The sequence below is a fragment of the Glutamicibacter nicotianae genome (assembly GCF_002797775.1).
Lineage (GTDB): Bacteria > Actinomycetota > Actinomycetes > Actinomycetales > Micrococcaceae > Glutamicibacter > Glutamicibacter nicotianae.
In genome coordinates this window covers 2,128,644-2,355,986 of the sequence record NZ_PGEY01000001.1, presented here as the reverse complement: position 1 = coordinate 2,355,986, position 227,343 = coordinate 2,128,644, and the positions used below count along the sequence as shown (strand labels likewise).

Genomic DNA, 227,343 nt, shown 5'->3' with positions numbered 1-227,343 from the left:
ATCCAGATGGCAGCGGCTCATCCGAGGCCATCATCTTCGACAGCGCCAGCGGAACCGATGCGGCCGACGTGTTGCCGGAGTAGACCACGTCGGTGGCCACGCGTGCGTTCGGAGCGCCAATCTTCTCTGCCAACGGCTCGATGATCCGAAGGTTGGCCTGGTGCAGAACGATGGCATCCAGTTCTTCTGGCTTCATGCCTGCGCGGTCGATGATCTTCGAAGCGATCTTCGGCAGCTGGGTGACGGTCCAGCGGTAGACGCTCTGGCCGTTCTGCGCGAACTTCATGTTGTTCTCGGTTTCAATGCGCACGGCATCGGACAGCGAAGGAACCGATCCCCAAACCACTGGCGAGATCCCATTGTCTTCCGAAGCGGTGATCACGAAGGCGCCAGCGCCATCGGCGGTGAGCACACAGGTGGTGCGGTCGGTGAAGTCGGTGTAATCGGTGAGCATTTCGGAGCCGATGACCAGTGCGTTGGTGGCGGTGCCTGCCGCGATCGCGCCCTGGGCGATGCCCACTGCATGGGCGAAGCCAGAGCAGGCCACATTGACATCCATGGTGGCAGGGCCCTGCTCCATATCCAGTGCGTTGGCAACGCGGGCCGCCATATTCGGCGAGCGGTCGGTGGCGGTGCAGGTCGCGACAACAACCAGATCGATATCTGCTGCCTTGATCTCAGCCGAATTGCCGAAAGCCATTTCTGCGGCCTTGATGGCCATGGAGTCTACGGTCTCAACGCCGGTGCCCCAGCGGCGTTCCTCGATGCCGACGCGGCGAGTAATCCATTCGTCGCTGGTTTCGACCAGCTTCTCCAGCTCGGTATTCGGGACGATGCGCTCTGGCTGGAAGTGGCCAAAGGCGACGACTTTGCTGCCGGTCATGGATATAGCTCCTCGGTGGATTCAAATCTTCTCTCTTCAAGATTAGTCGTTTTGAATGCTACTCGCTGTTCATATGCGCTAGAAAGCATGTAATACGGGGTTTTCCCTGTCTTGGATAGCCCATTTGTCCGGTATTCGAGGAACCTTGATTCTCCAGGTCTTCATATGGCGTCGGCGCCCTGTTCACCTGCTAGCCAGACCCCTGGCGTTCAATGGGTTGAAATGCAGCAGCCGCATGGGAGGGAAGAAGATGGAGCCTCTGACGATCATCCAATTGAGCGACACGCATCTGCACCCCGACGGGCAACTGCTTCACGGAACCATTGATTCGTGGCAGCGCACCGAGCAGGCGCTGGAAGCGGCCGCATGCCTGGAGCCGGATGCCATCGTGGTGACCGGCGATATCGCCGACCGCGGTTCGCCCGTCCATGAGCGGGCCGCCGAGCTGTTCAACCGGACGCAGCGTGTACTGGATTGCCCGGTCATCAGCGTGCCGGGCAACCATGACCCGTTGGGAACGGTGGGGGAATCCTTCAACACCAGGCGCCTGTCCACCGGTCCCCGTCCAGCCGACACGGTGCACGAAGTCCACGGGCTTCGAATCATCGGCCTGGACAGCGGGGGATTCCAGCTGGCCCAGGGGAACCTTGAACGCGAGCAGCTCGATTGGCTTTCCATGCTCCTGGCGGCGCCAGCACCGCGCGGATCCCTGCTGCTGTTGCACCATCCTCCGGTGGAGGCCACCAATGAGGCCCGTGCCGGACGTGGACTGCAGGACCCCATGGAGCTGGCGGCCATTACCGCCGGTAGCGATATTCGTGCGATCCTTTGCGGCCACTACCACCAGGCGTCCACCAGCCAGCTGGTGAACACCCCGGTGTTCATGGCTCCTGCAGTGTCCTACAACATGAATCCATTCGCCCCGACCCAGATCGTTGCCGAGCCCGCGGCGGCATTCAACGTCATCAATGTCGGGGCAAAAACAGTGGACGCGTTCGCTGCGTCCAGCGATCAGTGCTCTGCGCTGAACGAATGCCCGGCGCTGCCCGCGCCAGTCAAGAGTTCACAGACCAGCAACTGACTCGGAGAACAGAACTGAGCACCGGGCGCGTGTCGCTGCGGTGCAAGCCAGAAAGAAGAAGACGATGAGTGCAAAGAAACTAGTAATGATCCGCCACGGTCAGACCGAATGGAACAAAGCAGGACGGCTGCATGGACGCAGCGACCTGCCGATGAACGACACTGGCATCCGCCAAGCCGAGCAGCTCGCCGCCGAGCTGGCACCTCAGGGGCCGTGGGATGCGGTGTATTCCTCTCCTCTGTTCCGTGCCCGCCAAACCGCGCAGATCATTGCCAACAGCATGGGCATCCGCGCCCTGCACGAGAACCCGGAACTGATGGAGCAGGACTTCGGCAATTTGGAGGGCACCCTGGTTGCCGGTGGTGCCGATGAGCAGCGCCAGCTGCTGGTGGGCACCGGCGAAACCGAAGAGCACCTGGTGGGCCGTGCAGTGAACGCGTTGTTCAAGATCTGCCATCGGCATCCGGGACAGAAGGTGCTGGTCGTCAGCCACAGCGCCTTGATCTGCTCGGTGATTGCCGCGCTTACCGCAGAAAGCAACCCGCGGATGGCCAATGGAACCTATGTCGAACTGGATCCGCAGCTGCTGATCAATCACGTATCGCGTGAGCCGCTCTGGCACTAATGCAGGATGGGCAAACAGCGAAGTGCCGGCCATGAATCATGGCCGGCACTTCACTTGGCAGTTACTGCTGTGTTCTGACGAGCAGGAGCTGTGAACTAGCGGTTTACCACCAGGATTCGCCTTCTACGGTGACCTTGGGCTTCTCGCCGTCCCATTGAACGTTGCCGTCGAAGCTTCGGCTGAGCTCTTCTTCGTCGTAGTCGCTGTACTCGGTGTCATTGAACTTGTACTTGAAAACGGTCTCTGAGGTATTGAATCTGCCCGACTCGTCGATATCCACGCTGTCGGCGTGCGAGACCACGGAGAACGATGCAAGGTCCTTGGACTGCAGAGTGCTCGGGCAACCATCATTGAGATTGGTTGGCACGGTCACACAGGCTGTGGCGAACTTCTTGACCTCAGCGAGAATCAGCTCGTCGAGCTTGCCCGTGGTGGTCGTGACCAGTGTGGCCTGTACCGGCTGGGAATCAGGATGATCGACGCGCAACTCCTGCGGCTCGCTCTTCAGGTATTCGTTGCCCGGCGCCGAGACCTCATATATGCCCGGGTAGGCGTAGAAACTGCCGGCGAACGAACCGCCATCGCCGTAGTAGCCCTCGGTTTCAGCCAACGTGACGGTGGCCTTGCCGACGTTGACTTCGGCGCTCCTGTCGGAAGCGATTTCTACCGGAACAATCAGCGCTTCATTGAGCACCCAGGTGTTGAGCAGACCAAACTCCTTGTCGCCCGCATCGACGGTAAAGGTACGTTCGTGTCGTTCGCCGTTGATCGAGTAGACAGCGCGCACGCGCGCTGAGTCCTTCTCCTTGGATTCCTCGATGACGTCAATGAGTTCCAGCCGCTGCTTGGCGCTGCTCAGGACGTCGTCGCTGAGCAGGACGCGCGAGGCGTTGTCGATGCCCGGATCAACCATCTCGCTGGCCTTGCCAGCCTGCCCGTCGGCCAGCAACGCGAGGTAGGCTTCGACTTCAGCTTCCGGCTTGCGCTGCCCGTTCAGATAGGCGATGGCACCGAAGCCGAGACCAGCAATAACTGCCAACGCCAGCACCGAGAAGCCAACGGCTTTCGCCTTCTTCTTGGACTCCTTGGAAGCAGGGGTGAGTGCCGGAGCCGGTTCGGCAGTCGCCGGCTGTCCGGCAGCCGCTGCGGACGCACTGGCTCCAGCGGCAGCAACGGCAACCGGGGAGGCGCTGGCAGGGGCTGCGTCAGCTGGAGTAGCAGCTGAAGCCGTAGCTGCGGTGGCAGGTGCCTGGCCGGAAATCCATCGTGCAGCGGCTTCCTTGCCGGCGATCACTCCCAGCAGGGACGGCGCGAAGCGGTAGACCTGCAAGGGCAATACTTCTGCAAGCAACGAGACGATTGCGGCCCCGAGCGCCAAGAAGACCACCGAGTACCAAGTGATGCCGAACGAAACGCTGCCATTCATCTGGCCCATCTCATCGGCGGTGATGTCGCCACCCAGGGAGATGTTGGTCAGCCACGCAAGAACCATCCACAGCACCAGGGCCGCCACCGGCAGCTGCCAAGCGCGCTGCAGATTGAAGCCATTGGCCAGTCGTCCACGGTGCACGCCAATGCGGATAGCAAGCGCCAGAACCAGGACAACGCTCAGGACCAGCAGCCAAGCCCCCTTGCCATCGGCGATATCCCAGATGCGCAGAGCTGATTCAGGCATGGAGTCAGGGGTGTATTGGCCCAGGAAGCTGGCCATGCCGGAGACGTTTGGAGCCAGCGCCCCGAGGAAGCCCAGGGCTGCTGCGTAGGAACCGATGGATCCCAGGAGCGGGATCAGGAGCAGACCCATGCTCCATGGCATATCATCCGGGCGCTGGATGACAGCGACAACGATGCCCACCACGGCGAAGGCTGCCAGAGTTGCAACGGCCAAGGACACGGCCTCGCGGATACCGGCAAGCAGGGGGAAACCGGCGCTGGTGCGCTGGGGTGCGGTAGCAAGGAACTGCGAGAAGAAAACGGTCAAGGCAATAGTGAAGAAAACGCCGGCGTACCGCGGGGAAATCGCCGCGGAGAAGAATTCTCCGCCTTCGATGCTGAGCTTTCCAAAGAGCGAAATGAGCAGGAAAAGCAGAGCCAAGACGAGTGCGTGCAGTCCGGAAACCAAGGCCGCACTCTTCCATCCGCGGTTGCGTGCACCTCGGCGGAGCTTGCGGACAATCAGATAGTTCGCGGCGCAAATCGCCACGATGGACGTAACGGAAACGAATGCGAATGCGAGACTCAACTCGCCATACATGCCGAATCCGCCACCGGAACCCGAGACCTTCAGCCCGCCGCCCAGGACCGCACCGAAGATCATGATGAAGGCCTTGAAGGAATTCAGCTGGGATGCCATGTTGAAATCAGACGATCCCAAGCCGCTTTCGTCTGCCAGCGAGGCCAGCGGGATCAGGTAGCAAAGGGCCAGGACGATGCCAATGGCCGCGATGGCGCCGGCTTGGAGCCCGAGCAGCTGCAAGCTGGCACGTGATTTCAGTTTCAGAACTGCATTGGTGAATTTCTTGAACTGCGGGTTCTGTCCGGCGTTCGCGAACGGGTTTGCCGGTGCCACCGGCGCTTGCGGTGGATCCGAAGGTGCCGGCGGTGTCTTTGAACCCTCTGGCAATTGCGTATTTTCCAAGGTGATTCCTCACGTGATGCGATGATGGCGTCAAATCCGTGTGTTCTTGGAAACTTGAAGTCGAACAATTGGAATTTGACCTTCCAATTAGATAACAAGTAAATGGAAGAACAAAGTCCAGTTAAGAAACATTAGGTGGTCAATTAGCGAATTCTTGATCTTGATCCACTGGGACAACGAAAAAGCCGGTGCGGCCGGATCCCAGCAGGACCTGGCCGCACCGGCTTGTTGACAGGTGGCTACAGCGAGCGCAGGACCAATGCTGTGCCTTGGCCGCCGCCACCGCAGATGCCGATGGCGCCCAACGAACCGGCAGGCAGCTCGTTCAGCTGACGGGCCAGGGTGCCTACGATTCGTGCACCGGAAGCACCGATCGGGTGGCCCAGGGCGATGGCACCGCCATGCGGGTTCACGATGGAGGCATCCAGGCCGAGCGCCTTAGTGGACTGCACCGACACGGCAGCGAAGGCCTCGTTGATTTCCACCGCCTTCAGGTCCTTCGCTTCGGCACCTGCCTTCTGCAGGGCTGCACTGATTGCGTTGGATGGCTGCTCGTGCAGGGTACGGTCCGGACCGGCAACAAAAGCATGGGAGACGATTTCCGCCAGCGGCTTCAGGCCCAGTCGCTCAATGGCCGCGTCGCTGGCCAGCACCACTGCCGCGGCGCCATCGGTGATCTGCGAGGAGTTGCCTGCGGTGATGGTGCCTTCCTTGGCGAAGGCAGGGCGCAGCTTGCCCAGGGACTCCACTGTGGTGTCTGCGCGGACGCCGTCATCTTCGCTGATGGTGGTGTCGCCACGACGGTTGGAAATGGTGAAAGGCGCAATCTCGCCGGCTGCGAAATCGCGGGAAGCGGCAGCGCGCTGGTGGGAAGCGGCCGAAACCGTATCCTGGGCCTCGCGGGTCATCGACAGCTTGGCGTTGTGCTCCTCGGTGGAAGCACCCATCGAACGCTTCTCGGCGGCATCCGTCAGGCCGTCGTATTCCAGGGTGTCGATCATTTCGATGGCACCGTACTTGGCGCCGGCACGGGCGCGCTGCACGTGCGGAGCCAGCGACATCGATTCCTGGCCGATGGCCAGGACGACATCAGCTTCGCCGCTGTTGATCAAGCGGGCACCTGCCACCACTGCTTCGGCACCCGAAAGGCACACCGCATTCACCGCAATGGCCGGAACATCCAGTGGAACACCGGCGCCCACAGCGGACTGGCGGGCCGGATTCTGGCCAGCGCCGCCCTGCAGCACTTGGCCGACGACGACCTGCTGCACCTCACAGGGTGCTACTCCGGCGCCTTCCAGTGCCGACTTGGCGGCGTGCGCGCCCAGCTCGGTGGCGGGAACCGCGGCGAAGACGCCATTGAACTTCACGAACGGGGTGCGGGCGTAGCCCACGATCTTTGCTGTCATGCTTTCAGATCCTCCACAATATCCACGGCAAATTCCGCTGCCGTGATTTCCTTGATGCTTTCCACGCTTTCCCCCGGGGCTACTGCACGCAGGGTCAAGCTCGAGTCCTCTATATCAAACACTGCTCGATCGGTGATGATGCGGTTGACCACGCCGACTCCGGTCAGCGGCAGGTCGCATTTCTCCACGATCTTCGATGTTCCGTCCTTGGCCACGTGATCGGTCAAGACAATCACGCGCGGGGTGCCGGCGACCAGATCCATGGCGCCGCCCATGCCCTTGACCAGCTTGCCCGGGATGGTCCAGTTGGCCAGATCGCCGTTGGCGGCCACCTGCAGGGCTCCGAGGATCGCGGTCTGGACGTGGCCGCCGCGGATCATGCCGAAGGAGGTCGCCGAATCGAAGAAGCTGCCGCCGGGCAGGATCGTCACGGTCTGCTTTCCGGCATTGATCAAATCAGCGTCTTCTTCGCCTTCATAGGGGAAGGGGCCCATGCCCAGCAGGCCGTTCTCGCTCTGCAGCTTGACCGATACGCCGTCCGGCAGGTTATTGGCCACCATGGTGGGGATGCCAATGCCCAGGTTCACGTACTGGCCATCTGTCAGCTCGCTGGCGGCGATGGCCGCCATTTCATCTCGAGTCCACATGTTCAGGCCTCCTCTCGGCTGCGCACGGTGCGCTGTTCAATGTCCTTGACCTCATCGGCCTGGACCAGGGTCTGCACGAAAATTCCCGGGGTTTCCACCAATGACGGATCCAGGTAGTCATCGAGGATTTCTTCGGCCTCGGCGAAGGTGTGCCGGCCGGACATGGCGGCCAGCGGGTTGAAGTTCTTCGAGGTCATCCGATAGCGCAGGTTGCCTTCCGCATCCGCCTGGTGCGCCTTGACCAGGGCGATGTCGGCGAAGATGCCGCGTTCCAGGATCGCCGGCTTGCCATTGAATTCCATGACTTCCTTGCCTTCGGCAATCGGCGTTCCCACGCCGGTTGGCGTGAAGAACGCGGGGATGCCGACACCGCCAGCACGCAGGCGCTCGGCCAAGGTGCCTTGCGGGCAGAATTCAACTTCCAGATCTCCATCAAGGAACTGCTGGGCGAACAGCTTGTTCTCCCCGACGTAGGAGGCCAGGACCTTGGAAACCTGCTTGTTTTCCAACAGGACGCCCAGCCCCTTGCCATCCACGCCCATGTTGTTTGAAACGATCGTCAGGTTGGTTGCCTTCGAGTCCCGCAACGCGGTGATCAGCCGGTTCGGGATGCCGGATAGGCCGAATCCGCCTACTGCAATGGTCATGCCATCCTTGACGACGGCAGCCAAAGCAGCGGCTGCGTCATCCTGAAACTTCGTTGTCATCGATTCCTCCATGTGTCCACTATGTGGAGCTCGGATCTGCTTAGTCCCTAACGTACGTAGTCGCAGGTGAGCATGCAATAGGCCCGGAGATATGCCGGTGAATTGGTCGGATGGTGAGGAGAAGTGGGCACCCTGTCCATATCATGGACGCGTATGACGGGATCTAGACGATGTCGAACTCGTTGTCTTCGATATCGAGCATGCAAATGGCGAAATGGCCCATCTGGGGCATGTCGTGAACGGTCTGGACCTTTGCCCCCAAACCGACTAGGCGCTCTGCCTCGTCGGTGATGATCTGCCGGCGCTGCTCGAAGTGGACACCGCGGCCGCCGCTGACCAGCAAATCCAGATGCAGGCGGTTCTTGACGTGCTTGGCTTCCGGCACCTGCTGGAACCAAATCCGGGGACCACCACCGTGCGGATCGACCAGCGACTCCGGAGCGTCGCCGGCGCCGGGCGGCAATTCATCCTCGGGCACACCCATCGACCGCCAGTAGGCGCGCCAGGTCGGATGCCCATCAGGAGCGGGCTCGGGAACGTAGCGCAGCGCCTCGGTCCAGAACAGGACCATCGCTTGCGGCTCAGCGCAGTCGATGACGATCTGCCATGTCTTTTCCATGTGCCAGATTATCCGCCGATCGGCCCCACTGCAACAGGGGTGCGGCGGCAAAGTATGAAGCCGAAATTTACCAGGCCCGAACCCCCATCGTCCATAATGTGGTCATGAGTAATTCCCCGGCTGGAACCCAGGTCGTCGGACGGCTGGCCGCCGTGCTGCGCGCCGTGAGCACCTCCATGCCCGAGGGCATCACCACGACGCAGGCCGCCCGGAGCACCGCGTTGGCCCGCCCCACCGTGCACCGGCTGCTCAGTGCGCTGGCCACCGAAGGATTCTGCGACCACGATAACCGCACCGGCCGCTGGCTGCTGGGCCCCGAGCTCTACCTCATGGGCGCGGTGGCGGCCGAACGCTACGACATCAGCGAACTGGCCCGCGAACACGTGGCAGCGCTCGCCGAGGCCACCGGAGAAAGCGCGTTCCTCTCGGCCCGCCGCGGGGACGAAACCGTGTGCCTGCTGCGCCAGGACGGGGCCTTCCCGATCCGCTCCTTCGTCCTGTATGAAGGCCGGCGCTTCCCGCTCGGTGTCGCCTCGGCCGGCATCGCCATTCTTGCGTTCCTGCCCGAGCAGGGGATCGAACGCTACCTGCGCAACGCCGACCTGGAGCCGGAATACGGGCCGGCGCATTCGCGCGACGAGCTGCGCAAGAAGGTCGCCGAAACCCGCCAGCTGGGCTATTCGGTCAACCCTGGACTGATCGTCGAGGGCAGCTGGGGCATGGGCGCTGCAGTTTTCGACAACTCCGGGCAGCCCGCCTGGGCGCTGAGCCTGACCGGAATCCACACCCGCTTTGAAGAAGGCCGCCGCCAGGAACTGGGCAACCTCTTGCTGCACCACGCCCATGAGCTGTCCACCAAGCTGTCCAGCCGGCCAGGCACGCTGCCGCGCTAGTTCTTCCTTCCCATATATAAAGCTTCCTGCGGTAGTCTTTCAGATCGGCGGGAATGCAATTCCACAGGTTCCCTGCGACGCAGTACACGTGCAAGAAGGACAGAAAATTTGGGCATTATCCCGGCCGGCATCAACACCCCGCAGATCATCGTTGACGTAGCGAAGCTCCAGCAGAACATCGACAGGGTGGCCCATCGGGTGGCAAGCCAAGGGCTGAAACTGCGCCCGCATGCCAAGACCCATAAGATGCATGAGATCGCCGAACGCCAAATGAATGCCGGTGCCGCCGGACTCACCGTGGCCACCGTGGGCGAAGCCCTCGCCTTCGCGTTGCACGGGGTCGCCAAGATCTTCATCGCCTACCCGCTGTGGGTCAACGAATCCCAGGCAGAGCGGATCATGGAGCTGATGCGGCGGGCCAAGCTGAGCATCGGCACCGACTCGGTCGAAGCCGTCCAGCAGATGGCCAAGATGCTGGGGGAGAAGGCCTCCAAGGTCAAGCTCATCATCGAGATCGACAGCGGCCATCACCGAAGCGGCACCAGCCCGCAAGGAGCAGTCGAGATTGCCGAGGCCGCCCGTGCTTTGGGAATGCGCGTGCACGGGATTTTCACCTTCCCCGGCCACAGCTACTCGCCGGATGGCATTGACGCGGCCTTGAACGATGAGCACAAGGCCTTGGCCGAGGCGGCTTTCCTGCTGCGCGAGGCAGGGCATAAGATCAAGCGGATCAGCGGCGGTTCCACACCGACGGCGGAACTCAGCGACAACTCGGTGCTGACCGAGGTGCGTCCCGGGGTCTATGTCTTTGGCGATGCGCAGCAGTTCGAGCTGGGGCGCGTGCGCTGGGAGGACATTTCGCTTTCTGTCGCATCCACCGTGATCAGCCGGCATGAAGGCGATGCGCAGATTCCCCGGCGGATTGTGCTGGACGCCGGCAGCAAGATGCTCGGCGCAGACCGCCCGGCTTGGGCTACCGGCTACGGGCGCATCGCCGAATGCCCGGAAGCCCGGATCAGCGCGCTATCCGAGCACCATGCCACCGTGCTGTGGCCCGAAGACCAGCCGTTGCCTGCCCATGGCCAGCAGCTGCAGGTCATCCCCAACCACGTCTGCGTCGCAGTGAACCTGGTTGATACCGTGCTGGCCGTGCATGAGGACGGCACCAGCGAAGAATGGGATGTGGCGGCCCGCGGGCTGAACTTCTAGTTTCCGCAATCTGATGCCAGGCAGCTGCACGAGCTGATTCCGAGCCGTCGTCTACCCGGTCCTTTCAAGAAAACGCAGCATGCAACGCGACGCAGGATCCAAATGGTTCTTGGTCTTGAGCTGGCTTTTGGAACGGCGCAGCGACGACAATTTCCCAGGATCTTCCGCCAATGCCAGCACCCGCGGGTCGATATAGGATCCGGCGGCGATTTCGGGAGTATTGCCCAATTTTCTGGCGGCTTGCTCGACGGCCAGCTTACGCAGATTCGTTGCATCTTCGGCCGCCATCGCTGAGGCGGGAGCCTCAAGCAATGCCTCGAACGCTGCCAAGCTGCCGCCCCAGGTTCTGAAGTCCTTGGCCGTGAATTCGCCATCCAAATGCTCGGCGAGGTACTGGTTGATCTGTGATGGCTGAAGCAAGCGTGACTTCCCATCTTCGTCCAGATAGCGGAAAATCTCATAGCCCGGTTGATCGCGCAATTCAGCCAGCACTTTTACCAGTCGCCGGCTCCTGATTTTCACATGCTGCTCCTGGCCGCTCTTGCCAGGAAAATCGAGGGTGGCGCAATGCCCTTGGACCGCCAGATGCTTGGATCGCAACGAAGCAGCCCCGAAGGATTCGTTGGACTGCGAGTATGCATGCGTGCCGATGCGCAGCAGGTGAAGATCCAGCAGCATTATCACGGCCGCAGTGACCTTGTTCTTGTCGCTGCTTCCCCGGCGCAAATCCCGCATCAGCTGACGGCGGAGATTCGGCAGCGCACGGCCGAACGCTGGCAACCGGTCGAATTTGGCGGCATCCTGGCGATCACGGAATTCCGGGTGATAAATCATCTGGGTGCGTCCTGCCGCATCTATTCCGCGAGCTTGGACCTTGGCCCGCGAACTGGCCGCGATCTGGACCTGTTGCCAAGCCGGCGGAATCGACAACTTCCTGATCCGCTCCAGCAGGCGCGGGTCCCTAACGGAGCGCGAGCCTTCCAGATAGAAGAAGCCGGTTCCTGCGCGTCGGCGCGTGATGGGAAGCCGCGAGGTTCGCCGTGCCGCCATGGCAGCCTCCTGTTGGTTTAGTAGCCGTGGAATCACGGACACACTACCGCCGATCCTTTCACGGAACCGGGCGTTCGCAGGAAAATCCCAGCCCTCCCGCGCCGGACGCGCATCACCGGCGGGTGGACCGGGGGCCTGCAGCGGGTTGATTGCGCCTGAACCGCCCTGGAATCGCGCCAGTGGCCGCAACAAGGCATGATTGGAGATATGGAAAATAGTGCTGCGCCCGCATGGGTGGCGAATTACCAGCCAGGAGTCCCCGCCGAAATCGAGCTGCCAACCGAACCGCTCAGCTGCATGTTCGAGCGCTCGGTTCGCGAAGCCGGTGACAGCCCGGCCACCGAATTCTTCGGACGCCGCACCAGCTACGCCGATCTGGGGGACCAGGTGTCAAAGGCCGCCGAAGGCTTGCGCAGGCTCGGCGTGCGTGCCGGGGACCGCGTCGCATTGATCCTGCCCAACTGCCCGCAGCATGTGGTCGCTTTCTACGCGATCCTGCGCCTTGGCGCCGTCGTGGTGGAGCACAACCCGCTGTACACCTCGCGCGAACTGCGCCACCAGTTCGAAGACCACCAGGCGCGCATCGTGATTGCCTGGGACAAGGTCGTGGCCAACCTCCAGGAATTCCCGAAGGACGTGCAGCTCGACTCGATCGTCTCGGTCAACTTGCTCGAAGCTTTCCCTGCGGTCAAGCGCCTGGCGCTGAACCTGCCGGTGAAGAAGCTGCGCGAGACCAAGGCATCGCTCACGGCCCGCACCTCGGGCACCGTGGCTTGGAAGGAGCTGCTCTCCGGGTCGGCACTGGATGAAAGCCACCCGCATCCGGATGTCAACGACCTGGCGGTCATCCAGTACACCTCGGGCACCACCGGGCACCCCAAGGGCGCCATGCTCACCCACTTCAACCTGTACTCCAACGCCCTGCAGGGCGAGGCCTGGATGCTCGGGGCCAAGGAGCGCGAGGAAATCCTCTACGCGATCCTGCCGATGTTCCATGCCTTCGGCATGACCCTGTACCTGACCTTCGGCGTGAAGAAGCAGGGCCTGCTGGTGCTCTTCCCGAAATTCGACCCGGAGATGATCCTGGACGCGTGGAAGAAATCCCCGGCCACCGTGTACTGCGCGGTGCCACCCATCTACGAACGCACCGCACTGGCCGCCAAGGAACGCGGGATGTCGTTGAAGAGCGCCAAGTACTGCATCTCCGGGGCAATGAACCTGCCGGACCACGTAGTGGAGCTGTGGGAGTCGATGTCCGGCGGCCTGCTGGTGGAAGGCTACGGCATGACCGAGTCCTCCCCGGTGGCACTGGGCAATCCCTTCCACCCGAGCCGGCGCACCGGCACCATCGGCGTGCCCTTCCCCTCGACGCTGATGAAGGTCGTCGATGTGGAAGACCCGTCCAAGGAAGTCGCCCAGGGCGAACCGGGCGAATTGCTGGTCAAGGGCCCGCAGGTGTTCCAGGGCTACTGGAACAACCCGGAGGAAACTGCCAAGGCCAAGACCGAGGACGGCTGGCTGCGTTCGGGCGATGTGGTCACCGTGGACGAGGACGGCTTCGCCCAGGTGGTGGACCGCGCCAAGGAACTGATCATCACCGGCGGCTTCAACGTGTCTCCGACCGAAGTGGAGATCGCGCTGCGCCAGCATGCCGATGTTGCCGATGCGGCAGTCTTCGGCAAGCCATTGGCCCGTGGCGGCGAAATGGTGGTTGCCGCGGTGCAGCTCGAAGAAGGCTCCGTCCTGAACGAGGATGCGCTGCGCGCGCACTGCCGCGAGCTGCTGGCCGCCTACAAGGTGCCCAAGCGCATCGTGCAGATCGACGAGATGCCGCGCTCGCTGCTGGGCAAGATCCTGCGCAAGCAGGTCAAGGACCAGATGTCGGGCCTGGTCTAGGGACTCAGGGCCAACGGGTAGCCATGAGTGTCGGGAGTGCGGTTGAATTTCGCTTCAACGCATGACGAGCGCTATTGCAGGACATCACCGGCTGACCAGCAATAGGTTCCACGCGAGGCTCAGAAGTGATGAGTGCTGAAGATGAACGCTCCGACACCTTGCCCGGCGGGTCTTTATTGAACCCGCCGAAAACGGTGTCGACAATGAAGCCAGCATCCTTGAGCAAGCACCGCAGGTGCTCCTCGGTTCGGAATCGGATTCGGCCGCACTCTGAGTGCTCACGACCCTCAGAATCTACCTCATATGCACAGAAGCTGAGTCTTCCACTGCCCTCGTCAGCGCAAGTCGTATGCTGCCAGTGATGGTTTGAGCCACCGGGAAGTTGAACGTACTTGAGATGGGTCGGTTGTGCCCTGAACGGCTAGTTGTGCCGGGACCAGGTGCCGCGAGATTGCCATTCAATGTTTGCCGGTGACAGCCGTGTGCCGGTTAGCCCCCAGGGGAGCTGTTGCACCTGTGGATCTTAGACCATGGATGGTCTAAAGTTGCTTTATGTGGAACGTGGACATCGAGCTGATCGCCGGATGGCTCGCTTCGCTGGACGATGATTCGGGTGCGCAGGTGGTAGCTGCGATCGAGCTTCTCGAAGAACATGGCCCTCAGCTCGGGGTGGCCAATCGTCGATACGGTGTCGTCGTCAAGACACCGCAATATGAAGGAGCTCCGGCCGGGCTCGGCTGGACGATCTGAATTGCGCGTCATGTTCGCCTTCGATCCGGAGCGGTCAGCGATCATGTTGATCGCTGGCGACAAGACTGGCAACTGGACACGCTGGTACAAGGAGAACATTCCACTGGCCGACGACATTTTCGACGACCACCTGCGCAAACTGAGAGGGGAGTGACCGAAATGGCACTGTCGCTGAAGGACTTTGTAGCCGAGCATCCCGTGGACCGTGAGCGTGTCGACGCACATAAGGAGCGGATGCTCGCCGAAACGCGTGCATACCGACTCCGTGAGCTTCGCGAAGCCGCTGGCCTAACGCAGGCGCGGCTCGCTGAGCGCATCGGCGTGGGGCAGCGCCAGGTCTCCAAGATCGAGCACGGCGACCTTGATAATGCGAAGGTTGGAACGATCCGCAATTACCTCGAAGCGGTCGGTGGCGGTCTGTCGATCGAGTATGTTCTGGGCGATTATCGCGTCCAGGTGGCCTGACTGACCCCCGCGCGTGCCACCTGGCAACCGTTTGGAGTCGCTTGAAGGCGACCGTGCGGGACAGTACAGCATCCGCGTTAATGATCAATAGCGAATCTGTTTCACCTGGACAGAAAGAGGCGCCGAGAATGCCGAACGCGTCGACTACCGCTGAGGCCGAACGGATCGAGCCGATCCACCCGGGTGAGGTCCTCATGGAGGACTTCATCGTGGGCTTCGGCATTACTCAGAACAAGCTCGCCGTGTCGATCGGTGTGCCGCCGCGGCGCATCGACGAGATTAAGCACGGCATGCGAGGGATCACTGCCGACACTGCGCTGCGAATGGCGAAGTATTTCGGGACGTCCGAGGAGTTCTGGATGAACCTGCAGTCGAACTACGAGCTGAGGCTCGAGCGTCGTGCGCTGCGCGACAAGGTCGACGCGATCACGCCGTTGCGGGTGGCCTGAATTTGTCTGGCCAGGCGCACTTGTTCGGCCAGCGCCAGTAGTCTGTGCGCTTCGACTGGGGATCGCAAGGTGCACAGGCTGTTCGTGCCGACGTGAATGCCACCGTAGACGTATTGAGCTTCTCGACGTCTGTGTGCGTTGCCGACGAACGCGGGACGAGCATCTTTCCATGCCGGTGGAAGGGCGCGGACGCTGAAGCGTTCGCCAGTAGCTACTAGGTCTCCGGCGGGGATGGACGGTCCGACGGATTGAGATCGTCTGGCCGTAGTCGCACTATCCACGGTGCGCTGGACTCTTGCCCTGCCATGATCGCGCGCTGGGACCAAACTTAGGATCAGTGATCCACGCGGAACCATCGCCGCTCATCGATTGACCTTTCGACGGTGCCCGCGCCTGAGGATCAACACAACCAGTTCATCGTCCACGACGTCATGACCGACTCGGTAGTCACCGGTTCCGATGCGATACGCCACGAATCAGTGGCCGAACTCGGCGGCCAGATCCTCATGGGAAATGCGTTCAGTCTCTTGGCGCGCGGCCGCCGCGGCACGAATGCCGGCTTGATCTTCCAACGCCTGGAGCGCACGATCGCAGAAGTCCGGAGACACGACGACTGCGCGTCGACCAGCCCCGCGGGAGGTGATCACGACAGGCTCACGCTGTGCTGTGGCGATGAGATCGGCCTGGCGGTTGTGCAAGTCGGAGGGGGCACGGAAATCGTGACCCTATGGTAGATCTTGTACAAGAAGGCAACATGGGTTTTGGCTTACAGGGGTTTTATGAGCGGCGGCAATGCGGTGCACCTGCACTATCCCTTCACCGGGCTCTGGCTGGTCCAGAACAGCCCGGTGGACCGGGTGCCCAGCCACGGAACAACCCTGTTGGCCTCCTCCTACGCCATCGACTTCGTCCAGGTCGATGAGCAGGGAAGATCCGCGCCAGTGACCGCCAGGACCTGGTTAGGTACGGAGGAGCCGACGAGCTTTTTCGGTTTCGGGGCGCCCATTCTGGCGCCATGCGCCGGGACCGTGATCGCGGCGGACGCCTCGATGCCCGACCATCGCGCCCGACGCGGGCTGGCATCAGTTGGCTATGCGCTGACCCAACGCCAGCGGCTTGCCCAGGGGTGGCAGGCGCTCGCCGGGAACCACGCGATGATCCAAACCGGTGCAGCGGTAGTTGCGCTATGCCACCTGAAGCAGGGAAGCCTCGAAGTTGGCGTCGGAGACCACGTCGCGCTTGGGGATCTCATTGCCGCATGCGGCAACTCCGGCAACAGCACCGAACCGCATGTTCATGTGCAGGCTATCGACAGGCTGCCCGTGCACGCAGCCGAGGCGGTGCCGATGCTTTTCGACGGCCAGCTGCCGCGCAACGGCAAGATTCTGGAAATTCCTTGAACGGCCCAAGGGCCGTCAAGCCAAGTATGGATGCCTGCACACTTAGCACGGGAGTCTAATGTGTGAAACACATTATCCAGTTCCAGAGATGTTTCGATTCGCAGCAGAACAAGCACACAACACATACTCGCACTGATGGTGTTGGTGTGTGAGTAGCTCCAGTAACACGAATGACCCAAGCAATACTGGGACGCGGTTAGAGGCCCTCAGCGCAACCGCGGCATGGCGGAGAGCAGCAGCTTCGTGTACTCCTGCTGCGGAGCTGCGAAGACCTGGGCTGTCGTACCCTGCTCGATGATCTTGCCTTGATGCATTACCGCGACGTTATCGCTCATATGCTCGATGACCGATAAATCGTGGCTGATGAACAGGTAGCTGGTCCCGGTCTCGACCTGGATCCTATCCAGCAGATCCAGCACGGTGGCCTGGATGGAAGCATCCAAGGCGGAGACCGGCTCGTCGAGGACCAGCACCGATGGCTTCGGTGCCAGCGCGCGGGCAATGGCCAGGCGCTGGCGCTGCCCGCCGGAGAGCACGCGCGGATTGCGGTCCAGCAAACCAGGGGACAACTCAACCTGTTCCAGTAGCTCCGTCACCGGAACGCGGTATTCGGCAGCGCGCTTGGACTTGCCCCGGCTCAGCGCATCGGCCAGCAGCTGGCCCACGGAATAGCGCGGGTCGAAGGATCCCAGCGGGTTCTGATAGATCGCGCCCATCTGCTCGCGCAGCTTCCGGCGCTGCGGCTCATGGGCCGGGGCGAAGCGTTCGCCGAGCAGCTCGACGGTGCCGGCATCCGGTGGCTGCAAGCCCAGGACCATGCGGGCAGTGGTAGTCTTGCCCGATCCGGATTCGCCAACGATGCCCAGGGTCTTGCCGCGAGGTACCTCGAAGCTGGCCGACTCGACGGCCGCATGCTTGCCGAAGCTCTTCGACAGCCCGTTGGCCGACAGCGCGCTGGAAGCCGGCGCGGGATCTTTCTGCATCGGTGCGGCCAAAGGCCTGCTGGATGCCGACAAGGGCGCGAAGCGCGGCACGCCCGAGGGCACGGCGCGCAGCAGCTGCCGGGTGTACTCATGCTGCGGGTTGCCCAGGATCTGTGCGGTGACTCCTGCCTCGACAATCTCGCCTTGGCGCATCACCGCGATGTCATCGGCCAGGTGGGCGACCTGGGCGAGGTCGTGGCTGATCATCAGCACGCCGCGGCCCTGCTCCTTCAGCTCGCGCAGCTGCGCGAGAACCAAGGCGGTCAGCGCCGAGTCCAGCGCGGTGGTGGCCTCATCGGCGATGACCACCTGCGGGTTGCCGGCCAGGGCCTGGGCAATCAGCGCGCGCTGGCGCATGCCGCCGGAAAGCTCGGTGGAACGCTGCCTGGCGCGGCGTTCGGGTTCGGGCATGCGCACGGACTCAAGCACCTGGATGACCCGCTGCTGCCGCTCGGCCCGGGGCAGCTTGCCGTGGGCCTTGAGCGCGTCGCCGATTTCCCGTCCCACCGGACGCAGCGGATCCAGCGCCATCAGCGCATCCTGCAGGATCATCGAGACGGAATCGCCACGGATCTGCTGCCAGCTGCGCTCGGACAGCGACAGGGCATCCTGCCCGCAGACTGCCAGCTCGTCCGCGGTCGCGTTGCCGCCGGAGAGTCCCAGCAGGCTGTGTGCGGTCACGGATTTGCCGGAGCCGGATTCGCCCACCAGGGCCAGGCAGCGTCCAGCCTGGACGGTGAAGGAAACGTTCTTCACCGCCACGGTGGAACCGAAGCTGACCGACAGGTTCCTGGCGGTGATCAATGCTTGCCGGTTCATGCGGTCCTGGCCTTTCCGCCCAGCGCACGGCCGATCAGGGTGGCGCCGGCGGCCACGAAAACAATTGCCAGACCGGGGAACAGGCTCATCCACCAGGCAAGGTGCAGGTATGTGCGTCCGGCCGAGAGCATGGCACCCCATTCAGGTGCTGGTGGCGGGGTGCCCAAGCCCAGGAACGACAGCGCGGCGGCCCAGATAACCGCCTGGCCAATCCCGAGGGTCACCAGTGCCAGCAGGGGCTTCAGGGCGTTGGGGACCAGGTGGTTGCGCACGCGCAGCCAGGTGCCGCGGCCCAGCACGGTGGCCGCCTCCAGCATTTCCGAGTTCTTCAACGTGCGGATCTGGCTGCGCACCAGCCGGGCATAGCCCGGTGCGGTGGACAGGCCTACCGCGACGATGGCCGGTCCGACTCCGGGACCGGTGAAGGCGATGATCAGCAGCGCCATCAGCAGGGAAGGAATCGCATACAGCGCTTCGAGCACCCGCAGGATGATCTCATCGAGCCAGCGCGGGGACAGCGCCGCGACGGTGCCCAAGACTATGGCCAGACCCATGCCCAGCGCTGTAGCGGCCAACCCGATGGCCAGCGAGTCGCGGGCGCCATGGATGACGCGGGTATAGATGTCACGGCCGGATTCATCGGTGCCGAAGAAGTGCGTGGTGCCGGGCGCCTGGAACGCCTCGGCCGGGTTGACGGCCAACGGGTCGCCCGGGGCCAGCACCGAGGGAGCCAGCGCGATCAGCGCCCACAGGGCGATGAAGGCGATGCTGAGGATCTTCGCGGTGCGGCTCATGAGCTCGCTCCTGCCGGGTCGATGGCGCGTTCAAGGCCTTCGGTGATGGCCATGACCACGATGTAAACCAGTGCGGAGAACAAGGCGATGCCGGTAACCATGGGAATGTCGCGGGCCAGCACCGCAGAGAGCAGTGAGCGGCCAAGGCCCGGGCGGGCGAAGATCGCCTCGACCACCACTGCCCCGGAGAGCAGCGAGGAAAAGGCCCACCCGGTCAGGCCCAGTGCTGGCAAGGCGGCATGGCGCAGGCCATGGCGCCAGAAGACTGCCAGCCGGCTCTCGCCGCGCGCCCGGGCGGCCAGCGCGAACTGGCTTGACATGGCGTCGGAAAGCGAATCGCGCATCAGCTGGGTGAGGAATCCGGCCAGCGGCAAGGCCAGGGTCAGCACCGGAAGGACCAGGCCCTGGGTCGTGCCGTTGTCCACCGCCGGCAGCCAGCCGAGCATCGAGGAGAAGAGCATGATCAGCACCGCGCCAAGCCAGAAGTGCGGCACCGCGGCGGCAATGATTTCCACGATATTCCCCACCCAGGCGCCCACCCGGTTGGCGCGCATGGCCAGGGCGGCGAAGCACAGGGACAGCACCCACGCGGCGGCCAGGGCGAGCAGCGCCAGCCAGAGGGTGTTGGGCAGGACCTCGCCCATGATGCCGATCACCGGCTGCTTGAGCGAATAGGAGGTTCCGAAATCGCAGGTGGCCAGCTTGCCCAGGTACATCAGGTACTGGGCGATGAGCGGCCGGTCCAGTCCATACTCGGCGCGGGCAGCGGCCAGCGCTTCGGCCGAGGCCTGGGAGCCGGGGCCGCCCATGATTGCTTCGGCCGGGTCGCCGGGGATCAGCCGGATGGCGATGAAGATGGCGGTGGCGACCAGCCACAGCACCACCAGCGCGCCGCCGATCTTGCGCCCGGCCCAAGCAATCGTGCCCACCGGTTGCTACTCGGTGATGAAGGTGTCGTAGTAGATCGGCGAGGACACGGCGGTGGTGGCGCCGACTCCGTGCACGTTCTTGCCGTAGAGGAAGTGGTTCTGCTGGTCGTAGAGCGGCAGCACGTAGTAGCCCTCGAGCACCAGCTTCTGCGCCTGCTCGTACAGCGAAGCGCGTAGCGCCTCGTCATTGGTCTGCTCGGCCTCGGCCAGGATCCCATCCAGCTTCTCGTTCTTCACCTGCGCGTTGTTGGCAAAGTAGCCCGATGGCGCAGGCACGGTCGAATTGGAGTGGTAGAGGATGCGCAGCACCGACGGGCCGACCTTGGTGTACGGAGCGGAGACCAGGTCGTATTCGTGCTTGGCCAGGGCGCCGTACCAGCTGGACAGGTCCAGCAGCTGGATCTTCACCTCGAAGCCCACGGCCTTGGCCTGAGCCTGGAACTGCTCGAACAGCGACTGCTCGGCGGGAACCGACTGGTTGGTGGAGACCGGGAAGTCCAGGGACAGGCGCTTGCCGTCCTTCACGCGGTAGCCTTCGGCGTCGCGTTCGGTCCAGCCAGCTTCATCGAGCAGCTCATTGGCCTTGGCCGCATCGGTGCCGAACAGCGACTCGTCGGAGTAGCCCAGCGGCTCCACGGAAGAAAGCAGCGAGTAGCTGCGCTGCGCGGTGCCGAAGTACAGCGAGCTGATGCCGGAGTTGGCATCCACGGCACGGATGAACGCTTCGCGCACGCGCTGGTCATCGAATGGCGCCTTGGAGCTGTTCAGCTCGATGCGGTTGGAAGCGCCCGGGCGCGGTGCATCCAGATGGCCCAGCGAGTTGTCGTTCGTCGCGGTGGCAATGGTGTCCGGCTGCGCGTTGTCGATGACATCGACCTCGCCGGACTGCAATGCGGCGTAGCGGGTGGCGGCCTCCGGGATGAAGCGCCAGGTGATGCCATCCAGATAGGCCTTGTCATCGGCACGCGCCGTGTCGCCCACCGGCAGCACGTAGTCGTCGTTGCGGACCAGGTTCACTGCCTTCTGGTGCTCCCAGGATTCGACCTTGAACGGGCCGGTGCCTACCGGGGAGGCGCAGTTGGTGGCCTGGTCGCGTTCCAGCGCCTTGGGGGATTCGATGGCGGTCCACGGCATGGACAGCGATTCGAGCAGCGCGTTATCCGGGGCGGAGAGGGTCAGCTTGGCGGTGAGCTCGTCAGTGATCTCGATGTCCACGACCTTGCCCACGGCCAGGTAGCCGGTGGAGGAAGCGGTATTCGGATCCTTCAGGTGCTCGATATTGGCCTTGATGGCTTCGGCGGTGAGCTTGGTGCCGTCGGTGAAGCTGATGCCGTCGCGCAGGGTGATGGTGCGGGTCAGGCCGTCTTCGGATACCTCGGTGCTTTCGGCAAGCCACGGGATGATCTTCCCGTCCGCATCCTTGGTGAACAGGGATTCGAGGTACTGGCTGGCAACCAAGGCCTGCGGGTAGTTGCCGCCCACATGCGGGTCCAGGCACGACGGCTCGGCATCGCCCGAAGCGTAGACCAGGGTGCCGCCGGCTACCGGCTTCGCATTCTCTGCGGTGGAATCGGGTCCGGCCCCTGCCGAGCAGCTGGCCAGCAAGGAGCCAATGAGCGGGAGCGCGATAGCGCAGCCGAGGATCCGGGATGCGCGCGAGTTTCGTTGCATGGGGAAGTGCTTACCTCGATGAACTAGTGGTGATGACCAAACCAACTCTAGTCATCCGGAACGCATTCGTCAGATCGGAGCGTCTCGCTCCGATCTGGCGAATGCTTGCCAACGGCAATCCGTGAAGCGGACTACTTTTCGCTGGCCACGGTCATGCGGCGGTTCTCATGGACCGGGGATTCGATCTCATCGAGGATCGCCACGGCGAAGTCCTGGGAGGAAACGAAGTCGCCAGCCGGCGAATCGGTGCCCAGGGTGTAGCTGCCGGTGCGGCGTGCTGGCATGATGACCGGGGCCGGGGTCACGACGGTCCAGGTGATGCCGGAAACCGAGGTGAACATGTCGTAGACCTCGGCGCAGGTAGTGGCTTCGGCCTTGTATTCCTCGGGGAATCCCGGAGTGTCAACCAGGCGCACGCCCTCGACCTCGGTAGCGCCGGCGCCGCCGACCACCACCAGGCGGGCTGGAACCAGGGTTTCGGTGATCTGCTCGAAGGCGTCCAGGTATTCCTGGTGGTCGCCGCCGGTGCGCGATGGCGGCACGGCGATGACGATCACGTCGTTGCCCTTGCCCAGATCGCGGTAGGCCGCGCCGTCGCCCAGCTCGGCGGCCACGGCGGTGGTGCCTTCGACCTCCTTGCCCGAACGGGTGACCGAGGTGACCTCGTGGCCGCGGGAGATGGCTTCGGCAACAACTTCCGAGCCGACCATGCCGGTCGCTCCGTATACTGCAATCTTCATGGTGTTCTCTTTCTTTGAGGGAATTGGCTTCGACACAATGGTATCCTTTAGATACCGACTACTACAACGAAACTAGGTTTCCTCATGGATAGCCATGAACCTTTCGACGTGTTCATGCAGGAATGCCCGTCACGTGAAATTATGCAGCGTCTAGGCGATAAATGGACACCGCTAGTGCTTCTGGCGCTGGCGGGCGGACCGCAACGTTTCTCTGCGTTACGCGAACGCATCGGAGCTGTCACGCCCAAGGTGCTCACCAATACCCTGCGCAATCTGGAGCGCGATGGGCTGGTGCAGCGCACCGTGTTCGCCCAGGTGCCGGTGCGGGTGGACTATGAGCTAACCGATTTGGGCCAGGGGATCCTGGAACCCATGGAATTCCTGCGCCTGTGGTCAGAGGAGCATGTGCCTAAGGTGCTCGCCGCCCGCGAACGGTTTGACGCGCGCGGCTAATGCTCGGGTGACGTGGCGGATTCCAGCGGCAGGAACATGAAGTGCAGGCCGACCAGCCCCTTGGTGGGATGCCTGAAAGCGCCCGGGACCGTGTCCAGGATTGCGAAGCCCAGCGATTGCCACAGGTGCACTGCAGCCTCGTTGGTTTCGACAACCGCATTGAACTGGATGCCGTGGTAGTTTTCCTGCCGGGCCCACTCGATCACGTAGCGGCCCAGCGATCTGCCCACGCCGCGGCTGCGGGCTTCCCGGTCGAGCAGGAATGACGCGGTGGCTATGTGGGATCCGGCTCCGGGCTTATTCGGGCCCATCTTCGCGGAACCGATGATCCTGCCGTTATCCACGGCGACCACGGTTTGACCTGGTGGCGGCTCCATCCACCACGGACGGGCTTCCTCAAGGGACTGGCCCTTCGGGAAGGCGTAGGTTTGCCCTTCATCCATGATCTTTTGATAGAAACCGAAGATCCCAGGCCAATCCTCGGCGGTGCTTGTGCGAATCTGCATGCGGGTGAGCCCAACTTTTCGAAATGGATGCTTCGGAATTCAACTGATTCACCCCAAGTGTATCTTGCGTCACATAGACTGAGGTCAAAGACGCAAGGTGCAGGCAAAGGAGCCGGTGTTGTTTGAAGTAAGCGATGACCAGAAGTCATTGATCGAGATGGTTCATGATTTCGCTGAGACCAGGATTGCTCCCAATGCGCTGAAGTGGGACCAGGAGCAGCACTTCCCGGTGGATGTGCTGGCCGAGGCCGGCCAGCTGGGCATGGGTGGAATCTACGTTTCAGAAGACCACGGCGGATCGGGCCTGACCCGCAGCGATGCAGTGCTCGTCTTCGAGGAACTGGCCAAGGCCGATCCGACCTTGGCCGCCTACATTTCCATCCACAATATGGTCGTGTGGATGGTTGACACGTTCGGCAACGATGAGCAGCGTGCCGCCTGGCTGCCATCGATGACCACGATGGAAGACCTCGGCTCCTACTGCCTGACCGAGCCGGGCGTCGGCTCCGACGCGGCGGCCCTGTCAACCCGGGCCCGCCGGGACGGCGACGAGTATGTGCTCAGCGGGGTCAAGCAGTTCATTTCCGGCGCCGGCAGCTCGGCGCTCTACATCGTCATGGCCCGTACCGCCGATACCGGTTCGCGCGGGATCAGCGCCTTCCTGGTTCCAGGGGACGCCGAGGGCCTGAGCTTCGGGCCGAACGAGAAGAAGATGGGCTGGAAGGCGCAGCCCACCCGCCAGGTGATCATGGAAGGCGTGCGCATTCCCGCGGGCAACCTGCTGGGTGCTGAAGGGCAGGGTTTCTCCATGGCCATGCAGGCGCTTAACGGCGGACGGCTGAACATCGGGGCCTGCTCGCTGGGCGGCGGGCAGAGCGCGCTGGAGAAATCTGCGTTGTACCTCAAGGAACGCCAGGCCTTCGGCGGGCCACTGACCCGGCAGGAGGCCCTAGTGTTCAAGTTGGCCGAGATGGATATGGAGCTTGAGGCAGCCCGCTCGCTGCTGCGCCGTGCCGCGGCCGCCTTGGATGCGAAGAGCCCGGATCGGGTGCGGCTGTGCGCGATGGCCAAGAAGATGGCCACGGATGCCGGCTTCAACGCGGCCAATAATGCGATCCAGCTGCACGGCGGCTACGGCTACCTCGCCGACTACGGAATGGAGAAGATCGCCCGGGACCTGCGCGTGCACCAGATCCTGGAGGGCACCAACGAGATCATGTCGTTGATCGTCGGGCGCTCGCTGCTGGAGTCCTGAGCCAAGGCGGCTATCTTCCGGGCTGCCGCTCTGACTCCCGCACCGGGTTGCCCGACTGCGAATCCTCGGGATTCGGATGGACCGAGGAAATCACCGGCTTGCTGGAAAGGATCTGCTCGATGCTGCCCAGCTCCATCGCATCCAGCAAGGTGCGCTGGGTGGGGCGCATCATTTTAACCTCGCCGCGTTCCAGCGATGCGAACAGCGCCACCGGGTTCACCCACTTGGAGACCACTGCTTCAGTGGTCTGGTGGCGCGGGTCTTGGTCCGCGCGCAATGCCGCGACGAAGAAGTAGGTGTCGAAACGCCGGGGGAAACCAGCTGGGGTCACCCAGTTCGCCCACGGGTGCAGCTGGCCAGGATCCAGCAGCAGACCCGTCTCCTCGAAGACCTCGCGGCGCGCCGCCGCCAGAATTTCACCGGCCAGATACTGGGCCTGCTCGGGACCTTCGGCATGAACAGAGGTGTGCTTCCACTGCTGGGCGTGCTCCGCTAGGGGCGCGCCATCGAGTTTGCCTTCGCTCACCGCTTGGCCATCTTGTGCATCAACGCGCCCGCCGGGATAGACCACCATGCCTGCCGCGAAGTCCATCGTGTTCACGCGGTGCTGGACGAATACTTCGAATCCGGCGGCTGCCTCGCGCAGCAGCAGAACGCTGGCTGCCTTGCGGATGGGGACCTCAGCGGGGGTCGGAGGTATCGGGGAAGTCGTCATTGCTTACCGTGTCCTTGGCTCGTGGATTGCGAAATAGCCTTTGAATGCCAGCTTAGCTTCTGGCGCACAGCCAACGCAGATCCAACGGTAATCACTGTGCAAGCCTGCACATTTGCCCGCGGAATCTGCACAGCCAATGCCGTTGACTGGTGTCCTTGTCGGAGCTTACGTTGAAACGAAGGGCGGTGCACGCAATTGCGGCCAGCGCACCGGGACGATCCAGTGGAGCTAAGCAGAGGATGGGCCACATGGCTGAAGAGAACAGGCAGGGTCCTGAAGGGCTGGCCGGGCGCCGGGCCTTGGTTACCGGTGGCGCGTCGGGCATCGGCTTGGCCAGCGCGACGGCATTGGCCCGCGCCGGTGCGGATGTGACCATTGCCGATGTGGACGAGCAGGCGGCCGGGCAAGCGGCGAGGGCACTTGGCGGGAAGGCGTGGGCCGTGGATCTCTCGGATACCAAATCCTTGGAAGAGCTCAGCCTGGATATCGACATCCTGGTCAACAATGCCGGCGTGCAGAGGGTGGCCCCGATCCATGAATTTGATCCCGAAGCCTGGAGGCTGATCCACCGGCTCATGCTGGAATCTCCCTTCCTGCTGATCCGTGCGGCATTGCCAGGCATGCGCGAGCGCGGCTTCGGGCGCATCATCAATATTTCATCCATCCACGGCCTGCGGGCCAGCGCTTTCAAGAGCGCCTACGTGGCGGCCAAGCACGGGCTGGAAGGGCTGTCGAAGGCCACGGCGCTGGAAGGAGCGGACTTCGGGATCACCAGCAACTCCATCAACCCCGGGTATGTGCGCACGCCGCTGGTCCAGAAGCAGATTGCCGATCAGGCCAAGGTCCACGGCATCGAAGAATCCGAGGTGGTGCAGAAAATCATGCTGACCGAGGCGGCGATCAAGCGGATGGTGGAACCCGAAGAGGTGGCGTCCCTGGTGGCTTGGCTGTGCGCTGATGCGGCGGGCATGGTCACCGGAGCGTCCTACGCCATGGACGGCGGATGGAGCGCGAGGTGACGGCGACGCCATCGGCAGGCGGCCAGTCCGTCCTATCGAGCCGCCGCAGGCATATGATCGTGATATGGAAAGCGATTCGTCCTCATCGAAAAGCCTGTCCCACTGGCTGCAGATCTCCTCTCTGGAACTGCTGGTGGGCATTGCCGACCACGGCAGCCTGAGTGCCGGGGCCCGGGAGGCCGGGATGGCGCAGCCCAATGCCTCGCGCGCCTTGAAAGCCCTGGAACGCCGCTTGGGATATTCCCTGGTCACCCGTAAGACCACCGGCTCCACGCTGACCGCCGAGGGCGTGCTCACCGTGCAATGGGCCCGGGAAGCGTTGGCCAGCTTGGAAGCCTTGGCTGCCGGTGCCAGGTCGCTGGCTGATGCAGGGGGATCCGAGCTGCAATTCGGGGCGAGCATGACGGTGGCCGAGTACTTGGCGCCGCAGTGGATCGGCCGGCTGCACCAGGTGCTGCCGCAGATCACGCCGCGCATGCGGATCATGAATTCGCAGGATGTCATCCGTGCCGTGCAGCAAGGTGAGGTCGGCCTCGGTTTCGTGGAAACCCCGCATATACCGTTGGGACTCAAGAGCGAGCCGGTGTTCCGCGACGAGATGCTGATTGTGGTGGCACCCGGGCATGAATGGACGAAGCGCGATCAGCCGCTGACTTTGCACGAGCTGCAGAGCACGGCGCTGATCGAGCGCGAAGAAGGCTCGGGCACCCGCGCGTTCCTGGACTATGTCGCCCATGCCCAGCGGCCCAAGCCGGTGGCCGAATTCAACAGCAATGCGACCATTTGCCAGTGCGCGGCCGGCGGCATGGGGCCGGCGGTGCTCAGCCAACTGGCGGTGGAAAGCCAGCTGGCGGACGTAACCCTGGTGGAGATCGCCTTTGACGGCCCCGCCCTGCTGCGCGAGCTGCACGCCATCTGGCCGGCGGTGCAGGTGCTGGGCCGCACCGAGCAGACGCTGCTGCAGATCGCCGCGGATCACGAGTCCCACTCCGCCTGAAGCAGGAAACCGGGCAGCTGCAACTGCAGCTGCCCGGTTTCGGCTGGGGCCTGTGGCTGGGTCTTGCCCCTAGCTGGAGACCCTTTCGACCTTGCTGCCCAGCTCCGTGGTGGGCACCGCCCACCTGCAATCGCTGGCGCACGAACTGGAGGAGACCTCGTCCCTGTGCGTGCTCGAAGGCCAGGACATCCTCTATGTGGAACGCGTCGCCGCGCCGCGCCTGCATTTGATGAACGTGTCCATCGGCAACCGGCTGCCGGCCTGGGCGACCTCGATGGGACGCGTGCTGATCGCGCAGCTGGCCGAGGCCGAGCAGGAATCCTTCCTGGAGCGCGTGCAACTCAAGCGGTACACCGAGCATACGGTGGCGGACCTGGATGCGTTGCGCAGGGAACTGGACACGGTGCGCGATCAGGGCTGGTCCCTGGTCAACCAGGAACTCGACGAGGGGCTGCGCAGCCTGGCCGTGCCGGTCTACCGCAAGAACCAGCTGCTAGGGGCGCTGAACATCTCGGTCCAGGCCGGGCGCAACAACCCCGAGGCCATCAAGCAGATCCTGCTGTCCAAGCTGCGCGAAGCCGCCACGGCGATCGCAGACGACTTCGGCGGCCGGCTGGCCTGAGCCCATTCCAAATGTCAGCTGTCCAGAGCGTTGATCGCGGCGGCCAACAGGCCTGACAGGCGCCGGACGCCCTCCTCGATGGTCTTTTCGTCGACCGAGCAGAACGCCAGGCGCAACTTGTTGTCGGCCTGGCCGCTCGGGCTGAAAGCAGCCCCCGGAATGAAGATGACCCCGGCCTTCACGCCCTGCTGCAGCAGAGCGTAAGTGTCGATGCCTTCGGGCAGGGTCAGCCAGATGAAGAAGCCGCCCTCCGGGTGGGTGTGGGTGACCCCAGCAGGCAGGTACTTGGCCAAGGCGGCGAGCATTGCATCGCGGCGCGAACGGTACAGGTTGTTGTACTTGGTGATCTGCCCCTTCCAGTCATGCTCATTGAGGTAGGCACTGATGATCATCTGGTTCAAGGTCGGCGGGCAGAGGGCTACCGCTTCGCCGGCGAGATAGAAGCGGCGGAACAGGTGGGTAGGCACCGCGGCCCAGCCGATGCGCAGTCCCGGTGCGAAGATCTTGGAAAAAGAACCCATGTAGATCACGTTCTCCGGATCCAGGCTGCGCAGCGAAGGCGCCGGGGTGCCCTCGTAGCGCAGCATCCCGTACGGATTGTCTTCCAGGATCAGGATGCCCGCTTCGCGGCAAATCTCAACTATTTCCTGACGGCGTTCGGCAGCCAGCGTGATGCCGGAGGGGTTATTGAAGTTCGGGATGGTGTAGAGGAACTTGATGCGCTCGCCGGCCGCGCGCAATTCGGCGATGCGCTCGCGCAAAGCGTCAGGAATCAGGCCGTTCTCGTCCGTGCCAACGGGGCGGGCAATCACCTGGTAGGCCTCGAGGGTGTTCAGTGCGCCAACGTAGGTCGGGTCTTCGCAGAGCACTGTGTCTCCGGGATTGCAGAACACCTTGCAGGCCATGTCCTGCGCTGACTGGGAGCCGTTGGTGACCACGACATCCTCGATGCCCACGTTCGTGATGCCCTCGGCCGCCATGACATCGATAATCTGCGCACGCAGTTCAGGTGTGCCCAGTCCGGAGCCGTACTGCAGTGCTTCGGGGCCCTGTTCGACGATGATGCGCTTGGCGAGTTCGCCGATCTTTTCCAGCGGGAGCAGCTGCAGGAAGGGGTTGCCCCCAGCCAGGGATACCAGCGATGGGTCCAGCGAGAGCTCGAACACGTCGCGCACCGCAGACTGCTTGATTCCCGCCGCACGCTCGGAAAGCAAGCTTTCGTGCAAAGTAGTCAGCGATTGTGATGCGGTGGTCATGGTTCTCCTCGGCCGGGGCTCCCGCTGGCGGGGAGCGTGATTCCTGCGCTGGGTGCGGCGCAAGAATTGTTTTCAAATAGAATACTTTGGTATTCCAGCAGGAAATTCAGGGCTTGGCAAGACCTGCACATCCAGTCACGCGATTGCGCGCCTCAGCGCGCGGCATGGCGCTCCTCGATGGCCAGCTGGGCCAGCGCGGCGTTCACGCGATTGTGGAGTTTCTCCGCAAGACTCCGGGGCTTGCTCCCCGCCAGCCAGCACTGCCTGGTCAAATGGGCCAGCAGCTCGACGCAGTCCGCAGAAGCACGGAAATATCCGGACCGGGACAGGGCGATGGCAGCATCGATGATCAGCAATGACGCATCCAGTGCGCTATCGGCGGCTTGCGTGGCGCGCTGCCCGCTGGGTGCGTGGCGTTCGCGCATCACCAGCTCGCGGATCTCCGTGAGCTTTTCGGGAATGGAAACCACCGCGCGGTGCGCCCGGTTCTGCACCCCCATGAGCTGCAACGGCCTGATGGCGGCCAGCAGCATGCCGACCATGGCGAAGGCCGACAGGCCCGCAACACCGAGCTTGGCCAGCAGAATTCCTGCGGCGATGGCCAACCCTGCCACCCCGAGAACGATGAGGAAGATGGCCAAGCTGCCAAAACGCGGCTTCTTCGGTTCCGGGCGAAGCGCACGGGTCCTGGTGAGCCGGTCGAGGCTCGCGCGGATTTCGGGCAGGTCGGGAACGCCCAACCTGCCTTGTGAGATCCGCTGGGCGTCGCGCCACGCCTGGGTGCGCCGGCGGCTGCGCAGGACCTGGAAGATTTGCCACCCGGCTAGCAGGGGAAGGGCGAGCGTGAAAAAGAGCAGCGCCGCGGTGCCAAGGGTGATGTCGCCGGACTGGTGCATGCCGTAGGCGCCCATCCAGGCGAACAGCGAATACCCGGGAAGGCGGATCAGCAGGCGATCCCACCAGGCGACTTCCTGCGGAGCGCTGGCGGATGAACCGGCCGGCTTGCTCATTTTCCGGTTTCGCCTCGCGAATCCAGCCATGCCTGGATGGCGCTCGGGCGGATGCGGCGATGCGTGCCGCGGTATTCCACCGGGATGATCCCGGAATCGGCCAGCTTGCGCAGGTAGCTGTTGGAGATGCCTGCCATCTGGGCCGCCTGGGAAGTATTGAGCAGCAACTCGGGCGTGCCGATGCTGACCGACTCGCCATCGGCGAAGCGCGACAGCACCTCGATCAGCGCCTGATGGGCTTCCTTGGGCAGCTGCAGGGCAGTGCCGTTGACGAATACTGTCGTGTCATTCGACTCGTCCAACGCACGGCGCAATCGCACCGTGGTCTTCTCATCCAACGCTTCGAAAGTGCGGACCCTGCCTAGTGCTGAAGTCGGTGATGCCATGGCCCCAATTTTGCCCGAGATGCTCCTGAACCGCACCTCATGACGCTGGGTCTCGGCAACGTGCGGCGCTTGAATTGTGACGCGCATACGACGAAAGGGGGTTGAATTGCGTCAAACGGTTCCCATATGGTGGAAAACGTAGGTCTAAAGAAAGTACTGACCAGCCATCTTCCGGCACACCATGACGGATCCTGCAGCCTCACCCGGCGTAGCCCGATTGGGAATTGTGTACATGGAAGCCTGACACCCTCCTTAATTGCCTGTGGGTCACGCTCCGTTGCGGTCGGATGAATGGTCATGCGCGTTCCTACGCTCTGCCACCAATTTCGTGGGTACTGCGTTTCGTCAATCAGAACTTTCTTGAAAGAAGAGCTATTCAATGTCTGTTGAATCCACCAAAGACCTGTCCACCATCACCGACGCAGAGATTTTCGACGCCCACCTCGGCGGCAAGCTATCCGTCTCCTCGCAGATGCCGCTGAATACCAAGCGCGACCTGTCCATCGCCTACACCCCGGGTGTAGCCAAGGTGTCCCAAGCCATTGCCGATGATCCAGCCAAGCACGCCACCCACACCTGGGCCTCCCGCCTGGTTGCTGTGGTATCCGACGGCACCGCGGTGCTGGGCCTGGGTGACATCGGTGCCGCTGCCTCGCTTCCGGTCATGGAAGGCAAGAGCGCGCTGTTCAAGGAGTTCGGCGGGCTTGATTCGATTCCGCTGGTGCTGGACACCACCGATGTGGACGAAATCGTCGAGACCGTTATCCGCATGCGTCCGAGCTTCGGAGCAGTGAACTTGGAAGACATCTCCGCTCCGCGCTGCTTCGAGATCGAGAAGCGGCTGATCGAGGCACTGGATATCCCAGTCATGCACGATGACCAGCACGGCACCGCCGTCGTGGTGCTGGCAGCGCTGATCGGTGCTGCCCGCCAGACCAACCGTGACATCAGCTCGCTGAAGGTCGTTATCTCGGGCGCCGGTTCGGCCGGTGTCGCCGTCACCAACTTGCTGCTTTCGGCCGGCGTGGATGATGTCATCGTGCTCGACTCGCGCGGCACCATCCACCGCGAACGCGACGACCTGAACCCGGTCAAGGCCGACCTGGCGGCGCGCACCAATCGCGAAGACGTCATGGGCGGCTTGGCCGAGGCTTTGGACGGCGCCGACGTAGTTGTCGGCCTTTCCTCCTCGAAATTTGCCGAATCTGCGGTGGCGAAGATGAACAAGGACGCCATCATCTTCGCGCTGTCCAACCCGACCCCGGAGATCATGCCGGATGTCGCCGCGAAGTATGCAGCGGTCGTAGCCACCGGACGCAGCGACTTCCCGAACCAGATCAACAACGTGCTGGCCTTCCCAGGCATCTTCCGCGGAGCCCTCGACTCAGGCGCCAAGAAGATCACCGAAGGCATGAAGGTCGCGGCGGCCCACGCCATTGCCAACCTGGTCGGCGATGACCTCGCTCCGGGCTACATCATTCCTTCGGCAACCGACGATCGCGTAATGCCTGCCGTGGCTGCGGCTGTGGCTGCGGAAGCCGAAAAGAACCAGTAGATATTTCACGCGAAAAGCTGCCTGCAACCTGCCGTTGCAGGCAGTTTTTTCGTGCCCGGCACCCCTGGATGCGTTGGGCGAAGTTATCCACAATCGCGAAAGCTTCTGTTGCGGACGAAGAATGAGCGCAAAACTGGATGGAACCGAATCATTCCAGGAGTGACACCATGCTAGAACCTACAGACTTCCGCCTCACTGTGCGCAGCTCATTGCCCGACACGGTCCTGCTCAGCCTCGTCGCTGCCTATGAAACAGAGGAGAAAGGCTATGCCATCGTGCTCTGCGGTTCAGCCAAGCACCAGCAGGCTATTGGGTACACGCTGGGCTTGACCACGATTGGGCATCCCGAAATCACCAGTGTTGGGGGAGACGGGGATGATGTTTTCGCCTTGCTCTCCCATGTTGCAGAGCAAGTCGTTGATCACGGGCAGGTCTTTGCGGAAGGCCAGCACAGTACGTCTTTGTTCAGCAAGCTCACCTTCAAGGAGTCTTCGGCCGCATTGCCTGAGCTTCCCATCTCGCGTCTGATTATTGGTAAGGCCCCAGTTTCGAGGCTCCAGTGCATGATGCCGTTGGACTTCGTCAATATCCAGCCGCAGACGCTGTCCGCGGATCTACGCCGCGTCGCTTGATCTGGAGCAAGAGTCCGCGAGGTGCATATCTGGGCGCGAGATGAGCTTTTTGTTGTGCTGGGTCGGACTAGCTAATGCTTGAATTGCACAGAAGGCCTGAATTGGATGGTCCGTCCGGCCCTCATGCGGCGCATGCTGGACGGTACCGGCAGATGCCCGAGGGTTTCGAGCCTCAGTACTGGAGCGCAATTCGTCGTAGGAAATTCTTGCGGAGCATCTAGCTTTCCCGGTAAATCGCCGCTGCCTCGTTTTCAGCGAGAACTTTTGCCTGATGCGCTGCACGCAGCGCCTGGTGGCTATCGGACTTGCGCATCTTGAGGTAGGACAGTCCAACGACGAGGAACCACAGCGGAGTAGCCAGCAACGCGGCGCGCGTATCAGCCTGCGTGGTCAATGCCCACAGGATGAAGACGAAGAAGGCGAGCACCATGTATGGGGCTCCCATCCCGCCGGGAACTTTGAACTTCGAGGCATCATGCAGGTGCGGGCGACGCTTGCGGAAGGCCAAATAGCTGATCAGGATCATTGACCATACGAACATGAAGCACAACGCAGACACCGTGGTGACCAACGTGAACGCCTGGGCCACCGAGTCGCCCGCGTACAGCAGGACCACGGCGGCAAGCAGGAACATGCAGGAGAACAGCAACGCATTGCGCGGTACCTGCGTGGTCGACAGCTTGCTGAACTTCTTCGGAGCATCTCCATCTTGGGACAGGGCGTACAGCATGCGGGAGGTGGAGTAGATTCCGGAATTGGCGCTGGAAGCCGCCGCCGTCAGGACAACGAAATTAACCAGGCCCGCAGCCGCAGCCAAGCCGGCCATCGAGAACATGCCGACGAATGGCGATTCATCAGCGGAGAACTTGTACCAGGGCGTGACGGCCATCAGGACGGTCAACGCACCGACGTAGAACAGGATCACGCGCAGCGGAATGGAATTGATCGCCTTGGGCAGATTCTTCTCAGGGTCCTTGGTCTCGGCCGCTGCAGTGCCAACCAATTCAATGCCAACGAACGCGAAAACAGCGATCTGGAAGCCAGCGACAAAGCCCATGAAACCGGTGGGGAACATGCCGCCGTGCGCCCAGAGGTGGACGAAGGACGCGGTGTCTCCCTCTGATGAGCTGAAACCGGTGGCGATCATGGCCAGTCCGCAGACAATCAAGGCCAGAATGGCGACGATTTTCACCAACGAGAACCAGAACTCGGTCTCGCCGAAGGCCTTGACAGTTGGCAGATTCAATCCGGCCAATAGCAGGATGCAGCAGAGCGCAGGAAGCCACAACGGGATCTCGGACCACCAGTAGGCGACGTACTGGGCGATGGCGACCACGTCGGCAATCCCGGTGACAACCCAGCAGAACCAGTAGGTCCAGCCGGTGAAGAAGGCGGCCCAAGGCCCCAGCAGGTCTCCGGCAAAATCTGCGAAAGTCTTGTAGTTCAAGTTGCTGAGCAGGATCTCGCCCAAGGCGCGCATGACGAAGAAGAGCATGAAGCCGATGATCATGTACACGAATATGACCGACGGTCCGGCTGCCGAGATGGTCTTGCCGGAGCCCATGAACAAGCCGGTGCCAACTGCTCCGGAGATCGCCATGAGCTGGATATGCCTGCTGGACAGGCCGCGCTCAAGTTTCGTTCCGGAGGAATCGGTTTTCAGTTGCGTGGAATCGTTCGCCACGGCTGCACCTTTCATGAGCAGATCCCTTCGGTTTATCGAAGGTGACGGCCCGCTGGGAGGAAGGACTAGACCGCAGAACGAGGTTATCGCAGATGCATTGACCGACTATATTTGGCCGTCAACGCAGAGTGCGAGCAGGCTTAACAGTTGTGAAATTCGTTATATGCACCGGGCTCAAAGGATGCTGCAAGCTGCTTCGCACAATAGCTGGGGGAGCAGGCCTGGCCCTTGGGAGCGATTAATCGAAGTGGCCAGTCGCAAAGCTGGCAGGAATGGGCAAGGAAGAAAACCAATCGAATATCCATGAAGGAATTTCTCCGGTTCCGGCGAATAGAATTAGCGTGATGGGCTTGATTAGCTGATTCAGAATTATCGGTGATCATTTCCAGCTTTGTGCACGTTGCCGTCGGATATCGGAAACGGCAGATCCAGTAAAAGGGGAACATCAGGATCACCACGAAATCCAGGCGCACTTTTCGCTCCAGAACAGCCAAGCTGGCGCACAGGAGCACCACGAAACCCGGTTGCTTTTGCGTTGTATTTCAAGGCAACCGGTTCACTTGAAGCAAATACTGTACATGGCCAGTGGAAGCTATGCGTGGCAAGTGAGTAGTGTAGGACTTATGGCATTCCGAAATCGTCGAGCTGCGGCTCTTCCTGCAAAATTGTCCCGTTCCTGGCTCTTGGTCAATGCTGCCAAGGAGGAAACTTTCGCCCCTTCACTAGCATGTGAAGCGGACTCGGTGATTTTCGATATGGAAGCTGCCGTTCCTGATGATCAGAAGATCCAGGCTCGCGACAACGTGGTACGCGCCCTGTCCAATGGCATGACTGCCTGGGTGCGCGTCAACGGCATTGACACCGATTTCTGGGCCGATGACCTTGCTGCATTGTCCGGCGCCCCCGGCCTGCGCGGAATCATGCTGGCCATGACCGAGCAGCCTGAACAGGTGACCTACAGCGCGATGCGCCTGCGCGCGGGCACACCGGTACTGGCCTTGATCGAAACCGCCTTGGGCATCGAGAATGCAACGAAGATCGCTTCTTCTCCGGGCACCTTCCGCCTGGCATTCGGCATCAACGACTTCCGCAAGGACACCGGCATCTCCGATGAGCCGATGGCCCTGGCCTACGCACGCGGCCGCCTCGTCATCGCTTCGCGTGTCGGCAAGCTGCCCGGCCCAATCGACGGGCCACCGCCAGCAGGTGCCGACGCGGCCAAGGTGACCGAGGAAACCCGCGTTACCGCTTCCATGGGCATGACCGGCAAGCTGTCCCTGTCCGTTGACCACGTTGATGGCATCAACGCCGCACTGGCACCAAGCGAAGACGAACTGTCCTGGGCCATGGAACTGCTCGAAGCGCATGCCGCGGGCGCATCGGTGGGCGACGGCTCGTACCTGCCTCGCTTGGCTCGTGCCCAGAAGATTGCCGACCTGGCCGACTCCTACGGCTTGTGGAACGCCTAAGGTACTAACCTTCTTCCAACAGCAAAGGACCCGTCCGGCATCTGGTTGAATCCAGACGCCGGACGGGTCCTTTTCGCTAGCTGCGCCTATGCCTCGTGGGCACCGCGGTTGCGCGAGGAGCCGACTACGTCGCCGGCCTTCCACTCGGCCCAGCCGGGACGATCGATCATGAAGTCCTCAATCTGCGCCTTGCTCGCTTCCAGCTTCGGGTCATGCTTGAGGTACCAGCGGGTTTCGCGTGCCACCATGCCCGACAGGAGCAGCAGGCCGATCAGGTTCGGCAGGGCCATCAGGCCGTTCATCATGTCCGAGAAGTTCCACACTGCGGTCAGCTCGGTGGTGCAGCCTACGTAGACGACCAGCGAGAACACGACGCGGAACGGCATGACCAGCTTGCGGCCGAATAGGCGCTCGATGTTGCGCTCGCCGTAGTAGCTCCAGCCCAGGATGGTGGAGAAGGCGAACATGACCAGGCCGATGGTCACGATCCAGTGGCCCCACTCGCCTGGCAGGCCGTGGGTGAAGGCCTGTCCGGTCATCAGCGCGGCGGAGATCTGCTCGCCGGTGGCCTCGTCGATCAGGTTCCAGGTGCCGGTGGTGATGATGACCAGGCCGGTGCAGGTGACCACGATAATGGTGTCGATGAAGGTCTGGGTCATGGAGACCAGGCCCTGGCGAACCGGGTGGGTGGTCTGCGCCGACGCGGCGGCGATGGCGGCCGAGCCCATGCCGGACTCGTTGGAGAAGATGCCGCGGGCAACACCGTACTGGATGGCGATGATGATGGCGGAGCCGGTGAAGCCGCCCACAGCGGAGGTGCCGGTGAAGGCATCGGTGAAGATGGTAGCGAAAGCTGCAGGGATGCCACCGACGTTGGCGACCAGGATGTAGATCGCTGCGGCCACGTAGAAGACGATCATCACCGGAACGAAGCCAGCGGTCACACGGCCGATGGACTTGATGCCGCCAACCAGCACCGCGATGGACAGCACGGTCAGGACCACGCCGGTGACCCATGGGGCCACGCTGAAGGAGTTCTCCAGGTTCAGGGCGATGGAGTTGCCCTGGGTCATGTTGCCGATGCCGAAGCAGGCCAGGGTGGCGGCGATGGCGAAGAACAATGCCAGGAACTTGCCGAAGGGTCCCTTGATGCCGCGTTCGAGGTAGTACTGCGGACCGCCGGACTTTTCGCCGGCGGCGTCAGTGCCGCGGTAGCGCACGCCGAGGTAGGCCTCGGTGTACTTCGAGGCCATGCCGAGCAGGCCGGTGACCCACATCCAGAACAGAGCGCCCGGGCCGCCGATGCCGATGGCCGTGGCCACGCCGACAATGTTGCCGGTACCGACGGTAGCGGCCAGCGCGGTGGTCAGTGCCTGGAACTGCGAGATGTCGCCCTCGGCATCAGCGTCCTTGCGCTTGAGCAGGCCAAGGCGCAGTGCGGCGGCGAGCTTGAAGAACTGCAGGCCGCCCAAGCGGATGGTCAGGTACAGGCCGGTGCCCAGAAGCAGCGGGATGAGGACAAACGGTCCCCAAATGACGGAAGAGATATCCCCGAAGAGAGTGCCCAAAGCGTCCATGGATTCAATATCCTTATGTGCGAGTGACTGATGATGAAGAGTCTCAGGCGAGAAGCCGATTCCCTTATGTGAGTGCCATCATATGGCACTCGGGAGAGGTGTGTCACAAAGCGCGCTGGTTCGGGTCATGTCCAGTTCATTAACTTATTTTCACCAATGGATCAGCTGTTTGGGCCGAAAAGGCTCCGCCGGCATCCACGGCGGTGGATGCCGGCAAGCTGCGGGGCTTCAGCCCTGCCGCGCTTTCAAGCGCGGATTCTTCTTGTTGATCACGAAGACGCGGCCGCGTCGTCTGACCACTTGCGATCCCGGTGCCTTCTTCAGTGCACGGATGGAATTCCTAACTTTCATGCCATTCACCTCCCTCGTGATTTGCGGAGTTGAACAGCCCCTTGAGCTCTTCCTCGGTGACCTGGCACTGCTCGAAAACCGTTTCAATCTGCGAAGCTTCATGCTCGGATCCGTAGAGCAGCAATTCTGAAACGGCGATATGCGAATGCCAGGCCCCGGTGTTCTCCATCCAGATGCGCGGACCGGCTCCGCCGATGGCAACGCGCTCGCTCAGCGCGCTGGCTACCCAGAGGACGCCGCGGATGCAGGTGCAGGACTCAGCCAAGGACGGCAGGGCTTGGCGGAAGCGCTCGGGGTGGAGCGGACGTTCCGCGTGCAGGCGGATCGGCTCACTGCTGGCATCAAGGGGTGTTCGCGGCAGATGCCCGGCGCTGGTGCGCTGGCGTGCCGCGGCGGGGTGGAAGGATCCGAGTTCCCCTTCGTGCACGCAGATTTGCGCATGCGGCGCCATCTGCCGTGCCAGGCCGAGACCGGCTTCGTAGCGGATGCCGCCAGCACGCCGCGGACCTGCAGCATCCTCCAGCAGCTGGGCTTCCAGGCCTTCAACCGGAATGAGCGTATCTGCCTGCATCAGTTCGGTGAAGAAGAACTCTCCGGCAGTCCGCGCATCGAGCTCCATGGCGTTGAATCCCGATTCCCAGAGGGTATGCCGATCCCACATCTGGTTTTCCAATTCGGCTGGATCCAAGGCCAGCGCGATGCTGCTGATCTGCAGATCCAGTGGTTCGAGTTGTGTTTCGAGCATCTGGAGCACCGAGGCGCTATGCCAGGTGGAAGGCAGCCCCAAGACCATGGTGGTTTCGGAATCCTGGTGTGCCAGGCGCCTGATGGTCGGCAGGATCTCGAATTTTGTGGCACAGCCAATGCAGGGATGCTCAAGCACTGCTTCAGCGCGTTCGGCGGTCGCCGATCCAAAGACATGGCGCACCAGCCGATTGCCGTCGACGAAGTCATAGCGCAGGAAGATGGCATCGGGGTGGTGGCGTCGCAGGTGCTCCAAGCCGGTGTCGCGGCTGGAGGTGTCAAGTGCGGAGAGGACAATGAGGTTCACGCATCACAGCTTATATGAGAATGAGACCCAATAACAAAAAGAAAAGCGGTGCTTAACGACCAGTGGCCTGCCCGCAGATGCGGACAGGCCCCGAGAAGCAGCGGGAATATCAGTGCTGCGGCGCGTGGAAAACTACCGTCGAGGTACCCAGGCCCTCAATCGAGGTCTCCAACGCGTCGCCGTGCTTGAGCCACGGGTGGCGCCCATTCTCGTCCCGGCGACCCAAGGCGACACCGGAGGGCGTGCCAGTGAGGATGACGTCGCCCGGCCGCAATTCATTGAACGTCGAAAGGTAGGAAACCAACTCATCCGCCGAGAAAATCAGGTCATCGATCTGCTCGTTCTGCACCACCGCGCCATTGACCTTGCTGCTGATGCGCGCCGAAGGATTCAGCTCATCAGGGGTCACGAGCCAAGGACCCAGGGGAGTGGAGTGGTCCCAGATTTTGCCCTGCAGCCATTCCTGGGTACGGCCCTGATAGCCGCGCATCGACACGTCGCTGGACACCGCATAGCCAGCAATATGCGCTGGCGCATCTTCTTGGCTGATGCGACGGCCGGGCTTGCCGATAATAATGGCCAGCTCTGCTTCGTAGTCCACTCGATGGTCTTCAACGGGAATTTCAATCGAGTCATTGGCACCGCAGAGGGTGGAGGCGAACTTCGCGAAAACCGTCGGATACTTCGGCAGCTCTTCGCCGACCTCGGCCGCGTGGGTCTTATAGTTCAAACCGATGCAGTAGATTTTCTCCGGCTTGGGAATCAGCGGAGCGTAGTCGGCTTCGCCCTCGGCAATGGAATCACCCACCAAGGCCCGGGCAATGACTTCCTGCTGATCGGCTTCGGCAAGCCGCAGGAAACGCTGCACCGAATCGAGGTTGTCCAAATAGTAGGCACGGCCATCTTCAATGACTGCCGCGGTGGTATGGCCTGGTTCGCTGGCGAGGCGGAGCGTGGCAAGTTTCATGAATCTATCTCACTACATTTGCCTAGCACTTCATACTATTTAGCGTGGATCATTTTCCGGCGGCACCCGTCGTTTGACGATGGTCTGTCCATTGTGCGACTGTCCCAGGGTGTTCCTTGATCCAATACGATGCGATCTCGTTCGGACTGACACCGGCATGTTCAAGCCTGATGAATTCGTTTATGTCATCGACCGTGAAGGAAACGTGTTTCAGAATTTCTTCCGCCTTCGGAGAGATCCTAGATACGGTCGGAGTGCGAGCCACGTGAACGTCTACTGCTGGTTGGGAAGTGAGCTGATCCAAAGAATTAACGAGCCGAAGCTCAAATTTCTTATGGATATAATCCGGGACGTAACCGTAGAAAATAATGGGCTTGTCATGTTGGGCGAAGTGTTCAAGTTTTGCCTTGAATATTGATTCGGAATATGACTCTGGCTCAATAGTGTTGAGTTTATTATCGCCAATCCACTGTTCCAGTGCAGTAGCCGTGGACCATCCACGAGCCCCGATCCACATTTCGCCTAGTCCATCGTGATCCGAATCGAATAACCTGGCGATTTCAGGGTTGCGTAAAGATTCTAAGCCCTCAACACGAGCTTTCGTTTCCGCTGAATCGAGGATGTAGATTCCTTGGGTCGCGTTATATTTGGCATCAGAAAGTTTGACATCGTTGTTCTGAACGGCCTCTTGGAACTGGAACGACTGATTTTGCAACCATAGATCAGGGTGAACTAAAGGTAACGGTTCGTCAGCTAAGAATTCCTGCGCGGCAGTCGTTTGGTCAAAGGGTTCAACGACATTCGAGATATCGTTGGCGGATAACACTGAACTGATGACTGCAGACGAAACATGAGCCGCTGGCCACCCGGTATCCGCGATAATGATTGTCTCTTTGCTGACTTGGGAATTTCCAGATGGGGCAACTTCGGTGCCGGGACGTGGGGACTCCACATGCGATCCATTCGCAATGCCGAGAGTTGATATTGGAAGAAGCAAAATAATGAGAATGACAAGTACGGCCGTTCCCAAATAGACGGTGTCAAAGATTTTTCGTTTCTGGAATTTCGGTTCTGTTGAGTGAGTAAGCTCGGATCGTCCGTATCTCGCTTCTGAATCTTCGAAGGTTTTAGAGGTGACTAGCCCGGACTCGACAACTTCCGCAGGCACGTATGATTTTTGACCTATCTCTTGGAAACCCTGTTGCAGTCTGCGTAACTGGTTGCGGAACCCGTGGAGGTTGTTTCGATCGTAGTCTCGAATAGTAAAAATAAGAAGGAATGCGCCAGCTGCAAATACGACCGAGCCAGCAGTTCCAAATGGTGAAGCATCACGCAAGAGGAGTACGAAGATGACACTGCCCAATCCGGTCATCCAAAGTGCTACGGATTCTCCTATGGAGAGCCTGTCGTCGTGGATCGCCATCCATGTAGCTAGGGCATCGCGTGCTTCTTCCACCTTTTGGGGCGAACTAGACTCGGCGGAAGAAATCAGAACATAAAGTTTCGACAGCTGACGGCGTTTGTCCTGCGCGCTTTCACTAAACTCATACTCGAGCAATTGGCAAAGAAGTTGGTCCGCAAGAGATTTATCGGGATTGGAATCGAGCGCGATCAGCCGTCGTACCAGTACGGTCCGAGCATCAATTTCTTCCGTGCGCCGGGCCGAGGCGCGGGAAAGTATAAAGCCCGCCAAAATCGCGAAGAGGCCGGTGAGGGCAGCAGTTAGTTCGGGAATAGCTCCGCCGGACTCAAGGGGGAGAATTTGCGAAGCCAAGGCCACATAGACCGTAGCGATCAATGTTAAGCCGAGTGCATTTGTCGTCTTCTGGTTGGCATGCAACGTTAAATTTGAGAAGAGGATAAGCACGAGGCCAATCATTGCGATCGGGCGAACTGGTTCGTCGAAAAGCAAGTGGAGCAGAATGACTGATGCTGCCGGTGAGAAGTACGGCAGAGAAGAGAGAGTGAGTGATTTGTACTCTTGGAAAGCCCAAGTCCAAGTTACTTCGGCAACCAAGTATGTGCCCAGGCCAATCAGCGCGCAGACAAAGATCACCTGAGAATCAAAGGCGTAGAAACGCAACGTCTGGTTAGTGGCTCCGAGTAGCGCCAAAACGACAGACAAAGATATTGCGTTCGCGATTGAAATGGCATAAAAAGTGGCGAAGGGCTTGGAATCAATGCATTTTTCGATTTCTGCCGTAGCCTTAAAAGCGAAAGGCAGATAAAGTCCGCTGCCAAGCGCCGCTACGAATGCCCAGATGATTTCGCCAGACGAGCCACTTGAAGATTCGACCCCGATATTGGAGATGCCAATGGCGGCTGCTCCAATGAATGATGCCAAAATTAGCAACCATTGGGTGGGTTTGAGCTTTTCTGCAGTCTTCGGTGTGAACACACGAATGGCGATGGTGGCAATTAACGGCCATGTGAAGGCGATAACGGTTGCGTCAGTCATTGAAGCGCTATACAAGGCTCGGTAGTAACCGTAGTACCAGGTTGATAGGAATAAGCCCGAGAGCGAGGACCATCCGATGGCTCGTAGTAGGCTGCTTTTGCCTTTCAACAAGCTTTTAGTTTTCTTCCAGAAAATTAATGATGCAACGATGCTGCTCACGACTGCAATTGCTCCGGAAACAACGTAGACCTCTGCATAATCTCCTCGGTCACCAATTATTGAGATGAAGATTGGTTTCAGCGACCAGAAAATTACTGAAGAGACAGCCGCGAGAGCAATTGCAGGAAGTTTGGCTTTCTGGGTACGGCTTAGTGGCGTCATGCGTTCCTAGTGGATTACTTCAATTTGTCGTACGTGTACTGCTTCCGTAACTTACACGATATATGTATATGTTCCTTCGAGGCATAATCGATCCAAGTGCAAGACACATACGTAACCAGATGAATGCGCCTCCATACCTGATTTCTGGAAACCTTCGAAATTACATATTGACGACCATGATCCTTTGGCTGGTCGTCTATTTGTTATCCCGGGTGTTGTTATCCCGAGTGCCGAGCTCGCCGTCGACTTCATCGGCGATTTCGGTGCTGGCAGCGGTAGTTATGGATTCGTCCTGCCAAATTTCCTCTAGCTCTGCAGATAGCTCGGCTTCCTCTTGGACATGATTGGGGTCTGGGTTATTTGCGTTCATGGCCTCAGTCTAGCCATGAACGTGCAGGAGTAAAGGGGTGATTGAAAAATAATTTCATCGGAAACTTTCCTAGTCAGATTCGAAAAATGAACCTTGCGACGATCCGGTTTGAACTTTTCTTGCGAAAAGTGGTTGACGCTTCAACTTCATTAGTGTCATACTGGTATCAGCAAAACAAATTGAGGCGTCAACTACTTGGCGGCCCGACGAAAGGATGTAGACATGACTGCAACTGCACTGACCACCGGAACCTGGAACCTCGACGCATCGCACTCCGAGATCGGCTTCTCGGTTCGCCACGCAGGCATCTCCAAGGTGCGCGGCAGCTTCACCGAGTTCGATGCAACCCTGACCACCGGCGAGACCCTGGCCGACTCTTCGGTTGAGGCAACCGTCCAGATCGCATCGGTCAACACCAAGGATGCCAACCGCGACGCTCACCTGAAGGGCGAGGACTTCTTCAACGCTGAGCAGTTCCCAACCATGACCTTCAAGTCCACCGCAGTCAAGGGCGACGCCGGAGAGTTTGTTCTCGTTGGCGACCTGACCATCCGCGGCGTGAGCAAGGAAGTTGAATTCGAAGCTGAGCTCGGCGGCGAAGCTGTTGACGCCTTCGGTGCAACCCGCGTTGGCTTCTTCGCATCGACCACCATTTCCCGCAAGGAATTCGGCATCACCTGGAACGCAGCACTGGAAGCCGGTGGCGTTCTGGTCAGCGACAAGGTCAAGATCGAAATCGACGCTTCGTTCGTACTGGCAACCGCAGAGTAATAGTTTCCCGAAAGCCGTCATGGGGATGACGGCGTAAGGGCCGATACCGGAAAGCCCCGGCTCACGAAAGTGAGCCGGGGCTTTGCCGTTAAGAGCGTAATTGCGAGGTGCCTAGAACTCGCTGAATGAAGGTTCCATGGAAAAGGCGAGCAAGCCGAGGAACATGAAAGCGAAATACGCAACCCAAAGGATGCCGAAAATGGTGCCGATCCAGCCGGTCACCTTGCCGACCGTGGCTGCCGTGTTGAATCCCCTCTCGGCTTTGTTGGCTTTGGAAATAGCAATCGGCCCAAGAATCACGCCTGCAACGAAAAGGGACAAGATGCCAAGAATCATCGAAGTCTGCGCCAACTGGGCGCCTTCGAAATGGGCTGCAGGCGGATAGCCGAAGTTGCCCGGGGGATATGGGCCCGGCTGGCCGTGAGCCTGCTGGTTGTAGTACGGCTGCTGAGGCACCCCATTGAGCTCGTAGTAGCCAGGCTGCTGGTACTGCTGGTTCTGCCCCTGCTGTCCCGAAGAATAAGGGTTTCTCGGTTCTTCGCTTGGACTGGTCATGACAACCTGCTTTCCGTTCGTGAAGCTCATGCGCCTAGTTCAAGATTCTCTCATGCAGATGGCCAAAGCGCCTGAGCAATAGGAACTTTCCGCAACGAAATGAAGGCTCGAACCTGCCAGGATGCCTAGCTTGCAGGATGCTTTCGGCGCCAGAGCGCATGGGTGCCGGTCGCCAACGCCACGAGCAGCAGGCTGAATGCCAACCCGAAGCCGAAGATCTGGCCGTAGCCGCCATGCTGCGCCAGATCCGCGGTGAGGTAGGTCGCCGCAGAAGCTCCGGCAAACAGGGCAAAGACGAAGAGCGAAACGGTGGTGGCCCTCGCGTCTGGCGAGATATCGGTTGCCCAGCCCTGCATGGACGAGTGCATGATGGCATTCGTGGCGCCCAGCAGGAATGCCGTGACGGTGTACGAGGCAGGGTATGGTGCGAATGCTGAGGGGAGGAACGCCGCGCAAAGCACCAGTCCGCCAGCGCCGATAAGCCACGTTCGGCTGAAACGTGCCACCAATCGGCGCATCAAGCGCGCGCCCAAGATGACTCCCACAGCGAAAGCGCAGCCCAGCGCTCCGGCCAGGCCGATGGAGACACCTGATTCCTGCAAGGCCGGGACGATATAGGTCAGCAAGCCCATCAGCAGGCCGCCTTCGAGGAAGACGATGCTGTAGAGGGCCAAATTCATTGGACGCAACGCGGCATGGAAATTGAACCCGGACCGGGAACGCTCCGGCTCCGCGGACTTCCGCAGGGAATACAGGGCAGCAATGCAACCGAGTGCAGGCAAGAAGAACACCAGCCGCCAATTGGCATAGGACGCCAATGCTCCCGAAGCCAACGTCGCCAAGGTCGTGCCCAGCGAGGAATAGACCTGCAGATCGGAAAGGCCCCGCGCGCGTTCTACACCGGTGCGGGTATCGCCCAACAGCGTCAAAAGGGTCGGGTACAGCGCTCCGAACATGAGCCCGGAGATGGAGCGGGCAATGAGCAGCGGCAGGTAGTTGGTGAACAGGATGCTTGCGATTGCGGCCAGCGCGGCTCCGATGAGCGCAGCACGCAACACCGCCAAGCGCCCGAAGCGGTCACTGAGCATGCCCCAGATCGGCTGGCCAATGGCATAGAACAAGGCATAGGACGCTACCAGTTGGACCGCTTGCGCGAAGCTGAGCGAGGTGCCGACCGACAAAGCGACCAGCATCGGCGGGGTGCCATAGCGGTCGAAGAAGGAGAGGAAGCCTATGAAGCGCAAAGCAGAATCGGGAACGCCATGTGCCCCAGACTGGAGGTCCTGATCTTGCCGCATTCCGGCCTTTCGCATCTATTTCTTCTGCTTACCTACCCATGTAAGCAGAACGCGCCCTGCACAACTGCCATTCATGACAGTGGTGCAGGGCACAAGACGAGCCGCACGTCAGGCAGTCACCACGGTTCCGGCCATGAATCGGGCGAAGAACTCCGTCAGAGCCGAGGTGCCGTCCAAGGGCAGCACCATGGAGACGTACTGGTCCGGGCGAACGACCACCAGTGCCCCGGTGGCACGGTCGATGCCGCGAACCTCGTAGATTTCCTCCCGCCGTCAACCAGCTGCGAGGCAAAGGCCTTTTCATAGTCGCGCAGGCCGTACTTGCCCTTGGCCGGAACCAGCAGCGCCGGCAGATCCGCAACGGTGGTCTCGGTGTGCGAACCCTGGTGCACGCTGCGCAGGTCGAACACAGCGTCGACATCTGCGCCGGCAGGCGTGAACCGCCGCAGCGGCGAGTTCGGGTCCTGCGCCAGGAACTGGATCAGGGCATCGTAGTTCGGCGAGGCACCTTTGGCATCGCGGTCCGCGAAGGCGTACAGGCGCCACCGTCCATCTGCTTGGGCGGTGTGGCCCAAGCCGATGCGCTGCGCATCGGCAATGCGCGTGACATCCGAAGAGTGGAAGCGCTCGCCGACGGGGAAGCCGGCAGCCAGATGCTGGTGCTCGGTGCCGCCAGTGAGCAGCGAGGGCGTGTAGCGGGTGCCGAAGCCGGCGGTGAACTGGCCGCCGCGCTGGAATTGCTCCTGGATCTGGTCTGGATCCAGCCCGCCTGCTTCGGGCTTGCCGGGATCCTTGGGCGCGGTGGACATGGTCTTGGACCAGTGGGTGTCGAAATCGATCAGTTCCTGGGCGATGGCCTGGCGTTCTTCGGAGTAGGTGCGCAGCAGCGAGCTGTGGGCGCGGCCTTGCAGCACGGCGGCCAGTTTCCAGCCGAGATTGAAAGTGTCCTGCATGGAAACATTCATGCCCTGGCCGGCCGTGGCCGAGTGGGTGTGGCAGGCATCCCCGGCGATGAAAATGCGCGGTGACGTATCCGGGGCCGCATTGGCATCCAGGTCATCGAAACGGGCGGCCACGCGCTGGCCGACTTCATAGACTGACCACCATGCGATCTCCTTCACGTCCAGCGAGTAGGGGTGGATGATCCGCTGCGCGGTGGCAATCAGCTGGTCCGAGGTGAAGCGGCTGCGCGCCTCGCGGTCTTCTGGGTCCAGGTCTCCCATGTCCACGTACATGCGGACCATGTATCCGCCCTCGCGTGGGATCAACAGGATGTTGCCGCCATCGGCGGACTGGATGGCTGCCTTGAAGCGGATGTCCGGGAAGTCGGTGGTGGCCAGAATATCCATGACGCCCCACGCATGGTTGCGGGCATCGCCTTCGAGCTTGATGCCCAGGGACCGGCGCACAGCGGACCGGGCACCATCGGTGCCCACCACGTACTTGGCCTGGATCTGCTGCTCTTCGCCGTTGCGCCGGACGGTGGCCGCCACAGGATAGTCCCCGTCATTGGTGTTTTCCACGGAGATCAGCTCTACTCCATAGTAGGGAGCTGTACAGCTTGGGCTCTTGGAGGCCTTGTCGAAGAGGAAATCCTGGAGGCGGGCCTGGTTCACGATCAGGTGCGGGTATTCGCTCAGGCCCTCGGCAACGTCCTTGACCCGGCTATTGCGCGTGATCTGCGAACGGTCTTTGGCATCAGGGCCCCAGAAGACGGTCTCGTTCACGCTGTAGCCTTCGCGCAGCAGGCGGTCTGCCAGGCCGAAGGCGTTGAACATTTCCACCGTGCGGCAGGCGACGCCATCGGCGTGGCCCATCAGCAGCGGTTCGCCATTCTTCTCGATGACCAGGGTGTGCAGGTCGCCGAACTCGGCGAGCTGCGCAGTCAAGATGGCCCCGGCCGGACCGGTTCCGGCGATGAGCACATCAACTTGAGTGGGGAGTACCTCCGGGTCGTGCTCGCGCTGCGCTGGCTGGATATCGGGGCTTCCGGTGCGGAAGCCATTGAGGTAGTACTGCATGTTCGGCCTTTGCAGGTTGACAGCGTCGTGATGCCGCTGTGGAAAGGTAAAAGGATTGCCTTGAGGCTATTGCTTTTCCGCGATCTCAGGCCATGTTGTTCTGCAGAGCAGAATTCTGGGCCATGCTGCGCACTTCGGAGCGGGCCGCATGCAGCGCGTAAGCTCGGAGCATGCAGTTCAAGAGATACCGCCGGAAGCGGCCGTCCTATCCCATTGCCTCGGTGGATAATGCCTTGGCCCTGCTTGAGTTGCTGCGCGATTTCGGCACCCTGCGCCTGAGTGATGCGGCGCTGGAATTGGGCATCTCGCGCTCCACGGCCCACCGGCTGCTGGCCATGCTGGTGTACCGCGGTTTTGCCGACCAGGATGCCGCTCATCGATACATTCCCGGCCCGGCCTTGGGCGTGGCTCCGGCGGGAATGAGGTGGACGGCAGAGCTGCGTCGCCGCGTGCATCCGCACCTGCAGGCACTGAGCGATTAGCAGGACGAGACCGTGAACCTGATGGTCCGCGCGGGCACGCAAGTGCGCTTCCTGGCCACCGTACAAGGCTCGCGCGCCGTGCGCGTGGGGGACCGGCAAGGCGAGGTGATGCCGGCGCATTCCGCCTCGGCTGGGAAGGCCATGCTCGCCCAGCTGGGTCTCCCAGCGGTCAAGGACCTGTATCTTTTCGAATCGAAGATCAACGGCACCGACTTCCCGCAGTCCTGGTTTGCCGGTTTCGAGCAGGAGCTTATTACGGCCAACCGGCGGGGCTTTGCCGTGAACTTGGAAGAGACCGAAGTCGGCGCCAACGCATTGGGCGTGGCCATCCGGGACGGGGCCGGCGAGGTGGTCGCGTGACTGAGCGTTTCGATCCCGCCGGTGCGCTTCCGCCAGATGTTCGAGGCTGGGCTGCCCTCGGCGGTCTTCGCGGCGCGTGAGCGCATTGAAGCCGGCTTGGAAGATTTCATTGCCGGGCAGTAACCGGCAATGGCAGCTGGAAGGCATTAAAAACTCGCGGCCGGTTCCCTGGAGGTTTAGGAGGGGAACCGGCCGCGATAGCTTGGTGAGCTGGCCTTAGAGGCCGCGGACCATCAGGACGTCCAGCGTACGCGGGCCGTGTACGCCTTCGACGCGTTCCAGCTCGATATCACTGGTGGCCGACGGACCGGAGATCCAGGTCTGCGGACGGGTGATCGTCAGCCGAGGCATGGCTTCCGGAAGCAGGCGCACGATCGAGGAAACCGGCACGATGCACACATGGTGATCTGGCACCAGCGAGATCGCGCGGCGTCCCTGGTTCGGCTCGCCGTCAAGGATGATGGTGCCCGACTCGGCAACCGACACTGCCGAGGAAGTGACCACTGCGCTGGTTTCATCCAGCTCGGCGATGCCCAGGCGTGCGCCCGGGGCATCCACGCGCTGCTCAACGCTCTCGCCCAGCGCGGAGAGCCAACTGGTGTCCAGTCCGTGCGGGTAGACGACGCTGGAGGCGCCGGCCAGCTTGGCGGCCACGAATTCCGGGATCTGCGCGGCGTCGATGACGTCCACTCCGGCCTTGTAATCCACCAGGCGGTCGACCAGCAGCTCGATGAGCTCGGCTTCTCCCATGTCCGAGGTCTTGCGGTATTCGCGTGGAACTTCGGGCGCGACGGGCGCATCGGCTAGCGCCGAGCGGATCCGCCCGAGGATTTCGTCTTTTGCGCTCACTTGGACTCCTTTTCGTCGCTCCACCAGTCGCGGAAGGACTTGCTTGGCGGGGCTGGAATGTCGCGGCTGGCGGTCCAGCCTGCGGCGATGCCCGGAAGCTTCTTGATCTTCTTGTCCTTGCCGGACACCAGCCGGCCCAGCGGCAGGGCTTTCTCGAGCAGGCCAATGTTCTTGCCCTTGCCCAGTGCCCAGGAGCCGCCCTTCATCAGCAGATCCATTTGGGTAGGGATCTTGTGCTTGTCGCGGTTGGCATCCACATCGTCGCCGCGCAGGTGCACGAGGATTTCAGGGATGTTGATCTTCACCGGGCAGGCGTCGTAGCAGGCGCCGCACAGCGAGGACGCGTACGGCAGGGAGCCGTTTTCCTCGACCTCGATGCCGGTCAGCAGCGGGGAGAGGATCGCGCCGATCGGGCCCGGGTAGGTGGAGCCGTAGGCGTGGCCGCCGGTGCGCTCGTAGACCGGGCACACATTCATGCAGGCCGAGCAGCGGATGCAGTTCAGTGCGGTGCGGCCGAAACGGTCGGCCAGGGCCCGGGTGCGGCCGTTGTCCAGCAGCACGATGTGCACGTTCTGCGGGCCGTCGTCTTCGCTCACACCGGTCCACAGCGAGGTGTAGGGGTTCATGCGCTCGCCGGTGGAGGAGCGCGGCAGCAGCTGCATGAAGACCTCGATGTCTTCCCAGTGGGGGAGGACTTTCTCGATGCCCATGACGGTGATCAGGGTTTCCGGCAGGGTCAGGCACATTCGGCCGTTGCCCTCGGATTCCACGACGCCCAGGGTTCCGGTGTCGGCCAGCGCGAAGTTCGCGCCGGATATGGCGACCTTGGCGGCGAGGAACTTCTTGCGCAGATGTTTGCGCGCGGCCTCGGCAAGCTTGGCCGGCTCATCGGTGAGGTTCGGATCCACCACCGGCATTTGGCTCAGGAAGATGTCGCGCACCTCGGTGCGGTTCTTGTGGATGGCCGGCACCAGGATGTGGCTCGGCTTGTCGTGTCCCAGCTGGACGATCAATTCGGCGAGGTCGGTCTCGAAGGCTTCGATGCCCTCGGTTTCCAGGTGCTCGTTCAGGCCGATTTCCTGGGTGGCCATGGACTTGACCTTGACGACCTCTTTCGAGCCGGTGGCCTTGACCAGCTCGGTGACGATCTTGTTGGCTTCGGCCGCGTCGCGGGCCCAGTGGACGATGCCGCCACGGGCGGTGAAGTTCTTCTCGAACTCCTCCAGCCGCTCTTCGAGGTTGGCCATCGTCAAGTTCTTGATGGCGCTGCCGGCGTCGCGCAGCTCTTCCCAATCAGGGAGCTCGCCGACGACGTTCAGCCGCTTGTCGCGAATGGTGTGGGTGGCGTGGCGCAAGTTCTTGCGCATCTGGGTGTTGCCCAGTTCGCGGTGCGCCGCCTTGGGGAATGGCTCGGTCTCGAACAGGTTGCCCTGCCCGCCGGCAGGCATGCCGAGGAATACCTGGGTCACAGTGACACCGTCTCTTCCATGGTGCTGGCCAGGATATCGGCCAGGTGCAGGGTCTTTGGCTTGGCTCCGGTGCGCGAAAGGCCGCCGCCGATGTGCATCAGGCAGGAGGCGTCGCCGCCTGCGCAGGCCGAAGCGCCGGTGGAACAGATGTTCTTCATCTTGTCTTCGAGCATCGCCGAGGAAACATCGGAGTTCTTGATCGCGAAGGTGCCGCCGAAGCCGCAGCACTGGTCGGCTTCCGGAAGCTCGTTGACGGTGATGCCGCCAACGGTCTTGAGCAGATCCAGCTGGCGGTCGCCGAGCTTCAGCGAACGCATGCCGTGGCAGGAAGGGTGGTAGGTGATGGTCTGCGGGAAGTAGCTGCCCAGCTGCTCTGCCGCGTTGGTGATTCCCAGGACATCCACCAGCAACTGGCTCAGCTCATAGGTGCGCTTGCCGATGGCAACTGCGCGGTCCTTCAGCTCGGGCTTGCCCAAGCGCTCGGCCAGATAGGGGTGCTGGTGCTTGACCGAAGCGACGCAGGAACCCGAGGGGGCGACCGCGACGTCATAGTCTTCGGTGTCGAAGGCGTTGATGTGGTTTTCGACAACGGGCAGCGCTTCAGGCATATAGCCGGAATTCATATGCATTTGCCCACAGCAGGCTTGCGCCTTCGGGAAAATGACTTCATGGCCCAAGCGTTCCAGGATTTTCACGGTCGACTTGGCGGTTTCCGGATACATAGCATCCACAATGCACGTGGCAAAGAGAGCAATTCGCATAATAAATGACTCTTTCAAAGTGTGGTCAGACCATACTATTCCACACACTTCTTGATAGTCAAGACTTGTTGTGATGGCTCTCACCTTGTACTCTTGGTGGTCGGACCACATATGGTCAGACCATCTAGAGTAAGGACGCCCACACCGTGTTTACACCCACCACGGATCCAATTGCCGGGAGCATTGCTGTCTCAGCACTCGTCGCACTGATCCCGCTTCTCGCTTTCTTCGTGCTCCTCGCGGTGATCAAGGTCAAGGCCCACTGGGCCGGCCTCGGCTCGCTCGCCGTTGCCATCATCGTCGCGATTTTCGGCTGGAACATGCCGGTTGGATTGGCACTGAACTCCGGGCTGATGGGCATGGTGTTCGGCGCCTTCCCAATCGTCTGGATCGTTGTCATGGCGATCTTCCTCTACCAGGTCACCGTCAAGTCCGGACGTTTCGAGGACCTGCGCCGCGTATTCGACGTCATCGGCGGCGGCGACGTGCGCATCCAGGCCGTGCTGATCGCTTTCTGCTTCGGCGGCCTGCTCGAAGCGCTGGCCGGCTTCGGCGCACCGGTGGCGATTACCGCCACCATGCTGCTGGCACTGGGTCTGTCCCCGCTGCGCGCTGCCTGCGCCGTGCTGATCGCCAACACCGCCCCGGTAGCCTTCGGCGCCGTGGCCATTCCGATTACCACCGCCGGCGCGCTGACCGGCATCCCGGCTGCCGACATCGGCGCCATCGTTGGCCACCAGTCCCCGCTGCTGGCACTGTTTGTCCCATCGATCCTGGTGCTGATCCTCGATGGCTGGCGCGGCATGCGCCAGACCCTGCCGGCAACGCTGACCATCGGCATTTCCTTCGGTGTCGCGCAGTGGCTGTGCTCCACCTACTTCTCTTACGAGCTGACCGATATCGTCGCCTCGCTGATCGGCCTGGCCGCTGCAGTAATCCTGCTTCGCTTCTGGACCCCGAAGGGCGCCGACGAAGCACGCCAGCGCGTACTGACCGCTGAAGCCGCTGCGCTTCCGCACGAATCGAACACCAAGCTGCACGCAGGCAACACCTGGATGGCTCTGTTCCCATACCTGCTGGTCATCGTCATCTTCGGCGTGGCCAAGCTGTGGAAGCTGGGCGTCGACATTCCTGCATGGCTGGCAAGCACCGACATCAAGTTCGGCTGGCCGGGCCTGGATGGCAAGATCCTGAACGCCGAAGGCGAAGCGGTCACCTCCACCGTCTACAACTTCCAGTGGCTGTCTTCCCCGGGCACCCTGCTGCTGATCACCGGCCTGATCGTGGCCCTGGTCTACTCGTTGAACGACGGCAATGGCGAATACAAGATGACCTTCGCCGAGGGTGCTGCCGAAATCGGCAAGACCATCTACAACATGCGCTTCGCGGCACTGACCATCCTGTCGGTCCTCGGCCTGGCCTACGTGATGAACCTGTCCGGCCAGACCATCACCATCGGCACCTGGCTGGCGGGAACCGGCGCGTTCTTCGCCTTCCTCTCGCCAATCCTGGGCTGGATCGGCACCGCAGTGACCGGCTCGGACACCTCGGCCAACGCGCTGTTCGCCAAGCTGCAGCAGACCGCTGGCGTCAATGCCGGCATCGACCCGAACCTGCTGGTTGCCGCCAACACCTCCGGCGGCGTGGTCGGCAAGCTGATCTCCCCGCAGAACCTGGCCATCGCCGCCACCTCGGTGAAGATGGAAGGCCAGGAATCGGTGATCCTGAAGAAGGTCGCCGGTTGGTCCGTAGGCATGCTGCTGGTGCTGTGCTGCCTGGTTTACCTGCAGTCCACCCCGGTGCTCTCCTGGATGCTGCCATAGTCCTGACGGGCTAAAATAGATCCGATGTCAATGAACCCAGCTCCGCGTGCGTACCAGATCGTTCTCCAGGCAATTGAAGAAGATCTGCGCACAGAGAAGCTATCCGTAGGCGACCAGCTTCCCGGCGAGCGTGCGCTCGCGGAGCGGCATGGGATTTCGCGGGCTTCGGTCCGCGATGCCATCCGCATCCTTGATGTGATGGGCATTATCAAGACGTCTACCGGCTCCGGGCCCAACTCCGGAGCGGTGATCATCTCCAACCCTTCGGCCGGCATTTCGCAGGCCTTGCGGCTGCACTTGGCGGCCAAGGGCATCAACGTCCGCGAGATCGTCGAGTCGCGCATTCTGCTGGAAACCTGGGCCGCGCAAATGAATCCCCGCGACCCGGTCTACGCCCAGCAGGTGATCGACCGCACCGCGGTGCTGATCATGCGCATGGACGATCCGCAGCTTTCGCGCGAAGCTTTCCACCGCATTGACGCCGAGTTCCATGTGCTCCTGGCTTCCATGGCCGGCAATTCGGTGGTTGAATCCATGATGGAATCGCTGCGCAATTCGATCAGCGACTATGTCTCGGACTCGGTGCCCAGCGACGAGGCCTGGCAACCGGTGGTGCGCGTGCTGCGCCGCCAGCACAAGGCTATCCACCACGCATTCGCGACGAACCAGCGCGAGCGCGCAGCGCAGCTGCTCGAAGAGCACATCAACTGGTTCTACTCGCAGACGCGGTAGGGATAAGCAAGAATTCAGCACGCGCATGGCGCCCCGGATAACGGTTCGGAATTTTTCCGATCCGGCCCCGGGGCGCCATTGCCGCATCTGCTAGCTGGCGATGCTCACCGCAGTGGTCACCGGTACCGGGTTGGCGAACAGATCCAGTACCGGGCAGTGGGCATCCACTGCCTGGCGCAGTTCTTCATAGCGTTCGGCCGATTCGGGGCCGGTGATCTGGATGTCCAGTTCCACCGACGAGAAGCCCGGGCGGATGGACTTGTCAATGCCGAAGAGGCCACGGACATCGAGGTGGCCGTTGGCCTGGATCTTCACCTCGTCCACCTGGATGCCGAGGTTTTGCGCGTACAAGCGGTAGACCACAACCTGGCAGGAGATCAGCGCGCCGAGCGCATATTCCACCGGGCTTGCCGCGACATCATTGCCACCCAGGGCAGCTGGTTCGTCGACCTGGAAAGTGTGCTTCCCGGAGACAATGTTGCTGGCTACCGAATCGAACCCCTCGCCCTCGACGGTAAAGGTCAATTTGGCGCTTTGCGGGGCCGCCGAGATGCGTTCGCCCCAGCCCTTGCCTGCTTCCTGCAGGCGCTGTGCGCGGTCTTCGGATACGGTCAGGGTAGATGCTGCATTAGACATGAGGAATTAATCCCCTTTCTGGCGCAAGGGGCGCCATCGCTTACGCACCTTGGCGTTCAAGATGCGTCGAATCTTCACCTGGGGCACCCCGCACAATGACGCAGGAGGGTTGCCGTCCACTCAGCCAGGGCTCAAAGAGCGGAACTCGTGATTCTGTGGTTCTTTTCTATCGGCTGAGGTGCCAGCGCGTAAAGGGCAGGGGTAACTTTTCGTCATCGGGCAACTTGTCTGGCTGCTCGCTAAGATGGAATCGAGCTCTCGGGCACCCATTGCACGAACAATGAACGGCGAGTATGGAATTCCAGCTGACACTTTCTGCGGCCCAGACCTTGGTGACCGAATCTGAATACAACCTGGGCCAGTTCCTCTGCGATTCCGGAAAAGTGGAGATCGCCCACCGCGACATGAAGCCGGGATTTTCCCGCATTTCCGCATTGGTGCTGCGCGAATCGGTGATGGCCGAGCTGCAAATCAACCGCGGCAATATCAGCTTCACCAGCTTCTGCAGCAAGCATCCGGGCGTTCAATCCTGCGAGGATGTCGCCGCCTTGCTCATTGAAGTCACCACCGAAGAAGACCAGGGCTTCTTCGTCTCCGACTCCGGGGTGGACCCTTTCGCATGGAAACGCAACAGCAAGCCGCAGTGGGAACGAACCCTGGACCGTCTGCTTCCAGCAATTCCAGATGAGCAACTGGTTGACGAGGAACCGCTGGGATTGATCCTGAAAGTGGTCAGCGAACCCCGTTACGGAGGCGCGGACGCGCTGACCTTGCAGGCGCGGCCGGCCCGCCAGGGCACCAAGAGCCCTTGGGTCCAGACCGGAGTCAGCTGGCGCAATGTCGCCTTCGATGAGCGCTTCTCCAAGAAGCAGCGCCGAGCGGTCGTTGAACTGGACCGGCTGCGTGAACACGTGGAACAGAGCACCTACCGGCATTCGTGGGATCCCAAGGACTGGATCTCGCTGATGGATCTGCCTGGCCAGGACCTGCTGGATGCCTTCGAAGCCCTGCGTGACGCCGGAGTGCAGATCGTCAACGGCGGTTCCGCTGCCAAGCTCCCGGTGGAATTCAGCGAGATACCAGCCATGGCCCACGTGGATGTGCGCCGCACTGAACAGGGCCTGCGCATGGAAGGCAAGCTGCGCGGGCCGCGCGAAGAGCACCACCACCTCTTGCCGATCGGTACGCCACCGACCCTGCTGGCCTACGCCTCCAGCCCCTTGCCGAAGGCCAAGGAACTCGGATTGGCGCAGTTCGCTGAACCTGTCTCGAAGGAACTGGCGGCGTTCATCGACTCCGGTGCGCACATCATTCCGGATGGAGCCATCGATCTTTTCGAGACCCAGCATCTGGACCGATTGCGCGTGATGGCGCCGCTGAAGAGCGAAGATGGCAGCTACCGCATCCCGGTTCCCGCGCGCCCCAGCCTCAAGCTGTCCTTGGAAAGCATCCTAGCCCCGCTGACCGTGCGCTATTCCTGGGAGTACTCATCTAAGGGGCCTCGCCAGCATGCCGTGGAAAAGGAAATTGCCGCTTCGGTGCAGGACAAGCTCGGCGAGCTGGGTTTGCTGGGGCAACTGACCTCATCAGGAATTTTCCCTCCGAAGAAATTCAGCACCTCTGAGTCCATCGACTTCCTGGTCCACGCACTGCCGCTGCTGGAAGAGCATCCCGATGTCATCATCGAGGAGCAGAATCGGCTGCCGAAGTACCGGATCAGCGATGCCCCGGCGACGGTCAGCGTCGAAGCGGGTGAAAGCACGGGTGACTGGTTCGACCTGTCCGTGGAAGTGCTCCTCGGCGAGATCAAAGTGCCGTTCGCGCTGCTGCTCGAAGCCCTGACCAAGCAAGATGAGTATCTCATCCTCGATGACCTGACGGTGATCCCGATTGATGGTGCGGATTTTGCCCAGCTGCGCCAGCTGATCGCCGAAGCCGAGGAGCTGGGCACGGTGCAGGGCGATACGATTCGCATCCACAAGTTGAGCATCGACTGGTGGCAGGAACTGGTGGATCTGGGAATTATCGAAGCCCAGCACAACCAGTGGCTGCAGACCATGAAGGCATTGCAAAGCGGCGAGGAGATGAAGCCTGTTGAGCTCTCGGATACCTTCAATGCGCAGTTGCGCCCCTACCAGAGCCACGGCCTGTCCTGGCTGGACTTCTTGCGCACCCACGGCCTGGGCGGAGTCCTCGCCGACGACATGGGTCTGGGCAAAACCGTCCAGCTGCTGGCCTGCCTGGAACAGGCGCGCATTGAAGATCCCAGCCAGAGGTTCCTGGTGCTTGCCCCTACCTCGGTGGTGGGCAACTGGATCAATGAGGCTCAGCGTTTTGCCCCGCAGATGAGCGTCACCGGCATCACCTCAACCGCAAAGAAAAGCGGCCAGGATTTGGCTGCGCAGATCGGTGATGCGCAGCTGGTGGTGACCAGCTATACGATCTTCCGCTTGGCCTATGAGGATTTCGAGGCCGCCGGATTCAACGTGATGATCATGGACGAGGCCCAGCAGCTGAAGAACCACGCGTCCAAGGGCTACAAGCAGGCCCGGCAGCTGCCGGTGCCGTGCAAATTCGTGGTCACGGGCACGCCCATGGAGAACAACCTCATGGAACTGTGGGCGTTGGTCTCGTTGGCCGCACCTGGCCTGCTGGGCGGTGCGAAGTCCTTCAAGGACAACTACCAGAAGCCAATCGCCGACGGGGACCAAGAGCGGATGGAACGCTTGAAGAACCGTCTGCGACCATTCGTGCTGCGCCGCACCAAGGAGAAGGTGGTTCCCGAGATGCCGGCAAAGACCGAACAGGTCCTGGAAGTCGAGCTGGAGCCAGGGCACCGGAAAGCCTATGACCGCCGCTTCCAGCGCGTGCGGCAAGAAGTGCTGGGCCTGGTTGACGACGTCGATTCGAATCGCTTCCAGATTCTCCAGTCGCTCACCTTGCTGCGCCAGCTGGCTTTGGATCCCTCGCTGGTGGGCGAAGGCAATGCGCCCAGCGCGAAGCTGGAAATGCTGCGCGAGCTCATGGGGGATGCGGTTTCCGAGGGACACAAGATCCTGGTCTTCAGCCAATTCACCAGCTTCCTGTCCAAGGCACGCGACGTCGCCGAGGAACTGGGCATTGAGCACGGTTACCTTGACGGCTCCACCAGTGGACCGCGGCGCAAGGAACTGATTGACGGTTTCAGCGAAGGCAAATTCCCGGTCTTCTTCATCTCGCTGAAGTCCGGAGGATTCGGCATCAACCTCACCTCAGCGGACTATTGCATCCTGCTTGACCCGTGGTGGAACCCCCAGGCCGAAGCCCAAGCGATTGACCGTGCCCATCGCATCGGTCAAACCCGGCCCGTCTATGTGTACCGTTTGGTAGCCAAGGACACCATCGAATCCAAGGTGCTCGCGCTGCAGGCCAAGAAGACGCAGCTGTTCAACGATGTCTTGGGAGACACCGCCGAGGGATCTCAGAGCGCGGCGCTTTCTGCCGATGATTTCTTGGCACTGATGGATTGATGCGCAAAAAGCCGAAGCCTTGGAAACCATCTGGTTTCCAAGGCTTCAGCTGCATGGGGAGTATTAGAGAATCTCGTCAAAGCTGTGGTTGAGACGATGCAGGAGTTCTCCGAAGTTCTTCAGTTCGGATGCTTCCCATTCCTTGAGCTGGCGGCGCAGTTCCTGACGCAGCGTGTTGCCACTCGAACGCCATTTTTCCTTGGCTATATCTGTTGCCGAAACCAGCTGGGCCCGGCCATCGGAAGGATCCTGGGTACGGGTGACAAGGTCCAAGGATTCAAGGTGCTGCACGAGGCGCGATATGGTTGCCTTGTCCAAGCGCAGCTTCTCTGCGAGCGATCCCTGCTGCTGGGCCTCGTCACGGATGACCACTGCAAGCAAGCGGTACCCTGGGTCCTGCAGATCCGGGTGGATGATCTTGGCACGGCGGATCAGCATCTGGCGGGCACGCAATAAGATGGCGGTGAATTCTTCTTCGACCGTCTGCATCAATTCTTCTTCTTGCATATCTCCTATTCTAATCAGTGTTTCGCACGGGCAGGCAGTTCGCGTAGCCATCGATATTCGCACAGATCTCCTGCGCCCGGCGGGTGAAGGTGTCGTTCGAACGGCCTACGCTGAGTTGACGGGACGGCCATCTGGCTGTGTACGCTGCCTTGAAATAGGATCGGTGCGGACTACGCCCCTGCCGATCTCTGCCGGAGCGGGTGGCTTCTGCCAGCAAAGCGCTTATTGCAGTGGCTCGCTCGGCATTCAGCGAAGCTGAATGCGGGCATACGGTCCATGGACGATGGCCCCAGTGCGCAGTAGGTTGGAGGCAGCAACGGCAAACGATTCCAAAAGGTTGACGCTTCAACTAATGATTGGTAGGTTTGAATTATGACTCAGCGATCCGATACCCCTCCCGTCCTCTTCCTCAGCCACGGTGCTCCGCCGCTGGCCGATGACCAGCGCTGGACCAGTGAACTGGCCGATTGGTCCGGCACCTTCGAGAAGCCCAAAGATATTCTGATGATCTCCGCGCACTGGGAAAATGCCCCGGTGACGCTGAGCGCGACCCGGCAGAAGAACGAATTGGTCTACGACTTCTGGGGCTTTGACCAGAAGTACTACGACGTCCGCTACGACGCGCCCATGGCACCGGAACTGGCCAATCAAGTCAAGCGACTGACCTCCGCCTACGGGCACCACGTGGAGCGCGATGAGTCCCGAGGCCTGGACCACGGCGCCTACGTGCCGCTGAAGGAAATGTTCCCGGATGCCGACGTGCCGGTGGTTCAGATGTCCATGCCGACTCTGGATCCCTCGGGGCTTTTCGATTTGGGCAAGTCCTTGGCCCCCTTGCGGGATAGGGGAACCCTGATCGTCGGCTCCGGATTCACCACCCATAACCTGCGCTGGTTCAACCCGGCCGGTGGGCCGGACGTAGCCCCGCCAACGGCCTCCAGCGAGTTCGACCACTGGGCCGAAGAGGCCATGGCCCGCGGCGACGTGGATTCCATCCTGGACTTCCTGCACAAGGCTCCGGCAGCGCGCGAAGCACATCCGCGCTCGGAACACTGGGCTCCGCTGTACGTTGCGCTGGGAGCTGCCTACGCCTCGGGCGGCATCGATGCCAAGACCGCTATTGACGGTTTCTGGTATGGGCTGTCCAAGCGCTCCTGGACCTTGAGCTGAACAGTCTTGCTTAACGCGGCAAACGCGGCACCGATGGGTGCCGCGTTTGCTGTGTTAATAGGGATCTAGTTGGTTTGAATAACTAGCTGGTGGCTACCGCTGCATCATCGATGCGGAACAAGGTGGCCTGCCAGCTGTCTTCCACGCCCTTGAAGCGCAGGGTGACGGTCTTGCCGCGGAAGTTGCCCAGGTCAACGGTCTGCAGTTCGTAGTTCGAGCTGGCGTCCAGGTTGGACCAGGTCCCCATGTTGTAGGTTCCGTAGCCGTCCAGGACCTGTACGGTCAGTTTGTCATACTGGCTGTAGGCAGTAGTTTCGTTGGTCAGCACATGCAGGTAGAACTCCAGCTGCGCAGCGGAGGCATCTGCCGGGATGGTGACCTTCTGGTCCAGGGTGTAGGTGTTGGAGTTGCCCCAGCCATTGAGGCCAGCCAGGCCGTTGCCGGAACGGGCAGCCGGGCCTGTCTCGAAGGTGTCGGCGCGGTTAGCAGTCCAGTATTCCGAACCATTCTCGAAGCCCGCGTTCTTCAGCAGGTTGCCGCTTGGCTCCGGATCCGGGGTTGGCGTGGGGCCGGTGCCTTCCATGGCGCTCATGATCTTGGTAGCATCCACCAGACCGGCACCGCAACCGATGCTGCAACCGCCTGGCATCGCGCGGGTGCCTTGCTTCAATGCGGTTTCCACTGCGGCCGGGGACATCGACGGGTCGACCGACTTCATCAGCGCGACCATGCCCGCTACGTGCGGGGTGGCCATGGACGTGCCCTGGTTGAAGGTGTAGCCCTGGCTGGACGGGGTGGTGGTGCCGGTGTTGATCGTGGACAGCACGCCCTGGCCAGCGTAGCGGGTGTCGCCGCCTGGCGCGGTGACATCAATGGCCGAGCCGTAGTTCGTGTAGTACGACGGAGCGCCCGATGGGTTGCTTGCCGCTACGGTAATGACGTTCTCGCAGTTGGCCGGGCGGGAATTCGAAGCGTTCTGGCTTTCGTTGCCGGCGGCAACAACCACCGACGTACCACGGGACACCGCCGAGTTGATGGCTGCCTGGTAGGTGGAGCCGCACGCGCCGCCACCGCCAAGCGACATGTTGATGGTGTCAGCCGGAGTCGGGTTATTCGGAACGCCTGGGACCGAACCGCCAGAGGCCCAGATGATGGCATCGGCGATGTCGGAGAGGCTGCCGCCGCACTTGGCCAGGACGCGCACCGGCTGGATCTTGGCATCCGGAGCAACACCAGCCACGCCGCTGGAGTTGTTGGTGACCGCGGCTACGGTGCCGGCCACGTGGGTGCCGTGCCAAGAGGAGCTGCCCGAGTAGCTGCCGCCGCATTCACCGGCGGCGTACCAGTCGCCCTCATCCTGCGGGTTGGCGTCCCGGCCGTTGCCGTCGCGGGCCGACTCGGAGCTGGAGACGAAGTCGTAGCCGGAAATGACGTTGGCATTCAGGTCGGAATGCGAGGTAATGCCGGTATCCAGGACAGCGACGATGCTGCCTTCGCCGGTGGCGACGTCCCACGCCGACGGCAAGCGCATGCCGTTGGTGCCGCTGTAGTGCCACTGCTCGCCGTAGCGGGTGTCGTTGGGAGTCATGGAGATCTTCATGATGGCATCTGGTTCCACCGATTCCACGAGGCCGGACTGCGCGATATCGGCCATGAACTCCTTAGCACTATCGCCCTTGAGTTTCTTGTCGGCCTTCACCACGAAGCTGCCGGTGGCCATGGCGCGCATTTCCTTGACGGACACGCCGGCTGCCTTGGCTGCTTTGCCCCAGGCCTTGGCGCGGGAGGACTTGCCCGCTTCCTTGGCTGATGCCTTGTAGGTGACGATGAACTTGTCGTAGGCTTCGCCTGATTCAACCGAACCGATCTTGACCTTGTTGTCTGCGCTGGCTTTGGGGAGGGACTTTTCAGCGGGAATCGGAACGGGGGAGGCGGTGGCCGGCAAGGCGCCGATGCCGAAGCCGCTCATGCCGATCACTACGGCCGCCGAGACGGCCAAGGTCCTCCGAAGAGGGGTGGAAAAACGTGCCATTGATGTTCTCCTTATTGGGGTTTTTGGGCGCACAAAAGTCGGTGATCAATCGATGTGGTGTGTGCCGGTAGGAGCGTAACTGCTCTCCAACTCCTAAAGGAAGTACTTCTCGAATAAATCTTTTATATTCACGCATGTACTAAAAAGGTGTTTCACATATTTTTAGGGCTTGATCCGGACGAAAACGCGGATCTGCACAATGAACGGATGTTATTTGGCCAGCGGAGTGGGAAAAATTTTCAGATCCGATCTGACTAAGACATACATGTGATGCGATATCTGATTCGGAATAATTTATTCATGGCATTCAAAGGCGGTTCCAGATGGATTTCCTCGGTTCGAGAATCATCCGATGATGCGTAAGTGGGTGTGACTAAAAGCCTAATTCATTGAATAATGTGTCTTTAGGCAGGCGCGGTATGGAACGGGTGCCCTCCAGCTGTTGCCGGCAGGCGATCATGGACTAGTGGAACGTACAGCCGATGTGGCGCGGAATCCAGACGCCTTGCGTGAAGGCCGCATCATGCGAGCAAAATGATTTGTCGCGGAGCTACGGTGGTTGCAGACGACGTAGGCTGAAGCTGATGGCTAAGGGAGAGGGAATCGATGGTCCAAGGCGTGTTAGCAGTAGACGGCGGGCAGACTGGTATCAAGATCCGCTTCGAACACCGCGGCGAGATCAACGAGCTGCGCTTTCCCGGCGTGCAAACCAACGAGCCGGTCCCGCCGCAACTGGCACGAGCTATCCGCCACGCGCTGGCCGAGACCCCCGGAGTAATCACGATGATTGGTGTCGGCACCACCGGCCTGGTGAAAGCCGAACACGACGCACGGCAGCTCTTTGAACTCATCGGATCCCCAGAGATCACTGATATTGCGCTGGCGCATGATTCGGTGACCAGCTATCTCGGAGCAATGGGCGACCGCCAAGGCGTGGTTGTTGCCGCCGGAACCGGCGTTGTCTCACTGGCAGTGGGCCCAGGCTCGGTAGCGCGAGTCGATGGCTGGGGCTACATCATGGGAGATGCCGGCAGCGGCTATTGGATAGGCCAGCAGGCAATGAGCGCCGCCATGCGGGGCTTCGACGGCAGAGGGCCAGCCACTGCGCTGACCGACGAACTCGCGCGGCTCTGGCCCGACCTGACCGAGGCTTATATCGACCTGCAGGCCATGCCCAACAGGGTGGCAACAGTAGCCGCCTTCGCCCAGAACGTCGCCCAGCTGGCGGCCACCGATGACGTAGCCGCCGAAATCTGCGCGCGGGCTGGAGAGGAATTGGCTTGCTCCGCCGCGGCGGCAGTGCGCCGCGCGGGACTGGAACAGGACGCCGGTCCGCTCCCGGTGGCGGCCATAGGGGGAGCACTCGCCGGGAAATACGTCAGGAACAGCTTCGAGCAGCAGCTGCAGCTGCTCATCCCGACTGCAAGCGTCCAGGACTCGACGGGCAATGGGCTGGATGGGGCCCAAGGTCTGGCGCTCTTGCCGGAGGACCACCCATTGCATCAGCTCGTATCGCGCTTTCGTGCGCAGCCGTAAGTCGCGGACAGCGGTGAACACGGGCCATCAAATAGGTGCTGGCAAACAATAAGTGACAAGATTAGCTCAGAACCTAGTGATTATTAAGGAGTCATCGTGAGTTTCCGAGTTGGTCCCGTAGATCTTGTCCCAGAAGGCGAATCGCTGCTGGTTGAAGCCAAAGACAGCGGCGCAAGCGAAGACATCGCGATCTTCCACGCCGACGACGGCAACTTCTATGCCCTGCAGGATGAATGCACGCACGAAGTCGCGTCGCTATCCGATGGCTGGATCGAAGACTGCACGGTGGAGTGCCCATTGCACTCATCGAGCTTCGACTTGAAGACCGGCAAGGTGCTGTGCATGCCAGCTACCGTAGATGCCCGGACCTACACGGTGAACGTTGTGGATGGCTTCTTGGAGCTTGAAGTCTAGATGCCTTCCGTGCACATTATCGGAGGCGGGGTCGCCGGATACACCCTGGCCCGGCATCTGGTGCAGCAGAACTACCCCGGATCCATCAAGATCAGCGATGCCCAAGGCCTGCCCTATGACCGCCCTCCGCTGAGCAAATCCCTGCAGTTTGAACCGTTTGCACCGCTGTCCTGGTACCAGGACAATAATGTCGGGCTGATCCAGGAAGAGGTGGAGCGCCTGCAGCTGCCCCAGGCGGCCGATGACTGGGTGGTGCTGGCGACCGGCACCCGGCCCAAGGCATTGGAGATCCCCGGCGGGCACCACGCGCGCAGCCTGCACAGCGCGGCCGACGCGGCCTGGATCTCCGAGGTCCTGGAATCCGGGATGTTCGGCCAGAGAGTGCTGGTCATCGGAGCGGGACTGGTCGGGGCCGAATTCGCTTCCACCGCCAAGATGCTCGGCGCGCAGGTCACCCTGGTTTCCAACTCCAACGCGCCGCTGGCCCATGTGCTGGGCCAGGAGCTTGCCGAACAGCTGCACGCAGACCATGCCAACCACGGCATCACCACCGTGACCGGTGCGGTCACGGAGCTCGGTCCGAACCATGCCCTGGTCAACGGCCAGCGCCATGAGGCAGAGCTGATCGTGGCGGCCATCGGAGTCGAACCTGAAACCGCGCTCGCCGAGCAGCTGGGCCTGGAGGTGGATGACGGGATCCTGGTGGATGCGCAGCAGCGGTCGCTCAGCTGCCCGCAGGTGCTGGCCATCGGCGACGCCGCCCGGGAAGAAAACCAGCCGCGCACCGTGCATTGGGAAGCCGCGATGGAAGATGCAGCCCAGGCGGCGGCGACGATCATGGGCACTGCCGCTGTGCAGCGATCGGTATCGTGGTTCTGGAGCGACCGCCACGAAATGCACGTGGAAACGGTCGGCGACTTCAGCCAGGCCGCCAGCACCGTGACCCGCCTGAACCGGCGAGGCAAGATCCAGATGGTCTTCGGTCTCGATGCCAATGGCTCATTGGTGTCAGCCTCGATGATCGATGGAGGCCTGATGGCCAAGGCAGTGAAACGGCTGATCGCCAAGTCAGCCACCCCAAGCATTGAACAATTCAAGGACCCAACCGTGGGTCCGCGCGAGTTAGGCCGGTAGGAAACTTATGAGTGCAGCCGAACCGATGGACGTTCCCGCGGCCCTGCGGACGCCCATCAAACGAGTTGGCCCCGGCTGGATCGCCGCGGTGGTCATTGTCCACATCGGCATCAATGTCGGCTTCTTCGCACCGATCCAGGTGCTGCTCGGCTTGCACGCCGAACAGCTGGACGCCAGCCAGAAGAATGCGATTCTTTCGCTGGTCACCGGTGTCGGCGCGGCCGTCTCGTTGGTAGCCAACCCGCTGTTCGGCGCCCTGAGCGACCGCAGCACCTCGAAATTCGGGCGGCGCATTCCGTGGGTGTTCTTCGGAACAATCTGCGCTGCACTGGCCCTGCTGCTGATGTCGACAGCGCACACCGTCAGCACGCTGGTCATCGGCTGGGCGCTGATGCAAGCGGCCGGCAATGCAGCATTGGCAGCGATCTTCGCGGCCATCCCGGACAAGGTGCCGGTGGAACAGCGCGGCATGGTTGGCGGGCTGGTGGCCCTAGGACAAACCTGCGGTTCGCTGATCGGTGCAGTGATCGGCATGGTCGCTGCCAGCAATCTGGTCTTCGGCTACGCGATTGTCGCAACCGCCGTGGCGATTTGCTCCATCCCTTTCGTGCTGATGCGCCAAGACGTCGCGCTGCCCAAGGGCGCGCTGGAGCCGCTGAAGCCGCTGGAATTCCTGCGCAGCTTCTGGATCAACCCGGTCAAGCACAGCGATTTCGGCTGGGCCTGGCTGACCCGCTTCCTGCTGTATCTGGGCTGCCAGCTCTGCCTGGTCTACCTGCTGTTCTTCCTGCAGGACGCCATCAAGCATCCGGAGCCGGCCCAGGGAGTGCTGGTGCTGACGGCGATCTACGCCTTCTGCGTCATCTTCTCCTCGGTGATTTCCGGCAAGCTGTCGGACAAGGATGGCAAGCGCAAGAAATACGTCATCCTCTCCTCGGTGATCGTGGCCGCCGCGGCAGGCGTACTCACCTTCGCTACCTCGTTCACCACCGCCATCATCGCCGCAGTGCTCCTGGGCATCGGCTTCGGCGCGTATCTGGCGGTGGACTTCGCGCTGCTGACCCAGGTTTTGCCGAATGCCGATTCTCGCGGCAAGGACCTGGGCATGATCAACATTGCCAACTCCCTGCCTCAGGTGGTCGCGCCGCTGATCGCCTGGCTGACGGTGACCTGGTTTGGCGGCTACCGGACCCTGTTCCTGTGCTCGGTGGTGATCAGCCTCCTCGGCGCCGTGCTGGTACGCCAGATCAAGAGCGTTCCGTAAATCCTGGGCCAACCAGCTTGCGGCATCGTGCAGCCCGCCGGCCAGGAAGCTGCGCGTCGCCGGGAACTGGTGGGGAAAAGCGCCAAGGGGCGCCATCCGAGGTCGTATGATGAATCCAGCGATCCGCAATAACGAGGAGCAGGTGCGGCCGAATGCCACTGAATGAACCAGGACGGGAAAGCCGTGCGACGCAGCTTGACGGCATTGACCGCAAGTTGCTGGCGCTGCTGGCGAAGAACTCGCGGCGGACCAACAACTCCCTGGCCGAAGAGCTGGGCATCGCGCCGTCGACCTGCCTGGCGCGCTTGAACGCCTTGCGTGATTCGGGAGTCATCTCGCGCTTCACCATTGAAGTGGACCCGGCGGTGCTGGGCCGCGAATTGGAAGCGCTGATCTTCGTGAAGATCCGGCCCGGAGCCCGTCACCTGATGTCGAACTTCGCCAATGACATGCGAAGCAAGCCCGGGGTGCGGCAACTGTTCTTCCTCGGTGGTGCCGACGACTTCGTCCTGCACGTCGCGGTGCGCAACTCCTCGGACGTGCGCCAGTTCGTGCTCGACAACCTTTCTGCGAATCCCGCAGTCGCGACGACGCAAACCTCGCTGGTGTTCGAACACGGACACGGCAGCGGAGAGTTCTGACCCGCATTCTTGCCGTTTCTCGACCGTTCGGTGTTCGCAGGAGCGGTCTGCCTCACGGCATTGCTCGAAGAAACATGCTAAACTTGATGTTCTTCTCTTAGCATGGCTGCGGCCCGTTGGCCGCTGGGGACCGGTTCTCCAGCACGGCAGTGGAACCTGCCGCAGCTGCGACTGAATGAATGGGGAGGTTGAGAAGTCCATGAATTTTGACGCAACTCTGATCACCGCAGTGGTGACGTTGATTGTTCTGGCCGTTGCAACTGCTGTGCTGGTCATCCGGTACAAGCGCACTCATCAGGCGGAAATCCGCCAGGCGCTGGTTGCCAAGGCCCGCAAGCGCGGCGTTGCCTCGCCGGAAGACCTGTCGAACCACGACCTGGCATTGCAGATCCGCGCAGCGAAGCGCCAGCGCAAGCAGGACGGCAAGGATCTGAAGACCGCATAGGGTTTGGCCCTTTGCGCTGATCGTGCTGAGCCCCAGTCCACTTTTGGACTGGGGCTCTGCCGTGCCGCCAACCATTTCACGCGCTGGTCTGCGCATTTATCGACGACGAATAATCCATGAAATGGCATCATTCGCAATTCCCTGTGACCTGCGAAATACCAGCCAATAACTAACCCGGAACAATTATTGGAAACTATGCTCCCCGTCACCAGAAAAGTCGATCTAGCCCCAGAATCATGCGGATTGCATCACAAGGTCGTGTGGGCTTCTGAACAAACCACTTCTCAATAGATAAATGGTCGGAAATGATGGATATGACTGGAAATGCGCAAAATGATAATTCTTTAGGAGCAGCAGCAATGGCCTCGATCCCACTCGGTGAAGACATCCTCTTGGCACGCCACGGCGCCAACATCGTCAAGCTTCGCCAGGATCGCAAGAACCGCATGACTGTTGCCTATTTGCGCAGCGGGGCAATCGACACTGCCTCGAATCTGCTCACCGCTCCGGTTCCCGCATTGACCCCGGCAGCCAGCTTCACCGAAGGCGCAGCTCGCTACCTGAACGATGAAGCCGAGATCAGCCGCGGCGAGGTCCGTTCGCTGGTCAAGATCTCCCTGGGCTTTTCTGCCCTGATGGGCGTCGTGTTCGGCGGACTGGTCCTGGTGTTGTACAAGGTCGGCGGCAACGAAGCGCTCCAGTCGCTGAGCTACATGAGCGCTGTACAGTAGCTTTCCAAAGCATCTTCAGAAGACGGGATCCCGGGGCAACTCGGGGTCCCCTTTTTCGTGCGTCCCCGATTGGCATCGGTTCTGCCTTGGGACTTGCGGCAAGTCTCGTATTTCTGGCCTTGCGGGCATAGGATGGCGGCAACCGACAAGGATGGGAGCAGGCCATGCGTTTTGTTTTGGAAGTCAACTTCGATACCGAGGACATGCAGCTCAAACCGTTGGAAGAGCTGCAGAAGATTCTGCGGGACTGGTCGACGAACATCACGATGTATCCGATCGTTGCCGGCGCCCAGGAGGACGTCTACGACTCCGACAACGAGCAAGTAGGGGAGTGGGCCATCCTCGACGACTAGTTCCGTCGCTTGGAGAACCGCCCGATGGCGTAGCCTGCCGCCAAAGTGATAAGCAGGATCAGCCACAACGGTGCGGCGGTATGGAAGAGGAAGAATTCCACGCGCACATAGGTCAGGTTCTGCAGGATGAAGACCAGCGCAATAGCCACCAGTGCAATGGAAGCCCACTGCTTGCCGGTGATCCGCGGCTTCGGCTCATTATCCATGGTCAGCTTCCGTTGGCCAGCAGGCCGGATACCAGAGCCGCGAGCCCGCGCTGGAACGAATCATCGCTGGTATCGAGCTTCGAGCGGCGTTGCGCCGCCACGGCCCGGGTGAAATGCGGAGTCAGATCCTGGTGGTTGCTGGTATCGAAAATGTCATGGGGCGCGGCGGTGTCCATGGCCGAGCCAAAAATGAACGACTCCAGTGCGACAATCGTCGGCACAATCTCGTTCTCCGCCATGCCGAAGTCCGCCAGTGCTTCGGCCACGCGCTCGTACATGCCCAGGGTGCGCGGTGAATCGGTGACCGGCAGGACCGCAATGACCGGGATCAACGGAATGTGCCGGGCGAAGACGTTGCGGTAGCTCGTAGCCCACTTCAGCAGCGCTTCCTTGATGCCCGCCTCATCGAAGACCGACGTGTCGATATCGGCCATGACCCATTCCTGGATCCACTGCAGCAGGTCGTGCTTCGAATCGACGTGGTTGTAGAGCGCCGAGGGCGAGACGCCGAGGGACTTTGCCAGCCGCTGCATGGTCAATGACTCGTAGCCGTCCCCGGAAACCAGTTCCAGCGCATGCTCGGTGATGCGCTCCCGGTTCAGCACCGCCTTGCGTGGGCGGCCGGCTCGTCTCGCTTCCGTTTCGCTCATGCGGACCTCTTCCTGACGTGGGGTGCTTCACAACTGGATGTTCGTACCCTATGCTATATGACAGGTAAATGAACTATATTCATTTAATTGTGCAAGGGAGCGATCATGAAACATCTCGAACGCGACGTCGTCGTCATCGGTGCGGGACCCTCGGGGCTGACGGCCGCCTATGAGCTGAGCAAGGCAGGCAAGTCCGTCGCCGTGCTCGAAGCCCGCGACCGCGTGGGCGGCCGCACCTGGACCGAGCAGATGGACGGGGCGACCATCGAAATCGGCGGCCAGTGGATCAGCCCCGACCAGACCGGACTCTACTCGCTGATCAACGAGCTGGGCATCGAGACCTTCGAACGCTACAAGGCCGGCAAGAGCGTCTACCTCACCGAGGACGGCGAACGGATCGCCTACGAAGGGGAGGACTTCCCGGTAGCCGCCAGCACCGTAGCCGAAATGGACAAGCTGGTAGCGCTGATGAACGAACTGGCCGCTGGCATGGATCCGGACAGGCCATGGGAGCACCCGCAGGCCGAAGAACTGGACAAGATCTCCTTCCATCACTTCCTGCGCCAGCACTCCGCCGACGAACTGGCCTGCAACAACGTGGGACTGTTCATCGCCGGGGGCATGCTCACCAAGCCGGCGCACACCTTCTCCGCGCTGCAGGCGGTGCTCATGGCGTCCTCGGCCGGCTCCTTCGACAACCTGGTCGACGAGGACTTCATCCTGGACCGGCGCATCGTGGGCACCATGCAGGGCGTCTCCAAGACCCTGGCCGAAAAGCTGGGCGAGGACATCGTCTTCCTGGCCAACCCGGTGCTCAAGCTCGAATGGTTCGACGGCGGCGTGGTGGCCCACGGAAGCAGCGTAACCGTCTCGGCCAAGAAGGCCGTGCTGGCGGTGCCGCCGAACCTGTACTCGCGCATCTCCTACGTTCCGGCGCTGCCGCGCAAGCAGCAGGTCACCCACCAGCACCAGTCCATGGGCCTGGTGATCAAGGTGCACGCCGTCTACGGCACCCCGTTCTGGCGCGAAGAGGGGCTCTCCGGCACCTGCTTCGGTCCGGCCAACCTGGTCCAGGAAATCTACGACAACACCTACATCGGCGAGGAAACCGGCACTTTGGTCGGCTTCATCTCGGATCTGAAGGCCGATGCCATGTGGGAACTGGACGAGCAGCAGCGCCGCGCGGCGATCCTCAAGTCCATGGCCGGCTACCTGGGGGAGAAGGCCCTGGATCCCAAGGTCTTCTACCTCTCGGACTTCGCCGCCGAGGAATGGACCCGCGGAGCCTACGCCACCAGCTACGATTTGGGCGGCCTGCACCGCTTCGGCCCGGCGCAGAACGAGAATGTCGGACCGATCTACTTCTCCTCCTCCGACCTGGCCGGCGAAGGGTTCCAGCACGTGGACGGCGCGGTGCGCATGGGCCGGCGCTCGGCCGCACGCATCATTGCCGCACTGGACGGCACCGATTACGACCAGAGCTATGACGGGGTGGCCACGCTGACCGCTGCCAAGGAAGAGGCGAACGCCTAAGCCATGAAATTGCTTGTAGGCTACACCGCTGACCAGCGCGGTGCCGAAGCCATCGAACTGGCCAGCGCCCTGGTGGCTGGCACCCGCGATGCATCCTTGAAGATCGCCATCGTGCTGCCAGCCTCCACCCCGTTCAATGCGGTCTACCCCGGCGGGGATCATGGATTCTCCACCATCCTCTCCGCCCAGGTGGACCGCTGGGCGGCCGAAGCCCTGGCCCTGGTGCCGGAGGGCATCGCCGCCTCGGCGGTAGCCCGCTCGGTGCCCTCGGTGGCCGAGGGGCTCATCGCCCTGGGCGAGGAATTCGGGGCGCACGGGATTGTGCTGGGCGGGCGCAAGCGCCACCGCGCCGGCTTCTTCAGCCCCGGGGCGATTGCCAACGCGCTGCTGCATTCATCGCCGATGGCAGTATTCATGTCCTCGCCGGCGTCGTTGGCCACGCTGCGCGCAGCCAACGGGAAGATCACCCGGCTGACCGCCTTCGTCGGGGACCGGCCCGGCGCACGCGAGGTCATCGGCCTCTCGGCGCGGATCGCTGCCGCCTGCGCTTTGCCGCTGCGCGTGGCCACGCTCATCTCCCAGGCGGAGCTGGCCAACTCCGAGCAAGAGCTGGGCGACCACCTGGCCAAGACCCGCAGCTATCTGGAGGAACTGACCGAGTCCCTGGGCCTGGATGCGGCCATCGAGGTGGTCTCCGGGCAGGGACTGGATGAAGCCACGGCCCAGCTGTCCTGGCAGGACGGGGACCTGGCGCTGCTCGGTTCCGCCCGGCTGGCCGCTCCGCGGCGTCTATTCATCGGGCCCAAGGCCCAGCGGATACTCGGCCAGCTCAACGTGCCCATGGGCGTCATCCCGACCCTTGATGCGGCCCGCTAGGAAACACCGCAAAAATCCTGCACCACCCCTTATATTCCCCGGACGCCTGCCGCGAAACTGCCCGGACGGCGCCTCACTGACCCCTGACGGAAGGTGGCTCGGTACTTGTAGCCGACGCACGCACACCCCGCTGAAAGTTTGAAGGTAACCACCATGTCGCAAGACCTGAGGCAGGCATCGCCGCCTGCACGCTCCGAGAGCGGACTGCACGAAAAAGGACTGCCCAAGGGCACCGTGGGCGTTCTGGGACTTGTCGTTATCGGCATCTCCTGCATCGCCCCGGCCTACACCCTCACCGCGGGGCTCGGCGCCACCGTGGCCGAAGTCGGCACTAGCCTGCCGGCGATCCTGCTGGCCGGGTTCCTGCCGATGCTGCTGGTGGCACTGGGCTACCGCGAGCTGAACAGCGCCATGCCGGATTCGGGCACCTCCTTCACCTGGGCGACACGTGCCTTCGGGCCGATGATCGGCTGGATGGGCGGCTGGGGCCTGATCGCCGCGACGGTGATTGTGCTCTCCAATCTGGCGGCCGTGGCCGTGGACTTCTTCTACATCCTCCTTGCCCAGCTCACCGGGCAGGATTGGATTGCCGAGCTGACCACGAACTTGTGGATCAACATTCCCACCACGCTGGTGTTCATTGCGGTGGCCGCCTGGATTTCCTATCGGGGCATGAACGCCACCAAGGTCTTCCAGTACGTGCTGGTCGGGTTCCAGGTCGCGGTGCTGCTGCTCTTTGCCATCATGGCGCTGACCTCCAGCCAGCCCAATGATCCGACGCCGATTACCTGGCAGATGTTCAACCCCGCCGGCATCGATACCTTCTCGGCCTTCGCCGCGGGCATCTCGCTGTCCATCTTCGTCTTCTGGGGCTGGGATGTCACGCTGACCATGAACGAGGAAACCACCGATCCGAAGAAGGTTCCCGGACGCGGTGCCACCTGGACAGTGCTGGTGATCATCGCGCTATACCTGGCCGTGTCGCTCGGGGTGATCTACTGGGCCGGCGTAGGCACCACCGGTTTGGGCGCAGGCAACCCGGAGAACCAGGAATCGATTTTCGCTGTGCTTTCCGGTCCGGTCATGGGCCCGCTGGCCATGCTGATGTCCCTGGCCATCTTGTCTTCCTCGGCTGCCTCGCTGCAGTCCACCATGGTCTCGCCGGCGCGCACCTTGCTGGCCATGGGCTACTACAAGGCGCTGCCCTCCAATTTCGCGAAGATCTCCGCGCGCTTCATGTCCCCGTCGGTAGCGACCTTCGCTGCCGCCGCGGCAGCTGCCGGCTTCTATGTGATCACCCGGCTGCTTTCGGAGAACGCGCTATGGGATACCATCACCGCACTGGGCCTGATGATCTGCTTCTACTACGGGCTGACCGCGTTGGCCTGCGTCTGGTACTTCCGCGGTGAGCTGTTCGATAATGCCCGGAATTTCTTCTGTAAGTTCTTGGCGCCGCTGATCGGCGGCATAGTGCTGCTGGTGATGTTCTTTGCCACTGCCATTGAATCCATGAATCCGGAGTACGGCTCGGGCTCCGAAATCGGGGGAGTAGGTATGGTGTTCATCCTCGGGGTTGGCGTGCTGCTGCTCGGCGTGGCCATCATGCTGTGGATGCGCCTGCGCAACCCCGCATTCTTCAGGGGTGAAACCATCAGGACCCGCAAGCTGCTGAAGTAGCACAAGAGCCGAAAACCCAATGGCCCGCCCATGAGCAGATCATGGGCCGGTCATTGGGGTTGCTGCTTGAGGGCAGCAAACTACCGCAGTTCTAGGTTCCGCGAGCTCAGGCCAGCAACGGGACTAGACGTTGGATTTGGCCCCGGCCATGTGCATGGCTACTCCGATGGCTGCCAGCACGGCGCCAAACGGGGTGAGCGCGTTACTGATCAATGCGTTAATGAAACTCAGCGGGACGCTGGCCAATAGGGTTCCGCCATAGCCGGAATTCAGGCCCCACGACATCAAGGCCGGAATGAAGCTGCTGAGGAGAACACCAATCAGCATCACGACTACGCCGGTGACAATGATCTTCTTATGCGCTGCGAGCATCTTTTCCTCCTGTTGCCGTGGGCTGAGTAGTCATAACCGTAGCCACATCCACAGCTTTTAGCCATAGCGGCAGGACGACGATCTTGCGTAATGGGGCGCGGCACGGGACATTTCGCAACCTTTCCGTTGAAAGGCCACCAACCTGCGGGTCAATGGTTCAATAGGTTCATGGCTAACTCGGTACTTTTCATCTGCTCCCGCAATGCCGGCAAATCGCAAATGGCCGCCGCATTGATGGACTACATTTCTGAGGGGAAGGTGACCAGCTACTCGGCTGGAACCAACCCAGGTTCGGGCATCAACCAGGAAGCGGTTGAATCGCTCTCGCAGGCCGGCGCCGACATGTCCCAGGGCACGCCCAAGGCCATTGATCCGCGCGTTGTCGAGCAAGTCGACCGCGTGGTGATCCTTGGAACCGACGCGAATCCGCAGTTCGATCCGTCGATTAAGACCGAACGCTGGGTCACCTATGAACCCAGCGAAGACGGCATCACCGGTGCGGAACGGATGAACATGATCCGCGATGAGATCGCCGACCGCGTGCGTGAACTGTTCCACGAGCTGGAGCGGTAGAAATTACTGTTCTCGATGCTGCCCGTAAGACGACTCCGTGGTGGCTTCCCGGCGTGTGCCTGGTGCTTACCGGATGGTGCGCCAACCAGTACGTTTCGCTGATCAGCTGGTATCAGCAATTCCGCGAACTCAGCGAGTTCGAGGCGATGCTGGTCATGGGCAGCTACCTGGCAGGCATGATCCCTGCCTTGGCATTCGGCGGCCCCTGGGCCGACAGATACGGACGCAAGCCTTTCTCGCTGCTCGCCCTGGCCTGCTCGATTCTGGGATCCTTCGGGCTCATGGTCGGATCGCTTCACGAGTCCGGCCTCTATGCGGGCCGCATCTTCACCGGCTTCGGCATGGGCTTGGCCATGGTCGCCATCACCAGCTGGGTGAAATTGCTCAGTCCCGGCGCCGCCGGTGCAACGCGCGCCGCGCTGTGCACATCGCTTGGATTCGCCCTTGGCCCGGTCATTTCAGGGGCCATCGTCGGAGCCAGCGGCAGCCCGGAACTGGCGTATATCGTTCATGCCGCCACCGCTTTTGCCTGGCTGCTGCTGATGTTCACAACCCGTGAAGCTCCTGCGCTTGAACCAGCAGGGCGCAGTTCGCGGGGTGAAGCGACAACCCCGGCAAACCTCCAACGGTTCCACCGTGTTGTCCTGCCCGCAGCCCCATGGGTCTTCGGCATGGCAGCGACAGGCTTTGCCGTAGTCCCCGCGCTGAGCAGTGGTGCGGGCGAGTCCAGCCTGTTCTACACCACCTTGGCTGTCGCGGTCACCATGGGCATGGGCACAGTGATCCAGCCATTCGTCAAGAGATTCAACGACCTGGGCAAGATCAGGCTGATCATGGCTGGGCTGGCTACCTCGCTGGCGGCGCTGCTGTTGATGATCGCCGTGTCGCTCAGCGGTTCAGAAATCCTGGGAATCATTGCCTTCGCCGTGGCCGGTTCTGCCAATGGCATCTTGCTGGTTGCCGGGCTGAGCCAGGTCCTAGATCTTGCCGGCAGCGCGGACGTTGGCAAGCTCACCGGCAGGTTCTACATGTGCTGTTTCATCGGTTTCACTTTCCCGACATTCTTTGCACTCTGGCGGACAGTCGCGCACCCGGCGTTATTCATCTCGATGCTTGCTGTGCTCTGCGTGCTGTCAATGCTGCAGGTGCTCCGCTCGGCGAAATACTTGCCCGCTGCCAAGCTCCAGGAAGTGCCATCCAGCTCATAAAAACAAACGCCGTTGCCGGCGACCTTTCGGTGCCGGCAACGGGATTGGCGATTCTGCCCGTTACTCGCTTGGATTCAGTCCTTGCTCAGCTTCTTGAGCAGCTCGGTGGTGCGGAACGGGATGACATCGCGCAGGATCATCGAGGTCGAAGTGCGGGTTATGCCCGGGCACAAGCGGATCTCTTCGCTAACACGGTAGAGGTCATCCGGGTCGGTCGCGGCCACGCGAATCAAGAGGTCGGTATCGCCGGCAGGAGCGACGCACTCGAGAACTTCAGGGATCTGGCGCAGCGCGGCGATGGCCTCATTCAAGCTGGCCTGGTTCAACTCGGCGCTCACGAAAGCGCTGACGCCTCGGCCCATGGCCGCTGGGAGGATTCGCGAGGTGTTCGGGCGCAAGGCACCTGAATGGGCCAGGCGTTCCAAACGCGTCTGCACAGTGCCGCGGGCAAGGCCCAGCTGCTGGGCCAGCATCATGATGGGCACACGCGGATCCGCATCGAGTGCCAGAAGGATACGCCGGTCGGTTTCATCGAGCTGATACGTATCCGAATTCATGTGGTGGTCTCCTGAGACAGGTTGTGTTGCGCGTGCATAGGTGCCAACCTAGATTTTAGTCAAAATGACCAGTGGATCCCAAATGTGTTGCGCGGATTGGCTGATATTGTTGCGCTCGACTCGGCTACTGCGGCCACTAGGGCGAATGGGCGGGCGGAATGCCATCCTTTATCCACAAATTCAGCAGTCTGGGATCAAATGGACGCTAATCACAGTAACCTGTTGATATGAGGTTTTTGCGGTTGGAAGACGTGGCAGAGGAACTGAATGTGAAGCTGCCGCAGGTTCGGGCTCTCGTGAAAAGCGGCGAGCTGCCGGCCATCCAAATAGGCGGGCGCGGCATGTGGCGCGTGGAACGCGTCGCCTTGGAGAACTATATCCAGGAGCGGTACGCGCAGGCCCGCGAGGATATTGCGAACGAAACCCATAGCTGACAGCGCTGGCCGCGGCTGTTCGCGAGCGCATCGGGAACAGCCACGGGCTAGTCGAGCTGGATAGTGCGTTCGGCAAAAATCTGCAACGCATCGCGAACGAGTTCGGCATATCCGCCGTAGTTCTTTGCAAACCGCGGATCAGCCACATACATCTCGCCGAGATTGCAGATATATGCCTTGAGCTGTGTCGGATCGCCGGAATCCAGCGGGGTGCCCTTGGTGCTCTGAAGCCAGCGCACATGGCGAGCGGCTAGTTCCTGGGCTTCGACGCTGTCTGCTGGGACGGAATTCTTGCCCGCCTCGATCCAGGCCTGGTTTATGATTTTGACCTCTTCCATGAATGCGCTTTGCTCGTCTCCTGATTTGGAGCGCCACCAGCGATTAGATGCTTCGTAGGCGTCGGCGCCCCAGCGTGCGGATACCTCGTGCTTGTACTGCTCGTTGAAGCCGTCAAAGCTCTTTTCCGGTTCCATTGTTCCTCCTGTAATTAGTGTTGAAATGCTGTGATCCAGGGCCGCGATTTGCCGGTCCAGCGCCTCACGTTGCCTGTGGAGCTGTTTCTTGTGGGTGCGCAGCGCGGCTAATTCAGTGCGTTGCTCGTCCAGGATTTCAGCGATGGTTTCCAGCTTCATGCCCAACTGCTTCAGCAAGAGAATCCGCTGGAGCCGGACCAGCTGCCTGTCGGTATAGAAGCGATACCCGTTGGCGGCCACGTGATCAGGCTCCAGCAAGCCGATCTGGTCGTAGTGCCGCAAAGTGCGGCTGCTGACTCCAGCGGATTTCGATACCTGTGCGATCGAGTGGCGGACTTGTTTCCTACGGCCAGTTGAATCGTTCATGGCTACCACGCTACTGGTTGACGCTACGTCAAGGTCAAGTGCTTTGCTGGCAGGTTCAAACTGATTTTTTGTGATTCAGCTCTCATGGCAAATTGACGAATAATCGCGATATATTTCTTGTCCAGTTGATCATATTGACTAGTTGCATGCTTGCCTATTGCACACGGTGATCTATGTGTTGTTCACTGAAAGTAGAGAAAGTTGAACGGGTTACCGCCGAATTCAACGAAGACCGCCTGATGACGTAAACCACCTGCATTTACGCAATCCAGGAGCAGTGGCCACCCACGCCAAGGCACGGTGAAAGCAGTAGTCCAGATGGCTCGTGGGCATTCCAGTTGGGTGGAATGCGCACGGGCCATCTGGCGTTCCCGGCACAGTTCCCGGTGCGGGAGTCTGCTGTCTGGAGCAACTTGGGGGAAACGCCTGCCGGCATTCGCGATGCTCCGCGCTGGCTCTGGAACAATGAGCGCGTAGGAACACTGAGGAGTAAGAGTGGGTTCGATGAGACGCATCTGGCACAACTGGTGGATGCAATTGGTCGCTGGATTGCTGATCACTGCGATCGTGGTGTTGCCGTGGATGTGGATTGGGGAAGAAGACCGGTCGATTCTCCCGCATGCCAGCGACGACGCCCAAGGGCTGTTGGTAGTTTTCTCCGTCATAACCCTCTGGGGCAGCTGGTTTGCCCGACGCATTGGGTATGGGCGTACAGCTTTCACTGTCGTGACAGCCGTGGGCATGATCCTGGGGCTTTTGGGTCTCGGATTCCAAGGCCTTCTCGCAGTGGAGCCCGGGCTCTTGGGCGGGGAACCGTCCTCAGCATCCATCCGGCATCTTTGGGTATTCGGGGGCCTGCTGCTGATCAGCCAAGCCTGGTACTTCCTGGCTACTAAATTGCGGCTGCCCGTAGCGGTGCTGTTTTATGCGACGCTAACGGTGGGTGTGAGCTATTGGCTGCAGATCATCGCTTCGCTCGTTGCCGGTGCCCAGTCCTACTATGTCTACCTCTGGTATGCCGGGCCGCTGCTCCTCGGCCTCATTTTGGGCTTCGTCGGATTCTTGAGAATCATGAACCTGCTGATGTGGGTCTTCGCGCTGGCGATCCAATGGGTCATGCCGGCCGTTGTGGAAAGCACCGCTCGAGTTATCGAATCGAAGGCAACAGGCTGGGATTCTATTGGCTCCTTTTGGAAAGAATTCACCGGGAGCGTTCTGGATGTTCCGTGGCAGACTCCTCTTCTGGTCAGTTTGGCCACTGCCATGCTGACCAGCGTCGTGCTGCTGATCGTGCGCAAAGTTCGGCGGCGCTAGGAAATGCCTCTGTAATCGGCAGTGCGGCTTGGGCAATCCACGGGGTTGCCCAAGCCGCACTGCCGTTGCACTAGTTGGCCGTTGCAGGCGAGACAACCGCGGCGGTGCGCGGAGCGCCTTGGAAGTCCAGGGCTGCCAAGACGGCATCAATGGTTTGGGGGCCGTCCTGGTTCAGGCAGGCTCCGGCGACGAAGCGGTCCGGGCGGATCAGCAGCATTGGGGTGGGGCGGTCATCGAACCACTTCTTCAAGCGGCCGGTAGTATCCGAGAGCACCAAGGTGTCCTCATGCATATCGCGCTTGGCCCATGCATATTGGGTTTCCGGAACAACAGCGACCAGGCGTGCTCCCAGCTCCTCGAGCTTGGCAAGGGTGCGCGCAGGCAGGACATCCACTGGATCGTTGCCCCAGACCAGCAGGGTCCACCACTTGCCGACAGCCTCGTCGAGCAGCACGGTGCCCAGCTCATCGGTGCGGACCTTCGGCTGGATGAATTGGACGCCGACTGGCGAAACGGTGGTGTTCGCGGTGGTGAACGGAATCAGCTTGCTGGTCAGCTTGCCGTTGGCAGTGCCCGAAGCCTTGGTGCTCGGGTCGGCCAGCACGCCCTTGACGTAGCGCGGCATCGGCTTGAAGCGCATATCGGCGAAGTAGCTCTTGACCGATGGGAAGAGATTGAGCACGCTGGATGCGGTATCGCGGGCGATGACTACCAGCGGGTTGGTGATCTTGATGACCTTGCCCATAGTCAGCGACAGGTCCACCATCGCCTTGGCATGGTCGCGGCGCTCCTCGGTGAAAGTATCAAGCAGCTTGTCCGAGGCCTGGCCCGAGAGAATGGTGGCGAGCTTCCAGCCGAGGTTGGTGGCATCGCGCATGCCCGAGTTCCAGCCCTGCCCCATCCAGACCGGCATCAGGTGCGCGGCGTCGCCGGCGATGATCTGCCGGCCCTTGCGGAAGGAACCCGCCACGCGTGCGTGGTGGGTGAAGACGCGGCGGCGGATGTAGTTCAGTGTGCTTGGATCCGGCACATGGGCGGCCAGCATCTGGTTCACGAATTCAGGATCCGTGGCCTGCTCTTCGGTCTCGTCGTCGTGGAGCATGAACTCCCAGCGGCGCACAGCGTGCGGCAAGCCGATGGAAACGTACGGACGCTCCGGGTCTGCGCCCAGGAAGACGTTCGGGGTACCCAGCGGGTCATTGTTCACGTCGACCACGAGCCAGCGAGTGGATGGCGATTCGCCTTCGAAGCTCACGCCCAAGCGCTTGCGGGTTGGCGACTTGCCGCCTTCGCAGCCAACGAGGTACTGCGCTTCGAAGCGGGTCTCCACGGCGTTGCCGGATGCGTCGGTGCTTCGGGCGATGGCGGTGACGCTATCTGCCGTCTCTTCAACGTCCAAGACCTCGTGGCCGAAGTGCACGTTGACGTTGTCGAAACGGCTCAGGCCGTTGAATAGCTCGCGGTCTACTTCCGGCTGGATGAAGCCGTGCTTGCGTTCCCAGCCGAATTCGTCGGTCTGCGGGTTGTTGATGATGATGCTCTTGCCGCGGCCATTGACCAGGCGCATGATGTGCTGCGGGGTGGTGTGCGGGCGCACCTGTTCCACCAGGCCGATGCTTTGGATGGTGCGCAGCGACTCGTCATCCAGGCCCACGCCTCGTGGATAGTCGATCAGGGTGTCGCGTGCTTCGAGCACGGTCACCGAATGGCCATAGCCGCCAAGGATATTGGCGAGCATGAGGCCGGTTGGGCCGGCGCCCACAACCAGGACTTCGCTGGTGGCGGGTGTGGAATCAGCCATTGAAAACTCACTTTTGTGTCAATAACGCACACTTCTGAACAGTATGTGCACCGCTTTTGAGTTCCATAACACCATTGTCTGTGATGCGGGTCAACCGGGCGTTCCGCATGGCAGAACGTTTGCTGGCGAAAAGCAGATCAGATATGGACCAGCCGGGTCAGTTCGGCTGCGATGCGCTGCAAGGTCTTCGCCGAATCGGCGGCCTGCTGCTCGCGTACGGTAATCGCGTTCAAGCAGGCAAAAGGCTGCCCAGCACCGAGCACCAGTGGAACAGCCAAGCCGTGCATGTTCTCTTCGACCTGTCCGAAGGTCTGCGCGTAGCCGAGTTCGCGTACAGCACGAATCTGCTCGGAATCGGTGGCCCGTTCGGGCTCGGCGGCCTGCAACGCCAGACCCGCGGCTCCCTGGGTAATGGGGTGATGCGATCCCTCGGAAAAGGCCACATGATAGGTGCCATGGCGCGGAGAAACCACAGCGAGCGCCACCGCGATGTTCGCCTCGCGCACCAAGAGCGAAACGGTGATGCCCAATTCATCGGCAGCTTCGCGCAGCAACGGCAAACCCGTGGTGCGAAGATGCTGATGGCCAGCCGCAGCCAGTGGAAGCAATCCGGCCGCGCCGCGGTAGCGGCCATCTGATCCGCGGTGCAGCATCTGCGCATCGCACAACGTGTTGAGGATCCGGTAGGCCACGGTGCGATGCACATCAGCTGCGGCAGCTACCTCGGCAGGCGACAAGCCATCGGCAGCTTCCGTGACCAAGCGGAGAATTGCCAGACCGCGAGCCAAGGTTTGCGAGCCTGCGGTGCGAGATGGTGAAGTAGCGTCATTATTCACGTTTTGATCATGGCATAGATCGGGCACGCTGTGCTCCTTGTTTGGGGGCTACTGCGTCAAGAAATCCGCGGTGCCGCAAAGTGCAGCTGCCCGCAACACAGGGGGGAAGGATTCAGAAGCCTATTGGCTGCCGAAGGGCAAATGGAGCATGCTGGTAGGTAATTCGAGATGGATTTATTTGCGTCAGAAAGCGGGAATAGCCTTGACTGAAAATACTGCCGGCGGACAATCCGAGCTGATCTCATCCTCAGCTGCGGGAAATGCTGGACGCAATCCGACCAAGCCAGGAAAGTATTCGGCCAAGCGAATTTTCTCCGGAGAAAAAGCGCAGATCACCGAAATTGCTTTTGACGCGGATGTCGAGCTGAAAGAGCACGTAGCGCGCACCCCGATTATCGTTTCAGTCATTGAAGGTGAAGTTGAGTTCACCGTGGAAGGCCGCAAACATCTGCTGGCTGTTGGCGGCAGCATCTTCGTTGAAGCGAACGTGCTGCATGCGGTGTACGCGAAGATCCCGGCACGCATTACGGTGACCTTCCTCAGCGCATAGCATCGCCAACGCAAACGGAAGCCGCGAAGTCGAGACTTCGCGGCTTCCGATGCGGTTGGAGCGTCCTACTTCTGGGCAGCCAGCTGCACTGCCACGTCGACAATCATGTCTTCCTGGCCGCCAACGTATCCGGCCTTGCCGACCTCTTCGAGGATGCGGTACGCAGGAACGCCATAGCGATCTGCCGCGCGCTCCGCGTGGATCAGGAATGAGGAGTACACGCCTGCGTAGCCCTGCATGATCGACGCGCGGTCCATGACCGGCATGCGGGTGATGAATGGCTTGACGATGTCTTCAGCAGCGGCCATGACGCCCTGGATGTCCACGCCGGTCTTGATCTCAAGACGGTCGAAGGCGGCGGCCAGGACTTCGGTGGGGGAGTTGCCCGCACCAGCGCCCAGGGCCATCAAGGTGCCATCGATCTGCTTGGCCCCGGCACGCACTGCGTACACCGAGTTGGCCACGCCGAAGCTCATGTTCTGGTGGCCGTGGAAGCCTACCTGCGCGTCGTTGCCCAGTTCGGCAACCAGTGCGGAAACGCGGTCGGAGACATCATCCAGGATCAGCGCGCCGGCCGAGTCCACCACATAGACGCACTGGCAGCCTGCATCAGCCATGATGCGTGCCTGCTTGGCCAGTTCCTCGGGAGTGATGCGGTGGCTGAGCATCAGGAAGCCGACGGTCTCCATGCCCAGCTTGCGTGCGTGCTGGAAGTGCTGGATCGAAACGTCTGCCTCGGTGCAGTGGGTAGCAATGCGGGCTACCGAAGCGCCAACTTCATGGGCCTGGTTCAGGTCGTGGATGGTGCCAAGCCCTGGCAGCATCAGCACGGCGATCTTCGCCTGCTTGGCTTCGTCCACCGCGGCCTTGATCAGATCCAATTCCGGGGTCAGCGAGAAACCGTAGTTGAACGAAGAGCCGCCCAGGCCGTCGCCATGGGTCACTTCGATGACCTCGACACGGGAGTCGTCCAGCGCACGGACCACCGAGCGGACGTGCTCGTCGGTGAACTTGTGGCTCATGGCGTGCGAGCCATCGCGCAGGGTGGTGTCGGTCAGGCGGATGTCGAAAGCCGTATCCATAGGTGCAGTCATGATTGCGTCCCCTAATTCCTAGTTCACCGACGCGGCGGAACGCGCGGCGTCGATCTTCTCTGAGAGCAGGTCCGCGGTGCGGGTGGCTGCAGCGGTGATGATGTCCAGGTTGCCTGCGTATTCAGGCAGGTAATCGGCGGCGCCAGCTACCTGGACCCAGATGCCGACGCGGCCAAAGCCGCCCCAGTCCTCGCGTGCTTCATCGAACTGCGGTTCCAAGCGCAGCTGGTAGCCCGGGACGTAGTCGCGAATCTGCTCGGCGGCCTTGTCGATGGCTGCGTGGATCGCGTCGCGGGTTTCGCCGGGTGCTGCTGCTTCAGCCGGAATCATGCAGTAGATGGTGTTGCGCATCATCATTGGCGGCTCCACCGGGTTGATGATGATGATTGCCTTGCCGCGTTTCGCGCCGCCAACCACTTCAAGGGCCTTGGCGGTGGTTTCGGTGAACTCGTCCACGTTGGCACGGGTGCCCGGACCGGCGGACTTGGATGCGATGGACGCAACGATTTCCGCGTATTCCACCGGGACGATGGAGGACACTGCGGCAACGATCGGGGTGGTGGCCTGTCCGGCGCAGGTGATCATGTTGACGTTCATGGTGTCGGTCAGCGAATCCAGGTTCACCACCGGTGCCAGGTACGGGCCGACCGCAGCAGGGGTCAGGTCGATGGCGTGGATGCCGGCGGCCTTGTACTTCGGCGCGTTGGCCTCGTGGGCCTTGGCCGAGGTGCACTCGAAGACGAAGTCGGGCAGCTCGTCCTGGGCCAGCAGCCAGTCCACGCCCTCGGCGGAGGTGGTGATGCCCAGGCGGGCGGCGCGAGCCAGTCCGTCAGAGGCTGGATCGACACCGATCATGTACTTGACCTCGACGTTGGTCGAGCGGCGCATGATCTTGAACATGAGGTCGGAACCGATATTTCCGGAACCGACGATGGCGGCAGTTTTCTTGGCCATGGGAGAGCTTCCTTAGCTACTGGGCAAAAATGGGTTCGTGGCGCAACGGCGTGCGCTGCTAGGAGAAGTTGATGGTCAGCGAGCCGAGCGCACCGAAGTCAGCGGTGGCACTGGTGTTCTGCTCGACCGGGACGGCACCGGTGAAGGAGCCTGGCAGAATCAGCTGGCCGGCTTCCAGCGCTACGCCCTGTTCGCCGAGGACATTTGCGAGCCAAGCCAAGGGGGCTACCGGGTCGCCCATGACCGCTTCGCCCTTGCCGCTGGCAACGGACTTGCCGTCGATGAGCAGCGAGCATTCCACGTCAGCCAGATCTTCGATGGCTACATCCAAGGGGGTGGTGCCGACGGCAATGGCGCCGCAGGATGCGTTGTCAGCCACGGTGTCCACCAGCTTGATGTTCCAGTCGGCGACGCGGGAGTCGATGATCTCGATGGCTGCGTAGATCTCGCCGATTGCTGCGGCTGCCTGTTCTCGGGTGATGCCCGGGCCGGACAGGGTTTCCTTGAGCACGAAACCGAATTCTGGCTCTACCTTGGGCGAAATGAAGCTGTCCGCTGGAATCGACGCATCTTCGTGGTGCACCATGTCGGCGAAGAAGTAGCCGAAGTCCGGCGAGTCGACGCCCAGCTGCTGCTGCATGGCCAGCGAGGTGAGCCCGACCTTGCGGCCGGCCAGCACGCGGCCTTTGGCTAGATGGTGCTGCAGCTGCGCATCCTGGACCTGGTAGGCATCTTCCAGGGTCATTTCCAATACGCGATCACGCAACGGCGGTACCGGGACCTTGGTTTCGGTGGCGTCCAGCAGTTCGCTGGCCAGACGCTTGATGAGTTCGCTGCGTGGGGCTTCGGAGGAGTGGTTGCTTGCCCAGTCCGCTGCGCCTGCCTGTGGAGCTTGAGTCATTACTTGATCACCGCTGTCGTTACGCCGAAACCGGCAATGTATTCCTTGATTGGCTTGTAGAACTCGTAGGTGACTTCGTAGTCACCACAGGCCTTGAGTGCCGAGTAGGCGGCAACCCAGGTGCGAACCTCGTGCGAGGAGTGGCCTGCTGCCGCATCCATCTCGTCGGCGTTCAATGCATCGAAGCCGGTGACATCACCGGACTTGCAGATTTCCAGGAACGCCTGGTCCCACTCGGGATTCAGATCCATGATGTCGGCCTCGCCCTTGGCGAAGGCAATGGCCGTATCGATGGTGCGCTGCTGGCGTGCTGCACGGGCTTCCGGGGTTGGCTTGCGGCCATTGGTGAGGAAGGCACGCTGCTCTTCAGTCGCGGTGGCGATCTGTGGTACAGGTGGGTCGTGGGAGAGCCCGCCGGAACCAATGAACAGGACCTTTTTGTCGGAGTTCTTGAAGAACTCGCCGACCGCCTGGCCGAACTTGCGTACGCGGGACACCTTGACGAAGGGGCGGGCCACGGAGTTCACGAAGATCGGGATCATCGGCTTGTCCGACAGATTGCCGTACATGATTTCCATGGGCTGCACCGCGCCGTGGTCAACTTCCATCTTGCGGCTGATGGCGGTGTCGATGTCCTGGGAGATGATGTATTCTGCCAGGTCCTGGGAGATGCTGGTTGGAACGTTGATAGGTCCTTCCCACGAGTCGTAATCGCCGGTGCCCAGTGCTTCGTAGCCGATGCAGAATGGCGGCATCAGGTCGTAGAAGAAGCCGTTGTAGTGGTCCGGACCGAAGTTGATGATCAGATCTGGATCGAAATCCTTGACGAAGGCGCGAGCCTTTTCGAAGGCCTCTTCAACTGCGGCTTTGACCTCAGCTGGTGGATTGGTGTGTTCCAACAGCGGGCTGTGGGACATGCAGAGCAATGCCTGTGGCATGAAGTTCTCCTTGGGATAGAAGCAGACCAATGCGTGGTGCTTGTTTATCTAGCTTCTATTCCACTCGCATTGAGCCGCAGTATCTAGTTCGTGTTCCACCAGTCGGAACACCGGGCGGATACCGTTCGACGCGGTCTGTCCTGCTCCTCCAGACTGCTGCGATTTCTTCGTTAATCAGCAGTGGCGGTGTTTGCTGAAGCGGGTTGACTTCGGCAAACACCGCCACCGTGAAGCTTCGCCGTTTAGGCGTGGCGTGCCAGGTAGGAAGAAATGACCTGGTTGAATTCCTCGGCGCGCTCCACCTGCGACCAGTGCCCGCACTGGCTGAAGATGTGGGCATCGGCATTCGGGATCAGGTTGAGCAGTTCCCAGGTGCGCGAAACCGGGATCACGACGTCCTGGACGCCGTGGATCAGCAGTACCGGGATGTCCAGCTTGGCCAGGACATCGAAGTCCAACGGCAGTTCGGTGCGGTCGCGGTCGCGTGCCGCAACGACGTCCGCCAGGCGCTCCGAGGCGGTATCGTTCAGTGCCGACTGGTAGCGCAGCGAAACCAATTCATCGGTGACAAGCGACTTGTCCACAACGAACATTTCCAAGGTCTTGCGGATGCCTTCTTCGGTGAGCACCGGGTTGGAGTGGCCCTTCAATGCTCCGGTGAGCTTGGCGCCACCGGTGCCCATGGAAACTACGCCCAGCAGGCGCTCAGGGAAGTCGATGGCGAACTGGAAGGCCAGCCAGCCACCAAGCGAGTTGCCAACGATCCAGGTCTTTTCGATGCCCAGCGCATCCAGGGTGCGTACTGCGTGGCGGACCCATTCCTTGATGCCGTACTGGATGCCTTCCGGAGCGATGGTCTGGCCATAGCCCACCGAATCGATCGCGATGCAACGGCCGGATTCGGACAGCTGCGGCAGATTCAGCCACCAGTTGGCTGCTGCGGTGACGCCGGTGCCTGAACCGTGGAGGAACAGGATCGGGGTGCCTTCGCCCATTTCGTGGTAGTGGGTCAACTCGCCTTCAGCGGTTTGCAGCCACTTGTCTTCCAAGCCAAAGAACTTATCGGTGGTGTACTGCGGAATTGCGGTCTCGGTCAAGGGACGCTCCTTAGATCTGGTTCATGGGTGCCGGGGAGCAGGTGCGAATGCCCGCGGCGGGAATCCTGACTTCAACGATAGGAACATTGCGTCAGCAATGCTCCTCATCGTTCCATCAGATGGAACGACGCAAGTTACTTGCCGACCTTACGTTCCTTGATGGCGTAGGTAAATGTCGAGTGCATGAGCTCTTTGCCTTCGCTATCGGCCACTGACACTTCGGTGACTGCTACGGAGCCGCCGCCACGCAGGATGCGCGCGGTTGCAACGGCGAATTCCGCTTTGGAATTGCTCATGTAGTTCTGGTTCGACTGCACGGCCAGCGGAAACTGGCCTTTGTCTGCGTAGGCTGCCATGGCCAAGAAAGTCCCGGCAATGTCGGCCGCGCCGAACTGTGCGGCGGCCGAGAACATGCCGTTGGCCTGGGCGAGGGAATCCTTCAACGGCATGCGAAGGCTGATGCTCTGGCCATCGGCGGCATGCGGTACGAGGCCAAGGGTGGTGACAATGTCATCGAATCCCAAACGTGAGAGAAAGCTGTCCACGAGTGCGGTGAGTTCTTCTACGTTATTCGGAATTGCCATGGTTGCTCCTAAGGATTTTGGGCTAGGGATGGGTTCCCGCACAACTGTATTGTGCAGGCAGTCGTTGGAAAATTCAGGTTTCACCGGGCTTTGTTGTCTTGGCCGCATGGGACGGGCCAAACACGCCGGTGGGACGGATCCGGGCATTCGGGTCCGTCCCATTCGCGATTTGCTTGAATTACTGACCGAGAACTTTGTCGTCGATGCTTTCCTCGGCGCGCAACGCGGTGCGTTCGGCGCGGTTACGGGTTTCCTTGGACAGGTACACCGAGAGTGCAGCGAGGACGATCAGCAAGATGAAGTACCAGGCGATGTTGCTGGTTCCGCCGCCATTGCCCAGGTTCATCAACCAGGTAGCCATGAGCGGAGCGGTTCCTGCACCAACCAGCGAGCCGAGCTGGAAGGTCAGCGATACGCCGGTGTAGCGGTCTTGGGTCTCGAACTTCTCGGCAAGGAAAGCGCCGATCGGACCGTACATCGATGCCTGGATAATCGGGTTGCCGACCATGAATGCCAGCGCGATGAGCCAGAAGCTGCCGGAGTTGAACAACGCGAACATTGGGAAGACCAAGGCGATGGAGATGCCAGCGCCAACCAACATCACCGGGCGTCGGCCGAAGCGGTCCGAAAGGCCGGCAAAGAACGGAATCGCGAAGATATGGACGAATGAGGACGCAGTCAGCATCATCAGTGCCTCTTGGCGGTCAACAGCACCGGACTCGACAACGTAGGGAACCATGAAGATGGCCAGCAGCGACTGCATGAACAGCGGACCAGCAGCGGCGAGGATTCCGTACAGCGAGGACATCGGGTACTTGGTCAGCACGCGGACAATTGGAACACCGGTATGGATCTGGCCGGACTTCTGGGCTTCCACGAAATCGGGGGATTCACTCACGCGGTAACGCATGTACAAGCCGATGACAACCAGCGCGGCCGAGAGCAGGAACGGAATCCGCCAGCCCCAAGACAGGAATTGCTCCTGCGGCAAACCTGCGAACAGGCCGAGGATCAAGGTCGCCAGAACCGAACCGGTTGGACCGCCGGTTACCGCGATCGAAGCTGCCAGTCCGCGGTTCTTTTCCTGCACGTGTTCGGCGGCCATGAGCGTAGCGCCGGCCCATTCCCCGCCAACAGCAAGACCCTGGACGATGCGCAGCAGAACCAGCAGCAGCGGAGCTGCGACGCCAATGGTGTCGTAAGTCGGCATCAGGCCGATGCCAATCGAAACCAGACCCATCATCATCAGCGTAATGAAGAGCATGTTCTTTCGTCCGAAACGGTCACCGAAGTGGCCGAAGAGCACGCCGCCGATCGGTCGGGTGACGTAGCCTGCCAGCAAGATCACGAACGACAGCACCATTCCGAGGGTGGGGTCCATCTTGTCCGAGAAGAACAGGTACGGGAATACCAAACCTGCGGCCGAACCGTAAAGCAGGAAGTCGTAGTACTCCACGGTGGAACCGAGGAAGCTGGAAATCAGCGCCCGTCGTGATTCCTTGGTTGTTTTCGGCTTGTCGGCCGACACAGATGATTGATCCATTGCGAGCTCCGAGTGTCTTGAAGGGTGAAGGAGAGCGGATGGGTGCGCCGTCCCATGAGCTGTTGCGCTCTGAACAGTGTGAGGTGAATTACGTCGAACTTGCGAAACGGTGTTCCGCACACCGGCACGGTCAAGAGATCCCGTTGCCATGATTGAGCCTGAGCAATAGATGAAACCAATTCCTTGATTGCTTCCTTAATTGCAATTGCAGATTTCGGCGAAGCCCATGCGGTGCCCGTGATGTCCAGTGGTGCCGCAGAAGAAAGATGCGACAGCATTTCAACAATCGGTGTGGAACGGATTGCGGCCGGGGCGGGAAATATGTGAGAACGCACGGCCGGCTGCTTTGCAACGTGCCAACGTTGCGGGCCTGCCCGGTTGATCTCCGCGAATTTCCGGCCTTTCGACGCGGATGCCCAGTGGGTGGTGACCCTTGCCACAGGACCCCTTGACAGCGAGGGCGTTCTTATGGTTTGGAACACCGGGTGGCTTTATCCGTTGCCTGCATGTGTCAATGGATCACGAGCAAGGTCGCCGGAGCTTAGGCGGCACCACACCAGAGCAAGGACGGTATGCAGATGAGCACCGCTGATAATTGTCCATCCGCTGATAGCTGTTCGACTCAGCCGGAAGCCAACGCTTCCATCGGCCGCATGAATCGCCCCGAAGAGCTGAATCGCAACATGGATGTCAGCACCTTTGTCGACTCTAATGGCGGTCTGATTGACCGTGCCATCTACAACGAACCGGCGATCTACGCCCAGGAACAGCGGCGCATCTTCGCTCGCAGCTGGCTCTTCTTGGCTCACACCAGCCAATTCAAGAAACCAGGCGACTTCTTCACTACCTTCATGGGTGAAGACCCCATCATCGTCACGATGGACAAGACCAAGAAGATCCGTGCCTACCTGAACTCCTGCCGGCACCGTGGCGTGCGTTTGTGCCGTGCCGATGCCGGCGCCACCAAGATGTTCACCTGCTCCTACCACGGCTGGTCTTTCGACCTGGCAGGTGCATTGAAGACCGTGCCGAACGAGAAGGCCTACCCGGAAGACTTCGACAAGAACAAGTGGAGCCTCATCGAGGTTCCCAACGTCCAGGAATACAAGGGCCTGATCTTCGGCAACTGGGATCATGAAGCCGAGCCCCTCGAAGAAGCCTTGGGCGACATGCGCTACTACATGGACGCCATGCTGGACCGCGACCCCGAAGGCACCGAGGTCATGGGCGGTGTCATGAAGTGGGAACTGGACGGCAACTGGAAACTTGCCGCCGAACAGTTCGCCACCGACTGGTACCACGTGAACATGTCCCACGCGTCAGCTCTAATGGTCCTTTCGCCAACCGGCAAGGGACCGAAGCCGGAGATCGCCGCGACCCCGGGCCGCCAGTTCGTCAGCGAAAACGGCCACGGAGCCGGCTTCCCGACCCACCCGAAGTCCCGCTTCGATGCGCGTCCGGTGCATGAGTACTACGACTACGAGATGCTGCGCGAACGCCTTGGCGATGCAGCTGTCGAGGGACCGATGACCACAGGGCATGCCACGGTCTTCCCGAATTTCTCCTACCTGCCGGTCAATGGCTCGATCCGCGTTTGGCACCCGAAGGGCCCGAACAAGATCGAGGTCTGGGCCTGGGTTCTCGTCGACAAATCGATGCCGGACGATGTGAAAGACGCCCAGCGCCTGTACAACCTGCGCACCTTCGGCCCCTCGGGCATCTTCGAAGCCGATGACGGGGAGAACTGGTCCGAAATCCAGGCCATCTCAGGTGGCTTCGTCACCAACCGCGTCCCGCTCAACTTCCAAATGGGCATCGGTTCGGAACGCGAGGACGGCGTCTACCCCGGCAAGACCAGCGAACTGTATTCAGATGCGGCAGGCCGCGCTTTCTACAAGCACTGGGCCAAGATCATGAACACCCCGGCATGGCACGAAAGGAACAAATAACCATGAGCACTCCGTTGAGCATCGGCACCGTTGACGACATCGAAGAAGGCGAAGCCAAGGTCATTCCGGGCGACGAGAACGGCACCGGAAACGATATCGCGATTTTCCACGCCGAGGATGGAAACTTCTACGCGCTGGACGACACCTGCACCCACGAGGATGCATCGTTGGCTGACGGCTGGATCGAAGGCACCGAGGTCGAATGCCCGGTGCACTCGGCGAAGTTCTGCCTCAAGGCGGGTACCGCACTGTGCATGCCTGCAACCATCGCAGCCCGAACCCACAAGGTCGAGGTCAATGGCGAGGAATTGCTGCTGCACCCGAACGTGGACGCAATCGCCTAAATAGGCACGCGAAGAACGACTAACGAACAGGAAGATCATGGCACTGGAATCAGTGATCATTGCAGGCGGAGGCATGGCGGGATTCACCGCTGCCCGCCAGCTGCGCGAAAAGGGCTTCACCGGAAAGCTGGTAATCGTAGACCCGGAGGGGCTGCCTTATGACCGCCCGCCGTTGAGCAAGGACTACTTGCTGGCCAAGCGCGATGCAACGCAGATCCTGCTCAGTGCCGCTGAGTGGTTCACTGAGAACAACGTCGAAGTCATCACCGCAAAGGTTGTCGAACTGGATGTCGATGCGCCTTCGGTGGTGCTTTCCGACGGCCAGAAGCTGAACGCGGACAAGGTTGTCTTGGCAACCGGAGGCACCGCCCGCCGACTGCCAATTCCTGGTGGACAGCTGCCCACGGTACTGGAACTGCGCACCATGGAGGATGCAGACCACCTGCGTTCGGTCCTGGGCGAAGGCGTACGCTTGGCGATCGTCGGGGCCGGGCTGATCGGCGCGGAGGTTGCTTCTTCGGCGCTGCAACTTGGCGCAGATGTGACCCTGATTGATCCGGTGGACCCACCGCTGGTCCCAGCTGTGGGCGAGGTGCTGGCTACCCGATTGCATCGGATGCACGGAGAAAACGGGGTAGAAGTCGTCACCGGCGTCCCGACCGAAATCACCGTCAATGAAGCTGGCGTGCACACCATCGAGCTCCAGGACAGTGGCAAAGTTGAAGCCGACGTGGTGCTGGTGGGCATCGGCATCGTTGCAGACACCGCACTGGCTTCGGCCAGCGGCCTGGACACCGACAACGGCATCCTGGTGGACGAATCCCAGCGCACCAGCCACCCGAATGTCTATGCCATCGGAGATACCGCGCGTACCCGCTTGCCAGATGGCACCTTGCTGCGCCGCGCAGAGCACTGGGAACACGCCATGAACACCGGTGCCACCGTTGCCGCCGCCCTGCTGGGGCAAGACCTGCCATCGCATGGTGCGTCCTGGTTCTGGTCGGACCGCCACGGTGTGCACGTTGAAGGCGTGGGGTCCATGCTCGGCGATGGCACCCTGGTGACCCGTGAACTTGACGGCATACCAGTTGCCGCATTCCGCATCGATGATCAGGGCTTGCTCGCCGGTTGCGCGGCTATTGACGGCGGCCTGATGGTGCGCGCTGCCCGGCGGATCATCGACAAGCAGAAGCCAGTGAACGCAGAGCAGCTGGCCGATCCATCCATTGATCTGAAGAAGCTGGCCCGCTAGGACTTGCTGGAAGGAATTTGAGGGAAAACCATGACTGAAAATGCAATTGCAGGCAGCCAGAGCCCAGAATTCGAGCGTGCTGGCGAGCTGGTTGACTCGGAACTGCACTATCGCATCTCCCAGTTCTACTTCCGTGAAGCAGAACTGCTGGATGACGGCCGTTTTGCCGACTGGTTGGAAATCTTCGAAGAAGACTTGTTCTACTTCGCCCCATTGCGCACCAACAGACTGCGCCGCCAAGCCGCGCTGGCTATCGGACGCGAAGGCGAAGCCGCCTATTTCGACGAAACCAAGGAATCGCTGGCATGGCGCATCCGACGCTACGACTCCGGCATGGCCTGGGCCGAGGATCCTCCATCGCGCACCCGCCACCTGATTTCCAATGTCACCGCGCTTTGGGTCAGCGAGAACGAATTGTCGGTGCGTTGCGCGTTCTTGGTGTACCGCAACCGCCTGCAGACCGAAACCGACATCTACTGCGGCGGCCGCACCGACATCATTCGATTGCGTGAAGATGGAAGCTTCGGCGTGGCACGCCGCGAGCTGCTCTTCGACCAGAACGTTCTGCAGGCGAAGAACCTGAGTACCTTCTTCTAAACCCTAGCCTCGGAGGTGCGGCCCACCTGGAAACAGCCGTCCGCGCTTCTGCAAAATCTCCAGGAGTACAACTCGTGAGCACTAAAGAGAACGCAGCCGGTTGGCTATCGGGTGACGTCGCATTGATTACCGGAGGCGGGTCTGGCATTGGACGCGCAGTAGCGGATCGTTTCCTTGCCGAAGGCGCCAAGGTCGCTATCCTCGGTCGAAACCAGGAGAAGCTCGAAAAAGTCGTGGCCGAATCTGTGGCCCCGGAAAACATGCTGGCGATCTCGGCTGATGTGCGGGATTCCGGCGCCCTGCACGCAGCCGTGGGACAGACTGTTGAGCACTTCGGCAAATTGAGCGTCCTGGTCCCGAACGCCGGCATCTGGGATTACAACCGCTCGGTGACCCGCTTGGACGGACAACAGCTCTCGGATTCCTTCGACGAGCTGTTCTCCATCAATGTCAAGGGCTATCTGCTGACCGCTGAAGCCGCCTGGCGCCATCTGGTGGCCAGCGGCGGTTCCATCGTCATGACGCTATCCAATGCCTCCTTCTACACCGCAGGTGGCGGGCCGGTCTACACGGCCAGCAAGTTTGCTGCTCGTGGACTGGTGAATCAGCTGGCCTATGAGCTCGCACCAAAGGTGCGGGTCAATGGCGTAGCTGTCGGTGGCATGGATACCGACTTACGGGGCCCGGAATCCATTGGACTTGCAGAACGGTCGATCAGCGATTCCTTCGCCAAGTCGCCTCTCACCGGCAATAATCCGTTGATTCCGCTGCATGACGCCTCGACCGATCCAGTTGATTTCACTGGCTCCTACGTATTGCTGGCGTCCAAGAAGAATTCAAGCAATATTACTGGACAGATCATCCAAGCCGATGGGGGCATTGGCGTCCGTGGTTTCGGTGACCGCGCAGCAGGAGGAGACAAGCTGTGAAAGACATCAACATCAATGCAGCCAGCGGGGTAGTGCGGCAGGAGAAATTCTTCCCGGACCACGAAGCACTGGTCTACGGAGATCGAGCCTGGACCTACGCGGATCTGGTCGAAGACGTCCGCACGTATGCAAAGGCACTGGTAGCCAACGGCGTAAAGGAAAATGACCGGGTTGCTTATCTGGGACTGAACAGTGCGAACTTCTTGATTATCACTCTTGCGGCGTGGTGGGTTGGTGCCGTCTACGAGCCTTTGAACTTCCGCTTGGCACCGTTGGAAGTCGAAGATCTCGTGAAGCGGTCGCGCCCTAAGGTGCTCATCGTCGAGAACGGGCATCAGGAGGTCATTGAAATGATCCCGAGCCTGGATGTGCTGCGTGAAAGCACCGCGCTGATCATGGTCGATAATGACCAGCTGGCACCCATCCAGCGCGAGGTGCCAGAGTACTTCCAAATGCTCAGCGCATTCCTCGCTGACGGCAGCAATGTCGAGCTGGCCGATCCGGTAGAACGCCACGAATCCGATCTGGGGATCCTGATGTTCACCTCCGGGACTACCGGGGTGCCCAAGGGCGTGCAGCTATCCCACGGCAATATCTGGTGGAACTCGGTAAACGTTGATTCGCTGGTCGACACCCGCCGCGGCGACAGCAACCTGGCGGTTGCCCCCTTGTTCCACATCGGCGGGCTGAACGCCTTGACCATTCGCAGCATCGTGCGCGGCGGCCGCACCATTATCCGCCGCACCTTTGATCCTCGCCAAACCTTGCGTGACATTGAAGAATACAAGATCAATCAAAGCTTCTTGGTGCCCGCAATGCTTGGTGCCATGCAGCAGACCGACGAGTTCGAGAAGCACGATATCTCCAGCTTGCGCGCGCTGATCTGCGCGGGCGCACCGGTTCCACCGGTGCTGCTGGAACAGTACAAGACCAAGGGGGTCAATGTTCAGCAGGCCTGGGGGCTGACCGAGACTGCTCCGTTCGCGACATACCTGCCAGCAGAATTCACCCACCTTAAACCAGGTTCTTGCGGCATTCCGATGCCGTACACCGAGGTGCGCATCGTGGATCCGGCAACCCTGCAGGACGTGGAAACTCCTGGCGAGACAGGTGAAATGTGGGCCAAAGGACCGAACATCACCGGGGGCTACTGGGAAAACGAAGATGCAACCGAGGCCGCTTTCTGCGATGGTTGGTTCCGTTCCGGCGATATCGGATACCGTGATGAAGATGGCTATCTGTTCGTTGTCGACCGCTTGAAGGACATGATTATTTCCGGCGGTGAGAACATCTATCCGGCCGAGGTAGAGCGCGCACTGGCTGGGTTCCCGGGGCTGACCGATGTGGCAATTGTCGGGCGGCCGGATGAGCAATGGGGCGAGAAAGTGATTGCAGTGATCAGCTGCAAGCCTGGAGAGAACCCGACCGTTGAAGAGATCCGCGAATATGCTACGGCACATGTGGCTCGCTACAAGCTTCCCAAGGAGATCGTGGTGCTGGAAGCAGTACCGCGTAATGGCGCCGGCAAGCTCGATAAAGTCACGATCCGTTCCATTGCATCGATGAGGTGAGCAATAAGTGAGTCACGAAGAAAATGAAGTGGACCTGATCAAATGGCCTGACCCATTGCCGGAAACATGGCGATTCGCCGAGGTGCCTGCTGCTGAGGGCTTCGACCTGGGCTTTGAAATATTCGAATCCGATCAGGCCAGGGGACGTTGCGATGTGGTGCTATCACTGAAGAGCGAACTGAAAGATGCCTACCCGGTCTCGGCGCATGACCGAGTTCTCTACCCGTCACCCGACGCGGTAGCTGGCAGCGTTCAACTGGTGTCCGAGGAGATCATGCGCCGGGACAAAGCCTGCCGGCGGTTGGTGATTGCCACTCCTGAAGCCGATGTAGAACAAATTGGCCGCGCAGAAAGCGCTGGCTACCGCTACGTTGTTGACGTGGATCTGCATGATCGGGCAGTAAGCCTCATGACTGCCGAACCCTCATGGGTTTTGGAAGAATCTCGTCGCATCGACGAAGTGCCTACACGCTAAGTCCCATCAGGATGCTGATAAGGCCGTTGCCCCAATGCATGGGACAACGGCCTTATCAGCATCAGCGCAGTAGGCTAGGTCCGCTGCGCAGCAGCGGTAACGGCCGCAGCAGCACGCGAGGCCTCGTACGAGACACGGCGCAAGATCGAGGTCTGGCTTTCCGGGCGGAAACGACCAGCAGGACCGGAAATCGACAGCGCCGCAACCGCGTGGCCGGTACCGTCGAATATTGGTGCGGCGACGCAATTCAGTCCAATAAGGATTTCTTCGCGATCAAATCCCACGTTGTTCTTGCGGATCGCCTTGAGCTCTGCCGACAGCCGGTAGGACTCGGAGATGGTGTGTTCGGTCCAGGCATACATTTCCTTGGACAATACGACTTCGGCGGCATCAGGATTATAGGCCAAGAGCACCTTGCCCACCGCGGTGCAGTATGAAGGCAAACGTCCGCCGATGCGCGAGGGGCTGCGAACAGCTAATTGTCCATAGAGCTTGTTCAGATATACGACATCGGTTCCCTGAAGCACTGCCAGGTGCACGGTTTGCCGGGTCGTCTCGTACAAGTTCACCATGTAGGGGGTCAAGGCATCGCGCAGTCGTGCGTGGAGATCCGATTCTTGCGTAGTGCCCAGATTCTGGATCATCTTGCCCAGACGGTAGGCATTTCCCGCACGGTCTACGGCGCCGTTGGACTGCAAAGATGCCAGCAGCCGGAAGGCCGTGGACTTGGAAAGTTCGGCACGCCGGGCGAGCTCGCTGACACCCACTCCGGTGGTTGCTTCTTCTCCGAATGCACGCAGCAACGCCATGGCCTTGTCGACCGCGGTGCGGTTGTCCCTTGGTGAGGCTGAAGGTGGCATCTCATGGCTCCGATCGAAGAAGACTCCTTGGGTCGGAACCTGTCCGCCAAAGATTAATGGATACCAATTAATGGTGGAGACCGGGAGCGGCAATGTCAAAGATTCATGACAAAGCGTCACTTATAAGAGACAATGCTGACATGGATCACAATGGAACCATCGCCAATAATATTCGCCGCTTCCGTCGTGAGCGCGGGCTTTCCCTGGGAGAGCTCTCCCGCCGGACTGGTACCTCAAAGCAGACGCTGTCTCGTATCGAATCCGGCGAAGGCAACCCGACCATCGGGACCTTGGAGACCATTTGCGAAGGCTTGGGAATTAGCATGCCGGCGTTGCTCAGTACCTACGGCAGCAACATCCAGCTGCAACGAGCCAGTGAAGGGACGTTTCACGAACATCCGGTAGGCTCGGTGCGCGACCTGGATCGAATCTATGGAACAGGATTCGCCGAGACCAGCATCATCCGGGTGCAGGTCCGAGAAGAAGCAGAATTCCGCCCCCATTCTCGGGGCACCTTGCATCAGGTTTACGTTATTTCTGGACAAGTCTGCATCACCGGCGAATTCGACAGGGTTGAGCTATCGCCAGGCGACAGCTTCCGCTTCCCTGGAGATATAAAGCATGGCTACCGTGCACTGTCTCATGAAGCAGTACTGCACGTCACCACTACCATTCCGCAAGTCGCCCAGTTCAAGCCGCTGGATTAGGCACGTTCCTCTTTGGTGGCGTATTGGCCCGGAAGATCGATGACGGCCAAGGTGCAACGTGAAATGCATACGAGCTTGCCGGACTCGTTGCGGATATGAATCTGCCAGACGTGGGACCGGCGGCCCAACTGGATTGGGGTTGCTTCGCCGTACACAAATTGCCCGGCTATTCCCGGTCGCAAATGGTTGGCGTTGATCTCCTGGCCGACCACATGGAAACGCGAACTGTCTACGACTAGGTACCCGGCCCACGAAGCCAGAGTCTCGGCGAATGCCACCGATGCGCCGCCATGGAGCACGCCCGCAGGTTGCACCGTGCGCTCATCCACGGGCATCTTGCCCTGCAGGGCGGTGTCGGTGAAGCCGGTGACTTCGATTCCCAAGTTCTGATTCAGCGTGGCTTCAGCCTTGAGATTCAATGTTTCGACCGATGGGGTTGAAAACCAGATTGCTGCGGTTTGCTCTGGCATGGATGCTCCTGATCAATTCTGATGACAATGAATTCCATGCCTGACCCTACGACTGGAAGAACTGGTCACCAACAGGCCATTCCGTCCTACGGCACAGTCAATGGACAACACCAGCCAGCTCTCGAAGACTGGGGTGAACAGAGCTTACGTGAACTCATAGCTCGCCCTAGAGAATTCCCAGGAGTGTATTTCATGCGCGCAGCCGTAGCCGTTTCGCAGGACGCCAGCAACCCGTTGGCTGGACTCGTTCTCCAACAGGTACCGGATCCAGTTGCGAAACCGGGATGGGTGAAGGTGCGCGTCAAGGCTTCATCAGTAAACATGCATGATGTGTGGACCCTGCGCGGTGTCGGACATGACCCGAAGAATATCCCCATTATCTTAGGATGCGACGTAGCCGGGGTAACCGAAGACGGACGTGAAGTCATCATCCACCCGGTCATTGCCGATGCGAATGCTGGAGAAGGCGATGAAACTCTGGACCCTAACCGTGCACTGCTCTCTGAACAGCATGACGGCGGATTCGCCCAGTACATCGTCGTTCCCGAGCGTTGTGTACTCGACAAGCCTGCATCGTTGAGCTTTGAAGAGGCCGCCTGCCTGCCCGTGGCATGGTCTACGGCCTATCGGATGCTATTTACCCAGGGCCAGCTGCGCGCAGGGCAGAAGGTGCTGGTACAAGGAGCCGGCGGGGGAGTTGCGAGTGCAGCCATCACCCTGGCCAACGCAGCTGGCGCAACTGTCTACGCTACGAGCCGTTCCGCAGAGAACCGGGCACTGGCGCTTGAACTGGGCGCTGCCGAGGCGTTTAGCACCGGTGACCGATTGCCGGAACGAGTTGATTTGGTGATCGAAACGGTTGGAGAAGCTACCTGGGCGCACTCGCTGCGCTGCCTGAAACCGGGCGGAGCCATAGTCATAGCAGGTGCCACCAGCGGTACCAGCCCAGAGGCTGATCTTGGGCGCATCTTCTACCACCAGCTTCGAGTAATCGGATCCACGGGGTCGACCCGTGAGGAGACGGCTGCCATGGTGGACTTTGTCGAAAGGCATCAGCTGCGTCCTGTGATCGATCGCGTACACACGCTCGACGAAATCCATCTGGGGTTCCAAGCCATGATTGACGGCGGCCTATCGGGCAAGGTCGTCATCGCGATTCCGTAGCCGGCTGTTGCTTCAGCCGGCGCTCGCCGGAGGTTAACGCATTATCCGCGCGTGCCGGGCATCTAGAATAAAACCATGACTGAACTGCGCGATCGCGACCCCGGGGAACTGGTACAGCCCATCATCCTGCGAATCGACAAGGAGGATCCGTCGAGCGAGGATGAGGGCCTCTCGGCGGTGGCCCGCGCAGCCGTGATTGCCTACCTGCAAGATCCGCAGAACCCGGATTGGCAGCAGTGGGCTTCACAGGCATTCGCCAAGTCGGTGCGCCGGGCCAATCCCAAGATGTTCGCCAAGGTGCTGGAGATGTTCCCCGCGCAAATGGTCAGCGAAGTGGGCAAGGCGCAAGCTGTCGGCCTGCCCCCATTGCCGGCCGCCGACTTGCCGAAGCTGATCGCCAAGCTCCAGGTCTCCGGCACGCAGCTGCCCAAAGCCGATGAAGTCCTGGACGCGAAGATCAACATCGTGCTGAACAAGTCCTTGGACATGTCCACAGGCAAGGCAGCCGCGCAGGCAGCGCACGCGCTGTTCGCATGGCTCGCCGAGGCCCCTGCCGAATCTGTCGAAGCGTGGCTGCAATCCCATGCACCGGTAGGCATCAGGCACTTGCCGCGCAAGGACTTCGAGCAATTGTCTCGGCAGGCTGCCGGGCCGGTCATCCAGGACGCCGGACGAACCGAAATCGAGCCGGGATCCGTCACGGCTTTCGTCATGTCCAAGGCGAGCTAGCTTCTTCAGATCACGGCAGGGCGAAATCGCCATTGCTGTGTCATTATTTTCTTGGCGATCGCAAAATCGCCGCCCGCAGCGGAATGCCTTGCACTTCTGTTGACCGCAGGAATCGGCAGTTTGCCCTTGCTCGAAAGCACCCACATTGAAATATACGAATCGCGTCCTGGGCCTGCTGCTGGCCCTGCTCCTGGCCTTGGGCACCGCACCTGGCGCCAGCGCATCAATGCAGGCTCCAGCCGGTGTCGCCCAGCTTGCTGCGGCTCCTGCGGCAGTCGCCAAGCAGACCACCGCCAACTTGAATCTGCGCAAATCGCCATCGGTCCACTCCGCGTCGCTGCTGGTCATTCCCAAGGGCGCCAAGGTTCTCGTCTCCGGGGGTTCTTCCGGCTGGGTGCAAGCAACCTACAAGAAGAAGTCCGGCTGGGTCTCGGCCAAGTACCTGACCTCGCCCGCAGCGCCGGCCAAGCCCAAGAGCTCAGCCACCCGCTATCTGCTTTCCTTCCAGCCGGTCCGCAAGAAGGCAACGTCCGTCTCTCCGGCCCTGGCCGGAGCCATGCGCAAAGCCAAGGTGCAGCGTCTGGGCGCAACTGGCTCCTGGAGCCGGATCAAGATCGGCAACGTCACCGGTTTCGTGCCAACAAGCCAGCTGTCCAGCTCACTGCCGGCACCCGTGCACCGGTATTCGAAAAGCGCCCAGGTCCTGCGGAAGTCCACCTCGGCCAAAGCCGCACGCGTGGCAAGTGTTCCGGCGGGAGCCAAAGTCGAGTGGCTGCGCACCTCAGGCTCGTGGAGCTATGTAGTTACCGCCGGGAAACGCGGATGGCTCCCTGCCAAGCAACTGTCTACCCAGCCTGTAGCAACCCAAAAGACGATAGGGAACCGTTGGCTGCTCAGCAGCAGCGTCCTGCGCCGATCGAATCACAGCTCCTCGGCTTCCCTCGGACGCCTCGCGCCGGGCGAAAAAGTCGGCTTGTACACAACCAGAGGTTCCTGGTCCCAGATCAAGTCCACCCGTGGCATCGGCTGGGTGCCAACCGCCATCCTGTCCAGCACCGCCTATAAGCCTGCCCACCCAGCACCACGCTGGATTCTGTCCAGCACCGCCGTGCGCGCCAGCGCTTCGGGAACGTCCAGGTCCTTGGGAACGGTATCCGCCGGATCCACGCTCACCCTGCACGGAACATCGAACGGCTGGGCTAGGGTGAAAACCTCCAAGACGACTGGGTGGGTTCCATCCAGCGCATTGGTGGCCAAGGCCTACACGCCGCTGAAGGCTGCCAAGCGCTGGACAACTGCCAATGTGCACCTTCGCTCCGGGTACTCCACCGGCTATAAATCGCTGGCGGTTATCTCCAAGGGGCAGCAGGTCAGCATCCTGGGTACGGCCAACGGTTGGGCACGCGTATCCACAACGAAGGGCACCGGATGGATCAGCAAGGGCTATCTGGCTACCAGCAAGCCCCAGGCGCCGCGACCGGCACCGGCCCCGACCACCGAATACCGCTGGACCACGGCCAACGTCAATCTGCGGGCCGGCTCGGGAGTCAGCCACCGGAGCAAAGCCGTGCTGCCAGCCGGGCAGAAGATCACCTTCATGCGCAGCGATGCCGGCTGGGCCGAAGTTTCCGCGCCTCAAGGACGCGGTTGGGTCAGAGAAACCTACCTCTCCAAGAGCCAGCCGGGCGTCTTGCAGCCTGATGCGCAACGGGTCATTGCCGCGCTGAAGGGGAGAACCGGCGATACCGTCAGCGCCATCCACACCATTCGAAGCGGTTCGTCCGGGCACAGCTCCGGAAAGGCCGTGGACCTGATGATCCGCGATTACAAGAACCGGGCGCGCGTCGCCCAAGGCGATAAATTGGCTCAGTTCCTGCTGGATAACCGCATCCAGCTGGGGATCTATTACCTGATCTGGCAGGACCGGATCTGGCTTCCCACCACTGGCTGGACCCCGTATTCCGATTCCGGGAAGTACGGAAACCAGTTCACCGGCAACTGGAATGACACCACCCGGCACATGGATCACATCCATGTTGAGGTCTACGGCAATGCGGCCACGAAGGGGCCGCTGGACTACCGCGCGCTGAGTGCCCGATAAACGTCTTCTGTCCGGTGTTTCAGACGGAGAACCGCATAAGGCATGGCGCGCTCGGGGTGCATCTGGTCAGCTGGAAGCATGGAGAAATTCGAGCCGCAGCTGGCGGTTGACCGGGCACCTGCTATCTGGATTGGACGCAATGACGGCACCGGCGAGCAGCATTTGAGATGGCACCAGCAGGTGAACCGCCAGCCTGCTGGCACCCCCAATGGGCGGCGGCCTGCTGCGTTGCTCGGTTTCGCATCTGATGCGGGCGTGCTGCGCAACGAGGGCCGGGTTGGTGCCGCCCAGGGGCCGCAGGCGCTGCGCGCCGCCCTGGGCTCGCTGGCCATTCACGAGCCGCGCCCGCTGGTGGATGCTGGCGATATCGAGGTGCTTGGCGACGAGCTCGAATCGGGGCAGGAGCGACTGGCGCAGTCGGTGAGCGCATTGCTCGCTGGAGAAATGCTGCCAGTGGTGCTCGGCGGCGGCCACGAAACGGCCTATGGTTCATTCACCGGTCTGTTCAAGCACTTCAGGGACGAGCCGGAAACCCGGCTGGGCATATTGAACCTGGACGCGCATTTCGATTTGCGCAGCGCACCGCGCCGGACCAGCGGCACGCCGTTCTTGGACATCGCCCGGGATCTGCAGGCCGAAGGGCGCGATTTCAACTACGCGGTAGTGGGAATCAGCAAGCCGAACAACACACCGGTGCTCTTCGAACGGGCTCGCAGCTTGGGCGTGCGCTACCTGCTTGACGAGCAGTGCACGGCAGGTCAATTACCTGCCGTCCTGGGATTCGTCGAGGACTTCCTGGCGGGCATCGACAAGCTGTATCTGACCATCGATCTCGATGTGCTGCCTGCGTCGGTGGCTCCGGGGGTCAGTGCCCCTGCCGGTTTCGGGGTGCCCCTGGAAGTGATCCACGGGCTTTGCGCAACGCTGGCGGGCAGCGGCAAATTGGCATTGATTGACGTGGTGGAGCTGAACCCGGGATTGGATATTGACGGGCGTACCGCACGCACTGCCGCCCGTCTTGTCAATACCCTGCTGGGGGTCTGAGACAGCACCCACAGCGAAATCTGCCGACGCGAATTTGCAATGTTCGACCCATCAAACATTATGATCGAGGGGGGCGAACTAATCGCCAGTGCGAGAATCGGAATGGTGTGCAATGGTGCAAACGGCGAAACGTCGATCAGGCGCGGGGCAACGTGTGGGGCTGCTGGCCGCCGTCCTGGCCTGCCTGCTCGCCCTCGCTGGTTGCGCGTCCAAGCCCAGCACTGAGCCCGCAGCCAGGCCGGACGACCGACCGGTGGTGCTGACAACCTTCACGGTCTTGCAGGACATCGCCCAGAACGTCGCGGGCGAGCATTTGCGCGTTGAATCAATTACCCGACTTGGCGCAGAGATCCACGGATACGAGCCGACACCGGATGACTTGCGCCGCGCCTCCCATGCAGACCTCATCCTCGATAACGGCTTGAACCTCGAAGCCTGGTTCCAGCAATTCGTCGAAGACAATGACGCCCCGCACGTAACCGCCAGCCGGGGGATTGAGCCGATCGATATCGTCCAGGAAGAAGGGGCCGGAAAGCCCAACCCGCATGCCTGGATGAGCCCGCTGAACGTCAAGATCTATGTAGAGCGCATCGCTGAGGCCTTCAGCGAACTGGATCCGGCCAATGCGTCCAGCTATCGGGAGAACGCCAGGGCCTACCAGGCCAAGCTTCAAGATGTGCATGACGAGCTCGAGGCGGCGCTGGAGGAAATCCCCCAACGCCAGCGTGTGCTGGTGACCTGCGAGGGAGCCTTCAGCTACCTGGCGCGCGATGCCAACATGGCCGAAAAGTACCTGTGGGCGGTCAACGCGGAATCACAGGCCACGCCGCGCAAGGTCGCCGCGGCCATCGACTATGTCAGGGACAACGATGTTCCCGCGGTCTTCTGCGAATCCACGGTCTCCGATGCGGCCATGCAACGAGTCGTGGAATCCACCGATGCCGTCTACGGCGGAACTCTCTATGTTGACTCGCTCTCCGAACCTGGCGGTCCGGTGCCCAGCTACCTGGACCTGATCACGCATGACACCAGAACCATTGCCCGTGCTTTGAAAGGCGAAACACCATGAATGCGAAGCAAAGCACCGCCCTGGCCATCGACGTAACGGGCGCGACCGTCCACTACGGCCCTGTGCTGGCCCTGGACCACGCCTCATTGCAGCTGGGCCGCGGACGGGTCTGCGGACTGGTCGGGATGAACGGCTCGGGCAAGTCGACACTGTTCAAGACCATCATGGGGCAGATCAAGCCAGACACCGGCAGCGTGCGCATCAACGGCACCGACCCGCTGCAGGCACGGAAAAGCGGCCAGTTGGCCTATGTGCCGCAGAGCGAGGCCGTGGATTGGAGCTTCCCGATCTCGGTGCGCGAGGTCGTGATGACCGGACGCTACGGGCAGATGGGATGGACCCGGCGAGCCAAGAAGAAGGACCACGCCGCCGTGGACGAGGCCCTCGAACGGGTGGAGCTGGCCAACTTCGCCGATCGGCAGATCGGCCAGCTCTCCGGAGGCCAGAAGAAACGCGCATTCGTGGCCCGATGCATCGCCCAGGGCGCCAGCATCATGCTGCTCGATGAGCCTTTTGCCGGCGTGGACAAGCGCAGCGAAGCGACCATCACCAAGCTCTTGCGAGAGGTAGCCGATGACGGCGGCAGCGTGCTGATCTCCACCCATGACCTGCATGCGCTGCCGGAACTGGCCGATGAAGCGGTGCTGCTGATGCGCAAGGTCCTGATGCACGGAGATCCGGACGTGGTGCTGCAAGCGGAGAACCTGGCCCTGGCCTTTGGCCTGGATCCCATGAAACGAGGCGGGAAATGAACCTCATTGAATTGCTGGCCGAGCCCTTGGGCTACACCTTCATGGTGCGCGCCCTGCTGGTGACCATCATCGCCGCTGCCCTGTGCGCGGTGCTGTCCTGCTGGCTGGTGCTCATCGGCTGGTCGCTGATGGGCGACGCGGTCTCGCATGCCGTCTTGCCCGGGGTAGTGCTGGCCTACATCGCCGGCGCTCCCTTTGCCCTGGGCGCCCTGGTCTTCGGATTCCTCGCGGTGGCATTGATCGGGGGAGTGCGCGACACGACGAAGCTGAAGGAAGATGCGACCATCGGCATCGTCTTCACCACGCTCTTCTCCATCGGGCTGGTGCTGATCTCGGTCACCCCGAGCCATGTGGATCTGAACCACATCATCTTCGGCAATTTGCTGGGTGTCTCGGCCAGCGACCTGTGGCAGGTAGTGCTGCTTGGCGCAATCACCTTCGCCATCCTGGTGCTCAAGCGCAAGGACTTCACGCTCTATGCCTTCGACCAGACGCACGCGCATGCCTTGGGAATGAGCCCGCGGCTGATCGGTGCCGTGCTCTTGGGGCTGTTGGCCATGACCTCAGTGGTGGCGCTGCAGGCTGTCGGCGTCATCCTGGTCGTCGCCATGCTGATCATTCCCGGCGCCACAGCCTACCTGCTGACCGACCGCTTCGGGAAGATGCTGGTGATCGCACCGGTCCTGGCAACCTGCGCCGGAATCCTGGGCGTCTACGTGAGCTATTACCTCGATGCATCAACCGGTGGAATGGTGGTGCTGGCCCAGGCAATGATCTTCGCAATCGCCTATCTTTTCAGCCCGAAGCAGGGACTCATCGCCACCCGCCTGGCCCGCAAGGGGCGGCGCAAAGCGCTGGCCGCCCGAGTGTAGGCGAACTGCAGAAGGCCCCACGGGCGGGAAAGGATCCGCCCGTGGGGCCGCACTGGCTGGTGGATCAGCAGACTAGACGAGAACCTGAAATCGGTCGCTAGACTCGCCAGCGCAGCTTGCCGATGGCATCGGTTTTGCAGGTGTAGTACTTGCCGGCCTTGGACTTGCCGCGCTTACCCTGATCCGCCTTCTTGCAGTAGGCGCCCGGATGCACGGTGCCCTTGACCACCGAAGGCGCCTTCTTCACGTCCTTCTTCGGCGAAGCCTTGGGCTTGGAACCGGCTGGCTTGATCGGGGTGACCTTTGCGGCCTTCTGGTTGCGGCACGTCTTCAGCACCTTGGCCATCGCATTCTTTTCCGCCTTGGTCACCGACAGCGCGTACTTCTTCTTGACGCTGATCTGGGTTGCCACGTACTGGCACCGGAAGGACTTGTTCTTCGGGAGCCACTCGGCGGTGTTCTTGTCGCCCTTCTGGCGATTGGCTGAGGCGCTGGACGCCATCAAGTTCAGCGGGTCATTGGCCAGGGCCTGGCGCTGGGCCTGCGACAGTTTCTGGCCGCCGGAAATCCACGCGTTCTTCAGGGAAACCACATGGTCGATGTCGACGCTGCCTGACTTGACCTTCCAATTGATCTTCTTGCCGGTGTAGCTGTCATGCAACGTGCCCGAAGCTACGGTGCACTTCTTGCGGCCCTTGAACTTCACCTTGGACATGTCCCGGGACAAGGTGTCCTGGCGCTCGTCGCACTTGTCCTTGTCGAAGTCCTTCCAGCCATTGCCGAATTTCTTGTTCCGGTTGTATCCGGTGGCTGCTGCCTTGCCCTTCACTGGCAAGGTCGCCAGCATTGCGGTGGCTTTGGGACCATTGAGCTTCGCCCCGGGCTTGACCTTCTTGCTGCTGGTGGCAACCCGTTCCACCTGCAACGGCTGGTCTGTTGCCAACAGGTTGTCGGCCTGTGCGAGCTGATTGATCTGAAGTGCAGAAGGATCTGCCGGTGCGCTGCATCCAGCAAGCACCAATATTGCAGCGCAGAGCGCAGCGAAAAGTTTTTTAGGCAAGGCGGAGTCTTTCAAATGAAACGCGAAGTGATGGATGGCCAAGGATGCCGCAATGCACCCCCATGTAAAACTTGTACATTGTAGTATCCCGGGCTAGTCAACACTGTAATCCATGAAACGGACGAATTATCTGTTGGCGTTGAAAGGTGACGATGCCGCCAGTTCAATGAGCCGAGGGCGTGGAGCGGAAAGGCTATTCGGAGGAACGCGAGACCCACACCGCGGCGGCCGCACGCGATCCCAAGCGCAAGGTTTCCCCAGTCGCGCAGACCTGGACATTCACCGTCTCGGAGAACTGCTCGCCGGGCGTTACCTGCAGCTGCGCGCCGACAACGATCCGGTGATCGGAGAAATGCTGCAGCAGCTGCGAATCATCATCGGCAATGCGCTCGACCTCCACCCGGGCGTCATCGACGGCTTCGCCCAAGTTGAAAGCCTGGGGAATGGAAATGCGGCCTTCGGCGGTCGGGATGGGGTCGCCATGCGGATCGCGGGTGGGATGCTCCAGCAGGCTGTCGATGCGTTCGATCATGAAGTCGGATACGGCATGTTCCAGGCTCTCGGCCTCGTCGTGCACCTGGTCCCAGCGGTAGCCAAGCATTTGCACCAGGAATGTTTCGATCAGGCGGTGGCGGCGGACCATGGTCAGCGCATACTCGCGTCCCAGCTTGGTGAGCGTCACGGCTCCATAGGGCGCATGGTCGAGCAGGCCCTGCTGGCGCAATTTGCTCAAGGCGCCGGACACCGTGGAGAGCTTCATTCCCGATTTGCTGGCAATGATGCTCGCGGTGACCGGATCACTGGACCACTCGGTGAGGCCGAAAATGATCTTGAGGTAATTCTGCGCGCTATCTGAAAGCTGGTTGACCGACACAAGAACCATCTTAGCGACCGCTGCGCCTGCTGACTCGACGTGACTTTGGTTATGGGACGTTTGGCCTTGAACTCCCGAGGCAACTTAAAGCAACTAGTCACCAGCCCGAAAAAATATAGTCGCTGGGTAGGGATTATTGATAGGCAAGCGCAGTGTATTGACTTAATTTTCTTTGTGCGGAAAACTGTGTAATCGATTCCATGGAATCGATTACACAATAAGCAAAGGGGCTTATCGCCATGAACGCTGTCACCATCAAAGATGTGGCGCTTGCAGCCGGAGTTTCCTCCGCTACTGCCTCGCGCGTTCTCTCAGGCCACCCCGCCACTTCGGCCGCTTCCCGGGAAAAGGTGGCAGCCGTCGCCAAGGAACTGGGATTCGTTCCCAACGCCCAGGCCCGCTCCCTGCGCTCCACCAAAACCGACACCATCGCGCTGCTGATCTCCGATGTGCGCAACCCCTACTTCTCCGATCTTGCCCATGCTGTCGAGCAGCAGGCGCACGCCGCGGGAATGATGACCTTCATCGGCAACGCCAACGAAGACACCGAGCAGCAGGACCAATTTCTCGCAGCGATGCTCTCGCGCCGCGTCGACGGGCTGATTGTCGTGCCCCAGGGCCTCGACGAAGACGCCGACCGGCCCAGCCCGATGATGCAGCGCATCATCGCCTCGGGAACCCCGCTGGTCTTCGTGGACCGGACCCTTCCAGAGCAGCGCATCCCCTCGATCACCGCCTCCAGCACCGGCGCCCTGGAAGAAGCCATCGCGCAGCTCAAGCTCCTGGGCCACACCAGCATCGCCTTCCTCGGCGGCCCGGACCACGCCTCCACCGCCCGCGAACGCCACAGTGCCTTCGATTCGGCGATGGCGGCCAACGGCCTGAGCATCAATCCCGCCCTGCATTTTGCCGGCGACTTCCGTGCCGCTTCCGGTGCGGACGGCGCCCGCTGGCTGCTGGAGCATGAACTGCAGCCCACCGCGGTGGTTATCGCTGATGCGCCGATGGCCATTGGCGCGCTGACCGTGTGGCGCGAAGCCGGCATCCGGATCGGAAAGCAGCTCTCGGTGATCTCCTTCGATGAGGTGGATGCGATGCTCATGCACGATCCGCCGATTGCCACGATCAGCCACGACCTGACCAGCATGGGCCGCGCCGCGGTCACTGCGCTGCAGGAAGTGATGGCCGGCAAGAGCCCGGAGCCGCAAGAATTCATCAGCCGATTCACCGCGCGTGAGTCGCTGGCCCCAACGCAAGCAGCCACCGGCGCATAGGTGAGGATGGAAGGAACGAGAATGGGTAATGACGCTCTGCTGGTCCTGGACAAGGTCTGCAAGTCCTTCGGCCCGGTACAGGTGATCGACGAGGTCACCGTCGAGGTGCACGCGGGCAAGGTCTCCGTGCTGCTCGGCGAGAACGGCGCAGGCAAATCCACGCTGATCAAGATGATCGCCGGCGTGCACGAGCCGGATGCCGGCCGGATCCTGATGGACGGCAAGGCCGTGAAGATCCCCAACACCAAGGCCTCCGAAGCCCTGGGCATCGCTACCATCCACCAGGAACTGAACCTGGTGCCGTCGATGACCATTGCCGAGAACATCACCCTGGGCCGCGTGCCGCGCAAGTTCGGCATCATCAACCGCCGCGACATGCGCCAGATCGCCCGCGACGCGATGGACAAGCTTGGGCTGAAGCTGGATGTGGATACGCCGGTGGGCGAGCTGGGCCTGGCCCAGCAGCAGCTGGTGGAAATCGCCAAGGCCCTGAGCCTGGACGCCCGCGTGCTGATCCTCGACGAGCCCACCGCGGCCTTGACCAAATCTGAAATTGCGCACCTGTTCTCGGTGGTCAACACGTTGAAGGCGCAGGGAGTCGGCATGGTGTTCATCAGCCACCACCTCGATGAGATCGCCGAAATCGGCGACTTCGTGAACGTTTTGCGCGATGGCAAGTTCATCGCCACCGTCCCGGCCGACACGGAGGAGAACGAACTGGTCAGGCTCATGGTCGGCCGCGACATCGACGCCCAGTTCCCGCGCGTGGCCACCGAGCCGGGAGAGCAGCCGCTGCTGAGCGTGAAGAACCTGTCCGACGGCATGCTCAAGGACATCTCGCTGGAGGTCCGCCCCGGCGAAGTAGTGGCCCTGGCCGGCCTGATGGGTGCCGGGCGCACCGAGCTGATCCGCGCGATCGCCGGAGCGGACAAGTACTCCAGCGGCAGCGTGGCGGTGAACGGCAAGAAGCTGGCCAGCTTCGACGTCGCGGCAGCCACCCGCGCCGGCATCGGCCATGTGCCTGAGGACCGCAAGACCCAGGGCCTGGTGCTGGATGCCTCGGTGGCCGAGAACATCGGCTACGCCACGATGGCTTCCACCGCCAAGAGCGGCCTGGTCGACCGCAAGGGCCAGAAAGCCCGCGCGCAGCAGGTCGCCGAACGCCTGCGCATCCGCATGGGCAGCATCGATGCGCCCATCCGCTCGCTCTCGGGCGGCAACCAGCAGAAGGCGGTCTTCGGCCGCTGGTTCACCGCAGGAGCCAAGGTGCTGCTGCTCGACGAGCCGACCCGCGGCGTGGACGTGGGCGCGAAGGTCGAAATCTATGAACTGATCAATGAGATCACCGCCTCCGGAGGCTGCGTCTTGATGGCCTCCAGCGAACTGCCCGAAGTGCTGGGCATGTCCGACCGCGTCCTGGTCATGAGCCAGGGACGCATCGCCGGGGAACTGGCTACCGAAGAAGCCACCCAGGACGCCATCATGTCCCTGGCCGTCAGCAATGTGCACCGCGAAGAAGAAATGGGAACCAAGTAATGAGCAGCGTAGCTACAGCCCCGAAGAAGGGGTTCGACTTCAAGGCATTCCTTGCCAATAACGGAGCCTTGGTGGGCCTGGTCATCCTGTGCCTGGCCCTGTTCATCGCCACCCCGCGCTTCTTGACCGGGCCGAACCTGCTGAACATCGGCATCCAGGTCTCCACCATCGCGGTGATGGCCTTCGGCATGACCTTCGTGATCGTCGCTGCCGGCATCGACCTGTCCGTCGGCTCTGTGGCCGCGCTCTCGGCGATGGGCTCCTCCTACGCGATCACCACCGCCGGGCTGCCCGACGGGCTGTCCATCCCGATCGGCCTGGCCGTGGGCGCGCTGTGCGGCTGGGTCACCGGCGCGATGAGCGCCTACGGCAAGCTGCCCACCTTCATCGCCTCGCTGGCGATGCTCACCGTGGTGCGCGGGCTGACCCTGGTGATCTCCGACGGCCGTCCGATCTCCACCAGCTCCTCGGTATCCTGGTTGGGCGATGACCTCGGCCCGATCCCGATGCCGATCGTGATCCTCGTGGTCTCCGGCCTGCTGGCAGCCTTCGTGCTCAACCGCACTGTCATCGGCAAGAACGCCTTCGCAGTCGGCGGCAACACCGAAGCCGCGCGGCTCTCCGGCATCCCGGTCAAGCGCGTGCTGGTCACCGTATTCGTGATTTCCGGCGTGTTCGCCGCGCTGTCGGGCATGATCCTGGCTGGACGCCTGGACTCGGCCCAGCCGACCCTGGCCTCCGGCTACGAGCTGGATGCCATCGCCGCAGTGGTGATTGGCGGCGCCTCGCTCTCCGGCGGCGTCGGCCGCATCTCCGGCACGCTGATCGGTGCGCTGGTGCTGGCAGTGATCCGCAACGGCCTGAACCTGCTCTCGGTCTCCGCGTTCTGGCAGCAGGTAGTCATCGGCGCCGTGATCGCGATCGCCGTCGGCTTCGACGTGCTGCGCCGCAAGAACGTCAAGCACTAGATTTTCCACCCCGAACCCAATAATCCAACAGCAGTTCAAAGGAGAACCCCCATGAAGAACATCGTGCGCAAGACCGCAGCCGTCACCGTCGGCCTGGCCCTGGTGCTGGGCACCGCCGCCTGCAACCGCGGCGCCGAAGCCGAAGCCGGCTCGGCCACCTTGGCAGTGTCCACCCTGAACAACCCGTTCTTCGTCGACCTGCGCGATGGCGCCGAAGCCGAGGCCGAAGCCCAGGGCATCGACCTGTCGGTGGTCGACGCGCAGAACGACTCCGCAACCCAGGCCAACCAGCTGGCCACCGCCGCAACCAACGGTTCCGCCGGCCTGATCATCAACGCCGTGGACACCGAAACCGCCGAAGCCGGTCTGGCCCCGGTTGTCGAGGCCGGCCTGCCAATCGTTGCCGTGGACCGCGCCGTAGGCGACACCAAGATCGCTTCCTTCGTGGCGTCGGACAACGTGGCCGGCGGCGAGCAGGCAGCCAAGGCGCTGGCCGAGTCGCTGGACGGCAAGGGCAAGATCATCGTGCTCGAAGGCGTTCCCGGCGCTTCGGCAACCAACGAGCGCGGCGAAGGGTTCGACAAGGGCCTGGCCGAGTACAAGGACATCGAGGTCGTCTCCTCGCAGACCGCCAACTTCGACCGTGCCGAGGCATTGGACGTGGTCACCAACCTGATGCAGGCCAACCCGGATGCCACCGGCATCCTGGCGATGAACGACGAAATGGCTTTGGGCGCCATCCAGGCGCTGGGCGACAAGGCCGGCAAGGACGTCAAGGTGGTCGGCTTCGACGGCACCGAAGATGGCTTCAAGGCCGTCGAGGACGGCACCCTGGTTGCCACCATCGCGCAGAACCCTGCCGAGCTGGGCAAGCAGTCGGTGCAGATCCTGGCCAAGGCCATCAAGGGCGAGGAAGTCGAAGCCAACGTGCAGGTTGCCGTTGACACCGTCGACGAGAAGAACATCGCCGAGTACGCAGGCGAGTAACCTGCTTTCATAGCAGGAATCAAGCAGGACACCGGCACCCATCGGCCGCCGGGCAACGAGAACCAGGGGAATAACCATGCAGCAGCACATCCAGGTCACTATTGTGGGCTCAAGCAACGTGGACATCACCGCGTTGATGGCCCGCCTGCCCGGACCGGGAGAAACCGTGCTGGCAGATTCCTACCAGCTCTCGCCCGGCGGCAAGGGTGCCAACCAGGCGCTGGCCGCGGCCCTGGCCGGCGCCACCACCGAATTCATCGGCGCGGTCGGCAACGACTCGCACGCCGAAATCGCGCTGGGACAGCTTGAGGAAGCCGGCGTGAAGCTGGATCGCGTCACCCGCGCCAGCGAGCCGACCGGCGTCGCCATCATCCAGGTGGACTCCGCTGCGGAGAACTCCATCGCCGTGGTCTCCGGAGCCAACTCGACGGTCAGCGGTGAGGCAGTGCAGGCCGCCGGGAGCATCGAGGGCATCCTGGTGCTGCAGGGGGAAATCCCTGCCTCGGGCATCAAGGCAGCCATGGATGCCGCCACCGACCGCATCGTGCTCAACCTGGCGCCGGTGATCGAATTGGACCGCGAGTACCTGCTCAAGGCCAACCCGCTGGTGGTCAACGAGCATGAGGCAGAGGCCGTGCTGCAGCAGCTGAACCCGAACCGGAAGATGAAGTTCGAAAACCATTATGAGCGCCTCGCCGGGATGCTGGTGGACGAAGGCATCGACAGCGTGGTGATCACCCTCGGCGCCAACGGCTGCCTGGTCGCCGACCGCGCCCCCTTGGAAAACGGCGGAGCGCAGGTTCGCGCGCTGCCCGCGGTAAAGGTCAAAGCCGTGGACACCACCGGTGCCGGCGACGCGTTCACCGGTGCGCTGGCCGCCCGCCTGGCCAATGGGGACGACTTGGCGCAGGCAGCGGAATTCGCCGGCAAGTTCGCGGCCCTGACGGTGCAGGCCCACGGAGCCCAGGCTTCCTACCCGCGTTCCCTGCAGAACCTCTAAGCCCCCTTATTCGAGCAAGACCTTAAGGAAGCCTCTGTGCTGAAATCCGAAATTCTCAACGCTCCGCTGCTGGCCGCCTTGGCCACCTGCGGGCACACTGACACCGTGGTGATCGCTGACTGCGGACTGCCGCTTCCGCACGGCCCGCAGGTCATCGACCTGGCCCTGGTCCAGGGGGTGCTCAGCTTCGAGCAGGTGCTCGACGTCCTGTCCCGCAACCTGGTGATCGAGAACAGCACCTTGGCATCTGAAGCAGAGAATGGCCCCGTGCAGGAACTGTGCCGCACCAAGGGCCTGGATCCCCAGTTCATCTCCCATGAAGAGCTCAAGGCACAGCTGCCCCAGGCCAAGGTCATCGTGCGCACCGGCGAGGCGACCCCGTACGCCAACGTGATCCTGCACTGCGGTGTAGCTTTCTGACCAGCCAGCCGTGAGCCGGTGCCCGCCGCAAGTGCGGGCGCCGGCTTTCGCGTCCCAGCGGCTGCCTAGAATGGGATTATGGAGCACAGGAACCAGTCCGGAGAAAATGGCGAGCTGTTTTCCCGGATCGCGCCGGAAGCCGGGCTGCTGCTCGGAGCCGGCCGCGCCATTCTGCTCCAGTTGGCCCACCCGCAGATCGGACGGGCTATTGCCGAGCACTCGGGCTTCGCGGCCAACCCGCTGAGCCGCCTGGTCCATACCCTCGGGTACATCTATGCGCTGAGCAACGGCACGGCAGCACAGCAGCGAACCATCATCGATTACGTCAACGCGGCGCATCGGCCCGTGCGCGGAACGCGCTCGAACGGCATGCCCGCCTATTCAGCGCTGGATCCCAAGCTGCAATTGTGGGTAGCGGCCACGCTCTATGATTCGGCACGGACCATTGCCGGCCAGATCCTGGAAGAAAGCAAGAATGAGCAGGAAGAGCTCTACTCGCAGTACGCACGGCTCGGCGATGCCTTGCAGATGCCGGGAGATTACTGGCCCAGGAACCTGAGCCGATTCGATGAATACTTTGCGCAGAACCTCGCCACGCTGCACGTCACCGAGCAGACCCGGGCGCTGGCCCGCGAGCTTTTCGAAGCCCGCAACGCTCCGTGGTGGATCCGGATGGGCATGCCGCTGATGCGGGATGTGACCATCGCGCAGCTGCCGGCCTCGGTGCGCGAGGACTTCGGCTATCGCCTCACCGGTACGGCCGCGAAGCGCAACGCCCGGGTGATCGCTGTTGCCAGGGTGGCCACGCGGATTCTGCCGCGGTTCATCAGGCATGCCCCGATGCGCCTGGTCTTGCGACGGGTCGAGAAAATGGCCCGTGCCGGCGGAAACTCACGTCCCTGACTTGTCCTGTGCATGGTCCGGGATCAGGATCCGTGGTAGCGCCAAGAGCAGGAACAAGGCCACCAGGATCAGCGGCCCGCCGACCCACGCCCCGATCTGCCAGCCGAAAAGAACTTGCAGCACAAACCAGACGCAGCCCGAGACCAGCAGTCCCACGCCAATGCCCACGATCTTGACGATGACATGTCCCAGGTTGACCGTCTGTTGCTTCAGCCGCTGGCCGAAGAAATAGCGGTGCACTGCCACGGGCGTGATCAGCAGCAGAATCAGCAAGGTGGCAGCGACCAGCAGGATGATGTAGACGATTTCGTCGGTGCGGCTGAGCATCTCGAATCGTGCCTGGAACGGCAGCACCACGAGGAAAGCTGCAAGGATCTGCACACCGGTTTGCATTACGCGCATCTCCTGCAGCAGCTCATTCCATTGCCGGTGCGGTGCGCCATCGCTGGTATCGGGGTGGGAACGCCCGGTCATAACTGTTCTCCTTGGCCTCAATCCGTCGGCTGGCTAAACCTGCCGACCCAAAATGACTATGCCAAGCAAAGCCGTTGCGGGCAAGAGGCTATAAATCCACCGAGCCAAATTGTAGGCCGCGGCCAGTACATTGGGGAGCCCAGCCAGACTTGAACATTGGAGGACAAGATGGAAATCGAGAGCTCCGCTGGAAGCAGTTTCAACGTGTGGTCGATGCCCAGCCGCGGCTTGGCCTGGTGCGATTGCGGCAAAGGCCATAAACTCACGGAAAGCATCGTGTACCGGGCCTTCGGTGAAGCCGGATACGAACCAAGCAGGCCGCTGACGCACGAGCAGCTGGTCGACCTGATTGCCCAGGTGTGGCACTACTCGGAAGTCTGCCGGTTCTTCCACTTGGCAGTCGAGCAGGCGGCAACGCGCATCCATGGCAAAGTCGATGCGTACTACCCGCTGGACCACAGCATCGACATCGTTGGGTTATTCTCGAAAACCTGGCAAGGCTGCCCGGATGCGGCCTGCCAGGCCGAAGGGTGAGCCAGCGGCCGGCGAATTGAGCCGAGCGTGCACGGGCGCATAGTGTGGGGAAGATGAACAGCTTTGCATCCTCCCGGGCCCCTGCCGAGCACGACGGATTCATCCATGTGCGGGGCGCCAATGAGAACAACCTGGACAATGTCGAGGTGCGTATCCCGCGCGATGCCATTGTCGCCTTCACCGGGGTTTCCGGTTCCGGGAAATCCTCCCTGGCCTTCGGCACGATCTTCGCCGAATCCCAGCGCCGGTTCCTGGAGTCCGTGGCGCCCTACGCCCGAAGGCTCATCGCCCAGGGGCACACGCCCAAGGTGGAATTCATCTCCGGACTTCCACCGGCCGTGGCCCTGCAGCAACGGCGTGGCTCCGCCAGTTCGCGGTCCACGGTCGGAACCCTGACCACGCTGTCCAACTCGGTGCGCATGCTGTTCTCGCGCGCCGGCGACTACCCCAACGGGGCAGCACGCCTGGATTCGGACGCCTTTTCCACCAACACCGCAGCGGGTGCCTGCACGCACTGCCACGGTGCGGGGACGGTGCATTCGGTCAGCGAGGCCTCTCTGGTTCCAGATCCCTCACTGAGCATCAGGGACGGGGCCATTGCCGCCTGGCCGGGGGCCTGGCAAGGCAAGAACTTGCGGGACATCACCACGCACCTTGGCTACGACATCGACGTCCCGTTCCAGCAGCTGCCCGCTGAGGCACGGCAGTGGCTGCTGTTCACCGAGGAACAGCCCGTAGTGGAAGTGACCCCGGAACGCGACCGCGTGGCCAAACCCTACAAGGGACGGTTCTGGAGCGCCGAACGCTATGTCCGGCACACGGTCGCAACCTCTAAAAGCGAAAACTTGCGCACCAAGGCGCTGGCCTTCATGCATTCGCAGGATTGCCCGGAATGCTCGGGGACGGGCTTCCGCCCCGACGCCCTGCAGGTCACCTTTGGCGGCCTGGATATTGCGTCATTCAACCGCAAGCCGCTCAGTTCGCTGGCCGGGCTCTTGCGCCCCTTCGCAGCCGAGGCCGGGACTGAAGCGCAGGCCGAAGTAGTGAGCACCATCAGCGCCGACCTGCTGGGCAGGATCGAAGTGCTGGTGGAGCTCGGGCTGGGCTACCTGAGCCTGGACCGTGGCACGCCGACGCTGTCGCCGGGGGAGATGCAGCGCTTGCGTATTGCCACCCAGCTGCGCGCAGGCTTGTTCGGTGTCATCTACGTGCTCGATGAGCCATCTGCAGGGCTGCACCCGGCCGATGTGCAGCCACTGATCGAGGTGCTCGATGCGCTCAAGGCCGAAGGCAACTCGGTGTTCGTGGTGGAGCACAACATGGATGTGGTCAGCCGCGCGCAGTGGATTGTCGACGTCGGGCCGGGTGCGGGCAGCAACGGCGGGCAGGTGCTCTACAGCGGAGAAGTCGCCGGCCTGTCCGAAATCGAAGCATCCGTGACCCGGCGTTTCCTGGATCCGGGGCCGGCGCCGCGGCGCGAGCAGCGTGAACCCGGTGGATGGGTGCGCCTTCGCGGAGTGGAACTGCACAACCTTGCGGGAGTGGATGCGGCGTTCCCGCTGGGAGTCTTCTGTTCGGTCACCGGTGTGTCCGGCTCCGGAAAGTCCAGCCTGGTCTGCGGGGCCCTGGCCCAGGCTGCGGGCGGCCAAGTGGCCGAAGCGGAAGAGCTTGAGGTGGCAACGGAACGCGCGGTGATCGCCGAGGTGACCGGGGCACAGCAGCTCAGCCGGGTGGTGCTGATGGACCAGAAACCCATCGGACGCACCCCGAGATCCAATGTCGCCACCTACACGGGCCTGTTCGATGCGGTCCGCAAGGCGTTTTCCGAACTGCCGCTGTCCAGGGAACGCGGCTACAGTGCTGGCCGGTTCTCCTTCAATGTCGCCGGCGGACGCTGCGAAAACTGCCAAGGCGAAGGCTATCTGGAAATCGAATTGCTCTTCCTGCCCGGGACCTATGGGCCATGCCCAGAATGCCACGGAGCCCGATACAACGAGCAGACCCTTGAAATCGAATACCAGGGCAAGAACATTGCCCAGATCCTTGAGCTGGATGTGAGCGAAGCCGAGGAATTCCTCTCCGGGATTCCTGCGGCGGCGCGGGCGCTGGCTACCCTGCGCGAAGTCGGCCTCGGCTACCTGCAGCTAGGCCAGCCAGCTACCGAAATGTCAGGTGGCGAGGCCCAGCGCATCAAGCTGGCCACTGAGCTGCAGCGGCAGCGCCGTGGGCACACGCTCTACCTGCTCGATGAACCGACCACCGGTTTGCACCCTGCCGACGTGCAGCTGCTGGTATCGCAGCTGCAACAGCTCGTCGACCAAGGCAACACCGTTATCGTGGTGGAGCACCAGATGGATGTGGTGGCCGCCAGCGACTGGGTGATTGACATGGGACCTGCCGGCGGAGATGGCGGCGGGCGCATTGTTGCCGAGGGGAGCCCGACGCAGGTGGCGCACAACAAGGCCAGCCGGACTGCGCAATATCTTGCGCGCCGGCTGGCCTTGTGAAGCTGGATTACTTGCTGTTCAGCAGTGCGTGCGGCGGGGTCTGCACCCCGTCGGCCACTGCTTCGGCAGGGTCATCACCTAGGTGGATGATCCGGTTATCGGCATCCACATGCACCACGCTGGGCACGTAGCTGCGCGCCTCGGCATCTTCCATCTGCGCGTAGCTGATCAGGATGACCAGATCCCCTGGGTGCACCAGATGCGCGGCCGCGCCGTTGATGCCGATAACCCCGCTACCAGGCTCGCCGGCAATGGTGTAGGTTTCCAGACGTGCGCCGTTGGTGATGTCGACGATGCTGACCAGTTCACCGGGCAGGATATCCGAGGCTTCGAGCAGCTCGGAGTCAACGGTGACCGAGCCTACGTAGTGCAGGTCAGCCTGGGTGACAGTCGCCCGGTGGATCTTGGACTTGAACATGGTGCGTTGCATTAGATGATTCTTTCACGCGAGGTAAGTGGTTTCCCGGTATCCAAGTTTACGCCCCTTGCCCGCAGAAGCCCCAGCAATGTCCGGCACCCCACACAGTTGTCCTCGAACAGCTACTTCGCCAGATGGGTTTCCAGCAGGCGATGCACTTCGCCGGTAGCCAGCAATTCGCAGGCCGCTTCCAGCTCGGCAGAGAGGAAACGGTCTTCGCCTGGACCTGCGACCTTGGTGCGCAGCAGCTCCAGCACGGCACCGGTGGCCGGCCCCGGCTGCAAAGGCTTGCGCAGATCCAGCGCACGGCCGGCAATCAGCATTTCAATGGCGAGGATGCGGCGCAGGTTGCCCACCGCGGTGCGCAATTTGCGGGCCGCATGCCAGCCCAGGGAAACATGGTCCTCCTGCATTGCCGATGACGGGATGGAATCCACGCTCGCCGGTACGGCCAAGCGCTTATTCTCGGCAACCAATCCCGCCTGGGTGTACTGGGCGATCATCATGCCCGAGTCCACGCCCGGGTCATCAGCCAGGAAAGCCGGCAGGTCGCGGGACCGGGCAGGGTCGAGCATGCGGTCGGTGCGGCGTTCGGCGATGGAGCCCAGATCGGCAACCGCGATGGCCAGGAAGTCCAGGACATAGGCGACCGGAGCGCCATGGAAGTTGCCGTTGGAAGTGACCTCGCCCGAAGGCAGCACGACTGGGTTGTCGATGGCCGCCGCCAGTTCGCGGGTTGCGACCAGGCGTGCGTGGGCGATGGTGTCGCGCACTGCGCCGGTCACCTGCGGGGAACAGCGCAGCGAGTAGGCATCCTGCACCCGGCCATCGCCTTCGCGGTGCGAGGCGACAATGGGGGAACCGGAAAGGAAGTTGTACATGTTCGCCGCGCTGCGGCCCTGTCCCGGGTGCGGGCGCAGCGGCTCGTGCAGTTCGGCGCGGAAGACCTGGTCGGTGCCCATCTGGGCTTCGACGCTCATGGCGGCGGTGGCATCGGCAATGTCTGCGAGCTCTTCGAGATCCGCCAACGCCATCAGCAGCTGGCCGAGCATGCCGTCCGTGCCGTTGACCAGCGCCAGGCCTTCCTTCTCCGCCAGTTCCACAGGTTCCAGTCCTGCCTCTGCGAGGAGTTCCGGCACGGGGCGCTGCACGCCCTCGCGGTCGGTGGCTTCGCCTTCGCCCATCAGCACCAGGGCACAGTGGGAGAGCGGGGCAAGGTCGCCCGAGCAGCCCAGCGAACCGTATTCACGCACTACCGGTGTGATGCCGGCGTTGAGCAGTCCAACCATGGTCTCCAGCACGACCGGGCGTACGCCGGTGCGGCCGGATGCCAGGGTCTTGGCGCGCAGGAACATCAGCGCACGCACCACTTCTCGCTCCACCGGTTCTCCCATGCCGGCTGCGTGCGAGCGGATCAGCGAACGCTGCAGCTTCGCGCGGTCCTCGGGCGCGATATGGCGGGTAGCCAAGGCGCCGAAACCGGTGGAAATGCCATAGACCGGGGTGTCGGCCGAGGCGAGGGCATCGATGTGGGCGCGAACCGTGGCCAGTTCTTCGAGGACCTGTGGCGCGATGCGGATCTGCGCGTTGTGCCGGGCTACCGCAATCACGTCATCGGCGGTTGCTCCAGTAAGGTCCAGGGTGACGAGTGGGGAAGCAGTCATGATGTTCAATCCGTTCTCTGCGCTGCAATGAGGTCTCTAATTCCCATTGTTCGGCAGAACGGGATGGCACGGCATCGATAATCGGGTCATCTGTCCGAAATGCCAGACAGCGCCACGGAGGCAGAAGGGAACGGACCGCAATTGGCATGCCAATTGCGGTCCGTTGAAAATTCCGGGTTCTAGAAGGTGATGCCTTCGAAGGCGTCCTCGCCGAACTTGTTCGACGAACCGTTGTCAGTGAACTTGGCGTTCTCGTTGAGGGATGCAGCCGAATTGCCGATGCCGCTAAAAGCCACCTGCTTGATGTTCTTGACCGCTGCGATATTTCCGTTGCCGCTTAGCACGAGGTTCGTGATGTGCGGAGCGACGATCATGTTTCCGTCTCCAGAGACGGTCACGTTTTCGCAATCACCGACGAGCTTGAGCATTTGGCCCATGTCGGCGATATCCATGCTGCCCGTGCATCTGACTTCGGTCGCTTGCGCATCGAGGAAATCATAGACGGACTGGAACGTGCTGTCCGCAGGTGATTTCGGAACATTAGGCGTGCCGGTAGCCGCGCCTTCCGAGGCCTTGGCGCTCGGGGTGACGGTACCTTCGATGGGACCAGCATTCTCCGGAGCCTTGGTCTCTTCGCTGGAGGATTCAATGCTCACGCAACCTGACAGCGCTACGGCAAGGAATCCAACCGCCAGCGGGCCAGCGAAGCGATTGGCAATTTTCGAGAACATTTACATCCTGTCAGTCGAACCGGCCAGCACATTCGGATACACGGTGCCTATATCCATTCTGCGTCGAACAGCAATTAATAACCAACGGGAGTGGCAGAGGAACGAACGAATATTCTCTAATGGTTATTGGCAGGTCCGAGACCAAACCCGAGAAGATCTGCTGGCGATTCTGCGTCGCAAAAAGAATAATCGCTTCACCACTTGCCCGGTGCAAGCAGTGAAGCGATTACAAGTGCCCAACTGGAGAATGGGCCACAATTCCGCGTGGCAGGAGTGTCTGCCAAGCTGCAAGCTCCCTAGAACCCCTCTTCCTGTTCTTGGGAACCAAACTGGCTTTCATTGTTGCCGTACGCCTGGCCAGACTGGCTATCGCCCAGGGATTCCTGCCCCGGGTCGCTGCCGTAAGGCTGGCCCTCGTCCTTTCCGAATGATTCTTGGCCGGACTCTTCATCGTGACCGTAGGATTCTCCTTGGCTTTCGCCGCCGTATGATTTCTGGCCGGATTCGTTTCCGCCTCCAAAGGACTGCTGTTCTGACGGCTGTCTTTCAAATCCGCCATTGCTTCCTGAATCGAAATCTGAATTGGACTGGCTCTCGTAGCCTTCAGATCCGTTGTTGTCGAAGTACCCGAATTGCTCGTTTGCATCCTGTTCAGACATGTCGTCCTCCGTGGATCGGTGATTCCTGACGTGCCTAGGGCTAGGTGCCTGAAGGTGCCTGCTCAAGCTTTCCGGGAAGCTCTGAGCAGCTGGCAACCTGCAGTTAATGCAATCCCCATGCAACTTGCAGAGACAGGTCAACATCCACCAAGTTGTGCTGCGACTGGAGCTGGCTCCAGCCAATTCCGTGAATCCGAATGGCAGGCAGCATGGCTCGCGCTGGGATTGCAGGAGATTCTCGGCACGAGAGAAGAGAAAGCTGGACGTTGCCCGAAAGAAAGTTCCACTCGTTCGGAATCGGGGTGCCAAGTCGATAGTGTCAAAAGCGGGACACCGAGAAAGGTCTTGCCCCAAGCGTCCATGACAACGTAAGGAGAAGCATTGGCTAATTCGAAGAAGACTCCAGCACAGAAAACTGATCGCGAGAACGCAGAGAATGGCTTCGTGGCCCCGGAGGTGCTGCGCGATTCCTTGCAGACCGTGCTGGTCCAGCTGCTGGATCTGCAGTTGGTAGGCAAGCAGATCCACTGGAATGTTGTCGGTCCCAACTTCCGCGACCTGCATCAGAACCTTGACGAAATCGTTGATATCGCACGTCGCGGTTCGGACGAGATCGCCGAGCGGATGCGCGCATTGCATGCCACTCCCGATGGACTGGCGGCAACGGTCACAAAGTACACCAAGTTGGAACAACCGGTGAACACCGAAATCCTGACGACTAATGCAGTGGACATGGTTGTCAAGGCGTTGCAGACAACCGTGGGCGTCATGCGCGAGGTACATGATCCGGTAGACGAGGCGGATCCAACTACGGCCGATATCCTGCACCAGTACATTGCGGATCTGGAACAGCAGGCATGGTTCATCAGTGCAGAAACCCGCAAGCCATAGTGCCGGAAGTGATGACCAGCAATTAGATGGCAATAGCTTGAGGCGCCACCTCGGTGGCGCCTCAAGCTGATTTAAAAGGGTGCTACTTCTCCTGCGCTGCCATCGGAATGCGCACTCCGCGCTCGGCGGCGACCTCGGCGGCACGTTCGTATCCGGCATCCACGTGGCGGATGACGCCCATGCCCGGATCATTGGTGAGCAGCGCTTCGAGCTTCGCGGCAGCCAGTTCGCTGCCATCAGCCAAGGAAACCTGGCCGGCGTGGATGGAACGGCCCATGCCGACGCCGCCGCCATGATGAATCGATACCCACGAGGCACCGGAGCTGGTGGCGGTCAGCGCGTTCAGCAGCGGCCAGTCTGCCACGGCATCGCTGCCGTCCTTCATGGCCTCGGTTTCGCGGTATGGCGATGCTACCGAACCCGAATCCAGGTGGTCGCGTCCGATCACGATCGGTGCGGACACCTTGCCTTCGGCCACCAGCTGATTGAACAGCAAGCCCGCCTTGTGGCGCTCGCCGTAGCCCAGCCAGCAGATTCGTGCCGGCAGGCCTTCGAATTCAACATGCTTCTCGGCGGCATCGAGCCAGCGGTGCAGGTGCTCGTTCTCCGGGAACAATTCCTTCAGCGCCTGGTCGGTGACCTTGATGTCTTCCGGATCTCCGGACAGCGCCACCCAGCGGAATGGGCCCAGCCCCTCGCAGAACAGCGGGCGGATGTAGGCCGGGACGAAACCCGGGAAATCGAAGGCGCGGGTGAAGCCGCCCTTGCGAGCCTCGTCGCGGATCGAGTTGCCGTAGTCGAAGACCTCGGCGCCTGCCTCCTGGAACCCGACCATGGCCTCGACATGCGCGGCCATCGCGGCCTGCGACTTCTTGGTGAAGCCCACCGGATCCGCTTCGGCCTCGGCGTGCCACTGCTCCATGGTGAATTCCACCGGCAGGTAGCTCAGCGGATCGTGGGCGCTGGTCTGGTCGGTGACGATGTCGAAGGCGAATTCACCGGCTTCGTGGCGCTTGAGCAGTGCCGGGAAAACTTCCGCGGCGTTGCCGACGTAGCCAACGGACAGCGGACGTCCTTCGGACTTGGCCGCCAGCACCTTCTCCAGCGCCTTGTCCAGATCCAGCTCGACCTCGTCGAGGTAGCGCTTGGATGCACGGCGGCGCAGGCGGGTTTCATCGACGTCGACAATCAGCACGGCACCGCCATTGAGGGTTACCGCAAGCGGCTGGGCGCCGCCCATTCCGCCGCAACCGCCGGTCAGGGTCAAGGTGCCGGCCAGCGTGCCGTTGAAGCGCTTCTTGGCGATCGCGGCGAAGGTCTCGTAGGTGCCCTGCAAGATGCCCTGGGTGCCAATGTAGATCCAGGAGCCGGCGGTCATCTGTCCATACATCATCAGGCCTTCTGCTTCGAGCTTGCGGAAGTGCTCCCAGTCGGCCCAGTCGCCCACGAGGTTGGAGTTGGCAATCAGCACCCGCGGCGCCCACTTGTTGGTCTTGAAGACGCCCACGGGCTTCCCGGACTGCACCAGCAGCGTTTCGTTCTCTTCCAGGTCCTTGAGCGTCTCGACAATGGCGTCGAATGCTTCCCAGGAACGGGCCGCCTTGCCGGTTCCGCCGTAGACCACGAGATCCTCGGGTCGTTCGGCGACTTCCGGATCCAAGTTGTTCATCAGCATGCGCAGTGGGGCCTCGGTGGCCCAGGATTTGGCGGTCAGTTCGGTGCCGCGCGGGGCGCGGACGACACGTGGTTCGTGGCTCATGGCAATTCCTTACGATGTAACGTAGCTAACTGTTTCCATCATTGGCCATGAGCCATGGGTTGGACACCGGAGAATCAGCAGAGCTGTCCGGTATTTCAGATTCATGGGAATTTACGGGTGCGTCCAGCTGCTAGCTAGCTCAGATCCGCGCCAGCGCGCTTCGTTCGATTTCCTGCGCTAGGCAGGACGCTTGCCCTGCACCCGCGAGGTGATCGCCGCCGCGGTGGCGCGGATCTGAGCCAGCAGAACCTCCCGCTGCTCTTCGGGAACCCGGTCAGCCAGGAAAGTGACGGCCACAGCAGCCACCGGCCAATCATTGGAGTCCCGGATTTCCACCGCCAGCGAGTGGAAATCCGGGGTGACATCCCCGCGCTCCACTGCGTAGCCGCGCTGCGTGCTCTGCTCCAGTTCGCGGCGCAATTGCGCGTAACTGGAGATCGATGATTCGGCCACGCGCTCAGAGAAGCTGGCGGCGCTGGGGTAGAGCGCACGCACCTGCGATTTGGGCAGCGCTGCGAGAATGGCCCTGCCTGAGGCGGTCAGATGCGACGGCAGGCGGACACCCACATCGGTGACCAGCGATGGGCGGCCCTTGGCGCGTTCCTCGACGATGTAGAGCACATCCGAACCGTGCAGCACTGCCAGGTGCGCGCTTTCGCCGACCTTGTCGACCAGCTGGGCAATCAGCGGAGCACCCAGCCGGGCCAGCGGCTCCTGGCGGGTGTAGGCGCTGGACAGCTCGAACGCGGAGACCCCCAAACCGTAGGACTTGTCCTCTGGATAGTGGCTGATGAATCCGTGTTCCAGCATTACGTTCAGCAGCTGGTAGACGCTGGAGCGGGGAAGCTCCAGCAGTGTGGCGATCATCGCCGCCGGGGTAGGGGTCTTCCGGCTGGCCAGCAGCCTGAGGATCCGCAAGGTGTTGTCGGCGGCTGGAACCTTGCTCCCCATGGGGCCTCCTCGGTGAATTGGGCACAATGCTCTGCTAGGGAACTCTAGCAACCTGAACTGCAGTTTTCGCCCTGCATTCAAGTCGCTCTGGGAGAATGCGCCAGCGAAACACCTTCATCCACAACGAATGAAATAAAAAGCCGCTGGGATCAGCGCCTTTTTCAGGTGCAGATCCCAGCGGTGATTTGCCAGAACCGGAAGGTGCTAGCGCGTCGTGGTGCTGAGGAACTGGTTGAGCTCGTCTAGCGTTGGCGGGTTGGCGCCGGCACGCGAAACGGTGATTCCCGCGCACACCGAAGCGATCTGCATGGCCTTCTCCAGCTCCGCGCTGTCCAATTCCGTGCCATCGCGCAGCGACTGGGCCAGCGAGCTGTCCAAGATGGCGTGCAGCAGCCCGGCCATGAACGCATCGCCCGCGCCAACCGTATCTTCGGTGCGCACCGAGATCGAGGGGACCATGACTTCGGTGTGCTTGGTCCGGGCCTCCGCGCCGCGGGCACCGAAGGTGATGACCGCCAGGGATGCCCCGCGATCCAGGAAGTGTGCCAGGATGCGGTCGGCATCCCAGCCCGGGTAGAGCCAGAGGGCGTCCTCGTCGCTGAGCTTGACGATATCCGCCAGCCCGGCCAGCTTCTCGATCTGCATGACCGATTCCGCCCGGTCCTCAACCAGTTCCGCTCGCAGATTCGGATCGAAGCTCAGGATCTGGCCTGCAGGCGACGCCTCGAACGCCTCATGGATCCGGGCGGCGCTGGGGCCCTGGAACGCTGCCACGGAACCTGAGTGGAACAATGCGGCCTGGGTTGATGCCATGCTCTGCAAGGAGCAGTTGAGCTGGAACTCGTAGTTGGCGTCTCCGGACTCGTCGAGCACCACGGTAGCGCTGGAAGTCTGCGCATCGGTGTGCGATCCGGCTGCGAGCTGAACGCCAGAGGCCGCCACATGCTCGGCGATCAGCCGGCCATGCTCGTCATCGCCAATGTCCGTTTGGAGCAGGACGTCGTGGCCCAGCCGGCCCAGTCCAACAGCAACATTCATCGGAGAACCGCCGGGATGCGCCACGCCATCGACAATGTCGACCAGAGCTTCACCGGCAACCTGAATAGTAACCATGACTCCGATCCTACGTAACCCGACGGGAAAAAGCCCATTCGGGCGATCAAACATTCAGCCGGTACCCGCGTTTGATGACCGTGGCGATGATTTCCGGCTGCGGCAGCGCCTTGCGCAGGCGGCTCAAGGTCATGTCCAGGGCATGCTTGGAACTGGCTTCGGGCAGGGCCGCACCCAGCTCCTCGCGGGAGAGCACGCTGCCGCCAGCCTCGATCAACGCCCGCACCAACTCGGCTTGCCCGGGAGTCAGCTCGCAGTCCTCGTCCTGGACCGTCAGGGTGCGACCGCGCAGCTGCACCTGGCCGTGGATTGTCTGCACCTGCAAGGTGCCCAGCGAATCCAGATGCTCCACGAGCTGCCCGATCATGGCACCCATGCGATAGCGCTCGGGCACGAGCGGGCTGATGCCAGCATCGATCAGCGGGGCTGCGGTCACCGGTCCAACGGTGGCCGCTACGACGCGATCGGCCAGGGAGCGCAGCAGCGCGGGCAGGCGGTTGCGGGCCTTGGCGGCAGCGAAGAGCGCGTGCACGCTCGGCGCGCTGGTGAAGGTCACCGCGTCGAAGCGGGCAGTGCACAGCCCTTCGACCAGGGCGGAGATCCCGCTGTCGCTGCTGGTGTCCTGCCAGCGGTAGGGCTCCACCGCCAGCACCCGGCGAGCGCCGAGCTCGCGCAGGCTTTGCGGCAGGCCGTGATCGGAATCGGCATGCAGCTGCAAGGCGACGGTGGCCCCGTCGATCTTGCCTTCAAGCAGCTGGAGCATGGAGGCGCTGCGCCCGTCCGCGGCGACGGCCGCCGGTTCCAGGCCCAGTGCCTTGACGGCGCCGTGGGCCTTGGCGCCGCGGACGTAGAGCTGCGCCTGGCCGAGCACGGCCAGCAACTCGTCGCCGACGCCGGCGGCTTCGGAGGTTTCGACCCAGCGGCGCAAGCCGTAGGCGGTGGTGATGACCACTGCCTGCGGACGCAGCTCGATCAGCTTGCGGGTTTGCGCGATCAGCTGCTGCTCATCGTCCAGCGGTGCCAGCTGCAGCAGCGGGGTATGGGTGACTTCTGCGCCGCGGCGCTCGAAGGCCTCGATGAGTTCGGCCGAACGCCGGTCGCTGGTCACTGCCAGCCGGAAGCCGGCCAGGGGCTTGGGGGTGCCCATCAGGCCACCTCCAATTGCTGTGCCAGCAGGCTGGCCGGCAGCCCGGCGACCTCGCCGATGACGATGACCGCAGGGTTTGCATGGCCGCGGGCGGTGTCGGCCAGTTCGGCCAGCCGGGTGCAGCTGGTGCGCTGGATGTCGGTGGTGCCGGATTCGATGATGGCGCAGGGCATGCGCGGGTCCATGCCGACCCGGCGCAAGCCAGCGGCGGTCTGCTCGACGGTGCCCATGCCCATGAGGATCACGATGCTGCCGCCCAGCTTGGACAGGTGCTCCAGCTGCGCATCGCTGAGCGGGTCGTGGGCCGAGACAACCGTGAACATGGTATTCACGCCGCGAGCGGTCACCGGGATGCCGGCCGCTGCCGGAACGGTGATGCAGGAGCTCAGCCCGGGGATGACGCTGACCGGGATGCCGGCTGCGGTCGCGGCGGCGACTTCCTCGAAGCCGCGGCCGAAGACGAAGGGATCTCCGCCCTTGAGCCTCACTACTCGTGCTCCGCCGCGGGCGGCGTCGATCATCTGGGCTTCGATGTCCCGCTGGGTGAGCTTGTGGTGCCCGGGGCGCTTGCCTACGTCGACGATGTCAGCCTGGGGCGCGAGCGCTGGCAGGTGCGCTGCGGGGCCGAGCCGGTCGGCGAAGACGATGTGGGCTTCGGCGAGTGCCCGGACTCCGCGCAGGGTCAGCAGATCCAGTGCTCCGGGCCCGCCGCCGAGCAGCGTGATGGCTCCGGATTCGGGTGTTGGGCGCAGGCGGATCACTGGGATGCACGCTGCTTGCACCAGGGAGGTGAAGCGCAGCGGGTCGGCATCGCAGATCACCAGCAGGCTTGCCTGTTCCAGCAGCTGTATTGCCTCGAAGGGCTCCTCGGCGGCGAGCACCGTGGCGCCCTCTGCTTCGAAGCGTTTCGCAGTATTCTTGCTCCCGGATCTACTTCCGGCGATCAGTACCGTGCATCCGCGCAGTTCGAGGTCGATGCCAATCATGGTGTCCTTGATTCTGCTTGAGTTTCTCGGGGTGACATGGGGTTCTCCTTGAACTAGTGGATGCACTCAGCTTAGGTGCCCAGGTTTTCCCAGAGGTATCGCAATTGTTTCAAGCGCAATAAATCGAATAAAGGTTAACCTTTTCGAAATCTTTGCGGGGGCAAGACGAAACACAAAGTCACTATCGTCAATATTGTTGCAAGGCACCGTGCCGGCTTATCCTGCAAAGTTCAGTGAGCGAATACGCAGGAGACTTGCCGAGCCCTGCCCGCAACGGGCACGCTGGAAGCATGGAGTCGCTTTTCGATGACAGTGCATTGCCCCGCACCGGGGGAGCGGTGCGCCCAGGCGCCTGGCACTTGCCGGGATGGCTGGACGCAGCTGCGCAGCAGTGGATCGTGCGGCGTTTCTTCGAGTGGGGCAGCGGGCCGGTTCCGCCGCACCGTACACGCATCAACGGGCATCCGATGAGCGTGCAAAGCCTGTGCCTGGGCTGGCATTGGAGTCCGGGCAGCTATTCAAGGACCGCTGGCGACCTGGGTGGCCAAACCGTGGCGCCCATGGAAGAGTGGCTGGTCCGCCTGGGCAAGCAGGCGGTAGCCGAGTCTACCGGGGATCCGCAGCGCGCGCAGGAATACCAGCCTGATGCCGCCATCGTGAACTACTACGATGCGAACGCGGTGATGGGCATGCACCAGGACGCCGAAGAGCGGATCAACGCACCGGTGGTTTCATTGTCCATTGGCGATTCGGCCACGTTCCGCCTGGGCAATACCGAGAACCGCAACCGGCCGTGGCAAGAGATCCGGCTGGCCTCGGGAGACCTGTTTGTCTTCGACGGACCGTCACGCTTCGCCTATCACGGGGTGACGAAGATCCACGCCGGGACCGCGCCGGCAGGCCTCGGCCTTGGCGGCGGGCGGATCAACATCACGCTGCGCCAGACCGGGCTGGGTGCGGTCTAGTTTCCCAGATCGATGGTGGCCGCTAGCGCGTAGTGGTCGGAATCGGCGATCTCCAGCCGCTCCAAGCTGGCTGATTCGACTCCGCGCAGCATCACATGGTCTATGCCGAGCATCGGGAACAGCGTCCGCGGCCAGGTCAGGGCCAGTCCCCAGTCGCTGTAGTGGGCTTCCTCCAGCTGGTTGGCGACCGGTGCGAAGTGGCGGTCGGAACTGGTGGCGTTGAAATCGCCGGCCGCTACGATCTTTGAAGAATCGTCTTCGGCCAAGTAGCCGGCCAGCGAACTGAGCATCATGTCCCGCTCGTGGTGCCCTGTGGGCCTGGCCGACGCCGCATGCACCGCATATAACCGCACATCCCCGCTGCCGCTGGCCACGTCAACCCGCAACGCGCGGTCCCAGCCCAGGCCCAGGTCCAGGGGTTCCGGGTTTTTCAGCGGATAGGCGCTCCACACCCCGACGGTGCTGACCATGTAGCGGTAGGGGTGGGTTTCGGCCAGCTCGGCGGTGATCTCAGGTTCTTGGCCCTCGCCGATTTCCTGCAGGGTGATGACCTGCGCTCCGTGCGCGGCCAGCTCGCGGGCGGCTTGCACACCGGCGGACTCGTGGACGTTTTGCGTGCCGACCTGCAGCGAAGCTTCCGGGACGCGCTGATCCGAGGGCAGGAACGCCGGTCCGAAGAGGACCGCCCAGACGACCATGGGCACGAGCAGCGCGATGAAGCTGATGCGCCCGCGCACAACCAAGGCCATCAGCAGGAGCACTGGAATACCCAGTCCCATCCACGGGGCCAGATTGTCGACGATCAATCCAAGGCCCATGACATCGGGGATCTGCTGGTGGAACACCATCAGCCCGGCCAGCGCGAGGCAGAGCAGGGCAAAGAAGAACCTCGCGATAATTCGCGAGGCAGACAGGCGTTGATGCGATGAATGAGCCATAGGACTTAATAGAGTGGCACAAAATACTGTGGGAATCGTAATTTTCGGCTTGGGGATTGCCGGTCTCGCCCGATGCAGTCACTACGATGGGTAAGAGCGCCGAGGGAGCCGCGTCCCAAGACCCTGCCACGAATTGAGAACTTGAATGACTGCCTACTTATCTGGCGGAAAACTGCTGCTGGCAATCCTCGCCTTGGCCATGGGCGGGGTCGGCATCGGCGTTACGGAGTTCGCCATGATGGGCCTGCTCCAAGAAGGCGCTGCCGATCTTGAGGTGAGCTATGCGCATATGGGCCTGATGATCAGCGCCTACGCAATTGGCGTGGTGGTGGGCGCCCCGGTGCTCACCGCGCTGGCCGCCAAGATCCCGCGCAAGCGTGCGGTGCAGCTGCTGATGCTCTTCTTCACGCTCGCCAATCTCTCCTCGTTCTTCGCCCCTGACTACAACACCATGCTGGCGACCCGTTTCCTCGCGGGCCTGCCGCACGGGGCCTACTTCGGGTTGGCTGGTGTGCTCGCCGGCAGCCTGGTTCCTGCCACAATGCGCGGACGCGCCATCGCCTGGGTGATGCTCGGGCTCTCGGTGGCCAATGTTGCCGGTGTCCCGCTGGTGACCCGCCTGGGCCAGGAATACGGCTGGCGTTCGATGTTCCTGGTCGTCACCGTGATTGGCGTGTTGACCGCCGTGCTGATCAGCGTGTTCGTGCCATGGCGCAAGACCGATGCCGGGGCAAGTATCCGGCGCGAGCTGACCGCCTTGCGCAGCGCCCAGGTCTGGTTGGCGATGCTCACCGGAATCGTCGGGTTCGGTGGCTTCTTCGCGGTGTACTCGTACATTTCGCCGACGCTGACCGAAGAGGCCGGCCTGCCGATCGAGCTGGTACCGCTGGCCTTGGCGCTCTATGGCGTGGGCATGGTTGTCGGCTCGCTGGCCGGTGGCAGGCTGGCCGACTGGTCGATCTTCGGCGCGATCAAGCTGTCATCGGTCTTCATGATCGCGACCATGCTGATTTTCGCTGCCGTGACCAGCTGGGTGGTGCCGACGATGATCATGGTCTTCGTGATGGGCGCGGTGGGTTCCCTGCTGATCCCTGCCTTGCAGACCCTGCTGATGGATTCGGCCCCGCATGCGCAGTCGCTGGCCGCCTCGCTGAACCACTCGGCGCTGAACGTCGCCAACGCGCTGGGCGCCGCGCTGGGTGCCGCCGTGATCGCTGCCGGCTATGGCTTCCGCGCCCCGTCGGTGGTCGGCGCCGGCCTCGCTGCATTGGGCTTGCTGATTGCGTGGATCACCCAGATCCGCGCCAAGAAGGTGGGCCTGCTCGTGGGCCGCGAAGCCTTGGAAGCCCGCGAGCAGGCACGCACCCACTAGCTGCTTTGGCTAGCTCGCTACCGCGGTGATGTTGAACATCCAGATCACGCCGAACTTGTCGCGCAGCTCGCCGAAGGAGTCGCCCCACGGAGCCTGCTCCAATGGCATATTGATCTGGCCGCCCTCGGCCAACCCTTCCCACCACTTGGTGAGGGTTTCCGCGTCGGCTCCTGAAGTACCGTCGCTGCTAAGCGCCATCACGCCATTGCCTCGGACGTCCATTTCAGGTGGCGTGTCCGAGGCCATGAGGTGCAGGCCGCGCTCGACGAATAGCGAAGAGTGCATGATCAGGTCGGCAACGGCCGGATTGCTGTCATTCATGCCTTCCTGGAAGGTCATCATGGAAAGCTCGCCACCTAGTACCTGGTGGTAGAACTCCATCGCTTCTTTGGCGTCTCCGGCGAAACGCAGGTATGGGGTCAGTCCGATGCTCATGGGATTGCGCCTTTCGAAGGAAGTGGCGGGGCCGGTAGGTCCCGCCCACATTCTTCCATTGCGAGGCCATCGTGTGAATAGCCGAATGTGATCAGCGTCTCGAGTTCCCGATTTGGTGTTTTCGATAAAGCTCCGGTAGAGTTTTATCTCGGTTCAGGAGTTGTTCAAGCTGCTGAAACCGCCTCATTTGGGGGTATGGCGCAGTTGGTAGCGCGTCTGCATGGCATGCAGAAGGTCAGGGGTTCGAATCCCCTTACCTCCACCAAATGAAAAACCGGGAAGCATCCAAAAGATGCTTTCCGGTTTTTTGCATTCTCCCCAGCTCGCGCTCGCCAGTGCTGTAGGGTTAGCCCAGAATTCACCTGGCCTCCGGCCATGAGCCAAGGGAGAAGAATGCGGGAACTGACCTACTTCGTTGCAATGAGCCTGGACGGATATATTGCCGGTCCGAACGGCGAATTCGATGCTTTCGCAGTGGAGGGCGAGCACGCAGCGCCCATCTGGGAGCGCTATCGCGGCACGGCGCCGACCCAACTGGCGGAGGCAGCCGGACTGACCATCGACGGGTGCCCCTTCGACACGGTGCTGATGGGTTGGAATACCTACGCCGTCGGCTTGCCGGCACTGCCCAACCCCTATGCGCATCTGAAACAGATTGTGTTCACGCGAGAGCAATCGTCACCCGAGGGGAGCGAAGCGGTGCAGTTCACCAACGCGGATCCGCGGGAGGTCATCCGCGATCTCAAGGCCCAGCCAGGGAAGGGCATCTGGCTGTGCGGCGGTGGACAACTGGCGGCCAGGCTGCGCACAGACATCGACCGGCTGGCGTTGAAAATCCAGCCGGTGATGTTCGGTGCGGGAGTCAGGCTCTTCGGGGACACCGGATATGCCCCGGAGAGCTGGAAGCTGGAAAGCATGCAGTCCTTTGCCTCTGGTGTTTGCCTGGCCGAGTACTCGCGGGCGTAGCTGCTGTTTGCGGCGTCTACATTCCTTCGTCGCCGATGTGGCCCGCGGCGGTTGAGTCGAGCACGCGCTCTACGAACGCCGCATACTGGCCCATGTAGTGGGCCAGGAACTTCTCCGTGTCAGGGTTGCTGATGCTCCCGTCCTCGCCGAAGTCCTCGGGACGGTACTGCAGATAGACCTTGGGGGAGTTCAGCTGCGGGGCATCCAGGAAGCTGAGCACGCTGCGCATGCTGGACTGCATGACCGCGGTGCCGATGGCTCCGGGTGAGGCGCCGAGCAGGCCGGTGGGTTTGCGGGCGAAGGAATTGGTGCCCCAGGGCCGGGAACCCCAGTCGATGGCATTCTTCAGCGCACCGGGAATCGACCGGTTGAACTCCGGGCTGATGAACAGCAGCCCGTCCGAGGCTTCGATGGCCTTCTTCAATGCGGTCCCTGCTTCCGGGTAGTCGGCATCGTAGTCAGCACTGTACAAGGGCAGGTTGCTGATCTGGATTTCCGTGAAGCTGAGGTTTTCGGGTGCCAAGGCAATCAACGCCTTGGACACGACGCGGTTGATGGAGTTCGAGGCGAGCGAACCAACGAATTAGCCGATGTTGTAACTCATGGAACCCCTTCAGCACCGGGCACGCACCCGGCAAAAGAACCTTGGGCAAACTCCCAGTTAAGCCACGCCGCCGGCCCGGAGCTGCTGCGCCAGCTGGTGCGAACCGAAGGCCGAGAAGTTGGCATCGCCCGGAGGACCCCAAACGACCAGGACCCGCAGGGCATCCGTGCCGGTATTGCGCAGGTCGTGGTCCACCCCGGCATTGGCCAAGATGCTGTCGCCCGGGCCCAGCTCGTATTCGCGCTCGCCGACCCGCATCGTCGCCTGGCCGTCGAGCACCTGGTAGAACTCCTGCAACGCCGCCTGTCCCTCGTGGCGGTGGAAGCCCTCGAAGCCGCCTGGTTCAATCAGCCAGGTCTGGATGGCCACCGGCATCCCGGTGTGCCCGGCGAAATGGTGGCTGACTTTCATGGCCGAGCCTTCGTGCATCCGGTAGTCGAAGGCGTAGGTATCACGTGCTTCGAACGGGTCCATGGCTATCCTTCCGACTGGTATCCGAGCCTGGTGCTGATGCGCCGTGCCGTGATTCGGGTGCTGGAGCACAGCTGCGCCAGTTCGTCGGTGCCGATGCGGTAGTACGGGGCGGCGGTCATGGCGCAGGCGACAAGCTCTCCGCGGTGATCGAGAATTCCTGCGGCCACTCCGACTTCTTCCGCGGAGGTCTCGCCGTAGTTGACCGCATAGCCGCGTTCGCGCACCAGATCCAGGCGTGCCTCGTATTCGGCCGGGGAGGTGCCGGCCAGATCGATCTCGCCGCTGGTGATCAGCTCCGCGCGGCGTTCCGGGTCCTCGTGGGCGAGGAATACCTGAACGGTGGCGCTCAGTCCCGAACGGTAGCGGGACCCCATGACCGAGGTGTGCTTGACCAGATGGGTGGAGGGCAGCTGTTCCACGGAAATCGACTCGCTGCCGTCCCAGATGTTCAGCACTGCGGTCTCGCCGGTAGCTTCGCGCAGGGCTTCCAGCAGCGGGTAGGCCACCTGCCGCACGTCCAGGTTGGCCAGCAATGGGCCGGCGATGGCAATCAGGCCGACGCCCAAACGGTACTTGCGGGTTTCCTCGTCCCGGTCTACCACGCGCTCTTGCTCGAGCGTGGCAAGAATCCGCGAGACGCTGGATTTGTGGAGGCCGACCTGCTCAGCGATTTCGGTGACGCCGACGACCGGATTCTGGACGGTGAAGCATCGAAGCACATCGAGCACGTTGACGATCACCGAGGCTCCCCTGGTTTCGTTGCGGGTTTCAGTCATTTTCCCTCCTGAGTTGCTACTATCCTACGGCTCAAGCCAGCGGCTTGCGGCTGGTTTCCACCGAGCAAGCCACAGCGACCAGCGAAACCACGGCGGCGCCCATCAGATACCAGCCCGGAGCCAGGTTGTTGCCGCTGGTGGCAATCAGCAAGGTGGCCACGAATGGCGCGGTTCCGCCGAAGAGCGCATTCGAGAGATTGAACGAAACGGCGAAGCCTGAATAGCGGACCTTGGTGGGGAACATTTCGGCAAGGTAGCTCGGAAGGGTTCCATCGTTCAGCGTGAGCATGGCACCGAGCAGAATCTGCACCAGCACGATGACCAGGAAGTTTCCCGATTCCAAGGCCATGAAGGCGGGCACCGTGAAGAGGACGAACAGGATTGATGCGCTGATTAGCACGCGCCTGCGTCCGAAGCGATCCGAAAGCATGCCGGTGAGGAAGATGAAACCGACGTAGGTCAGCAACGCGACGGTTGTGGCCAGGTAGGAACGGGTGGCGTCCAGTCCGAGCTCTTCGGACAGATAGGTCGGCATGTAGGACAGGATGACGTAGAACCCGACGGCGTTCAGCAGGACCGCACCGGCAGCCTGGACCAGCTGGCGCCAATGGTTCTTCAGCAAAGACCCGACGGGGGAGCTCTCGGGTGCACTGGACTCGGATGCTTCAACGAAGGCCGGCGAGTCTTCCAGCTTGGTGCGGATATAGCGGCCGATCAGGCCCAGGGGAGCCGCCAGCAGGAACGGGATGCGCCAGCCCCAGGACTCCAGGTCCCCGCTCGACAGCAACCCGGTTAGCCCGGCGGCCATCAGCGAACCGAAGAGCAGGCCGGTGGCGGTGCTCGCCGGAACGACTGCGGCATACAGGCCGCGCCGGTTGGCGGGCGCATACTCGACCAGGAAGGCCGAGGCTCCGGCATACTCGCCGGCGGCGGAGAAGCCTTGGACAAGCCGCAAGGCCAGGAGCAGCAGCGGTGCTCCGAAGCCGATGGACGCGTAGCCAGGCAGCAGCGCGATACAGAAGGTGGCGCCGGTCATCAGCAGAATCGACCACGACAGCGCCTCGCGCCGACCGATCTTGTCGCCCAGATGACCCCAGATGAACCCGCCCACGGGGCGGACCAGGAAAGAAATGGCGAAGACTCCGAAGGTCATCAGCAGACCTGCCTGCGGATCGTCGCTGGGGAAGAATACAGCGGCGATGGTGACAGCCAGATAGCCGTAGGCCGCGTAATCGAACCATTCCACGAAGTTGCCAATGAAGCTGGCAGCGATCACCTTGCGGCGCGTCTTCGAATCAATGGTGCGGGACTGGGCCGCGCTGTTGGCCGGCAGCGCCGTTGCGTCGGCCGGGGCTTGCATTGGGGAATTGCTGGATTGGTTCATGGAGTGAAACCGCCTCTGGAGGGCAGCGGCCTGAGCCAGTCCTGGCTTCATTGCCGCTGGAATGATGAAGTGTTCCTATGGACCAGGTAGGTGGTCCTCGGTTCTTGGCGCAGCCCCCGTGCATGCCGCGCATCAGTTGGTTAAGGCAACCGTGGGGCGGGGTTCGGGCCCCGCCCCACGGTTATCGCTCGCCTTTAGGCGTCGATGATGTTGTTCTCCGGACCGAAGCCGAACTTGGTGATGTTCTCAACGGTGTTGTCATCGTTGATCACCAGGATGTCGTGCTCGCGGTAGCCGCCGGCACCTGGCTCGCCGTCCATGACGGTGATCATCGGTTCCATCGAGACGACCATGCCTGGCTCCAGGACAGTCTCAATGTCCTCGCGCAGCTCCAGACCGGCTTCGCGTCCGTAGTAGTGCGAGAGCACGCCGAAGGAGTGGCCGTAGCCGAAGGTGCGGTTCGGCAGCAGGCCGTGGGCGATGTAGATCTCGTTCAGCTCGGCGGCGATGTCCTTGCAGACGGCACCTGGCTTGATCAGCTCCAGGCCGCGCTTGTGCACCTCGACGTTGATGTTCCACAGTTCCAGGCTGCGGGCATCCGGCTCGCCCAGGAACAGGGTGCGCTCCAGTGCGGTGTAGTAGCCGGAAGTCATCGGGAAGCAGTTCAGCGACAGGATGTCGCCGCGCTGAAGCTTGCGGGTGGTGGCCCAGTTGTGGGCGCCGTCGGTGTTGATGCCGGACTGGAACCAGACCCAGGTGTCGCGCACTTCGCGGTGCGGGAAGGTCTTGGCGATCTCGTGCACCATGGCCTCGGTGCCGATCAGTGCGACCTCGTATTCGCTGATGCCTTCGCGGATTGCTGCCTTGATGGCTTCGCCGCCCTGGTCGCCGATGCGTGCACCGTGCTTGATGACCTCGATTTCCTCGGCGGACTTGATCATGCGCTGGCGCATGGCGTCCTGCGAGACATCCACCAGGGTTGCGCCGTCGAAGGTGTCGGCGATCTGCTGGCGGGTGCGGCCCGGCAGGAAGTCGTCTTCCACGCCGATCCGGGTTGCCTTCACGCCGTCGCGCTTAAGTGCTTCCTGCAGGCCGTAGAAGAAGTTGTCGCGCTTCCAGTCGGTGTACACAATGTTGTCGCCGTAGCTGGTGCGCCATGGCATGCCGGCATCGATGTTCGCGGTGACGGTGGTGGAGTTGCTGGCGGTGACCACCAGCGCGTAGTTGCGGCCGAAGGTGGTGTACAGGAAGTCCGAGTAGTACTTGATGCCGTGGTAGCTGGTCAGGATGACCGCGTCCAGCGACTTCGCGGCCATGATCTGGCGCAGGCCGGCCAGACGGCGCTCGAACTCGGCATCCGAGAAGGTCAGCTGCTCCTTGGCGCCGTTGTGCAGGGTCTTCAATCGGGCCAGTTCGGAAACATTGGTGGCGATATTGGCGGTAGTCATGGTTTTGGCTCCTTGTGGGAAATCAACTGTCAAGGGAGGCCGGCCCAATCAGATGGATTGCGAGGATTCATGGGAATCGCCGGAGAAGAAGTACGTGTTGCGCTCACTGCAACGTCGTTGCATTTAGATTATGTGTGCCCCGCGTCACTGTCAAGGGCGATTGTGAAAACTTTTTCTGCAGAGCGGTAAATCTGGAATGATCTGTATGGATCCCGGAAGTGACCGGAAAATGCGAAGGCCGCGGAACTCAATATGACGAGTTCCGCGGCCTTCGTTCCGATGCCGGATCCACTGCCTAGGTGTGCCGTTCCTGTCCTGGGACCTCCTTGAGGATCGCACCATCGCCGTCGGGGTCAGCGACGAAAACAAGGTTCGGGTCGGGATTGTTGATGTCCTTCTCCAGCTGCTTGATTGCTTTGTCGCGCTTGATCAATCGCCGAATCAGGTTGATGATCATCAAGATGATCACGAAGGAGAACGGGAAGGCTCCGATGATGGTGCCCGTCTGGACCGTATCGACCACCGCCGTGCCGCCCAGGGTGAGCAGCACTGTGGCGACGGTGGCGATGCTCAGCACCAGCACCACGCGGAAGACCGGTCCGGACTTGTTTGGCGCCGAGACGAACTCGCTGAGCGCATAGATCCCGGAATCCAGCGAGGTGACATAGTAGGTCGCGACCAGGATGGTGGAGACCACCAGCAGGATCGTGCCGACCAGCGGAAGGTGCTCGAGCATCGCGAACAGGCCGGCCGAGGTGTCCGCGGACACGGCATCGCTGATGCTCCGGTTGCTCGCATCGTCATAGTAGATCGCGCTCGCCCCGATGACTCCGACCCAGATCATCACGATGAGCGTGGGGATGATGGTCACGCCGATGACGAATTCGCGGATGGTGCGGCCGCGCGAAATCCTCGCGATGAACCCTGCCACGAACGGCGAAAAGGCGATGACCCAGCACCAGATGAATACCGTCCACCATCCATTCCAGCTGTCCTGCCAGCTGGCCAGGGGGCTGGAGGTGATGCTGGCATCGGTCCAGAGGCTCATATTCACGAAATTGGCCATGAAGCTGCCAAAGGTCTGCGAGAGCATCGAGACGATATACAGCGTCGGGCCGAAGACCAGCACCGCACCGACCAGCACAATGCTCAGAATGGAGTTCAGGCTGGAAATGCGCGCCATGCCCTTGCTGATGCCCACGATGGCGGAGATGCAGGTGATGCCGGCGAAGATCGCGATGACGACCAGCCACAGTGCAGGACTGGGCGACAGGCCGGTGAACGAGGAAAGCCCGGAAGTGAACTGCAAGGCGGCGAATCCGAACGAGGTCGCCAGGCCTAGCACGGTGGCGATGATGGCCAGCAGCTCGATGACCACGCCCGCACCGCGTCGCGACCAGCGGGGCAGGAGGTCCACGGTGGCTTCGCGGAAGGTCAGCGTCTTGCCCAGGTTGTGGTGCGAATAGGCCAGGCAGACCGCCACCACGCAGTACATGGCCCAGGCGGTCAGTCCCCAGTGGAAGTAGGTCCACACGATCCCGCCTTCGGCTGCGCCGGCAGGCGTGGTGGACGGGATGACAGGGTTCTCGTCGCGCAGCATGATCGGTTCTGCGACGGACCAGAAGATCAGGCCGATGCCCTGGCCGCATGCGAAGAGCATGGAGTACCAGGCGAACTTGCTGTGCTCGGGCTTGGCCTTGGGCCCGCCCAGGCGGATTCTGCCGACCTTGCTCATCGACAGCCAGAGGCACATCACCACGGTGAAGACCGAGTACAGGATGAACAGCCAAGTGAATTTCCCGGTGACAAAGGTGCGCATCTCGGAGATGACCGCCGATGCCTGCTCGGGGGAAAGCAGTACCCAGAGCAGCACCGCGACGATCAATGCGGGCGGGATAATCCGGATGAGCAGGCGATCCAAGGGCGGGATCACGCGTCCCATGAAACGGGGCACTTCGACGGGCGCCTGGCTTGAGCCCTCGCCCTTCCGGGCGTTCTTCCGTTCGGTTTCGTTGAGGGACATGCTACTCGACCTCCACCTGAATGGATCCCAGGAGCAGCTCGCCCTGGAGCGAATCGGCTACGGCAGCCGTGACCGCATCCAGCAGCAGTTGGCCCTTTTCGGCGCTGGCGCCGGCGGCGCTGGAGAGGCAGCCGGTAGGCGGAGTGCGCGCGGGATCCTCGGGGAAGATGTCGTACGGTGTCAATTTGGCCGGCGGGTGGTCCACCACGCGGGTCATGTCCACTTTCTGCGGATGCAACAGGAGCATCAGCGAGGTCTCAAGCACCCCTCCGTGCTCGATATCCCATCCCAGGAAGCCGTCAGGGAATACCTTTTCCAACGTTGCCTCGTCGACGAAGTCCCAATAGGACAGCAGTACGGCACGGGATTCGGACCCCGTGGCGCGGGCGCGGGCGACGGCGTTGTCAAGGCCCTCGTAGATGAACTGGTAGTTCTCGAAATGGCCGTTGAGCACGACTACGTTCGTGAAGCCCTGGGCGATTAAGGACGTGACCACGTCGTCGACCATGCCAGTCAGGGCCGCGGCGCCCAGACTCGTCGTGCCGACCCGGTGGTTGCCGCCGCCGGAACGCGGCTGCGACTTGTATCCGTAGGAGAAGACCGGAGCTACCAAGGCTCCGATCTTCTCGGCCACGATGCCGGCGATGGCCCTGGACAGCATGGCGTCCACGCCTAGTGGCATGTGCGGGCCGTGCTGCTCGGTGGCTCCGGTCGGGATGATGATGGTCGAGCCTTCGCGGGCCACCATTGTGGCGTAAGATTCGGCGTCGAGTTCTTCGATGAACACAGAGGGCATCGTTGCCTCCTAGGCAGTGACAGCAGTTGGGGCGAAAGAATTATCGCCATGCGAGATTCTGGATCAATCAGTTGCGATGCGTGCAACACTGTTGCACTGAATCATTCCAGTGGTGCATGTCACAGTCAAGAGTGTTAATTGCCAATAACTGCTGAATTCCTTTCGCGGGCCGCGGCAAGCGCTCAGCTGCCAGCCGGCTCCTCGGCAATGTCCTCGTTCCAGATCTCGGGGTGCTCGGAGATGAAGCGCTCCATCAGCGCCTGGGCGCGCTCGTCCTGCAGGACCTCGACCTGCACGCCGCGCTCGCGCAGCCAGGCGATCTCCCCGCCGAAGGTGCGGTCCTCGCCAAGCACTACCCGCGGGATCTTGAACAGAACTATGGCCCCGGAGCACAGGGCGCAAGGAGCCAGCGTGGTGTACAGCGTCAGGTCGCGGTAGCTGCTGCGCCGCCCGGCCGCGCGCAGGGCGTCGATCTCGGCATGCGCGGTCGGGTCGCCCTGCTGCACCCGCCGATTGTGCCCGGCCGCGATGACTCCTTCCGCTCCGGCCAGGCTGGAGCCGATCGGCACGCCGCCTTCGGCAGCGCCGGCGCGCGCAGCCTGCAGGGCCGCCTCGTAGCCGGCCTTGTCAATCATTTCCTGGGTCATCGGGTCGTCCTTTCTTTCAACGTGCCTGGCGCCGCTTCCGGGATTCCGGAAGCGGCGCCAGGCGATTATTCTATTCCAGCAGGTTAGCTGCCGACCGGGGCTTTTCCGGCGCGGCATCTGGTTCGGGACGGGCAGCCGGCCTGCTGGCCGGGAGCTGCTCGCCGGCCACGCGCTGCTCCTTGCGCAAGTCCTCGGCGCTGCCGAACTCCTTGATGAATTCACCCTCGGACAGGTCCATCTTGAGCCCCAGCGGGACCCCGGCGTTGATCCGGGCGCGGAAGCGCGGGTAGCCCAGGGCGAAGTAGACCGCGGCGCTGGTGAGCGTACCGCCCAGCCAGGAGAAGTCGATGCCTGCCACGGCGCTGGCGATCGGGCCCTGCAGCGCGGGAACCGAGCCGTACATGCACATCAAGGTCATCACGATGCCGGCGGCGAAGGCGACGAACGCCGACCAGTTGACCGACTTCAGGCGTGAGGACTTCGGATCGAGGAACAGGTAGGAGAAGTCCTTGTGCTTGCGCTCGAAGATGAAGTAGTGCACCGCCATGATGCCGCCCCAGGTGGCGACCCAGGCCGCAATGGAGGCGATGAAGTTGTGCAGCAGTTCGGCGAAATCATGGGCGTAGAGGAAGGCGATCACCGCACCCATGGCCAGCACGCCGACCAGGATGGAGATCTTCTTGCGCGAGACCTGGATGTCCAGGGCCTGCACGGCCACGCCGAAGGTATACATATTGATGATGTTCGTGGCGATCGGCCCGTGGATGACCAGCAGGATCACCGGGATGGACAGGGCGCCGAAGCTCTCGACCACCAGTTCTCCCGGATCGGCGGTGCCGTGCTTGGTTGCCAGCGAGGCGCCGAGCACGCCGAGCCAGACCACCGGCAGGAACTGGCCGAGCACCGAGACGATGTACAGCTTGTGCGGCTTGATGCTCTTGGAAACGAAGCGCGAGTAGTCCGGAGCGTAGGTGAACCAGCCGATGCCCCAGCCAATGCCGATGGCGGTCATGATCGAGCTCATGGCGGCAATGCGCGGCATCCCGGTCAGCACGGCGCCTTCAGGTCCGGCATAGCCCCAGTCGATGTCCAGCTGGGTCCAGGCGATGATCGACATGGCAATCAGCACGATCACGGTCGGCGGCATGGTCAGGCGTTCGAAGCGCGAGATGGCGCGGTAGCCGCGGTAGCAGATGATCACCTGCAGGGTCATGATCACCGCAGCGACGGCGATGCGGATGAGCATGTTTTCCTGCGCCGGATCGACCCAGCCGATCTTGCCGAAGAGTGCCAGCACCAGGTCGAGGATGACCCAGGTGTTGATGGCGGACCAGCCGATGGCGATGACCGCTTGAATGGCCGCCGGCAGGTAGGCGCCGCGCCGGCCGAAGGCGCCGCGGGCCAGCAGCATGCCGGTCGCGCCGGTCTTCTGGCCGAGCAACACGAAGCAGCCGAAGCCCAGCATGCCGATGACGTTGCCGACAACCAGCACGGTGACGGTATCGGCGAAGCCCAGCCCGAGCTGGATGCCCAGGGCTCCGAGGATCCAGTTGATCGGTGCCACGTTGGCGCCGGCCCAGATCCAGAATTGGCCCGAGAGCTTGGTGGTGCGCACCGATTCCGGGATCGGCTGGAGGGAGTCCTCGACCTCGTGGGTGGCTTGTTCGGAACCTTGCGGATGTTGCGAGTCCATATCGCCTCTTTTCAGGCTGCTGCGAGCGTGCGGCAGTTCTAGGTGGTTCGAAGTGGGGTCATTCAAAGCCTAGAGATCGAGTGTGATTGGCGATACATTCAATCTGTCGTGCATTTACCGAATTCGGGCGACGAACTGTCGCCTACGTGAAATCCGTCTAGTCAACCTGCCCATCGCCAAAGGAGCTCCGATGATGGTCCCGCTGTCCGCTGTCGTGGATGACCATTTGTTTCGCAGCGCCAAGCCGAAGCTGCTGGCCGGTGCACGGTCCGTCCAGTCCGCCCAGGTGCGGTGGGTGCATCCCAACGAGGTGGTGCAGATTGCCAGCCTGCTGCACGGCAACGAGCTGCTGCTCACGACCGGGGAAGCCGTTTTCCACCTGAAGCCCGAGGCGCAGCTGGCCTATCTGGATTCGCTGTCCGAGCGCGGCGTGGCGGCGCTGGTGCTCGAGCCGCTGGTTCCGGAAACCAGGATCCCGCAGCGGTTCATCGAGCATGCCCAGCAGCTCGGGCTGCCGCTCTACCGGCTGGAGGCCACCGTGCCCTTCGTGGAGCTGGCCGAGAAGATCAACCGCCGCATCGTCTCCGAACAGGCCTCGGCCCTGCAGCAGGCCGACGAGATCTCCCAGCTGCTGGCCAAGCACATGGCCTCGGCCGGACCCAACTTGCGGCAGCTGCTGGAAATGATCGAGAAGGCGCTGGGATCGCGCGCGGTGCTGGAGGATTTGGGCGGCCGGATGATTGCCGAATCCAGTCCGGCGGCCGGGGCCGGCGCGGCGCAGGCCGAAGCGATGGAGGTAGCCACGGACCTGTTTGTCGGCAGCGATACCGCGGCCCGGCTGGTGCTCGCCGGCTCCGAGTCGGTGTCCGCCGAGCGGCTGGAGCTGGTGGCCGAACGGCTGGGCAGCATCGTCGGCCTAGCCTATGCCCAGCACTACCGGCCGAGCGCGGTGCAGGTGGCCAACACGTCGCTGCTGCAGGCCATCGTCAACGGCGCCGGCGGGCACTTCGTGGCTGACTTGGCGCGGCAGGCGCAGATCGGCAGCGACGAGCCGGTGATGCTGCTGGTGTTCCAGAGCTATGACATGGCCAGGATCCGCGGCAGCATCGAGCGCCAGCTGCACCAGGCGCTGCCCTCGATCCGCACCTACCTGGAAAGCGGGCGGCTCTATGCGCTGCTGGTGCTCGCCCCAGGCGATCCGCGCGGGGCCCGGCGGGAAGCGATCGCCAGCCTGCGCCGTTGCCTGGCGGGACTGTCGGTTGAATGCTGCGCTGGCCCGGTGGCCGAAGGGATCTGGCGCGCGCATTGGTCCCTGGCTGAGGCGCTGGTCTTGGAATCATTTCCCGAATTCACCCCGGACCAGGGCAGGGTGCGCGATGCATCGGACTATGCGCTGGAACGCCTGGCTGCGAAGTTCGGGCACCAGGAGGATCTGGAGCATTTCATTGCGGAGCAGGTGGGGAACCTGCTGCAGCACGAGGACCAGCGCGGCAGCGTGCTGCTGGCCACGCTGCTGGCGTGGCTCGATGCCGGATGCAATACAACGCATGCCGCCCATCAGCTCTATCTGGAGCGCCAGACGCTGCATAAGCGCCTGGCAAGGATCTTCGCGCTGCTCGGCGGCGATCCGCGTGAAGGCGGGCGGCTGCTGCAGGTGCATTTGGCCTGCCGGCTGGCCGTGGGGCGGCCGCGGCACGGACGTGCGCCGCGGGTGACGACCTAGCCCAAATTTTTCATCAGCCATCCAACGGCTACCGAAATCCACTACCAAGGATTCCCGGTGACCGTTCCTGGCCCTGTCCACGCCGAAGAGCGCCGAAGCCACCTGCGCGGAGTGCCGGTCTCCACGCACCCGGAGCAAGCAGAGTCCTTTCAAAACCTGAGGAACAAGAGAACAGGAGCCACCCATTCAATCGGCCAGCTCACCATGCCGCCTTGCGCAAAGGATTTTTCCTGGAAGGTGGGTTGCGGTGGCTGGCACGAACTGGATGAACCGGTCCTCGCAGAGCCTGCGGGCATCCAATGCGTCCAGAGAAACTGGTCAGCACTGTCAGTCCTGCGTGGGAGACCAGGGATTGGCCGGTGAGCTGGGTCGGAAAGGCAGGGAAAAGTTTGGTAGAAGGGTTCACGGAGGAGGTGATCCTTCGATCTGGTGATTTAGAGCTTCAGCAACTCCTGTTTTCCAGTTCAGGTCATCTTTTTCCTTTGAGTCAGTTGATGTCTGGCTTCGTCTTGGAATACCCGGGCTAGAGAACGGATCGCACCGACTTCTCGAAATGCACGATATGCTCCAGCGCCAGCTCCTGCGCGCGTTGCGCGTGGCCATCGAGAATCGCCTGGAGCAATGCTACGTGCTCGTCGATGTGCTCATCGATGCTGGGCAGGCGATCCAGTGCCATGCACCAGATGCGAGTGGCCAGATTATCCAGGCGGATCAGCGTCTGCTCCAGATGGTGGTTGCCGGCTGCCTGGTAAATCAACCGGTGCACTTCGAGGTCGTTCTCCATGAGCGTGCGTCTCAGGTTCTCGCCCGAGAGCTGCTGGACCGCCGCCAAGGTAGTCTGGATGCCAGCTCGTGCGCTGCCTCCCTGGAGCACGGCGGCTTTGGCCGCGGCCAAAGGCTCGAGGGCCTGCCGGACTTCGGTGATATCAGCCAGTTCGGTGATATCCACGCGGCTAGCGAAGGTGCCGCGGCGCGGGTAGGACTGCACCAGGTGGTCGACCTCCAGGCGCTTGAGCGCTTCGCGCAGGGGAGTGCGTCCGATGCCGAGCTCGGCGACCAGCTGGGCTTCGTTGATCGGGTCGCCGGGGGCGATGTCCATCATGATGAGCCGGTCGCGCAAGACCTGGTAGGCGCGCTCAGCCATCGATTCGGCGCCCAGGGGGAGCTGCGTGGTGATTGTCATCCTGACTCCGATTTCTCTGCTCTGTTCGGCCTGATTATTGCGTACTGAAATATTTTCGGTTACCCATTGACCGGGGTGTGAGTTCCATCATACAGTGAATCGCAGATTGATATATCAGTTGTCGGCAATTCATACATTTAGGAATGGGCAATGGCACAAGCTTCAACACTCGCGGCAGATTCCCTGACCGCAGACCTCGCGCATCTCGACCCGGAGGTGGCGCAGCGTATTGACGCTGAGCTGGCTCGCCAGCAGCGCGGCCTGGAAATGATCGCCTCGGAGAACCACACCGCGCAGGCCATTATGCAGGCGCAGGGTTCGGTGCTGACCAACAAGTACGCCGAGGGCTATCCGGGCCGCCGCTACTACGGCGGCTGCGAGGAAGTCGACGTCATCGAGACGTTGGCGATTGAGCGCCTCAAGGAGTTGTTCGGGGCGAAGTTCGCGAACGTGCAGCCGCATTCCGGTGCGCAGGCTAATGCCTCGGTGTACCACGCGCTGGTGCGTCCGGGCGATACCGTCCTCGGGCTGAACCTGAACCACGGTGGGCATTTGACCCACGGCATGAAGCTGAACTTCTCGGGCCGCTTGTTCAACATCGTGCCTTACGGCGTGGATGAGGAAACGTACCAGGTGGACATGGATGAGGTGGAGCGCCTTGCCGTTGAGCACCAGCCGAAGATGATTGTTGCCGGCTGGTCGGCGTACCCTCGCCAGCTGGATTTCAAGCGTTTCCGCGAGATTGCCGACAAGGTTGGCGCGTACCTGTTCGTGGATATGGCGCACTTCGCTGGCCTGGTGGCCGCCGGGTTGCACCCGTCGCCGGTGCCGCATGCCCACGTGGTGACCTCCACGACGCACAAGACCTTGGCTGGTCCGCGTGGCGGCATCATTCTGTCGAATGATGCGGAGATCGCGAAGAAGCTGAATTCTGCGGTGTTCCCTGGCCAGCAGGGTGGTCCGTTGGAGCATGTGATTGCGGGCAAGGCTGTGGCGTTCAAGATTGCTGGGTCGCCGGAGTTCAAGGAGCGCCAGGAACGTACCTTGGCTGGGTCGAAGATCTTGGCTGAGCGTTTGACCCGGGAAGACGTTGTTGCCAAGGGCATCAGCGTGCTGACTGGTGGCACCGATGTGCATCTGGTGCTGGTGGATCTGCGTGACAGCGAGTTGGATGGCCAGCAGGCTGAGGATTTGCTGGCGCAGGTGGAGATCACGGTGAATCGTAATTCGGTTCCGTTTGATCCGCGTCCGCCGATGGTGACTTCGGGCTTGCGTATTGGTACTCCGGCGTTGGCGACGCGTGGTTTCTCCGAGGCTGCGTTTGCTGAGGTTGCGGAGATTATTGCGCAGACCTTGATCGCTGGTGCCGACGGCAATACGGCTGCACTGCCAGAGCTGAAGGAACGTGTGCTGGCCTTGGCTGAAGCCCACCCACTCTACCCGAATCTCAAGAAAGTAGCGGAATAATCATGGCTGATTTGCTCCCAGAACACCCGGAATTCCTCTGGAATAACCCGGAACCGAAGAAGTCCTATGACGTCGTCATCGTCGGCGGCGGCGGCCATGGCTTGGCCACCGCCTACTTCCTGGCCAAGAACCACGGCATCACCAATGTGGCGGTGCTGGAAAAGGGCTGGCTGGCCGGCGGGAACATGGCCCGCAACACCACCATCATCCGCTCCAACTACCTGTGGGACGAGTCGGCAGGCATCTACGAGAAGTCGCTGAAGCTGTGGGAACAGCTGCCCGAGGACCTGGAATATGACTTCCTGTTCTCCCAGCGCGGAGTGATGAACCTGGCCCACACCCTAGGGGATGTGCGCGAGTCGGTGCGCCGTGTGGAAGCCAACAAGCTCAACGGCGTGGATGCCGAATGGCTGGACCCATCGCAGGTCAAGGAAGCCTGCCCGATCATCAACGTGAGCGACAACATCCGTTACCCGGTCATGGGCGCGACCTGGCAGCCGCGCGCCGGCATCGCCAAGCACGACCACGTGGCCTGGGCCTTCGCCCGCAAGGCCAACGAAATGGGCGTTGACATCATCCAGAACTGCGAAGTCACCGGCTTCATCAAGGATGGCGAGAAGGTCACCGGCGTGAAGACCACGCGCGGGACCATCAACGCCGGCAAGGTCGCCCTCGCCGGCGCCGGGCACTCCTCGGTGCTGGCCGAGATGGCCGGCTTCGAGCTGCCGATCCAGTCCCACCCGTTGCAGGCCCTGGTCTCCGAGCTGTTCGAGCCGGTGCACCCGACGGTGGTCATGTCCAACCACATTCACGTCTACGTCTCCCAGGCGCACAAGGGCGAATTGGTCATGGGCGCGGGCATCGACAGCTACAACGGCTACGGCCAGCGCGGCGCGTTCCACGTGATCGAAGAGCAGATGGCCGCCGCGGTGGAGCTGTTCCCGATCTTCGCCCGGGCGCATGTGCTGCGCACTTGGGGCGGCATCGTGGACACCACCATGGACGCCTCGCCGATCATCTCCAAGACCCCGATCCAGAACCTGTACGTGAACTGCGGCTGGGGCACCGGCGGCTTCAAGGGTACCCCGGGCGCCGGCTTCACCATGGCGCACACCATCGCCCACGACGAGCCGCATGAGCTGAACAAGCCGTTCAGCCTGGAGCGTTTCGAAACCGGCCACCTCATCGACGAGCACGGCGCAGCAGCCGTCGCACACTAGGAGCAACCGCCATGATGCAGATTGATTGCCCGAACTGCGGGCCACGCAACGAGAACGAATTCAAGTACGGGGGAGAAGCCCATGTGGCCTATCCGGCGGATCCGAACGCGCTGAGCGACAAGGAATGGTCGCGCTACCTGTTCTACCGGCAGAACAAGAAGGGCATCTTCGCCGAACGCTGGGTCCACGCCGGCGGATGCCGCAAGTGGTTCAACGCCCTGCGCGACACCGTCACCTATGAATTCAAAGCCGTTTACCGGGCCGGGGAAGCCCGTCCAGAAATCCAGGCCACCGAAGGAGGCACCCGATGAGCAAGTCCCAGCGCCTTGCCGCCGCGCACAGCGCCGGCGCCCGCATTAATCGCGAGGAAGCACTGGCCCTGAGAGTGAACGGGCAGCAGCTTTCCGCCTTCCGCGGCGACACCGTGGCCAGCGCAATGCTGGCCAACGGGATGCGTTCATGCGGCACCTCGCTGTACCTGGACCGTCCGCGCGGCATCTTCGCCGCCGGGGTCGAGGAACCCAATGCGCTGGTGACCGTTGGTGCCCGGCACAGCCAGGACATCACCGAATCGATGCTGCCTGCCACCACCGTCCCGGTCACCGATTCGCTGGAAGCCACCCTGCTTTCGGGCCTGGGCGTGCTGGATCCGAACGAGGACCCCGCCTACTACGACCACGTCCACGTGCATACCGACGTGCTGGTGGTCGGCGCCGGGCCTGCAGGCCTGGCCGCGGCCCGCGAGGCCTCGCGCTCCGGCGCCCGGGTAATGCTGCTCGACGAGCGTGCCGAAGCCGGTGGAACCCTGCGCGATGCGGCCGGCGAGCAGATCGACGGCGTGGACGCCGCGGCGTGGATCGACACGGTCGCCGCCGAATTGGCAGCCGCCGAGGAGACCACCCACCTGCAGCGCACCACCGTCTTCGGCTCCTACGATGCCAACTACCTGATCGCCGCGCAGCGCCGCACCGTGCACCTGGACGGGCCGGCCGGCGACGGCGTTTCCCGCGAACGCATCTGGCACATCCGCGCCCAGCAGGTCGTGCTGGCCACCGGCGCCCACGAGCGCCCGATCGTGTTCGAGAACAACGACCGCCCGGGCATCATGCTCGCCGGCGCGGTGCGCAGCTACCTGAACCGCTACGGCGTGCGCGCCGGTCAGCAGATCGTGGTGGCCACCACCAACGACTCGGTCTACCCGCTGGTCTCCGACCTGGCAGCCACCGGCGGGGTGGTTGCAGTCATCGACGCACGCACCACCGTCTCTGCGGCCGCCGCGGAAGCAGTGGCCGCCGGGGTCACCGTGCTGACCGGCTCCGTCGTGGTGGACACCGAAGCGGATGCCTCCGGCGAGCTGTCGGCGGTGATCGTCGCCGAGCTGGACGAGCAGCGCAACCTCGGTGCGCCGCAGCGCTTCGAGGCCGACGTGCTGGCCGTGGGCGGCGGCTTCAACCCGGTGGTGCACCTGCACTCCCAGCGCCAGGGCAAGCTGGACTGGGACACTGCGATCCACGCCTTCGTCCCGGCCGCCGCAGTGGCCAACCAGCACCTGGCCGGCGCTGTCACCGGCCGCTTCGACACCGCGAGTGCGCTCAGCACCGGGGCCGCCACCGGCGCCGCGGCAGCCAGCGCAGCAGGCTTCGAGCGCATCGCACAGGTACCGCAGGCGGTAGCCGTCCCGGCCGGGGAAACCCGTCCGGTCTGGCTGGTGCCCTCGCTGAACGGCGACGACGCCTCTAACTACAAGACCCACTTCGTGGACCTGCAGCGCGACCAGTCCGTGGCCGACGTGCTGCGCGCCACCGGCGCCGGCATGCAGTCGGTGGAGCACATCAAGCGGTACACCTCGATCTCCACCGCCAACGACCAGGGCAAGACCTCGGGCGTCGCGGCAATCGGCGTGATCGCCGCGGTGCTGGGCATCGAGAACCCGGCACAGATCGGCACTACCACCTTCCGCGCACCGTACACCCCGGTGGCCTTCGCAGCGCTGGCCGGACGCACCCGCGGGCAGCTGTTGGATCCGGCACGCATCACCCCGATGCACTCCTGGCATGTGGAGCACGGCGCCGAGTTCGAGGACGTCGGGCAGTGGAAGCGTCCGTGGTATTACCCGCAGCCGGGCGAGAGCATGGACGAGGCGGTCTACCGCGAATCCGCCGCGGTGCGCGCTTCGGTGGGCATGCTCGATGCCACCACGCTGGGCAAGATCGAGATCCGCGGCAAGGACGCCGCCGAGTTCCTCAACCGCATCTACACCAACGGCTACACCAAGCTGAAGGTCGGCATGGGACGCTACGGCGTGATGTGCAAGGCCGACGGCATGATCTTCGACGACGGCGTGACCCTGCGCCTTGCCGAGGACCGCTTCCTGATGCATACCACCACCGGCGGCGCCGCCGACGTGCTGGACTGGCTGGAAGAATGGCTGCAGACCGAATGGCCTGAACTGGACGTCACCTGCACCTCGGTGACCGAGCAGCTGGCCACCGTCGCGGTTGTCGGGCCGAAGTCCCGCGAGGTCATCGCGAAGCTGGCCAGCTCGGTGGACGTGTCCAACGAGGGCTTCAAGTTCATGGCCTTCAAGGACGTGGTGCTGGACTCCGGGATCGAGGCGCGGATCAGCCGCATCTCCTTCTCCGGCGAACTGGCCTTCGAGATCGCGATCCCTGCCTGGCATGGGCTGCGCGTCTGGGAAGATGTGTACGCCGCCGGCGAGGAATTCAACATCACCCCGTACGGCACCGAAACCATGCACGTGCTGCGCGCCGAGAAGGGATTCATCATCGTCGGCCAGGATACCGACGGCACGGTGACCCCTCAGGATGCAGGCATGGAATGGGTGGTCTCCAAGCTCAAGGACTTCGTCGGCAAGCGCTCCTACAGCCGCGCCGACAACGTGCGCGAGGACCGCAAGCACCTGGTTTCGGTGCTGCCGGTGGACTCTTCGCTGCGCCTGCCCGAAGGCGCGGCGCTGGTGGCCGCCGACGCGCTGGCCACCGATGGCATCACCCCGATGGAAGGCTGGGTCACCAGCTCGTACAACTCGCCGGCCCTGGGGCGCACCTTCGGCCTGGCGCTGATCAAGAATGGGCGCAACCGCATCGGCGAAGTGCTCAAGACCCCGGTCGGCGGCCAGCTGGTCGACGTCCAGGTCTCCGAACTCGTTCTCTTCGACCCGGAAGGAAGCCGCCGTGATGGCTAACGACACCCTGATTGACACCGACGTGCGCCGCTCGCCGGCGCAGCACCTGGCAGCCCAGATGGAGGCGGCCAGCGTCGCCGGCCGCGTGTCCCTGCGCGAAATCGCGTTCACCACCCAGATCTCGCTGCGCAGCGCACCGGGCGGAGCCGCCCACGCGGCGCTGTCCGCGGCCACCGGCGTGGGCTTGCCCGCCACGGTGGGCCAGGTGGCTGGCGACGTATCGGGCACTGCGGTGCTCTGGCTGGGCCCGGACGAGTTCCTGGCTACCAGCCCGGAGAACGCCGAACTGGCAGGTGCGCTTGCCGCCGCCCTGGGCGATGAGCCCGGGCAGGTGGTCGACCTCTCGGCCAACCGCTCGGTGCTGGAACTGGAAGGCCCGGATGCGCCGCTGGTGCTGCGCAAGAGCTGCCCGGCGGACCTGCACCCGCGAGCCTTCGGCGTGAACCAGGCGATCACCACCTCGCTGGCGAACATTCCGGTGCTGCTGTGGCGCACCGGCGAAACCAGCTGGCGGATTTTCCCGCGCGCATCGTTCACCGAGCACACCGTGCACTGGCTGATCGACGCCATGGCGGAGTTCGCCGCACCACCGGTTCCGTAGCCGCACCGGCTGATCCGGCCCCGTCCCGACGCCGGGGCGGGGCCGGACTGGCCTATACCCGCAAAGACCAAAGCACAAGCATGCAAATCAACAATCCGGCCGGTTCGTGGCGTTCGGACACCGGCTCTGGCACAGTGCTGTCTAACCCGCTAGCCGAAAGGACCTGAAGCAATCATGAGCGAGCAAATCCGCCACGTGCTGACCCTGCAATGCCCCGAGGGAATGGGGATCGTCAACGCGGTCACCGGATTCCTGCTGAAGCACGAACGCACCATCGTCGAGCTCAAGCAATTCGACGACATGGCCGCCGGCCGGCTCTACCTGCGCGTGGACTTCGCCGGAGAGGGGCAAGCCGACCTGCTGGAGCAGATGCGTGCAGAATTCGCTGAGGTGGCCCAGCAGTTCGAGATGGACTGGCAGCTGCGCGAACGCGGTGAGAAGACCAAGGTGCTGATCATGGTCTCGAAGTTCGACCACTGCCTCAACGACCTGCTCTTCCGTGCCCGCACCGGCGAATTGCCGATCGAGATCGTCGCGGTGGTCTCCAACCACCCGGACAGCCGGTCGCTGGTCGAGTGGCACGGCATCCCGTACTACCATGTGCCGATCTCCAAGGAGACCAAGCCGCAGGCCGAGGCCGAGCTGCTCTCGCTGATCAGCAAGCACGAAGCGGAGCTGGTGGTCCTGGCCCGCTACATGCAGGTGCTCTCCGACGAGCTCTCACGCGAGCTGACCGGCAAGACGATCAACATCCACCACTCGTTCCTGCCCTCCTTCAAGGGCGCCAAGCCGTACCACCAGGCTTGGGAGCGCGGCGTGAAGACCGTGGGCGCCACCGCCCACTACGTGAACTCCGAGCTGGATGAGGGCCCGATCATCGCCCAGCAGGTCGTGGAAGTGGACCATACCTTTGGCCCGCAGGACCTGGTCGCCGCCGGCCGCGACACCGAATGCAAGGCGCTGTCCAATGCGGTGCGCTGGCACTGCGAGGGCCGGGTCTTCCTCTACGGCAACCGCACGGTGATCCTGCGTTAGCTAGCTAGCGCTCCTCGCCGATTGCCCGGTAGTGCTGCTCTGCATCCACCGATTCGACCGCGTCGAGCTGGCGCAGCGCTGCGGCCACCTGCTCGCTGCCCTCGCCGATAATCTGGCCCAGGGCAGCGAGCACCTGCTTGACCCGCAGCCCGTGGGCCGCCAGCTCATCAACGATGGACTCGGGGGCCACCGTGGCCGCCACGGTGATCACATAAATATGCACTGTGTCGCCGCACATCCTATTGGCCTTCCGCTCCGGCGGGGGCCTGGGCCAGCCCGGCACCGGCATCCTCGGCCGGCAACGGGATATCGCGGGAGGTGGACAGCAGCTTGTCCCACAGCTCCTGGGCACGCAGCCCGGTGGATTCGGCCAGAAGCGCTGCCACGCCGGCCACATGCGGGGTGGCCATCGAGGTGCCGCTGATGGTGTTGTAGCGCTGTTCGCCCGGCCACGCGGAATAGATGTCCACGCCGGGGCCGGCGATATCCACGTTCCCGCCCTCCGTATCCAGCGCCTGCGCCGAGAAGTCGGCAATGGCCAGGGCCGAATCCACTGCAGCCACCGCCATGATGTAGGGGCTGTTGGCCGGCGCACCGACGAACCCCGGATTCCCGGCGGAGCGCTGCGCATTGTTGCCGGCGGCAGCCACGATCAGCGAGCCCAGCTCCAGGGCGCGCCGTCCCGCGGTGACATAGGGTGGGTGCACGGTTTTCACATCGGCGCCCAGGGACATCGAGATGACCTCGCACTTGTTCTCCAGCGCCCAGTTGATTCCGGCCAGGATCGTGGAGTCGGAGCCCGAACCATCGGTGCCCAGCACCTTTCCGGCAAAGATATTCGCTTCCGAAGCGACCCCGTAGCCCGGACCCTGCTGCGGATCGCGCGGACCGCAGGCGGTGCCGATGCAGTGCGTTCCATGCCCATGGCCGTCGCTGGCGTCCTCGCCTTCGACAAATGACCTGGCGCTCACGGTGCGGCCGGCGAAATCAGGGTGCGCGCTGTCGAATCCGGTATCCAGCACTGCCACGTTGATACCCTTGCCCGTGTAGTTCGAGAGCGAGGCGCCCACGGCCTGCAGTCCCCACGTGTAGTCCGCGGTGTCCGCAAACGAGGACTGGCCCGGGGCTGCGGAGGCCTCTGGCAGGATCCGGTAGACCAGCTCCGGCACCACCGCGGCAGGCAGGTGGTGCCCTGCGCAGCGCTGGCGGAAGTCCTCCAGCTGGTCGGTGCCGCTGGAGACCACGGCGATGCCCAGCATCGGGAAGTATTCGCTGGTGGAATAGCCCTGCTCGCTGAGCAGCTGGGGCAGTTCGGTGTAGCGCTGGGCCTGGGCGATGCCCGGGGTTCCGGTTGCTGGCTGGTCGAAGACGAGCACATAGCGGCCGGGGACTTCAGCGGCTTCGGTGCTCCGGTGGCGGGCGGTGTACATGGCTGGCTCCTTAGCTGGTTCTCCGAGGTACTTGGCACCATACCGCCAGCCAGCGACAATTGCGCCCCCATCGGCTGGAATTGCCAGAATTCGCCTAGTAACCCCTGGTTCTTGCGCTGTGGGAGGAAGCGTTCGGCGAAGTCGGTCCCGGCTCTTGCCAGCGCGTTGCCGGCGTGCCACGATCGAGGTATATCGCCGTCGAGGAGTTGGGTAGAGCATGGAATCGATCGTCATTGCCGGTGGCGGCCTGGCCGCCGCTACGGTTGCCAGCGAATTGCGTGAACGCGGCTACGCCGGGGCGCTGACGCTGATCAGCGAGGAGAACGAGCTTCCCTATGAGCGCCCGCCGCTGTCCAAGGGATTCCTGCAGGGCAAGGACGAGCCAGAGTCCTTCACCGTCCACGATGCCCCGTGGCATGAGCAGCATGATGTCTCCCTGCGGCTGGGCGTCCCGGCGATCAGCGTTGAAACTGCCAAGCAGCAGGTGCTGCTGGCCGATGGCAGGGCGGTGAACTACGACCAGCTGGTTTTGGCGACCGGTTCGCGGGCCAGTTTGGGCGGCGAGAATCCGATGCCCGGCTATGACCTGCCAGGCGTGCACGTGCTGCGCACCCTGGCAGATGCGAAGTCGCTGCGCGCAGAACTGACCGAGGGCGCGCAGGTGGCGGTCATCGGTTCGGGCTGGATCGGCATGGAAGTCGCTGCCACCGCACGCCAGCGCGGTGCGCGCGTCACCGTTTATTCTCCCTCCGAGGTGCCGCTGGCCAAGGTCTTCGGCGAACGCTTCGGGCACTACCTGCTGGAACTGCACCAACGCCATGGCGTGGATGTGCGCACCGCGCGGGCCCAGGGCATCGAGCAGGTTGACGGGCACCTGCAGGTGCTCTCCGATGCCGGGTCTTCGCGTGCCGACGTGGTGCTGCTGGCCATCGGTGCCCGCCCCAACCTGCAACTGGCCGAGACTGCCGGGCTGGACGTGGATTCGGGAGTCATCGTTGATGCGTCGCTGCGCACCAGCAACTCCAAGATCTTCGCGGTGGGGGATATCGCCCAGGCTTTCAATACCAGGCTGCGCCGGCAGCTGCGCGTGGAGCACTGGGACAATGCCATCCGCCAGGGTAAGCTCGCGGCCGCGACGCTGATGGGCGAGGAAGAATCCTACGACTGGCTCCCGTATTTCTTTACCGACCAGTTCGATCTGGGGATGGAATACGTGGGGCACAATTCGCCGGATGACACTTCGGTAGTCCGCGGCTCTGTGGAGAGCGGGGAATTTTTGCTGTTCTGGCAGGACGGCCGACGGATCACGGCGGCAGCCAACGTGAACATCTGGGATGTCAACGATCAGCTGCGCGAACTGGTGGGCCGCGAGATTCCAGCCGAACGCCTGGCGGATACGGGCATTGAGCTTGGCGACCTCTAGGATTTTCAGCAAGGAATGGACCGACTAGGAAAGCAGGAATAGCTGATGAGCACCATGGTCGTGGGCGTGGAAACAGGCATGTCGCCGGCGGTATTGGCAGCGGCCGCCTCGCTGGCTCGCGGGCTGGATGCACGATTGGTGTGCATCCATGCAGATTACGGACGACTGATTACCGACAAGCTGTCCGAAGGCGACCTGCTGGCCTCGGCTGACCCGGTCTCCGAGGAGCTCGCCTGGGAAATCGCTTCGGCGGTGGCCGGCGTGGAGTTCGAGAGCTATACCGTGGCCGGTGAACCGGCTAAGGTGCTGGCAGCGGTGGCGGAACAGCTGGATGCGCAGATGATCGTCATCGGCACCCGCCGACCGGGGATCCGCAGCAAGATGGCCCAGCTGCTCGACGGGTCGATTGCCGTGGCGCTGGCCCACAAGCAGCATCGGCCGGTGCTGGTGGTTCCGCAACAGCCTGCAGAGGAGAACGACCTGCCGTGGGACTAGGCTCCTGATTCCACCTCGAAGTACAGGTGCCGATGCGCCTTGCAGCCGGGATTGAATAGCGCCTGGCAGTGGGGGCAGGAATCGGCTTCCAGATACCGGGCGGGGCTCAGCTGCGTGCTGCAGACCCCGCAGAGCACCGCAGGCTCATCAAATTTGTCCGCCGGCCACGGCATTGCTTCGTGGCCGGCGAGTTCGCCATGGCATAGGTGGCAGGGATAGTAGATGCCGCAGCAGTGGTGCTTGAGCGCAATCACATCGATCAGCGAGTGGTAGTGGGCGCAACGGGTGTGCACGTCCATGCGCACGCCGCGCAACGCGACCTGGTGCCCTGCGTTTTCCCAAGCTGTCATCGTCAACCCTTCCGCGAGTGGCCACGCCATGTGCAAAAATGCACGCTGAATGTGCAGAAACTGCCTCCAACTATGCCTCTTTCCGCCTATCTTTCGCCATGTGATCTAGGCCATACTCGCTGATGAAGCTGGTCCCGCAGGGGGTACTGGCGAAGGCGGAAGGAACGCACAGTGGCAAGCGAAACGTCATCGAAGGCCGAGCGCAAGGGATTGCGCCGGGTCGTAGCAGCCTCCATGGCTGGCACCGTCGTCGAATGGTATGAATTCTTCCTCTACGCGACTGCGGCCACCTTGGTCTTCAACAAGATCTTCTTCCCGGATACCGGCAACGACCTGGACAACATCATCAAGGCCTTCCTGACCTACGCGGTCGGCTTCATTGCCCGCCCGATCGGCGGCATCGTCTTCGGCCACTTCGGCGACAAGTTCGGACGCAAGCACCTGCTGCAGGTGGCGATCGTGCTGGTCGGCGCAACCACCTTCCTGATGGGCTGCCTGCCCACCTTCGATTCGATCGGCTACGCCGCACCGATCCTGCTGATCGTGCTGCGCTTCGCCCAGGGCTTCGCCGTTGGCGGGGAATGGGGCGGCGCGGTGCTGCTGGTGGCCGAGCATTCGCCGAACAAGGAACGCGGCTTCTGGTCATCCTGGCCGCAGGCCGCAGTGCCGGTGGGCAACCTGCTGGCCACGGTGGTGCTGCTGGTGCTCTCGGCAACGCTCAGCGAGGCTGCCTTCCTGGCATGGGGTTGGCGCATCGGCTTCTGGCTTTCGGTGGTCATCGTGGTAGTGGGCTATTACATCCGCACCCGTGTTTCCGATGCCCCGATTTTCAAGGAAGCCAAGGCGGAGCTGGAACAGAACGCGGCCGCCGGCTATGGCGTGGGCGAAGTATTCAAGCGCTACCCGCGCGGGGTGTTCACCGCCATGGGGCTGCGCTTCGGCGAGAACATCATGTACTACATGGTGGTCACCTTCTCCATCACCTACATGGCCACCCAGCTGAAGATGGACACCTCCACAATTCTGGGCCTGATGCTTGTGGCACACGTCTTCCACGCCATCCTGGTGCCAATTGTTGGACGCTTCACCGACAGCCGCGGACGTCGACCGGTCTATGCCACCGGCGTGGTGCTCATGGCAGTGTGGGGCGTGGCAGCCTTCCCGCTGTTCAACACTGGAAACGATGCGGTCATCCTGGCCACCATCATGCTGGGACTGTTCGTGCATGGCCTGATGTATGCTGGGCAGCCGGCCATCATGGCGGAAATGTTCCCGACCCGCATGCGCTACTCGGGTGTCTCGCTGGGCTACCAGGTCACCTCAATTGTTGCCGGTTCGATGGCACCGATTATCGCAACCTTCCTGCTGAAGGTCTACGGATCCTGGGTACCGGTCGCCGGGTACATTGTCTTCGCCGCAGCAGTCACCATGGTGGCGGTGTACTTCATGAAGGAAACCAAGGGGCTAGATCTCGGCGAGATCGACGAGGCTGACCGCTTGGCGTTGAACGGCGAGGCCGCTTCGAGCGCCGAAATGAAGATGCAGTAGTAAGTCGGAGGATCGAACATCAAGCCGGAGGCCAGTTCCGTTGCAGGGACTGGCCTTTGGCGTGCCCGCATCCAACGGGCAGAGAGATTGTTTGCCGGGACTGGTTCGATCTGCAATTCTGGTAGCCACATGCTGCTGGTGGCATCGGAGCCATCGGGAGAACAATGAGAAAGCAGCCAGGCAGGGGAGCTCCAGATGAAGCAGTGCAGGCTGAATATCTTCGGTGCCAGCGGCAGTGGTACGACGATACTTGCCCGTGCCGTGGCGAATGCCTGGTCGGTCCCGCATGCCGATAGCGACGACTATTTCTGGATCCCCACCGACCCGCCCTACTCCCAGCAGCGAGCGCCAGCTGAACGCTCCAAGCTCATGCACGAGATCTTCGTGCCACGCAGCGCGTGGGTGCTTTCGGGATCCATGCAGGGGTGGGGGAATGATGTCCTGGCCCACTGCGATGCCTTCGTGTTCTTGACGCTGGATCCGGGCGTGCGCCTGCGGCGGCTTGCTGAACGGGAGCAGCTACGCCAGTCCGGGCAGGCTCCGCACTCAGGGGCCGTGGAGCAATTCATGCTGTGGGCGGCTGGCTATGATGACCCGGACTTCAGCGGACGCAGCCGCGCCCACCACGAGTCATGGTTGAAGAACGAGGCCCGCCCGGTGCTCCGTTTGGACAGCGCGCACTCAACGGCACAGATGTGCCCGGCCATCATGGATTGGGAACCAGTTCGAACACCCTAGCTTTTGGACGTGCTCGGCACGGGGAACGGCGGAATGAACCAGTCGCCGGCGGCGGCCGCATCGTGCAGTGCGCGCACCGTTTCCTGGACCGCACGGCTGCGCAAGGCTTCTTCGCGTCCCACCAGCCAATATTCGGATTGGTAGGTGAACTGCTCATGTAGCACTGGAATCATATTCGGGTAGTGCTCCGAGAGGAAGGTGGGGAGCAATCCGATGCCTGCATGGTTCATGGTGGCCGCATATTGCACCGCGATGCTGGTGGAGGAAATCGCGCGGTGCATCAGCGGCAAGGCTCCGGTGGCATCATCGAGCTTGTCTACCGTCAGGGCGGTGTCGATGTAGTAGTTCAAGCTATGCCCTGCCAGATCCTCGATGGTTCTCGGCGTGCCGTGGCTTTCCAGATATTCGGCAGTGGCGTAGAGCCGCAACTCGTAATCCAGGAGCTTTATCGAGGCCGCCTTGCGGACATGGGGTTCGCCGATGACAATCTCCAAGTCCATGCCGGTTCGGGTCTGCCGTGCACGGGTGGTTTCCGAAACAATCTCGAAGACCAGTTGCGGATGCTTCACCTGGAGCTTGGCCAGTGCCGGCGCCGCGAGGTGCGCACTGAACGCATCGGGGGCCGCGACGCGCACATGGCCTGCCAGCGCTCCGGTGTCCTTCTCGGCGCCGATGGCTTCCACTGCCTGCTCGATGGTTTCAGCGCTGGCCATGGCCCGGCGTCCCAGATCAGTCAGTTCCCAGCCGTTGGGGGTGCGCGTGAGCAGGTGGCCGCCCATCGCTTTTTGCAGTGCGTCGATGCGACGGGAAATCGTCGAGTGGTTCACCCCGAGGACATTCGCGGCGGCGGTGTAGCGGCCCAAGCGTGCAACAGTCAGCAGGGCAATGAGGGATTCGAGATGGCGGTAATCGATCGGACGGTCCATGATCCCCAGTCTGCCATGGACGGTGTGCGCTAGCGCACACCGGGCTTGCGCAATTGCCGGGCCGCGGAGCATTGAGTACGGCCCGACAGGCATCCTACGCTGGCCTGACAAGGACAAAACTCAAGGATGAGGGGTGTGCAGATGAGCACGTACGCATGGATTGGCCTGGGAAACATGGGTGGACCGATGACCGCGAATCTGGTGGCCGCAGGGCACCAGGTACGCGGCTACGACCTGGACGAGGGTGCCTGCGCCGCCGCGGCGGAAGGCGGGGTGCAGATCTCCGGCTCGATAGCCGGGGCCATGGAGCATGCCGACGCGGTATTCACCATGCTGCCCAAGGGCGCGCACGTGCACTCGGTCTACGAGGGCGAGGCAGGCATCTGGGCCAACGCCACCAAGGACATGCTCCTGCTGGATTCCTCCACGGTGGACATCGAAACCTCGCGCTATATCCACGCAGGCTCCGCCCAGCGCGGCTTGCACTTCGTCGATGCCCCGGTGTCCGGCGGCATCTCCGGCGCAGCGGCGGGGACCCTGGCCTTCATGCTCGGCGGTGAGCCGGAACTGATGGACCGGGCCAGCGGATTCATCGCCCCGATGAGCGGCAAGACCATCGTCGCAGGCGGTCCGGGGATGGGCATTGCAGCCAAGATCTGCAACAACATGATGCTGTTCATCGACCTGATGGCCAGCGCCGAAGGTTCCCAGCTGGCCGAGGCATTGGGCCTGGATCCCGAGGTCTTCTGGCAGATCGCCTCGGTCTCCTCGGGCCGGTCCTGGGCGCAGCAGACTTGGTACCCGGTGCCCGGCATCATCGATACCGCTGCGGCAAACAACAACTTCGAAGCGACCTTCCGCACCGATCTGGCACGCAAGGATGTCGGGCTGGCCTTGGATGCCGGAGAAAGCACCGGCGTGCGGCTGCCGGCAGCAACCCTGGCCCGCGAGCACTTCGACGAACTGATCGAGCAGGGGCTGGGGGACAAGGACTGCTCGCTGATCGTGAAGAACCTGCTGCCTGATGGCGCCGTGCGCGGGTGGAGCCCGGAACCGGCCAACGCCAACCAGCCAGCTGCCGGCTGAGCATGCGCCAGATCCAGGCAGCGGTGCTGGGGCACACGCAGAACCAGCGCCCCTATGCCAAGCATCGGCCGCTGGCCATCCGCCAGCTGAAGCTGGGCGACCCCGGCCCCGGGGAAGTGCTGGTGCGCATCACCGCGGCCGGACTCTGCCATTCGGACTTGTCGGTCATCGACGGGAACCGGCCGCGTCCGGTGCCGATGGTGCTCGGGCATGAATCGGCCGGCATCGTCGAGCAGGTTGGCGAAGGGGTTCAGCTGGACATCGGCCAGCAGGTGATCTCGGTCTTCCTGCCACGCTGCGAGAACTGCGCAGCCTGCGCCACCGGAGGCAAGCTGCCGTGCAGCGCCGGCACCGCGTCCAACACCGCTGGAACCCTGCTGACTGGCGCTCGCCGGCTGATGCTCGATGGCAAGCCGGTCCACCACCACCTGGGCGTCTCGGCCTTTGCCGATTATGCGGTGATGGATGCGCGCAGCCTGGTACCGGTGGGCGCGGATGTGCCGGCCGAGGTGGCCGCGGTGCTGGGGTGCGCGGTGCTCACCGGCGGCGGCGCGCTGCGCAATGCCGCCAAGGCAACAGGCGCCGAGGATGTGGCCATCATTGGACTGGGCGGAGTGGGCATGGCCGCCTTGCTGGTGGCCGCCGGGCAGCGGACTACCGGCAGGATCTTGGCCATTGATGCCAATGATCAGAAGCTGGCGACCGCGCTGGCCTTGGGTGCCGATGAAGCCTGCACGCCGCAGGAGCTGGGGCAGCGCAGTGCGCAGATCGTGGTTGAGGCCGCCGGTCATCCGCGGGCCTTCGAAACCGCATTGCAGGCCACAGGCGTGGGCGGAACCCTGGTGACCGTGGGGCTGCCGGCCCGGGGCGCGATGAGCAGCATCGAGCCATTGGCCCTGACCGCCGGCGCCCGCACGATTATCGGCAGCTATATGGGCTCTGCGCTGCCAAAGCAGGATATCGGCTACTACGAGCAGCTTTGGCGCTCAGGCAGGCTCCCGGTAGAGAAGCTGGTGGAGACCAGACCGCTGGCGCAGATCAACGAAGCCCTCGACGATCTGGCTGACGGGCGCTCGGTACGCCAAGTTCTGCTGCCCGGAATCGGGGCGGAAGCCCAGTAGGATTGGTGGGTGACTGATTCCACTGCGGGGCCCCGTGCCCTGGCAACCCTGACCGACATCCGGGTCTTCGACTACCTCTGCAAGGCCCCGGCGACACGGACCCGGATCGCCGCGGATCTGGGCATCTCCAAGCCCACCGCATCGCAGGCGATTTCGCGCCTGCAGGAGAACGGGTTGGCGTTGGCCATCGAGCGGGAAAACGAGCCCAAGCGCGGACGCGTACCGGAGCACTATGCGCTGGACAGCAGCTTCGGCCACCTGCTGGCCCTGTGCCTGCAGGCTGAATTCCTGCAGGTCCGCGCCACCGACCTGGCCGGGCAAACCCTGGTGGACCGCCTCTACCCGCTCACCGCGCAAACCACTGCAGCGGAAGTAGCGCAAATGGGTGCCCGGGAGATTTCGCGCGTGGCCGCCGAGCTCGGCTCCCCGCTGCTGGCCGCGGCCGTGAGCCAATCGGCCCCGGTGGAGCGCGATGGCGAGCTGCGCGTGCTGGCTACCCCGATTTTCCCTTCCTCCGGAGCTGACCTTGCAGGCCAATTCGCTGACGGTGTTCCGGTGCTGCTGGATAACGACGTGAACTGGATGGCCCTGGCCGAAGCGGGCGAGCAAGCAGACTCCTTGATGATGATCTATATCGGATCTGGCCTGGGCGCAGGACTGGTCATCGACGGTGCGCTGCACCGCGGCAAGCACGGCACCGCTGGCGAGCTGGAGACCCAGGTGGTGGGCGGGACAAACCTGCGCGAAGCGCTCGCCGAGGCGGGGATGTTCCAGACCCGCGTGCTCTGGGAGAAGCTGGCCGACGAACGGAACTGGCCGGCATTCCTTGCGCCGTTCGGCCAGGTCCTGGCGAACTTGATTGGCTTCGTCGATCCGCAGCGGGTGGTGGCCATCGGTCCGGGCCTGACCCCTGGATTGTGCGCGGCACTGGAGAGCGAGCTGAATGGGTTGCTGCCCAAGCCGGTCCATGTGCAGCTTTCCGCATTGGGAACCGAAGCCGCGGCACGCGGGGCACTGGCTGGTGCCCGGGAACTCGCCTTGGGCAACTTGTGGGAAAACTACCGGGCACGTTGACCAAAGTGATCCAAGCTATATATTGTAAAGAGTCCTTAAAATTCTATTTGCATCACCGGGGAGACCACTGATGGCACCATCTGACGCATCGGCATCCACGTCGCAGTTCGCTGCCATCGGCCTTGATCTGGGCGGCTCGTCCATCAAGTACGGATTGGTTGGAACCGACGGCAAGCTCGTTGAGAGCACCTTCAGCAAGGCCGCCACCCCAGAAGGCGCGCATCCGGAGGCCGTCGCCCAGGTGATGACAGGAATCATTGCCGACCTGCAGGAGCTCACCGGCGATGAGCTGGCCGGGATCCCCGCCGGTGTCACCGTGCCCGGCATCGTCATCGACGGCGTCGTGCACTCGGCGGCCAATATCGACAAGGCCTGGATCGGCTTGGATGTCACCGCCTCGTTCAGTGCGCTCCTGGGCCGCGACGTCTTTGTGCTCAATGACGCGGATGCCGCCGGCGTCGCCGAGGTCTACGCGGGTGCGGGAGCCGAGAATGGCAAGCCTGTCAAGGGCAGCACCTTGCTGCTGACCCTGGGCACCGGCATTGGCTCGGCCTTCTTCCGCGACGGAGTGCTCTTCCCTAACGTCGAATTCGGCCACCTCGAAATCGACGGCTTCAATGCCGAGAGCAAGGCCGCCGCGCGAGTCATGCACGAGGAAAACCTCAGCTGGGAACAGTACATCGCCCGCCTGCAGCGCTACCTGTCCCACGTGGAATTCCTCTGCAGCCCGGATCTGATCATTATCGGCGGAGCGATCTCCGAAGACCACGAGAAATTCCTGCCGCAGCTGGAACTGCGTGCCAAGATCGTGCCCGCCCGCTTCAGCAACGCCGCCGGGGTATTGGGCGCCGCGCATCGCGCGCTGAATCCCGGCAACTAGGAACCTATGCATACGATTGACCCGAACGCCCAGATCAAGCTCGTCGCCGTTGACATGGACGGCACCTTCCTGGACGGCGAGGGCCAAATCCCGGAGGCATCCTGGGCGCTCATCGACCGGCTCCAGGAACGCGGCATCAAGTTCGTGCCGGCTTCCGGGCGCCAGTTCGCCACCCTGCGCGAGCAGTTCGCCCCCTTGGGCGAGATCGCGATCATTGCCGAGAACGGCACCGTCGTGATGCATGGCGAGAACGAGATCTACTCCAACATCATCGGTAAGTCCTCGGTTGACGCGGTCATCCAGGCCGTCCGCGCGCAATCTGCGCTCGATGCCGGATTGGTGCTGTGCGGACGCCGCACCGCCTATGTGGAGCGCGCCGATGAAGCGTTCGCCGCCGCGATTGCACCGTATTACCGTGCAGTGCAGGTGGTTGAAGACCTGGCCCAGGTCGACGACGAGATCATCAAGATGGCCGTCAACGTCGGCACCGGTGCCGTGCAGGAGATGGCGACGGCGCTGGAAGTTCCGCTGCAGGTGGTGATCTCGGGGAGCCACTGGGTCGATGCGATGAACCATGGCGTGCACAAGGGCTTGGCCCTGAATGCGCTGCAGGAGAAGCTGGGAATCAGCGCCGATGAAACAGCAGTTTTCGGCGACTACCCCAACGACCTGGAAATGATCAAGGCCGCCACCTACTCCTTCGCGATGGCCAATGCGCATCCCGTGGTGGCCGAAGCCGCGAATTTCACTGCGCCGTCCAACCTTGAGCACGGCGTGCTGCAGGTGCTCGGCGCCTACCTCGACGGGCGCGCCCAGCTCTGACACGCCGGGGAGCTGAAACAGCTCAGGGCCTGGGTGAAGGAAATTTTCCTTCACCCAGGCCCTACGTGCTCTTGTTGGCTAGTTAGGCGCCGAGATAATGGCGAATTCCGGCCAAGGCTGCGCGCACGCCGGAATCCAACGCTCGACGGTACTCAGGCAGGAAGAACGGGGAGTGGTTGCCTGCTGGTGCCGGGTCCTGCGGGTCGGCGCCGCCGAACATCCAGAACACATACGGCACGCCGATGGCATCGCCCAGCGAACCGAAGTCCTCGGATCCCATCAGCGGCGGCACCAGGCGGACCTGTTCCTCGCCGAACTCCTCGCGCAGCGCGCCGACGACATTGCCGGTGTGCTCCGGGTCGTTGTACAGCCGCGGGAAGGTGTAGAGCTGCTCGATCTTCGGCCGAGGTGCCCCTGAGGCATCCGCCTCGGCATTGATGATCCGGGTGACTGCTTCCAGGACCTTCTCGCGCACCGGCTCGGTGAGCGTGCGGATGTTCAGCGTGAATACCGCGGTGTCGGGGATGATATTTTCCTTCAGGCCCGCGTGGAAGGAGCCGCAGGTGACCACGGCCGAATCCAGCGGATGCAGCTCGCGCGAGGTGATGGTCTGCAGCCGGGTGATGATACTGGCGCCCAGCACAATCGGGTCGATGGAATCCTGCGGCTGGGAACCGTGGGCCTGCTTGCCGTAGAGGGTGACCTCCAGCGAGTTGGCCATGGCCATCGCCGATTCCGGGGTGATATGGATGGTGCCGGTGGCAAAGGGGAATACGTGCTGGCCGAGGACCACGGTTGGCCGCGGTGCCCGATCCCACAGTCCATCGGCGAGCATTGCGGCGGCTCCCGCGCTGGTTTCCTCGCCGGGCTGGAAGATGAACACCACGGTGCCGGCCCACACATCGGTGCTGCGCACCAGCACCCGGGCCGCGCCCAGAGCGCTGGCCACATGGGTGTCGTGTCCGCAGCCGTGCATGACCGGGACCTCGGTTCCATCTGCCAAAAAGCCCGTGGCGGTGGAGGCGTAGTCGACCTTGGTGTCCTCGGCGATCGGCAAGCCGTCGCTGTCGGCACGGAAAGCCACCACCGGGCCCTCGCCGTTGCGCAGGATGCCCACCACGCCGGTGCCGCCGCAACGGAAGTGCTCGATGCCCAGTTCGCTGAGCTTGGATTCGACGAACGCAGCGGTGTTGTGCTCCTGCATGGATAGCTCCGGGTTGCGGTGCAGGTGCAGGTAGTCCTCGTGCAAGGCCTGGGTTTCGGCGTCGGTGAGTCCGTAGGTGTTCAGCATGCGATGATCCTCTAGCTTTCTGAAGTGTGGATTTTCTTGCGGTCGCGCAGGACCCAGGAGAAGACAATGGAGGCGATGACCACGATGGCGGTGGCGAACATGCCGATGGCCGGAGCCATCGGGACAACGACGAAGTTCATCACCAAGGCCAGCACGATCGCGATGACCGTCGGGCGCAGGGACTTCATGGCCACGATGCATTGCACGAGCACCGCGCCCATCAGCGACGGCAGGATGTACAGGCGGGCCACATCAATGACCTCGGCGGGGATCATGGAGACCAGCCAGGTGCCCAGCAGGCCGACGAACAGCAGCAAGCTGGTCAGGTGGACGGTGGCGGCACCGCAGATGGCCATCACCGCGGCCAGGTCGCCGCGCTTGGTTCCGGGCCTGGCGCCAATGGTCGATTGCGCCACGATAGCCGCGGGCAGCAGCTTGTTGGAGATGTTGCCGATCATGAAGGCCTGGTACATGGCGGCCGAACCCAGGATGGGGAAATAGGTCAGCGGCTCGACGAACCAGAGCACCCCGAAGGTGCCGGCTACGGTCAGGAAGGCCACCCAGATCATTGTGCTGGTGATCTCCAGCCCGCTGAAGAAAGCGATGTAGATCGGGCCGATCAGGGACAGGACCAAGCCGATGAGCATCGTGATGGACCCGTAGCGGGAAGTCTGCTTCTCGAAGCGCGCCATCGAAGCGTCGGCGCTGGACAATTGGGATGTCGTAGTCATGATCGGTCCTTAGGCGGTGTGCAGGAAGTAGGCGGCGACGATGGAGATGACGATCGAGATGCCCAGGGCCCATTCCTTCAGCCACTTGAGCTCCAGCACCTTGGCCAGGTAGAGGCACAAGCCCATGGCCGCAGCGGAGATGCCGACCAGGATCAGGTGCACATTGGACTTGGGCAGCTCGGCGATGGTCAGGGCGGAGAAGGCGCCGAGCAGGGCGGCGGTGGGGATCAGCGCCATCACTGCCGGGTTGCGCTTGGCCAGCGTGGAGCCGCCCTTCTTCAGCAGCGGTGTCATGATCAGCGTGCAGATCATCCACATTGCGCCGGACAGGCTCATCGCCATGAATGCGACGCCGAAGACCTGCTGCGTGTAGCTGTCGCCGCCCAGCTGGGCGCCCATGGTGCTGGCCGCAATGCTCGCTGAACCGGTCTCGGCGGCGGCGGAGCCGATCAGGCCGATGCGGACCAGGACCGCCGGAGTGCCGAACAGGGCCAGCAGGGCAATAGCCACGAGGACCACGGCCAGCGAAGGCCCGATGGAGGCTACCGCGCCAGCGCGGAAGGATTCCTTGACCTCATTGATTGGCATGTCCACGTGCGGGGCGGCCTTCTTCGCTGCACGCGAGTACAGGATGCACTGGACGAAGATGACCGCGAAGACGCCCAGAGCGCAGATCCAGAGAACGGGGGAGTTGGCGACAGCCCAGATATCGGTTGAACCAGGATCACCTGCCGCCATGACGAGTTGCGGATTCATTTGCGCTCCTAGGGTCTGAAAATCAATGTGAGGTGGATCTCTTTCGGGTTCAACGATCCGGGATCAGAATGCTTCTGGCAAGATGTGGGCTGATTGGCCATAAATCTGGCCAATTCCTCCAAATTGGCACTCTGGGCCTCGTAAATCACGGGGATTTCGACGAAACATTCGGGAGTTTTTCCGTATAATTCGCAGTAGCACTGGCGATAGATGGCGGTTGTGGCCTGAAAGTAGGAACGATGTCGGATTTGACCGAGCTCAGTGACCTGGAACGCCGAATTGTCGTCGCGCTACAGGTGGACGGTCGTGCGACGTGGCGCAAGATCGCCCGGGTGATTGGCGAACCGGAACGCACTGTTGCCCGCTATGGTTCAGCAATGCTTGAGCAGGGCAAGGTGAAGATCGCGGCCATATCCCATCGCGCCGGCGCTGTCATCGCCTCGCTGAGCTGCGCGCCGGGAACGATCCCGGTCGCAAGCCAGGCGCTCTCGGCGCGATCCGACACCAGCTTCACCTACATGGTCACCGGTGAAAGCGACGTCGTGAGCGAACTGCACTATGACGGCGGACTGCAAGACATCCTCACGCTGCAGCTACCAGCGACCCCGGGCCTGAGCAATATCCAGATCTACCCGATCCTGAAATACTTCAAGACCATTCGCGCCTGGCGCGGCGGGGAACTGAGCCAGGGTCAGGAAACGGCGTTGTCTCCCAGCGTCGGAGGCGAATTAACTGCATGGAACCCTATCGGGGAGCTAGGCGAAAGCGATCACCTCATCGTCGACGTGCTGCGCAAGGACGGACGGGCCAGCATCGAGACCATTTCCCGGCAGGTGCGCATGAGCGAAACCTCGGTTTCCCGCCGGCTTGACTGGCTACTGCGCGGCGAGCACATCAGCATCCGCGCGCTGGTTGACCCGGCACTGATGGGGTTCAAGGTCGAAGCGCTGCTCTGGGTCCAGGTCTCCCCGGCCGATGTGGATGCGCTGGGAACCCTGCTCGCTGGATTGCCACAGGTCAGATACGTTGCAGCGGTGGCCGGTGATGCCCAGCTGCTGGTCGATGTCACCGTGCCGACCCAGCGGGATCTCTATGAATTCATCGCCAAGACCAACTGGGGTGAAATGGTCCAGCTGCGCACCTCGATGGTGCTTGGGGCGCGCAAGCGCGGCGGGCAGCCCGCGGAATCCTGAGCGGTCGGCAAGGCAAAAGAATTCAGCGATAATTCACCGGTTTCTGGCTCTTGGTTCCGGTTCATTCCACCTGCGGTAAACGCTGGGTGAACACTTCATCGAATGACGAAAATAATGCGTAATATCGCCGAAACGGTTCCGGAAGTGGCATAGTCTCACGATACCGAGCGCGGCAGCTGTGCTCGCGCGGTTAACAACCAGTTAACTCTGCAGGGGCGAAAGGAAGACCGGCAACCGTGAGCAAGAGGTTGACCTACGGGACGAACCAAGGAACGGCGACGCCCGAAAGCGCGTGGCGCAAGCGCAAGGATGCGTGGGAGCACTTGGGTTATGTACTCAGCGAAATTTCTTCTGAATACCAAAAGGAAGAACGCCGCACAGAACATGAGGTGGAAGCCGGCCGGTTGATGGGGCTGCTGGCAGCCATCGAACCGTACTGGGCGAATCCCGGCATCGAATACTTCAACGAGGTTTCCCGGCTCATGTCCGGCGGGCAGTATGAAGATGCCATGAAGCTGGTCTACCAAGCGAACCAGGCCTTCAGGAACCAGACCCAATACGTGGACATGGACGGCCACGAAGGGGCGGAAACGGATCCGGCCCAGCTGGGCAATGTCGCGCCGGGCCACGGCAAGGCGCAGGTCCCGATGGTGGAAATCCTGCTGGTGGACAATGGGCCTGCGGAAGAAATTGAGCGTTTCAAGGACGAAATCGCCGAACAGCGCCAGCACACCGATCCTTTCCACTACAACTTCGTGGTGGTGCCCAGCGTGGAAGACGCCTTGGCCGCGATCCTGATCAATCCCGGCATCCAGACGGTCGTGCTGACTGCCCGCTTTGATGTCTGCACGCGCCGCCGGCTCTCCTCGACGCTCAAGAATTTCATTGCCCGGCGGATGGAGGGCTACTTCCAATCCACCAAGCAGATCCGCGGCCTGCTGGATTTGGAAAACATCCTTGACCAGTTGCGGCCCGAAGTTCCGGTGTACCTGATCGCGGGAGTTGCGTTGGAATCCATCGCCCACGAAATCACCGGGCGCTTCCGAAGGATCTTCTCACGCAACGACCGGATGGACCTGCACCTGTCGATTGTCTCGGAAGTGCTCGAACGCTACCAGACCCCGTTCTTCAACGCCCTGCAAAAGTACGCCAAGCGGCCCGGCGGGGTCTTCCACGCCATGCCGATTTCCCGTGCGGGATCGGTGCAGAACTCCCCATGGGCCCGTGACCTGGTGGACTTCTACGGCAAGAACCTGCTGCTGGCCGAGACCTCGGCCACTTCCGGCGGGCTCGATTCCCTGTTGGACCCGCAAAGCTCCATCAAGAAGGCCCACGAGCTGGCGGCCCGCGCTTTCGGCAGCCACCGAACCTACTTCGTCACCAACGGCACCTCGACGGCCAACAAGATCGTGCACCAGTCGATCCTCGCACCGGGGGACATCGTGCTGGTGGACCGCAACTGCCACAAGTCGCACCACTATTCCCTGGTGCTGGCCGGAGCGAACGTGAGTTACCTGGAGGCCTACCCGCTCAACGAGCACTCCATGTACGGGGCGGTGCCGCTGGAAGAGATCAAGGGACGGCTGCTGCAGTTGCGCCGCGAGGGCCTGCTGTACAAGGTCAAGATGCTGACGCTGACCAACTGCACCTTCGACGGGATCATCTATGACCCGCGCCGGGTGATGGAAGAATGCCTGGCGATCAAACCCGATTTGGTATTCCTCTGGGACGAGGCCTGGTTCGCCTTCGCCGGGTTCCACCCGGTGTACCGACGGCGCACCGCGATGACCGTGGCTGGGGTGCTGGAAGCAGAACTGGACAGCGCCGAATACCGCGAGCGCTACGCCGCGCAGCAGGCTTCGCTGCCGGAACCGGGGAGCATTGCGCACCCGGAGAATGACCAGGCCTGGCTGGACACCCGGTTGATTCCGGATCCGGAGCAGGTCCGCCTGCGCGTGTATTCCACCCAGTCCACGCACAAGACCCTGACCTCCTTGCGCCAGGGCTCGATGATCCACATCTATGACCAGGATTTCGCGGTGCGCAACCTCAACGCCTTCCGCGAGGCCTACATGACCCACACCTCCACCTCGCCGAACTACCAGATCCTCGCCTCGCTGGATATCGGCCGCCGGCAGGCAGAGCTGGAAGGCTATGAGCTGGTGCAGCGACAGGTCGATTTGGCGCAGTCGATTTCGCGGGCCATGGCGCGCAACGAGCTGCTGGGCAAGTATTTCAAGATCCTGCACTCGACGGATCTGATTCCGCAGAAGTACCGTCAGTCCGCGACGCAGAACCCGGTGCGCGACGGCCTGGCGGCTTGGGACGAAGCCTGGGCGGCAGACGAGTTCGTGGTGGATCCCTCGCGCTTGACCCTGGACATCAGCCGCACCGGCGTGGACGGGGACACCTTCAAGCACGAGTACCTGATGGATGGGCACTCGATCCAGGTCAACAAGACCAGCCGCACCTCGGTGCTGCTGATGACCAATATCGGCACCACGCGTTCCGCAGTGGCGCACCTGATCGAGGTGCTGGTGAAGATCGCCGAGGAACTGGATCGCAAGCGCCGGCTGGATGGCCGCGTGCTGGCGCTGGGGAAGAAGTCTGCGACCGAAGAGATTCCACTGCCGGACTTCAGCGCCTTCGCTCCTGAATTCTCCGGAGGCGGCGGAAGCGGCGACATGCGCTCGGCCTACTACCTGACTTACCAGGATCCGGCGACGCATTTCCTGTCCTCGGCGCAGATCCGTACCCAGCTGCTGGCGGGGGACCGCGTGGTCTCGGCCGTGTTCGTCACCCCGTACCCGCCGGGCTTCCCGGTGCTGGTTCCGGGGCAGGAGATCACCTTGGGCATCTTGGACTACATGGACCGGCTAGATACCCGCGAGATCCACGGGTACCACCAGGACTTGGGCTACCAGGTGTTCACCTGCGAAGCCCTGGAACAGGTCGCGGCGCAGCAGTCCTGAGCGTGCAGAGCGGCTTGAGCTGAACACAGTGCGAATCCGCCCGGTTTTGCCGGGCGGATTCGCGCATCAGTTGTGCAGGAGCTGGAGCGCAGGATGGCCGCCGGCACAACGTCCTAGGCCCTGGTTCGCGCACGATGCGCAAACCAGGGCCTTGGACAGTGGCCTGGAGGCTATATTTTCCGTTCCGCCAGATGCGCCGAGATCGCCTCGAATGCGCGAATGGTCGGGAACAGCTTGGAAGCATCCTGCGGCAGCGGCCAGCTGGAGAGCTTGACCGCGACCAGCTTGGTCGCCGGATCCATGTAGATCATCTGGCCATGGATGCCCAGGGCCACCGCGGCCCCGGTGGCAGGGTTCGGGAACCAGATCTGGTTCCGGTAGTGCCCGCCGGGCATCATGTTGTCGCCCGGCGATTGGGCGAATGCCTGGACCAGCGCGAGATCATCGATGAAGGTATCGGCAATCCATGCCTCGGAGAGCACCTGCTTGCCGGTCAGCGCCCGCCCGCCATTGACATAGAGATGGCCGAATCGCGCCAAATCGCGCAGGCAGGCGTTGAATCCGCCATCGAACATGCCGGTGCCGAACTGGTCAACACCCATCACCAGATCTTGCTGGGCCCCGAGCTTGGACCAGACATAGTCCGAAAGCAGTTCCTGCATCGGGGCGCCACCGGCCGCTTCCAGCACCCAGCCCAGGGCATCGGTTTCGCAGGAACGGTATTCGAACACCGAGCCGTGCGGTCCCTTGGCCTGCAGGGTCAGCAGGAACTCGTACATCCCGATCGGGCCGATGCCGCCACGCTCCGGCGCCCAGCCGATGGCTTCCTCCAGCTGGCGCACCTCGGCCTGCGGATCCAGGTACTCCTCGGAAAACTTGATCCCCGAACGCATATCCAGCAGGTCACGCACGCGGGCGCCGGCATAGCCGCTGCGCTCCAAGGCCGGCACGTAGGTGGTCACCGTCTGCTCGGTATCGAGCTTTCCGGCATCCACCAGCGCACCGGCCAGGGAGCCCACCAGGGTCTTGCTGACCGACATCAGCAGATGATCGGTCAGCGAGGTCATGGTGTTGTAGTACTTCTCCCAGAGGATCCGTCCATTGTGCATGACCAGCACGGCATCGGTATTCGTCGCGTGCATTACACCGCGCACGGTCAGTGCAGGGTCGGTAATGCTCGCTTTGGCAACTTCCAGCTTGCCCAGCTTCTCCTCGGCCAAGTGCAGCCTGACAATCGGGCCGTCTCCGCGCGAAACCTTCACGGTGGGATGGATCCGGGCGATGTTCTGGAAAGAGCGCTTGATGTTCTGCGGGTACTGCCAGGTGGCGATGTTCAGCGCCTTGCTGGGAGGACCTGCCAGATTGGCCGCCATGTGCCCGGCGGCATCAGTCGCTTCAGTTGCCATGCTCTGCTGGCGGAACGTCAATTCCCTTGTATTGGGATCGGATGCAGGAGATGAAGTGCTTGGCATCGATGCTGAGCTTGGTTTTCTTCTTGCCTTCGTACTGCAGCTTGGCCTTGGTGACCAGGACCCCAAGATCGGCTCCCTTCCATCGGTAATCCTCCACGCCGTAGATGCGCAGGAAGAATGCTTCCTTGTGGGTCTGCAGCTGGTGCCAGTCCAGGGCAGAACGGGAGAACTGCAGCTTGCCCCGCGAGTCGAGGTAGTAGTTCCCGGTGCGCGGCGCGTGGGTGATGTACTGCAGGATGTCATCGGTTTCCTTGATGATCATGTGGCTCCACACATCGGCCCCGCTCATTTCTTCCCAGCGGGCATTGATCTCGTCGACATCCAGTTCGAATTCCACATCGAGGTATTCGAGCAGGTGGAAGAGGAACAACGGCACATCGGCGTAGGCTCCGGCGGTGACGTTGGTGATGGCGCTGGCTCCGGAGATGCGCGGGTTCAGCTCGCCGAGGTACACCTCGTCGGTGTCGGTGTCCACCAGCACGTCCACTTCGAAAAAGCCGCGGTAGCCGGTGTCCTTCAGTCCGTTGCCGACCTTGCGCACCAGGTCGATGGCGCGCGAGCGCTGGGAGTCGGTGACCACATCCGGGTGCATCTCGTTGCCGCACCAGCCGCCCTTGTACGGGGTCAGCTCCTTGTACCCGGCCAGCTCGGTCAGGATCGGGCCGACCACGGTGCCGCATTCGGTCAGCACCGCTTCAACGGCCACGGGCTGGTTGTTGATGCGCTTCATGATCTTCAGCTGCTCGCCGATGATGTTCTTGGAATGCTGCTTGAACTGCGCCCTGGAATCGATGAAGAAGGTGGTCTTGCCCGAATCGCCGTAGGGGGTCTGCACCACCAGGTCATCGCCCAGGCCGGCTTCCTCAGCCAGTTCCATGAGCTCCTCGTAGCTATCAGCGGTGCCCAGCACATTGGGCACCGATGGCGCGCCGGCCGCATTGCCCAGCTTGGTGGTGATGATCTTGGAATCCAGTTCGGTGCGCAGGGCGGCCGAAGGCAGGATCAGGTCGTAGCCCAGTTCCTCGCAGATCGCTTCGGTTTCCTCGTCGAAGAAGACCATCGCGATCTTCGGGCTCGGACCGCCAGGGGTGCACTGGGAATCGATGTATTCGCGGACCTCGGAGTTCTCCAGCAGCCAGTTATTGATCTCTTCGGCGCTCTGGAAATCGACATAGGGCTTCTCGGCGGGGGTGAAGACCCGCGGGTGGTGGCCGTCCCAGCCGTCGTAGTAGGTGATGTAGCTGAATTTGCGGACCCAGCGGTCAAGGCCCAGCAGATTGACCGGGGTTGCGCCGAGGAAGAAGATCGGGGTGGTGTTGGTGCGGAAGAAATGGCGGACTTCGCTAATGTTCTTCAGTTTGCGGTCCATGCGCAGGACCTTGGCCGGGAGATTTGCCGGTTCGGACTCGTTGTAGGCCGCGTCGACCGCGACGTTGGCGCTGAGCTGATCGGTGACGGTGCGTGCCTTGTGACGCAGCTTGTCGAGGTCGCTGGGTTTGGGCATGCGGTGGCGAGAAGCCGGGGGGTGGGCTTCAAGAATGTTGGCCATGATGTGGAGATGTCCTTTGAAACTGTCCGAAGTAGGGCAATGGCACGGCGCAATGCGTGACAGTTTCATGCTCAGCGCTCTTCGTAAGCACCGGCACACGTTCTGCTTAACGCGTGGTGAACATTGCGCCCGCTCCCGCCGTTGCAGCCTGTGACTTGGCATGCAACGGCGGGTGCGGGATCAACGCGAGGTGAAGATTACTCCTTATTGCGGCAACGCGCGGCGGCTAGCTGGACACCGTGGCCGCGAAATCCAGCTGCTGGAATTCGAATCCGGCCTGCTCCAGCACTTCGCTGGTGACCTTGCGCCCGGTCAACGCGACCCGGGCGTTGGAGCCCATGACCGCCGCGCCGATTTTTGGCAGCAGCGAGCCGGTGGGCAGGCCAGGCAGCCCGGCGATGGAACGCAGGGCGGCCATAACCTCGGTATTGCGCAGCGGTTTCGGGCAGGCGGCGTGCACCAGGCCGGCAGGGATGGGCGGTTCCTCGAAGCCGAGCAGGCAGCGGATCAGGCGCAACCAGTCTTCCAGCCCGATCCAGCTGAACCACTGCTTGCCATCTCCCATCGGACCGCCCAGACCGGTGTTCACCAGCAGGTTCAGCGGGCCGAGCAGGGGAGCGTCGGGGTGCATCACCAGCGAGGTGCGCAGCAGGTAGCGCTGCTCGGCATTGACCTCGGCTTCGGTGAAGGCTTGTTCCCAGGCGGAGGCGACCCCGGTCATTTCCGGCAGGGCGCGCTGGTCGGTGGGAACCGGGCTGGATTCGGTCAGCTCCTCTTCGCCGGCATCGCCGAAGATCGCGGTGGTGCTGGCCTGGATCCAGGTGGCAAGCTTCGGTGCCGCCGCAGCGGCTTCGGCCAAGGTCTGGGTGGAGGCCACGCGCGAACCGGTGAGCGCCGCCAGGTTTTCCGGGGTGTTGCGCTTGTCGACGCGCTCGCCGGCCAGGTTGACCAGGTGCACCGGATGCTTGCTGGCCAGCACATTGGCCCAGGCACCCTGGTGGACTCCGTCCCAGCTGTACTGCTCGGCAGGGAAACCATCCTCGGGGTTGCGCGTCAGCACCGAAACCGAGAGTCCGCGGCAGACCAGGTCCGCGACCAGGTTGCGGCCGAGGAATCCGCGTCCGCCGGAGATGACCACCTGGGCATCGCGCTTGCGGTGCGCGCTCGGGGCGATGATCCGGTAGAGGCGGGCCGCGGCGATGGCGAAGTCCTTGCACAACGCGTTGGCCACGGTGAATTTGAAGGCGGTGGTGCCTGGGCCGTTGAGCTCAACGGTGAAGCGCAGCACGCAGCCGTGCTCAAACGGCTCGACCTGCCAGCGCAAGACCATCTCGCCGGCGGGCTGCGGCTGGGTGAACTCCACCATCAAGGTGTCCTGGTTGCGCCGGGTGATGGAACCCGACGGGGCGGTGCTGCGGTGCAATGGGCCGAAGAGCTTGCCCGGCGGCAGCAGGTCGACCTTGGTGCCCACCCCGCGCTGGTCATCGTGCACAATGAAGCCGTCGAAGCTCTTCATCCACTGCCCGGTCTGCGACAGGTTGCCCACGATCGAGTAGACGGCTTGCGGGTCAGCGGCCAGGAATTGCGACTCGGTGCGCTGCCAGTGCGTGAACTTGCTCGTGGTGCTCATCTTGGAATCGTTCCTTCCAGCTCGGTTGCTCGGGCATAGCTCTAGGCTACTGTGCCCTGTGCGCTTCGGCTGGCAGGAGCTGAAAGGCAGGCCGAACTGTTACACCGGGCCCTGCAACGGGAAAGCTCCCCTGGCCCAGAAGACCAGGGGAGCTTTGCACCGGGATGCCGGCTAGGCGGTGACCTTCGAACCGACTTCCTGTTCCATTTCGGTGAACTCGGCATCGATGGTCGGGTTCGGGCGGTAGGTTGCCCGGGAAACCAGCCATGCGACAACCAGTGCGGCGAGGAAGCCCGGGACGATCTCGTACATGGCCGCGGACAGCGGCTTGACGTTGCCCCAGATGAACACCACGACGGCGCCAGTGACCATGCCGGCGAAACCGCCTACGGCGGTCAGCTTGCGCCAGTACAGGGCCAGCAGGACGACCGGGCCGAAGGCGGCGCCGAAGCCCGCCCACGCGAAGGAGACCAGCTTGAGAATGGACGAGCCAGGGTCCAGCGCCAGCAGGGCCGCGATTACGGCCACCAGCAGCACGCCGGAGCGGCCCAGCATGACCAGGGCCTTGGGCGAAGCCTTGCGGCCGGTGATGTTGTACAGGTCCTCCACCAGTGCCGAGGAGCAGACGATCAGCTGCGAGGACATGGTGGACATGATCGCGGCCAGCACCGCGGCCAGCACCAGGCCGGCGATCAGCGGGTGGAAGAAGATCTGGCTGAGCAGCAGGAAGACGGTCTCGCTGCTGGCCTTGTCCAGCGGATCCTTGGCGAAGTAGGCGACGCCGATGAACGCGGTGGCCACGGCGCCCAGGGTGGTCAGGAACATCCAGCCGATGCCGATGCGTCGTGCGGTCTTGGCCTCGGCCGGGGTGCGCAGCGCCATGAAGCGCACGATGATGTGCGGCTGGCCGAAATAGCCCAGGCCCCAGGCGGCGGTGGAGAAGATGGCCACGGTGGCAAGGATCGCACCGTTGTCATTGAAGGAGGAGAACAGGTTGAAGGCTTCCGGATTCACTGCGGTGATGCGCGAGCCCAGGGTTTCGATATCGCCCATCCGGATCACTGCCACGATTGGCACGGCAATCAGCGCCGCGAACATCAGCACGCCCTGGACCATATCGGTCAGCGAAGCTCCGAGGAAGCCGCCGAACAGGGTGTAGAGCAGGGTGATGACTGCGACGAAGAGCATGCCCGCAAGGTACTGCCAGCCGAAGGATGCCTGGAAGAACTTGCCTGCGGCCACCATGCCCGAGGAGACATAGAAGGTGAAGAACACCAGGATGATCAACGAGGAGCCGATGCGCAGCAGGTGCGCCTTGTCCTTCAGGCGCTTTTCGAAGAAGCTCGGGATGGTGATGGCGTTCTGCGCGATTGCGGTGTAGGAGCGCAGGCGCGGGGCGACGAACTTCCAGTTCAGCCAGGCGCCGATGAGCAGGCCGATGCCGATCCACGACTCGTGCAGGCCGCCGAGGTAGATGGCGCCGGGCAGGCCCATGAGCAGCCAGCCTGACATGTCGGAGGCGCCGGCGGACAGGGCGGCAACCCAGGGCTTCAGGCCGCGGTCGGCCAGCATGTAGTCGTCAATGTTGTTGGTGCGGCGATATGCAATGTAGCCGATGCCAAGCATCGCGGCCATGTAAATTGCGATCGCAATCATCTGGAAAGTCTGGTCGGACATTTTTCCTCATTACCGTTTGTGCCCGCGGCTATTCCCAGCCGCCAAAGGCGCGGATTTCTGTGGTGCGAGTCACCACTATGGCACTATTTCCCGGGTTTGTCGCCGGGTGCCATTCGGTCTGTGATCTATCTGTTATCTAGTCGACCGTATCGAAGTCTGCAGGTGTAGCCAAAATCGCCGAGTTGCTTGCATCACTCATTCCGGGCTGCGCATGCAGCGATTTCCGCACCGCGCGGATGGCCGGGGACTGGGCGGAGGAATGCCGCATGGCGGTGAAGATGGTGCGCTCGGGAGCGCCGGGAAGATCCACCGTGCGCAGGGCGTGGCGCTGGTCGCGCAGCACCAGTTCCGGGAGCATCGCCACGGCGTTGCCCGAAGCGACAAGCTGCACGTGAGCCTGCAAATCAGCGGTTTCGTAGCGCAGGTCCGGCTCGAACCCTGCAAGCCGGCAAGCCTGCAGGGCCCAGTGCCGGCTGGCGGCCCCGTCGGGCTCGACCACCCAGGGCAGGGAATTGGCGTGCTCCAGGTGGTGCACCCGGTCGAATTCGGCGTTCCCGGCTCCGCCTCGCGCAGGCAAGGCCAGGCGGATCGGATCGTGAGTCAGAACACGCCGATCGAGGTTGCCGTAGTGCGGCGCCGAGTGCCCCGCGTACTGCTCGGCGACCACCAGGTCGAAGTTGCGGCTGCTGGTTTCATTCAGCGCATCGGCTGGTTCCTGCTGGCTCATTTCCACTCGCAGGTTGGGGTGCTTGGTGCGCAGTTCGCGCAGCGCCGGCGGCATGAGGCGCAGCATTGCGGTCTGGAAAACTGCTAGTCGGACGGTGCCTGAAACGGTGGACATGGCCGCGGACAAATCCGCTTCGGCGCGCTCCATCGAGTCGAGCAGTTCCTCGGTGTGGGCCACCAGGATCTGCGCCTGCGGGGTGAGTTTGAGCGTGCGCCCGGTGCGCCGCAGGAGTTCCACCCCAGTTTCCGCTTCCAGCTGACTCAGCTGCTGCGACACCGAGGAGGGCGAGTAGCTCAGCGCATCGGCCACCTCGGCAATGGTTCCGCGGATATGCAGCTCGCGAAGCAGGCGCAATCTTCTCAGTTCAAGCACGGTTTTACCGCCATTCAGTTAATGCGGACTCACGGAGCCCAGATACTTTGGCAAAACCGAACGATCATCTTCGGCTTTGTTCACTTTTGCTTAAGACAATAAGGGTTCATACTCGATCTTGCACACAGCTTTTCCTTGCGCTCCGCCGGCCACGGTGAAACGCCAAGAAAAAGGCACAACGACATCAGCGTTCGGTGCCGAACCACAAGTACGAATTGCATCGAAGGGACCACCAGTGTCTTTCACCCATACCCAGCAGGCAAAGCCAGTCGCACTAGATGCCGACGGCAACCCGCTCACCTCGCCGGCCGAACTTGCTGACGACGTCATCAAGCTGGTGCGCCGCTGGCTCACCGAAGCTTCCGACTACCCGGTGGATGCCGCCGCCGCCCGCCTGGCCGGCGTGCTCAAGGATCCCATGGGCCTGGACTTCACCGTGGGCTTCGTCGATGGCGTGATCCGCCCCGAAGACCTGAAGGTCGCGGCGGCCAACCTCAAGCAGCTGGCCCCCATGGTTCCAGGCTTCCTGCCCTGGTACATGCGCAAAGCAGTCGCCGTCGGCGGCGCCCTGGCCCCGGTTATGCCGCAGGTAGTTGTCCCCATCGCCCGCAGGGTCCTGCGCGAAATGGTGGGCCACCTGATCATCGACGCCTCCGACGCCAAGCTCGGCGGCGCGATCTCCAAGATCAAGCGCGAAGGCGTGCACCTGAACGTCAACCTGCTCGGCGAGGCCATCCTCGGCGAAGGCGAAGCCGCCCGCCGGCTGGACGGCACCACCAAGCTGCTTGAACGCGATGACGTGGACTACGTATCGATCAAGGTTTCCTCCACCGTCGCCCCGCACAACCACTGGGCCTTCGACGAAGCAGTGGAGCACATCGTTCAAAAGCTGCAGCCGCTGTACCAGCTGGCTGCCAGCAGCCCGAAGAAGAAGTTCATCAACCTGGACATGGAAGAGTACAAGGACCTGGAGCTGACCATCGCGGTCTTCACCAAGATCCTGTCCAAGCCGGAGTTCAAGGAGCTGCCAGCCGGTCTCGTGCTGCAGGCCTATCTGCCCGATGCCCTGGGCGCGATGATCCAGCTGCAGGAATTCTCCGCGGCCCGCGTGGCCGACGGCGGCGCGCCAATCAAGGTCCGCGTGGTCAAGGGCGCCAACCTGCCCATGGAAACCATGGAAGCGGACATCCACGGCTGGCCGCTGGCCACCTGGCACACCAAGCAGGACTCCGATACCAACTACAAGTCGGTGCTGGAATACGCCCTGCGCCCGGAACATGTGGAGAACATCCGCATCGGCATTGCCGGGCACAACCTCTTCGATGTCGCCCTGGCCTGGCTGCTGGCCAAGTCGCGCAACGTCACCGACGGCATCGAGTTCGAAATGCTGCTGGGCATGGCCACCGGCCAGGCCGAAGCGGTGCGCAAGGAAGTCGGCTCGCTGCTGCTCTACACCCCGGTGGTGCACCCGCAGGAATTCGACGTGGCCATCGCCTACCTGATCCGCCGCCTCGAAGAAGGCGCCAGCCAGGAAAACTTCATGTCGGCAGTCTTCGAGCTGGCCAAGAACGAGGAATTGTTCGAACGCGAGAAGAACCGCTTCCTCGCGTCGCTGGAAACCATGGCCAATGTGGTTCCCGCCCCGAACCGCGTGCAGAACCGCCAGGTCCAGGACCCTGAGCTGGGCGCCCGCGTGGCAGGTTTCGCCGACGGCACCACCAAATTCTTCAACACCCCTGATACCGACCCGGATCTGGCGCAGAACCGTGCCTGGGGACGCGAGATCCTGTCCAAGATGCAGGACTCGCCGCTGGGCAAGGACCTGGTGAAGGGCAATACGCTGAACAGTGCCGGCGAGCTCGACGAAGCCATCGCCATGGGCGTGGATGCCGCCGCCGGCTGGCAGCAGCTGGGCTCGGACGAGCGTGCTCAGATCCTGCACCGCGCCGGCCTGCTCTTCGAGGAGCGCCGCGCCACCTTGCTGGAGGTGCTGGGCTCCGAATGCGGCAAGACCATCGACCAGGGCGATGTGGAAGTCTCCGAAGCCATCGACTTCGCGCACTACTATGCCGAACTGGGCCGCGAACTGGATGCCGTGGACGGCGCGAAGTTCGTCCCCTCGAAGCTGACCGTGGTGACCCCGCCATGGAACTTCCCGATGGCGATCCCTGCCGGCTCCACGCTCTCGGCGCTGGCCGCCGGATCCGCGGTGATCATCAAGCCTGCCACCCAGGCCGCCCGTGTGGGCGCCGTCATGGTGCAGTGCCTGTGGGATGCCGGGGTGCCCAAGGACGTGCTGCAGCTGGTCTTCGTGGGCGACCGCTCGCTGGGCCAGCAGCTGGTTGCCGATGAGCGCGTTGACCGCCTGATCCTCACCGGCGGCTACGAGACCGCCGAGCTGTTCCGCTCCTTCCGCAAGGACCTGCCGCTGCTGGCCGAAACCTCCGGTAAGAACGCAATCATCGTCACCCCGAACGCGGACCTGGACCTGGCCGCCCGCGATGTCGTGGCCTCGGCCTTCGGCCACGCCGGACAGAAGTGCTCGGCCGCCTCGCTGGTGGTGCTCGTGGGCTCGGTTGCAGAATCCCGCCGCTTCAACAACCAGCTGATCGACGCGGTGAAGTCGCTGAAGGTCGGCTACCCGTGGAACCCGGAATCGCAGATGGGCCCGCTGATCGGCGAGCCGGGCGAGAAGCTCAAGCGCGGTTTGACCACCCTGGGCGCCGGGGAGCGCTGGGCCATCGAGCCGAAGCAGCTCGATGATTCGGGCAAGCTCTACTCGCCGGGCGTGCGCTACGGCGTGGCCCGTGGCAGCGAATACCACAAGACCGAATACTTCGGTCCGATCCTCGGCGTGATGACCGCCGATACGCTGGAAGAAGCGGTAGAGATTGTCAACGAGGTGGACTACGGACTGACCTCGGGCCTGCACTCGCTGGATTCGGCGGAGATGGGCTACTGGCTGGAGAACATCCAGGCGGGCAACATCTACGCCAACCGCGGCATCACCGGCGCCATCGTGCAGCGCCAGCCATTTGGCGGCTGGAAGAAGTCGGCCATCGGCGCAGGCACCAAGGCCGGCGGCCCGAACTACCTTGTCGGCATGGGCTCGTGGACTGATGCCCCTGCCAAGCAGGGCGCGGCGCTCTCGGCCTTCGACGAACGCCTGCTGAACACCGCCGAACTGGACTCGGAGCAGGCGCAATGGCTGCGCTCCGCGCTGGCCAGCGACAAGCTGTGGTGGAACAACGAGTTCAACCAGGCCAAGGACCGCTCGGGCCTGCTCGCAGAACGCAACATCCTGCGCTACCGTCCGGTCGATGTGACCGTGCGCTTCGAGGAAGCCACCAGCGGCCACGGCCTGGCCGAGGCGCTGCGCGTTATCGCCGCCGGCGTCACCGCAGGGTCCCGCGTGCTCTTCTCCGCTGATGTGCCGCTGCCGCTAGGCGTGCGCAACCTGCTGGCCGAGAACTCGGTCACCGTGGTGCGCGAGGATGCCGCGGCCTTCGCCGCCCGCGCGGCGAAGCTGGCTGCGAAGACCGGCCCGGATTCCGCTGCCCGCATCCGCCTGATCGGCGGCTCGGTGAAGGCGGTTGCCGAGGCGACCAACGGCAAGCCGGACGTGGCCGTCTATGCTTCTCCGGTTACCGCTGCCGGGCGTGTGGAAATGCTTCCGTTCCTGCATGAGCAGGCGGTATCCATTACCGCGCACCGCTTCGGCACCCCTAATCACCTCAGCGATGAGTTGATCTAGCGAGTAAGCACATATGGCTGTGGCCAGCATCCAGGTGTATGGATGCTGGCCACAGCCTTTTTCTTGAGAACTATCTACTTCTTGCGTTCCTTGAGCTTGGCGGCCAGGAAATCGGCCGCGGCGGCGAGCAGCGCAGGAACAAGGTAGCGCGCCAAGGTCGCCAGGGTGAAGGCGAAGACGGATCCGCTGGCTGAACCAGCTACCGACAAGGCAACGAAGCCCAGGCCCACCGCGGAGAGCAGGCCGACGATCCAGCCGGCGAGCTGGCGCGGACGCAGGATGAACCAGCCGGCCAGCGACAGCACCGGGAGCACGATGCCCCACACGGTGAAGTAGCCGGTGTACATGCCGGTCAGATCCAGCGCGGAGACCAGGAACCAGTCGCCGTACTCCACGGTGTCCAGCACTGGCAGCTTCAGCAGGATGTCCAGGACCAGCGACAGCAGGACCAGCAGCATCGCGAAGATCTTCGTGTCTTTGCGTGCTTCGAGCAGCCAGAAGCTGCCGATCGCCACGAGCCTGATCACCCAGAGGGCAATCAGCGAGAACAGGCTGCCACCGGTGACATAGTCGGCGGTGGACAGCAGCGTGGATCCGGTAATGCCAACGATCAGCACCAGCCAGACAATGATCAGGCGGGCCGGCAGATGCAACAGTGGTTTTTCTTCGCTCACTTGTTCAAGTCTAGTGACGCTGGCTGTGCAACGTCTTGGTCCCGCTTCACCGGCTCAGACCTCGAGCTTCAGTGCCTTGCGCATGGTCAGCGCGCCACCGGTGTGCATTACCGCCCGGCGGTAGATCCGCTCCGCGAACAGCAAGACGAGCCAGCAGGCGGCAAGCAGGATGGCCAGGGAAAGCACCGGTTCCCAGATCGCTACCTCGCCGGAGAGCAGGCGGATGGGCATCGCCGCCGAGGAGACGATGGGAATATAGGAAGCGACCACCAGGAAGCTGCCCTTGGCATACAACCCGATGAACAGCACCGCCATCAACAGCCCTACCACCGGCCCGCTGGACTGCTGCAGATCCTCGGTGCGGGTAGCCAAGGACCCCAGGGCCGCCCAGATCCCGGCCAGGAGCAGGAAGCCGCCGAAGAAGAACACCACGAACCATCCGGCCACCTGGGTGACGATTCCGAGGAACGGGATCTGGATCGGGGAAATGTAGGCGGCCAGCAAGCCGATGCTGAGGAAGGCCAGCAGCTGGAGCATCGCCAGAATGACATTGCCGATGATTTTTCCTGCCAGCAGCTGGCGCAGGCGGATGGTGCTGGCCAGGATCTCGACCACGCGGTTCTGCTTTTCCTCAATCACCGAATTGGCTATGGGCATGCCGAAGAGGAACGCCGCCATGTAGAAGAGGAAGGAGAAGACCAGTCCCATGACACTGGCCATCGCCGCCCGTCCGGAGTCGCCGTGAAGCTGGTCGGTGACCAAGTCGTCATTATCGGGCAGGCTGGATGATTCCAGTCCGGCCTCGGCGAGTAGTTGATCGGTCATCACCGATTTCATCGCCTCGCGGACCAGGGAGCTGAGCTCCTGGTCAACCTCGTTGAAACCGGTCAACGTGAATTCCTGTGCGTCATCCGAAGCGGACAAGATGGCGCTCAGCTGCTCGGCGGAGAGCTGCTGCTTGGCATTCTCTGGAGTAAGCCGTGAAATGCTCAATTCCACATCGTCGGGGCGATCCTTGATCACCTGCTCCAGCACCTGGTAACTCGTATCGTCGGTGGCTGCCACGGTGAAATGCGAGGTGCGATTGCCCAGGACGCCGGTAATGCCCACCGAGCCGACGATGAACAGCAAGGTCACGATTGTGCTGATGATGAAGGCCTTGTCGCGCAGCTTCGTTTCGACTTCGCGCAGGGCAACGATGAGCCATGGGGCTGTGGAAGCGTTCACTTGATGATCTCCCGGTAGATGTCGGCCAGCGAAGGGCGGTGGACCGCGAACTCTGCCACCGGGCCGCGGCTCATGGCGGTGGCCAGCACGCGTTGGGCATCTGATTCGGAATCGAAATTCACCAAAGCCTCGTGGCCCGAAATGTCGATGACGGTGACGCCAGGTTCGCTGCGCAGCCACCCGGTGTCGGAACCCAGGGAGAGCCGGTGGCGGGAAGCCTGGGTTGCACGGAGCTCATCAGCCGAGGAATCAGCCAGGATCCTGCCGTCCTGGATGATCACCAGATGATCCACTAGCACATCGAGCAGATCCAGCTGATGCGACGAGAAGAGCACCGGAACGCCGCGCGCCGCATAGTCGCGCAAGATCGAACTCATCGCATCAACGGCGATGGGGTCGAGGCCGCTGAAGGGTTCGTCGAGGATTAGCACATCGGGTTCGTGCAGCAGTGCCGCGGTGACCTGCACGCGTTGCTGGTTGCCCAGGGACAGCGATTCGAGCTTCGACTTGGCTCGGTCATCGAGTCCGAAGCGGGCCAGCAGTTCCATGGCGCGTTTGCGCGCACCGGAGCGGGAGAGGCCATGCAGCTGTCCGAGGTAGACCAGCTGGTCGATGACGGGCTGCTTGGGATACAGGCCGCGCTCTTCGGGCATGTAGCCGAAGTTGGGGCGCGTAGCCCCGGTCAGCGGCTGGCCATTGAGCGTCACGGAACCCGAATCGGCGCTGAGCAATCCCATGATGATGCGCATGGTGGTGGTCTTGCCGGCACCGTTGGCGCCGACGAATCCGGTCAGCGCCCCGCCCGGTACGGTGAAGCTGATGTCGTTCAAGACCGGATTCTGCGCGAATGACCGCGACACATGATATAGCTCAAGCATGCTTTCCTCTGCCAGATATTGTTCCTGGTCATCAGCTTAGGAAAAGACGGAGCATTTGCGCTCCCTCTGGGGAATGAAACTATTGGATGAGTCCGGCGCGGTGGGCGAAGAGGACACCCTGCACCCGGTCGCGCAGGTGCAGTTTTGCCAACAGGTTGGACAGGTGGGTCTTCACCGTGGCTTCAGACAGCGAGAGCACCGCGGCGATTTCCTGGTTGTTCTTGCCCTGGGCCAGCTCGGACAGGACCTGGCGTTCGCGTTCGGTGAGCGTTCCAAGCTGCTGCGCCTCGGCAGATGGCTCTGCCGAATCCGCGCCAGCGCCAGCCCTGGTGCCACGCTGGATGAGCTTCAGCGTGACTTCGGGAGAGAGCAGGCCATGGCCGGCGGCGACCTGGTGCACAGCGGTGACCAGCATTTCAGGTTCGGCATTCTTCAGCAGGAAACCGCTGGCGCCGGCATCTATGGCGTCAAAGAGGTAGTCGTCGCGGTTGAAGGTGGTCAGCACGATGACCTTGGTCTGCGTGGTGCTGGCGATGAGCTTGGTGGCTTCGATGCCGTCCATCTGCGGCATCTGGATATCCATCAGCGCCACCGTGGGATTCAGCTCGCGGACCAGGTCCAGGCCCGCTTGGCCGTTCTCTGCCGTGCCGATGACCTGGATCTGCGGGTCGGTTTGCAAGATCAATTTCAGCGACGACAGGATCAGGGACTGATCGTCGCAGATCACCACGGTAATTTTGCTCATGATGACAGTGTAGTTGCCGCGTCGGACACCACCCGCAACCGGGCTCGGGTGCGCCAGCCGTGCGGAATGCGCGGGCCGATTTCCACCAGCCCGTGATGCAGCTTGGCGCGTTCGCGGATGCCGCGCAGGCCGTAGCCGCCACCGGCTGAATCAGGCCGGGGACGGCCGCTGTCGGTGACTTCGACTTCTACCCATGCGCCCTCCGCATCGGTTCCCGAACGCAGCGACAGGGTGGCGGTGCGGGCAGTGGAATGCGTACGGACATTGGCCAGAGCCTCGCCGCTGATGCGGTAGAGCGCGAGCGACAGGCCGGCTGGCAGGGAAGAAATGAAACCGGGCTGGTGCTCATCGCACGAGAGCTGGATGCTAAGTCCCTGCCGCTCATTCGTGGCGATCAGCTCGTCGAGCTGCGCCATGGACGGTTCGGGGTTCCGTGCGCCCTCGGCCGAGCCCGGCACATCGTCCGGGTCGTCATGTTCGCGCAATACGCCCAGCAGGGCCCGTGTTTCGCTAACTGCGCTGCGCGCCGAGGATTCGATGCCGCGCATCAGCTCGATTGACTGCTGGGGATCCCGGTCATGCACCATGCGGGCGGCCGAAGCCTGGACGCCCACCGAGGCGATGTGGTGGGCGATGACATCGTGCAATTCGCGGGCAATGCGCAGCCGTTCCTGGTTGACCGCGCGGTCTGCCAGCTGCTGTGACTGCTCGGCAATGCGCTGCGCCTGGATTTCGACGATCTGGCTGGCATAGGCATTGGTCCAGCTGACCATGCCAAGGAAGATCGCACCTCCGAAGAACATCAGGTTCATCAGCAGGTTGTAGAGGACGAAGGCCGTGGTTGTGGGCAGGACGCCTGCCGGTTCTTCGACCATGGAGGTGCCGGTCGCCTTGAACAGGTCCGAGGAGAAAAAGGAAATGATCAGCCAGGTGGCCATGAACAACAGCACCACGCTCATTGCCGTCCACAGGCCCCGGCGGTTCTTCGACCAGGTAACCGCCGTGTAGATGCCAATGAAATAGGCCAGCTGCGCGCAGAGTTCCATGCCGACCCGGTAGGTGTTCTCGTTACCTGCGCCGAAGAAGGCAGCCGAGCCGATGAGCATCATCGAAATCGGCCAGCGCCGGCGGAACATCAGCGGCACGATCAAGGACGCCAGCACCAGGTAGGAGAGCAGGCGATCTGGCGCGTCCTCCCGTTCGGTCAGGGACTGCATGAGTTCGTGCATGGCCAGCGCCAGCAGCAGGAAGCCCGCGGCAACGATCACATCTCGGCGCAGTCCCTTCCGATCGGGAGCGGGGCGTTCCCATTCCACCGGAGGCAGCGTGGGGAGCCGACGGTGAACTAGCTCGGGCAGTCGGCGCATGATGTTCCTTGTTTGTTGCGTTGGCCAGGCATTGGAACCGATTTTACCGTTTTGCGCTGTTCCGGGCATGAGCCTGGAGGCTTAGTCTCGATGCTGAGCTGGGAAGGACATGATCTAGGAATAAAGGTTACTAACGAGTAATGTGATGGTATGCACATGATTTTCCGAATTCTCATGGTCTACCTGAAAAGCAAGAAGGCTTCCAAGCTGATCATGTTCGACACCAGCTCAGTGGACATGCGCGCCACGCTGACCGATATCGACTTTGCCGGCCACATCAACAACGGCATGTACTTTTCCATCTTCGACCTCGGACGTTTCGATCTGATGTTCCGCTCAGGCGTCTGGGACATCATGTCCAAGAACAAGTGGGTTCCGGTCGTACAGACCGAGACCGTCACCTTCCGCAAGTCGGTCCGCCTGGGAACCAAGTTCTCGCAGGAAACCCGGCTGATCGGCATGGACGACAAGTGCATCTACTTCGAGCAGCGCATCGTGGTGAAGGGCGAGATCTACGCCCGCGCCTACATTGCCACCCGCATGACCTCGAAAAAGGGCGCAGTTCCCAATGAGGAAATCCTGGCGGCTGTCGGCTTGGAAATGCCGGAAGACCTGGTGCTGCCTCAATGGCTGCACCAATGGCGCGAGGACGGTGCGCTGCCCAGCACCCGCAAGCCCGCCCCGCATAACTGGATCCGCTGAATCAGCTGTCGCGGGGAGCTTGGCTAGGACTTGGCTGCTTCGATGAAACTGGCGATCAGCTTGGGATCCTTGACCCCGCGCGCTGACTCCACGCCGGAAGAGACATCGGCGCCGAAAGCGCCGGAGGCGTCCAAGGCTTCAGCCACATTCTGCGCGGACAGCCCGCCGGCCACCAGCCAGCGGCGTCCCGCGGCCAGGTCCTTCACCGCCGCATAGTCCCAGCTTTCGCCGCTGCCTGGAACCGAGGCGTCGATGAGCAGCAGCTCCTCGCCCCAATCGGCGAACTGCTCTTCGGAGTCATTGCGTCGCACCGCGCGGATGACCTTGAACCCCGCCTCGTGAGCGGCTGCCACATCCGCGGCCGTGCGCTGCCCATGCAGCTGCACCCAGCCCACGCCGGCCTGTCCGGCCCGCTCCAGCACCGTGCCGATGTCCTCGCCGCGGAAGACTGCCACGGTGGCAATGCCTGCGGGAACCGCCTTGACCAGTTCGGCAGCGCGCTGGACCGGAATTTCGCGGACGCTTTCGGTCAGCACGAACCCGATGGCATCGGCGCCGTGGGCCACGGCGACGTCCACGTCCTGGGCTGTGGAGAGGCCGCAAACCTTGACGAATGGCTTATCTGCGCTCACTTGGCGTTCTCCTCGGCCAGATGCACTGGGGTGTAGCCGCCGGGCGCGTTCGCGCGGATGGCCAGCAGGTCGCGGGCGTGATTCCAGAGCCGCCGGTCCTCCTCGGAGACCGGGACCCACGGCTTGACCGGAACAGCAGTCCCGGTTTCATCCCGCGTGACCATCACGGTCAGGCAGTAGGTTGTCAGCTGCATGTTAGTGGTCTTCGGATCGCCCGAACGCACGTGCACGGCAATGTGCATGCCCTTGTTCCCGGTGTAGACCAGGCGGGCTTCGACCTCCACCAGGTGGCCGATCAGCAGCGGCCGGTAGAAGCGCACCCCGCCGGAGAACACCGCAACGGTTTCCTGCTGGCAGTAGCGGGCCGCGCACAGCTCCGCGGCATCATCGATCCACTTCATCACGATGCCGCCGTGCACCTTGCCGCCCCAGTTCACATCGGTCGGCGCCGCCAAAAAGCGCAGGACAACCCGCTCGGCGGTGCCTTCATCGGTGTAGACCTGGCCATTCATGGACGCGACAATCTGCTCGCGGATCTCGATGCGTGCCAGCGCATTCTCGCGCATGGCGATTTCCTTGGCCGTGCCCGGGGTGAACGTTGGAACCGGTGTCGGCTTGCCCTCCTCGTCCACCGCTACGAAGATCACCAGGCAGCTGCTGGATTTCACCGGCCGCAATTCGCGCGGATCGCTGAAGGACACCTCGGTATGGATATGCATCGAGCTGGTGCCGGTGTACACCACCGAAGCGCTGACCTCCACCAGATCGCCGGAGTGGATCGGGTCCTCGAAGTGGATGTTGCCGACATAGGCGGTGACGCAATAGCTGGAGGACCACCCCACCGCCGCGGCGTAGGCGGCCTTGTCGACCCATTCGAGAACGGTGCCCGCAGCCACGATCCCGGTGACATCGACGTCGGTCGGCGCGGCAAGGAACCGCAGGGTGACAGAATGCGGACGTTGTTTCAGCTCCGGAGTGCTCATGCACTCCAGTTTCTCGCACTTCGCAGGCCACGGGCAATGTATGACGCTTCACGGCCCGCACCCTGACGGCTCATTCCGCGGCGGGCGGCTGCCGGGTGGCTCTGGCCTAGGATAGGAGGGTGCGTAGGGTCTTTGGAATTTTTTCGGCGTCAACAGCCATCGTGGTGGCACTGAGCCTGATTGCCGCGGCCGGAACCGCCGGCCTGGTGATCGTCGTGGGCCAGGGCCTGGATGAGCTCTTGTCCGATCGCCGGCTGGGCACCCAATGGTATTTCAGCGCCGTCGGCGAGCTGCTGGCCATGGCCGTCGCCACCTTCTTGATTCCCGTGGTGATCTCGCGCAACAGCCAAGACCTCACCGAGCACCACCGCATGAAGCTGCTCAAGCACTATCTGTCCATCGGCCCGCTGGCAGTGCGTGCCGCAGGCGAGGGGGAACTGGTCCATGTTGCCATGGATTCGGTGGAACGGTCGGTGAAGTACCGTTCAAGCTTCATCGGCCCGGCCGTCTCCGCGGTGGCCACCCCGGTGTTGATCCTGTGCTTCATCGCCTTTGCCATTGACCCGCTCAGCGCACTGCTGATGCTGGTTCCCACCGCACTGGTTCCGGTCATCGTGCTGGGCTTCCAGCGGCGCTTCGGCGCCTCGAACGGAGAATACCGACGAGCCCAGGGCATCCTCTCGGCGACCTTCCTTGATGCGCTGCGTTCCCTGGGCATGCTCAAGCTCAAAGGCGGCAGCCGCTGGATGGGCGCCCGCATCGAAAAGGCCACCGAACGGGTACGACAGCAGGTGATGAAGCTGCTGGCCCGCAACCAGCTGATCCTGCTGGTCATCGATTCAAGCTTTGCCGTGCTGCTGCTCGCCACCGCCTGCCTGCTGGCCTGGTGGCGCGCCGGCTCCGGGGCGATCTCCCCGGGCGCAGCGCTGTCCCTGATGATCCTGAGCTTCTTGATGCTCGCGCCGGTGAACTACGTGGGCAGCTTCTTCTACATCGGGATGACAGGGAAAGCCGCCGAGAAGAAGCTGGCAGAGGTCGCCGGCATCCCGATGCACCGCTCCATGGCCAACCCGCTGGACGTGGACCTGCGCCACCGCGATCTGATCCTGGACGGCGTCAGCGCCGGCTACGACAGCGGACAGCAGGCGCTATCCGGCATTTCCTGGCATTTCCCGGCAGGCTCGCGGACCGCCATCATCGGGCCATCGGGCAGCGGCAAGACGACCCTGCTGCGCGTGCTCCAGGGCCAGCTCGAAGCGTCGGACGGCACCATCCGCGATGCCCGCCAGGCCATGGGCCCGGCAACCCTGAAAGCCAGCACCGCCGTGGTGGAACAGCAGGCAACGCTCTTTGGCATGAGCCTGCGCGAGAACCTCCTGCTCGGTGCGCCAGGCGCCAGCGACGGCGAACTGCTCCACACGCTGCACCGGGTCGGGTTGGGACCGTGGTTCGAGGGGCAACCCGATGGATTGGACCAACGCCTGGGCGAGGGCGGGTCACGCCTCTCCGGCGGCCAAGCCCAACGCCTGGCGCTTGCCCGGGCCTTGCTTGCGCAGCGACCGATACTGCTGCTCGATGAACCGACCAGCGCCCTGGATGTGCAGAGCGAAGCGGAAGTGCTCGGAACTCTGCGCGGCTTGGACCGCAGCACCACGGTCATTACCGTCACCCACCGTCTGGGTCTGCTCGCCGACTACGACTATGTGCTGGTCATGGACCAGGGACAGCTCATCCAGGCCGGAAGCCGCGAAGAACTGCTGGCCACCGATGGCTATCTCAAAGAGGCAATGGACGGATTCCGCCACCGCGCCAAAGCCCTGCACTCCGGCGGTCGGACCGAAATGGGGGAGGGGAACTAATGCATACGCAGAAAACCTCCACGCTCAAGACCGTCGCCTGGCTGCTGGGCAGCACCAGGGATCTGCTCCCGCCGCTGCTGCTGGCCTGCGTGCTCGCCTGCGCCACCCGGCTGGCGTCCCTGGGAATCTACGTCATCGCCGGCCTCGGCCTGGCCAAGGCCCTGCAGCTGGACACCGGGTTGCTGCCAGCCTGCACCGGCTGGGGCATGCTGGCAGCCGCGGTCATTGTCCTGGGACTGGCCAAGGGAGCACTGCGCTACCTGGAACAGTATGTTGGCCACCGGGTGGCGTTCCTGTCGCTGGCACGATTGCGCAACCGCATGTACGAGGCCTTCGAACGCCAAGCGCCGTTCACCGCCAGCACCAAGAATTCCGGCGGGATGCTCGCCAAGGCCACCAGCGACATCGACAAGGTCGAGGTGTTCTTCGCGCACACCCTGCCCCCGGCCGTAGCGGCCGTAGTAGTCAGCGCCCTGGCAACCTGGGGCACCTGGTCGCTCGTCGGCAGCGAACCGGCCCTGGTGCTGCTCGTCGGATATGTGCTCATTGGCGTGCTCATCCCGGCCATCGGCGTCGGCTCCCTGCGCTCCAGCGCCCGGAGCACTGCCGCCGCCCGCGGCGTCCAGAATCAGCTGCTGACCGACACGCTGGCCGGCATCGACGTGATCCACGGCTTCAACGCCGGCAAACCGGTCATGGAGAGCCTGCGCGGCAGCCTGCAGCAGACCAGACAGGCCGCCCGCTCGACCGGTAGCTGGACCGCGGTACGGGCCACGCTGACCCAGCTGGTGATCTGGGGCAGCTTGCTCACGCTCTTTGTCCTGCTGGGATCCGCCGGAGAATTCGGCACGCTGCTCCTGCTGTGCTGCGCCCTGGTCCCGTCCTATGAAGCGGTGCGCGCCGTGGACGGCTTCATCCTGGGCCTGCAGGACTCGCTGGCCAGCGCTCGCCGGCTGCATGCCACCGCGGCAGCCAGCCATCCGGTGCATGAAACAGCCAACCCGGTGCCCCTGCCTGCCACCGGCACCTTGCGCGTTTCGGATCTCTGTGTTGAATTCGAAGGCTATCGCGCAGTTCGGGGCGTGGACTTCGACCTCGAACCGGGATCCTTGATCGCCCTGGTGGGCGAGAGCGGCTCCGGCAAGTCCTCGATCGCCGCCGCCCTGGTGCGGTCGGTGGAAGCGGAAGGCATGGCGAGCTTTGCTGGCGTGCAGCTGGAAGACGCGAGCTTGGCGCAATTGCGCCAGCGGATCATCCTGGTCTCCCAAGAGGCGGTGATGATCCGCGGCACGCTGCGAGAGAACCTGCTGCTCGGTGCCGAGGGGATCAGCGACGCGGCGATGGAAGCGGTCCTTGAAGAGCTGGGAATGGGGCCATGGCTGCGCAAGCAGAAGGACGGTTTGCAGACCCGGCTGGGGGACCGCTTTGCACGGCTTTCCGGCGGCCAGCGGCAGCGGGTGGCCCTGGCCAGGGCGCTGCTGCGCCAGCCTGCGGTGCTGATCCTCGATGAATCCACCAGCGCGCTGGATGCCAGCAGCGAGCAGCTGGTCCTGGATGCCGTGGAGCGCAGGCGCGCCGAAGGGATGGCAGTGCTGATGATCAGCCACCGGCTCTCGATCCTGAAGCGGACGCGCAGCGTACTGGTGCTCCACGATGGCCAGGTGCGCGAACGCGGTGCGGCGCAGGAGCTGCTGGCCGACGAGCAATCCTTGTTCTCCCGCATGTCGGTGCGCGAAGCAGACAGGATCCTGCCAAGTTGATTCGTGGGCCGCTGGCTTGAGGGGACTGACAAGCTGGCAGGGACGTACTAGGCTCGCAATATGATGCGAATAGTGGTTCTCCTGTTCCTGGCAGTCCTATTCACTGGCTTCGTGGTGACCGCGATCCTTGCCGGCACCTCCGGAGAATGGGTCTGGTGGATCCTGCTCGTGCTGACCGGCTTGCTGGTGCTGCTGGGCATCAGGGACCTGTCGCAGAAGAAGCACGCGATCCTGCGCAACTTCCCGATCGTCGGGCACGCCCGCTACCTTTTCGAGTTCATCCGCCCCGAGATCCAGCAGTATTTCATCGAGCGCAATACCGATGGACGTCCCTTCAGCCGCGATACCCGCTCGCTGATCTATGCACGGGCCAAGGGCGCAGATAGCCACAAGGCCTTCGGCACGGAGCTGAACGTCAATGAAGTCGGCCACGAATACCTGCTGCACTCAGCGGCCCCGGTGGCTCCGGCAACCTCGCAGCACCGCGTCCGGGTGGGCTCCAGCCAGTGCTCGAAGCCCTATGAGATCTCGCTGATGAACATCTCCTCGATGAGCTTCGGTTCGCTGTCCGCCAACGCCGTGCTGGCGATGAACAAGGGAGCGGCGATGGGCGAGTTCGTCCACGAAACCGGCGAGGGCGGGCTGACCAAGTACCACCTGGAATACGGTGCCGACCTGTTCTGGGAAATCGGTTCGGGCTACTTCGGTTGCCGCACCCCGGAAGGCCGTTTCAACCCTGAAACCTTTGCGGCCAAGGCGAACCACGAGAACGTCAAGGGCATCACCATTAAGCTCTCCCAGGGCGCCAAGCCCGGGCTCGGGGGCGTGCTGCCAGCTGCCAAGGTCACCGAGGAGATCTCCGCGGCCCGCGATGTCCCGATGGGCGTGGACTGCATTTCGCCCGCCAGCCACGCAGAATTCTCCACCCCGCGTGAATTGATGCATTTCGTGGGGAAGCTCCGGGAACTGAGTGGCGGCAAGCCGGTGGGGATCAAGTTCTGCGTCGGTTCCCGCACCGATGTCATGGCCTTGTGCAAGGGCATGCTGGAAACCGGAATCCTGGTGGATTTCATCACCATTGACGGTGCCGAGGGCGGCACCGGTGCCGCCCCGCTGGAATACGAAGACCATGTTGGCGCGCCGCTGACCGAAGGCTTGATGCTGGTGCACAACACCTTGGTGGGTGCCGGGTTGCGCGATGAGATCCGCCTCGCCGCCGCGGGCAAGGTCGCCAACGGCTCGGACATCATCAAGCGGCTGATCCAGGGGGCGGACTTCACCTTCTCGGCACGCTCCATGATGATGGCCACCGGCTGCATCCAAGCCCAGCAATGCCACACCAACCACTGCCCGGTTGGCGTCGCTACGCAGAACAAGCGACTGATGCGCGCACTGGATGTGGAGGACAAGGGGCACCGCGTCTATAACTACCATCGCCTGACCGTCACCGAATGCGCACAGATCATAGCATCGATGGGGCTGACCAGCCCGGAGCAGCTGAACACCAGGATGCTGCGCCGCCGGGTGAACCTGCAGTCCACCCGCTCCTACGCTTCGCTGTTCCAGTGGCTGCGTCCCGGCGAGCTGCTTGAGGACATTCCAAGTTCCTGGAAGGAGGATTGGGATGAGGCGGATGCGGACCACTTCGGCGAGCATGCGCCGCTGGACTATGCGGCACCCAGGAGCGTGGACATCACCCCGTCGACGGTCCACGAACCAGAAGATGCGGTGAGCGCGCCGCGCATCGAGCCGAGGGAATCAGCAAAGGTGCGCCCGGTGCATGCAGATGTCACCCGGCCCGAGGGCAAGCCCGGGGCCGATAGCTAGCCTTCGGAACCAGCAGCCAGGGACCGCAAGGCTGCGTGGTCGACGTCGTCCAGCGAAGCAGGAATCCATGCGGGATTGCGGTCCTTGTCAATGACCTGGGCGCGGATGCCCTCGGCAAGATCCGGGCGGTGCATCAGGTAGCGGGCCGAGCGCAGCTCGCGGTCCAATGCCGAACGCAGGTCCTGCTCAACACGGGCGGCACGCACGTTGTAGAACGCGCTGGCCATGCTGGTGGGGCAGTTCGCCGCCAGCAGCTGCGCCGCGCGCTGCGCCGCGGGATGGACCATCTGCCCCAGGCGCTCGATGACTTCCTGCGGGGAGCCGGCGCTGAAAGCATGGTCGATCCAGCCGCGATCCATCTCCAGAGCGAAGGACTCCGGGGCTCCGTGCATGACCTCGATGGCCGCCGCGATCTCGCCTGCATTCAGCCCGGCGAACTCCTCGAGCTCATCGAGGATGTTCGCGGCGAATTCCTCGGTGACCACGACGTCGGCGAAACCGAGCAGCACTGCATCTGCTCCGGTGAAGGACTGCGCGCTCATGGCGTAGTACTCGCCGAAGTGTCCCGGTGCGTTGGCCAGCAGGTGGCTGCCGCCCACATCAGGGGTGTAGCCGATCTTCGCTTCGGGCATTCCCATGGCGGCGTTCGGGGTCACCAGACGCACCGGTGCGTGCGAGGCCAACCCGATGCCTCCGCCCATGGTGATGCCGTGGGCCAAGCTGATCAGCGGCTTGGGGTAGGCGGAGATCAGATAGTCGAGCTCGAATTCGGTGGAGAGCAGATCGGCAAAATCCTGGTGCCGTCCGGTGGTTACCGCTGCATGGAAATCGGCAATGTCGCCGCCGGCACAGAAGGCGCGTTCGCCGCGGCCAGTGAGCAGTACCAGGGAAATCGCCGGGTCCGCGGCCCAGGCGCGCAGCACCCGGCTCAGCTCGGTGAGCATCTGAAGGGTCAGTGCGTTGAGCTTGCTGGCGCGGTTCAGCTGGATGTGGCCGATGGGGCCATGCACGGCCGCGATGACCACGCTGTCACTGGAAATTGCAGGGCTTGGGTTCTCCACCGGGGAATTCCTCTTTCTTGGGACTCAGGCGGCCATCGCTGGGGCCGCGGCGCAATGAATTAGCGGGAGAGGACCTGGGCAAGCCGGTCCAAGACCAGCGCTGCCTTCGGCTTCTTCGAATTCTCCGGCTTCAGCGCGAAGATGGAGCGGGCCAGGCGGATCTCTGGTGCATCCACAATGCGGATGCCTTCCGGAGCGTTGGCCATGGCCAGATCGGGGACCAATGCGGCTCCCAGACCCGAGGACACCAGGCTCAGCGACGCATTGAAGTCATCGCAGTAGGCGGCCACCTGCGGGTGGATGTTGTAGGACGAGAACAAGCGGGAAATCAGGGTGGCGTCCGAGGTGCCCGGGTGGTGGAAGATCCATGGCCATTCGGCCAATTGGTCCACGGTCAGCTGTGAGTCTTCGGCGATGGGCCAGGATGCCGGGATGACCACGCGGAACTGGTCATCGCCCAGCCAGGTGCGTTCAAGGGATGCCGGCCAGGACAGCCCTCCGGGTCCCACCTGGAAGATCAGTGCGAGGTCGAGGTCGCCGCCGGTACCAAGGCCCGCGACAGTCTGCTGGGGTTCGCCGATCCACAGGCGCAGGTTGATGCCCAGGGAGGACCAATCCGGGGCCTTGAGAATTTGCGGCAGTGCGTAGGTGGCCAGCGACGGGAAGATGCCAAGCTTGATTTCCTCAAGGTCGGTAGCTTCGGTGGAGATCGTGGCGACGTCCGCCATGAGCGCGTCGAGGTCGGTCAGGACTCGTTTGGCGTGGCGCACCATGCGCAGCGCGCCGGGCGTCGGGGTAATGGAGCGTGCGCCGCGCAGGAACAGCGTGGTTCCGGTGCTCCGCTCCAATGCTGTCATCTGCTGGGAGACAGCGCTGGCCGTGTAGCCCAAGCGGGTTGCGGCCGTGGCAAAGGAACGATGCGCCACCACTTCGAGCAATGTGCGCAGATGAACTGGATTAATCACTTCTAAAGTCTATGGCCTTTAGCCCAAGAATTGCTTAGCCCGCGGACTAGAGTTCATCCTCAAGATCAACGAGTTCCGAACTTTCCCCGTCCTCGTCATCTTCTGAGGCGAATTCGTTGTCCAGATCATCCTCGGTTTCCAGATCATCGTCATAGAGGTAGTGGCGTTGTGCCAGCGGGTCGAGATTGCGCATCGTCTCGGGCATGTCGCTGGAGCCCTCGTAAGCCTGGGAATCCCGTCCGTCATCCGGTTCGTAGATATCGTTGCCGTATTCCGGCGCAAATTCTGTGGTGTCGAAATCCTTGCTCATTGCGTACTCCTTCGTCGAATACGAGGGATCCGCCGGAAGCCGGGGATTTACCTCGTGACTTCTCGTATTCCCAGAGTAGGACCCGAATACTCGAAACGAAAGACTTGTTTTCTGCAGTGGAAAGTGAATGACTTCCTAGTGGTCATGTTCCGCATAATGCTCCAGCAGGGGAGCGGCACGGTAGGCCAAATGCGTATGGAGCGCGAAGGTTGTTTCCGAACGGGTGACCCCCTTGATGCGCAGGATCTGGCGCAACGCCGATTGCAGCTGGTGGGTGTCGGTGGCGATGAGCCGCACCCAGACATCGCCGCGTCCGGAGGTCTCATGGATTTCGAGCACGTTGGGGATCTGGCGCAGTGCGGTGATTACCGAATCCAGGTCGCGGTGGTTCACTTCCAGGGTCACGAAGGCCAAGACGTCATAGCCGAGCTTGCTCAAATCGATATCGCGGCCGCCATCGCGCAGGATTTCGGCACGCTGCAACCGGCGCAAGCGCGACTGCGCTGTGTTGCGCGCAACACCGACCTCATCTGCGAGTTCAGAGATCTGGATGCGGGGATCCTTGATCAGCGCGAGCAGCACTTTCAGGTCTACATCATCTAATCGCACTATATGCTCACTCCGGGTCAACTACGGGGCCAAATTTTTGAACAAACTGCTCAAATTCTAGCAAGAAATATCCCTGGTTGCTTCTGGTGAGCGGATATTAATGATTGAACGGTCTGTTGCAGTAGACAAACGCAAGCAGAACGCTCAACTCACCGGTGGGGCAGCGAGTGGCCTCACCGGTAAAAACTCTTCAGGGCACCTTTCTTGCCCAATTGGTAGTGGCTACTTTGATTCTGGGAGTGAATTTGTCGGTCATCAGCGAGCTGCGCATGCAGCCCATGAACCATCGCGTCATCTCCTGGAACCCGGGGCTCACCGCCCGGCTGGTGATCACCGTGGCAGTCAGCTTCCTGCTGCTGGTCGGGGCCAACCTGGCCACACCGTTATACCCGGCGCTGCAGGCCGAATTGCACCTGGGCGCCATGGGAACCACAGTGGCCTTCGCAAGCTATGTCTGTTCGCTGATGGTCTTCCTTTCCACGGTGGGGCACTGGTCGGATCATATCGGCCGCCGTGCAGCTCTGGTGGTAGCAGTCGTCGTCTCGATCGCCGGTACGCTCGTGTTCGCTTCGGCCAGCAATCTGCTGGAACTGTGCCTTGGCCGTGGTCTGCAGGGCACCGGGGTCGCCTTGGCTACCGGCGCCAGCGCAGCAGCGCTTCGCGAGCTGCTTCCATCCCGGCCAGAGTGGGCCTCGCGCTTCACGTTGCTGGCATCTTCTGGAGGTGTCGCCTTCGGTCCGGTTCTCGGCGGCGCGCTAGCGGATCTGCCCGGTGGACGCCACACAGTGTTCGTGGTGCAGGCATTCTTGCTGCTGCTGGTCTTGATTCCCTTGAGCACCCTGCAGGCACGTCCCGCAATCGCACTGGCCGAACGAGGTCAGCGGAGCAAAGCACTGGCCCCACGCGGCTTGGGCATCCCCAGCTCGGCGCGGGAGCAATTCTGGCTCGCTGCCCTGGTCGGCTTCTTGAGCTTTGCCATCTTCGGGTTCGTGTTGTCGTTGGCCCCGGGCTATTTTGCCGGTGCCTTTGGCTTGGAGTCGCTGTTGGCCATTGGCCTGATCGCCGGCCTGCCCTTGGGCATCTCCGCCCTGTCGCAGCTGGTGGTGCGTGGCGGGAAGAGGCTCCTGCCGATTGGACTGGGGCTGATGGCAACCTCCACCGCAGGGTTGGCGGTGGCCGCCGAGCATCGCCAGCTGGCCTGGGCGATCGCTGCCTTGGTGCTCCTTGGCCTGGGCCAGGGCATTGCTTTCCGCACCGCATTCGCCTCCGCTGTTGATGCGGTCAGCGACCAGCAGCACGCCCAGACGGTGTCCACCATCTACCTGGTGACCTACCTGGGCAGCGCTGTTCCGGTCATCGCGCTGGGCTGGGCCGTGGGAGCCTTCGGGCAGCAGCAAAGCATCTTGGTCTTCTCCCTCTTCTGCTCCGCGGTGGCCGCTGCGCTCACGCTATGGGCATGGATGGGACTGCGCCGAGCACGCTAGGATCCGGCGTACTGTGGAAGCATGACTAGCTCTCTGCAGACCCCCTCCACGGGCGCCAAGTGGGCTGTGGCCGCACGAATCTACATTCCTGCACTGTGGCTCGGGCTGATTATCGGCATCTCATTCATCGAGGCGCCACTTAAATTCACCGCACCCGGGATTACCATTCCCTTGGGTTTGGGCATTGGCCGCCGGGTCTTTTTCGCCATGAACATGGTCGAGATCCTGTTCTTCATCGCCCTGCTGGCCGGTTCGCTCAAGCATGGTGCCGGCAAGGCATGGAGTTGGGGCGTAGGACTGGTCGGACTGATGCTGCTGCTTAAAACCGCAGCGATCCGCCCTGGACTTTCCGCGCGTACCGATGCGGTACTTGCTGGAAACTCCGATGGCGGATCACTATGGCACTATGCCCATATTGGCGTCGAGCTCTGCTTGACCCTCGCCCTGATTGCGCTGCTGGTGATGGCAGCAAAGCGCTCGATCGGAATTACTGGGCAATAGCCAGCTGGCAGGCCTCGGCGGTAATCATCACCGAATCCAGCCGGGCCTGCTCCTCGGTGGGGTAATGGATGGTGATAAGCTCATCCGCCTGCGCTGCCGAAGCGAAGTGGCGCAAGTACTCAGCTACCTGCTCCCCGGTGCCCACTGCCGTGTAGCGCATCATGTCCAGGATCTGCTGCGCCTGCGGAGTATCCATGAGCATATCGATCTCCGCGTCGGTGAACTCCTTCTTCGCCGAGCGGCCGATGAAGCTGGCGACCCGATGGCGCTGGGCAACTTCCAGCAGTTCATGCGCGCGCTCGGCAGTTTCCGCAGCCAGGACGCCTACGCCGGCAATGACATACGGTTCAGCTAGCTGCTCTGATGGGGTGAATTCCTCGCGGTAGATGCGGATTGCCTCATGCAGCGCCGCAGGTGCGAAATGCGAAGCGAAGGAATATGGCAGACCGAGCTGGGCAGCGAGCTTTGCGCCGAAGAGCGAAGAACCCAAAATGTACAGCGGGACGTTGGTCCCTGCACCCGGGGTTGCCGCCACGGTGGGAACCCGGGAATCGCCAGCCAGGTAAGCCTGCAGTTCCAGCACGTCATGCGGGAAGGAATCTGCAGCCGAAGGATCACGGCGCAAGGCGCGCAAGGTGGTCATGTCGGTGCCCGGGGCGCGGCCCAAGCCCAAGTCGATGCGGTCGCCGTAGATTTCGGCCAGCGTGCCGAACTGCTCGGCGATCACCAGCGGGGAGTGGTTTGGCAGCATGATGCCACCCGAGCCCAGCCGGATGGTTTCGGTGTGGTGGGCAATGTGGCTGATCAGCAGCGAGGTCGCGCTGGAAGCGATGGTGGGCATATTGTGATGTTCCGCGTACCAGACGCGTTCATACCCATGGCCTTCTGCGGTTTGCGCCAGGCGGACGGAGGACTTGAAAGAATCGGAAATCGTTGACCCGGGTGCAACCGGTGCCAGATCCAGAATAGAAAGCTTCACATCCGGTACAACCGCCGACGGCTAGGAAGTATTCCTGCAATTACTGCCGCAGACGCAGGAAACGGCTACCCGCTGTGCGGATAGCCGTTTCCTGGGCTAAGTCTGGCGTAAGTGCCAAAGCCCTGCTTTAGAGAGCGCGAATGTCTGCAGCCTGCAGACCCTTTGGACCCTCAACGACTTCGAACTCCACCTTCTGGCCCTCGTCCAGGGTGCGGAAGCCCTGGGTCTGGATTGCGGAGAAATGTGCGAAGACGTCTGGATCGCCGCTGTCTGGAGCGATGAAGCCGAAGCCCTTTTCAGCGTTGAACCACTTGACGATTCCGGTTGCCATATTCTTATTTGGTCCTTTCAGACGTTTCTCGCCGTTCAGCTGGCGAGCTTGGTTGTAATCTACGCACCGTTCGGCATCCGGGAAGGATAACGAATGATGCGAAGCAGCCAAGTCATTCACTTCACGTCTAGAAGGGGCTCGCGTCAACCGAGGTGGTAAGACATTCACAAACTTCTAACGGGTACTTCGCGAATTACTTTGGAACTACATTGCCTAGCCTACGTGTTTGCTGGCGACAAATGAACAACTTTGAACCAATTAATCAAAAATTTGGGTAACTGGTTCGCCGAGTTCATCGAAATGCCGGTTTGATAACGCGGAACACCACTGCGGCCGCGATCAGCGACAAGACGGCGGCAATGCCTGAGGTGAGCACCACGCCGTGGTCGAAGGCCAGCGCGGCGGCGTCCAGCAGGGCTTGCGCGTCGGCAGGCTGCAGCGAAGCGGCCACCTGATGTGCACCACCCAATGTCTCACCTGCCAGCTGCGCCTGGGTGTCGGTGAGCGAGCCTGGAGCCAGCAGCCGAGAGGTGTAGACGGTATTCAAGATGGTTCCCAGTACCGCGACACCCAGCACCGATCCCACCTCGTAGGCGGTTTCCGAGATGGCCGAGGCCGCGCCGGCCTTGGAGGCTGGAACCGCGGCGAGCACCATGTCATTGGACAAGGTCTCGGTCATGCCGATGCCCGTGCCCAGGACAGCGAATGCGGCCAGCAGCAAGAAGGTGTTGGAGCCTTCTCCTGCCATGATCACCATGAGGTAGGCGACCGCGGAGAGGATCAGGCCAATGGCCATGACATTCGGCGTGCCGAAACGGCGGGACAGTGCCACCGAGAGCAATCCGAAGCCCATGGTCAGCACCAGGCCGGGTGTCATCCAGAGCCCGGCCTGGAGCGGGGAGAACCCTGCAATGAGCTGCAGATGCTGGGAGACGAAGTAGATGAAGCCCACCAGCGAGAAGATGCCGATCAGGTTGACCATCAGCGCGCCCGAGAACAGCGCGTTGCTGAATAGGCGGACATCGAGCATCGGCTGCTGGAACTTGAGCTGGCGGCGCACGAAAGCAACGCCGCACACAATGGCGAGGACGATGGCCGCTGCTGAGAAGTACCACGGCGCGCTGACCGCGATCTTGATCGCGTAAACGAAAGGCAGCAGGGTGAAGACGACCAGCAGGATCGAGAATGGATCCACACGGCCAGGGTTCGGGTCCTTGGATTCGGGAACAAGGATCATGCCGCCGATCAGCAGGGGAAGCAGCATTGGCACGGCCATCAGGAATACCGAGCCCCACCAGAAGTGCTCCAGCAGCACGCCGCCGACAATTGGGCCCAGCACTGCGCCGCCGGAGAATGCAGCCGCCCAGACCGCAATGGCGGTGCGGCGTTCAACATCATCCGGGAAGATGTTTCGGATCAGCGACAGTGTGGCCGGCATCAGCATGGCGCCGAAGATGCCCAGCAGGGCGCGGGCTGCGACCAGCTGTGTGGCGTCCGTGGCGAAGGCGGCCAGTGCCGAGACCAGCGCGAAGCCGGTAGCGCCGATCAGCAGCAGCTTGCGCCGGCCGATGCGGTCGCCCAGCGAACCCATCGGCACCAGCAATCCGGCCAGGATCAGCGGGTAGATGTCGATGATCCACAGCAGCTGGTTTCCGGTTGGGGACAGCGCTTCGGTGATTGCCGGCACCGCGAAGGAAAGCACGGTGTTGTCGACGGAAATCAGCAGGACGGGGAACAGCAGGACAACCAGCGCCGCCCAACGGCGCGGCTTGCTGAGCATGAGTGCGCGTTCGGAGATATTCGAGGTCATGACGTTCGCCCTTGGGTAGGAAGTGGAATGCGCGGTTCTCTGCCGCAATTAATAACTGTACCGTCTAGACGGTATAGTTACAATTGTTGGTAAAGTCAGATCGATCACGAACTATGCCCTGGAAAAGGAGAACTATGGCTCGCCCACCCGCTGCCCGCGGCAAAGTGCTTGACGCCTACATCGCACTATTGTGCGAAGAAGGGGAGCGGGCTGCCACGCTGGACGCCACGGCCGCACGCGCTGGAGTCTCCAAGGGAGGGCTGCTGTACCACTTCGCCTCCAAGGAAGCCTTGGCCGACGCAGTCATCGAAGCCGCGGAGGAGCATGTTGCCCGGGATGCAGAGTCGATGCGCACCGCGGCGGAGGGCGCGTCGGTTTATTACGTGCGCACCAGCGCGGAAGTCGATACCGAACTGGACCGGCATCTGGTGGCCCTGCAGCGCCTGGCCCAGGCCGGGGTCAAGGCGGCGACGGAGAAAATCGAGAGCACCAATGAGCGGTGGTACCGGTGCATTCTGGATGAAGTCGGCAGCAAGGACATCGCGCATCTGGTGATGCTTGCCGGCGAGGGGCTCTACGCAAACCTGGCCCTGCCCGGGACTTGGTACGAGCGCAATTTTGATGGTGAGCTCGATCGCTTACTAGAGTTGGTTTCGAAAATAAAAAAGTTGGGAAACCTCAACGAATAGCGAGCAGGTAGAAAACAATGAAGAACCAGAGCGTTGCTTCTCCAATCAGAGGACGAGTTGGAGCGCTGCTTGGCATCCTGCTGCTGGCGCTCTCGCTCCGCGCCGCAGTGGTCTCCGTATCCCCACTGCTCTCCCGCATTGAGTCGGACATCGAATTCACGGAGTTCACCACCGGCCTGCTGGCCATGCTCGCACCCATTGCGTTCGCGGTCTTCGGGTTGCTCACCCCGCGGCTGATCAAGGCGTTCGGTCTGGAAAAAACCCTGATGATCTCGCTGGCATTGGCAGTCATCGGCCAGGTCGCCCGGGTCTTCATGCCCGAGGTCTACTCCTTCCTCGCCCTGTCGATCATCACCTTGGCCGGCTACGGCATGGGCAACGTGGTGCTGCCGCCATTGGTCAAGAAGTACTTCCCGGACCGCATCGGCATGGTCACCAGCGGCTATGTCACGATGCTGGCCGTCGGCACCTGGATGGCCCCGCAGTTCTCTGTCCCGCTGGCCAACCTCAGCGACTGGAAGGTCTCCATCGGCTCCTGGGCCGCCCTGTCGGGCATCGTCCTGGTGCCCTGGCTGGTGCAGCTTTTCGCCGACCGCGGGACGCAACGCCCGGATAATCCGGTGCACCCCACCGGGCTTCCGCAGCCGATCGCCAAGATCAACCCCTGGAAGTCCAAGGTGGCATGGGGCCTGGCGATTTTCCTGGCCGGAAACTCGGCACAGACCTACGTCTACTTCACCTGGCTTCCGCCGTACCTGCAGGACCGCGGCCTGGAGGAACTGGCTGCCGGCAACATGCTCGCGCTCTTCGCGATCCTCGGCCTGCCGGTCAGCCTCCTGGTCCCGCTCTGGGTGCCCCGCCTGAAGCACCCGATCATTGCAGTGCTAGTCTTCACCGCCTGCTGGATCTCCGGGCACCTGGGCATCTACCTGTCGCCAACGCAGAACACGGCGCTGTGGATCTGCCTGGCCGGGCTCGGGCAGGGCACCTTTGCCGTCGCCTTGCTGATGATGAATCTGCGCTCGCGCACCACCTACGGCTCGGGGGTGCTCTCCGGTTTCGCCCAGGGCCTGGGCTATGCAGGCGCTGCGGTGGTTCCGATGTTCTTCGGCGTGGTGCAGAAGGCCACCGATTCGTGGGGAGCCGCATTCTCCATGCTGGGCGGCTGCGTCGTGGTGATGCTGATCGGTGCGATCATCATCAACCCTCCGCGCACCATCGAAGACGATTCGCCAGGCACCGAAGAGCTGGGCAAGCTCGAGCGCATCGACTAGTAGTGGCGCTGGGGGCCATCGTTGCTCCCAGTCGCGGGATGGGATCGATGCCAATGGCCCGCGGCCAACGGCACCGACCAGCTGAAGCGGATGGACGCGACGCGGATAGCAAACGCCAAGGCGGCAATGCCCGCACCGACGGGAACGTTCATCACACCCAGATGCCATGCCACGGCGGTAAGCGCCGCACCCACCATTGCGGCCAGCGCATAGATGTCGCGCGGGTTGAACAAATCCGGGGTCACATTGGAGATGACATCGCGCATCAAGCCGCCGCCCACGCTGGTGATGACACCGAGCAGGACCGCGGTGACCGGATTGAAGTCGTTTTCCAGGGCCTTGAGCGTCCCCGTAATGCAAAACAAGCCCAGCCCTGCCGCATCGAACAGCTGGACCAGCCGGTGCAGCTTCTGCACCGCGGGGGTAAATGCATAAACGCAAAGGGCAGCGAGCACCGGAGGCACAAAGTAGACCGGGTGCTCGAACGTCGCTGGTGATTGATTGAGAATCAAATCCCGCACCACTCCGCCGCCCAAGCCGCAGACTCCGCCCAGGAAGGCCGAGCCGAGCAGGTCGAAGCCGCGGCGCGCAGCCATCAAGGAACCCGCGACGGCGAAGAAGAAGATGCCAATGAGTTCGATCAGGATGTACATTCCGGAGCCTTTTGCAGGTCAATCAGGGGGACAAGGCTCAATTATTGCTCACCGGAGATCTCAGCCAAGAATCTTTGCGACCTTGCCAAGGGTGTTGTGGTTCCGGGTCGTCACCAGCCGGTGCTTCGCCTGGGCGTCCATGAGCTTCCCGATGGGATTCGTGGTGCTCTGCCCCTTGCGGACAATCCATGCCACGGCACGGTCCTGGACCAGATGGGTTGCGGGCTCAGCCAGGTCCTGGATGGCAGCGCCCAACGCCTGGGCATCCGCAGCTGATTCGCAGAGCGTGAAATACCCGTGGTGCTCGCTGGCCGGTTCAGGCAGGGGCAGCGGGAAAGGCTGGGACAGCCGCTGGACCTCCTTGACGGTGCAGACAATCGTGGGAATCGGTCGCTGGTAGTGCTCGGCCAGGACCGCATCGCATTTTTCCTTGACGGCCAGCGGGTCATCGGTGCGTGCGCTGAGCACGGCATTGCCACTGGCCAATAGTGTTTTCACGTCGGTGAAACCAGCATCTTCTAGCAGATGGACCAGGTCTTTCATCAGGACTTTGACCCCGCCGACGTTCACACCACGCAGGAAAACTGCATATCTCGTCATGGATCAATCCAAGCGCACCGAATTGATGCTTGTCGAGGGTCGTGATGAATCGCAAAGATCGCTAGGATCAAGAATATGCCTACGCACTTGCCCTTTGGATCCTGGCCATCATCGATTTCCGCGCATGACGTTGCAGCAGGAACCAAGCCACTGGGCGGTGCCTGCTTCTACGGGGACAAGCTGATTGTCCAAGAAGGCCGTCCCGCCGAGGGCGGGCGCATCACCCTTATGGAATACGGCACCGACGGCACGCCCGGCGCAGAACTCATCCAGGCCCCGTACAACGTGCGCTCCCGAGTCCACGAATACGGCGGCGCCAGCTGGATGCTCATTGAAGGCAGCACGCCGGCCATTGTCTTCGTGAACTTCTCTGACCAGCGGGTGTACTCCCAAGCCGCAGGCACGCACAACCCGACGGCACTGACTCCGGCCAGCGGCAACGGCGCAGATCCGCAGCTGAGATTCGCAGAATTCACCGAAGGCCCGGAAGATTCCATCCTGGCCATCATGGAAGACCTGCGAGCAGAACCGGTACGCCATATCGTGCAAATCCCGCTGGACGGCAGCGCCGCCGAGGACCTGGACAAGATCCGCCTGCTCAGCGCCCCGGCACGATTTGTCGCAGCGCCTCGGATGAATCCAGCTGGAACGCGGTTGTCCTGGATCAGCTGGGAACACCCGAATATGCCGTGGGACTCCACCGAACTGCACCTGGCCGATTTCGCTGGCGAAGGCGAACTCAAGGACACTGTCATTGCTGGTGGAGCAGATATCTCGGTCATGCAGCCAGAGTGGCTTGATGATGACCAGTTGGCCTTCATCTCCGATGCCAGCGGCTGGTGGAACCCTTACCTCTACCAGGACAGCTCGGCGCGCATCACCCGGCTGGTTGACCGTCCCGCAGAATTCGCTGGCCCGCTCTGGCAGGTAGGTACCGGGTGGTACCTGGCAGAAAGCGCCCGCACCATGCTCTGCTCCTACGGCACCGGCACCACCAGACTGGCACGTCTGCACGCGGATACCGGTGGACTGGAGGACTTCGACCTGCCGTTTACCCGCATCCGCCCCTTCGCTGTGCGTGAGGGCTGGCTGCTCGCCGGCACGTCATCGATGACCCAGGGCGAAGAGATTACCTTGATCAACCTCGACACCTTGGAGCATCACGCGGTGACCCGTGCGATCGCCCAGCTGCCGGACCCAGCGATGCTTCCAGACGTCGAGGAATTCGAGTGCAAGAACCTCGCGGGACAATCCGTCCATGCCTTGCTCTACCGGCCATCCCAGGAAGGCTATGCAGGAATGGAGGGCGAATTGCCGCCATTCGTCACCTTCGTGCACGGCGGGCCGACCAGCCAGGCTTCGCCGACGCTCAGCGCCACGGTGGCCTACTACACCTCGCGCGGAATCGGCGTCGTTGACGTGAACTATGGCGGCTCCACCGGCTACGGCCGTGAATACCGCAACCGCCTGCGCGGTGCCTGGGGCGTGGTCGATGTGGCCGATACTGTCGCCGTGGTCAATGCGCTGGTGGCGCAGGGTATCGCCGACCCCGCACGCATCGGCATCGAAGGCGGCAGCGCTGGCGGGTGGACCGTGCTGTGCGCACTGACCTTCGCGGATGCCTTCACCGCAGGCATCAGCCGCTACGGAGTCTCGGATCTGGTGGGCCTGGTGCAGGACACCCACGACTTCGAATCGCAGTACATGTTCTCGCTGGTGGGACCGTACCCGGAAGTCGCTGAACTGTATGAAAAGCGCGCGCCAATCAACCACGTGTCCAAGATTTCCTGCCCGGTACTGCTGCTGCAGGGCGATGAAGACAAGGTGGTGCCGCCGGCGCAGTCGCAGGTGGTGGCTGACGCGCTCGCCGAACGCGGCATCGACCATGCCTACATCCTCTTTGAAGGGGAACAGCACGGTTTCAGGAAGTCGGAGAACATCATCAAGGCGTTGGAAAGCTCCCTGGCTTTCTACGCGCAGATCTTCGGATTCACCACCGACGTTCCGGCGATAGAGCTGTCCTAGAACAGATCAGCATCTGGCGCTGGGGCCTGCCAGGAATCCCGCAAGCGGTCCATTTCGCGGCGGTCTTTCTTGGTGGGCCGGCCGGCGCCACGCTCGCGGATCGGTACCTGGGGAATGATCAGGCGCTCGCGGGGCGGGGTGTGGTCGATGTAGCACTTGGCGGCAACGGGCGCGCCAACACGCTTCGAGATCAGCCCGCTGACTTCCAGATCGCGGTCGAAACCGTCTTTGCGCACACGGATGCGATCACCGGAAACCACAGCTTGAGAAGCCTTTACCGGGTCGCCGTTCAAGCGGACGTGCCCGGCGCGGCAGGCGGTGGTCGCAGCCGAACGTGTCTTGTAGATGCGCACCGCCCACAGCCATGCATCGAGACGTACTTTGCCGCTTGTTGGAATTTCGACCATGAGAAAAGTCTAGATCAGCCGATACTTGGTGCGGCCAACGGCGACTAGTTGGAAATTGTCGCTTCGTCGCAAATCTCGACCAGGCGCTGCTGCAGGGCTTCAGGTGCCTGGTCTCCGGAGTTCGCCAGCTCTTGGAGCACATCAACCAATTCCTGTGGCAGGCCGCCGCCTTGAACTGATTTCACTATGGATGAGAGGACGCGAAGTTCGCTTGCGTCGATCGTGCCGTCCTGGACGGGAGCGCAGGCCTGGCGCACGATTTCCTTGGACGCTGCATCAGTCAGGTGGTTGGCTGCATCGGCCGCAGTGTCCTCGACAAATGCGCATCCGCTGCTCAAAAGCGCCATGCTTGAAATAGCAATGAGCGCCGCTGACTTTCGAACTTTCACAATCCCCATAACAACAAATCATAGCTACGGAGATTGAGTTTCTGCTGAATGCCAACCGAGTCGATCATCAGAAGATCGGATGCCATGATGCACAATGGATCGGTGACTAGCGAGCAGAAGAACACCGCAAAAGACAGCGCGACCGGGCAGCACATCATTGCCCAACTGGCCAGGGAACTTTCCAGCGAATCCGCTGTGGCACCATGGCAGATTAAGGCAGCGATCGAGCTCTTGGACTCCGGATCAACGGTTCCCTTTATTGCCCGCTACCGCAAGGAAGTCACAGGCATGCTCAGCGATAGCCAGCTGCGTTTGCTCGAAGAACGTCTGCGGTACCTGCGCGAGCTGGAGGACCGCCGAGCGGCTGTCCTTGAAGCCATTGCCGAAGCCGGAAAGCTGACAGACCAGCTGGCCCAGGCCATTCGTGCGGCCAGCACCAAGGCGGAGCTCGAAGACCTTTACCTGCCATTCAAGTCAAAGCGCCGCACCAAAGCGCAGATTGCCCGCGAAGCCGGACTGGAACCCCTGGCTGATCTGCTGCTCTCGGACCCATCGACGGATCCAGTGCAGGCAGCTGCCGGCTACCTGAACCCGGAGGCAGGTTTTGCCACCGATGCCGATGTGCTGTCCGGCGCGCGTTCCATCGTGACCGAGCGGGTATCCCAAGACGTTGTTCTCGCTGGGGAATTGCGCGAACGCCTGTGGAAGACGGGAAAAATCGGTGCCAGCGTCGCCGCCGGTGCGACCGCAGAAGGACAGGGAAAGTACTCCGATTACCTGGACTACGTGGCAGATCTTGATCGCTTGCCCTCGCACCGGGTCCTTGCCCTTTTGCGCGGCGAACGTGAAGGGGTGCTGAATCTGCAGCTTGCCGAAGCTGACCCACGGGATGAACAGGCTTTGGCCGACGCCCGCGGCAATTATGAGAACTCCATTGCCGCGTCCCTGGGGCTGAACGTTCCCAGCGATGCACCTGCCGCCAAATGGATTGCGCAGACCGTGCGGTTGGCGTGGAAGGCCCGCCTGCTGACCCGTTTCGAATCCGACCTGCGTTCGCGATTGTTCGAAGCCGCCGAAGATGAATCGGTGAAGATCTTCGCGGCGAACCTGCGCGACGTCTTGCTGGCTGCGCCGGCTGGCAACAAGGCCGTGCTGGGCTTGGACCCAGGCCTGCGCACCGGTGTGAAGGTTGCCGTGGTGGACCTGACCGGCAAGTCGGTGGAAACCGCGACGATCTATCCGCACGCACCAGCCAATAAGTGGAATGAATCCATCGCAGTGCTGGCTAATCTGGCAAAGAAGCACGGCACGACGCTGATTGCGGTGGGCAATGGCACGGCCGGGCGTGAAACGGACCGACTGGCGGCTGAAGTCATCAAGGCGTTGGGCGGCGAGGGCATCAGCAAGGTCATCGTTTCGGAAGCTGGCGCTTCGGTGTACTCGGCCTCGGAACTGGCCAGCCAGGAACTGCCGGATATGGATGTGTCGCTGCGTGGCGCGGTATCGATTGCCCGCCGCTTGCAGGACCCGCTGGCCGAGCTGGTGAAGATCGATCCGAAGTCCATTGGCGTGGGCCAATACCAGCATGATGTCACTGCCTCGAAGCTGGACCGCGCGCTGGATGCGGTGGTCGAGGACTGCGTGAATGCCGTGGGCGTCGATGTGAATACAGCATCTCCGTCGCTGCTGGCCCGTGTGGCCGGCGTGGGACCGCTGCTCAGCCGCAACATCGTGGATCACCGCAACGCCAACGGACCGTTCGCCACCCGCAAGGATTTGCTGAAGGTACCGCGTCTGGGAGCTAAGGCTTTCGAGCAGTGCGCGGGATTCCTGCGCATCACCGGAGGCAAGGAGAAGCTCGACGCGTCCTCGGTGCATCCTGAAGCCTACGCGTTGGCCAAGACCCTGCAGGCCAGCGCCGAGGCCCAGGGCCGCCGGCTTGAGGAGCTGAACCCGCAGGACTTCGCCACTGAGCAGTTTGGCGAGCCAACCATTCGCGACGTGATCGCCGAGCTGCGGCGGCCTGCCCGTGACCCGCGCGGTGAGTTCGTGACGGCTACGCTGAAGGAAGGCGTGGAGACCATCAAGGACGTCAAGCCGGGGATGATCATGGAAGGCACAGTCTCCAACGTCGCGGCTTTCGGTGCGTTCGTGGATCTCGGTGTCCATCAGGACGGCCTGATTCACGTGTCGGCAATGAGCAACAAGTTCATTTCGGATCCTCGCGAGGTGGTCAGCTCCGGCCAGATTGTCAAGGTCAAGGTGCTGGACGTAGACGTTGTGCGCAAGCGCATCTCGCTGACTCTGCGGCTGGATGATGAACTGCCCGTTGCCGGAGAAGCGGGCAAGAACTCTGGACCGCGCGAGCGGAAGGGACCGGGGGCTGGCGGTTCGGCACGACCAAGCCAGAATCGGAATGGGCAGAATCGCAATGCCCGTTCCGCCCAGGGCAAACCTGCTGCGCCGGGCAACACCGCGATGGCTGAGGCACTGCGTCGGGCAGGGTTGGGCAAGTAGATTGCGAGCGGTTCGGTTGACCTAACCTAGGTTAGTATCGGCTATGTTAACTTGATCCCAACTTGGGATGATTCCCTAATTCAGGTTGGACTAAGTGAGTCCAAACTTCGGTGACAAGGCCCTTGTGCAGGGTTATTCTGGAGGCATGGAACTTACAGGAAAACTGGCAGAAGCCTTCAGCACCCAGGTAACTCTCGAACTAACCGCAGCCACGGTTTACCGTCAGCTGGCAGTTGAAATGGACGTTTTGAGCCTCCCAGGCATTGCTGGCTGGTTCCGCGCCCAGGCTGGCGAGGAAATCGTGCACGCGGAAAAGTTCATGACCCACATGACCGACCGTTCGGCCCACCCGAAGATTGGCGAGCAGCCTGCACCGACCGTCAACGTGAACAGTGTTGCCGACGCGTTCGCTGCCTCGTTGGCGCACGAGCAGAAGGTCTCCGAAGCAATCCGCGAGCTGTACCGCTTGGCACAGACCGAGGGAGACATCGACTCCATGCCGCTGCTGCACTGGTTCATCGACGAGCAGGTGGAAGAGGAAGCCACCGTTAGTGAAATCCTGGACCGCGTCAAGATGATCGGCAACGACGGTAGCGGCCTGCTGCGACTGGACGCAGAACTCGGTTCGCGCTCTTCCGCATCCTAAGAGGCTGCGAAGCACGCATCTTCTAAATATGGAATAAACTTAGGGAAGCAACCGGTGGTTGCTTCCCTAAGTTTTTCAGTTGAGGTGGTCGTGAACCAGGTGGTCTTTCCACATCAGTCGGCGCGGACGTCGTCCGTTGCCAATACCCACCGGACGACTGCCTCGCTCAAGCTGCGCAAGGGCGCCGGCCGCCACTATGTAGTGCAAAGCCATCTGGAGCAAGGCACCGAGCTGGTGCTGATCGAGGTCAAAGGCTCGTGGGCGCACGTTCTTGTGCACCATACGTATGGCTGGCTGCCGAATATCTATCTTGAACCGATTCCAGCGGTATTCGACGAGCCGGCAGTTGCAGAAGACGACGACGAACTGGCCGAGCCGGTTCTTTCACGTTATTCATTGATCGAAGCCACCCATGTGACGACAGCTACTTTGAATCTGCGCAAGGGCAGCGGCACAGGTTATCCAGTACTCAAGGTCATTGACCAGGGTTCCAAGGTCCGGTCGATGCTTCAGCAGGGACTATGGTCCCAAGTGCAGTGCGGCAAATTGCTCGGCTGGGTTCCCAGCATGTACTTGCAGGAGATTCCATCGCGTCCAGCCAAAGGCGGATTGATTGCCGTTCCCAACCAGCGTGCGCTGACCACCATTGGCTTGAACGCGCGTCGCGGTCCTGGCGATCACTATTCGTTGGCGCGAATCCTGCCTGCAGATACTGCGGTTGTCATTGTGGCCCGACAGGGCGCGTGGCGGCGGATCGACCGTGACGGCGAAGAAATGTGGATCCCCGCCAGCCAACTACGCACGGTGTACTAACGGCCGTGCCCTTTCGCTAGACGATTTGCAGTTCTGCTGAAGTAACTAGACCGCATTCCGTAGCAATGACCGCAAGCTGCACCCTATTGGTCACGTCCAGTTCCTCCATGATGCGTGCCAAGTGGAGTTTAACGGATCCTTCGGAGATGTGCGCGATGCGTGCGATCTGCGAATTCGTAAGGCCAGCCGCGACCAAGCGTGTAAGGCTGCGATCACGTTCACTGAGTTTGCGTACGGCAGTTTGCTGCGTTGCTCGGCGGACAATACTCGTTGTCGGCTCCCAGCCATCTTCGGGTTGGGCAAACAGCTGGTACCCGGCGATTAGCATCCGCAAGGCACTGGGCAATTCCGAACTGATGGAACTTTTCGAAAGCAGCGCCGAACTGCCTGCATCGTAGGCCTGTGTGATCTCGTCGCGACGGTATCGGGTAGCGAGCACGACAATCTTGGTAGTTGGTGTCTGTTCGGCGATTTCCCGGATCGAGCTGAGCAGGTCAGTCCCGTTCAGCGATGATTCCATAATGACAACATCTGGCTTCAACTCGCTCGCCGCTTCAACAGCCGCTGACATGCAATCCGAAACATGCTCGATCACCATGTCGCTGGCCTCGGCTAAGACGCCAGCAATCCCGGCCCGTGAGAAATGGTCACTATCAGCCAGATGAATACGGATATGCGACATACAAGAATCCTCAGTGCTTAAAACCCACAGTTATCCTTGCCAAGCCTTTTCAACACATCCACGTGTGCGGCGAGCTAGCAGGTGTTTCACAGTCTATGGTCAACTGGCCTAATTCGTTAGCTTGACAGGTAGCATTACAAGGCTATTGTCACATTGTTACTTTCCTGTTCAGGTAAATTTTCAGGTCAGAATCCGAAAGTAGATTATTTACTCTAATGGCATGAACTTAAATTACTAGTCAGTATTACCTGCTGGTCATTGATTTTGGCCGTCTGGCTAAGAAGTTTGACCTGAGTATGCAAAGAAATGGCTGAAAGAAACCTGTGAGCCGAGGTTCATCCAACATAGGGTCAAATACGGAGCTCTTTGGAGTTCCCTAGATCACAACCAACTTTTGGAGGATAGTGGTGCAAGCAGATAATTTGCCACCAGCTAAGGGCGCGAAGCTCAAGGCGGCCCGTCCGGTGCTCGCTGGCGCAGTCGTCGCGAGCCTGTTCGTGGCTCCGACCGTAACCGCAGCATATGCAGCTCCTGAGGATCATTCAGAAGCATTCGGCCAGGTCATCAATGTCGACGGACTCGGGCTAGAAGTAGCTGACGCCGGCTACTCATTCTCGGCCAACCCGAGCTCGCCTGAAGCCCAGGCAAACCCATTGAACGTTGCGGCGCTTAACGGAGCGCTGGATCTGACGCTTCCGACCATCAACCTTCCAGTAATCAGCGAAGATGGAACCGGCCTCCTTGACCTCGGTCAGGCCGGCGCACTGTCCTCCTACGCGATCGCTGATACCCCAACCCATGCCAAGGCTTCGGCAGGCGTGCTGGGTGCCGACGGTGCATTGGCTGTTGACCAGAATACAGGCGAACTAGCAACCGTCGATCTAACCAAGCTGTTCAGCCAGATCGGCGCCGACGGCTTGACCGAAGCAGTTCTCGACGAGGCTCAACTGCAGCTGGGTGCACTAGGCTCCACGACTGAGCGCACCGATGGTGCGGATCCAACGCACGAGTACCAGATTGCTTCGGCGACTGTAGACCTGCATAGCCCACTGCTCACCGAGCTCAACGGGACCCTAACTTCTACCACGACCGCACTCGGTACCGCATTGGATGGCCTGGTTGGCGAAGGCGGGACGGTATCCGATCTCGTTGCTGCCCTCAACGGCATCAACCTCAATGTACTCGTTGCTCAGGTTGGCCTGTCCAATTCCCAGCTGACCATCAATGGACTGGATGACGTCGTTGGAATCGCAAACGGAGTGTTGTCCGAAGAATTGGTCTCGGAATCGGGTTTGGTTTCGGTGAACTTAGGTGCCGGGACTGTCAATATTGACCTTTCCAAGGTGGTCGAAGGCGGACTGAACGACCAGCCAGCCAACACCAAGTTGCTGGATGACGCAATCGCGCAGCAGATCAGCACTGAGCTGACCGGACTGCTTGACGAAGTCGTCACCAACCTGACCACTGCCGTTAATGATGCTCTCGCAGCTGCGACATTCACCCTGACGGCGGACGTAAACGCTAACGTTGCACTGCTAGGGGATGTCGTAGACGGTGGCATCAATATCAGCGGTTCGCTTGCTGACCTGCTCAATGGCAATAGCGACGCGTTCATCGTAGACAACAATCTGTCACTCCTCGCTGGGACTCTAGATCTGACCGCAGTTCTCAATGCCGTTACCGATTCGGTATTCGCCATTTTGGATTCGACTCTGACGGAAGTCACCGCTGTGGTTGATGGTCTTCCTGCAGCCTTGAATGGAGCGGTTGCCAACGTGGTCGCGCCATTGATTGACGGAGCGATCGAGCCACTGCTTGAAGGTGTTCTGGAAATCACCATCAACGAGCAGGGCACGATTGCAAGCTCGGAAGTAAACAACCTTGCAGCAACTTCTGCCGCTGCGCAGACTGTCGCCCCAGCTCCCGAGGGTGAGCTGAACTACGTTACGGCTTTGGCAATTGACGTTTTGCCTGATGCTGCGGCGCTTGCAGTTGGCGTTGATCTGGGTACCTCGGCAGTTCGTGCTGCTGCTGAGTACGCTGATGTCGTTATCACCAGCCCCGTACCGACCGACTCCTTCACTGATGGTGACGATGTCGTAGTAATTGGTACCGGCGAACCCAACACCGATATCGAAGTTAGCCTCGATGGTGGAAGCACTGTCACCGTTACGACTGACGAAAACGGTAACTGGACCACTACGTTCCCAGCCGTCCCTGAGGGGCAACACACCATCACCGCAACGGACGGATCCTCCGAAGATCAAGTAACCATTACGGTTGATCCTGCTGAAACGGGCGTAGACTCAACTGCTGATTCGACCGCTGACGCTACTGCTGATTCGACCGCTGATGCTACTGCTGATTCGACCGCTGATGCTACTGCTGATTCGACCGCTGATGCTACTGCCGATGCAACTGCTGATTCGACCGCTGATGCTACTGCCGATGCAACTGCTGATTCGACCGCTGATGCTACTGCCGATGCAACTGCTGATTCGACCGCTGATGCTACTGCCGATGCAACTGCTGATTCGACCGCTGATGCTACTGCCGATGCAACTGCTGATTCGACCGCTGATGCTACTGCCGATGCAACTGCTGATTCGACCGCTGATGCTACTGCCGATGCAACTGCTGATTCGACCGCTGATGCTACTGCCGATGCAACTGCTGATTCGACCGCTGATGCTACTGCCGATGCAACTGCTGATTCGACCGCTGATGCTACTGCCGATGCAACTGCTGATTCGACCGCTGATGCTACTGCCGATGCAACTGCTGATTCGACCGCTGATGCTACTGCCGATGCAACTGCTGATTCGACCGCTGATGCTACTGCCGATGCAACTGCTGATTCGACCGCTGATGCTACTGCCGATGCAACTGCTGATTCGACCGCTGATGCTACTGCCGATGCAACTGCTGATTCGACCGCTGATGCTACTGCCGATGCAACTGCTGATTCGACCGCTGATGCTACTGCCGATGCAACTGCTGATTCGACCGCTGATGCTACTGCCGATGCAACTGCTGATTCGACCGCTGATGCTACTGCCGATGCAACTGCTGATTCGACCGCTGATGCTACTGCCGATGCAACTGCTGATTCGACCGCTGATGCTACTGCCGATGCAACTGCTGATTCGACCGCTGATGCTACTGCCGATGCAACTGCTGATTCGACCGCTGATGCTACTGCCGATGCAACTGCTGATTCGACCGCTGATGCTACTGCCGATGCAACTGCTGATTCGACCGCTGATGCTACTGCCGATGCAACTGCTGATTCGACCGCTGACGCTACTGCCGACGCAGAGGCTGACGCTACTGCCGACGCAGAGGCTGACGCGACCGCTGACGCTACTGCCGACGCAGAGGCTGACGCGACCGCTGACGCTACTGCCGACGCAGAGGCTGACGCTACTGCCGATGCGACTGCTGATGCTGACGCTGACGCTGACGCGACCGCTAACGCTGAAGCTGACGCAGCATCCGCGGGCGATTCTGCATCGAATGGATCTGACGAAGACTCCAGCTCCAACGGTCAGAACGATGGCAAGAACGATGACAAGCTGGCTGATACCGGCGCATCGGGTGTTCTCCTGGCAGGCGGTGCAGCAGTACTGCTGGCGCTGGCTGGTGCGGGCATCATGATTGCTCGTCGCAAGCGTGCCTAGTAGCTTGATCTTGTAATAAATTCGGCAAGCCGGGCTGACCGCATGGGTCAGCCCGGCTTATCGTCTATTCTGTGCTTAATATGTTGGGTGCAAAACCCTAAATAAGAAATAAAATTGAAGATTGGCTGCTCGTAGAATGACGATCCATTCTACGAGCGAAAATCGGATTCCCGAACGGACAGGAATGGGAAATGACGGTATCTTCTGGCACCGCCAAGAGTAGGAAATATCCGTTATGGCTTCGGCTAGTTGGATTCGTCTGTGTCTTGCTCACTGCTTGGCATATTTTTGCGACGTTCCTCTGGGTGGCTCCCGCAAATGAGATTCGTAAAATAGTTCCAGACAATGCGTTGCGCAACTACATGATGCCCATGTTTGGACAAAGCTGGTCGGTATTTGCTCCGAAACCGGTCGATGGCGACTATTCCTTCGAAGTTCGTGCCAGCATCGTGGATGATGCAGGCGAAGAACGCACCACGGCATGGATTGATCCTGTGAAGCGCGAAATGAACATGATCCATCACAATCTTTTCCCGCCGAGGGCCGCGCTAGCGGGAGACCGGCTCTCAAGCGTTTACCAGAATTCATGGCGAAAACTAAACGACAATCAGCAAGAATCAGTCGAGCTCAGTTACTTCAAAGGTGATGACTGGACTCAACGCATGACTAACCGCCTCAATAGCCAAATTACGAAGAACTCGAGCAATTCGAAAAATAGAACGGCTGATTTCCTGGTCGCAGAAAAGCAGGCAAGTGCCTACGCCACTCAAGTTGCAAAGGCGGTCTGGGGCGATGAAGAGATAACTAGAATCCAGTTCAGGGCGGGTCGCCAAGGAGTCATTCCTTTTTCGCAGAGGAATGATGAAAATGCGAAACGGCCAAAGCCTGTCACCATCGAATCAGGTTGGCGTGGAATGACGGTAATGGATGGTCAAAGCCAAGAAAACTTTGCCAAGGTCTTCAACTCGTTGGAAGGGGTGAATGCAGGTAAATGAATATAGCTTCGAAGGTTTTGACCGCGATTGCTCGCATATGGTCCGCATTCTGGCGTGAGGGTCCACCGTACTTCCTCAATGTTTGCAAGAACGTAGTTGCTACCGTAGAGGGCTGGCTGTATGACCAGAAACGCGCTCTCTACGGCATCGCTGTGGCTCGTATCCTGTTCGGGTTAGCTGCATTAGGCTTGCTGCTGACTAATTTCAACACCCGTCTCTACACCTATGGAAGCGGTGCCGCTTGGTCCGGGCAACTTGAAGAACCAATCAGCTCATTCGGCAAAAGCGGCTTTTTTGACTTCTTCTTCTCGATCGCGAAGAACGATACCTCGGTGACCATCTTCTTCCTAATGATGATGGTATTGGCCGTAACGCTCATAATTGGCTACCGCGCACGTATCTTGCTTCCAATATTCTTGTGGCTATGGATCGGGTTCATTGAAACCCCGTTCTTTGGCAGCGACCAGGGGGACAACGCGATGCGCATTGCCATGTTCCTGATGATGTTCACTGATCATTCGGCTCGATGGTCGCTTGATGCACGCCGTCGTGGACGAAATGCCGACTTCAGCGGCAACGTGTTCCAAAAGCTGTGGAATGGTGCCCATGTATTGCCTGCCCCGTTGACCGCTCTTTGGCATAACCTGGCCATTATCGCCTTGGCCTGCCAGGTATTCATGATTTATGTTTCGGGTGCCTTGTTCAAGTCCACCGGTGAACCGTGGCAGGAAGGAACGGCTGTCTATGGTCCGCTGCACACCATGCGCTTTGGACCGTGGCCCGAAATCAGCGAACTGATAACCACTATGGGATGGTCTGTGGCCATTGCGAGTATTGGATCCATCATTCTGCAAGTCAGCTTCCCAGGGGCACTGCTATTCCGGTGGACACGAATACCTGTGCTGTTCGCGATGGTTTCGTTCCATATTGGTATTGCCATCTTGATGGGCCTTCCGTGGTTCTCTTTGGCAATGGTTGGCGTAGATGCCATCTTCATCCGTGACGTCACCTGGAGCCGCTTAGCGAATTGGTTCAAGAAGGCAGCCAAGGATGCGCCTGCCGATGTGGCCGCTCCAGAAATGAAGACGGTTGTGGGCGATAAACGGAATGAAGAGCTGCACGAAAAAGTCAGCGTCTAGTACCCGGTAAAACCGAGGGGCTGTCTCCTGAATAATCAGGAAACAGCCCCTCGCTGCGCTTGGCGGATTATTCGCCTACGTAGAACAGGCGCTTGTTCACGAACTCGTCCATGCCCAGCGGGCCAAGTTCGCGGCCGAAGCCTGAACGCTTCACGCCGCCGAATGGCATTTCTGCACCCTCAGCGCTGGCTGCGTTCACGTTGGTCATGCCGGACTGCAGCTTCTGCGCCACCTTGGAGGCGCGCTCGACGTCGGTGGAGTGCACCGAACCGCCCAGGCCGTAGATGGTGTCGTTAGCCAGCTCGGTGGCTTCCTCGTCGCTGGATACCTTGTAGACCACGGCTACCGGGCCGAACAGCTCCTCGTAGTAGGCACGCATGTCCTTGGTGACGCCGCTCAGCACCGCAGGGGAGTAGTACGCGGAAGGGCCGTCGTGCAGCACGCCGCCGGCATGCAGGGTCGCGCCCTTGGAGACCGCATCCTGCACCTGTGCGTGCAGATCCTCGGCGGCCTTGCGCGAGGACATCGGGGCGAACGTGCCTTCCTCTTCCTTCATCGGGTCGCCGGCCTTCAAGCCCGACGCACGCTGGGTCAGCTCGGCAACGAAATCATCGAAGATGTCCTCCATGACGATCATGCGCTTGTTCGAGTTGCAAGCCTGTCCGGTATTGTCGATGCGGAAGCCCCACGCAGTCTCGGCAATGCCGGCGACGTCGTCGGAGTCGAGCACGACGAATGGATCCGATCCGCCCAGCTCCAGCACTGCCTTCTTCAGGTTCCGGCCTGCCTGCTCGCCGATGATAGCGCCCGCGCGTTCCGAACCGGTCAGCGAAACGCCCTGGATGCGGGGATCAGCGATGATGGTCGAGATCTGATCGTGGGTGGCGAACAGGTTGTTGTAAACGCCTGCAGGCACGCCGGCCTCATCCATGATTTCCTGGATGGCCAGAGCCGAGCGCGGGCAGGACTCTGCATGCTTCAAGATGATGGTGTTGCCCAGCATCAGGTTAGGCGCCGCGAAGCGGGCCACTTGGTACAGCGGGAAGTTCCACGGCATGATGCCCAGCAATGGGCCCACCGGGCGCTTCTGCACGATGGCCTTGCCGCCGGAGAAGGACTTGATCTCCTGGTCCGCAGCCAATGCAGGGCCCTCGGTGGCGAAGTACTCGAAGATCTCCTGGCAGAATTCTGCCTCACCCACGGCCTCGGACAGTGGCTTGCCCATCTCGGTGGTCATGATCTTGCCGAGCTCGGCAGCGCGCTCGGCGAAGAGCGCTCCGACCTTGGAGACAATCTTGGCGCGTTCGTTGATGTCGACGTCCTGCCATGATTCGTAGGCGGTCTGCGCTGCAGCCAATGCCTGCTCGACTTGCTCGTCGGTTGCTGCGTCGAACTCCTCGACAACTTCACCGGTAGCCGGGTTCAAGACCTTGTAGGTTGGGGCGCTCATCAATGCTCCTGTCGTTTGCACAAAAGTGGCCAGCGTAAGCCGCGTGGCTCTAACGTTAGCGGACTCCACGCAATAAATGAATGTAATTCACTTCATATTGCGTCTACTCCGAGCTTATCCGCAGAAACAAGTTTCAGCCACCAAGGAACAGCAGGAATTTCGCTTGCGAAAAAGATGCAGACAGAAGCGAGCGAAAAAGCCGTGGCTTCCAAGTCATGTCTTGGAAACCACGGCTTGAGAGCACAGATAATTACGCTGTGATCAGTGGATCGCTAGCTGATAGCGGAAGTTCGCCACCAATCGATTCCTGCATCGCCTTGGGCAATCGTGGCAATCTGGGTCAATTCAGCCTCGGAGAAGTCGAGGTTCTCCAGCGCACCAAGGTTCTCGTCCAGCTGCTTGGTGGACGAAGCGCCAATCAGCACCGAGGTTGCCGCACCTTCGCGCAGCAGCCAAGCCAAGGCCATCTGTGCCAGCGACTGCCCGCGCTTCTTGGCGACCTCGTTCAGGTTGCGGATCTTGGCGAGGTTCTCATCGGTCAGCTGGGCTTCGAGCGAACGGCGTCCGCCCTGGCGCACCACATCGGTGGTTTCCAGGTACTTGTCGGTGAGCAGGCCTTGGGCCAGCGGGGTGAAGGCAATGGTGCCCATGCGTTCCTTTTCCAAGGTCTGCAGCAGGCCGTGCTCCACCCAAGGGTTCAGGATGTTGTACGACGGCTGGTGGATGACCAGAGGGGTCCCCAGGTCCTTGGCGATGGCGGCGGCTTCAGCAGTGCGTTCTGCCGAGTACGAGGAGATGCCCACATAGGTGGCCTTGCCTTGGCGAACCAGGGCATCCAACGCGCCGATGGTTTCGTGCAGGGGAGTCTTCGGATCGAAACGGTGCGAATAGAAGATGTCCACGTAGTCCAGATTCATCTTCTTCAGCGAAGCCTCGCAGGAGGCCAGCAGGTATTTGCGCGAACCGAAGGTGCCGTACGGGCCTGGCCACATGTCGTAGCCGGCCTTGGACGAAATGACCAGCTCGTTGCGGTACGGCTTGAAGTCCTTGAGCATCATGCGGCCGAAGTTCTCTTCGGCTGAGCCTGCCGGAGGGCCGTAGTTGTTGGCCAGGTCGAAGTGGTTGATGCCGTGGTCGAAGGCATGGCGCAGGATCTCGCGCTGGGTGTCGAAGGGGCGGTTGTCGCCGAAGTTCCACCACAGTCCCAATGACAGCGGCGGCAAGCGCAGGCCGGATTCGCCCACGCGGCGGTAGCCGAAATGCTCATAGCGGTCTGCGGCAGCGGTGTAGGGGCGGTGCAGTTCAGGGATGGACGGGAGGCGTTCGTATTCCACGAGGCACCTTTCTGCCAGGCCAAGCGCTGGCGTGCGGAAATCGATGTGAAGTCAATTTCCACAATAGGCCAGAGCCTGAACTAAACAAATAGAGCCCAGGTGAATCCGCTGTGTGCGTAAAGGATTAGCGGATCGCATTAAATGATGAACCGACCCGCCAGGCCAAGGAGGTAACGCCTGTGCGGATCGGTTCATCTAGATCACTCGCACCTTGAGAAGGTATTAACCACACTAGGAGCTGATTCTTGTAAAAAGCTGAACACTACGTGTGCGGTCTCTCAGGAAAAGTTGTTGCTAGTAATTCGAGGGCGGATCCGAAGCGGGGAATGATTCGTCTTCCCACTCTTCGACGAGCGCTTCATCGTGCTCGTCATGGTGCTTCTTTTCCTCTTCGGCAAGTCGCAGCTTTTCCTCTTCAACGCCATCGGGCTGCCCAGCAGCTGATTGTTCAGGCATGCTCTTCCTCCCAACTTCCGTGGGCCACCCCCAGCGGGTGGCCTGACACTGTGTCTTCAGTGTTCACCTATTCGACGCGGTTGTCGAGGGCGGGACGGAACTCTGATTTCGACTTCACCGCCGCTACAGGATTTAATCGGAGGCATGCCGATGATCAATAATCCCGCAGACGGTTCCGAAATCTTCTTTGACGATGACGGGGCCGCCGGGGAACCGATTCTGTTCCTCCACGGCTCCGCCCTGTCCCGCTCCATCTGGAGAGGGCTCGGCTACACCAAGGCGCTCGGCGAGAACCACCGCACCATCCGCATGGACCTGCGCGGACATGGGAAATCAGCCAAGTCCCACGACGTAGCCGATTACACCATGGACAAGGTGGTCAGCGACATCCACGCCGTCATGGATCATCTGGGCATCAAACGCATCCATATCGTCGGCTACTCCTTCGGCGCACGTACCGGCCTGCACATGGCCATGCACCGTCCCGAGCAGGTGATTTCGCTGATCATGCTCGGCGGCACCTATGAAATCACCCCCGGCGAAATCGGGAAGCTCTTCTTTCCTGGTTACCTTGATGTCCTCCGCAACGGCGATATCGAAGGTTTCGTCACCGGGCAGGAAAAGAATGGGCGCCTGGACCCAGCAACCCGCCTGGCCTTCAAGTCCAATGACCCGCTAGCGCTGGCCGCCTACTACGAAGCTGCCGAGACCCTGCAGAACATCGAGGTGTCCGAGCTGGCGAAGATCAGGATCCCGACCCTGCTGCTGATCGGCACCAGGGACCAGCCGCGCTTCGACCAGAACAAGATCATGGTCCGCACCTTGCCCAATGCGCGCATGGTGGCCTTGCCAGGCCGGACCCACGGCAGCACCCTGTACCCGATTGAACCGGTAGTGAGCGCCATCAAGTCCTTCTGGTCAGGTCGCCAGGCATGAGTTTTGCCCCCTTCGACCTGAACCGGATCTCTTCCGGCCTGGCCTTCGGGCCCAGCAGGGAAGAGCTCTTCGCATCCGTGGCGGCCAATCCCGCGCAGCCGCTGGTGATCCAGGCTCCGCCGGGATCCGGCAAGACGACCATCGTTCCGCCCACGGTAGCCAACGCGCTGCATCAGGCCGGGTTGGGCGGCAAGGTCATCGTGACCCAGCCGCGCCGTGTCGCCGCCCGCGCGGCAGCCCGCCGCCTCGCCCAGCTGGATGGATCGGCGGTAGGGCAGCGCGTCGGCTTCGCCGTGCGAGGGGAACGCAAAGCGTCGGCGCAGACCCGCGTGGAATTCGTGACAGCCGGCCTCATGCTGCGTCGGCTGCTGGCGGATCCGGATCTTGACGGTGTCAGTGCGGTGATCATTGATGAGGTCCATGAGCGGTCTATTGATACCGATTTGCTGCTGGCCATGGTCAACCAGGTCAGTGAATTGCGCGATGACTTCTCGCTGATCGTGATGAGTGCTACCTTGCATGCCAGCGAGCTTTCGGAGCTGATGGTGCGCGATACGGCAGCACCGGTGCTCAGCGCGCAGACCGCCCAGTTCGAGGTGGAAGAAGCCTTCGACAGTTTCGCGGGGATCAGGAATGCCGAACGCGGGCTGAACGACGACTACTTGCGCCATGTAGCGTCCGTCGCGGTACGCCATGCGGCGGAAGCCAATGCGGCCAGCGGCACCCCGGTGGACACGCTGGTCTTCGTGCCCGGCGTTCGGGAAGTCGAACGCGTCTGCTCGCAGATCGCAGCCGCAGGCGTGCCGGTCTTTGCCTTGCACTCGCAGATTTCTTCCAAGGAACAGGACCGGATCCTGGGCGAACCGGAACCGGGCAGCGACCCGCGGATCATCGTCTCCACCTCCATTGCCGAATCATCGGTCACGGTGCCGCGGGTGCACCTGGTCATCGATGCCGGCTACGCCCGCGAGCCGCGCCGAGACAGCTCGCGCGGCTTCTCCGGGTTGATGACCGTGGTGGCCAGCCGTTCCGCAGCCACCCAGCGGGCGGGCCGTGCAGGACGCCTTGGGCCGGGCAAGGTGGTGCGCACCCTGGATCCGAAATCCTTCGCCGCCGCACCAGCGCACTCCACGCCGGAAATCCGAACCGGAGATCTGGTGGCCGCGGGCTTGTCGCTGGCGGCGTGGGGGACCCCGCGTGGCGAGGGGCTTGCCATGTGGGAGGCTCCGCCGACTGGCGCCATGGCCAGCGACGAACAGGTCCTGCGCAGCCTGGACGCGGTGGATGAGGCAGGCCAGATCACCTCGCTGGGCGAGCAGATGATGAAGATTCCAGCGGACCCGCGTGCCTCCCGCGCGCTGCTGGAGGGAAGCCGGATCTTCGGTGCCCGGGCTGCCGCGGATGCTGTTGCCTTGCTGGCCAGCTCCGAGCGCATCGCCAGCGCGGACCTGAACGAGCTGCTGGTCGCGGTGGCCCGGAATTCGCATCCGGCGCACCGCGCCTGGAAGCATGAAGCGCAGCGCCTGGAAAAGCTCGTGGGAGCTGCGGGGCCGAGCACCGGAAGGCAGGCTGGATCGGCAGCCACGGCATTGGCAGGGGTGTGCGCGTTGGCGTACCCGCAATGGATTGCCCGCAAGACCGGGCCGGACGAGTACCTCCTGGCCTCGGGAACCCGCGCCACGCTGCCTCGGGGCAGCGCGCTGATGCATGAAGAATTTCTCGCGGTCGCCGAGGTGTCCCGCACCGGATCCAAGGCCATGATCCGGCGGGCTATCGGCATTGACTTGGAGACGGCCATAGACCTGCTGCCGCAGATGCACCAGATGCGTGAGGTGGCAGAAATGTCCGACGGCAGGATCACCGCCCGCCGGATCGAAAGTTTCGGCGAGATCGAGCTTGT

Annotated in this window: 214 protein-coding genes, 1 tRNA gene, 3 pseudogenes and 1 riboswitch (2 of these 219 running past the window's edge); of the genes and pseudogenes, 108 read left to right on the top strand and 110 right to left on the bottom strand. The window is 62.1% G+C overall.

Features of this window, described 5'->3' with window-relative positions; all coding sequences use genetic code 11:
• A protein-coding gene (locus ATK23_RS10965) for a beta-ketoacyl-ACP synthase III (protein WP_066141797.1) crosses the window boundary here: on the bottom strand, positions 1–883 show its 5' portion. The gene continues 68 nt to the left of window position 1, outside the view; 883 of the gene's 951 nt are visible here — the first part of the coding sequence; its start codon is at positions 881–883; its stop codon lies beyond the left edge, outside the window.
• A 250-nt stretch (positions 884–1,133) separates the two neighbouring features.
• Here ATK23_RS10965 and ATK23_RS10960 point away from each other — a divergent pair, with 250 nt between their 5' ends.
• Together ATK23_RS10960 and ATK23_RS10955 are read left to right on the top strand one after the other, a co-directional pair.
• Entirely contained in the window at positions 1,134–1,964 is an 831-nt protein-coding gene (locus ATK23_RS10960) for a metallophosphoesterase family protein (RefSeq protein ID WP_066142531.1), read from the top strand.
• Positions 1,965–2,028: 64 nt separating this feature from the next.
• Positions 2,029–2,589 carry a histidine phosphatase family protein gene (locus ATK23_RS10955; protein ID WP_083515593.1) on the top strand — a complete coding sequence of 187 codons (561 nt, stop codon included), beginning with the start codon at positions 2,029–2,031 and terminating at the stop codon, positions 2,587–2,589.
• Between the two features lie 103 nt (positions 2,590–2,692).
• On the opposite strand, the gene ATK23_RS10950 is transcribed toward ATK23_RS10955, so the two are convergent.
• The 5 genes from ATK23_RS10950 to ATK23_RS10930 all read right to left on the bottom strand — a co-directional run bounded on the left by ATK23_RS10950 (position 2,693) and on the right by ATK23_RS10930 (position 8,609).
• Positions 2,693–5,212 carry a hypothetical protein gene (locus ATK23_RS10950; RefSeq protein ID WP_157066392.1) on the bottom strand — a complete coding sequence of 840 codons (2,520 nt, stop codon included), beginning with the start codon at positions 5,210–5,212 and terminating at the stop codon, positions 2,693–2,695.
• A gap of 254 nt (positions 5,213–5,466) precedes the next feature.
• A complete protein-coding gene (locus ATK23_RS10945) occupies positions 5,467–6,636 on the bottom strand; it encodes an acetyl-CoA C-acyltransferase (RefSeq protein ID WP_066141788.1) in 1,170 nt (389 codons plus the stop codon).
• A complete protein-coding gene (locus ATK23_RS10940; protein ID WP_066141785.1) occupies positions 6,633–7,283 on the bottom strand; it encodes a CoA transferase subunit B in 651 nt (216 codons plus the stop codon). Before ATK23_RS10940 ends, ATK23_RS10945 begins: the two co-directional genes overlap by 4 nt.
• A 2-nt stretch (positions 7,284–7,285) precedes the next feature.
• Positions 7,286–7,990 carry a CoA transferase subunit A gene (locus ATK23_RS10935; protein ID WP_038993256.1) on the bottom strand — a complete coding sequence of 235 codons (705 nt, stop codon included), beginning with the start codon at positions 7,988–7,990 and terminating at the stop codon, positions 7,286–7,288.
• A gap of 163 nt (positions 7,991–8,153) precedes the next feature.
• Positions 8,154–8,609 (bottom strand): VOC family protein, encoded by a 456-nt coding sequence (locus ATK23_RS10930; protein ID WP_066141782.1) that lies wholly within the window; start codon positions 8,607–8,609, stop codon positions 8,154–8,156.
• A 104-nt stretch (positions 8,610–8,713) separates the two neighbouring features.
• On the opposite strand from ATK23_RS10930, the gene ATK23_RS10925 reads away from it, so the two are divergent.
• Both ATK23_RS10925 and ATK23_RS10920 read left to right on the top strand, forming a co-directional pair.
• A complete protein-coding gene (locus ATK23_RS10925; RefSeq protein WP_066141779.1) occupies positions 8,714–9,502 on the top strand; it encodes an IclR family transcriptional regulator in 789 nt (262 codons plus the stop codon).
• A gap of 108 nt (positions 9,503–9,610) precedes the next feature.
• Entirely contained in the window at positions 9,611–10,711 is a 1,101-nt protein-coding gene (locus ATK23_RS10920) for an alanine racemase (RefSeq protein ID WP_066141776.1), read from the top strand.
• A 51-nt stretch (positions 10,712–10,762) separates the two neighbouring features.
• On the opposite strand, the gene ATK23_RS10915 is transcribed toward ATK23_RS10920, so the two are convergent.
• Positions 10,763–11,761: a DNA topoisomerase IB gene (locus ATK23_RS10915; RefSeq protein ID WP_066141773.1), complete on the bottom strand. Its 999-nt coding sequence runs from the start codon at positions 11,759–11,761 to the stop codon at positions 10,763–10,765.
• 207 nt (positions 11,762–11,968) lie between these two features.
• Between ATK23_RS10915 and ATK23_RS10910 the strand changes: the two genes are divergently transcribed.
• The 8 genes and pseudogenes from ATK23_RS10910 to ATK23_RS10880 all read left to right on the top strand — a co-directional run bounded on the left by ATK23_RS10910 (position 11,969) and on the right by ATK23_RS10880 (position 16,721).
• Positions 11,969–13,657, top strand: a complete 1,689-nt coding sequence (locus tag ATK23_RS10910; RefSeq protein WP_066141768.1) for a long-chain-fatty-acid--CoA ligase — start codon at positions 11,969–11,971, stop codon at positions 13,655–13,657.
• Positions 13,658–14,209: 552 nt separating this feature from the next.
• On the top strand, positions 14,210–14,407 hold the full coding sequence (locus ATK23_RS16535; RefSeq protein ID WP_211286068.1) for a hypothetical protein: 198 nt from the start codon (positions 14,210–14,212) through the stop codon (positions 14,405–14,407).
• A complete protein-coding gene (locus ATK23_RS16530) occupies positions 14,370–14,561 on the top strand; it encodes a type II toxin-antitoxin system RelE/ParE family toxin (protein ID WP_245858369.1) in 192 nt (63 codons plus the stop codon). The genes ATK23_RS16535 and ATK23_RS16530 overlap by 38 nt, the downstream gene beginning before the upstream one ends.
• A gap of 5 nt (positions 14,562–14,566) precedes the next feature.
• Positions 14,567–14,872, top strand: coding sequence for a type II toxin-antitoxin system RelB family anti-toxin (locus ATK23_RS10900; protein WP_066142529.1), 306 nt, complete (start codon positions 14,567–14,569; stop codon positions 14,870–14,872).
• Positions 14,873–14,882: 10 nt separating this feature from the next.
• Positions 14,883–14,960 (top strand): annotated as a pseudogene (locus tag ATK23_RS16720) (type II toxin-antitoxin system RelE/ParE family toxin); the annotation flags it as partial.
• A 40-nt stretch (positions 14,961–15,000) separates the two neighbouring features.
• Positions 15,001–15,321 carry a HigA family addiction module antitoxin gene (locus tag ATK23_RS10890; RefSeq protein WP_066141765.1) on the top strand — a complete coding sequence of 107 codons (321 nt, stop codon included), beginning with the start codon at positions 15,001–15,003 and terminating at the stop codon, positions 15,319–15,321.
• Between the two features lie 383 nt (positions 15,322–15,704).
• Complete coding sequence (locus tag ATK23_RS16840) at positions 15,705–16,055, top strand: hypothetical protein (protein ID WP_066141762.1); 351 nt, start codon at positions 15,705–15,707, stop codon at positions 16,053–16,055.
• A gap of 45 nt (positions 16,056–16,100) precedes the next feature.
• A complete protein-coding gene (locus ATK23_RS10880) occupies positions 16,101–16,721 on the top strand; it encodes a M23 family metallopeptidase (protein ID WP_066141760.1) in 621 nt (206 codons plus the stop codon).
• A gap of 206 nt (positions 16,722–16,927) precedes the next feature.
• On the opposite strand, the gene ATK23_RS10875 is transcribed toward ATK23_RS10880, so the two are convergent.
• The 5 genes from ATK23_RS10875 to ATK23_RS10855 form a co-directional block, all read right to left on the bottom strand.
• Complete coding sequence (locus ATK23_RS10875; protein WP_066141757.1) at positions 16,928–18,523, bottom strand: dipeptide ABC transporter ATP-binding protein; 1,596 nt, start codon at positions 18,521–18,523, stop codon at positions 16,928–16,930.
• Complete coding sequence (locus ATK23_RS10870; protein WP_066141754.1) at positions 18,520–19,317, bottom strand: ABC transporter permease; 798 nt, start codon at positions 19,315–19,317, stop codon at positions 18,520–18,522. The genes ATK23_RS10875 and ATK23_RS10870 overlap by 4 nt, the downstream gene beginning before the upstream one ends.
• On the bottom strand, positions 19,314–20,246 hold the full coding sequence (locus tag ATK23_RS10865; RefSeq protein ID WP_066141751.1) for an ABC transporter permease: 933 nt from the start codon (positions 20,244–20,246) through the stop codon (positions 19,314–19,316). Before ATK23_RS10865 ends, ATK23_RS10870 begins: the two co-directional genes overlap by 4 nt.
• Before the next feature lie 6 nt (positions 20,247–20,252).
• Entirely contained in the window at positions 20,253–21,917 is a 1,665-nt protein-coding gene (locus ATK23_RS10860; protein ID WP_066141748.1) for an ABC transporter substrate-binding protein, read from the bottom strand.
• A gap of 131 nt (positions 21,918–22,048) precedes the next feature.
• Positions 22,049–22,657: an NAD(P)-dependent oxidoreductase gene (locus ATK23_RS10855; RefSeq protein ID WP_066142526.1), complete on the bottom strand. Its 609-nt coding sequence runs from the start codon at positions 22,655–22,657 to the stop codon at positions 22,049–22,051.
• Between the two features lie 84 nt (positions 22,658–22,741).
• On the opposite strand from ATK23_RS10855, the gene ATK23_RS10850 reads away from it, so the two are divergent.
• Entirely contained in the window at positions 22,742–23,110 is a 369-nt protein-coding gene (locus ATK23_RS10850; RefSeq protein ID WP_066141745.1) for a winged helix-turn-helix transcriptional regulator, read from the top strand.
• Here ATK23_RS10850 and ATK23_RS10845 read toward each other — a convergent pair.
• A complete protein-coding gene (locus ATK23_RS10845; RefSeq protein ID WP_066141742.1) occupies positions 23,107–23,616 on the bottom strand; it encodes a GNAT family N-acetyltransferase in 510 nt (169 codons plus the stop codon). The genes ATK23_RS10850 and ATK23_RS10845 overlap by 4 nt on opposite strands.
• 118 nt (positions 23,617–23,734) lie before the next feature.
• Between ATK23_RS10845 and ATK23_RS10840 the strand changes: the two genes are divergently transcribed.
• On the top strand, positions 23,735–24,871 hold the full coding sequence (locus ATK23_RS10840) for an acyl-CoA dehydrogenase family protein (RefSeq protein WP_066141739.1): 1,137 nt from the start codon (positions 23,735–23,737) through the stop codon (positions 24,869–24,871).
• Between the two features lie 10 nt (positions 24,872–24,881).
• On the opposite strand, the gene ATK23_RS10835 is transcribed toward ATK23_RS10840, so the two are convergent.
• Entirely contained in the window at positions 24,882–25,586 is a 705-nt protein-coding gene (locus ATK23_RS10835) for an NUDIX hydrolase (protein ID WP_083515591.1), read from the bottom strand.
• 248 nt (positions 25,587–25,834) lie between these two features.
• On the opposite strand from ATK23_RS10835, the gene ATK23_RS10830 reads away from it, so the two are divergent.
• The 3 genes from ATK23_RS10830 to ATK23_RS10820 all read left to right on the top strand — a co-directional run bounded on the left by ATK23_RS10830 (position 25,835) and on the right by ATK23_RS10820 (position 28,224).
• On the top strand, positions 25,835–26,605 hold the full coding sequence (locus tag ATK23_RS10830) for a 3-hydroxybutyrate dehydrogenase (RefSeq protein ID WP_038993273.1): 771 nt from the start codon (positions 25,835–25,837) through the stop codon (positions 26,603–26,605).
• Between the two features lie 64 nt (positions 26,606–26,669).
• Positions 26,670–27,602 carry a LysR family transcriptional regulator gene (locus ATK23_RS10825; protein WP_066141736.1) on the top strand — a complete coding sequence of 311 codons (933 nt, stop codon included), beginning with the start codon at positions 26,670–26,672 and terminating at the stop codon, positions 27,600–27,602.
• 91 nt (positions 27,603–27,693) lie between these two features.
• A complete protein-coding gene (locus ATK23_RS10820; protein ID WP_066141733.1) occupies positions 27,694–28,224 on the top strand; it encodes an IclR family transcriptional regulator domain-containing protein in 531 nt (176 codons plus the stop codon).
• 14 nt (positions 28,225–28,238) lie between these two features.
• Here the strand turns inward: ATK23_RS10820 and ATK23_RS10815 are convergent, their stop codons facing one another.
• From ATK23_RS10815 to ATK23_RS10805, 3 genes are all read right to left on the bottom strand, one after another.
• On the bottom strand, positions 28,239–29,480 hold the full coding sequence (locus ATK23_RS10815) for an aminotransferase-like domain-containing protein (protein WP_066141732.1): 1,242 nt from the start codon (positions 29,478–29,480) through the stop codon (positions 28,239–28,241).
• Positions 29,481–29,632: 152 nt separating this feature from the next.
• The gene (locus ATK23_RS10810; RefSeq protein ID WP_066141729.1) at positions 29,633–30,490 is read right to left on the bottom strand and encodes a hypothetical protein; all 858 of its coding nucleotides are present in this window, start codon (positions 30,488–30,490) and stop codon (positions 29,633–29,635) included.
• Positions 30,487–30,876 (bottom strand): helix-turn-helix domain-containing protein, encoded by a 390-nt coding sequence (locus tag ATK23_RS10805; RefSeq protein WP_066141726.1) that lies wholly within the window; start codon positions 30,874–30,876, stop codon positions 30,487–30,489. Before ATK23_RS10805 ends, ATK23_RS10810 begins: the two co-directional genes overlap by 4 nt.
• Before the next feature lie 379 nt (positions 30,877–31,255).
• On the opposite strand from ATK23_RS10805, the gene ATK23_RS10800 reads away from it, so the two are divergent.
• Complete coding sequence (locus ATK23_RS10800) at positions 31,256–32,431, top strand: NAD(P)-dependent malic enzyme (RefSeq protein ID WP_066141723.1); 1,176 nt, start codon at positions 31,256–31,258, stop codon at positions 32,429–32,431.
• A gap of 167 nt (positions 32,432–32,598) precedes the next feature.
• A complete protein-coding gene (locus ATK23_RS10795) occupies positions 32,599–33,063 on the top strand; it encodes a DUF4262 domain-containing protein (protein WP_066141720.1) in 465 nt (154 codons plus the stop codon).
• Positions 33,064–33,280: 217 nt separating this feature from the next.
• Here ATK23_RS10795 and ATK23_RS10790 read toward each other — a convergent pair whose 3' ends face one another.
• Complete coding sequence (locus ATK23_RS10790; RefSeq protein ID WP_100339270.1) at positions 33,281–34,762, bottom strand: amino acid permease; 1,482 nt, start codon at positions 34,760–34,762, stop codon at positions 33,281–33,283.
• 608 nt (positions 34,763–35,370) lie between these two features.
• Here ATK23_RS10790 and ATK23_RS10785 point away from each other — a divergent pair.
• Positions 35,371–36,216: an HpcH/HpaI aldolase/citrate lyase family protein gene (locus tag ATK23_RS10785; RefSeq protein WP_066141717.1), complete on the top strand. Its 846-nt coding sequence runs from the start codon at positions 35,371–35,373 to the stop codon at positions 36,214–36,216.
• Between the two features lie 86 nt (positions 36,217–36,302).
• Here ATK23_RS10785 and ATK23_RS10780 read toward each other — a convergent pair whose 3' ends face one another.
• From ATK23_RS10780 to ATK23_RS16360, 6 genes are all read right to left on the bottom strand, one after another.
• Entirely contained in the window at positions 36,303–37,793 is a 1,491-nt protein-coding gene (locus tag ATK23_RS10780) for an alanine/glycine:cation symporter family protein (protein ID WP_066141715.1), read from the bottom strand.
• 228 nt (positions 37,794–38,021) lie between these two features.
• The gene (gene ykgO, locus ATK23_RS10775; RefSeq protein ID WP_083515588.1) at positions 38,022–38,144 is read right to left on the bottom strand and encodes a type B 50S ribosomal protein L36; all 123 of its coding nucleotides are present in this window, start codon (positions 38,142–38,144) and stop codon (positions 38,022–38,024) included.
• Complete coding sequence (locus tag ATK23_RS10770; protein WP_066141712.1) at positions 38,134–39,195, bottom strand: GTP-binding protein; 1,062 nt, start codon at positions 39,193–39,195, stop codon at positions 38,134–38,136. Before ATK23_RS10770 ends, ykgO begins: the two co-directional genes overlap by 11 nt.
• 109 nt (positions 39,196–39,304) lie before the next feature.
• Complete coding sequence (locus tag ATK23_RS10765; RefSeq protein WP_066141709.1) at positions 39,305–40,162, bottom strand: fumarylacetoacetate hydrolase family protein; 858 nt, start codon at positions 40,160–40,162, stop codon at positions 39,305–39,307.
• Positions 40,163–40,211: 49 nt separating this feature from the next.
• Positions 40,212–42,941, bottom strand: a complete 2,730-nt coding sequence (locus ATK23_RS10760) for a glycine betaine ABC transporter substrate-binding protein (RefSeq protein WP_066141700.1) — start codon at positions 42,939–42,941, stop codon at positions 40,212–40,214.
• Positions 42,942–43,137: 196 nt separating this feature from the next.
• Complete coding sequence (locus ATK23_RS16360; RefSeq protein ID WP_157066391.1) at positions 43,138–43,311, bottom strand: hypothetical protein; 174 nt, start codon at positions 43,309–43,311, stop codon at positions 43,138–43,140.
• Positions 43,312–43,533: 222 nt separating this feature from the next.
• Between ATK23_RS16360 and ATK23_RS10755 the strand changes: the two genes are divergently transcribed.
• Complete coding sequence (locus tag ATK23_RS10755) at positions 43,534–44,082, top strand: YceI family protein (RefSeq protein ID WP_066141696.1); 549 nt, start codon at positions 43,534–43,536, stop codon at positions 44,080–44,082.
• Between the two features lie 111 nt (positions 44,083–44,193).
• On the opposite strand, the gene ATK23_RS10750 is transcribed toward ATK23_RS10755, so the two are convergent.
• The 4 genes and pseudogenes from ATK23_RS10750 to ATK23_RS10740 form a co-directional block, all read right to left on the bottom strand.
• On the bottom strand, positions 44,194–44,667 hold the full coding sequence (locus ATK23_RS10750; RefSeq protein WP_066141694.1) for a DUF4190 domain-containing protein: 474 nt from the start codon (positions 44,665–44,667) through the stop codon (positions 44,194–44,196).
• Between the two features lie 95 nt (positions 44,668–44,762).
• Positions 44,763–45,881, bottom strand: a complete 1,119-nt coding sequence (locus ATK23_RS10745; RefSeq protein WP_245858367.1) for an MFS transporter — start codon at positions 45,879–45,881, stop codon at positions 44,763–44,765.
• 162 nt (positions 45,882–46,043) lie between these two features.
• A complete protein-coding gene (locus ATK23_RS16835) occupies positions 46,044–46,154 on the bottom strand; it encodes a hypothetical protein (RefSeq protein WP_456071320.1) in 111 nt (36 codons plus the stop codon).
• Positions 46,155–46,273: 119 nt separating this feature from the next.
• Positions 46,274–47,956 (bottom strand): annotated as a pseudogene (locus tag ATK23_RS10740) (FAD-dependent monooxygenase); the annotation flags it as partial.
• A gap of 170 nt (positions 47,957–48,126) precedes the next feature.
• Between ATK23_RS10740 and ATK23_RS10735 the strand changes: the two are divergent.
• Positions 48,127–48,438 (top strand): helix-turn-helix domain-containing protein, encoded by a 312-nt coding sequence (locus ATK23_RS10735; RefSeq protein ID WP_100339269.1) that lies wholly within the window; start codon positions 48,127–48,129, stop codon positions 48,436–48,438.
• A 12-nt stretch (positions 48,439–48,450) separates the two neighbouring features.
• Positions 48,451–48,798: an IclR family transcriptional regulator domain-containing protein gene (locus tag ATK23_RS10730; RefSeq protein WP_100339268.1), complete on the top strand. Its 348-nt coding sequence runs from the start codon at positions 48,451–48,453 to the stop codon at positions 48,796–48,798.
• Positions 48,799–49,014: 216 nt separating this feature from the next.
• Here the strand turns inward: ATK23_RS10730 and ATK23_RS10725 are convergent, their stop codons facing one another.
• The 3 genes from ATK23_RS10725 to ATK23_RS10715 are packed head-to-tail and all read right to left on the bottom strand — an operon-like array spanning position 49,015 to position 51,877.
• Positions 49,015–49,647 carry a LutC/YkgG family protein gene (locus ATK23_RS10725; protein ID WP_038993305.1) on the bottom strand — a complete coding sequence of 211 codons (633 nt, stop codon included), beginning with the start codon at positions 49,645–49,647 and terminating at the stop codon, positions 49,015–49,017.
• Entirely contained in the window at positions 49,644–51,095 is a 1,452-nt protein-coding gene (locus ATK23_RS10720; RefSeq protein ID WP_066142521.1) for a LutB/LldF family L-lactate oxidation iron-sulfur protein, read from the bottom strand. Before ATK23_RS10720 ends, ATK23_RS10725 begins: the two co-directional genes overlap by 4 nt.
• Before the next feature lie 17 nt (positions 51,096–51,112).
• The gene (locus ATK23_RS10715) at positions 51,113–51,877 is read right to left on the bottom strand and encodes a (Fe-S)-binding protein (protein WP_038993308.1); all 765 of its coding nucleotides are present in this window, start codon (positions 51,875–51,877) and stop codon (positions 51,113–51,115) included.
• 146 nt (positions 51,878–52,023) lie between these two features.
• Between ATK23_RS10715 and ATK23_RS10710 the strand changes: the two genes are divergently transcribed.
• Entirely contained in the window at positions 52,024–53,700 is a 1,677-nt protein-coding gene (locus tag ATK23_RS10710) for an L-lactate permease (protein ID WP_066141689.1), read from the top strand.
• Positions 53,701–53,724: 24 nt separating this feature from the next.
• A complete protein-coding gene (locus ATK23_RS10705) occupies positions 53,725–54,432 on the top strand; it encodes a FadR/GntR family transcriptional regulator (protein WP_066141683.1) in 708 nt (235 codons plus the stop codon).
• Positions 54,433–54,522: 90 nt separating this feature from the next.
• Here ATK23_RS10705 and ATK23_RS10700 read toward each other — a convergent pair whose 3' ends face one another.
• Entirely contained in the window at positions 54,523–55,068 is a 546-nt protein-coding gene (locus ATK23_RS10700; RefSeq protein ID WP_066141679.1) for an OsmC family protein, read from the bottom strand.
• A gap of 31 nt (positions 55,069–55,099) precedes the next feature.
• Positions 55,100–55,221: riboswitch (SAM riboswitch) on the bottom strand.
• A 140-nt stretch (positions 55,222–55,361) separates the two neighbouring features.
• Between ATK23_RS10700 and ATK23_RS10695 the strand changes: the two genes are divergently transcribed.
• Positions 55,362–58,577, top strand: coding sequence for a DEAD/DEAH box helicase (locus ATK23_RS10695; RefSeq protein WP_066141676.1), 3,216 nt, complete (start codon positions 55,362–55,364; stop codon positions 58,575–58,577).
• Between the two features lie 63 nt (positions 58,578–58,640).
• On the opposite strand, the gene ATK23_RS10690 is transcribed toward ATK23_RS10695, so the two are convergent.
• Complete coding sequence (locus tag ATK23_RS10690; protein WP_066141673.1) at positions 58,641–59,084, bottom strand: MarR family winged helix-turn-helix transcriptional regulator; 444 nt, start codon at positions 59,082–59,084, stop codon at positions 58,641–58,643.
• 372 nt (positions 59,085–59,456) lie between these two features.
• Here ATK23_RS10690 and ATK23_RS10685 point away from each other — a divergent pair, with 372 nt between their 5' ends.
• Positions 59,457–60,254: a dioxygenase family protein gene (locus ATK23_RS10685; RefSeq protein WP_066141670.1), complete on the top strand. Its 798-nt coding sequence runs from the start codon at positions 59,457–59,459 to the stop codon at positions 60,252–60,254.
• A gap of 82 nt (positions 60,255–60,336) precedes the next feature.
• Here the strand turns inward: ATK23_RS10685 and ATK23_RS10680 are convergent, their stop codons facing one another.
• The gene (locus tag ATK23_RS10680; protein WP_066141667.1) at positions 60,337–62,286 is read right to left on the bottom strand and encodes a S8 family peptidase; all 1,950 of its coding nucleotides are present in this window, start codon (positions 62,284–62,286) and stop codon (positions 60,337–60,339) included.
• 618 nt (positions 62,287–62,904) lie between these two features.
• Here ATK23_RS10680 and ATK23_RS10675 point away from each other — a divergent pair.
• From ATK23_RS10675 to ATK23_RS10640, 8 genes are all read left to right on the top strand, one after another.
• Positions 62,905–63,822: an N-acetylglucosamine kinase gene (locus ATK23_RS10675; protein WP_245858365.1), complete on the top strand. Its 918-nt coding sequence runs from the start codon at positions 62,905–62,907 to the stop codon at positions 63,820–63,822.
• A gap of 96 nt (positions 63,823–63,918) precedes the next feature.
• Positions 63,919–64,236, top strand: a complete 318-nt coding sequence (locus ATK23_RS10670; RefSeq protein WP_066141659.1) for a bifunctional 3-phenylpropionate/cinnamic acid dioxygenase ferredoxin subunit — start codon at positions 63,919–63,921, stop codon at positions 64,234–64,236.
• A gap of 9 nt (positions 64,237–64,245) precedes the next feature.
• Complete coding sequence (locus tag ATK23_RS10665) at positions 64,246–65,370, top strand: NAD(P)/FAD-dependent oxidoreductase (protein ID WP_211286065.1); 1,125 nt, start codon at positions 64,246–64,248, stop codon at positions 65,368–65,370.
• 7 nt (positions 65,371–65,377) lie between these two features.
• Complete coding sequence (locus ATK23_RS10660) at positions 65,378–66,634, top strand: MFS transporter (protein WP_066141654.1); 1,257 nt, start codon at positions 65,378–65,380, stop codon at positions 66,632–66,634.
• A gap of 152 nt (positions 66,635–66,786) precedes the next feature.
• Positions 66,787–67,275 (top strand): Lrp/AsnC family transcriptional regulator, encoded by a 489-nt coding sequence (locus ATK23_RS10655; protein WP_052254055.1) that lies wholly within the window; start codon positions 66,787–66,789, stop codon positions 67,273–67,275.
• Positions 67,276–67,474: 199 nt separating this feature from the next.
• The gene (locus ATK23_RS10650; RefSeq protein ID WP_066141651.1) at positions 67,475–67,720 is read left to right on the top strand and encodes a hypothetical protein; all 246 of its coding nucleotides are present in this window, start codon (positions 67,475–67,477) and stop codon (positions 67,718–67,720) included.
• Positions 67,721–68,079: 359 nt separating this feature from the next.
• Positions 68,080–68,451: a hypothetical protein gene (locus ATK23_RS10645; protein ID WP_066141649.1), complete on the top strand. Its 372-nt coding sequence runs from the start codon at positions 68,080–68,082 to the stop codon at positions 68,449–68,451.
• Between the two features lie 164 nt (positions 68,452–68,615).
• Positions 68,616–68,804: a hypothetical protein gene (locus ATK23_RS10640; protein ID WP_066141647.1), complete on the top strand. Its 189-nt coding sequence runs from the start codon at positions 68,616–68,618 to the stop codon at positions 68,802–68,804.
• On the opposite strand, the gene ATK23_RS10635 is transcribed toward ATK23_RS10640, so the two are convergent.
• Positions 68,801–69,010, bottom strand: coding sequence for a LapA family protein (locus ATK23_RS10635; protein ID WP_066141646.1), 210 nt, complete (start codon positions 69,008–69,010; stop codon positions 68,801–68,803). The genes ATK23_RS10640 and ATK23_RS10635 overlap by 4 nt on opposite strands.
• Positions 69,011–69,012: 2 nt before the next feature.
• Positions 69,013–69,660, bottom strand: coding sequence for a TetR/AcrR family transcriptional regulator (locus tag ATK23_RS10630; RefSeq protein ID WP_038993333.1), 648 nt, complete (start codon positions 69,658–69,660; stop codon positions 69,013–69,015).
• A 105-nt stretch (positions 69,661–69,765) separates the two neighbouring features.
• Here ATK23_RS10630 and ATK23_RS10625 point away from each other — a divergent pair, with 105 nt between their 5' ends.
• The 3 genes from ATK23_RS10625 to ATK23_RS10615 all read left to right on the top strand — a co-directional run bounded on the left by ATK23_RS10625 (position 69,766) and on the right by ATK23_RS10615 (position 73,746).
• Entirely contained in the window at positions 69,766–71,193 is a 1,428-nt protein-coding gene (locus ATK23_RS10625) for a flavin monoamine oxidase family protein (protein WP_066141641.1), read from the top strand.
• Positions 71,194–71,196: 3 nt separating this feature from the next.
• Positions 71,197–72,069, top strand: a complete 873-nt coding sequence (locus ATK23_RS10620) for a universal stress protein (RefSeq protein WP_066141638.1) — start codon at positions 71,197–71,199, stop codon at positions 72,067–72,069.
• Between the two features lie 153 nt (positions 72,070–72,222).
• A complete protein-coding gene (locus ATK23_RS10615; protein ID WP_066141636.1) occupies positions 72,223–73,746 on the top strand; it encodes an APC family permease in 1,524 nt (507 codons plus the stop codon).
• A gap of 123 nt (positions 73,747–73,869) precedes the next feature.
• Here the strand turns inward: ATK23_RS10615 and ATK23_RS10610 are convergent, their stop codons facing one another.
• On the bottom strand, positions 73,870–74,118 hold the full coding sequence (locus ATK23_RS10610; RefSeq protein ID WP_066141633.1) for a hypothetical protein: 249 nt from the start codon (positions 74,116–74,118) through the stop codon (positions 73,870–73,872).
• Positions 74,119–74,286: 168 nt separating this feature from the next.
• On the opposite strand from ATK23_RS10610, the gene ATK23_RS10605 reads away from it, so the two are divergent.
• Both ATK23_RS10605 and ATK23_RS10600 read left to right on the top strand, forming a co-directional pair.
• Positions 74,287–74,691: an arsenate-mycothiol transferase ArsC gene (locus tag ATK23_RS10605; protein ID WP_038993337.1), complete on the top strand. Its 405-nt coding sequence runs from the start codon at positions 74,287–74,289 to the stop codon at positions 74,689–74,691.
• A gap of 62 nt (positions 74,692–74,753) precedes the next feature.
• Positions 74,754–75,899, top strand: coding sequence for an MFS transporter (locus tag ATK23_RS10600; protein WP_157801654.1), 1,146 nt, complete (start codon positions 74,754–74,756; stop codon positions 75,897–75,899).
• Positions 75,900–75,973: 74 nt separating this feature from the next.
• Here the strand turns inward: ATK23_RS10600 and ATK23_RS10595 are convergent, their stop codons facing one another.
• Positions 75,974–76,456, bottom strand: a complete 483-nt coding sequence (locus tag ATK23_RS10595) for an Lrp/AsnC family transcriptional regulator (protein ID WP_038993339.1) — start codon at positions 76,454–76,456, stop codon at positions 75,974–75,976.
• A 227-nt stretch (positions 76,457–76,683) separates the two neighbouring features.
• On the opposite strand from ATK23_RS10595, the gene ATK23_RS10590 reads away from it, so the two are divergent.
• Positions 76,684–76,890 (top strand): helix-turn-helix domain-containing protein, encoded by a 207-nt coding sequence (locus ATK23_RS10590; RefSeq protein ID WP_038993340.1) that lies wholly within the window; start codon positions 76,684–76,686, stop codon positions 76,888–76,890.
• A gap of 47 nt (positions 76,891–76,937) precedes the next feature.
• Here ATK23_RS10590 and ATK23_RS10585 read toward each other — a convergent pair whose 3' ends face one another.
• The gene (locus ATK23_RS10585) at positions 76,938–77,729 is read right to left on the bottom strand and encodes a MerR family transcriptional regulator (protein ID WP_066141627.1); all 792 of its coding nucleotides are present in this window, start codon (positions 77,727–77,729) and stop codon (positions 76,938–76,940) included.
• Between the two features lie 549 nt (positions 77,730–78,278).
• Between ATK23_RS10585 and ATK23_RS10580 the strand changes: the two genes are divergently transcribed.
• Entirely contained in the window at positions 78,279–79,043 is a 765-nt protein-coding gene (locus ATK23_RS10580; RefSeq protein WP_157066389.1) for a hypothetical protein, read from the top strand.
• A 70-nt stretch (positions 79,044–79,113) separates the two neighbouring features.
• On the opposite strand, the gene mhpA is transcribed toward ATK23_RS10580, so the two are convergent.
• Both mhpA and ATK23_RS10570 read right to left on the bottom strand, forming a co-directional pair.
• A complete protein-coding gene (mhpA, locus tag ATK23_RS10575) occupies positions 79,114–80,844 on the bottom strand; it encodes a bifunctional 3-(3-hydroxy-phenyl)propionate/3-hydroxycinnamic acid hydroxylase MhpA (protein ID WP_066141623.1) in 1,731 nt (576 codons plus the stop codon).
• Positions 80,845–80,981: 137 nt separating this feature from the next.
• Positions 80,982–81,680, bottom strand: a complete 699-nt coding sequence (locus ATK23_RS10570; RefSeq protein WP_066141620.1) for an IclR family transcriptional regulator — start codon at positions 81,678–81,680, stop codon at positions 80,982–80,984.
• 70 nt (positions 81,681–81,750) lie between these two features.
• Here ATK23_RS10570 and ATK23_RS10565 point away from each other — a divergent pair, with 70 nt between their 5' ends.
• Positions 81,751–82,230, top strand: a complete 480-nt coding sequence (locus tag ATK23_RS10565) for a cupin domain-containing protein (RefSeq protein ID WP_157066388.1) — start codon at positions 81,751–81,753, stop codon at positions 82,228–82,230.
• A 65-nt stretch (positions 82,231–82,295) separates the two neighbouring features.
• Here ATK23_RS10565 and dmpG read toward each other — a convergent pair whose 3' ends face one another.
• From dmpG to ATK23_RS16355, 8 genes are all read right to left on the bottom strand, one after another.
• On the bottom strand, positions 82,296–83,324 hold the full coding sequence (gene dmpG / locus ATK23_RS10560; protein ID WP_066141616.1) for a 4-hydroxy-2-oxovalerate aldolase: 1,029 nt from the start codon (positions 83,322–83,324) through the stop codon (positions 82,296–82,298).
• 18 nt (positions 83,325–83,342) lie between these two features.
• The gene (locus ATK23_RS10555) at positions 83,343–84,278 is read right to left on the bottom strand and encodes an acetaldehyde dehydrogenase (acetylating) (RefSeq protein WP_066141612.1); all 936 of its coding nucleotides are present in this window, start codon (positions 84,276–84,278) and stop codon (positions 83,343–83,345) included.
• A 58-nt stretch (positions 84,279–84,336) separates the two neighbouring features.
• The gene (locus ATK23_RS10550) at positions 84,337–85,179 is read right to left on the bottom strand and encodes a 2-keto-4-pentenoate hydratase (RefSeq protein WP_083515585.1); all 843 of its coding nucleotides are present in this window, start codon (positions 85,177–85,179) and stop codon (positions 84,337–84,339) included.
• Complete coding sequence (locus ATK23_RS10545) at positions 85,179–86,117, bottom strand: 3-carboxyethylcatechol 2,3-dioxygenase (RefSeq protein WP_066142517.1); 939 nt, start codon at positions 86,115–86,117, stop codon at positions 85,179–85,181. Before ATK23_RS10545 ends, ATK23_RS10550 begins: the two co-directional genes overlap by 1 nt.
• Before the next feature lie 242 nt (positions 86,118–86,359).
• Positions 86,360–87,214, bottom strand: coding sequence for an alpha/beta fold hydrolase (locus ATK23_RS10540; protein ID WP_066141610.1), 855 nt, complete (start codon positions 87,212–87,214; stop codon positions 86,360–86,362).
• A gap of 134 nt (positions 87,215–87,348) precedes the next feature.
• Positions 87,349–87,798: a PaaI family thioesterase gene (locus ATK23_RS10535; RefSeq protein WP_066141608.1), complete on the bottom strand. Its 450-nt coding sequence runs from the start codon at positions 87,796–87,798 to the stop codon at positions 87,349–87,351.
• 178 nt (positions 87,799–87,976) lie between these two features.
• Positions 87,977–89,341: an MFS transporter gene (locus ATK23_RS10530; protein ID WP_038990884.1), complete on the bottom strand. Its 1,365-nt coding sequence runs from the start codon at positions 89,339–89,341 to the stop codon at positions 87,977–87,979.
• A complete protein-coding gene (locus tag ATK23_RS16355) occupies positions 89,278–89,781 on the bottom strand; it encodes a hypothetical protein (protein ID WP_157066387.1) in 504 nt (167 codons plus the stop codon). The genes ATK23_RS10530 and ATK23_RS16355 overlap by 64 nt, the downstream gene beginning before the upstream one ends.
• A 138-nt stretch (positions 89,782–89,919) precedes the next feature.
• On the opposite strand from ATK23_RS16355, the gene ATK23_RS10525 reads away from it, so the two are divergent.
• From ATK23_RS10525 to ATK23_RS10495, 7 genes are all read left to right on the top strand, one after another.
• Positions 89,920–91,290, top strand: a complete 1,371-nt coding sequence (locus tag ATK23_RS10525; protein ID WP_066142515.1) for an aromatic ring-hydroxylating oxygenase subunit alpha — start codon at positions 89,920–89,922, stop codon at positions 91,288–91,290.
• A gap of 2 nt (positions 91,291–91,292) precedes the next feature.
• A complete protein-coding gene (locus ATK23_RS10520; RefSeq protein ID WP_038990885.1) occupies positions 91,293–91,634 on the top strand; it encodes a bifunctional 3-phenylpropionate/cinnamic acid dioxygenase ferredoxin subunit in 342 nt (113 codons plus the stop codon).
• Between the two features lie 37 nt (positions 91,635–91,671).
• Entirely contained in the window at positions 91,672–92,886 is a 1,215-nt protein-coding gene (locus ATK23_RS10515) for an NAD(P)/FAD-dependent oxidoreductase (RefSeq protein ID WP_066141606.1), read from the top strand.
• Between the two features lie 30 nt (positions 92,887–92,916).
• Complete coding sequence (locus ATK23_RS10510) at positions 92,917–93,483, top strand: aromatic-ring-hydroxylating dioxygenase subunit beta (protein ID WP_066141603.1); 567 nt, start codon at positions 92,917–92,919, stop codon at positions 93,481–93,483.
• A gap of 74 nt (positions 93,484–93,557) precedes the next feature.
• Positions 93,558–94,412, top strand: coding sequence for a 3-(cis-5,6-dihydroxycyclohexa-1,3-dien-1-yl)propanoate dehydrogenase (gene hcaB, locus ATK23_RS10505; RefSeq protein ID WP_066141601.1), 855 nt, complete (start codon positions 93,558–93,560; stop codon positions 94,410–94,412).
• Complete coding sequence (locus tag ATK23_RS10500; RefSeq protein WP_066141597.1) at positions 94,409–95,983, top strand: acyl-CoA synthetase; 1,575 nt, start codon at positions 94,409–94,411, stop codon at positions 95,981–95,983. The genes hcaB and ATK23_RS10500 overlap by 4 nt, the downstream gene beginning before the upstream one ends.
• 7 nt (positions 95,984–95,990) lie before the next feature.
• Positions 95,991–96,458, top strand: coding sequence for a hypothetical protein (locus ATK23_RS10495; protein ID WP_157066386.1), 468 nt, complete (start codon positions 95,991–95,993; stop codon positions 96,456–96,458).
• Positions 96,459–96,532: 74 nt separating this feature from the next.
• On the opposite strand, the gene ATK23_RS10490 is transcribed toward ATK23_RS10495, so the two are convergent.
• Positions 96,533–97,318, bottom strand: coding sequence for an IclR family transcriptional regulator (locus ATK23_RS10490; protein WP_066141592.1), 786 nt, complete (start codon positions 97,316–97,318; stop codon positions 96,533–96,535).
• Positions 97,319–97,458: 140 nt separating this feature from the next.
• Between ATK23_RS10490 and ATK23_RS10485 the strand changes: the two genes are divergently transcribed.
• Positions 97,459–98,025: a type II toxin-antitoxin system RelB family anti-toxin gene (locus ATK23_RS10485; RefSeq protein ID WP_066141586.1), complete on the top strand. Its 567-nt coding sequence runs from the start codon at positions 97,459–97,461 to the stop codon at positions 98,023–98,025.
• On the opposite strand, the gene ATK23_RS10480 is transcribed toward ATK23_RS10485, so the two are convergent.
• Positions 98,022–98,495 (bottom strand): PaaI family thioesterase, encoded by a 474-nt coding sequence (locus tag ATK23_RS10480; protein WP_066141584.1) that lies wholly within the window; start codon positions 98,493–98,495, stop codon positions 98,022–98,024. The genes ATK23_RS10485 and ATK23_RS10480 overlap by 4 nt on opposite strands.
• Before the next feature lie 192 nt (positions 98,496–98,687).
• Here ATK23_RS10480 and ATK23_RS10475 point away from each other — a divergent pair, with 192 nt between their 5' ends.
• The 7 genes from ATK23_RS10475 to ATK23_RS10445 all read left to right on the top strand — a co-directional run bounded on the left by ATK23_RS10475 (position 98,688) and on the right by ATK23_RS10445 (position 106,226).
• Entirely contained in the window at positions 98,688–99,659 is a 972-nt protein-coding gene (locus ATK23_RS10475; protein WP_066141581.1) for a zinc-binding dehydrogenase, read from the top strand.
• 75 nt (positions 99,660–99,734) lie between these two features.
• A complete protein-coding gene (locus ATK23_RS10470; protein ID WP_066141578.1) occupies positions 99,735–100,388 on the top strand; it encodes a peptidyl-tRNA hydrolase in 654 nt (217 codons plus the stop codon).
• A gap of 145 nt (positions 100,389–100,533) precedes the next feature.
• Complete coding sequence (locus ATK23_RS10465) at positions 100,534–102,489, top strand: SH3 domain-containing protein (protein ID WP_066141576.1); 1,956 nt, start codon at positions 100,534–100,536, stop codon at positions 102,487–102,489.
• Positions 102,490–102,567: 78 nt separating this feature from the next.
• Positions 102,568–103,533 (top strand): formimidoylglutamase, encoded by a 966-nt coding sequence (gene hutG, locus ATK23_RS10460; protein ID WP_066141573.1) that lies wholly within the window; start codon positions 102,568–102,570, stop codon positions 103,531–103,533.
• 112 nt (positions 103,534–103,645) lie between these two features.
• On the top strand, positions 103,646–104,602 hold the full coding sequence (locus ATK23_RS10455) for a metal ABC transporter substrate-binding protein (protein WP_066141571.1): 957 nt from the start codon (positions 103,646–103,648) through the stop codon (positions 104,600–104,602).
• Positions 104,599–105,354, top strand: coding sequence for a metal ABC transporter ATP-binding protein (locus ATK23_RS10450; protein WP_066141569.1), 756 nt, complete (start codon positions 104,599–104,601; stop codon positions 105,352–105,354). Before ATK23_RS10455 ends, ATK23_RS10450 begins: the two co-directional genes overlap by 4 nt.
• Positions 105,351–106,226, top strand: a complete 876-nt coding sequence (locus ATK23_RS10445) for a metal ABC transporter permease (RefSeq protein ID WP_066141566.1) — start codon at positions 105,351–105,353, stop codon at positions 106,224–106,226. Before ATK23_RS10450 ends, ATK23_RS10445 begins: the two co-directional genes overlap by 4 nt.
• Positions 106,227–106,323: 97 nt before the next feature.
• On the opposite strand, the gene ATK23_RS10440 is transcribed toward ATK23_RS10445, so the two are convergent.
• Together ATK23_RS10440 and ATK23_RS10435 are read right to left on the bottom strand one after the other, a co-directional pair.
• The gene (locus tag ATK23_RS10440; RefSeq protein ID WP_066141564.1) at positions 106,324–107,286 is read right to left on the bottom strand and encodes an HNH endonuclease family protein; all 963 of its coding nucleotides are present in this window, start codon (positions 107,284–107,286) and stop codon (positions 106,324–106,326) included.
• Between the two features lie 193 nt (positions 107,287–107,479).
• Positions 107,480–108,160 carry a metal-dependent transcriptional regulator gene (locus tag ATK23_RS10435; protein WP_038990933.1) on the bottom strand — a complete coding sequence of 227 codons (681 nt, stop codon included), beginning with the start codon at positions 108,158–108,160 and terminating at the stop codon, positions 107,480–107,482.
• Between the two features lie 239 nt (positions 108,161–108,399).
• Here ATK23_RS10435 and ATK23_RS10430 point away from each other — a divergent pair, with 239 nt between their 5' ends.
• The 7 genes from ATK23_RS10430 (at position 108,400) to ATK23_RS10400 (ending at position 115,248) form a co-directional block, all read left to right on the top strand.
• Complete coding sequence (locus ATK23_RS10430; protein WP_066141561.1) at positions 108,400–109,434, top strand: LacI family DNA-binding transcriptional regulator; 1,035 nt, start codon at positions 108,400–108,402, stop codon at positions 109,432–109,434.
• 21 nt (positions 109,435–109,455) lie between these two features.
• Positions 109,456–110,970, top strand: coding sequence for a sugar ABC transporter ATP-binding protein (locus tag ATK23_RS10425; protein WP_083515584.1), 1,515 nt, complete (start codon positions 109,456–109,458; stop codon positions 110,968–110,970).
• A complete protein-coding gene (locus ATK23_RS10420; protein WP_038990903.1) occupies positions 110,970–111,938 on the top strand; it encodes an ABC transporter permease in 969 nt (322 codons plus the stop codon). Before ATK23_RS10425 ends, ATK23_RS10420 begins: the two co-directional genes overlap by 1 nt.
• A 51-nt stretch (positions 111,939–111,989) precedes the next feature.
• Complete coding sequence (locus ATK23_RS10415) at positions 111,990–112,925, top strand: substrate-binding domain-containing protein (RefSeq protein WP_066141556.1); 936 nt, start codon at positions 111,990–111,992, stop codon at positions 112,923–112,925.
• Positions 112,926–113,001: 76 nt separating this feature from the next.
• Entirely contained in the window at positions 113,002–113,925 is a 924-nt protein-coding gene (locus tag ATK23_RS10410; protein WP_066141552.1) for a ribokinase, read from the top strand.
• Positions 113,926–113,961: 36 nt separating this feature from the next.
• A complete protein-coding gene (rbsD, locus tag ATK23_RS10405) occupies positions 113,962–114,345 on the top strand; it encodes a D-ribose pyranase (protein ID WP_038990905.1) in 384 nt (127 codons plus the stop codon).
• 78 nt (positions 114,346–114,423) lie between these two features.
• The gene (locus tag ATK23_RS10400) at positions 114,424–115,248 is read left to right on the top strand and encodes an oxygenase MpaB family protein (protein ID WP_022876074.1); all 825 of its coding nucleotides are present in this window, start codon (positions 114,424–114,426) and stop codon (positions 115,246–115,248) included.
• Here the strand turns inward: ATK23_RS10400 and ATK23_RS10395 are convergent.
• Positions 115,237–115,722, bottom strand: coding sequence for a DUF6328 family protein (locus ATK23_RS10395; RefSeq protein WP_038990906.1), 486 nt, complete (start codon positions 115,720–115,722; stop codon positions 115,237–115,239). The two genes, ATK23_RS10400 and ATK23_RS10395, sit on opposite strands and share 12 nt — an antisense overlap.
• A 168-nt stretch (positions 115,723–115,890) precedes the next feature.
• Here ATK23_RS10395 and ATK23_RS10390 point away from each other — a divergent pair, with 168 nt between their 5' ends.
• Positions 115,891–116,256 carry a hypothetical protein gene (locus ATK23_RS10390; RefSeq protein WP_157066385.1) on the top strand — a complete coding sequence of 122 codons (366 nt, stop codon included), beginning with the start codon at positions 115,891–115,893 and terminating at the stop codon, positions 116,254–116,256.
• A gap of 53 nt (positions 116,257–116,309) precedes the next feature.
• A complete protein-coding gene (locus tag ATK23_RS10385; protein ID WP_066141546.1) occupies positions 116,310–118,763 on the top strand; it encodes an excinuclease ABC subunit UvrA in 2,454 nt (817 codons plus the stop codon).
• Between the two features lie 7 nt (positions 118,764–118,770).
• Here the strand turns inward: ATK23_RS10385 and panD are convergent, their stop codons facing one another.
• The 4 genes from panD to ATK23_RS10365 all read right to left on the bottom strand — a co-directional run bounded on the left by panD (position 118,771) and on the right by ATK23_RS10365 (position 122,235).
• Positions 118,771–119,193 (bottom strand): aspartate 1-decarboxylase, encoded by a 423-nt coding sequence (gene panD / locus ATK23_RS10380; protein ID WP_022876070.1) that lies wholly within the window; start codon positions 119,191–119,193, stop codon positions 118,771–118,773.
• Between the two features lie 110 nt (positions 119,194–119,303).
• Positions 119,304–120,845: a histidine ammonia-lyase gene (hutH, locus tag ATK23_RS10375; protein ID WP_066141541.1), complete on the bottom strand. Its 1,542-nt coding sequence runs from the start codon at positions 120,843–120,845 to the stop codon at positions 119,304–119,306.
• Between the two features lie 179 nt (positions 120,846–121,024).
• Positions 121,025–121,576 carry a DUF3060 domain-containing protein gene (locus ATK23_RS10370; protein ID WP_066141539.1) on the bottom strand — a complete coding sequence of 184 codons (552 nt, stop codon included), beginning with the start codon at positions 121,574–121,576 and terminating at the stop codon, positions 121,025–121,027.
• Between the two features lie 296 nt (positions 121,577–121,872).
• Positions 121,873–122,235: a hypothetical protein gene (locus ATK23_RS10365; RefSeq protein ID WP_066141535.1), complete on the bottom strand. Its 363-nt coding sequence runs from the start codon at positions 122,233–122,235 to the stop codon at positions 121,873–121,875.
• A gap of 381 nt (positions 122,236–122,616) precedes the next feature.
• Between ATK23_RS10365 and ATK23_RS10360 the strand changes: the two genes are divergently transcribed.
• Complete coding sequence (locus ATK23_RS10360) at positions 122,617–123,126, top strand: Dps family protein (protein ID WP_066141532.1); 510 nt, start codon at positions 122,617–122,619, stop codon at positions 123,124–123,126.
• Between the two features lie 82 nt (positions 123,127–123,208).
• On the opposite strand, the gene hutU is transcribed toward ATK23_RS10360, so the two are convergent.
• The 5 genes from hutU to cobA form a co-directional block, all read right to left on the bottom strand.
• Positions 123,209–124,885, bottom strand: a complete 1,677-nt coding sequence (gene hutU, locus ATK23_RS10355) for a urocanate hydratase (protein ID WP_066141529.1) — start codon at positions 124,883–124,885, stop codon at positions 123,209–123,211.
• Positions 124,886–125,062: 177 nt separating this feature from the next.
• On the bottom strand, positions 125,063–125,836 hold the full coding sequence (locus ATK23_RS10350; protein ID WP_066141525.1) for an IclR family transcriptional regulator: 774 nt from the start codon (positions 125,834–125,836) through the stop codon (positions 125,063–125,065).
• A gap of 204 nt (positions 125,837–126,040) precedes the next feature.
• Complete coding sequence (locus tag ATK23_RS10345; RefSeq protein ID WP_066141522.1) at positions 126,041–126,949, bottom strand: carbohydrate kinase family protein; 909 nt, start codon at positions 126,947–126,949, stop codon at positions 126,041–126,043.
• Between the two features lie 46 nt (positions 126,950–126,995).
• On the bottom strand, positions 126,996–128,096 hold the full coding sequence (locus tag ATK23_RS10340) for a uroporphyrinogen-III synthase (RefSeq protein WP_066141518.1): 1,101 nt from the start codon (positions 128,094–128,096) through the stop codon (positions 126,996–126,998).
• Positions 128,096–129,082, bottom strand: a complete 987-nt coding sequence (gene cobA, locus ATK23_RS10335; RefSeq protein ID WP_100339266.1) for a uroporphyrinogen-III C-methyltransferase — start codon at positions 129,080–129,082, stop codon at positions 128,096–128,098. Before cobA ends, ATK23_RS10340 begins: the two co-directional genes overlap by 1 nt.
• Positions 129,083–129,372: 290 nt before the next feature.
• On the opposite strand from cobA, the gene ATK23_RS10330 reads away from it, so the two are divergent.
• On the top strand, positions 129,373–130,047 hold the full coding sequence (locus ATK23_RS10330) for an alpha-ketoglutarate-dependent dioxygenase AlkB family protein (protein WP_066141515.1): 675 nt from the start codon (positions 129,373–129,375) through the stop codon (positions 130,045–130,047).
• On the opposite strand, the gene ATK23_RS10325 is transcribed toward ATK23_RS10330, so the two are convergent.
• Entirely contained in the window at positions 130,044–130,985 is a 942-nt protein-coding gene (locus tag ATK23_RS10325; protein ID WP_038993717.1) for an endonuclease/exonuclease/phosphatase family protein, read from the bottom strand. The two genes, ATK23_RS10330 and ATK23_RS10325, sit on opposite strands and share 4 nt — an antisense overlap.
• A 145-nt stretch (positions 130,986–131,130) precedes the next feature.
• On the opposite strand from ATK23_RS10325, the gene ATK23_RS10320 reads away from it, so the two are divergent.
• Positions 131,131–132,357, top strand: coding sequence for an MFS transporter (locus ATK23_RS10320; protein WP_066141509.1), 1,227 nt, complete (start codon positions 131,131–131,133; stop codon positions 132,355–132,357).
• Positions 132,358–132,366: 9 nt separating this feature from the next.
• On the opposite strand, the gene ATK23_RS10315 is transcribed toward ATK23_RS10320, so the two are convergent.
• On the bottom strand, positions 132,367–132,792 hold the full coding sequence (locus ATK23_RS10315) for a VOC family protein (protein ID WP_066142508.1): 426 nt from the start codon (positions 132,790–132,792) through the stop codon (positions 132,367–132,369).
• Positions 132,793–132,981: 189 nt separating this feature from the next.
• On the opposite strand from ATK23_RS10315, the gene ATK23_RS10310 reads away from it, so the two are divergent.
• Positions 132,982–133,057 (top strand) — tRNA-Ala (locus ATK23_RS10310).
• Positions 133,058–133,185: 128 nt separating this feature from the next.
• A complete protein-coding gene (locus ATK23_RS10305; RefSeq protein ID WP_066141506.1) occupies positions 133,186–133,758 on the top strand; it encodes a dihydrofolate reductase family protein in 573 nt (190 codons plus the stop codon).
• 16 nt (positions 133,759–133,774) lie between these two features.
• Here the strand turns inward: ATK23_RS10305 and ATK23_RS10300 are convergent, their stop codons facing one another.
• From ATK23_RS10300 to ATK23_RS10260, 9 genes are all read right to left on the bottom strand, one after another.
• Positions 133,775–134,314: an NADPH-dependent FMN reductase gene (locus ATK23_RS10300; RefSeq protein WP_245858506.1), complete on the bottom strand. Its 540-nt coding sequence runs from the start codon at positions 134,312–134,314 to the stop codon at positions 133,775–133,777.
• A 105-nt stretch (positions 134,315–134,419) separates the two neighbouring features.
• Positions 134,420–134,836, bottom strand: a complete 417-nt coding sequence (locus tag ATK23_RS10295) for a cupin domain-containing protein (RefSeq protein ID WP_066141503.1) — start codon at positions 134,834–134,836, stop codon at positions 134,420–134,422.
• Positions 134,837–134,838: 2 nt separating this feature from the next.
• Entirely contained in the window at positions 134,839–135,612 is a 774-nt protein-coding gene (locus ATK23_RS10290; protein WP_066141501.1) for an IclR family transcriptional regulator, read from the bottom strand.
• Positions 135,613–135,643: 31 nt separating this feature from the next.
• Positions 135,644–136,996 (bottom strand): MFS transporter, encoded by a 1,353-nt coding sequence (locus ATK23_RS10285; RefSeq protein ID WP_083515582.1) that lies wholly within the window; start codon positions 136,994–136,996, stop codon positions 135,644–135,646.
• 194 nt (positions 136,997–137,190) lie between these two features.
• Positions 137,191–138,444 (bottom strand): aminopeptidase P family protein, encoded by a 1,254-nt coding sequence (locus ATK23_RS10280; RefSeq protein WP_066141495.1) that lies wholly within the window; start codon positions 138,442–138,444, stop codon positions 137,191–137,193.
• A gap of 295 nt (positions 138,445–138,739) precedes the next feature.
• Positions 138,740–140,467, bottom strand: coding sequence for a BCCT family transporter (locus tag ATK23_RS10275; protein ID WP_083515581.1), 1,728 nt, complete (start codon positions 140,465–140,467; stop codon positions 138,740–138,742).
• Position 140,468: 1 nt separating this feature from the next.
• Positions 140,469–141,263: a creatininase gene (locus tag ATK23_RS10270; RefSeq protein ID WP_066141492.1), complete on the bottom strand. Its 795-nt coding sequence runs from the start codon at positions 141,261–141,263 to the stop codon at positions 140,469–140,471.
• Positions 141,264–141,445: 182 nt separating this feature from the next.
• Complete coding sequence (locus ATK23_RS10265) at positions 141,446–141,910, bottom strand: nucleoside deaminase (protein WP_066141490.1); 465 nt, start codon at positions 141,908–141,910, stop codon at positions 141,446–141,448.
• 70 nt (positions 141,911–141,980) lie between these two features.
• Positions 141,981–143,603, bottom strand: a complete 1,623-nt coding sequence (locus tag ATK23_RS10260; RefSeq protein WP_066141487.1) for a purine-cytosine permease family protein — start codon at positions 143,601–143,603, stop codon at positions 141,981–141,983.
• A gap of 190 nt (positions 143,604–143,793) precedes the next feature.
• Here ATK23_RS10260 and ATK23_RS10255 point away from each other — a divergent pair, with 190 nt between their 5' ends.
• Positions 143,794–145,326, top strand: a complete 1,533-nt coding sequence (locus ATK23_RS10255) for a PucR family transcriptional regulator (protein WP_066141484.1) — start codon at positions 143,794–143,796, stop codon at positions 145,324–145,326.
• A gap of 213 nt (positions 145,327–145,539) precedes the next feature.
• Here the strand turns inward: ATK23_RS10255 and ATK23_RS10250 are convergent.
• Positions 145,540–145,732, bottom strand: a pseudogene (locus tag ATK23_RS10250) (IS1380 family transposase); the annotation flags it as partial.
• A gap of 117 nt (positions 145,733–145,849) precedes the next feature.
• Entirely contained in the window at positions 145,850–146,509 is a 660-nt protein-coding gene (locus tag ATK23_RS10245) for a GntR family transcriptional regulator (RefSeq protein WP_066141477.1), read from the bottom strand.
• Between the two features lie 150 nt (positions 146,510–146,659).
• Between ATK23_RS10245 and glyA the strand changes: the two genes are divergently transcribed.
• The 6 genes from glyA to purU all read left to right on the top strand — a co-directional run bounded on the left by glyA (position 146,660) and on the right by purU (position 154,037).
• Positions 146,660–147,976, top strand: coding sequence for a serine hydroxymethyltransferase (gene glyA / locus ATK23_RS10240; protein ID WP_066141474.1), 1,317 nt, complete (start codon positions 146,660–146,662; stop codon positions 147,974–147,976).
• Positions 147,977–147,978: 2 nt separating this feature from the next.
• A complete protein-coding gene (locus ATK23_RS10235; protein ID WP_066141471.1) occupies positions 147,979–149,196 on the top strand; it encodes a sarcosine oxidase subunit beta family protein in 1,218 nt (405 codons plus the stop codon).
• A gap of 11 nt (positions 149,197–149,207) precedes the next feature.
• Complete coding sequence (locus ATK23_RS10230) at positions 149,208–149,507, top strand: sarcosine oxidase subunit delta (RefSeq protein WP_066141468.1); 300 nt, start codon at positions 149,208–149,210, stop codon at positions 149,505–149,507.
• Positions 149,504–152,401 (top strand): sarcosine oxidase subunit alpha family protein, encoded by a 2,898-nt coding sequence (locus ATK23_RS10225; RefSeq protein ID WP_066141465.1) that lies wholly within the window; start codon positions 149,504–149,506, stop codon positions 152,399–152,401. Before ATK23_RS10230 ends, ATK23_RS10225 begins: the two co-directional genes overlap by 4 nt.
• Complete coding sequence (locus ATK23_RS10220) at positions 152,394–153,002, top strand: sarcosine oxidase subunit gamma (protein WP_066141462.1); 609 nt, start codon at positions 152,394–152,396, stop codon at positions 153,000–153,002. Before ATK23_RS10225 ends, ATK23_RS10220 begins: the two co-directional genes overlap by 8 nt.
• A 174-nt stretch (positions 153,003–153,176) precedes the next feature.
• Complete coding sequence (purU, locus tag ATK23_RS10215) at positions 153,177–154,037, top strand: formyltetrahydrofolate deformylase (RefSeq protein WP_066141459.1); 861 nt, start codon at positions 153,177–153,179, stop codon at positions 154,035–154,037.
• A 4-nt stretch (positions 154,038–154,041) separates the two neighbouring features.
• Here purU and ATK23_RS10210 read toward each other — a convergent pair whose 3' ends face one another.
• Together ATK23_RS10210 and ATK23_RS10205 are read right to left on the bottom strand one after the other, a co-directional pair.
• Positions 154,042–154,260: a hypothetical protein gene (locus tag ATK23_RS10210; protein ID WP_170041003.1), complete on the bottom strand. Its 219-nt coding sequence runs from the start codon at positions 154,258–154,260 to the stop codon at positions 154,042–154,044.
• Between the two features lie 16 nt (positions 154,261–154,276).
• Entirely contained in the window at positions 154,277–155,467 is a 1,191-nt protein-coding gene (locus ATK23_RS10205; protein ID WP_066141452.1) for a S8 family serine peptidase, read from the bottom strand.
• A 217-nt stretch (positions 155,468–155,684) separates the two neighbouring features.
• Here ATK23_RS10205 and ATK23_RS10200 point away from each other — a divergent pair, with 217 nt between their 5' ends.
• Both ATK23_RS10200 and ATK23_RS10195 read left to right on the top strand, forming a co-directional pair.
• On the top strand, positions 155,685–156,890 hold the full coding sequence (locus ATK23_RS10200) for an NAD(P)/FAD-dependent oxidoreductase (protein WP_066141448.1): 1,206 nt from the start codon (positions 155,685–155,687) through the stop codon (positions 156,888–156,890).
• A 45-nt stretch (positions 156,891–156,935) separates the two neighbouring features.
• Positions 156,936–157,385 carry a universal stress protein gene (locus tag ATK23_RS10195; RefSeq protein ID WP_066141444.1) on the top strand — a complete coding sequence of 150 codons (450 nt, stop codon included), beginning with the start codon at positions 156,936–156,938 and terminating at the stop codon, positions 157,383–157,385.
• On the opposite strand, the gene ATK23_RS10190 is transcribed toward ATK23_RS10195, so the two are convergent.
• Positions 157,382–157,735, bottom strand: coding sequence for a CHY zinc finger protein (locus ATK23_RS10190; protein WP_066141442.1), 354 nt, complete (start codon positions 157,733–157,735; stop codon positions 157,382–157,384). The genes ATK23_RS10195 and ATK23_RS10190 overlap by 4 nt on opposite strands.
• A gap of 171 nt (positions 157,736–157,906) precedes the next feature.
• Here ATK23_RS10190 and ATK23_RS10185 point away from each other — a divergent pair, with 171 nt between their 5' ends.
• Both ATK23_RS10185 and ATK23_RS10180 read left to right on the top strand, forming a co-directional pair.
• Positions 157,907–159,283 (top strand): MFS transporter, encoded by a 1,377-nt coding sequence (locus tag ATK23_RS10185; protein ID WP_066141438.1) that lies wholly within the window; start codon positions 157,907–157,909, stop codon positions 159,281–159,283.
• 195 nt (positions 159,284–159,478) lie between these two features.
• Positions 159,479–160,021, top strand: coding sequence for a P-loop NTPase family protein (locus tag ATK23_RS10180; RefSeq protein WP_066141435.1), 543 nt, complete (start codon positions 159,479–159,481; stop codon positions 160,019–160,021).
• On the opposite strand, the gene ATK23_RS10175 is transcribed toward ATK23_RS10180, so the two are convergent.
• Positions 160,018–160,947, bottom strand: coding sequence for a LysR family transcriptional regulator (locus ATK23_RS10175; protein ID WP_066141432.1), 930 nt, complete (start codon positions 160,945–160,947; stop codon positions 160,018–160,020). The two genes, ATK23_RS10180 and ATK23_RS10175, sit on opposite strands and share 4 nt — an antisense overlap.
• Before the next feature lie 141 nt (positions 160,948–161,088).
• Here ATK23_RS10175 and mmsB point away from each other — a divergent pair, with 141 nt between their 5' ends.
• The 5 genes from mmsB (at position 161,089) to ATK23_RS10150 (ending at position 165,930) form a co-directional block, all read left to right on the top strand.
• Positions 161,089–162,033: a 3-hydroxyisobutyrate dehydrogenase gene (gene mmsB / locus ATK23_RS10170; protein WP_066141431.1), complete on the top strand. Its 945-nt coding sequence runs from the start codon at positions 161,089–161,091 to the stop codon at positions 162,031–162,033.
• Between the two features lie 2 nt (positions 162,034–162,035).
• Positions 162,036–163,154, top strand: coding sequence for an alcohol dehydrogenase catalytic domain-containing protein (locus tag ATK23_RS10165; protein ID WP_066142502.1), 1,119 nt, complete (start codon positions 162,036–162,038; stop codon positions 163,152–163,154).
• Positions 163,155–163,163: 9 nt separating this feature from the next.
• Positions 163,164–164,228, top strand: coding sequence for an ROK family transcriptional regulator (locus ATK23_RS10160; RefSeq protein ID WP_066141427.1), 1,065 nt, complete (start codon positions 163,164–163,166; stop codon positions 164,226–164,228).
• 70 nt (positions 164,229–164,298) lie between these two features.
• Entirely contained in the window at positions 164,299–165,108 is an 810-nt protein-coding gene (gene ppgK / locus ATK23_RS10155; RefSeq protein WP_066141424.1) for a polyphosphate--glucose phosphotransferase, read from the top strand.
• 6 nt (positions 165,109–165,114) lie between these two features.
• Entirely contained in the window at positions 165,115–165,930 is an 816-nt protein-coding gene (locus ATK23_RS10150) for a Cof-type HAD-IIB family hydrolase (RefSeq protein ID WP_100339265.1), read from the top strand.
• Positions 165,931–166,012: 82 nt separating this feature from the next.
• On the opposite strand, the gene ATK23_RS10145 is transcribed toward ATK23_RS10150, so the two are convergent.
• From ATK23_RS10145 to ATK23_RS10135, 3 genes are read right to left on the bottom strand one after another with little or no spacing between them, the layout of a single operon-like run.
• Positions 166,013–167,221 carry an amidohydrolase gene (locus ATK23_RS10145; RefSeq protein ID WP_066144772.1) on the bottom strand — a complete coding sequence of 403 codons (1,209 nt, stop codon included), beginning with the start codon at positions 167,219–167,221 and terminating at the stop codon, positions 166,013–166,015.
• Between the two features lie 11 nt (positions 167,222–167,232).
• Entirely contained in the window at positions 167,233–167,952 is a 720-nt protein-coding gene (locus ATK23_RS10140; protein WP_066144770.1) for a hypothetical protein, read from the bottom strand.
• A gap of 9 nt (positions 167,953–167,961) precedes the next feature.
• Complete coding sequence (locus ATK23_RS10135) at positions 167,962–168,708, bottom strand: DUF5058 family protein (RefSeq protein ID WP_066144767.1); 747 nt, start codon at positions 168,706–168,708, stop codon at positions 167,962–167,964.
• Between the two features lie 239 nt (positions 168,709–168,947).
• Between ATK23_RS10135 and ATK23_RS10130 the strand changes: the two genes are divergently transcribed.
• Together ATK23_RS10130 and ATK23_RS10125 are read left to right on the top strand one after the other, a co-directional pair.
• Positions 168,948–169,901, top strand: coding sequence for an Lrp/AsnC family transcriptional regulator (locus ATK23_RS10130; protein ID WP_066144764.1), 954 nt, complete (start codon positions 168,948–168,950; stop codon positions 169,899–169,901).
• 236 nt (positions 169,902–170,137) lie between these two features.
• Positions 170,138–172,873 carry an aminotransferase class I/II-fold pyridoxal phosphate-dependent enzyme gene (locus tag ATK23_RS10125; protein WP_066144761.1) on the top strand — a complete coding sequence of 912 codons (2,736 nt, stop codon included), beginning with the start codon at positions 170,138–170,140 and terminating at the stop codon, positions 172,871–172,873.
• 170 nt (positions 172,874–173,043) lie between these two features.
• Here the strand turns inward: ATK23_RS10125 and ATK23_RS10120 are convergent, their stop codons facing one another.
• The 5 genes from ATK23_RS10120 to ATK23_RS10100 form a co-directional block, all read right to left on the bottom strand.
• The gene (locus tag ATK23_RS10120; RefSeq protein ID WP_083515733.1) at positions 173,044–174,279 is read right to left on the bottom strand and encodes a serine hydrolase domain-containing protein; all 1,236 of its coding nucleotides are present in this window, start codon (positions 174,277–174,279) and stop codon (positions 173,044–173,046) included.
• A complete protein-coding gene (locus tag ATK23_RS10115) occupies positions 174,269–175,894 on the bottom strand; it encodes a biotin carboxylase (protein WP_066144758.1) in 1,626 nt (541 codons plus the stop codon). The genes ATK23_RS10120 and ATK23_RS10115 overlap by 11 nt, the downstream gene beginning before the upstream one ends.
• Positions 175,895–176,120: 226 nt before the next feature.
• Positions 176,121–177,524: an NAD-dependent epimerase/dehydratase family protein gene (locus ATK23_RS10110; protein ID WP_066144756.1), complete on the bottom strand. Its 1,404-nt coding sequence runs from the start codon at positions 177,522–177,524 to the stop codon at positions 176,121–176,123.
• 171 nt (positions 177,525–177,695) lie between these two features.
• Positions 177,696–179,201 (bottom strand): sodium/proline symporter PutP, encoded by a 1,506-nt coding sequence (putP, locus tag ATK23_RS10105; RefSeq protein WP_066144753.1) that lies wholly within the window; start codon positions 179,199–179,201, stop codon positions 177,696–177,698.
• 136 nt (positions 179,202–179,337) lie between these two features.
• Entirely contained in the window at positions 179,338–180,300 is a 963-nt protein-coding gene (locus ATK23_RS10100) for a LysR family transcriptional regulator (protein ID WP_066144749.1), read from the bottom strand.
• Between the two features lie 235 nt (positions 180,301–180,535).
• On the opposite strand from ATK23_RS10100, the gene ATK23_RS10095 reads away from it, so the two are divergent.
• Positions 180,536–184,054, top strand: a complete 3,519-nt coding sequence (locus tag ATK23_RS10095) for a bifunctional proline dehydrogenase/L-glutamate gamma-semialdehyde dehydrogenase (RefSeq protein ID WP_066144746.1) — start codon at positions 180,536–180,538, stop codon at positions 184,052–184,054.
• A gap of 74 nt (positions 184,055–184,128) precedes the next feature.
• On the opposite strand, the gene ATK23_RS10090 is transcribed toward ATK23_RS10095, so the two are convergent.
• The 5 genes from ATK23_RS10090 to ATK23_RS10070 form a co-directional block, all read right to left on the bottom strand.
• Positions 184,129–184,728: a hypothetical protein gene (locus tag ATK23_RS10090; RefSeq protein ID WP_066144743.1), complete on the bottom strand. Its 600-nt coding sequence runs from the start codon at positions 184,726–184,728 to the stop codon at positions 184,129–184,131.
• A 54-nt stretch (positions 184,729–184,782) separates the two neighbouring features.
• Positions 184,783–185,955 (bottom strand): ABC transporter permease, encoded by a 1,173-nt coding sequence (locus ATK23_RS10085; RefSeq protein ID WP_066144740.1) that lies wholly within the window; start codon positions 185,953–185,955, stop codon positions 184,783–184,785.
• Positions 185,952–186,833 (bottom strand): ABC transporter ATP-binding protein, encoded by an 882-nt coding sequence (locus ATK23_RS10080; RefSeq protein ID WP_066144737.1) that lies wholly within the window; start codon positions 186,831–186,833, stop codon positions 185,952–185,954. Before ATK23_RS10080 ends, ATK23_RS10085 begins: the two co-directional genes overlap by 4 nt.
• A 79-nt stretch (positions 186,834–186,912) precedes the next feature.
• Positions 186,913–187,578: a response regulator gene (locus ATK23_RS10075; protein ID WP_083515732.1), complete on the bottom strand. Its 666-nt coding sequence runs from the start codon at positions 187,576–187,578 to the stop codon at positions 186,913–186,915.
• Positions 187,575–188,945 (bottom strand): sensor histidine kinase, encoded by a 1,371-nt coding sequence (locus ATK23_RS10070; protein WP_157801652.1) that lies wholly within the window; start codon positions 188,943–188,945, stop codon positions 187,575–187,577. Before ATK23_RS10070 ends, ATK23_RS10075 begins: the two co-directional genes overlap by 4 nt.
• A gap of 150 nt (positions 188,946–189,095) precedes the next feature.
• Between ATK23_RS10070 and ATK23_RS10065 the strand changes: the two genes are divergently transcribed.
• A complete protein-coding gene (locus ATK23_RS10065; protein ID WP_066144731.1) occupies positions 189,096–189,647 on the top strand; it encodes an acyl-CoA thioesterase in 552 nt (183 codons plus the stop codon).
• A gap of 23 nt (positions 189,648–189,670) precedes the next feature.
• On the opposite strand, the gene ATK23_RS10060 is transcribed toward ATK23_RS10065, so the two are convergent.
• The gene (locus ATK23_RS10060; protein ID WP_066144729.1) at positions 189,671–190,279 is read right to left on the bottom strand and encodes a phosphoribosylanthranilate isomerase; all 609 of its coding nucleotides are present in this window, start codon (positions 190,277–190,279) and stop codon (positions 189,671–189,673) included.
• A complete protein-coding gene (locus tag ATK23_RS10055; protein WP_066144726.1) occupies positions 190,276–191,262 on the bottom strand; it encodes an acyl-CoA thioesterase in 987 nt (328 codons plus the stop codon). The genes ATK23_RS10060 and ATK23_RS10055 overlap by 4 nt, the downstream gene beginning before the upstream one ends.
• A gap of 161 nt (positions 191,263–191,423) precedes the next feature.
• Between ATK23_RS10055 and ATK23_RS10050 the strand changes: the two genes are divergently transcribed.
• Genes ATK23_RS10050 through ATK23_RS10040 form a run of 3 tightly spaced genes read left to right on the top strand, consistent with a single transcriptional unit; the run spans position 191,424 to position 196,708 of the window.
• Entirely contained in the window at positions 191,424–193,121 is a 1,698-nt protein-coding gene (locus ATK23_RS10050) for an ABC transporter ATP-binding protein/permease (protein WP_066144723.1), read from the top strand.
• Positions 193,121–194,881, top strand: a complete 1,761-nt coding sequence (locus tag ATK23_RS10045) for an amino acid ABC transporter ATP-binding/permease protein (RefSeq protein WP_066144721.1) — start codon at positions 193,121–193,123, stop codon at positions 194,879–194,881. The genes ATK23_RS10050 and ATK23_RS10045 overlap by 1 nt, the downstream gene beginning before the upstream one ends.
• Before the next feature lie 60 nt (positions 194,882–194,941).
• Complete coding sequence (locus ATK23_RS10040) at positions 194,942–196,708, top strand: FMN-binding glutamate synthase family protein (protein WP_066144718.1); 1,767 nt, start codon at positions 194,942–194,944, stop codon at positions 196,706–196,708.
• Here ATK23_RS10040 and ATK23_RS10035 read toward each other — a convergent pair.
• The 4 genes from ATK23_RS10035 to ATK23_RS10020 all read right to left on the bottom strand — a co-directional run bounded on the left by ATK23_RS10035 (position 196,705) and on the right by ATK23_RS10020 (position 199,653).
• Positions 196,705–197,769, bottom strand: coding sequence for an enoyl-CoA hydratase/isomerase family protein (locus ATK23_RS10035; RefSeq protein ID WP_066144715.1), 1,065 nt, complete (start codon positions 197,767–197,769; stop codon positions 196,705–196,707). The two genes, ATK23_RS10040 and ATK23_RS10035, sit on opposite strands and share 4 nt — an antisense overlap.
• A 59-nt stretch (positions 197,770–197,828) precedes the next feature.
• Positions 197,829–198,734: a LysR family transcriptional regulator gene (locus tag ATK23_RS10030; RefSeq protein WP_038991624.1), complete on the bottom strand. Its 906-nt coding sequence runs from the start codon at positions 198,732–198,734 to the stop codon at positions 197,829–197,831.
• A gap of 46 nt (positions 198,735–198,780) precedes the next feature.
• Positions 198,781–199,044 carry a hypothetical protein gene (locus tag ATK23_RS10025; RefSeq protein ID WP_038991625.1) on the bottom strand — a complete coding sequence of 88 codons (264 nt, stop codon included), beginning with the start codon at positions 199,042–199,044 and terminating at the stop codon, positions 198,781–198,783.
• A gap of 135 nt (positions 199,045–199,179) precedes the next feature.
• Positions 199,180–199,653: an Lrp/AsnC family transcriptional regulator gene (locus ATK23_RS10020; RefSeq protein WP_174520626.1), complete on the bottom strand. Its 474-nt coding sequence runs from the start codon at positions 199,651–199,653 to the stop codon at positions 199,180–199,182.
• 218 nt (positions 199,654–199,871) lie between these two features.
• On the opposite strand from ATK23_RS10020, the gene ATK23_RS10015 reads away from it, so the two are divergent.
• Entirely contained in the window at positions 199,872–201,137 is a 1,266-nt protein-coding gene (locus ATK23_RS10015) for an MFS transporter (protein WP_322787556.1), read from the top strand.
• 21 nt (positions 201,138–201,158) lie between these two features.
• On the top strand, positions 201,159–201,638 hold the full coding sequence (locus tag ATK23_RS10010) for a hypothetical protein (RefSeq protein WP_066144712.1): 480 nt from the start codon (positions 201,159–201,161) through the stop codon (positions 201,636–201,638).
• Here the strand turns inward: ATK23_RS10010 and ATK23_RS10005 are convergent.
• From ATK23_RS10005 to ATK23_RS09995, 3 genes are all read right to left on the bottom strand, one after another.
• A complete protein-coding gene (locus tag ATK23_RS10005) occupies positions 201,625–202,617 on the bottom strand; it encodes an LLM class flavin-dependent oxidoreductase (protein ID WP_066144709.1) in 993 nt (330 codons plus the stop codon). The genes ATK23_RS10010 and ATK23_RS10005 overlap by 14 nt on opposite strands.
• A gap of 127 nt (positions 202,618–202,744) precedes the next feature.
• Positions 202,745–202,948 (bottom strand): cold-shock protein, encoded by a 204-nt coding sequence (locus ATK23_RS10000; protein WP_013349999.1) that lies wholly within the window; start codon positions 202,946–202,948, stop codon positions 202,745–202,747.
• Between the two features lie 292 nt (positions 202,949–203,240).
• Complete coding sequence (locus ATK23_RS09995; RefSeq protein WP_066144707.1) at positions 203,241–204,758, bottom strand: MFS transporter; 1,518 nt, start codon at positions 204,756–204,758, stop codon at positions 203,241–203,243.
• Between the two features lie 134 nt (positions 204,759–204,892).
• Between ATK23_RS09995 and ATK23_RS09990 the strand changes: the two genes are divergently transcribed.
• Entirely contained in the window at positions 204,893–205,447 is a 555-nt protein-coding gene (locus tag ATK23_RS09990; RefSeq protein WP_038991629.1) for a TetR/AcrR family transcriptional regulator, read from the top strand.
• Between the two features lie 17 nt (positions 205,448–205,464).
• Positions 205,465–206,721 carry an MFS transporter gene (locus tag ATK23_RS09985; RefSeq protein WP_066144704.1) on the top strand — a complete coding sequence of 419 codons (1,257 nt, stop codon included), beginning with the start codon at positions 205,465–205,467 and terminating at the stop codon, positions 206,719–206,721.
• Here ATK23_RS09985 and ATK23_RS09980 read toward each other — a convergent pair.
• Together ATK23_RS09980 and ATK23_RS09975 are read right to left on the bottom strand one after the other, a co-directional pair.
• Positions 206,718–207,374 (bottom strand): trimeric intracellular cation channel family protein, encoded by a 657-nt coding sequence (locus ATK23_RS09980; protein WP_066144701.1) that lies wholly within the window; start codon positions 207,372–207,374, stop codon positions 206,718–206,720. The two genes, ATK23_RS09985 and ATK23_RS09980, sit on opposite strands and share 4 nt — an antisense overlap.
• Before the next feature lie 60 nt (positions 207,375–207,434).
• A complete protein-coding gene (locus ATK23_RS09975; protein WP_083515729.1) occupies positions 207,435–207,974 on the bottom strand; it encodes a DUF1697 domain-containing protein in 540 nt (179 codons plus the stop codon).
• 75 nt (positions 207,975–208,049) lie between these two features.
• On the opposite strand from ATK23_RS09975, the gene ATK23_RS09970 reads away from it, so the two are divergent.
• Positions 208,050–209,999, top strand: a complete 1,950-nt coding sequence (locus ATK23_RS09970) for a S9 family peptidase (protein WP_066144696.1) — start codon at positions 208,050–208,052, stop codon at positions 209,997–209,999.
• Here ATK23_RS09970 and ATK23_RS09965 read toward each other — a convergent pair.
• Together ATK23_RS09965 and ATK23_RS09960 are read right to left on the bottom strand one after the other, a co-directional pair.
• Complete coding sequence (locus ATK23_RS09965; RefSeq protein WP_038991637.1) at positions 209,996–210,406, bottom strand: Hsp15 family ribosome-associated heat shock protein; 411 nt, start codon at positions 210,404–210,406, stop codon at positions 209,996–209,998. The two genes, ATK23_RS09970 and ATK23_RS09965, sit on opposite strands and share 4 nt — an antisense overlap.
• 44 nt (positions 210,407–210,450) lie before the next feature.
• Positions 210,451–210,753 (bottom strand): hypothetical protein, encoded by a 303-nt coding sequence (locus ATK23_RS09960; RefSeq protein WP_245858362.1) that lies wholly within the window; start codon positions 210,751–210,753, stop codon positions 210,451–210,453.
• 126 nt (positions 210,754–210,879) lie between these two features.
• Here ATK23_RS09960 and ATK23_RS09955 point away from each other — a divergent pair, with 126 nt between their 5' ends.
• The 3 genes from ATK23_RS09955 (at position 210,880) to ATK23_RS09945 (ending at position 214,771) form a co-directional block, all read left to right on the top strand.
• Positions 210,880–213,312: a Tex family protein gene (locus ATK23_RS09955; protein WP_066144775.1), complete on the top strand. Its 2,433-nt coding sequence runs from the start codon at positions 210,880–210,882 to the stop codon at positions 213,310–213,312.
• Positions 213,313–213,457: 145 nt separating this feature from the next.
• Entirely contained in the window at positions 213,458–213,958 is a 501-nt protein-coding gene (locus ATK23_RS09950; RefSeq protein ID WP_038991642.1) for a ferritin, read from the top strand.
• Between the two features lie 90 nt (positions 213,959–214,048).
• On the top strand, positions 214,049–214,771 hold the full coding sequence (locus ATK23_RS09945; protein ID WP_157066444.1) for an SH3 domain-containing protein: 723 nt from the start codon (positions 214,049–214,051) through the stop codon (positions 214,769–214,771).
• 16 nt (positions 214,772–214,787) lie between these two features.
• Here ATK23_RS09945 and ATK23_RS09940 read toward each other — a convergent pair whose 3' ends face one another.
• Positions 214,788–215,453 carry a response regulator transcription factor gene (locus tag ATK23_RS09940; RefSeq protein ID WP_066144687.1) on the bottom strand — a complete coding sequence of 222 codons (666 nt, stop codon included), beginning with the start codon at positions 215,451–215,453 and terminating at the stop codon, positions 214,788–214,790.
• 407 nt (positions 215,454–215,860) lie between these two features.
• Here ATK23_RS09940 and ATK23_RS16465 point away from each other — a divergent pair, with 407 nt between their 5' ends.
• From ATK23_RS16465 to ATK23_RS09925, 3 genes are all read left to right on the top strand, one after another.
• Positions 215,861–219,133 (top strand): choice-of-anchor G family protein, encoded by a 3,273-nt coding sequence (locus ATK23_RS16465; RefSeq protein WP_170041002.1) that lies wholly within the window; start codon positions 215,861–215,863, stop codon positions 219,131–219,133.
• A gap of 191 nt (positions 219,134–219,324) precedes the next feature.
• The gene (locus ATK23_RS09930) at positions 219,325–220,128 is read left to right on the top strand and encodes a DUF5819 family protein (protein ID WP_066141328.1); all 804 of its coding nucleotides are present in this window, start codon (positions 219,325–219,327) and stop codon (positions 220,126–220,128) included.
• Positions 220,125–221,267 (top strand): HTTM domain-containing protein, encoded by a 1,143-nt coding sequence (locus ATK23_RS09925; protein WP_066141325.1) that lies wholly within the window; start codon positions 220,125–220,127, stop codon positions 221,265–221,267. Before ATK23_RS09930 ends, ATK23_RS09925 begins: the two co-directional genes overlap by 4 nt.
• 67 nt (positions 221,268–221,334) lie before the next feature.
• On the opposite strand, the gene ATK23_RS09920 is transcribed toward ATK23_RS09925, so the two are convergent.
• From ATK23_RS09920 to ATK23_RS16460, 3 genes are all read right to left on the bottom strand, one after another.
• Positions 221,335–222,717 carry an NAD-dependent succinate-semialdehyde dehydrogenase gene (locus tag ATK23_RS09920; RefSeq protein ID WP_038993725.1) on the bottom strand — a complete coding sequence of 461 codons (1,383 nt, stop codon included), beginning with the start codon at positions 222,715–222,717 and terminating at the stop codon, positions 221,335–221,337.
• A gap of 272 nt (positions 222,718–222,989) precedes the next feature.
• On the bottom strand, positions 222,990–224,051 hold the full coding sequence (gene mgrA / locus ATK23_RS09915) for an L-glyceraldehyde 3-phosphate reductase (RefSeq protein WP_066141322.1): 1,062 nt from the start codon (positions 224,049–224,051) through the stop codon (positions 222,990–222,992).
• A gap of 294 nt (positions 224,052–224,345) precedes the next feature.
• Positions 224,346–224,507 carry a hypothetical protein gene (locus tag ATK23_RS16460; protein WP_162989337.1) on the bottom strand — a complete coding sequence of 54 codons (162 nt, stop codon included), beginning with the start codon at positions 224,505–224,507 and terminating at the stop codon, positions 224,346–224,348.
• A 144-nt stretch (positions 224,508–224,651) separates the two neighbouring features.
• Between ATK23_RS16460 and ATK23_RS09910 the strand changes: the two genes are divergently transcribed.
• Positions 224,652–225,443: an alpha/beta fold hydrolase gene (locus tag ATK23_RS09910; RefSeq protein ID WP_245858360.1), complete on the top strand. Its 792-nt coding sequence runs from the start codon at positions 224,652–224,654 to the stop codon at positions 225,441–225,443.
• Positions 225,440–227,343, top strand: the 5' portion of a protein-coding gene (gene hrpB, locus ATK23_RS09905) for an ATP-dependent helicase HrpB (RefSeq protein WP_066141319.1). Its footprint extends 655 nt past the window's final position; only the first 1,904 of its 2,559 coding nucleotides appear in the window; it begins with the start codon at positions 225,440–225,442; its stop codon lies off the right edge, out of view. Before ATK23_RS09910 ends, hrpB begins: the two co-directional genes overlap by 4 nt.

What these genes read in the sequence shown, in the direction of transcription:
- ATK23_RS10225 (WP_066141465.1), top strand. Translation starts at nt 149,504, where the DNA reads ATGAGCAAGTCCCAGCGCCTTGCCGCCGCGCACAGCGCCGGCGCCCGC.
- ATK23_RS10235 (WP_066141471.1), top strand. Translation starts at nt 147,979, where the DNA reads ATGGCTGATTTGCTCCCAGAACACCCGGAATTCCTCTGGAATAACCCG.
- ATK23_RS10080 (WP_066144737.1), bottom strand. Translation starts at nt 186,833, where the DNA reads ATGCTTGAGCTATATCATGTGTCGCGGTCATTCGCGCAGAATCCGGTC.
- ATK23_RS10255 (WP_066141484.1), top strand. Translation starts at nt 143,794, where the DNA reads ATGATGGTCCCGCTGTCCGCTGTCGTGGATGACCATTTGTTTCGCAGC.
- ATK23_RS10650 (WP_066141651.1), top strand. Translation starts at nt 67,475, where the DNA reads ATGAATTTTGACGCAACTCTGATCACCGCAGTGGTGACGTTGATTGTT.
- ATK23_RS10385 (WP_066141546.1), top strand. Translation starts at nt 116,310, where the DNA reads ATGAACAGCTTTGCATCCTCCCGGGCCCCTGCCGAGCACGACGGATTC.
- ATK23_RS10525 (WP_066142515.1), top strand. Translation starts at nt 89,920, where the DNA reads ATGAGCACCGCTGATAATTGTCCATCCGCTGATAGCTGTTCGACTCAG.
- ATK23_RS10615 (WP_066141636.1), top strand. Translation starts at nt 72,223, where the DNA reads ATGTCGCAAGACCTGAGGCAGGCATCGCCGCCTGCACGCTCCGAGAGC.
- ATK23_RS10685 (WP_066141670.1), top strand. Translation starts at nt 59,457, where the DNA reads ATGACTCAGCGATCCGATACCCCTCCCGTCCTCTTCCTCAGCCACGGT.
- ATK23_RS10555 (WP_066141612.1), bottom strand. Translation starts at nt 84,278, where the DNA reads ATGGCCAAGAAAACTGCCGCCATCGTCGGTTCCGGAAATATCGGTTCC.
- mhpA (WP_066141623.1), bottom strand. Translation starts at nt 80,844, where the DNA reads ATGGCTGATTCCACACCCGCCACCAGCGAAGTCCTGGTTGTGGGCGCC.
- panD (WP_022876070.1), bottom strand. Translation starts at nt 119,193, where the DNA reads ATGCAACGCACCATGTTCAAGTCCAAGATCCACCGGGCGACTGTCACC.
- ATK23_RS10480 (WP_066141584.1), bottom strand. Translation starts at nt 98,495, where the DNA reads ATGCCAGAGCAAACCGCAGCAATCTGGTTTTCAACCCCATCGGTCGAA.
- ATK23_RS10165 (WP_066142502.1), top strand. Translation starts at nt 162,036, where the DNA reads ATGCGCCAGATCCAGGCAGCGGTGCTGGGGCACACGCAGAACCAGCGC.
- ATK23_RS10400 (WP_022876074.1), top strand. Translation starts at nt 114,424, where the DNA reads ATGGAGCACAGGAACCAGTCCGGAGAAAATGGCGAGCTGTTTTCCCGG.
- ATK23_RS10620 (WP_066141638.1), top strand. Translation starts at nt 71,197, where the DNA reads ATGAAATTGCTTGTAGGCTACACCGCTGACCAGCGCGGTGCCGAAGCC.
- ATK23_RS10200 (WP_066141448.1), top strand. Translation starts at nt 155,685, where the DNA reads ATGGAATCGATCGTCATTGCCGGTGGCGGCCTGGCCGCCGCTACGGTT.
- ATK23_RS10365 (WP_066141535.1), bottom strand. Translation starts at nt 122,235, where the DNA reads ATGTCTGAACAGGATGCAAACGAGCAATTCGGGTACTTCGACAACAAC.
- ATK23_RS10115 (WP_066144758.1), bottom strand. Translation starts at nt 175,894, where the DNA reads ATGGCCAACATTCTTGAAGCCCACCCCCCGGCTTCTCGCCACCGCATG.
- ATK23_RS10490 (WP_066141592.1), bottom strand. Translation starts at nt 97,318, where the DNA reads ATGCCACCTTCAGCCTCACCAAGGGACAACCGCACCGCGGTCGACAAG.
- ATK23_RS16535 (WP_211286068.1), top strand. Translation starts at nt 14,210, where the DNA reads ATGTGGAACGTGGACATCGAGCTGATCGCCGGATGGCTCGCTTCGCTG.
- ATK23_RS10635 (WP_066141646.1), bottom strand. Translation starts at nt 69,010, where the DNA reads ATGGATAATGAGCCGAAGCCGCGGATCACCGGCAAGCAGTGGGCTTCC.
- ATK23_RS10910 (WP_066141768.1), top strand. Translation starts at nt 11,969, where the DNA reads ATGGAAAATAGTGCTGCGCCCGCATGGGTGGCGAATTACCAGCCAGGA.
- ATK23_RS10075 (WP_083515732.1), bottom strand. Translation starts at nt 187,578, where the DNA reads ATGAGCAAAATTACCGTGGTGATCTGCGACGATCAGTCCCTGATCCTG.
- ATK23_RS10900 (WP_066142529.1), top strand. Translation starts at nt 14,567, where the DNA reads ATGGCACTGTCGCTGAAGGACTTTGTAGCCGAGCATCCCGTGGACCGT.
- ATK23_RS10110 (WP_066144756.1), bottom strand. Translation starts at nt 177,524, where the DNA reads ATGAGCACCACGAGCAAGTTCACGCACTGGCAGCGCACCGAGTCGCAA.
- ATK23_RS10810 (WP_066141729.1), bottom strand. Translation starts at nt 30,490, where the DNA reads ATGAGCAAGCCGGCCGGTTCATCCGCCAGCGCTCCGCAGGAAGTCGCC.
- ATK23_RS10890 (WP_066141765.1), top strand. Translation starts at nt 15,001, where the DNA reads ATGCCGAACGCGTCGACTACCGCTGAGGCCGAACGGATCGAGCCGATC.
- ATK23_RS10955 (WP_083515593.1), top strand. Translation starts at nt 2,029, where the DNA reads ATGAGTGCAAAGAAACTAGTAATGATCCGCCACGGTCAGACCGAATGG.
- ATK23_RS16530 (WP_245858369.1), top strand. Translation starts at nt 14,370, where the DNA reads ATGAAGGAGCTCCGGCCGGGCTCGGCTGGACGATCTGAATTGCGCGTC.
- ATK23_RS10180 (WP_066141435.1), top strand. Translation starts at nt 159,479, where the DNA reads ATGAAGCAGTGCAGGCTGAATATCTTCGGTGCCAGCGGCAGTGGTACG.
- ATK23_RS09940 (WP_066144687.1), bottom strand. Translation starts at nt 215,453, where the DNA reads ATGTCGCATATCCGTATTCATCTGGCTGATAGTGACCATTTCTCACGG.
- ATK23_RS10605 (WP_038993337.1), top strand. Translation starts at nt 74,287, where the DNA reads ATGGCTAACTCGGTACTTTTCATCTGCTCCCGCAATGCCGGCAAATCG.
- ATK23_RS10610 (WP_066141633.1), bottom strand. Translation starts at nt 74,118, where the DNA reads ATGCTCGCAGCGCATAAGAAGATCATTGTCACCGGCGTAGTCGTGATG.
- ATK23_RS10785 (WP_066141717.1), top strand. Translation starts at nt 35,371, where the DNA reads ATGGCATTCCGAAATCGTCGAGCTGCGGCTCTTCCTGCAAAATTGTCC.
- ATK23_RS10645 (WP_066141649.1), top strand. Translation starts at nt 68,080, where the DNA reads ATGGCCTCGATCCCACTCGGTGAAGACATCCTCTTGGCACGCCACGGC.
- ATK23_RS10420 (WP_038990903.1), top strand. Translation starts at nt 110,970, where the DNA reads ATGAGCAGCGTAGCTACAGCCCCGAAGAAGGGGTTCGACTTCAAGGCA.
- ATK23_RS10795 (WP_066141720.1), top strand. Translation starts at nt 32,599, where the DNA reads ATGCTAGAACCTACAGACTTCCGCCTCACTGTGCGCAGCTCATTGCCC.
- ATK23_RS10275 (WP_083515581.1), bottom strand. Translation starts at nt 140,467, where the DNA reads ATGTCCCTCAACGAAACCGAACGGAAGAACGCCCGGAAGGGCGAGGGC.
- ATK23_RS09925 (WP_066141325.1), top strand. Translation starts at nt 220,125, where the DNA reads ATGAATATAGCTTCGAAGGTTTTGACCGCGATTGCTCGCATATGGTCC.
- ATK23_RS10780 (WP_066141715.1), bottom strand. Translation starts at nt 37,793, where the DNA reads ATGGACGCTTTGGGCACTCTCTTCGGGGATATCTCTTCCGTCATTTGG.
- ATK23_RS10790 (WP_100339270.1), bottom strand. Translation starts at nt 34,762, where the DNA reads ATGAAAGGTGCAGCCGTGGCGAACGATTCCACGCAACTGAAAACCGAT.
- ATK23_RS10515 (WP_066141606.1), top strand. Translation starts at nt 91,672, where the DNA reads ATGGCACTGGAATCAGTGATCATTGCAGGCGGAGGCATGGCGGGATTC.
- ATK23_RS10585 (WP_066141627.1), bottom strand. Translation starts at nt 77,729, where the DNA reads ATGAACGATTCAACTGGCCGTAGGAAACAAGTCCGCCACTCGATCGCA.
- ATK23_RS10290 (WP_066141501.1), bottom strand. Translation starts at nt 135,612, where the DNA reads ATGACTGAAACCCGCAACGAAACCAGGGGAGCCTCGGTGATCGTCAAC.
- ATK23_RS10660 (WP_066141654.1), top strand. Translation starts at nt 65,378, where the DNA reads ATGAGTGCAGCCGAACCGATGGACGTTCCCGCGGCCCTGCGGACGCCC.
- ATK23_RS10340 (WP_066141518.1), bottom strand. Translation starts at nt 128,096, where the DNA reads ATGGGCACCCCCAAGCCCCTGGCCGGCTTCCGGCTGGCAGTGACCAGC.
- ATK23_RS10280 (WP_066141495.1), bottom strand. Translation starts at nt 138,444, where the DNA reads ATGACTACCGCCAATATCGCCACCAATGTTTCCGAACTGGCCCGATTG.
- ATK23_RS10880 (WP_066141760.1), top strand. Translation starts at nt 16,101, where the DNA reads ATGAGCGGCGGCAATGCGGTGCACCTGCACTATCCCTTCACCGGGCTC.
- hutG (WP_066141573.1), top strand. Translation starts at nt 102,568, where the DNA reads ATGGAGAAATTCGAGCCGCAGCTGGCGGTTGACCGGGCACCTGCTATC.
- ATK23_RS10805 (WP_066141726.1), bottom strand. Translation starts at nt 30,876, where the DNA reads ATGGCATCACCGACTTCAGCACTAGGCAGGGTCCGCACTTTCGAAGCG.
- ATK23_RS10625 (WP_066141641.1), top strand. Translation starts at nt 69,766, where the DNA reads ATGAAACATCTCGAACGCGACGTCGTCGTCATCGGTGCGGGACCCTCG.
- ATK23_RS10260 (WP_066141487.1), bottom strand. Translation starts at nt 143,603, where the DNA reads ATGGACTCGCAACATCCGCAAGGTTCCGAACAAGCCACCCACGAGGTC.
- ATK23_RS10295 (WP_066141503.1), bottom strand. Translation starts at nt 134,836, where the DNA reads ATGGACCCGTTCGAAGCACGTGATACCTACGCCTTCGACTACCGGATG.
- ATK23_RS09950 (WP_038991642.1), top strand. Translation starts at nt 213,458, where the DNA reads ATGGAACTTACAGGAAAACTGGCAGAAGCCTTCAGCACCCAGGTAACT.
- ATK23_RS09955 (WP_066144775.1), top strand. Translation starts at nt 210,880, where the DNA reads ATGATGCACAATGGATCGGTGACTAGCGAGCAGAAGAACACCGCAAAA.
- ATK23_RS10475 (WP_066141581.1), top strand. Translation starts at nt 98,688, where the DNA reads ATGCGCGCAGCCGTAGCCGTTTCGCAGGACGCCAGCAACCCGTTGGCT.
- ATK23_RS09930 (WP_066141328.1), top strand. Translation starts at nt 219,325, where the DNA reads ATGACGGTATCTTCTGGCACCGCCAAGAGTAGGAAATATCCGTTATGG.
- ATK23_RS10510 (WP_066141603.1), top strand. Translation starts at nt 92,917, where the DNA reads ATGACTGAAAATGCAATTGCAGGCAGCCAGAGCCCAGAATTCGAGCGT.
- ATK23_RS10025 (WP_038991625.1), bottom strand. Translation starts at nt 199,044, where the DNA reads ATGAGCAAGGATTTCGACACCACAGAATTTGCGCCGGAATACGGCAAC.
- ATK23_RS10045 (WP_066144721.1), top strand. Translation starts at nt 193,121, where the DNA reads ATGCATACGCAGAAAACCTCCACGCTCAAGACCGTCGCCTGGCTGCTG.
- ATK23_RS10455 (WP_066141571.1), top strand. Translation starts at nt 103,646, where the DNA reads ATGGTGCAAACGGCGAAACGTCGATCAGGCGCGGGGCAACGTGTGGGG.
- ATK23_RS10010 (WP_066144712.1), top strand. Translation starts at nt 201,159, where the DNA reads ATGACTAGCTCTCTGCAGACCCCCTCCACGGGCGCCAAGTGGGCTGTG.
- ATK23_RS10960 (WP_066142531.1), top strand. Translation starts at nt 1,134, where the DNA reads ATGGAGCCTCTGACGATCATCCAATTGAGCGACACGCATCTGCACCCC.
- ATK23_RS10850 (WP_066141745.1), top strand. Translation starts at nt 22,742, where the DNA reads ATGGATAGCCATGAACCTTTCGACGTGTTCATGCAGGAATGCCCGTCA.
- ATK23_RS09960 (WP_245858362.1), bottom strand. Translation starts at nt 210,753, where the DNA reads ATGGCGCTTTTGAGCAGCGGATGCGCATTTGTCGAGGACACTGCGGCC.
- ATK23_RS10925 (WP_066141779.1), top strand. Translation starts at nt 8,714, where the DNA reads ATGAGTAATTCCCCGGCTGGAACCCAGGTCGTCGGACGGCTGGCCGCC.
- ATK23_RS10175 (WP_066141432.1), bottom strand. Translation starts at nt 160,947, where the DNA reads ATGGACCGTCCGATCGATTACCGCCATCTCGAATCCCTCATTGCCCTG.
- ATK23_RS10765 (WP_066141709.1), bottom strand. Translation starts at nt 40,162, where the DNA reads ATGAAACTTGCCACGCTCCGCCTCGCCAGCGAACCAGGCCATACCACC.
- ATK23_RS09970 (WP_066144696.1), top strand. Translation starts at nt 208,050, where the DNA reads ATGCCTACGCACTTGCCCTTTGGATCCTGGCCATCATCGATTTCCGCG.
- cobA (WP_100339266.1), bottom strand. Translation starts at nt 129,082, where the DNA reads ATGATTGGCATCGACCTCGAACTGCGCGGATGCACGGTACTGATCGCC.
- ATK23_RS10120 (WP_083515733.1), bottom strand. Translation starts at nt 174,279, where the DNA reads ATGGCAACTGAAGCGACTGATGCCGCCGGGCACATGGCGGCCAATCTG.
- ATK23_RS10485 (WP_066141586.1), top strand. Translation starts at nt 97,459, where the DNA reads ATGGATCACAATGGAACCATCGCCAATAATATTCGCCGCTTCCGTCGT.
- ATK23_RS10430 (WP_066141561.1), top strand. Translation starts at nt 108,400, where the DNA reads ATGAACGCTGTCACCATCAAAGATGTGGCGCTTGCAGCCGGAGTTTCC.
- ATK23_RS10285 (WP_083515582.1), bottom strand. Translation starts at nt 136,996, where the DNA reads ATGAACCAATCCAGCAATTCCCCAATGCAAGCCCCGGCCGACGCAACG.
- ATK23_RS10735 (WP_100339269.1), top strand. Translation starts at nt 48,127, where the DNA reads ATGCAGTTCAAGAGATACCGCCGGAAGCGGCCGTCCTATCCCATTGCC.
- ATK23_RS10415 (WP_066141556.1), top strand. Translation starts at nt 111,990, where the DNA reads ATGAAGAACATCGTGCGCAAGACCGCAGCCGTCACCGTCGGCCTGGCC.
- ATK23_RS10320 (WP_066141509.1), top strand. Translation starts at nt 131,131, where the DNA reads ATGACTGCCTACTTATCTGGCGGAAAACTGCTGCTGGCAATCCTCGCC.
- ATK23_RS10930 (WP_066141782.1), bottom strand. Translation starts at nt 8,609, where the DNA reads ATGGAAAAGACATGGCAGATCGTCATCGACTGCGCTGAGCCGCAAGCG.
- ATK23_RS10760 (WP_066141700.1), bottom strand. Translation starts at nt 42,941, where the DNA reads ATGACGCCACTAAGCCGTACCCAGAAAGCCAAACTTCCTGCAATTGCT.
- ATK23_RS10245 (WP_066141477.1), bottom strand. Translation starts at nt 146,509, where the DNA reads ATGACAATCACCACGCAGCTCCCCCTGGGCGCCGAATCGATGGCTGAG.
- ATK23_RS09995 (WP_066144707.1), bottom strand. Translation starts at nt 204,758, where the DNA reads ATGACCTCGAATATCTCCGAACGCGCACTCATGCTCAGCAAGCCGCGC.
- ATK23_RS10550 (WP_083515585.1), bottom strand. Translation starts at nt 85,179, where the DNA reads ATGACTCAAGCTCCACAGGCAGGCGCAGCGGACTGGGCAAGCAACCAC.
- ATK23_RS10530 (WP_038990884.1), bottom strand. Translation starts at nt 89,341, where the DNA reads ATGGATCAATCATCTGTGTCGGCCGACAAGCCGAAAACAACCAAGGAA.
- purU (WP_066141459.1), top strand. Translation starts at nt 153,177, where the DNA reads ATGAGCGAGCAAATCCGCCACGTGCTGACCCTGCAATGCCCCGAGGGA.
- ATK23_RS10390 (WP_157066385.1), top strand. Translation starts at nt 115,891, where the DNA reads ATGGAAATCGAGAGCTCCGCTGGAAGCAGTTTCAACGTGTGGTCGATG.
- ATK23_RS10135 (WP_066144767.1), bottom strand. Translation starts at nt 168,708, where the DNA reads ATGAATCCGCAACTCGTCATGGCGGCAGGTGATCCTGGTTCAACCGAT.
- ATK23_RS10940 (WP_066141785.1), bottom strand. Translation starts at nt 7,283, where the DNA reads ATGTGGACTCGAGATGAAATGGCGGCCATCGCCGCCAGCGAGCTGACA.
- ATK23_RS10395 (WP_038990906.1), bottom strand. Translation starts at nt 115,722, where the DNA reads ATGACCGGGCGTTCCCACCCCGATACCAGCGATGGCGCACCGCACCGG.
- ATK23_RS10945 (WP_066141788.1), bottom strand. Translation starts at nt 6,636, where the DNA reads ATGACAGCAAAGATCGTGGGCTACGCCCGCACCCCGTTCGTGAAGTTC.
- dmpG (WP_066141616.1), bottom strand. Translation starts at nt 83,324, where the DNA reads ATGACTGCACCTATGGATACGGCTTTCGACATCCGCCTGACCGACACC.
- ATK23_RS10220 (WP_066141462.1), top strand. Translation starts at nt 152,394, where the DNA reads ATGGCTAACGACACCCTGATTGACACCGACGTGCGCCGCTCGCCGGCG.
- ATK23_RS10140 (WP_066144770.1), bottom strand. Translation starts at nt 167,952, where the DNA reads ATGACTACGACATCCCAATTGTCCAGCGCCGACGCTTCGATGGCGCGC.
- hutH (WP_066141541.1), bottom strand. Translation starts at nt 120,845, where the DNA reads ATGACTGCTTCCCCACTCGTCACCCTGGACCTTACTGGAGCAACCGCC.
- ATK23_RS10000 (WP_013349999.1), bottom strand. Translation starts at nt 202,948, where the DNA reads ATGGCAACCGGAATCGTCAAGTGGTTCAACGCTGAAAAGGGCTTCGGC.
- ATK23_RS10535 (WP_066141608.1), bottom strand. Translation starts at nt 87,798, where the DNA reads ATGGCAATTCCGAATAACGTAGAAGAACTCACCGCACTCGTGGACAGC.
- ATK23_RS10680 (WP_066141667.1), bottom strand. Translation starts at nt 62,286, where the DNA reads ATGGCACGTTTTTCCACCCCTCTTCGGAGGACCTTGGCCGTCTCGGCG.
- ATK23_RS09910 (WP_245858360.1), top strand. Translation starts at nt 224,652, where the DNA reads ATGCCGATGATCAATAATCCCGCAGACGGTTCCGAAATCTTCTTTGAC.
- ATK23_RS10875 (WP_066141757.1), bottom strand. Translation starts at nt 18,523, where the DNA reads ATGAACCGGCAAGCATTGATCACCGCCAGGAACCTGTCGGTCAGCTTC.
- ATK23_RS10855 (WP_066142526.1), bottom strand. Translation starts at nt 22,657, where the DNA reads ATGAAGATTGCAGTATACGGAGCGACCGGCATGGTCGGCTCGGAAGTT.
- ATK23_RS10370 (WP_066141539.1), bottom strand. Translation starts at nt 121,576, where the DNA reads ATGTTCTCGAAAATTGCCAATCGCTTCGCTGGCCCGCTGGCGGTTGGA.
- ykgO (WP_083515588.1), bottom strand. Translation starts at nt 38,144, where the DNA reads ATGAAAGTTAGGAATTCCATCCGTGCACTGAAGAAGGCACCGGGATCG.
- ATK23_RS10590 (WP_038993340.1), top strand. Translation starts at nt 76,684, where the DNA reads ATGAGGTTTTTGCGGTTGGAAGACGTGGCAGAGGAACTGAATGTGAAG.
- ATK23_RS10445 (WP_066141566.1), top strand. Translation starts at nt 105,351, where the DNA reads ATGAACCTCATTGAATTGCTGGCCGAGCCCTTGGGCTACACCTTCATG.
- ATK23_RS09965 (WP_038991637.1), bottom strand. Translation starts at nt 210,406, where the DNA reads ATGGTCGAAATTCCAACAAGCGGCAAAGTACGTCTCGATGCATGGCTG.
- ATK23_RS09975 (WP_083515729.1), bottom strand. Translation starts at nt 207,974, where the DNA reads ATGACGAGATATGCAGTTTTCCTGCGTGGTGTGAACGTCGGCGGGGTC.
- ATK23_RS10070 (WP_157801652.1), bottom strand. Translation starts at nt 188,945, where the DNA reads ATGCGCCGACTGCCCGAGCTAGTTCACCGTCGGCTCCCCACGCTGCCT.
- ATK23_RS10825 (WP_066141736.1), top strand. Translation starts at nt 26,670, where the DNA reads ATGGAAAGCGATTCGTCCTCATCGAAAAGCCTGTCCCACTGGCTGCAG.
- ATK23_RS10130 (WP_066144764.1), top strand. Translation starts at nt 168,948, where the DNA reads ATGTCGGATTTGACCGAGCTCAGTGACCTGGAACGCCGAATTGTCGTC.
- ATK23_RS10325 (WP_038993717.1), bottom strand. Translation starts at nt 130,985, where the DNA reads ATGGCTCATTCATCGCATCAACGCCTGTCTGCCTCGCGAATTATCGCG.
- ATK23_RS10755 (WP_066141696.1), top strand. Translation starts at nt 43,534, where the DNA reads ATGACTGCAACTGCACTGACCACCGGAACCTGGAACCTCGACGCATCG.
- ATK23_RS10065 (WP_066144731.1), top strand. Translation starts at nt 189,096, where the DNA reads ATGCACATGATTTTCCGAATTCTCATGGTCTACCTGAAAAGCAAGAAG.
- ATK23_RS10595 (WP_038993339.1), bottom strand. Translation starts at nt 76,456, where the DNA reads ATGAATTCGGATACGTATCAGCTCGATGAAACCGACCGGCGTATCCTT.
- ATK23_RS10715 (WP_038993308.1), bottom strand. Translation starts at nt 51,877, where the DNA reads ATGCGAATTGCTCTCTTTGCCACGTGCATTGTGGATGCTATGTATCCG.
- mmsB (WP_066141431.1), top strand. Translation starts at nt 161,089, where the DNA reads ATGAGCACGTACGCATGGATTGGCCTGGGAAACATGGGTGGACCGATG.
- ATK23_RS10450 (WP_066141569.1), top strand. Translation starts at nt 104,599, where the DNA reads ATGAATGCGAAGCAAAGCACCGCCCTGGCCATCGACGTAACGGGCGCG.
- ATK23_RS10845 (WP_066141742.1), bottom strand. Translation starts at nt 23,616, where the DNA reads ATGCAGATTCGCACAAGCACCGCCGAGGATTGGCCTGGGATCTTCGGT.
- hutU (WP_066141529.1), bottom strand. Translation starts at nt 124,885, where the DNA reads ATGAGCCACGAACCACGTGTCGTCCGCGCCCCGCGCGGCACCGAACTG.
- ATK23_RS10750 (WP_066141694.1), bottom strand. Translation starts at nt 44,667, where the DNA reads ATGAGCTTCACGAACGGAAAGCAGGTTGTCATGACCAGTCCAAGCGAA.
- ATK23_RS10935 (WP_038993256.1), bottom strand. Translation starts at nt 7,990, where the DNA reads ATGACAACGAAGTTTCAGGATGACGCAGCCGCTGCTTTGGCTGCCGTC.
- ATK23_RS10700 (WP_066141679.1), bottom strand. Translation starts at nt 55,068, where the DNA reads ATGTCTAATGCAGCATCTACCCTGACCGTATCCGAAGACCGCGCACAG.
- ATK23_RS10640 (WP_066141647.1), top strand. Translation starts at nt 68,616, where the DNA reads ATGCGTTTTGTTTTGGAAGTCAACTTCGATACCGAGGACATGCAGCTC.
- ATK23_RS09920 (WP_038993725.1), bottom strand. Translation starts at nt 222,717, where the DNA reads ATGAGCGCCCCAACCTACAAGGTCTTGAACCCGGCTACCGGTGAAGTT.
- ATK23_RS09980 (WP_066144701.1), bottom strand. Translation starts at nt 207,374, where the DNA reads ATGTACATCCTGATCGAACTCATTGGCATCTTCTTCTTCGCCGTCGCG.
- ATK23_RS10835 (WP_083515591.1), bottom strand. Translation starts at nt 25,586, where the DNA reads ATGACGACTTCCCCGATACCTCCGACCCCCGCTGAGGTCCCCATCCGC.
- ATK23_RS10470 (WP_066141578.1), top strand. Translation starts at nt 99,735, where the DNA reads ATGACTGAACTGCGCGATCGCGACCCCGGGGAACTGGTACAGCCCATC.
- ATK23_RS10315 (WP_066142508.1), bottom strand. Translation starts at nt 132,792, where the DNA reads ATGAGCATCGGACTGACCCCATACCTGCGTTTCGCCGGAGACGCCAAA.
- ATK23_RS10630 (WP_038993333.1), bottom strand. Translation starts at nt 69,660, where the DNA reads ATGAGCGAAACGGAAGCGAGACGAGCCGGCCGCCCACGCAAGGCGGTG.
- putP (WP_066144753.1), bottom strand. Translation starts at nt 179,201, where the DNA reads ATGTCCGACCAGACTTTCCAGATGATTGCGATCGCAATTTACATGGCC.
- ATK23_RS10870 (WP_066141754.1), bottom strand. Translation starts at nt 19,317, where the DNA reads ATGAGCCGCACCGCGAAGATCCTCAGCATCGCCTTCATCGCCCTGTGG.
- ATK23_RS10800 (WP_066141723.1), top strand. Translation starts at nt 31,256, where the DNA reads ATGTCTGTTGAATCCACCAAAGACCTGTCCACCATCACCGACGCAGAG.
- ATK23_RS10190 (WP_066141442.1), bottom strand. Translation starts at nt 157,735, where the DNA reads ATGACAGCTTGGGAAAACGCAGGGCACCAGGTCGCGTTGCGCGGCGTG.
- ATK23_RS10205 (WP_066141452.1), bottom strand. Translation starts at nt 155,467, where the DNA reads ATGTACACCGCCCGCCACCGGAGCACCGAAGCCGCTGAAGTCCCCGGC.
- ATK23_RS10145 (WP_066144772.1), bottom strand. Translation starts at nt 167,221, where the DNA reads ATGCTGAACACCTACGGACTCACCGACGCCGAAACCCAGGCCTTGCAC.
- ATK23_RS10545 (WP_066142517.1), bottom strand. Translation starts at nt 86,117, where the DNA reads ATGCCACAGGCATTGCTCTGCATGTCCCACAGCCCGCTGTTGGAACAC.
- glyA (WP_066141474.1), top strand. Translation starts at nt 146,660, where the DNA reads ATGGCACAAGCTTCAACACTCGCGGCAGATTCCCTGACCGCAGACCTC.
- ATK23_RS09985 (WP_066144704.1), top strand. Translation starts at nt 205,465, where the DNA reads ATGAAGAACCAGAGCGTTGCTTCTCCAATCAGAGGACGAGTTGGAGCG.
- ATK23_RS10690 (WP_066141673.1), bottom strand. Translation starts at nt 59,084, where the DNA reads ATGCAAGAAGAAGAATTGATGCAGACGGTCGAAGAAGAATTCACCGCC.
- ATK23_RS10695 (WP_066141676.1), top strand. Translation starts at nt 55,362, where the DNA reads ATGGAATTCCAGCTGACACTTTCTGCGGCCCAGACCTTGGTGACCGAA.
- ATK23_RS16460 (WP_162989337.1), bottom strand. Translation starts at nt 224,507, where the DNA reads ATGCCTGAACAATCAGCTGCTGGGCAGCCCGATGGCGTTGAAGAGGAA.
- ATK23_RS16360 (WP_157066391.1), bottom strand. Translation starts at nt 43,311, where the DNA reads ATGAACGCAAATAACCCAGACCCCAATCATGTCCAAGAGGAAGCCGAG.
- ATK23_RS10055 (WP_066144726.1), bottom strand. Translation starts at nt 191,262, where the DNA reads ATGAGCACTCCGGAGCTGAAACAACGTCCGCATTCTGTCACCCTGCGG.
- ATK23_RS10150 (WP_100339265.1), top strand. Translation starts at nt 165,115, where the DNA reads ATGCATACGATTGACCCGAACGCCCAGATCAAGCTCGTCGCCGTTGAC.
- ATK23_RS10230 (WP_066141468.1), top strand. Translation starts at nt 149,208, where the DNA reads ATGATGCAGATTGATTGCCCGAACTGCGGGCCACGCAACGAGAACGAA.
- ATK23_RS10705 (WP_066141683.1), top strand. Translation starts at nt 53,725, where the DNA reads ATGTCAATGAACCCAGCTCCGCGTGCGTACCAGATCGTTCTCCAGGCA.
- ATK23_RS10860 (WP_066141748.1), bottom strand. Translation starts at nt 21,917, where the DNA reads ATGCAACGAAACTCGCGCGCATCCCGGATCCTCGGCTGCGCTATCGCG.
- ATK23_RS10345 (WP_066141522.1), bottom strand. Translation starts at nt 126,949, where the DNA reads ATGGTTACTATTCAGGTTGCCGGTGAAGCTCTGGTCGACATTGTCGAT.
- ATK23_RS10350 (WP_066141525.1), bottom strand. Translation starts at nt 125,836, where the DNA reads ATGGGGAGCAAGGTTCCAGCCGCCGACAACACCTTGCGGATCCTCAGG.
- ppgK (WP_066141424.1), top strand. Translation starts at nt 164,299, where the DNA reads ATGGCACCATCTGACGCATCGGCATCCACGTCGCAGTTCGCTGCCATC.
- ATK23_RS10270 (WP_066141492.1), bottom strand. Translation starts at nt 141,263, where the DNA reads ATGCCCTCTGTGTTCATCGAAGAACTCGACGCCGAATCTTACGCCACA.
- ATK23_RS10265 (WP_066141490.1), bottom strand. Translation starts at nt 141,910, where the DNA reads ATGACCCAGGAAATGATTGACAAGGCCGGCTACGAGGCGGCCCTGCAG.
- ATK23_RS10520 (WP_038990885.1), top strand. Translation starts at nt 91,293, where the DNA reads ATGAGCACTCCGTTGAGCATCGGCACCGTTGACGACATCGAAGAAGGC.
- ATK23_RS10915 (WP_066141773.1), bottom strand. Translation starts at nt 11,761, where the DNA reads ATGGCGGCACGGCGAACCTCGCGGCTTCCCATCACGCGCCGACGCGCA.
- ATK23_RS10425 (WP_083515584.1), top strand. Translation starts at nt 109,456, where the DNA reads ATGGGTAATGACGCTCTGCTGGTCCTGGACAAGGTCTGCAAGTCCTTC.
- ATK23_RS10720 (WP_066142521.1), bottom strand. Translation starts at nt 51,095, where the DNA reads ATGCCTGCCGGCGGGCAGGGCAACCTGTTCGAGACCGAGCCATTCCCC.
- ATK23_RS10330 (WP_066141515.1), top strand. Translation starts at nt 129,373, where the DNA reads ATGGAGTCGCTTTTCGATGACAGTGCATTGCCCCGCACCGGGGGAGCG.
- ATK23_RS10830 (WP_038993273.1), top strand. Translation starts at nt 25,835, where the DNA reads ATGGCTGAAGAGAACAGGCAGGGTCCTGAAGGGCTGGCCGGGCGCCGG.
- ATK23_RS10655 (WP_052254055.1), top strand. Translation starts at nt 66,787, where the DNA reads ATGCCACTGAATGAACCAGGACGGGAAAGCCGTGCGACGCAGCTTGAC.
- ATK23_RS10410 (WP_066141552.1), top strand. Translation starts at nt 113,002, where the DNA reads ATGCAGCAGCACATCCAGGTCACTATTGTGGGCTCAAGCAACGTGGAC.
- ATK23_RS10195 (WP_066141444.1), top strand. Translation starts at nt 156,936, where the DNA reads ATGAGCACCATGGTCGTGGGCGTGGAAACAGGCATGTCGCCGGCGGTA.
- ATK23_RS09990 (WP_038991629.1), top strand. Translation starts at nt 204,893, where the DNA reads ATGGCTCGCCCACCCGCTGCCCGCGGCAAAGTGCTTGACGCCTACATC.
- ATK23_RS10815 (WP_066141732.1), bottom strand. Translation starts at nt 29,480, where the DNA reads ATGACCACCGCATCACAATCGCTGACTACTTTGCACGAAAGCTTGCTT.
- ATK23_RS10305 (WP_066141506.1), top strand. Translation starts at nt 133,186, where the DNA reads ATGCGGGAACTGACCTACTTCGTTGCAATGAGCCTGGACGGATATATT.
- ATK23_RS10040 (WP_066144718.1), top strand. Translation starts at nt 194,942, where the DNA reads ATGATGCGAATAGTGGTTCTCCTGTTCCTGGCAGTCCTATTCACTGGC.